A 230,686-nucleotide genomic window follows, 5' to 3' on the forward strand; every position below is an offset into this window, starting at 1 on the left:
AAAAGGCAGGGTGAAGATCCTACCCGGATGTTCGCAGGCGAAGGTGGACCGGAACGTACAAACAAACGCTTTCACTATGTTTCACATGACCAGCCAGCGAAACGTCTCTCTACAGCATTTGATTCGGTTACACTTTATGGTGAGGATCCCGCTCCAAGGCCCGATATCTATGGTAAGATCGGTAATAGTGGTGTGAGCATCGCAACAGTTGATGATGCTAAAAAACTTTATAGCGGTTTCGATCTCTGCGATCCTAAAACCAGCGTTAGCATGACTATCAATGGTCCTGCCCCCATTTTACTCGCCTTCTTCATGAATGCGGCCATCGACCAGGCTTGTGAAAAATATCTTGATAAGCAATTGAAGGAATGTCGTCCGGGTATTGGGCAGTGGGGACTTGAATCTGCTGGTGATAATAGTATATCGGGGAGTAAAACAAGGTCGGATAATCAGGAACAGCTTAGAGATGGGGGTGTGGCCGGGTCAGCCTCCAAAGCGGATCCTGTGATGGTGAAAGAAGTGCTGCTAAACAAATTTGCAAAACTTCCCCGACCCAAATATTATAATCCCTCCTCACCCGAACGACTACCCGAAGGAAATAACGGGCTTGGACTTGCACTGCTGGGCTTCAGCGGTGATGAAGTTTTACCTCCCGATATTTATGAGCGCATAAAAGCGGAAGCGCTTAGCCAGGTACGTGGAACCGTGCAGGCCGATATCCTCAAAGAAGACCAGGCCCAGAACACCTGTATCTTCTCTACCGAATTTGCCCTTAAACTCATGGGCGATGTTCAGCAATATTTTATTGACCAGAAGGTACGTAATTTTTACAGTGTCAGCATCAGCGGATATCATATTGCAGAAGCTGGCGCCAATCCTATTACACAACTTGCCTTCACCCTCGCCAATGGATTTACCTATGTGGAATATTACCTGAGCCGCGGTATGCATATCGATGATTTTGCCCCCAACCTCAGCTTCTTTTTCAGCAATGGAATGGATCCGGAATACAGTGTCATCGGACGTGTTGCAAGGCGCATCTGGGCCAAGGCTATGAAGCTGAAATACAAGGGCAATGATCGCAGCCAGAAACTCAAATACCATATCCAGACCTCAGGGCGTTCGCTGCATGCACAGGAGATCGATTTTAATGATATCCGGACCACGCTCCAGGCCCTTTATGCTATTTATGATAACTGCAATTCGCTCCATACAAACGCATACGACGAAGCCATTACCACACCAACAGAAGAAAGCGTTCGTCGCGCCATGGCCATCCAGCTGATCATCAACCGCGAACTCGGTAGCGCCAAAACCGAAAACTTTATCCAGGGTTCCTTCCTCATCGAAGAAATGACCAACCTGGTGGAAGAAGCAGTGCTGGCAGAATTCGATCGCATCAATGAACGCGGTGGTGTTTTAGGCGCTATGGAAAGGATGTACCAGCGTAACAAGATCCAGGAAGAAAGCCTTCACTACGAAATGCAAAAACATACCGGCGAACTTCCCCTGATTGGTGTCAATTCCTTCCTCAATAAAAAGGGGTCACCCACCAGCATACCGGGCGAGGTCATCCGAAGCACCCGTGAGGAAAAAGAACAGCAGATTGAAAACCTCCATGCCTTCTGGAAACGCAATGAGGGCCGCTCCGCCGCTGCACTTGCAAAACTTCGCGAAGTGGCCATCAATAACGGCAACATCTTCGCAGAGCTGATGGAAACCGTTAAATATTGCTCCCTCGGCCAGATCACCCACGCCCTCTACGAAGTAGGCGGACAGTATCGCAGGAATATGTAAATTAGGTGTCTGACACATGTTCGGGAGACGTTAGAACATATGTTCGAACATCACCCGAACATGTGTCAGACACTTAACTAACATGCATGAAACACATTTCCCTTTTATTCCTTCTTTTTGCCATTGCCTCTACCGGATTTGCACAATCGAAAAAACGCAGCGCCGCCAAAACATCGTCCCTGCTGTCCACACCTGATTCCTCGCTCGCCCACGCTTTCAGAACTGTCAAGTTCCGGAATATCGGCCCTCTCCGTGGTGGCCGCTCTGTAACGGCAACGGGTATCCCCGGCGATGATAAAACCTACTACATGGGAACAACCGGTGGTGGCGTCTGGAAAACAACCGACGCCGGCATCAGCTGGAACAATATCTCCGACGGCTTTTTCAATACCGGATCCGTTGGCGCCGTGGCCGTAGCGGAATCGGATCCCAACGTTGTATTTGTCGGCATGGGCGAACACGCGCCACGGGGCGTAATGACCTCTTATGGCGATGGCGTTTATAAAAGCACAGACGCCGGCAAAACATGGAAACATGTTGGATTGAAAAACAGCCGCCAGATCTCCGCCATCCGCATCCATCCCAAAAATCCGGACCATATTTATGTTGCCGTTCAGGGTGCCCTCAATGGCCCTTCCCCTGAACGCGGTATCTACCAATCCACCGACGGTGGCAGCACCTGGAAGAATATTCTTTTTGTAAATGACAGCACGGGATGTTCAGACCTCAGCATGGACCACAACAACCCGCGGATATTATACGCCGCCATGTGGGAACATCACCGCCTGCCCTGGGAAGTTAAAAGCGGGGGACCGGGAAGCGGTCTTTACAAGAGCACCGACGGCGGCCTGAACTGGCAAAAACTGGAACAGGGCCTCCCCGCAGAAAAGGGAAAGATGGCCATAGAAGTATCACGCTCCAATCCCGATAAAGTATATGCATTGGTTGAAAGCGATACCTATAAAGAGCAGGGGGGGTTGTTTGTTAGTAATGATGCAGGTGCTTCGTTTAACCGTATCAGTAAGGACCACCGGCTTACCACCCGTGCATGGTATTATATTGAACTGGCAGTAGATCCCCAAAATGAAAATGTTGTGCACGTGCTAGGCGCTGAGTGGGTCAAAAGCATCGATGGTGGCGCTACATGGAATAACCTGAGCACTGCACACGGCGATTACCACCAACTCTGGATAAATCCTTCCGTCCCTTCCAATATGGTGATGGCCGATGATGGTGGCGCTTCCATAAGTTTCAATGGAGGTAAAACCTGGAGTTCACTCAACAACCAGCCCACCGCGCAGTTATATCGCATCAATGCCGATAATCTTTTTCCCTACCAGGTATATGCCGGGCAACAGGATAACACTTCTTTATTAATTGAGAGCAGGAATACCTGGGGCGGTGAAATAACCGAACGCAACTGGTTCTATAGCGCCGGTGGTGAAAGCGCATTCCTGGCATTTGACCCCGACAGTCCACGTTACGTAATGGGCGGCAGCTACCAGGGTACCATTGAACTGGTTGATCAGCAGGCGAAAGAAGGGAAGGGCGTGATGGTAGTTCCCCTTCAATACCAAAGCCTCGAGGCAAAGAACATGCGCTACCGTTTCAACTGGAATGCTCCCGTAATATATAGCAAACGCGAACGCGCATTTTACCATGCCGGCAACCGCGTATTCAAAACTACTGATATGGGTAGGAGCTGGACAGTTTTCTCTCCCGATCTCACCCGGCACGATTCAAGCAAACTCGGTAAGGGCGGAAGACCCTACACCAACGAAGGTGCAGGTGGCGAAAACTATGCAACCATTTCCTACCTCACCGAATCTCCCCATGAAAAAGGGGTATTCTATTCCGGATCCGACGACGGACTTGTACATATAACTCGCGATAACGGTAACACGTGGACGAATATTACTCCCGCAGGTATGCCCGAAGCGCTTGTCAACAGCATTGAGGTGTCGCCCCATGAAAAATCAACAGTTTACATCGCATGCACCCGCTATAAAATGAATGACCTCACCCCGATGTTATATCGCAGCAATGATTATGGGAAAACCTGGATGCGCATCAACAATGGAATTCCCATAGGCGCTTATACACGAGTGGTTAGGGAAGATGATAAAGTGGCCGGATTACTTTATGCAGGAACAGAAACCGGACTATATATTTCGTGGGATAACGGTAATGGCTGGGCGAAATTGCAGTTGGGACTTCCTATTACGCCGATAACCGATCTGAAACTGCATAAGGACAACCTGATCGCTTCCACCATGGGCCGTTCATTCTGGATTCTCGACGATCTCTACATGGTTCGTAATCGCACTGCGTTATTGGATTCTAACCGCGCGGCTCTTTACGGTCCGGCGCAAGTGTATCGTTTAAGCGGCGGCAGCAGTCTCAATAACCCCTCGGCTAACGATGATGCGAAACCGCTCACCGCTGTTGGAGGCGGGGTGAATGCTCCAACTGGAGCCGTATTTTATTACCAGTTACCCGCAGGAGCAGATAGTGCCCGTATAAGCTTGGAAATTCAGGATGAAAAAGGCCTTACTGTTCGCCGTTATGTTGATACCGCCGATAAGAAATTTATCAGCTTTGCCGGTGGCCCATCTCCCGACCCCTTGCTACCGCGGAAGACTGCATTAAATCGTTTCGTATGGGATCTTCGCTATCCGTCCTACCCCGGAGTGCCAACTGCATATATTGAGGGCAGCTGGAAAGGTCATAGGGCTCCTCCCGGAAAATACCTCGCCATCCTGAAAGTACAACCTAAAGGCTCAACTAACAGCCAGGAATACACGCACAATTTCGAACTGCTGGCTGACCCCCGCTTTGAAGCTTCTCCTGCCGATTACCAGGAACAACATGAGTGGCTAACAAAAGTGGAAGATGGTCTTCGTGATCTTCACAGCTCCGTTCTGAATATTCGTGTGGCGAAAGAACAGGTGAGCTCGCTCCTGAAATGGATCGATGGCGCTCCTAAGTATGCGGAAGTTACCGCAACCGCATTGGCCCTGCAGGAAAAAATGGACAAGTGGGAAGAGGAACTGGTGCAGAACAGAACCCAGAGCTATGACGGTATCATCAACTTTGTCAATAAACTAAGTGCAGACTATTTTTTCCTCAAGGGCGAGATGGACAACAATATGCCCCATGTCACCAACGGCCAGAAAGAACAGTACGCAACCCTTGACGCCACCTGGCAACCCCTTCGCAAAAAATACGAGGAGATCAGCACTATCGATATTCCCGCCCTCAATGCCCTCTGCCGCAAGGCCGGTATCGATCGGGTGATGATGCCTCACAAATAACAACACCCATCTGACGCCTGTCATGACAGGCGTCAGATGGATCATACCATGGAAAACAACAAACAAGGAATTGATATAGTAAACGAAGTACTGGAAGCCTGCATCATGGCTTACCCTGTTTCTTCATTCATTATCAGCCTCTATAAACAATATATAAGTAGGGGTAGCCTGAGCCGTAAACAGCTACAGGGATTATATGGAAAGGCTTCAAAAATTGAAGATCTCCCCCCCGGAAAGCTCGCTGCCCTCGAAGCATTGATCCATAGAATGCCCACCCGTATTAAGTCGGAAAAACCCGCCCCCAAGCCGATGTTTGAAAAGGATGAGACAACTGGCACCCTCATCCAGGCCATCCTGGCAAAATTTCCGCAACACAAGCAAGTGCTGTTTATAAAAAATAAATTCGATAACAACGAGAAACTCAGCCCCGCCGAACTCGCAGACCTGAAACGTTTCGCAAAACTGATCCTGAAATAGCCGTCTGACATATGTCCTGACATACGTCAGACGGCTATCATTCCACAACCTCAAAACCCTAACCCAGGCTTGCCAATCGGTAACAGAAATCCATCCTTAACAACGAATCCGCTCTCCACCAAATCCCGACTCAAATCAAAACTGCCGTCCAGATCAAGGTAGCGGGTATTTGAACAACTCATGGCTGCGTGCAAAGCAGCAGTAATACTTACTATGCTTTCGTCATTGCATCCCCAAAAAAGATCGATACCTGCCTGTTTTGCCAGCATGCCGATTTCTCTTGCAGCCCTTATACCACCGCATTTCATCAGCTTAATATTGAATATCCCGAATGGCTTCGGTTCACTGCATAATTCAATAGCATCTTCCACACCACATAACGATTCATCTGCAACCAGAATCTTTCGTACAGATTCAGGTAATAACCGCAATTGCATTTCCTTTCCCACCAGTAAAGGTTGCTCGATCACGTCTATCTGAGTGCCGGCAGTGGAATCCAAAAAAATCTTTAACTCCCCTAAACTATAACCCTGATTAGCATCAACCCGCAACACAATATGTTTTCCTATAGCCTCGCGGATCTTTATAACCCGGTCGATATCTTCCTCCACATCAAGTCCCGTTTTTACTTTCAGTACACGAAACCCCATCTTGAAATATTCCATAGCCTCGGCAAGCGTTTCCTGCATACCCTTAATGCCAATGGTTACCGAAGTTTCGAGAGGAGCAATTTGCTGTCCATAATAATCCAAAACCGTTATGCCCATTAATTTTCCAAAGGCATCATGAACCGCAATATCTATGGCAGCAATAGTTCCCGGAAGGTTGGGAAAGTTTTTATATGCCTCATCTATGATTTTGTTGAAATCCCGTATGTCGCGGCCAACTAATTCATCGATAAATCCTGATTGCAGATGAAGCAGTGTATCAGATGATGTTTCTCCCACCACTTCCTCAAAAGGATTTGCCGCTCCCAATCCGCGGATCCCATTTTGGAGTTCCAACTCCAGGAAAACTATCTCCGTATCAGACGTGGTCATATAAGCTATTGTATATGGCCTCCTGAGGGGTAGCTTTTCCATCCAGCAACGTGCGGCACGAATCTTCATGTTAGCTCGATTGTAAAATTGATCTGAACACATCAATGATTTCGTCTACCCCTTGCTGTAAGGGTAATAAAACCGGTAGATCAAGTCTCGAAGAAAATTCTTGTTGGTAGTAATAGGCTTCTTCGTCGGAACAATCCTCCGTATTAAGCGCCACCGCAATAACCTTCGAACCATACAAACCTATCAATTCAATCTCTGATTCTAATGACGGGATTTCACCCCACTCAGGAAGGTGTTCATAATGCTTTCGCTTTGGCGCATATACAAGCACAGTATATCTGGCATTTCCCGAAACAAGAAACTCTGATCCCGCCGGACCACTCGGATTCCGCAATGCCGATTGCCCCTCCAGTAATATAATTTCCGCACCTGTTTGTTCACTACAACTTACAATACTGTACTCCACTTCTCCGGAGATAAAATCATTTAGCGTGGAATCAAAAATGAATCCAAACCGCCCACCCTGAAGCCATCCCGTTTGCCCGGTATAGATCATCTCTGCATGAATGCCTCTGGCCGTACAGGCTTCCCTTATCATCCTGCAGGTTGTTCGTTTCCCCATTGCACAATCCATGCCCAGCACCGCCACTATTTTCGCTTTTACATCAAAGATTTTCCCCGTCCAGAAATGAAGATCAGCGCGGAGCTTAGGTCTCCTTATGTCAATAAGATCTACCCAATTATCGGCAGCCAGACTCACAAGCCTGTGCCTGTCACCCAAAAAATCATGCAGACCATTAACGATATGCATCCCACGCCGTATGGCCGTTTCAATAAGAGGAATAAAACTTTCGGGTAATATGCCGCCAATGGTTGCGATGCCGATTATGCAATAACGAATATCTGCAACCGAATTTACCGCTTCTTCTATTGTTCCGTACACGGGTATATTACGATGCCTTCCATCAAGAAGTTCACCTGCATCATTACCCGCATATACATCATCAATCACCCCAACGATACAGAATCGCTCAGTACCACGAATCAATCCGTGTGCGGTTTTTGCATCGGAATGAAGTAAAATGCCATTGGTAAGAATGATAGCCCCCGGTTTTTCCATCTGCATTATTTTTTTTGAAGGTACCCGGAAATTCACCTGAAACATTACCAAATCGGTTTGAGCTTTCCCGCGGCAACTATCATCTTCCGCCTTATTCGTAGGTCCGTTTTTATTGCCACTTCTCCCTTTCCGTCAAACATCAAAACATTTTGAATCCTCCAGGTTTACCCTTCCGCTTCATCTGCCATTTGTTTCATCTGCGCATATGCCATTCCGTTAGCCATAAACGCAATTACAGCTGTCGCCTTCAGGCATATTATTCTCATATTCATATCGCTGAAACTTGCACCATCCCGCAAAAAACATGTTCGAACATCCCCTTAACATGTGTCAGACACCTGCCCGTACCGCCAATCATCTAACCATACATCCCTGGTAAGCACCCGGCGTTATGCCCTCTGATTTCTTGAACAACCGCACAAAATAATTCACATCGGAAAACCCGCAGAGTTGCGACACCGCTGTGATGGAATTCCTCTCGTCGGCAAGCAATTGCTTGGCAAGCCTTATCCTTTCGCGGTTGATATATTCAAGCGGCGTTACACCAAATTGTTGCCGGAACCATCTAAAAAAAACATTGCGGCTCAGGTATGCCTTTCTGCACAATACATCCATCGGAATATGATCCGTAAGATGTTCATTGATATATCGTAACACATAATGTAACCGCGTATGATTACCCTTGTCTTCACTTTCGATCTTAACCTGCTGCAGATGCTGGCTCTGAACAAGCCTTATCAAAAGCTCCTTGAGACTGAGATCAGCATAGATATTTTTCGCCTTGTCGCCACTGCTGCAAACCCTGATCAGCTTGTTGATTATATCCGTTACCTCCGTATCATTTTCGAAATGATACTTATTGAACCGCAACTGCCAATCCTGCGGTTGCTCCTCCTCGTTATAGTATCTGTTGAGATACTGTAGCGTATCCTCTACATAAGCTGCATCAACCGCCAGCGCAATACATTGTGAGGGATTTTCTACTGTAGCTTCCGGGAAATCAATAACCATTGTTTCATTGGCGGGAACAATAACTGTTTCGCCGGGCATGTAATCAAAGGCAGGAGCATCAAAAAGATGCATGATCTTCTTACCACGAACCATACTGGTTATCACAAAATCACTGAAAGTTAGCGGTACCCGCCAGGCTTGCTGGTAACTTTCAAATACATTCATCTCGCAATTCTGCAGATTGAAAACACGGCGGTTCTCCACCATGGTCTGCAGGTATTTCGGATGTGTCAGATCTATCTTATTTAAATAGTTGCGTTGTGGCATGGCAAAGTTTCGACCCCGCCTTTCCCCTCAGGCAAAGGGCTAAGTCAATTTACCGAAATTTCGCGGCTATCTCCTGATGCAGTTCCAAGAGAAGGTACGATCGTGCTATTAATAAATACGATTGTGAAACCAATTGATCTCAAAAGAATAAAACTTGAAGTCATTATCTAACGAATAAAATGCTTCCATATGAGCACTGCAACCGCTTTGGCGCCCACTAACGTAGCGCCCCGTCCATCCTTTAAAGACCGGTACGACCATTATATCGGTGGCCGCTGGGTAGCCCCCTCAAGTGGCGAATATTTCGATAACGTTTCTCCCATCGATGGCAAAGTTTTCACCCAGGCCGCCAGAGGTAATGCTGCCGATATTGAACTCGCCGTAACGGCCGCCTGGCAGGCCTTCCCGGGCTGGAGCAAAACCGCTGCCGCCAAACGCAGCAATATATTATTGCGCATCGCCCAGATCATCGAGGATAACCTCGAATTCCTCGCCCGCGTCGAAACAATCGATAACGGAAAAGCAATCCGCGAAACCCGCGCCGCCGATCTCCCGCTGGTGGTCGACCATTTCCGCTATTTCGCCGGCGTCATCCGCAGCGAAGAAGGAACCGTCAGCGAACACGATGAAACCACCGTGAGCCTTAATCTCCACGAGCCAATTGGTGTGGTGGGACAAATTATCCCCTGGAACTTCCCGCTCCTCATGGCCACCTGGAAGATCGCACCCGCACTGGCCGCCGGCTGCTGCGTGATCGTGAAACCCGCCGAGCAAACACCTACCAGCATCATGGTGCTCATGGAACTGATCGGAGCCGAACTCCCCGCCGGCGTGTTGAATATTGTTACAGGTTTTGGTGTAGAAGCCGGAAAACCGCTGGCTACCCATCCCAAGGTGAGTAAAGTTGCCTTCACTGGCGAAACCACAACTGGCCGGCTCATCATGCAATATGCCGCCGAAAACCTCGTGCCCGTTACCATGGAACTGGGTGGAAAAAGCCCTAATATTTTCTTTAAATCCGTTGCCGATGCCGACGATGATTTCTTCGACAAAGCCGTGGAAGGTGCCGTCATGTTCGCCCTCAACCAGGGAGAAATTTGTACCTGTCCCTCCCGCATCCTCGTTCAGGAAGAGATCTATGATAAATTCATGGAGCGTGTCCTCCGCCGCGTTCAGGCCATCAAAATGGGAAACCCGCTCGCCGATGATACCATGATGGGCGCCCAGGCCTCCGAAGACCAGTTCAATAAAGTGCTAAGCTATATCGATATCGGTAAGCAGGAGGGGGCCCAACTGCTTTGCGGCGGTGAGGCATTCCATATCAACAGCGGACTCGAACACGGTTACTATATCCAGCCAACCGTTTTCCGCGGACATAATAAGATGCGCATTTTCCAGGAAGAGATTTTCGGGCCCGTTGTTTCTGTAACCACTTTTAAAACGGTTGAAGAAGCCATCGAGATCGCAAACGATACGCTGTATGGACTCGGTGCCGGCGTCTGGACCCGCGATGCCCATGAACTCTACCAGGTTCCCCGCGCCATACAGGCCGGAAGGGTATGGGTCAACTGCTATCATGCCTATCCAGCGCACGCACCATTCGGCGGATACAAAAAATCAGGCTTCGGTCGCGAAACCCATAAGATGATGCTCAACCATTATCGCCATACCAAGAATATGCTGATTTCTTATAGCAAGCAAAAGCTGGGTTTTTTCTGATAGGTTGCAAGGTTTGAAAAAGAGGGTGGTGGGAAATAGCAGATTCTGTGCGCAGGTTCCTCTTTGTTGCAGGCAGCACAAGCATCGGGCCCTCAACGGGCTCGATGCTCTATGTATCCCTTAGATCACTGAATAATTTTTCAGGTGGGATGTCCTGATTTTCAGTTTCTAAATAACAAAAAACACAATTAGATGTCTGTTGAAAGAGTGCTGGTAACCGAAAAAGCGGTTGAATTAATAGAACGACTTCGCGCCGTCCACGGCCCCCTGATGTTCCACCAGAGCGGCGGCTGTTGCGATGGCTCGCAACCCATGTGTTTTCCCGACGGCGAATTCCGCCTCGGTGGCTCCGATGTTCGCCTCGGTGAAGTTGCGGGATGCGGATTTTATATGAGCGCCGACCAGTTCGAATACTGGAAACATACCCAACTGATCCTCGATGTAACTCCCGGCCGCGGCAGCAGCTTCAGCCTCGAGATCCCCCTCGGACTCCGTTTCCTGACCCGCTCCCGGATCTTCACGCCCGAAGAGCTCTCCAACCTACTACCCGTCTGACATGTGTCTTGACAGATGTTCGAACAGATCATTGCCCAACAGAACACCCAACAAAATTTTTAGTTATCTGAGATTAGATTTTTCTGAGTCAGAAGTTCAACGCCCTGTCCTAGTTTTTCCACTTCGGATTTTCATTGCCGTATCCATTATGCCAATCGCCTAACCCACGAGATTCACGCCAAGTCTTTTCTTCTTTATCGAGGCCGGCTTTTTTCGAACTTCCCACAATACTTAAAATCCTTTCCTGGCGCTCACGATTCATTTCCTGCAGTTGTTGCTGACGCTGCACCTGGCTCAGTGATTCATCTTCCTTCACCCGGTTTGCCTTGCTATGATATTCACGATTGATGGCCTGCACCATCAACCCGTCGATCTCTTCAAGTCCCGCACGCTTGAACATTTCCTTCTCCTCTTTCTCGAGTTCTTCCTTATTATGATACAATTTTTCTTCAATGCTTACACGTGCATATTCATCACCTTTTTTTGCAGATCGGAATTCTTTCTTCGCCTCTTTTTCCGCACGCGCTTTTTCCCTTTTGATCTCTTTCTTGCTTTGAGCCTCAACAGCAATCGTTAATCCAAGGAGGCCAATAGACAAAACCAGTTTTTTCATTTTCGGGTATTTTGAATGAATGGTATTCAAATAATTTGCCAGACCCATCTGAACGAAAAAAAGCCCGCAATATTGCGGGCTCCCTCCTGTCTGACATCCGTCCTGACAGGCGTCAGACAGGTTAAAACTATCAGCCTGTATTCACAGGCATTGGCCTATACACGCGTCTGACATATGTCCTGACAGGCGTCAGACGGGTAAACGGGTAAAAAAATTATCCTTTCTTCTTCTTACTTTTCTTATATCCTTCGATATCATCAAGCCACTCTTCGTCAGTATCTTCTTTCTGTGTTAAACGATAAGCCTTGCGCTCTTTCTCCAATTTCTTGGATTTAGATCCACCTACAGTTTCCTTGATACGATCCAGGCGCTCTTCATTGAGGTCGGCCAACTCATCTTTTCTTTTCTCTTCATCCAGTGCAGAGTTTTCACGGATCGCTTTTGCCTTTGCATGAAACTCCTGGTTGATTGCCTTAACCTGCTGTCCCTGGTTATCATCCAAACCAACTTTACGATTCAACTCATCACGACCTTTTTCAATGCGCTCGCGACGCTCGTTTTCAATACGCTCTCTTTCACGACGCTCTGCTTCCTGGCGCTCTTTTTCTATTCGCTCTTTTTCGATTCTCTCTTTCTCTATGCGCTCTCTTTCAATACGCGCGGCTTCTTCTCTTTCCCTTGCTACACGAGCCTCTTCAGCTGCCTGCTCAGCAGCAATTCTTTCCTGCTCCAACTTTTCTTTTTCAAGTCTTTCCTGCTCTGCTTTTTCTTTGGCAAGCTTCGCTTTAGTAGTTGCCGTTGTCTTCTTTGCTTTAGCAGATTGAGTAGGCTTTTTCTTCGCCGTCTGTGCTTCTGCAGTGAACATAAGAATGGCTGCAGCCATCATCAATAATAATTTTTTCATGTTGCTGTTTTAAGTCTCTTATAATTTCCAATATCTATGCCAATAATTAATTGTCTTTTTTGTACTTCTTGTTGTCGTCTTTTTTCTCCATCATATCATCTTCATCTTCCCAACCTTTCGCCTTGCGATAATCTTTTATTTCCTTCTCCAGTTCTTTCCATTTCTCTCCGCCGAGAATGGCTTCCAGCTTTGCATTCCTGTCTTTCAACAAAGTTTTGTACTGCTCTTTGCGGGCATCCTTATCGAGTGATTCATCTTTCTTCAGCGACTTAGCTTTTGCATAAAACTCGTCGTTGATCGCCTTTACCTGCTGCTTCTTGGAATCATCCAGACCAATTTTAACATAGATGGCATCCATGTCTTTTTCATGCTGCATTTTAGCAGCGTCCTTTTGAGCCATTTTGGAACTATCGTGGTGTGCACTGTGCATGGTAGTATCCTGGCTGCGGGCAAATAGGATGCCCATAGCGGCAAACGCCGTCAGTAATATCTTTTTCATATTCGTGGTTTTATTATTTATAGCATGCAAGAATGGTGCCCGACGGCACAGATTTTTTATCTTAACAGCATGATAATTATTGAAAACGATCATTTATATGTAGCGATCCATCCAAAAGGAGCCGAGCTACAGGAGTTGCGTAACAAGCATACCGGCATCAATCATATGTGGAGTGGTGATCCAAATTATTGGGGGAAGTTTTCGCCTATCCTTTTTCCAATTGTCGGAACATTGAAGGACAATACTTACATGTATAACGGTAATGAATACACGTTACCGCGACATGGCTTTGCACGCGACCGTACATTCATTGCCGAACAGTTATCACCCGTTGCCGCAACATTCACTTTGAAGGATGATGCCGAAACACGAATCAACTACCCCTTCCCGTTTAAACTTGAAGTGCATTACCAACTGGATGACGACCAGCTTACCTGTCGCTATACCGTTAGTAATACCGGCGAATCAGATCTCCTGTTTTCACTTGGCGCGCATCCTGCATTTGCGGTGCCAATGGAGATGGAGGGAATAAATTCCGGCTATGAAGACCATTTCCTTGTTTTCGACAGATCAAGCCAGTTGCTGCGTTACAAATTGAACGACGGACTCATCAGCGAGAACACAACAGTAGTGGAACTGGAGCAGGGTCGACTTCCCCTGAGCAGTTCTCTTTTCAGTGAAGATGCGCTTGTGATGAAAGGCCTTCCCGATACAGAGATCAGGATCGAATCAAACATGCATACGCATGGACTTAGTTTTCGTTGGGAGGGATTTCCTTTCTTCGGAATCTGGGCCGCACCCGGAGCGCCTTTTGTTTGCCTGGAGCCCTGGTGTGGCATTGCCGATAGCGTTAACCATAATAAGGAACTTGCAGAGAAAGAAGGCGTAGAACGACTTCCACCCGGCGATATGTGGACCCGCCACTGGCTCCTCAAACCCTTTTAAATCTTACCTTTAAATCTTACTTCTTACCTGTTAAATCTTACATGCAATCCCTCTTCCAAATCTCCCTCCTCGTTGATGACTATGACAAAGCCATAGATTATTACACACGAGTACTGGGATTCGAACTAAAAGAAGATACAGAACTATCTCCCGTTAAACGCTGGGTAAGAGTTGCACCGCCGGGATCTTCCTGTGGGCTACTGCTCGCGAAAGCAGCCAATGAAGCACAGTTATCCCGCGTCGGAAACCAAACCGGTGGACGTGTTTTCCTCTTCCTGCATACCGATGATTTTGATCGCGATTACCAATTGTATACAGAACGCGGTGTTCGCTTTATACGCGAACCTGCAGAAGAAGAATATGGTAAAGTTGTGGTGTTCGAAGATCTGTATGGAAATTTCTGGGACCTGATCGGACCTAAAGAATGATCCGGCTCTAATTAGGTTTTCAGTCTCCCGGCCGAGGTTTTCTTATTGAAACCGTCCAACCCGAACCACTACCCACTTTATAAGTGCGGGCAAAATTTCCCATATTGATTCCGAATGATAAATTGAGCAGACTGTTTACATAGGCAACCGGCTTTCCCTCCGGAACATCAGAAAAAGTATTTCCATAAGGGACCATCCCCTTATAGACCAGACGCTTACCATCGCTTATTTCCACTTCTAATCGATCGTTATCGTTTATTCCCCAGTTCTTCAAAAGGCTCACCGGTATATTTGTCCAGATATTTCCATACTGTGGATCCAGCACGGGGATATTGCCCCTTATTTTATCTCCATCCACCAAGGCCTTTTGGTAGGGAAGTGTTTTAGGTGTTGGGGGGATATCATTACCTACCTGTTGAAATTGGATAACGCCCGCAGCCAGTCGGGCGGCGGTATAGGCAAACACGTCGCGACCGTGAAATGTATAGGAGTCGCCGGAACCTGGAAGCCGGTTGATGCTTTCATCGATCTGGCGGAGGGAATCTATGCCAACCCCGTCGGCCACGAGGGTTAGCGTTCCATTATCCGGGGTTACGATATAATGCCCGGCCTTGGTCTTTGCTACAACAGGTAGCCTTTCAGATCCAACACCAGGATCCACAACCACTATGAACACCGTGCCGGCAGGCCAATAAGGGATGGTCTGCTGTAGCCTATATGCTCCTTCCCATATATTAAAGGGAGGGATCTCATGGGTAAGATCGAACTGTTTCAATTGAGGGGATACCCCAAAGGCAACACCCTTCATGGCAGCAACGGCTCCATCTTTTAAACCAAAATCGGTGAGATAAACCATCGCGCCATTTTGTGCCCGCACTACCGATGAATGCAGGAAAATAGCTATGACCCATAGCAACAACGGGAAATGTTTTTTTTGTACCATATGGTGATTTCTCTGGTAGTAGTGCCAGGTAAAGTTAATATGGAGAACAGAAAATTGCTTTTGCCTATCTTTACGGGAATAGAAATGATTAATATTTGTGAATTTTAGTGAATTACCCTTAGATCCGGGGTTGATGGAAGGGATCGATGCAATGGGATATGTTACCCTAACCCCCGTGCAGGAACAAGTGATGCCCTCAATACTCGAAGGGCGCGATATTATTGCCTCAGCACAAACAGGAACCGGTAAAACTGCCGCCTTCGTTCTGCCTATACTAAGCAAACTCATCCAGCATCGCCACGAGGGACATACCAGCGCGGTGGTGATAGTGCCTACCCGTGAACTAGCCGTCCAGATCGCCCAGGTAGTGGAGGGACTCGCTTATTTCACCCCCATCAGCAGCATCGCTATTTATGGAGGGGGGGATGGTAACGCCTTTGTACAGGAAAAACAGGCGCTCCGCAACGGGGTTGACCTGGTGATCTGTACCCCTGGTAAACTGATCGCACACCTCAATATGGGATATGTGGATTTCAGCCAGATCCAATACCTGGTGCTGGATGAAGCTGACCGCATGCTCGATATGGGCTTTCATGATGATATCATGAAGATCATGAAACACCTTCCCGCCAACCGCCAGAGCCTGCTCTTTTCGGCAACTATGCCCGATAAGATCAGGCAATTGTCGAAGCGGATCCTCAAAGACCCGGCAGAAGTAAATATTGCGATATCAAGACCGCCGGAGAAGATCGTTCAGCGCGCCTATGTAGTGTACGAACCACAGAAAAACCCGCTGATCATGCAGATCATCCGGGAAACACCACACCGCAGCCTGATCATATTCTGCAGCCGAAAGCATACCGTCAAGGAACTAACGCAAACCCTCAAACGCGCTAAATTCAATGTTGCCGAAATTCATTCAGACCTTGAACAAAGCGAACGTGAAGAGCTGCTCCAGGGCTTCAAGAGCGGTCGCATACCCGTAATGGTTGCTACCGACGTTCTCAGCAGGGGAATTGATATCGATACCATCGATGTTGTTGTGAATTATGATGTGCCACATGACGGTGAAGACTATGTACATCGTATCGGACGTACTGCCCGCGCTGAAAAAGATGGTAAGGCCTTCACCTTTATCACCGATAAAGAGATCGGCCGCTTCGCACGTATTGAGCAATTGCTCGGTAAGGAAGTGGAAAAGCTGCCCTTGCCCGAAAGCTTAGGCACCGGACCGGAATACGTTGTTCGAAGGGGTGGTGGTAAACGCGATGGTGGACGTCGTGACAGTGGAGACCGTCGTAACTCCGGAGACCGTCGTGACCCGGGCGCACCAGGAAAACAACATAAGCACCATAGCGGTAACAGGCAACACCCGCACCTCGATAAACCTGTCTCCGTAAACGGCGAGCAATCTTCTGAACCCTCAGCTCCCAGGCAGGAGGAGAGGTCAGCTCAGCCGCGTAGCCGTCAGAATGGGAGTCAGCAACGGCAATCAAATAACCGGTCCACACGCAAGCCTTCAGAAGCAGGGATCAATGACCAGCATTCTCCTACTCCAGCCCACACTGAGGGCGAAGCGCCCAAACAGAGGACCAAATTGCAACTTGTAAAAAAATCTTCGGAACAACAGGAAGGGGAGAGTGCCGGAGGGGAATAAGGCTGGAGTTCCGTCAAAAATACTTGTTCATTTTCCGGTTGCCAGGCCCTTCCCTAATCAGCAGATTTGCATGATAATTCTATAAGATATGCAACTCACCGACGATATCATGTACCAGGCGATCCTGGATAAGAATGCTGAATTTACAGGCCTGTTCTATACCGCTGTAAAGACAACGGGAATTTTCTGCCGGCCTACCTGCACCGCCCGTAAACCAAAAAGGGAGAACGTGGTATTTTATACCAGTAGCAGCGAAGCCATTCGCGATGGATTTCGTGCCTGTAAAGTTTGCCGGCCCATGGAACTTCCTGATGAAACACCACCACTGATCCGCGATCTTCTCGACAAACTCTCAGAAGATCCGTCTGCAAAATTCCGGGATCATGACCTCCGGCAGCGGGGACTGGAACCCCACGCCCTTCGACGTTGGTTCCTTAAACATCATGGTATAACTTTTCATGCGTACCAGCGTATGCATCGCATCAATTCGGCTTTCAAAAAGATCAGCAGTGGCGCGCCCGTAACAGGCATTGCCTTTGATGCAGGTTACGATTCATTGAGTGGATTCGGGGATTCTTTCAAATCAGTATTTGGGTATGCTCCCTCCGAGAGTCGGCAAAAGCAGGTGATCGATATCAAAAGAATTGAAACACCCCTTGGAACTATGCTGGCCTGCGCCGTAAAAGATGGGATTTGCCTGCTCGAATTCAGTGACCGTAAAATGCTGGAAACGGAATTGAAAGATCTTTCCCGCATTTTCAACGCAACTATAATACAGGGACAAAACCCTCATTTCCCCCTTCTGGAAAAGGAACTTCAGGCATATTTTTCCGGTAAGCTCACTGAATTCACCGTGCCACTTCATACCCCGGGAACAAGCTTCCAACAGGCTGTATGGAATGAACTACGCGCCATCCCTTTTGCCGCCACCCGCAGTTACAAAGAAATGGCCGGCGCTGTAGGAAAGCCTGATGCCGTGCGCGCCCTGGCCAATGCCAACGGAATGAACCGTGTTGCCATCATCGTACCCTGCCATCGGGTGATAGGCTCAGATGGATCCCTCACCGGTTATGCCGGCGGCATCTGGCGCAAGCAGTGGTTGCTCAACCATGAATCCTCCGTCCTCGCCAACTCTCATACCGCCTCAACCATTTGAACTCCCCTCTATTCCCTAGTGATTATTCCCTCATCCTCATTCATCCCCAACCATTTGAACCCCCCTCTATTCCCTATTGCCTATTGCCTCTTCCATCCCTCCATCCCTCCATCTCTCCACCTAAATCCTCACCCCAATGGTGATATAAAAATTCCTCCCGTCACTGGGCCATATTCCTGGACCTGGATAAAATGCAGGTCGCTTGGTGAAATATTGCCGGTTGAAAATATTATTGATCCCTCCACGTACGGAATAGATGGAATTGGAACGAAATGATAGATTCAAATCCCAGACAGAATAAGCAGGCGTATATCCCTTCGAGCCATTGGAGGGAGGCGTATCCGTATTCAATGCATCAGAAAATGTTGCAGCTGTATAATTATACAGCAGTGAACTGCTGAATGATTTGTACAACATCTCCAGCCCATTGCGGCTTATCCACCTGGGGACAGATTCCACCCGGTTCCCTTTCACAGATACATTGGTACTGCCCGATGCAACATTTCCCTTTGTATATATTGCTTCCATCCATGCGCTTGAACTGAACAGCCCTGCATACAAATTTTGGGTAATGGGAAATTTATATTGTAAGAATAGTTCCAACCCGTTGGTCCGACTATCCCCAATATTCGTTTTGTACGTATATGGCTGACCGTTATCATCATTCAATACGATCGAACCCATTCGGTTCTTATACCTTATGCTGAATGCGCTGATATCATATTGCAGGCGTCCCAACACCTTGCCCCTTATACCCAATTCTGCAGTATGTCCCCTCGCATCTTTAAGCTCACTGTTTACCCGTTCATACACAGATACAGGAATTATATCTTTGAAGATAGTTGGCCGGTAAGCCTGCGACCATCCGCCATAGAGGTTGTTATTCTTATCAATTTGAAATTGTGAACTGACGCCTGCTAACAGGAAACGGTGGGGAATATCATTTGGCAGTGCACCCGGATCATAATATTTAATGATCCCTCTCATCCTGCTCCTTCCCTGTTCAAAACGAAGACCAGGTGATATTGTCCAGCGCGTATTAATCTGGAATGCATTTTCCGCATATACGGCAATGTTAGATGTGCGGAAATGAAGGTCCCGCCCAAATCCGGCTGCGTCCACAGAAAGGTCATAATCTGTTCCCGTTGTTCCCTTGCCAAGTTGCCGCCGGTGCAGGTCGTTATTCATATAGGTGATTCCTGTGGCCAATTTCCCCCTGATACCACTGATTGTATAATGATGAAGTAACCTTATATCAAGTGTATTGCTATGAAAATTATCAATGTCAACCTGTCGGTTTTTATACTGCATGGTTTGCATGTCAATACTGTCAGCAACATTAGCGAATGCATCAAACAACACGCTGTTCCTTGCCCCATAAACACCTGATGCTATTATATTGATACTAGTATTGGCTGATGGGTTCCATAAGAGAGTAAGGGAAGGAACATATATGTCCGGACTGAAATAATTCCTGCTCCTCGTGCTCATCCTGGGGTCTGCAGCAAACATGCTATCATTCAATTGCCCGGGTAACTGGTGTAAATATTTGGATCGGCCAATGGCGGCTGTCAGACCTAGCTTTTTACTGAACTGGTAATGTAAATGTGCAAACTGCGCTTCGGCATCCGATCTGCTGTTTTCCCGGTATCCGTTTGAATGACGTTTGTGGTAATAGGCATAATATGAGAACCTGCCACTGGTTCCGCTGATAGCATTATATGTACTCAATAAGCCGAAAGAACCTGCTGTGTTTACACTCTCAAGTGTGAAAGCTTTTGTGCTGTCGGGCTTCCGCGTAACATAATTTATCATTCCACCAAACTGTGCACCATATTGCAACGAACCGGTTCCACGGATCAGTTCAATTTTTTCATAGCTCTCCATCGGTGCACTGTAATGACTTGCCGGGTATCCATACATATCTGAGTTGAGCAGAATGCCATTCTGCCTTATATTATATTCCCAGCTTCGATGTGGATCGAGGCCCCTGGTGGAAATATTCAACTGGTTGCCACTGCCGTCCATATCATATACAAAAACGCCAGGCACTTTGGCAAACAATTGCCTCCCCGTCTTAATGGCGATGTTCGCATTTGTTTCACCAATATTTACTTGTTCGGTTTTCTTCCCGATATAGAGGAAACCATTTGCTGCATCAGGCATTCGACCGATATCCTTGTGTTGCCAGCTCCGGATAATGATCTCCTTCAGCTCTTTTACCGAGGTGCTATCAGTTTCTTTTTGAGCGTTTGTAATCAACGAACAAAAGATGCAAAACAACAAACATATTATTTTCCCCATCAGCTATTTTGTTGATCGTCTTCAAAATCACTTAATTTGACCTTGATCAGTATTCAAGGTTCAACCATAAAATTATGGATAATAAACTCTTTATTGCGCTGTTTTCAGTTGTAGTTCTCGTGCTAATTGCCTGCAGTCCCAATCCATATGCAAAAACAAATAAGGCGCATAAACACCAGGTTAAGGAACTCGCAAAAAGGTTAAGAACATTTCCTCCTGCTAATAGTCTTGATAACTCACTATTGCAATCAACAAACAGCTGGGTTGGTACTACTAACTTCGGATTACGCAAACCGAATTTTGTCATCATACACCATACTGCACAGGACAGCTGCGGACAAACATTACGGACCTTTACACTTCCGCGTACCCAGGTGAGTGCTCATTATGTAATTTGTAAGGATGGAACCATTCACCATATGCTGAACGACTATCTGCGTGCTCACCATGCTGGAATTGGAAGCTGGGGTTACGACCGCGACCTAAATTCTTCCAGCATCGGGATTGAACTCGATAATAATGGATTCGAAAATTTTCCGGAAGCCCAGCTTATCAGTCTCTATCGCGTTCTCGACACGCTGAAAAAAAGACATAATATTCCGACTGAAAATATAATCGGACATGGTGATATTGCGCCTACCCGCAAGAATGATCCAAACTGGAGATTTCCCTGGAAAGCTTTATCAGAGAAAGGTTTCGGGAGATGGCATGGAGATACCACCGGAATAATAATACCTGAAAACTTTGACCATATCATGGCACTCCGGCTAGTTGGATTTGATACCAAAGACAGCACCGCCTCCATCCTTGCCTTCAAGCGTCACTGGATGCAGGACACCACCTTAGGAATGACCCCCAGTGCCAAACGCATCCTCTACACCCTCATCCAATAAATCTTACCTCTTACCTCTCACCTCTTACCTCAATTCTTACCTCTTACCTCTTCCCTCTTACCTGTTAGGCTGTTTTTCCTCGACAGCTCCACCAAATGAATTTTCTCCGCCACAATCCGCGTAGGTTTTCCCTCCACCTTACTCCATTTCACCAGGCGCATGTATCCATCTGAGATCTCGATGCCCGTGATATTTCCATCTGCATAACAACAACATCCCGAATTGAAATAGCTGGCCTTCATTTTCCGGAATGAGTGGCTTAGATGATCATATTCCCTGCTTCTTCTTGGGATCTCATTAAGGATCTTTTTGATAAGTGCCTCGTCTTTTTTTTCCTGTGCGTCTTCTAGTTCCAGGTAAAGTCTTTCCAGATGCGTGAGTGAATTAAATACCGGCTGGTGTGTATGACCCGTGATCAGAATAACATTTTCCTGGGAAGCACTCCATTCATACATATAGAGGTTGTGCAGGTTTTTAAGCGTGGTATTTCCGGAGGGCATATTGATCCTGATCTCCAGGAAACTTTGAATGGGCCCCCATATATAACTAACGAACCATTTACTGAATGCATTACCATCACTCTGTGCATCACCCTGGTGACCATGGGTGCAGAAAATATCGATATAGCCATAAGGGAGTTCTGCTCTCAATACCGCGCCTGCAGATGCTTTCAGGGCTTTCCCATAAATCGATTTCAATACCATGGGAGCAAGCGGATCATTGTCCCAGTAAAGATCATGGTTGCCGAAAATTTTGACAAAAGCATTCCGGTCGGCGAATTTTTTTTCCAGCGCAAAATTATCCTTGTTATAATTGATCACATTGGGTAACAGGTTTTCCCAAAGCTCTTCACTATCACCCAGGTTGATATAGTAATAACCATTGTTGTCGTAATGTGTAAGAGCCGCGAGATAATTGTCTTCACAAATGGCAAAGTCATCCGCGCCATCGCGGGTTCCTTTATGTAGATCACTGAAAATAATGACAGGTTGTTCATCGGGACGAAAAGGGACCAGGGTGCCTTTCTTCCCAGGTTCGGTTATGATTGACCGGTAGAGCTCACTAAGCGCCTCATTCACCTTGTCCTGCCTGGGAGCAGATGAAAACCTGTCGGCCAGCCATATCACAAGCCTCCGGAACAGGAACTGCAGCACAAATCTCAGTCCCTCTAATATGAACAAAAATATTCTTCGCATGGTCGATACGGTTAGAACGAACTATATATCGCTGGAAAGTTACCGACTATTGGCGGAAAGGTGTCTGACACATGTTAAGGGAACGTTCGAACATATGTTCGAACATGTTGCGAACATGTGTCAGACGCCCTTCCGCCAGGCCCATTACCCCACCTCAAACAACTCATCCCAGCGGGTAGTGTACCTCGGACTCCGCATCTCCTGCCGCATTTTCCAGGGTCTATCAATTCCCGAAGCCGCAAATTTCACCATATCATTACGCTGACTGAAATTGATATTGTCCAGCGCCTGCATCAGCATTTTCCCCTTATTGCCAATATCCCCCGAGAACAGGTTCCCCTGTATCGCTTCATCAGGCACCAATCCCCCCAACAACACACCGGCCTTAAGATAGCGCTCCCCCTTTTTAAAGAGTGCCTCCGCCAGCGGAAGCGTACACGCGATCAGGTCATTGGTAGAACTGCTCGCCGGGGCCAGCACAGCACTGCTGCTAAACTTCCGGGGATTATAACTGAATTTCTCCCCTGAGGCCGCCACCACATAAACTTCCACCCAGGCCGCCGCATGTTGCTGCCTCCGCAGTTTTTCGGCTGCCCTCGCCGTATAGGTTGCTACGGCCTCTCGGATGGCCGCAAGATCTTCCACCGGCCTTCCAAACATGCGCGAAGTGCCGATCATTTTTTTATTCTCCAAAGGATCTTTCATTTGTATACATGGTTCTCCATTAAGTTCTCGGATCAGTCTTTGTCCCACCACCCCACCAAGGTTTTTTCTCGCCCATTCCAGCGGCATCAAACTCAGCTTCCAGGCATTGCTGATTCCCCACTGCCGAAGCTTTTCCGCATACTGGTAACCCACTCCCCATATATCACCCACTTCAGTACTTTCCAGTGCGCCACGGATCTCGTCCGGATCTTCCAGCACCATCACGCATCCCGATCCCTGTTTATCTTTCTTCGCCAGACGGTTGGCAACCTTACAAAGAACCTTCGTTTGCGCCACACCGATAGATACCCTGATCCCCGTCCATTGCTCCACCATCTCCTTTAATTGAAACGCTTGCTGGCGAAAGCTTTCACCGTTTCCCTCACCGAGTTGAAGAAAGGCTTCGTCCACCGAATATACCTCCACATTTTCCGCTCCAACCTGCATCCTTAAAGTATCCATAACGCGCATGCTGAGGTCACCATATAAATTATAGTTGGAGGAAAACACAGCCACCGATCCTGCTTTCATCGCATCCCGCTGCTGAAAAAAAGGAGCGCCCATAGGGATGCCCAGCGTTTTGGCCTCATCACTCCGCGCAATCACACATCCATCATTGTTGCTCAGCACCACAACAGGCGAATTCTCCAGCGAAGGCCTGAACAGTCGCTCGCAGGAACAATAGAAGGAATTGCAATCAAGTATAGCCAGCATAGGGTAATTTTTTAAAGGGAATGCACCACATATGTGACCACTCCCCAGATGCTGAAACTTTCCGATCCGGCATCAATATCTATGGCTGCCAGCCTATCCGTTTCAGGAACCAGCCGCATCTTGTTGAAGGTTTTTTCAAAACGGCGGATCAGCATCTCTCCATTTAATACGGCAATCACCACCTTTCCATTCTGTGGTTTCACCGACCTGTCCACAATCACCAGGTCGCCATCATGAATGCCCGCGCCGATCATCGCATCCCCGCGTACCCGCAGGAAAAATGTAGCCGGCTTGTTACGCACCAACTGCTCATTCAGGTCAATACCCTTTTCTGAATAATCATCGGCCCCGGCGCCGAAACCCGTCGCATTGGCATTGCGGACCTGGTGCTGGTCAAAGGTTTTGGTGCCCTGGTAGGAGGCCGTAAAAATGTTGTCGAAATCCATAGAAAATAAATTTTTCAATACTAAAATGTTTAGTAAATTTATGCTAAATAAGTTGGTTGAACAGATTTTATTTTAAGAAAATGACAGAAATATTAACCTCCCGCCGGGTTTATGAAGACAGGTCCATGGCCGATTACAGGCTTCAGGTGATAGCTCCTGAGGCTGTTCGGGAAAAAATAGTCGAAGAGACCAATTATGCCCGAAATGTATTTGGGGAGGAGGCTTTCGCTGGAGGGGAAGATTGCCTGGTACTGGCTTCTTTTAAGGCAAGGGAAGAGATGGAAGATACCCTTCTCCGATGGCTCCACCGGATCATCGGTCAGCAGGAGGGCTTTGGCATACTCCTTAATAATTATGGTAGTCTGCCTGGCGCCCCCTTGTACCTGAGGATCCAGGATCCAACACCTTTTCACCAGTTGGTCGAATCCCTCAGGGTGATCGACGCACTGATGAAAGGCAATCAATGCTCCTCCCTTCAATTATACAGGACGCCCCGTCTCATGCTGATGCGATCCATGAAAGAAGAGCGGGAACTGGAAATGTTGCTCGATTTCTCCGCCAGAACATTCCGCGCTGAGATGGAGGTGGAAGAACTGCAACTTGTAAGGCAGGATAGTGATGGCAGTATAAGACTGGTCAGCCGGCTTGCATTAATGCCAAGGGGATTAAAGAGAAAAGAAACAAATAACGATAACGATTAAATGATTCAACATGCAAACTGCAACAAGAACATATGAGCATGGCGTTAATGGTGCCGCACCGTACAATGGATTATTCAGCATGCCCGGTTACCAGGTTTATGAATACCAGTTGGTGCTGGCTATTCCTGATACTATTAAGGACAGGATCCGCAAATTGCGCCAACAGTTTTCTGAACAATACAATCTTCCTGTCCCGCGTAACAGTGCAGTGATGATCCCACTGGTAAAATTTCGTCAGCGGCAGTTACTGGAAGAGAAAATGAGATCTTCCCTTCACCAACTGGTAATGGGATGGCGTCCCTTTACGGTGAACATGAAAGATTATAAAAGTATGCCTACCCACAGCATCTATATTCCCGTTACCAGTAAGTCGGCCTTGCAACAATGTGGTCGAGAATTGAAATCAATGCAACACCTGCTCCGGCCCGATACCAGTCACAATCCTTTTTTCCCACTGGAACAACAGTTGATCATTGCTGCCAAATTGCCTCCGGGTATTTATGAGAAAGCATGGCAGCAATATGCATATCGCCATTTCAATGCTCAATTCATGGTAGATGCCTGTCTGTTGCTGAAAAGAAAATCAGGTGAACAGCACTGGCAAATTTTGCAGCGAATGGAATTAAAAGACATGCCGGTAGGGGTGAAGCAGGGGATGTTGTTTGCGTAGAAAAAAGGCAATAGGCAAAAGTGAATAGGCAGTTGGCAACTTTCACCAGCGTGTGAGGAATAAAATATTATATATGAAGGGAAGAGGTGCGCAAATAAATACTGCCAACCGTTTTGATAAGCATTCGGCAAGCAGGGAACATATCGAATCAGTTGATGACTGGAGTGAAGCTGATCCTGTTACAAAATATATTGAACAGGAAGGGAAGGCGCTGGTCAATAAGGTTGATTCGCCAGATGTAAATATGTTCTACAGCATGAATCCCTACCAGGGTTGTGAACATGGTTGCATTTACTGTTATGCCCGTAATTCGCATGAGTATTGGGGTTATAGTGCAGGAGTGGATTTTGAACGCAATATCATTGTCAAGAAAAATGCTCCGGAGTTATTGAGGAAATTCCTGATGCGAGCATCCTGGGAATGCAAGCCCATCTCCATCAGTGGTAATACTGACTGCTACCAGCCGGCTGAAAAAAAATACCGTATCACCAGGCGCCTCCTGGAAGTGTGTAATGAGTTCAACCAGCCCATCGGTATAATAACAAAGAACGCCGGTGTATTGCGCGATAAAGACATCCTATCTTCCATGGGTAAACGAAACCTCGCATCTGTCATCGTTTCGATTACCAGTATGGATGAATCCCTCCGGCGGGCAATGGAGCCAAGAACCACAACTGCCCAACAGCGCCTTCGTGTTATAAGAGAACTCAGTGATGCGGGTGTTCGCACAGGTGTTATGCTTGGACCAATGATACCTGGTTTGAATGATCATGAACTCCCCGCAATACTGGAAGCCGCCGCTGAAGCTGGTGCAAAGTTTTCCGGATATACTTTCGTGCGACTCAACGGTGCCGTGAAACTGATCTTCCATAACTGGCTCTATACAACATTTCCTGATCGTGCCGATAAGGTCTGGCATAGTATAGAAGACGGTCATGGTGGAAAGGTGAACGACAGCCGCTTCGGTACCCGCATGCGGGGCGAAGGAAAAGCAGCGGAAATGGTGCGCCAGCAATTTAAAACCTTCAGTAAACTCTACGGACTCAACCAGGATCGCTGGGAATTGGATACGGACTCCTTTCGTAAACCCGGGCAGCAACTGAGCATCTTTTGATATTTTCCCGTAATTTCTACGGGTAAAGCATCAAACGCATGCCCCAATTTTCAGTAGACCCCGATATCGCTAAGGCTAAAACTATTTCTAAGGATTTTTATATTAACCAACGGCATTTTGATGATGCAAGGGAACTGATCTTTGCGCCCACCTGGCAATTTATCGGCACCACCGACCTGGTAAAAGAGCCCGGTGATTGTTACCCTTTTACCTTATTGGATGGCTATCTCAATGAACCACTCTTATTGACCCGCGATAAGAATGGTCAGTTGCATTGCCTCTCTAATGTTTGTACCCACCGCGGAAACCTGATGGTATATGAGCCCTGCCGCAATAACCAGCTGCGCTGCAAATACCATGGTCGGCTTTTTGACCTCGACGGACAATTCCGCTCCATGCCCGAATTCAGGGAAGTCGAGAATTTTCCTACGGAAGAGGATAACCTCAAAAAACTTCCTCTTTTCCAATGGGGTAAACTGCTTTTCACGTCGCTGCAAGGTGCGCGCAAGGCAGGTACCGAATCCATCGATGAAAATAATCCTACACCTACTGCCATACCTGAAGCCATACCTGCAGAAACGATGTTCAGCGAAATGATCAACCGGGTGGGATGGCTGCCTATGGATAAGATACAGTATCGTCCCGATCTTTCCAGCGATTACCTGGTCAAAGCAAATTGGGCACTCTATTGTGAAAACTATCTCGAAGGTTTTCATATTCCTTTCGTGCATGCCACACTCAATGCCGTGCTCGACTTCGGAGAATATACCACCGAAGTCTATAAATATTCAAACCTCCAACTGGGCATCGGCAAGAAAGGTGATAGCTGTTTTGACCTGCCCGCTAATTCACCCGATTTCGGAAAACAGGTGTCTGCATATTATTTCTGGGTCTTTCCCAACATGATGTTCAATTTTTATCCATGGGGATTATCATTCAACCTGGTGCAACCCCTAAGCGCTGATACTTGCAAAGTTTTATTTCTGAGTTACGTGTATGATGAAAGCAAATTGGGAACCGGCGCAGGCAGCGGACTCGATACGGTTGAACACGAAGACGAAGAAGTAGTGCAGATGGTACAGAAAGGTATCCGTTCCCGCTTTTATGAACATGGCCGCTACAGCGTAAAACACGAAAAAGGAACACATCATTTTCATTCGCTCATCGCATCATTCATGAGATGAGCAAACTCCTCCGCACCATAAATTCCAGAACGGCAATTGCCCTCGTGGTGGGAACCGTAATTGGTTCAGGCGTTTTCATGAAGCCATCCCTCATGCTTGGACAACTGGGTTCTCCCTGGTTGCTTTTATCCGTTTGGGTGGTGGCTGGATTGGTTACTATTTTCGGTGCGCTCAGTAATGCCGAAGTGGCTTCCTTATATCCTGAAACTGGTGGCCCCTTTATCTTCTTCCAGAAAATGTATGGCAAAACATTTGCCTTTCTCTATGGCTGGGCAGCCTTCGCGGTCATCAATACTGCTGGCAATGCTTCCATCGCCTATATCTGTGCTGAATACACAAATTATTTCATTGCTCTCCCACGCTTCGATGCCATAACGGAGAAGGCTATCCGCTTCTATATTCCCTTTATCGGCTACGTGTTCCCACTCGCCAATGCAGGCGTTAAGGCACTCACCATACTGCTGATCCTGATTTTAACCGCTATAAATTATCGCACTGTTCACGGGGGTGGCGCCTTGCAACGGTTCTTAACTGCTCTAAAGGCTTTGGCGATTCTGCTTTTGATAGGCGGCATCTTCACCAGCGGCAAGGGATCTTTTACCCACCTGGCTCAATTGGTAGATCGGAATTTTGAAATGAGTTATATCGGTGCCTATATGGCTGCCTTATCGGGAGCATTCTGGGCCTATGATGGCTGGAATAATATCAATACCGTGGCGGGTGAAATAAAGGATCCCCAACGCAATATTCCGAAGAGCCTGCTGCTTGGCTTGGGTGCCTGCATGGTCATTTACCTGCTGCTCAACCTCGCCTATATTTATGTATTACCCGCGGAGCAAATGAAGCAGTCTTCTTTCGTTGCCTCCGATACGGCCGAAATGGTATGGGGCGCAATAGGCGGAAGCCTCATAACGCTGATGGTTATCTTCTCCACCTTCGGGTCCCTGAATGCGAACATCTTTGCTACGGCCCGACTCACCTTTTCTCTCGGCGAAGAAAGTAAATGGTTCTCCCACGCAGCGAAGGTTCAGCCCGATTACAAAACTCCCGGCAATGCCCTCTGGCTGAACGCCATCTGGGCCTCAGCCATGGTGATCTCCGGCTCCTTCGATATGCTCACCGATATGCTCATCTTTGTATCCTGGTTTTTCTATGGCATGGGCGGACTCGGACTCTTCATCCTGCGCTGGAAAAAGCCCGATCTCCCCCGCGTTTACAAAGTGCCCGGCTATCCCATCATCCCCGCGATTTTTGTTCTCTTCACCGCCCTATACCTTGTCACCACACTCTACACCGATATTGCCAACTACCGCGCAGGGAACGTCCCCATCATCAACTCCCTGCTCGGCGTCCTCATCACCCTGGTCGGCCTCCCCGTTTACTGGCTCAGCAGGAGATAACCCACAACCCATCTGACGCCTGTCAGGACAGGCGTCAGATGGGTTGTTAAAACTTAAAGCCCAACCGCACAAATCCCCTGCGTCCATTAGCGCCCATCTGCACAGCATCCCAGGGACCGCCGGTTTCATTGTTGAATGCCCACCATTTTGCTCCCGGAGCAAAACTCATATCGGGATGGGTGTTGAAAATATTGTCCACGCCCCAGTAGAGCCCGAAATTCTTGCTGAGCTGGTAACTCATATAAATGTCGGCAACAGCTTTCCCGCTATACACATACTGATCGCGCACCGGGCGGCCATCATCGTCGGCCGGAACATATGCATAGAGATCACCACGATTGAAAGGGGGATTGAAATCTTCTGCCGTCCCATCCCCATATCCCAGCAAAGTCTGCTTACCGAAATAAGTGATGCGACTACCAATACCGAACTTCGCCCAGTTATGTTCCAACACCAGCCCGAACTTACTGTTAGGCGCAGAAGCTAAAATGAACGCCTGCTCACGATCGGTAAGAAAAGTTGCACGCAGTTCAGGTGTTCCGCTGAGTTTGCCGGGAACATTCACCTGGTCAATGGTCATATCCTGAATATTTCCCGTCAGCAAGGCCTTTATACTCCTCGATCCAAAACTCTTATTATATTCCAGCACCACATCAATGCCTTTGTTGGTAGTATTCACCGCGTTCGCAAAGAACTGCGCCAGCGCAACATCCAGGCGGATCATCTCTGCCCGAAGGGCCGGGTCAATGCCTTCATCATCAGCACTGAATTGTCCGCTGAGCACCACCCTGTCTTTTACCTGAACCCAATAGCCATCAATAGTGAGCGATAATGCAGATCCCAGTTTCGCGGTAAATCCAAGTGAGGCATTCAGCGAATTCTCTTCCTTCAACTCCGGAATACCCGCAGCACGCGTCACCTCCGAATAGTTGGGAGCGATCTTCACTTCCTTGATCTCGGTTCCCTGCACCGTGGTGAAGGTGGAAGAGAAGTTCATCTGTTGCAATGATGGCGCGCGGAATCCCGTGCTGAAAGAACCCCTGATATTCACGGCCGGACTCACCTTATACCTCGATGCCAGTTTGAAATTTATGGTCTCGCCAAAATCGCTGTAGTTCTCAAAACGGGCGGCCAAGCCTACCAGCCATTTGGTGCTGATATCGAATTCTGCATCCGCAAAAACACCTACTACCGATCTTGTCGCATTCACCTCATCCGCAGGCTGGTAGCCCGGAAAACCCTGCGCACCGCCCGCCTTTTCACCCGTAGGATCGTAGTTGCGATAGGATGCTTCCTCCCCGGCAAATATCTTATAGCGCTCGCGACGATATTCCGCTCCAAAAGAGAGGTTCATGCCCGCCGCCACATCGTTAAAGGCACGCGTGAAATCAAGATTGGCAGTATTCTGACGGAAATTAAATCCGCCATCATCAAACTTCGTTTGTCCCGCACCGAGAGAAGCATTAAAAGTGCGGTCGCCATAGAAATGAAAATCATTCATACCGAAACTATTACTCAAATCCCAGTTCCAGGAACCCGCCATCCCACGTAATCCCGCAGCAACACTGGCATCCTTGATCTTCGTTTGTATATGAGGGTTAAAATAGGTTTCACCATCGGATGTTTCCTTCATGATGCCATCCACAAAAATCATATCCCCATTTTCGTCGGTAGGAAAACGATCGGGCCGGGCCGACCAGTTCCTGGTAAACGCATAGGCATCGGAAGCCTTGGCATTATAGCCACCCAAACTGTAGAAAGTTGCATTGCCCAGGGCCTTGGGTACTTCCGCATTGTAAAAAATTCCGCCCCCCAGCATCGAGCCATCCCCATGCGCGCGGCGATAAATATTGGTGGGAAGCCAGTCCTTGGCGAACTCTTCGGTAACCAGTGTTTGACGGAATGTTTTCCCGGTGGCCAGAAAGTTGCCGGTAAAATTGATAAAGCCATTATCCTTCAGCGCAACACCATAATTAAGATTGGCATTAAAAGCATTACCGTCGATCTTTCCCTTATAAACATATTGTCCGAGATCGGGTTTCTGCGCGGGATTGAATTCATCATCATAGTAGGCCGACCAGCCTGCATTACCCGTCAGCTCGCCGGTAGATTTTTTCAGCACCAGGTTGATTACACCGGCAATGGCATCGGAACCATACTGAGCAGAGGCGCCGTCCCGCAATATCTCCACGCGTTCAATAGCATTGATGGGAAAAGCACTGAGATCGGTCCCTGAGTTACCCCTGCCGCGGGCGCCAAATACTGCAACAAAAGCAGTCTGGTGGCGGCGCTTACCGTTCACCAGAACCAGTGTCTGGTCCGGACCGAGACCCCGCAATGTTGCCAGGTCAATATGGTCGGCACCATCGCTACCGCTCTGTTTGTTATAGTTGAAGGAGGGCGCCGAATAATTAATGATGGAAGTCAGGTCCATTCTCGCCGTAGGCAACGATACTTGTCCAACATTCACCACATCCACCGGCACCGGTGTTTCGATCTTCACTCTGCCAGCGCGCCGGGTGCCTACCAGCACTACGCCGCTGAGGTCGGTAATGGTTGGTTCCAGCGAAATACTCAGGGATGTTTCATTACCCACGGTCACCGTCAGCGGAGCGTAGCCGATCATCGTGATATCCAGCACATCTTTGGGGGATGCCGTTACGCTGAACTGGCCGGCCTCGTTGGTGGAAGTCCCTGCCCTGGTGGCCCGCACTTTCACCGACACGCCGGGCAACGGGGCACCCGATTTGCTATCGGTAATTGTACCGCTAATGACGGTTTGGGAAAAAACGGGGAAGCTGAGCAGGCATAATAATGCCATGAAGCTGTTATACAGCAGTAGTCTGGTTGGTTTCATGCAGTTGGGTGGTTTTAGTGAATTTACAGAAAATCAGGTAAAAGCCATTAAGGGGCCGCCTTTCCCTTATATTTGACGCCACTTATATGGAAAGAATAATTGAACATGTAGCAGCGCTCTGGCGAAATTATACCGGTACCGAGGCCGCGGAGATCACCAAGTTACCGCAGAGCGGTAGTGATCGCCTGTATTTCAGGATCCACGCACGCGCGGCTAATGCCAGCGCCACAGGCAACGGAATCACCGCGACCCCACCCGCAATAGTAACCGACCCCGGTCCCGCCTATAACGGCATCTCCTCCTGCAAGCATTCCTGCATTGCAACCTATAATAACAACCTGCGCGAAAACCAGACCTTTCTTTCCTTTACCGAATCGCTTCGTTCTGCCGGATGTCCCGTGGCCAATGTGGTAGCGGTTAACGATGCGGGTGATACTTACCTGCAGGAAGATTTTGGCGATACCTCCCTCCTCAACCTGCTGGAACAGCAGGGATATAGCGCCGAGGTATATGCGCTTTTCCAGGAGAGCCTTTCTAAACTGGCGCACCTGCAGGTTCGGGGAGGTGCGCAGATCAATTATGAAATGTGTCTTACCGCGCATGAATTCGGCAAGCAGGCCATACTAAGTGATCTCTTATACTTTAAATATTATTTTCTCGATACGCTGAAGTTTCCGTACGACAAGCAGGCTTTGCTCAACGATTTCGAAGCGCTGAGTACCTACCTCACGCATACGGAGAACAAGCATTTCATGTTCCGCGATTTCCAGAGCCGGAATATCATGGTTACCAATGATGGCCAGGTCCATTTCATCGATTACCAGGGAGGCATGCGGGGAGCATTGCAATATGATGTGGCTTCCCTGCTCTGGCAGGCGAGGGCCGAGCTTCCGGAAGATTGGAAGAACAGTCTGCTGGAATATTATATAGGGGAGGTGTCGCAGCATTTGCCGCATCCGCTGGATCCGGCACTTTTCACGGCGCAGTACAATGGGTATGTATTGATCAGGTTACTGCAGGTGTTGGGAGCTTATGGCTTCCGCGGATTTTTTCAGCGCAAGGCGCAGTTCCTTTCGAGTATTCCGCTGGCGCTGAAGAACCTGGCGGCTTTTACCGATAGCCGGCGTATGGGCATTGCCGTTCCCGAGTTCGACAAATGTCTGCAGTATTGCACCAGTGATGAGGTGATGGCAAAGTTTGAGCCGCTCCGCGCCGATGAGTCCACGCCGCTGGTGGTGCGGATCCATTCATTCTCTTATAAAAAAGGTATTCCTCCTGATCCAACTGAAAACGGGGGGGGATTTGTGTTCGATTGTCGGGGAATTCTTAATCCGGGAAGGATCGCCGAGTACAAAACTCAAACCGGCCGCGACAAAGCTGTTCGTGATTACCTGGAGCAGCGGACCGTGATGCCTGATTACCTCAATTCGGTTTTCGATCTCGTGGATATTACGGTCACCGATTATATTAAAAGGGGATTTGAGAGTCTGCAGGTGAATTTCGGTTGTACCGGCGGACAGCACCGTTCTGTTTATGCTGCCGAGGCGCTAGCGCGTCATCTGAAAAATAAGTTCGGTGTCCGAATCGAGTTGCGGCACCTGATGCAGGAAGAAAAAAATTGGATCAACACTGGTTAGGGTCCCCAAATCTTACCTCTTACCTCTAACCTCTTACCTTAAATCTTACCTCTTAAATCTTAAATCTTAAATCTTAAATGAAAGGGATGCTTTTTTCCGCCGGCCTCGGCACGCGTTTCAAACCCTGGACCGACAAGCATCCCAAGGCATTGGCGATGGTGAATGGAAAGAGTTTACTGCAGCGCAATATTGAATATTTCCAGCGATTTGGGATTACCGAGGTGGTGGTGAATGTGCATCATTTTGCTGACCAGGTGATAGAGGCGTTGGATCGTTCGGGGGGATGGGGGTCTAAGATCATTATCAGCGATGAGCGTGAAGAACTGCTGGAAACTGGCGGCGGACTTCTAAAGGCGCGACCGTTTTTGGAAAGCCCTGCCGCAAATTCCGAACTCTTTGTAACCATCAACGCCGATATCCTCACCGACCTTGATCTCAATAAACTGATCGCCTTTCATAAGGAGCAGGAAGCGCTCGTAAGTTTTGGCGTAACCGACCGGCTCACTTCCCGCAACTTTTTATTTGATGCGGAAAATCGTTTACGCGGCTGGGTTAATACAGCAACTGGTCAGTACCGCTGGCCTTCCGGTGCCGCACCCGCAAACATTTCCGCTCTTGTTCAAAAAGCTTATAGTTGCGTAGTCGTATTTGATCCGCGCATATTCGGACTCATGCGACATACAGGAAAATTCTCCATTGTTGATACGTACCTCGATCTCGCAAACGATCACCGTATCATGGGTTATGATCATAGTGGCGACCGTCTCGTGGATGTGGGCAAACCGGAAAGCGTTGCACTCGCAGAAGCTATGTTCCCCTGATATTTTCAATAGCTAGCAACCCCTGAATCCCGGAACCGCGGAACTCCGCAACCCACGAATTATCCATTAATTCAAATACCCTAACTTTAATCCGGGCCCAAACGATATGACGAAACTGCTCGCCAATAATAAAAAGTGGATGCTGCTTGCATTGCTCGCCATCCTCATCGCCAGTGCCGGCTTCATAAGCTTCGGCAGCAACAATGAAGTTGATTATAGCGCCGATGTAAAACCTATACTGAATAAGAAATGCATCTCCTGTCACGGCGGCGTGCAGGCAAAATCCGGATTCAGCCTTCTCTTCCGCGAAGACGCACTCGCGAAAACAGAATCGGGAAAACCCGCCATCGTTCCGGGTGATCCATCCGCCAGCGAGATGATCCGTCGCATCACCCACGACGACCCCGAAGAAAGAATGCCCTACCAGCACGAACCCCTTTCAAAAGAAGAGATCCGCATCCTCAAAAACTGGATCAAACAGGGCGCTAAATGGGGCGATCACTGGGCTTACCTGCCCGTGCAAAAACAAATTGTTCCGGAAGCGGCGGATTTGGAGATCGACGCATTCATTCGCGCCAAACTTGAAGAACAAGACCTCAAACCTTCCGCCCCGGCAGATAAACCAACCATCCTCCGGCGCGTGAGCCTCGACCTCATCGGCATATATCCCGAAGATCATATCAGCAAAAAATTCCTGCAAAGTGACGGCAGCCAGCAAGCCTACCAGGCACTCGTTGACAGCCTTCTCGCATCGCCCCGCTTCGGCGAAAGATGGGCATCCGTATGGCTTGACCTCGCCCGTTACGCCGACACAAAAGGTTATGAATCCGACGGCCATCGCGATATATGGCCATACCGCGACTGGGTGATCCGCGCCTTTAATAACGACATGCCTTACGACCAATTCCTTACCGAGCAAATGGCGGGCGACCTTCTTCCATCACCCACAAAAGATCAATATATCGCCACCGCCTTCCACCGCAACTCCATGACCAACGATGAAGGCGGAACCGATAACGAAGAATTCCGCATCGCCGCAGTAATGGATCGCGTCAACACAACCTGGGAAGCAACCATGGGAACCACCTTCAGCTGCGTGCAATGCCATAGCCATCCCTACGATCCCTTCCGCCATGATGAGTACTATAAATTTGTTGCCTATTTCAATAATACCCGCGATGAAGACGTGCCGGGAGAATATCCATGGCTAAGGCAACTGGAGACCAAACAGGAGGAGCAGCTGGAGAATATTTTAGCGTGGATAAGGGAAGGTGAAAAGGTCGCTGATGCAGCAGCAGTGGAAAGAATGCTCCGCTTCTACCAACCCGCCATCAACTCCACAACAGCAGAATGTATAAAGAACGCCGTCATTGGCGGTAACAACTATGCGCTTCTCGTACGCAATAACGCCATCGCAAAATTCAAAAGCGTTGACCTCAGCGACGCGGAAACCATGACCTGGCAGTTTTACTCCAATAAAAAAGGCGGCGTCCTCACCGTTAGGATCGATTCAGCCAACGGCCCCATTGTAGTAAGGGAAAAAGTGCCGGCTAATGAGAAATGGCAGTTTGCTGAGTTTGCGGTCGCGTTGGAGGCAGGAGAGATGGAGGGATGGAGAGATGGAAGGAAAACCGGTGCAGGCAAGAAACTCAGCGTGCACGATATCTTTGTCTCCTACGACAACCCGAGCCTACCCAAAACATTCAACGACGGAGCCGACTTCGCCATAGTCTTCAACTGGATTGCCTTCACCCCGGCATTCCCCGGAAAAGGCAGGGAAGGATATGAGTCCAACAAGAAACTCTACCGCGATCTGCTCACCGCCTATGTTCCCGGTACCCCAATACTGCTCGAGAACCCCGCTAACCTGCATCGCACCACCAACCTCTTCGAACGCGGAAACCGCATGACCCCCGGCAAGGAGGTTCAACCCGCAGTACCTAATTCCCTCCAGATCAAAGGACTCGAAAACCTGCCACCCAACCGCCTCGGCATGGCAAAATGGATGACCGACAAACGCCATCCCTTGGTATCTCGAACCATCGTGAACCGGCTCTGGGAGCAACTCTTCGGCAGCGGCATCGTGGAGACTCTTGAAGACATGGGAACCCAGGGTATAGCACCCACCCACCGCGAACTGCTCGACCACCTCTCCTGGAAACTCATGCACCAATACAACTGGAGCCTCAAAAGCTTGCTCAGAGAAATGGTTATGAGCGCCACCTACCGCCAGCAATCCCGCTTTGGGAAAGATGAGGGCGACCCCTTTAATAAATTCTATTCGCGCGGACCACGCACCCGACTAAGCGCAGAACAGATCCGCGACCAGCACCTCTTCGTGAGCGGCCTCATCGACACAACCATGTTCGGCAAAGGCGTAATGCCCTGGCAGCCCGACGGTATCTGGCTGAGTCCATATAACGGTGCCCGCTGGGAGAAAAGCAGCGGTGGCGACCAATACCGTCGCGCCATCTACACCTACTGGAAAAGAACATCGCCTTACCCGAGCCTGATAAGCTTCGACGCAGCACAGCGGGTGGTCTGCAATGCAAGGCGCATCCCCACAAACACCCCTCTGCAGGCCCTGGTGACGCTGAACGACAGCGCCTATGTAGATATGAGCCGCCATTTCGCCCGCCGAATGCAACAGTCCGGCGGCGGGACCCAGCAACAGATCGGCACCGGCTACCAATGGCTCACCTTCAAGCCCCTGCCAGCAGAGAAAGCAAAACTTATGATGGACCTATATGATAAATCACTCCGCACATTCCGCGCCGACCCGCAGGCCACCTGCGAAATGGTAGGGATCGACGACGAGTTCAATAACCCTGGCGCCGCCGCTCTGGTGGTGGTAGCCGGCGCCATGATGAACCTCGACGAAGTGATTATGAAAAACTGATCCAAAGGGGAGGGCCCCGCGCCCTGCGTCTGACATGCGTCAGACGGCTCCGAAGAGCGAAGATGGAAACCAACCCCGTCTGACGTGTGTCAGACGCATAAAAACGAAAAATTAATAATGACCCATAAACACGACCACGCCCAGCGCCTCCTCAAAGAGGCCGAAGCAGCCGAACTGCGAAACCATACCCGGCGGCATTTCCTCAAGGAAAGCGCCATGGGACTGGGATCCCTCGCCATCGGCTCCCTCCTCGGCGCCTGGGGATGCGGAAACGCCGCAAGTAAAACCAATCCCCTCTCGCAGGTAGCCTTCGACCCGGCACACCCGCTGCTGCCGAAGAGCCCTCCATTCCTGGGGAAAGCCCGCAGCGTCATCTATCTCCATATGGCCGGGGCTCCCTCGCAACTGGAGCTGTTCGACTTTAAACCCGAACTCGCAAAAATGGATGGACAGGATTGTCCCCCCAGCCTGCTGGCCGGCAAACAATTCGCTTTCATCCGCGGCGTCCCCAAAATGCTGGGTCCGCAGGCCAAATTTGCACAGCATGGCGAAAGCAGGGCATGGATCAGCGAACACCTGCCGCATTTTTCCACCGTAGCCGATGAGGTCAGCTTCCTCAAAGCCGTTACCACCGACCAGTTCAACCATGCCCCCGCGCAGTTGCTGATGCATACCGGCAGTCCGCGCCTCGGCCGCCCTTCCATGGGTAGCTGGGTCACCTACGGACTCGGAACGGAGAACCAGAACCTCCCCGGATTTGTAGTGCTCACCTCCGGCGGCAGCTTCCCCGATGCAGGAAAAAGCGTTTGGGGCAGTGGCTTCCTCCCCAGTGTTTACCAGGGCGTGCAGTGCCGCAGCGAAGGGGATCCCGTTCTCTTTATCAACGACCCCGCCGGCATGAACCGCGACCTCCGGAAAGCATCCATCGATGCTATCAACGCCGCCAACCTGCAGGAATACAACGAATACAATGACCCGGAGATCCTGAGCCGCATATCCCAGTACGAAATGGCTTATAGGATGCAGATCAGCGCCCCGGAAGTAATGAATATCAATAACGAACCCGACTATATCCACGAGATGTATGGCACGCAGCCGGGCAAGAGCTGCTTCGCCAATAATGCCCTGCTGGCACGGAAACTGGTGGAGAAAGGTGTTCGATATGTGCAACTGTTCGACTGGGGCTGGGATGCCCATGGCGATAATGCCGGCAATGCCCTCAACCTCGGTATCATCAACAAATACCGAAGTGTTGACAAGGCCATGACAGCCCTGCTGCTCGATCTCAAGCAACGCGGACTCCTCGAAGAAACCCTCGTGGTTTGGGGCGGCGAATTTGGTCGCACCCCCATGATGGAAAACCGGAACGGAGCCCAGAACCCTTTCAAAGGACGCGATCACCACACTGAGGCATTCACCATCTGGATGGCCGGTGGCGGAATCAAAAAAGGCTATACCCACGGCGAAACCGACGAGATCGGCTACAGTGCCGTCAGCGGAAAAGTGGAAGCCTACGATATCCAGGCCACCATCCTCCACCAGCTCGGCTTCAACCACGAAGAATTCACCTACCCCTTCCAGGGCCGCCCCTTCCGCTTAACGGACGTGGGTGGTAAGGTGATCTCCCAAGTGGTGTCTTGACACGTTTTTTGTGGACGAAGTCCACGAAAAACATGTCAGACACCTTGCCTCCATGTAAGATGTAAGAATTAAGATTTAAGAATTATAAGAAACCATATGAACCGACGCAACTTCCTAAAAAACACCACCCTCGCCACTGCCGGCGTCTGGACCGTTAAAGACAGTTTTCTAACCCCCAACCGCGCCGCCGCCAAATCCAAACTCATCATCCTCGCCACCAACTGGGGATTCACCGGAACCATGGACGCCTTCTGCGCCGCCGCAAAAAAAGAAGGCTATGATGGCATCGAAGTATGGTGGCCGGGCGAGGCAAAGCAGCAGCAGGAGATCGCCGAAGCCGTTCAGAAACATGGCCTCTCAGCCGGATTTTTATGCGGGGGATGGCAGACTAACGTGGAAGAACACCTGAAAACATTCACCGACAGCGTAGCAAGCTCAACCGAACATAAAGACATCAAACCGCTCTATGTCAATTGCCACGCCGGCCGCGATCATTTTAACTACAACAGCAATCGCCGCTTCATCGATTATGCACTGGAGCGCTCCGCAAAAACAGGTATTCCCATCTACCAGGAAACCCACCGCGGACGGATTCTTTTCGCCGCCAATATCGCCCGCGCCTATATGGAAAAACACCCTCAGATGGAACTGACCCTCGATATTTCACACTGGTGTAATGTGCATGAAAGCATGTTGGGCGACCAGGAAGAAACCATCTCCATGGCGCTGGATAAAAGTTCGCATGTGCATGCACGTGTGGGCCATCCCGAAGGTCCGCAGGTGAATGATCCCCGCGCCAAAGAATGGGTGCATGTGGTGGAACAACATTTCAAATGGTGGGACAAGATCGTGGAGCGCAGGAAAAAGGCCGGGCAAAACATTACCTTCCTCACCGAATTCGGTCCGCCAACCTATATGCCCGTGATGCCCCATACCCAGCAGCCCGTGGCCGACCAATGGGCCATCAACGTACACATGATGAACGAGATCCGTAAACGCTATCTATAATATGCTGGAATTCATTGGCCGTTTTCATCCGCTGCTGGTGCACCTGCCCATCGGGATCTTATTGCTTGCCTGTTTCTTTGATCTGCTGGCCATGCGTCCGGATTATGCACAGCTACGTTCTGTTGTTCCACTGATGTTATTGATCGGTTTTATCAGCGCCCTGCTTTCCAGTATCAGCGGTTTCCTGCTCTCGGGTGCAACAGATTATGATGAGGACCTCGTGCTCTACCATCAATGGCTTGGGATAGGCACCACCGTTATGGCTGGTATCCTCTTCAGCCTCCATAAAAAAGGAAGCAGCTCCTCCCGCTGGGGGACTATTTTATTGGTTTTGCTGATCACCATCACGGGGCATTTTGGCGGAACACTGACCCATGGTGAGGGCTATCTCACAGAGGGGTTGGGTGGAGCGGTTGAGACCGGTCCTGTGCTCGATTCAGTACCCAATATACAGCAGATGGCAGTCTATAACGGACTGGTACAGCCGATATTCGAAGCCCGCTGTGTAGGTTGTCATGGCGATTCAAAACAGAAAGGCGGGCTCCGCCTCGATGGGGAGGAATGGATCCTCGAAGGAGGAGAAGATGGCCCCATATTGCCCGACCCGAAAGACGGAGAAAACAGTGAGGGCGAAATGATAAAAAGATTGCTGCTTCCCCTGGAGGCGAAAAAGCATATGCCTCCCAAGGCAAAAAGTCAGCTTACGCAGGAAGAGATCTCGCTCCTGCATTGGTGGGTAAGGAGCGGTGCTCCCTTCAATAAAAAAGTAGGGGAGATGGAGCAGGATGGCAAGATGAAAACAGTTTTAAAAGCTTTAGCATCTGGAAAGTCTGCCGGTGGCCCCGAAGCCAGTGTTTCAGACCTGTTGCCATCTGAACCCGTGGCTCCGGCGCCAGCTACAGCGGTAGAACGTCTTCGCGATGCGGGCGTAATGGTACTGCCCCTTGCACAGAACAGCAATTACCTCTCGGTGAGTTTTCTTTCCGCACAGCGGACCGATGATTCTATCTTTCAAACCCTGGAAGAACTGAAGCCGCAATTGGTCTGGCTGAAACTCGATGATATGAAGCTAAGTCCTCAAACCATTAAAAGCCTCTCCACACTGGTGAATCTCCGCAAACTTTCGCTCAGCGGCAGTAGTATAACTGATGCGGACCTTAACGCGTTGCAGCAGCTAAAGCAGCTTCGCTCGCTCAATCTTTCAGCGACGGCCATTACGGTGGCGGGACTTCAATCCATAAAGGCTTTGACACATCTCCGCGAACTCTACCTTTACAAAACAACTATCAAAACCACCGATTGGCCTGCGCTGCAGCAGACTTTTCCAAAAGTAAATATAGATACAGGCAATTACCGCCTGCCCATGCTGCCGGGCGATACAAGTGAGGTGAAACTGAACTAGAAGACTAATCTTTATGGGGCTAAGAACTTATGTAGCATTTGATTATTCGCAAGGATTTTGTTCATTTCATCTATGCCTCTTCTGTTTAAATGATTTGAGTTGTAAAAGAATTGAATATTATTAATTATAGATTCCTGGTTTGTATCGATAAAAGGAATTCCACTTTCCTTGCACATCTGTCCCGTCTGGTTGAAAGCGGAAGAATCATAAATTACTTTATATACCGGGGTTTGAATACATAATAGTTTAATCCCTTTTGACTTACAAAACAGGTTTATCCCCGAAAGCTCAGCTTTTAAAGCAGGTATGTGAGCTGGTTTAAAATAGAATTTCATGTTTTCTTTGGACGGAGGCCAGTATAATGTGTCCCATTGCTCATTATGAAATGCAAATCCATACTTTTCATATGGGGTAGATCCTGGTTTCAATTTCAGGATATCCCATAATAAATTGTATCTGAAGACGGACAATAATGGTATATATTTCTCAGGCTGGGTGAATTGAAAATAGTCAACTATCTGTTTGTTTTCTTCTTTTGGCAAAAATGCATATCTGGCAAAAACATCCTTGTATAAAAAATTGGTGTTATTGTGTACTGATCCTTTATAAATAAATGGGTCGATATTTAATATAATAAACCTGGGAGGCTGGTTGTTTTGCAAGTAATGATTCAATCTTGTGGTTGCCATGGATAATTCAGAATGACCATCTACACCAATATTTGCACTTTTCAGATTAAATGTTGAATCAAAAAAAATCGGATCAAAATGAGCCCATGTTCTTGAACTTCCGAGAAATAATAAATCGGCATTTATATTTTTTGTAAGGTCTAAATTGTCGTGTCCTGTAAGCGTTTTTCCTTCAATTCGATAAGAAATAAGGCATTGAAGAATAACTACAATTAATATTATTCCAAGAACAAAAACGCTTACGTATTTCAGAAATAAACGCATTACTCAAAATTGAAAATATATGAACTGTTTTTCACTTGCAGAACTTGCATAAAAGATTGTTATAAAGAAGATGATATAATAAAATGCCCAACGGGCAACTTTTCTGTCAGGATGTTTAAATGCCTGGAGTGCATGTTGGTGTTCTCTTCCTACCCACTCAACAAGGAAAAAAAATATAGTTAGAATAAATAGCGGACCTGTTGAACCAATTTCTGGAAAATAAGGTAGCTGAAAGAGTGATGTAGATATAATTTCTGAAATAATACTAAATGCATGGCTTATGTTTTCAGCCCGGAAGAAAATCCAGGCAAAAACTGTAAGTGAAAAAGTCATTGCCATTTGAAAAAATTCCCGGGGCGATGGGAGGATTTTTCCCTGGGCAACTATATTCAAATTTGTCCTGTTTGTTTTCTTTAATATTGATGGGATAATGAACAATGCATTTAAAAATCCCCAACCAATAAAAGTCCAATTGGCCCCATGCCAAAAACCACTGACAATAAATATTATAAAAGTATTTCTTACACGCATCCAGTTTCCGCCCTTGCTTCCTCCTAAGGGTATATATAGATAATCCCTAAACCATGTAGATAAGCTGATATGCCAACGTCTCCAAAACTCTGCAATGTCACGGGAGAAGTATGGAAAAGCAAAATTTCGTAACAGGTCAAATCCAAAGAGACGTGCGGTTCCCAGGGCAATGTCGGAATAACCTGAAAAGTCACCGTAAATCTGGATGGTGAAAAATAAGGCCCCTAATAATAGCGTGCTTCCAGACAGGGATTCCGAATTGTTGAATATTTCATCCGCATAAATCGCGCAGTTATCGGCTATTACAATTTTCTTAAAAAGGCCCCATAAAATTTGTTTCAAGCCATCAACTGCAAGAGGATAGTTAAATACTCGTTCTTTTTTTATTTGAGGAAGCAAGTGTGTGGCTCTTTCAATGGGTCCAGCCACTAATAATGGGAAGAAACTTACAAAGAGAGAATAATCAATAAAATTTTTCTCTGGTTCTATTCTACCCTTATATATGTCTATTATATAAGATAACCCATGAAATGTGTAGAATGATATTCCAATCGGTAGGATGACGTTTAGAGTACTAGTGTTGAGTTTAATACCTGCCAGTACAAGTGCATCCGAAAGTGATTCAACGAAGAAGTTATAATATTTAAACAAGCCCAGGAATCCGAGGTTAATAATAATACTGAGCCATAACCAGAATTTTTTCTTTGATATTTCCTTTGATTGGTAAATTTTTATACCGGTATAGTAGTCCAGGAAAATGGAAAAGGTGAGTAAAAACAGAAATCTAAAATCCCATGCCCCATAGAAATATAAACTGGCGATTAACAGTATGGCATTTTGAATTTTAAGTCTTTCGCCGGTAACTCCCCAATAGAGAAGAAAAACGATCGGTAAAAATATAGCGAAATGTAAAGAATTGAATAACATTCAATGCGTGACTTTATGGACTTATAAAGCGCGCTAAGGTAAACCTGATTATTACGAATCTACACCCGTACATATATTTTTTTATTGTTCATCCACCATGCAATTACCCATAAAAACACCACAAATGTTACCGCGTAAATAAGTGAACCGGTTTCCGGTTTTTCGCTGATGGGCTTGCAGACATATTCATAAAACCAGCCCAGCGGACTGGTAAATTTCGGTTCCCCTTCTGTATTGGTACCATTGGGTATGCGGATCAATGCAAGCGATTTTGGTATCAGTCCACTCAGTACATATATAAAGAGTGGGTTTTTACCGAATACATCAAAAAACCTGCTCCATCCACCTCTCCAACCCCGGTATTCAATAAGCTGAATAAGGGTCGCCAACACAATAGTGGCCAATCCACAGGTATAAAGCGTATAAGAGCTTGTCCATATTTTCTTATTGATCGGAAATGATAAACCCCAGGCCATTCCCGCCAGCCACAGCACCACCCCCGCAACGAAAAGGTTTGCAACCAATCCGCCGGTGTCCCCCCTCGTGGTGTCTGACGTTCCGTCAGACACCTTGGCTCCAAAGCCCAATCCCTTCGTCCTAATATAATCCCCCACCAAAAACCCAAAGATCACCTGCGCAATACTCGGAATAGTGCTCGCAAGCCCTTCCGGGTCAAAAGCTACTCCCTCTCCTTTATACAGATGATTTTCACCAAGCAAAGCGCGGTCTAGATGGGTGCCCCAAAACCCTTCGAGGCTATAAGGGTCGGCCGGGTCCCCCGCCATAGCCGTTATAACCCAGTAACCCAGCAGTAGCAGGGCCGCCATATAGAATGCACCCCTGGTTTTGAAGAAGAATATGATCAGGGCGGCGAATGTATAAGCAAGTGCGATCCGTTGTAAAACCCCAAAAATCCTCAGATCGTGGAATGATTTACCCACTAATTGCCCCTCCTCCCACCGCACAAAGGGAAACCAGTTAAGAAAAAGCCCTATCAGGAATATCAGGACACCTCTTTTGACAATTTTGGCAACCGCCGCGGCCTGTCCCATTTTTTCAAGTTTGGGCAGAACAAACGCTATTGCATTACCCACTGCAAAAAGAAAAAAGGGGAAAACCAGGTCCGTAGGGGTACATCCATGCCATGGAGCATGTTTCAGGGGACCAAAAATGGCGCTCCAGGTACCAGGATTATTAACTAAGATCATAAAAGCCACGGTAGCCCCGCGGAAGACATCAAGGGAGTAGAATCGTTGGTTCACAATCGGTTAGTTAGGTGTAAATGATGACAGTATCGGGAAATTAGTCAATTATACTGATTCTGTAACGTGCCTTGTCAGTTACAATTGGACTTGCCCATTTGATTTTGAAACCCGATTTACTAATTGATTCAATTACACCCGTACCCACAAAATTTGAGTTGCTGGCATTGAGGAAAACAACCATTTTACCAACAATAGCTTTGGGATGGGGTCGCTGAATCTCTACCGAATTACCCTGTTTATTTACGGTAACATCTTGTATTATAATAGATTCTTTATTTTTTATTGCATTTTGAACCCTTGTAGAAAGGAAGGCAGGTTTTACGCCTAATGTTGTGGAAACCTCAACATCCTGAACAGAATAATCCCGCTCTGAACCTAAAAGAATAATTGGATAATTTTTTCCGTAATACCTGAGTGAGCCATTTTTCAATGCTACCCCACCGCCCGACAAATGATTATCAGGCAAAAAACCAATGTCTTCAGGATAACGGAAATCAATGACAAACTCCGAAAGGCAATCCCCTACAGCAGATTGCCAATGCCCAATACGTAACACGCTTTCAGCATATATATTCTTCATGAATAGGGGAAACCAGCCATGTGAAACCCTGTAAACGATCTGTACTACTTCACCCGCAATATTTACCCCATCAATAGTCCAATGTCCCGGCCTGGCAGCTCCATATTTATTGAAGGCAAATACGGTATGTGTTGTACCCCATGCACCGAGATTAATGACCCGATTTAATTTTTCCTGGTCCTGGCAACCTGCTATTCCAATTTTGCAACTTCCGATACGGATGTTTTGAAAAGTTATCAGCTCTGCATTTTGTGTAGAACCATTTGGAGAAGTAATTGCACCGATTGTGAATTTATCAAAACTGCAATCCTCAATCCTTATGCCTGTTGAACCGCCCCTTGATCCAGAACCTCTGTAAAATTTCTTTAGGCTTGGGTAGCCTCCATCAGGTGGTAGTGTGGATGAAAATGGATCAATGGCAATGGCACAATAGGGCGAATAACGGCTGTCGCGACAAGTTCGGTCTCCATATTCCTCCAGGGTGGATCGATAAAGATCAGATAAGGAGATTTTTGGTACCTGGTAAGCCCCCTGAAAAAATATACCTGAAATGATACACCCTTTCCCTTTTTGAATAGATAAGGCAGGAGCATCCTTAAAACTCGCCTGAATTACACTCATATCTCCCATATCCCACATGGTTGACTCGCCAATAATTTTAATAAAAACAGCTTTGTAATCTTTCCCATCCCAATTTGAAACCACCAGTGGCTTCTCTATTTTGTACCTCCCTTTTGGTATAATTACTGATTTCCCTGACTTAATTGCAGAATCAATAGCCTTCTGAATAATATAACTGTCATCTGCGCTTCCATTACCGCGAGCACCCAAGTCTCTCACATTTATCTGTGCATTAGTGAGAATAGGCAGAAAGAGTACAGCAATAATCAACTGTTTTATCATAAATATTGGTTTTGTAGAAGACCTTAAAAACCGAAAATTAGTCTTTAGAAATAAAATACTAAATAAGAACATTCTATTAATTCACCCGTCTTTTTCGATGAATGTTCAACTAAGAGGCTATTTTATGATATTTGCATTTTCTGATAGCTGGCACGTTCTTTTTATAAAAACCTGACCGAAACATAGCATTCCTCTAAGTATGGTGATCTGGAGCATAACTGTCAATTACCCTATATTTGTCTGCAAATGTTTTGGCATTGGTGTTACTTTAAATCCGATTTTTTGTGGTGTTGGCATTGACTGTCTTAGTTTTTCATATAAGTTTAAAATTAATATAAATCGAAGGCATCGGAGGGAAATTCCCTACCCTGCCTTCTTCGCTTTTAAAGGGTCAGCAGAAAATATGATAGTGGCTGGATAACACGCTGTAATAGAATTGAAGATAATTTCATATGATCTGTTTAATATTCAAATACTTGAATATCAATTAAACAGAACCATTTCGGCACGATTGTTTCAGAGGGTTGCCGCAAATAACTCGACAGGAGGGCCTGGGACTGAGGAGGCGAAGCTATTTAAAATGCTTATTTTATTAATGAATTGAGAGCATGACGAGTGATAATATGCATTGGTACGCTGTATATACTAAACCCAGATGGGAAAAGAAAGTTTTTGAGTTAATGCGCCATAAAGGGTTCGAGTCCTATTGTCCGCTTAACAAAGTCAAGAAGAAATGGAGTGATCGTTTTAAAACAGTGGAGGAGCCCTTATTTAAAAGCTATGTGTTTGTAAGAGTATTAGAAGCCGATCTCCCGAAAGTGAGGTTTGTGGATGGTATTGTGAATTTTGTTTATTGGCTGGGAAAGCCAGCCAGAATTCCGGATTCAGATATTATTAATTTGAAAATGTTCCTGAACGAATACAGTGATATCAAGGTTGAAACACGCGATAGCTTTGAACCAGGTGATCTGATCAGGATAAAATCGGGCCTTTTAATGCATCAGAAAGGCAGGGTTGTAGAGGACAGGAATAAAAGTATAATATTGGAAATAAAAAGTCTGGGATTCTATCTGGTGGCTACGGTCAATAAAGACCAGGTGGAAATATTACCAAAAAATGAATCTTTACATGATTAATATTCTTCATAAAATTACTTTCCGTTTCATAGCGATAGTAATGCTGGTATCATTGTTTTCATGCAGGGCATCAAAGCAGGCAAAAAAGGATATGTTGTACCTGAACAATGGAACGCTCGATACCCTGCCTAATAAACAAGTAAAGTTTCCTGAAGCTGTTATTCAAAAGGGAGACCAATTATCTATTACAGTGTATAGTGATAATCCTGAAGCAACCTTAATTTTTAATCAGCAAACGGCAAGGGTAACCACAGGTACTTCAACCGCAGGCGCAAATGCCGGGGGGTACCAGGTCGATCAACAAGGGATGATCAGGATTCAAACAATTGGTGCAATTCAGGCTGCAGGTATGACTCGCAACGAACTCGCTATTCATATATCAGATAAGCTGAAACCTTACCTGATGAATCCATTTACCGATGTCAGATTTTTGAATCCAAGAATCACTGTAATAGGTGAAGTACAAAAACCAGGCGTTATCATCATGCCAACGGAAAAGATTAGCATTCTTGAAGTCATTGGTTTGGCAGGGGATGTAACCATGTATGGACGGAAAGAGAATGTACTGGTGATCAGGGAATCAAATGGTGTCCGGGAATTTGGGAGGCTTGATCTGAGAAATACGAACATCTTTCAGTCGCCATATTATTTCCTACAACAGAATGATATTGTGATGGTTGAGTCGAATACAAAAAAGCAAACTGCAACTGACCAGGAAAACATGCGGAAATTAACATTGGTCACAACCTTTGCAACTTTGGTATCCACTATTGCCATATTAGTAACCCTGTTCCGATAATAATTGATAAATGATTGACGACTCAAGCCACGGTAAGAAGAATTTTACCTTAACCCCAAAGGAGCTATTACTTCGTTATTTATATTACCTCCCCTGGGTAATATTATCGCTAGGTTTAGCCCTTACACTTGCCTGGGTAAAACTGCGTTATACTACCCCGATTTATAGTGTCTCAGGTAAATTATTGGTGAATGAAAGGAATCCCTATGGGCAATCAGGAGATAAGTTTGCTAATATCCTGGAATTACCAGATAACAGTAACAATCTCAATAATGAGATCCAGGTCATAAAGTCAAGTACCATGGCAATGCGGGTGGTCAGGAAACTTGAGTTGCAAAAACAATATGCAATTAAAGGAAACATCAGAACATCCCAGAGTCATTCCACAGATCTTCCTTTTCAATGGTTAATTGAAACTGCAGGAGATTCTGCAAAATCTAAGAGCTATTTGATAACGATCGTATCTGATAACAAATTTACAATTGGAGAAAAAACGGATGAGTATAGTTTTGGCCAGCAGGTTAAAACGGGCGATATGGTGTTTCGATTACTTCCTTTTTCTTCCATACCTACTACTGAAATAGGAAAACAATTTCTACTCTCATGGTATAATGAAAATGATGTAGCATGGGGATTTACTTATGCTATTAATCTGGGCATTCTTGAAGGCACCAGTGTTTTGAATGTAAATTATAATACAGAGAACATTAAAAATGGATTGGATATTGTTAACCAATACATGAAAGAGTACCAGCAATCGAGTTTTGAAGATAAAAAGCAGATTGCTTTTAATACTCTGGAATTTATTGATGACCAGTTAGATACCCTGCAAAGGGAATTAGGAGGGGTTGAACGTAATCTTCAAAAATTCAGAGAAGATAACAGGATAGTCAACGCAGAATTACAATCAGAAAAGGCATATAGCGAATACAATGATTCACAATCCCGGATGAATGAACTCCAGGTTAAAATGAAAATCATTAGCTATTTGAAAAATTATATTACCGATCCAATCAATACACATAAGCTTGTTCCATCAAATTTGGGTATAGAAGAGCCATCACTGATTCAACAAATTAACAATTTTAATGAATTACAATTGCAGCGTGAGGTTGCATTAAAATCAACCACAACGCAAAACCCCCTGGTTGTTAGTCTGGAAACCGGTATTGAGAAAATAAGGCAGGATATTACTCAGAACCTGGAGAATGTAAGGAATGCAATTGGACTTAGTTATAATTCATTGGCTTCAGTAAGCGAGAAAGCTGATCAAAGTTTCAGATCATTGCCAAGCAAGGAAAAACAATTACTGGAGGTTACCAGACGTCAGGCGATTTTACAGGAACTCTATTCCTTTCTCCTTCAAAAGAAACTGGAAACAGCTATTTCATCTGCTTCTACAATTTCAGATATTAAGATTTTGGAACCTGCTTCCACCAATGGCATTGTATCACCCAACAAAAAATCTATTTACCTCCTTGCGATTTTGCTAGGCTTGGGAATTCCTGCGGCTATTGTATTCCTTATTGAATTACTGAATGACAAAGTATCTGGAAGGGCTGATATAACTAAGGTAACAGATATTCCGATTTTAGGGGAGGTTGGTCATGTGGAAGATGATGTACAATCTCTTATTGTAAAGGATAATAACCGGAGTTATATAGCTGAACAATTCAGGATTATACGATCAAATCTTCAGTATATACTTCCCAAAAATGAGAAGCCTGTGATCCTGGTTACCTCTTCATTCAGCGGAGAGGGTAAATCATTCATCAGCACTAATTTAGGTGCAGTGCTTGCACTTAGTGGTAAGAAAACGGTCATATTGGAAATGGATATCCGTAAGCCAAAAATACTTAAGGGATTAGGCATGTTGGAAAGAAGGGGCATTTCCAATTATATAGTATCTGATATGCGATTGGAGGATATTCTTCATCCCGTTCCCGATGTTGAGGGTTTATATGTTGTTCCTTGTGGTCCTGTTCCTCCCAACCCCGCTGAAATGCTCCTTGATGAACGAGTAGAAGAACTATTTGTTGAATTGAGGAAGAAATTTGATGCAATAGTAATCGACTCAGCACCTGTGGGCCTGGTTAGTGATGCAATGTCTTTAGGCGTTCATGCCAATGCTTCTATTTACATAGTCAGGCATAATTATACATTGAAGAAGCAGGTTGAAATGATAGATGCCATTTATAAGGAGAAAAAACTTCCGTTGGTTAGTGTTGTTATTAACGATGTTACCATCAAATCTGGTTACGGTAGTTATTATGGCTATGGATATGGCTACGGATATGGTACTCGCAATAATATGAATGATTATTTTCATGAAAAAGCGGGTAGTATGCCAAATAGGTTCTTCAAATTATTCTCCCTGGGTAGAAAAAAATAATAGCAGCGAAAGCATGGAAACAAAAGATATTCATTGGTCCACAGTAATTAAACCTCATACTAGTTTATTAGATATTGACCTCAAAGAATTATGGAAATACCGCGACCTGTTGTTTTTATTGGTTAAAAGGGATTTTGTTGCATTCTACAAGCAAACTATACTTGGACCCATTTGGTTCTTTATACAACCCCTTCTGACCACACTGATGTATTTCCTGATCTTCGGCAGGATAGCTAACCTTAGTACAGATGGTGTTCCTCCTATTCTTTTTTACTTAGCTGGTGTTACTTGTTGGTCTTATATCTCAGAATGTTTGCTCAAAACATCCGATACCTTTATCGCTAATGCGAGCATATTTGGTAAAGTATACTTTCCCAGGCTTATTATTCCATTATCGATAGTAATCTCCAATTTCGTGAGATTTGGAATTCAGTTCTCGCTGTTTCTGATGGTCTGGTTATATTATTTTGTAAATGGCCAGGTTCAGGTAACATTTGCAATTTTCTTATTGCCATACCTTGTGTTGATAATGGCATTGCTGGGGTTGGGATTTGGGATTATCTTTTCTTCATTAACCACTAAATATCGCGATCTCCGATTCTTATTGGCATTTGGCGTACAACTACTCATGTTTGCAACACCGGTGGTATATCCATTATCTATGGCATCTGAAAAAATGAGATGGTTTCTCGTGGTAAATCCATTTACATCCTTAATTGAAACATTTAGATATGGATTCACAGGATCTGGCTCTTTTAGCTGGATGCATCTTGGCTACTCTTCATTAGTGGCTGTTATCTTATTAGTTTTTGGCGTGGTTATTTTTAACAAGGTTGAGAAGAGTTTTATGGATACAGTTTGATGGAATGGTTGCCACCGCTTTGAAAAGGAAAAAATAAATGAAATATGTAGTTACAATTGCCACAGGCAATGCGTATTATATTAAAATCGCTGAAAATCTTGCTATTAGTTTTATTTATTGGAATAAGAATAAGGACATAAATTTTGTCATATTAACAGACAACCCACATCTCGTTGATAAAAAAATAGAGTCAAGGATCCAGGTTATTGATATTTCTAAGCACAATTCAAATGGGTTTCTTTCAAAATTTGAACTTATCAACCATTTGAAAGATGGGGAAGTTCTTTTCCTGGATGCGGATTGTATAATTTATGGTGATTTGACCAACCTTTTCAATAAGCTGAAGGGTAAAGGATTTGCTGCTTTTGGCAAACAACACATAACCGGAGAAGGAATAGGCTATTGCAGAAGTATTCCTAGATTATTAGAGAATGTGGGAATTTCTTACTTTCCAATCATTACCGGATCATTATATTATTATGATGATTTTGAACTTGCTTCACGTATTATTAATCATGCGCGCGAGTACGCCAATTCTTATGATCAACTTGGTTTGATAAGGTTGAGAAAAACATTTAATGAAGAACCTTTGATTGGAATTGGTATGGCCAGGGAAAATATTATTCCACTGGAAAATGATGCATTTAGTAAGGGCGATCTAATGTTTTTTGAAAATGTTAGATCTAATGTATTAAGTGGCAAGGCACGGCTATGGAATAATCTGCAACCTCCTGTGCCATATGTAACTGATTTACTGATTTCCACACCACTGATTGTACATTTTGATGGAATCAATACCCAATTCTATAAATACCGCTCCGAGGTTTTCAAACTCAGACTATGGTTTATTAAAGGGATCCATGCTGGAATTTCTGGTAGCATGGTTAATATGTTTTATAAAGCACCCCATCAAATAGTAGAATATCTAAAAAATTCATTGAGGCCCTTTTGGCATAAAGTGTTTGGAGTTAATAGAATCAAGGAGTCATTACGATAAAAGTTTTTTAGTAACAATAGAGAAAAGGATTTTAAAGAATCTGTATTAAAAATTGAGATGTCAGAATTAGCAATATCTGTAGAAAACTTATCCAAACTTTATCGTTTGGGTGAAATTGGAACGGGAACAATCAGTCACGATCTGAATCGGTGGTGGGCTAAAGTAAGGGGTAAGGAAGATCCTTTTCAAAAATTAGGAGAAGAAAACAAAAGAGATACCAAGGGTGGCGGTTTGGTTTGGGCATTAAAGGATGTAAGTTTTGATGTACCCAAAGGTGAAGTATTAGGAATCATCGGAAAAAATGGCGCAGGTAAATCAACATTGTTGAAACTTCTTTCCAGAGTTACAGCACCTACCACTGGAATTATTAAAGCACAAGGTCGTATGGCTAGTTTGCTGGAGGTTGGGACCGGCTTTCATCCGGAATTAACTGGAAGAGATAATATTTTCTTGAATGGTGCAATTCTTGGTATGACTCGGGGAGAAATATCAAGGAAATTTGATGAGATTGTTTCATTTAGTGGAGTTGAAAGATATATAGATACACCGGTTAAAAGGTATTCTTCAGGCATGTATGTACGATTGGCATTTGCTGTAGCAGCACATCTCGACACAGAAATACTAATTATTGACGAGGTCCTTGCTGTCGGTGATGCTGATTTTCAGAAGAAATGTTTAGGAAAGATGAAAGATGTGAGTACCAATGAAGGTAGAACAGTACTTTTTGTAAGCCATCAAATGGGTATAATATCCCAATTGTGTAATACTGGATTATTGATGGAAAATGGCACTGTAAAAGCATATGGATCGATTAATAGCATTATCGATAAGTATATGACTTCAAATAGTGCACATGGGATCAATGAATATATTTACAGTAATAATGCGAAGAATAAGAAAATCTATTTTTCGAAAATATTAACCCGAAACACTAATGGTGATTCTTCTGACAATTTTCGTTTTGATGAATCTATTTCTCTGGAAGTTGATATTGAAATGGAACATTATGATTCAAACTCCCTAATATCCATTACTCTTCAAGATAAACTTGGATATTATATTTCAACTGACGTTATTGAGTTATCTAAGTTTGTACTTAATGAAGATACTTCTCGAGTATCTTTTAAAGTCGAGTATCCTGAATCATTAATCGCGCCAAATAGTTATTATTTCCGGTTGGCTATTTTCAAAATTGATAGAACTGTATATGATTTAATTGAGAACATATGCCCAATTAGAATAAATGATACAGGTACACCAATGTCAAAATTTGAAGGGATCGATTATGGCCAAGTAATATTGAATTTAAAATATTCCACCTGATGTTTAATAGGTTCTTTAATAGATTAAGGAAGCCAAAACCCACAAAGATTGACCTACTGAAAAAGAGTGGCAATCTAGTTGTAGGCCATAATTCTGATATCTCTAATCTGGATATAATTATTTATGGCCCATCGGATGGTACTTTGAATGTTGTAATTGGAGATGATTGTCTAATTAATGGAAAATTCATTTTATATAATAATCGGTCCAAAATATCAATTGGGGATCGCACTTATATAGGCGGCACAAGTTTGTACTGTTATGAGAATATCAATATTGGTGATGATGTGATGTTTTCTTGGGATTGTACAGTAATTGATACTAATGCTCATTCATTACTATCAAAAGAAAGGGAATTGGATGTTTTACAATGGAAGATGGGATGGAAGCATAAAGATTGGAGAAATGTTAAAACGAAGCCTGTTTTAATAGGCAATAAATCCTGGATAGGATTTAATTCAATAATAATGAAGGGTGTAACACTCGGTGAGGGGTGTGTAGTTGGTGCAGGTAGTGTTGTGACTGAAAGCTTTAGTGACTATTCGATAATAGGTGGTAATCCAGCAAAATTTATTAAAAAGACTTCTTAATGAGCAACGTTATAATTGATAATTTTAGAAAATTAAAGTGGGCATTTAAAAATTACGGAGAGATTGGCTATACAAAGAAACTTATCCATTCTAAAGAAGTTGGAGTTCCCGATGTATTCCTAGGACCAATTACATACCAAACAGACTGTCTCGTTACTAGCAATAATTGCGACTTTATCAATGAGCCCAGATTTGCTAAGGCATATGCGGCTGCTGCCGCAACTAAACCTTGGGCAGGGTTTACTTTGCAATGGCGGGTATACATTGTTTGTTGGTTCGCCGATTTTGTAAAGCATTTAGAGGGTGATTTTGTTGAATGCGGCGTTAATACTGGAGCTTATGCAAGAGCAATTATCGATTATATTGATTTTCCCAGCCTGGACAAGAAGTTTTATTTGTTCGATACTTTTGGAGGCTTAGTTCAGAATCAATTAACCTCCAAAGAAAAGGAGCTTGGCTTTTATAAGCATTACAACCATTATGAAGATGTGTATGAGCAGGTGAAAAATACATTTGCGCCTTTCAATGTGGAAGTAGTAAAAGGTATAGTACCAGATACCTTAGTACATTGTAAAAGTGAAAAAATTGCTTATCTCTCCATTGACATGAATGTTACTGCTCCCGAGATTGCCGCGATTAATTATTTCTGGGACAAAATTGTTCCCGGAGGTATTGTTATGCTCGATGATTATGGTTTTGCACCACACATTGAGCAAAAGAAAGCATTCGATACATGGGCAAAGGAGAAGTCTGTTAATATTTTATCCTTGCCTACGGGTCAGGGTGTAATAATCAAACAGAAATAAATGAAAATACTCATCCTAGGTTCTGAAGGATTCATAGGATCAAATGCGGTTCGTTATTTTAGGGAACTTGGCTATGATGTTTATGGGGGTGATATAATCCTAAAACAGGAAGGAAAGTATTTTCTGATTAATCCTGAATTACCAGAGTTTTCTTCAATTTTTATAAAAGAGAAGTTCGATGTCTGTATTAATGCAACAGGAGCTGCTAATGTACAGTTGTCATTTGAGTATCCATCCTTGGATTTTTCATTGAATACTGCCAACGTATTCGCAATTTTAGAAGCGATAAGAAAGCATAATGCCAGCTGCAGATTTATTAACCTAAGTAGTGCCGCAGTATACGGCAATCCTGCAAGTTTGCCTGTTACTGAAACTTCAGCACTAAATCCCCTTTCGCCCTATGGGTTTCATAAGTTGTACAGTGAATTTATTTGTAGAGAGTTCCACCAAATGTTTTCAATTGAGACAATAAGTCTGCGAATTTTTTCTGCTTATGGTGAAGGTTTGAAAAAGCAATTATTCTGGGATCTGCAAAAGAAGATTTTAAATTCCCAGGATGGTGTAGTGAGTATGTTTGGTACTGGTATGGAAACAAGAGATTTTATTTATATCAATGATTTGCTAAAGGCAATTCATCTTATTATCCTCAAATCGAAATTTTATGGACAGGCTGTCAATATAGCTTCCGGTATTGAAACAACTATTAAAAATGCAGTTGAGACTTTTGTAAAAGTTTCATCATGTGACTTCGAGGTTCAATTTTTGGGTGCAGCAAAAGTTGGTGATCCAGTGAATTGGAAAGCGGATATTTCAATTCTTTCTGAGATTGGCTTTTTCCCCGATTTTTCTTTAGAGCAAGGTTTAATTAATTATTATAAATGGGTGACAGAAAAAAAATTGCCCTGACATATTACTATTCTGAGAATTGGATAGCAGGTGCCTACTATGTTGCAAATATCATTTCAGCAATAAATTCATTAGATGATGTAGAAAAACCGGAAATATATTTGGTTCATAGTAGGATGGAAGGTCTTGAGCTTATAAAGAATATCAATTATCCGTATATAAATTTTATCCCTGACAGTCCCGATCTTTATAGTTTTTGGGAGCGTATTTCTAATCGGTTTGCCAGTTTCTTTGGGAAGGGTGAGTATTATCTCCGTAAAAAATTAAAGGGGGTAAACTGTATTTTCGAAGGAAATAATAGATTTTCTTTTATTCCTCGCCATTTTTTTTGGGTTCATGATTTTCAGCAATGTCGCATGCCCCATTTTTTTACAGAAGAGGAGGCTCAAAATCGTAGTTCTCTCCCGGCTAAAGTTGCAAAGCTTTCTGATGCAGTACTGATCTTAAGTAGTTATGACGCAAAGAATGATTTTCAAACTTACTTTCCAGACTATAAATGCAGCATTAGCGTCTTAAGATTTGCTTCTACACTTCCTGATTTTTCTGGCCGTGATATAAAGGTCTTAAAGGAAAAATACGGAATAGTGAATCCATATTTTATTTGTTCTAATCAATTCTGGCAACATAAAAATCATTGGTTGGTTCTGAAAGCATTAAAACGCTTAAAAGACAGTGGTTCTCATTCTTTCCAGATTGTATTTACAGGAAAGAATTATGATTTTCGTAATCCCGATTATTTTGATCAACTGAAAAGCTTTGTAGAAGAAAATAGTCTTACTGATATTGTAAAATTCCTGGGATTTATTGATCGTGATGAACAATTATGTTTAGGGGCTAATAGTATAAGCTATATACAGCCTTCGCTTTTTGAAGGTTGGAGTACCACAGTGGAAGATGTTAAAGCATTGAATCAATTTATTCTTCTATCAGATATACCAGTTCATAGGGAACAGATGAATGATAATGTTTTGTTCTTTGATCCATACAATGAGGCTGACCTTGCAGAAAAGATGCAAATAGTTCTCAACGGCAAGACAAATAAAATTGTAACTGATTATAATAAAAATATCCGCGGATTTGGAAAGGATATATTAGAAGCGTTTAAGGTTAATTGATATGTCGAGTAATTCTGCTATTCGCCCAATTGCAATCCATCTGCCTCAATTTCATCCTTTTGTTGAAAATGACGAATGGTGGGGAAAGGGTTTTACTGAGTGGACAAATGTAACCAGGGCACAACCCCAGTTTCCTGGTCATTACCAACCACACTTACCCTCAGATCTGGGTTTCTATGATCTTCGTTTGAAAGACTCACTGATTGCACAGGCTGAATTGGCTAAGGCTTATGGTATTTATGGATTCTGTTATTACCATTATTGGTTTAATGGCAAACGACTGATGCATCAGCCCCTTGATCTTTTGACGCAAGGATCAGGTATAGGAATGCCGTTTATGTATTGTTGGGCTAATGAAAACTGGAGCCGCCGTTGGAATGGTGACGATACAGAAATTCTTATCAAACAGGAGTATTCTATTACGGACGACATTGCGCACATCAATTATCTTTTGGATAATGTTTTTTCGCATCCTGATTATATCAGCGTTTTTAATAAGCCCTTCTTTGCGATTTATCGTCCTTCCTTATTTCCAGACATTAAGGCAACTATTGAAACCTGGCGCACCGAAGCACTTAAAAAGGGAGTGGAGCTTTATATTGGGTACATGCAAGGTTTCCAGTTGAAAGAGGATCCCAATTCTATGGGATTTGATGTTGCTATCGATTTTCAGCCCAATTTTTATGTCAATCTCCCTCAGAAATCCACCCGCAAAATGAATAAGTATTTTTCGGGTTTGTTTTCAAAGGGATTTCCCGATAATGAACACCGGATTCTTAGTTACAAGGATTATGTGGTATTAATGAAGGAATCATCTTTTCCAGCTTATAATTTTTTCCCTTCGATTACTCCGATGTGGGATAATACAGCGAGACGGAAAAAAGGCGCCTTTATTTTTGAAGATTCTGACCCCGAATTGTATTATAATTGGTTAGTGGATATTTTAAATAAATTTACTCCACCATCATCTGAGGAGAATTTCATTTTCATAAATGCATGGAATGAATGGGCAGAAGGAAATCATCTTGAGCCTTGTCAGAAGTGGGGTAGATCCTATTTGGAAGCAACATGCAAAGCTCTAAAACATATTAAATGATTTCCAGGCCATTGATTTCCATAATCTTGCCTGTAAAAAATGGCGACCCCTGGTTAGATGATACGTTAACTGCAATCTATAACCAGAGTATTGCCGATAAATGTGAAGTGATTGTAATTGATTCTGGTTCAACAGATCGAACTTTTGACATACTAAGCAAATTTCCTGTTCAGCTGGTACAAATTCCTCCCCAGGAATTTAATCATGGTGCCACACGCAATTTTGGAGTAAGTCTGGCAAAGGGCGAGTTTATTGTTATGACTGTTCAGGACGCCAGGCCAAAAGGTAGGTATTGGCTGGAGGAATTGCTTGAAGGCTTTGTAAATGAGGATGTAGTGGCAGTTTGCGGTCAGCAGATCGTGCCTCATGATATAGATAAAAACCCGGTTCAGTGGTATAACCCCATTTCCACTCCGCTTATAAGGGAAATATGGTTCAAAAATTCCGAAGATTTTTTAAACTTATCTCCTGAGGATCAATTGAAACTTTGCAGATGGGATGATGTTAACGCAATTTACAGGCGGGATGTGCTAATTAAGCTTCCTTTCAGAGAAGTGAATTTCGCAGAAGATGCCCTATGGGCAAAGGATGCACTTTTATCTGGCTTTAAAATCGTATATAATCCAACCGCTCAGGTGGAGCATTATCATTACGAAACCCCGGACTATTTATTCGCTAGAAATTTTACTATAAAATACCACTTCTATAAATATTTTGGTGTTATCCCCGATCTTCCTGACACCTATAACAGGATGATGGAAATCCTGAAACTATTTAAGAGCTTAGCCACTAATAATAGGATTGCATTTAAGGAGAAATTTAATTGGCTCTCTTATAATTTAAAGATTCAAAAGGCACTTTTTAAATCAAATCAAACTTTTTTATCTGCACTGAATGAAGGGGTAGATAAATTGTCTGAAGTGCATGATATAATTTGTGGTAAAGTGCCGCAAGCAGTAAAACCTATAATGGAGCAGAAATGAAAGAGCCTGTAGTTAGTGTGCTTATGACCGCATTCAACAGGGAAAAATATATTGGAACGGCGATTGAAAGCGTGCTGAACTCCACATTTAATGATTTTGAACTGATAATAACTGATGATCAATCTACCGATAACACCCTTGACATTTGTAATGATTATGCCCATAAGGATAAAAGATTGATCGTTGTCAGGAATGAAACAAATCTCGGAGATTATCCAAACAGAAATAAAGCGGCATCACTCGCGTCAGGGAAATATCTTAAATATGTTGATGCCGATGATTTGATTTATCCCTGGGGCCTTGAATTATTGGTTAAAATGATGGAAGAACACCCCACTGCCGGATGGGGACTTTGTTCGCTTGAACAAAATAATGATGCGATTTTCCCCATATTATTGACACCTGCTGAAGCCTATCGGTATCACTATTTTGGAACAGGCTTGTTTAATAAAGCACCTTTATCATCCATAATACGGAAAGATGTATTTGAATCCAATGGAGGATTCTCTGGTAGAAGAATGGTCGGGGATTTTGAAATGTGGCATAAGTTAGCTCAAAAGAACAATGTTCTTTTAATGCCTCATGGTATGGTCTGGTATCGGAAGCATTCGGAGCAGGAAATGAAAAGTTATAATAACTTCTTTATGGATTACCTTGATGTTAGGGTAATATTCCTCACCTCTGATGATTGTCCCCTTCAGATAGCTGAACGTAAAAAATTATTAACTGATATTCGGAAAATTATTATCAAAAGGTTTTTATCCAGGCCATTTGCAATCAGAAAAATTGAGCTAAACAAAGCAAGGAATTTAATGAGTTCGCTAAATAGAAGTTTAAATGAAATCTCAAATTAAGTTGTTGAAAATTCGATGAAATTTATTTTACTTTTTTTTATTGGCATATTTAATAAACTAATCAGAAACGTTTATTGGTTAGTCAATGCTTCTCGGATACAATTCGGACATAATTGCAAAATTGAATTTCCATTGATTGTTGAAGGGAAAGGAGAAATCATAGTAAAGGATCAGGCACTTTTAGGCTCAGGTGCAAGATTAAAATGCGAAAAGGGTGGAAATATTTCTCTTTTGGAAAGATCAGTTGTGGGTGGTAATGTCGAAATATCAGTAGTTTCAGGTAATGCTTTTACGCTGGGTAAGGATAGTATAATTTATGAAAACACTATCTGTCATGTTCATAGTAACTGGCTGATCGATTATAATGTGGCAATTGCATCAAATTGTCAGATTTTTTCAAGAGAACCGGGCTGTCATGGCGGCTTAAAGGTAGGAGCCAATACCAGGGTAGGTGATTTTTGCATTATTGATCTTAGTGCTAATGTTGAAATCGGCAAAAATGTTGCAATTGGTCCAAGGACCACCATTTATACCCATGATCATGATTATTCTCAATCTGAACTTGTAGCTCCCTGGAAAGGTGATCCTGTTACAAAATCAGTTATAATAGAAGATGGATGCTGGATTGGCTCTAATGTTACCATTTTGCCAGGTGTCACTATAGGAAAGAATTCAATCGTTGCAACCGGTGCTGTTGTTACCAAGCCTGTACCGGCAGCTACACTTTGGGCGGGTGTTCCCGCTAAGCAGTTAAAGGAGTTTGATCAACCTGCAAATAATGGCGCCTAAAGTCTCAATTTTAATCCCGGTTTACAATTCGGAAAAATATTTAAGGCAAACCATTGAGTCGGCATTAAATCAAACCTGGAAGAATATTGAATTAATTATTGTTGATGATGGATCAACTGATAGTAGCCTTGGCATTGCAAGGCAGTTTGAATCTGACAAGGTCAAAGTACTAAGTACAATAAATCAAGGTGCATGTAATGCTCGCAACCTTGCATTTAGCCAAAGTTCAGGAGATTATATTCAATACCTGGATGGAGACGACCTCCTCTCCGCTAAAAAATTAGAAGAGCAAATTTCACTTTTGGGATCATCTGGTAGAGCTATTTCCTCTTGTAAATGGGTTCGCTTTTACAATGATCACGATTATCCCAATCCATCTTTTCAACATACTTATAAGTCATATGATAAACCTGCAGATTTATTGCTTGACTTATGGAGTCACCAGGAAATGATGCAAACATCCGTATGGTTAGCCCCTCGTGAAATAATTCTTGAAGTGGGTCCCTGGAATACATCATTACGCATAAACCAGGATGGTGAATTTTTTGGAAGGGTGATGTTAAGATCTTCTGGTGTTTTGTTTGCAGAAAATTCTCTGGTTTATTACCGATCAGGTGTAAATAATAGCATAACACATAAACCAAGAAATAGGGAAATAGTCAGTTCGCTTCTTAGATCATACACCTCGCTGGAATCGGAGATTTTTAAAATTGAGAAGTCTGAGCGCGTATATAAGGCACTATCATATATCTATAGCTCGTTTATTTACCATTATAATAATCTATATCCTGATTTGGCAAATACTGCACGAAATAAATTACAGGAATGGCGCTTGAAACCAATGATTTCTGTTGGTGGCTCCTCCTTTGTTCGCGTGAGTTCTGTGATTGGATTTTATAATACTCTAAGACTTAGAAAATTATTGTCTGGAAATTAATAATGTACTGTTGGATAGAAAACGGATTATTATAATTAGCCCCTCTGGAAATTTTTATGGAAGTGAACAGGTTCTGTTCGATTATCTGAATGTGACTAGCCTAAGTGGATTGGTATTTGTTCCATACAATTCACCTTTCTATATTAAACTGGTAGAAAGAGAATTTGACAACTTCCAAATAAAGGGATTTAATAGTAACGCAATTCCTGCATTATATTTATCGATTGCAAAAATTCTGTTTACAGGAAAATATGATGGTGTTTATTTAAACGAGGCTGGCCATATCAGGTATTTCGGCCTGTTGAAATTGTTTTTCCCTTCAAAATCTTTTGTAATTCATGTTCGTCTTACCGAAGATGCAGCAGAAAATCGTTGGTCTTCCACTTTCAGGAACAAATTGAAAGCTATTACCATATCGCAGTTTATAGAAAGAATGCTTCCCGTTCCATCTTTAATGATTTACGATCCCTATAATTTTGGAAAAAGGGAAAATTCTGCCAGGCACTATTTTAACGAAGGGAAATTTAATGTTGGTATTATTGGCCGCGTCACATCCACAAAAGGATCTTTTAGGCTTCCAGGAATTATTGAAGAGCTGCAAAGACAAGACAAACTAGACCAGTTTCAATTTCACTTCTTTGGTGATATCTGTGACGATTTTAGTAAATCAGGATTGGTAAACTTACTTTCGTCTACCGGAGCGGTAAGTTTTCACGGATATGTTTCGGATTCCTTTTCGATTTATAATAACCTCCAAACAGTGTTGCATTTGTCAGAGAATGAACCTCTTGGAAGAATATTTTTGGAAGCGTTGAATGAAGAAATCCCTTTTATTGGATTGAATGGAGGTGGAATTGGAGAAATGGCCAGTATGTTGGGAATGAGTGATTCGGTAGTTGACATGGCAGGTAATGATATTAATGTACAAATTGCTAATAGACTCCTATTTGTAAAAACTAATTTTGATAAAATTCAGTCTCAAATAAGTGAATTTAAAGAACTGGGCCGATCTGTGTTTGATCCCATGTCCTATGCAAGAAAACTTGATAGCTGCTTTTAATGAACATATTATTTATAGGTCATTTTGAAGTTGGTTCTACCTCCAGAATGCGTGGATTGGCGATAAAGGAAATATTGAATCCTTCTACTTTTAAGGCAATAAACATAAATATCCCAATTCTTGAAACAAACAGGCTTTTCAGATCAATAGGCTGGAGATTTTATCTTGGACCCCTTATTTGGAATATTAATAAATATATCAGGTCACAGATATCTTCAGCAGACAACTATGATCTCGTATGGGTGGATAAGGGTGTTTTCATTGAGCCTTCAATTTTACAAAGCTTAAAGAAGTCTGGTGCAGTACTGGTTCATTCAACGCCAGATACAGCATTCATGGCCAATCGATCACCTCTTTTCTATAATGCGTTGCCAACCTACGATTTCTGCTTAACTACAAAATCATTTGAGTTAGAGGCATATAAAAAAGCAGGTGGCAGTAATGTTTTATTCTACCCCCAGGGATATGATAAAAACACACATTTTCCGCGACACGATTTTTCTGATAAAGAGGGAGTCGCATTTGTTGGATTGTATGAACCCTGGAGAGCACAGGTTATAGATCGTTTGTTACAAGAAGGAATTACTGTTAAACTGGCAGGAGTTGGATGGCATAAGTTTGCAGAAAGAATGAAAAAGTATCAGAATTTGAGATATTCTGGAACCGGATTATTTGGTTCTTCATATGGGGAGTTTATATCGTCTTCCTGTGCAGCTCTCGGATTGCTTTCAAGGAAATTTCCAGAGCTCCATACAACCAGAACCATAGAGATTCCAGCCTGCGGTACTGCTTTGATTACTGAAGACAACGCGGAAATCAGAAATATTTTTACTGACGAGGATGTAATTTATTTTTCAGACCCCGATAAATTGGCGGGAATGCTGCCTGACCTGTTAAATGACAAACAGCAATTGTTGAAGCGGACTAACAATGGCTACCAAAAAATTATTAGTGGAAACTTCGAGTATCGCCAAATATTAAATGACGCTTTAGTTAAAATGAGGATGAAGTGAGTAAGAAGAAAGCAGTCATTGTACATATTAATCCATCATATAAGTTTCCTCCTGTGATTAATTTATATGAATATGTCAGGTCACATTTTAGGGAAAGTATTGAACTATTTATTTTTACAACAGGCGAAAATACACATACAGGTAACAATGGCGGTGAGAATATTGCTTCATATGCTTTTCGTTCCGACGCCACTGGTTTCTTAAAACTTTTGAATTATATCTGGTTAAATGCTACCATTTTGATTCAATTGTTTAGAATCCGTCCACATGTATTAATGTATTATGAAACCATTTCAGTTGTCCCGGTTTATCTCTACTGTTTAATTTTTCGGCCGAAACTATTCATTCATTACCATGAGTTGATGACTGACAAAGAGTATGCTGCAACTGGATTTCAATCATATCTTCGAAAATTTGAAAGGAGGTTATATCAAAGAGCAGAATGGATCTCCCATACTAACCAACTGAGGCTTGATTATTTCATTAAAGAGAATGCATTACCCCCTTCTTTGAAATTTAGAATTTTGGAGAATTTTCCGTCCTCGCATTGGGCTAATATCTCTCCTAAACCTCAACCAGAAGCGATGCCTACCCGGTTTCTATATATTGGTGCTCTTGATTTGAAGAGCATGTATATAAAAGAATTTTTTTCCTGGATGATGACAAAACCTGATCTGTCTTTGACAATTTATTCCCAACAAAATAGCATTGATATTAAAGAGTATTGTGTTTCAATGGGAATTAAAAACGTTAGTTTCAAAGGATTTATACCGTATAATGACATTCCAGCTATCACATCCGACTTTCAAATTGGCTTGATATGGTATAAACCAGAGAACCTGAATTTTACTTATAATGCACCTAACAAACTTTTTGAGTATTATTCCTGTGGCCTGGAAGTGTGGTTTCCTAAAGAACTAGAGGGTGCTTATGCTTATATGAAAAATGAGACAGATCCGAGGATAATACCTGTAGATTTTTCCGATAAAACCGAAATGGATAAAAATTATATATCCTTTTTGTCTCCCCGGCCCTTTTCTCATCTCCCCAGGTATAATTACGAATCAGTATATGAAAAACTTATCGGTCAATGGCTAAATTGATCATCTGAAAATGAAAAGGCATTTAGCTTCTATATTATTATTGATATATTTTCTTTTATCCTTTACAGAGATAGACAAAAGGATATTGAGCTTTATGCTCTTAAGTACTTTACTACTTATGATCCTTGATAAGCTCGGTAAAGGAATAGTATTGAGGGAAATCATAGCGCTTTTCACTGTATTTACCTGCCTTATTATGCCAATTGTGGGCTATGAGTTCTATACTATTGAAAATTTCCTCGCTCGTCTCTGGATAAAATATATGCCAGTAAGTGAATTGTTGTATTTCAATTATGCATTTCCTGCTGTCAGTGGATTTTGTTGGGCGTTATGTATTCCATTAAAATCAAAAAATGCAGATGAAGGATATTTTCTTGGGAATATTTTCAAACAAATAAAAGGTTATGAAGGAAAGGGAAGGCTTGGCGTAATTCTTATGATTGTGGGTTTTTTAATATCCTTAATTGTTCCTTTTTTGCCTGGGCCTTTACAGTTTGTTGCTAACCTGTTTTACTTTGCTTCCTTTGCAGGTTTTTTATACCTGTATTTTGATAAACAATTTCCCTTAAGAAGATGGATTATAATCCTCTTTAGCCTTGTAATTCTGTATGGAGGTATTATTAGTGGAATGTTTACAATTGTAGCGTATATGGGTTTGACTTTGATTTCAATTGTTCTTTATGGAGCCAGCTACTCACTCCTCAGAAAAACAATTGTATTTCTGCTTGTCCTGTTTTTATTTGTAGTGCTACAAAATACAAAAAGAGTATACCGGGAAAGGACATGGAATATAGGTGCCTCGGGTGAGGTGGCACTTTTCGCTGATCTTTTTTTACAAAACCTTCAGAAAAGGGAAGCCTTATTTGACGTGAAGGGCTTTTTCCCTGTATACACAAGAGCTAACCAGGGTTACAATGTTGCTTTGGTTATGCGAAGATTTCCTGCTATAAAACCTTTTGATGAAGGTCAAAGGCTTAAAACTGTTATTCTCTCATCACTTGTTCCTCGCCTCCTTTGGCCTGATAAACCAAAAGCAGGTGGCCAGTTTAATATGGATTATTATGCAGGATTCAGGATAAGGGGATGGTCCACAAATGTGGGACCAATGGGTGAAGCTTACGGCAGCTTCGGTGTAACAGGCGGAATTTTTTATATGGTAGTGTTAGGGTTTTTTATAAGGTGGTTTTATAGCAGGGTATTTGTATTGGCAAAAAAATATCCGTTGTTAATACTTTGGATACCTGTTCTGTTTTATCAGGTAACTTATTCAGCGGAAAACGACACGTTGCAAATTTTAAACTCATTATTCAAAGCATCTTTTTTCCTATACTTCTTATTCAAAATATTTCCACGATTACTCACTCCTTCAGTTTTGAAGAAGACGGAGCCTGTGAAGGAAGATAGAAATCTTAAACAGGCATTCCATTTTTAAATAATCAGAATATTGAAAACGGCAATTATAACTGGTATCACCGGGCAGGATGGGGCATATTTGTCCAGGCTCTTACTTGAAAAGGGGTATAATGTGATTGGTATCATTCGATCACAGTATGGATCCAATCTTAGCCGCTTAAAATACCTCGGCCTCATTGGAAAAATAACCCTTGTGGAAGGCGATTTAGGTGATCTGTCACAGGTATTGACAATATTAAATAGCTATAAACCAGCTGAAATTTATAACCTGGCAGCTCAGTCTTCGGTTTCTCTTTCATTTCAACAACCTATCGGTACCATTGAGTTTAATGTAAGATCAGTACTGAATATTCTGGAGGCAATCCGACTCTCCAATCCTGCCATCCGGTTTTACCAGGCTTCAAGCAGTGAGATGTTCGGACTGGTGAATGATCTGCCAATAACGGAAAGCTCCCTTATCCACCCCTTGAGTCCATACGCTATATCAAAAGTTACCGGGCATTATATATGTATCAATTACCGGGAATCATATAATATGTATGCCTGCAGCGGTATCCTTTTCAACCATGAATCATATTTAAGGGGTGAAAATTTCTTTATAAAGAAATTGATCCACGGCGCACTGGATATCCTCAATGGTAAAGAAGAATTCCTTGAGTTTGGTAACCTCGATATCAAACGTGATTTTGGATGGTCCGAAAAATATGTGGAAGCAATGTGGTTAATGTTACAACAGGATAAACCAGAAGATTTTGTGATTTGCTCCGGTACGTCACTGACCTTGCGGGAAATTGTTCACTATGTGTTTGACAAATTGAAATTAGATCGCAATTTGATTAGGATAAATCCAAAGTATTTTCGCCCCACTGAAATCCTTGATATTTATGGATCCAATGAAAAGGCAAAGAATGTATTGTCCTGGAATTATCAGATGAGCTTTTTTGAAGTGCTGGATCTGATAATAGAAGAGGAACAAATGAATTATGGAAAATAACAAGAAGAAAATTAGCGTGGCTTTCTTTCAAAGAAAGCCAAGATCAGTTGGAAATTATAGCGTGGAATATATTTTTCAGGACGTAAGAAGAAGGCTTTCTGATAAAATTAATGCAACAATCGTAGAATCAAAGTATGAAAGTTCCGGTTTGTTTAAACGGTTGTTTAATTGTATCCAGGCCTGGAATGCACAGTCTCAGGTGAATCATATCACTGGGGATGTTAATTACCTTGGATTGTTTTTAAACAAGCATAAGACCATTCAAACAATTTTAGATTGTGTTCACCTGAATAGCAATACCGGCATTCGGTATAAAATCCTGAAAACATTCTGGCTAACAATCCCTGAAAAGAGATCCCGCTTTATAACGGCTATATCAGAATCTACAAAGACTGAAATTTTAAAACACCATGCTTGTAATCCGGATAAGATTAAAGTTATCCCGGTTGCTATATCTCCTTTGTTTCAACCTGTAGCCAAAGAGTTTAATAAAATTAAGCCGGTTATTCTACAGGTTGGTACAGCACCTAATAAGAATATCCCCCTTTTGATCGATGCTATTCAGGGTCTTGGTTGTCATCTCCATATTATTGGCAAGGACAACCAGGAGTATAGAGATATGCTCGAAAAAACGGGCACCACCTATACTTACGAATGGGGCCTGTCTGATGAGGATATCAGAAAAAGGTACGCAGAGGCCGATATAATCAGTCTTGTTTCCACATATGAAGGTTTTGGAATGCCAATTCTTGAGGGCCAGGCTACTGGAAGGCCGGTCATCAGTAGTAATATTCTTTCAATGCCGGAAGTGGCTGGTAACGCCGCCATTCTTGTGGATCCATACAATGTAAGTAGTATCCGCAGTGCGATTGAAACGTTGATCCAGGACGATGAATTCAGGAACGATCTTGTGCGCAAAGGTATTGAGAACATCAAACGATTTGATCCGGATCGTATAGCAGAACAATATTTTCAATTATATAAAGAAATTGCATCGTAAATGTGCGGCATTGCAGGTTATATAAACCTTAAAGACGTTTCAGCAGATTTGGATCTCGTCAAAAAAATGACAGATGCAATGGCTCATAGAGGGCCGGATGCAGATGGACTGTACAAGGATGGTTGTGTTGGGCTGGGACATAGGCGTCTTTCCATCATCGATCTTTCTGATTCAGCAAACCAACCATTTGTTGACAGTGCGGGAAGATGGCACCTTATCTTCAATGGTGAGCTATTCAATTTTAATTCCGTTAAAAATGAAATTGATGGCGTTAACTGGAGAACTAGCGGTGACACAGAAGTACTGGCAGAAGCGCTCTTGAAGTGGGGGATTGATGGGGTCTCTAAGTTTAAAGGCATGTTTGCCTTTGCCGCCTGGGACCAGCACGAGAAGGCTCTTTACCTGGTTCGCGATCGCCTGGGAGTTAAGCCTCTTTATTATTATAATGATGGTGAATCCTTTTTCTTTTCTTCTGAGATCCGATCAATTCTTGCAACGGGCAAATGCCCTCCTGAAATGGATCTACAGGCTGTATTCCATTTTCTGAAATATCAATCAACAGGTGGTGAACATTCAATTATTAAAAATATTCAACAACTGGCTCCTGGCCACTTCATTAAAATAAAAAATGGCCAGGTTGAAAAAAGTCAGTATTGGGATATCACAAAAAATAATACTCCTATTGAGGTAACAGATCATGTTGCCGTTCATAAAACCATCAGGAGCTTGCTTTCCAATGCTGTGGAACAACGTTTGATTAGTGATGTTCCTATCGGTGCTTTTTTGTCGGGGGGTATTGACTCAAGTGCGGTGGTTGGACTTATGCGGGAAGTGGGAAAATCAAGGCCTGTAACGTTTAATGTTTCCTTTAGTGAATCTGACTTTGATGAATCTTCCTATGCAAACATTGTTGCTAAGAAATTTGATACAGATCATCACACCATATTTTTAAAGCCTGAATCACTGATCCATTCATTGCCTTCAGCATTGGATGCAATGGATACACCAAGTGGTGATGGAGTCAACACCTATATTGTATCAAAGGCAGTAAAGGAGGCAGGATTAACTGTGGCATTATCTGGTGTAGGCGGCGATGAACTTTTTGCAGGCTATCCCTTCTTTCCCAGGTATAAAAAACTAAATAGTGTATCTGGTTTATGGAATGCGTCCCTACCGATACGAAATCTATCGGCTTCATTCCTGAAAAATGAAAAATGGCATTCATTATTTCAAATGACCGATACAGGAATAGATTCTGTTTACCCGGTACTGAGAGAAATACTTTCAGACAGGGAGATCAATAAGTTACTTATTACAAATGGTAGATCGGTTACAGATGAAACCCGGGAGTTGCTTTCAAAATTAAAAACCAAATTGGCCAGGTTTCCCTTATTAAGCCAGGTCAGTATTGCAGAGTATCTTGGATATACTTGCAATACCTTATTGAAAGATACAGACCAGATGAGCATGGCCGTTTCATTGGAAGTGCGTGAACCTTTCTTTGATCATGAACTTATTGAATATGTATTGCGGCTTCCCGACTCAATAAAGAATCCCCTCTACCCTAAAAAATTATTAGTCGAATCTTTGAATGGACTTTTGCCCGAAGAAATAGTTCATAGGAAAAAGCAGGGATTTACATTTCCATGGAAACACTGGTTAAGAAAGGATCTCCGGGATTTCTGTGATGTTTACATCAGGAACGCATGCGATAGAAAATTTATCAATGCGGATTACTTATCTAAAAAGTGGAAAGCCTTCCAGGCGGGTGATGCTTCGGTAAACTGGATGGAAATATGGTTATTGGTCATACTTGAATATTGGATGGGAAAAAATGGCGTCGATGCATAAGCCCCGCCTGTTGGTTTGTACAGATTGGTATGATCCTGCTTTTAAAGCCGGCGGGCCTATCCGGTCATGTGTTAACCTGGTAGCACATTTGCACAACATCTATGATATTTATGTTTTCACTGGTGATCGTGACCTCGATGAACCCCAACCATTACCGGGTATTATTAAAGATCAATGGATTGAACATGCTACAGGAGCAAAAGTCTGGTATGCTTCCAGTGAGAAGCAGGGATTAGCAGATATTAGGGGAATGCTTGAATTTGTTCGCCCGCAATATTTGTACTTGAATAGTGCATTCTCAAAAATATTTACCATCGATATTTTCAGGGTTGCCAGAAAAATAGGCTTGTCAGGAAAGCTAATATTGTCGCCACGTGGTATGTTAAAACCCAGCGCATTGGCAATCAAGCCGCTGAAGAAAAAAGTATTTTTGTTGATAGCCCGGCTCCTGGGTGTTTCCAGATCACTTCATTTTCACGCTACCAACCAGATAGAAGCAGAAGAAATAACTTCAATTTTTGGAAAATCTGATGTTACGATAGCCCCAAATTTTCCTGCACCCATAAACAGCACTCCTAAACCATTGGAGAAGAACACAGGGTTTGTGAGGCTGCTATTAGTTGGTAGGATTCACCCTATAAAGAATATCGATTTTCTGATAAGGCAATTACCAGCCATTCAAGGTGAGGTGTTGCTAAACATAATTGGTGTGGCTGAATCCTCCGATTATGAGGAACAATGTTTGCAACTTATCAGTGTTCTTCCACCTGATAAGAAAGTAAATATGATGGGGGAGATGCCGCATTCCTTACTTGAACAACATATTTCCAGTCATCACTTGTTCGTTTTACCTACAAAAGGGGAAAATTATGGACATGCTATTGCTGAATCACTTGGCAATGGCAGACCTGTTTTGATAAGTGATCAAACCCCATGGCGGAATTTGGCCGAAAGAAAGGCAGGGTGGGATTGTAGTATAAGCCATCCCGATTGCTTCAGGAAAGCACTTCAGGATGCTGTAGATTGGAACCAGGCTGATTTTGACATGTATTGCCAGGGGGCATTGGATTATATAAAAGATCAACAGGACACAACGAAACTTATTAATAAATACAAACAATTGTTTAACTGATATGTATATACTGGGACTTAACGCTTATCATGCCGATTCATCTGCGGCGATATTCAAAGATGGCAAGATGATCGTTGCAACCGAAGAAGAAAGATTTACACGAGTAAAACATTGGGCTGGCTTCCCTACTCTCGCCGTTCAATTTTGCCTTAAGGAAGCAGGGATTACCCTGAAAGACGTTGACCATATAGCTATTGGCCGTGATCCAAAAGCTAAATTGGGCCGTAAGGTGGCTTATTTGCTTAAAAATCCGGGTGGTGGCTGGAATGCTGTGTTGGACCGTCTGAAAAATGCCCGTAAAGTTGCTTCCCTGGAAGAAGAATTTCATAAGATCGATCCCTCTGTTTCAAAAGCGCTTATTAAAAAGAAAATTCACCAGGTGGAGCATCACCGTAGTCATCTTGCATCCGCTTTTTTTGCTTCTCCATTTGAGGAAGCAGCATTATTATCCATTGACGGTTCAGGTGATTTTACTACGACAATGATCGGTATTGGAAAAGGGAATACCATTGAAGTACTTGACTCTGTTGATTTTCCTCATTCGGTTGGATTGTTTTATACTGCGTTTACTCAATTGCTCGGGTTCCCTTTTTATGGTGATGAATATAAAGTGATGGGCCTCGCCCCTTACGGTAACCCTCTATATGTTGATCAATTGAAAGATGTACTGGTTTTTAAGGATAATGGTTTGTTCGAACTTAACCTGGCGTATTTCAGATCAGCAAAAAGTGGAATTGTTTCCTATGGAGATGATCATATTCCGGTAGTAGCTCCATTGTACAGTGATTATATGGTTGAGAAATTTGGAGCGGTAAGGAAGAAGGATGAACCATTAAATCAATACCATAAAGACCTTGCAGTTTCTGTTCAACGCATTACCGAAGAATTGATCTTTCATATTCTTAATCATTTGCAAAAGAGAACAGGATTGAAAAATGTTTGCATTGCAGGTGGTGTTGCACAGAATTCTGTGGCCAATGGTAAAATCACCAGCAATACAGGCTTTAAAGAGGTATATATTCCTTCGGCAGGCCATGATGCGGGCATTTCTATGGGAGCCGCCCTTTATGTTAATAATGCAGTATTAAAACAACCACGGCAGGAGGCTATCTGGTCTGCTTATACAGGCTCCAGTTTTTCAAATGAAGAGATAGAATCCTATCTTATATCGCGTGATATTCCATATACCCGCTATTCCGATGAGCAATTATTTGATGTTGTTTCTGAACGTCTTGTAAATGCCGGCGTAATTGGCTGGTTCAGTGGAAGGGCCGAATTTGGACCTCGTGCACTGGGCGCTCGCTCAATTCTTGCTGATCCACGCAGAGCTGATGCCAAAGATCTGCTGAATGCTAAGATCAAAAGACGCGAAAGCTTCCGGCCATTTGCTCCATCAATCTTGCAGGAATATGTAGGAGAATACTTTGAATTGAATGAACCGGTTCCATTTATGGAAAAAGTTTTTCCAATTAAGAAAGAGAAACATTCAATTATCCCTGCAGTTACACATGTGGATGGAACCGGGCGTTTACAATCAGTACTTAAATCAGTCTCACCGAAATATTACGGATTAATTGAAGCATTTCGTCAAAAAACTGGCGTGCCTATTCTGCTGAATACCTCATTCAATGAGAACGAACCAATAGTAAATTCACCCGAACACGCTTTGGATTGCTATCTGCGAACCAGTATGGATATGCTTGTACTGGAAAACTGTGTTGTTGAAAGAAAATAATATGACCATATCAATCATAACTGCAAGCTTCAACAGTTCAGGAACCATTCGTGATACCCTCACCAGTGTAGGAAGGCAAACACATCCGGATATTGAACATCTGATTATTGATGGTATGTCCACCGACAATACATTAGACATCGTATCAAAATTTCCGCATGTTAAATTAGTAATATCTGAGCCTGATAAGGGTATCTATGATGCAATGAACAAAGGCATACAATTGGCTTCCGGTGAGGTGGTAGGAATTTTAAATTCTGATGATATCTATGCACACAATCGCGTGCTAGAACAGGTATCCAAATTATTTGAAGACAGTGAAACCCAGGCGGTTTATGCTGATCTTCAATATGTAAAGCCAGATAATCTAAATAAGGTTATCCGGCATTGGAAAGCCGGGGAGTACAGTTCCCAGAATTTTTATTATGGCTGGATGCCCCCACATCCTACATTTTTCGTTAGAAGAGAATTATACCAGGAGGCCGGATTGTTTGATCTCTCCTTCAAAACAGCGGCAGATTATGAGTTGATGTTGAGATTTCTGGTCAGATATGATATACCGGCTACCTATTTGCCAGAAGTGATCGTTAAGATGCGTAATGGCGGAGCCAGCAACGCTAGTTTTAGTAACAGGTGGAAAGCCAACAGGGAAGATAGGCGTGCATGGGATGTAAACGGCCTTACCCCTTATTTTTTTACCATACCTTTGAAACCCTTTAGAAAGTTATCTCAGTTTTTTCTTAAATATTAAATATGTCCAAAGTTGCTTTAGTTACAGGTATTACGGGCCAGGATGGCGCCTACCTGACCGAGTTGTTACTTGAAAAAGGTTATTTCGTTCATGGGATCAAGCGTAGAGCATCCCTCTTTAATACAGACAGGATCGATCACCTTTACCAGGATCCACATGATAAAGATGTTCGGCTGAAATTACATTATGGTGATCTGACCGACAGCACCAACCTCATTCGCATCATCCAGGAAACTCAACCGGATGAGATCTACAACCTGGCGGCAATGAGCCATGTGCATGTGAGCTTCGAAGAACCTGAATACACTGCCAATGCCGATGGTATTGGTACGCTTAGAATCCTGGAAGCAGTACGTTTATTAGGGTTAACAGAAAAGACAAAAGTTTACCAGGCTTCAACCTCTGAATTATATGGTCTGGTGCAGGCTGTACCACAATCTGAAACCACTCCATTCTATCCGCGCTCGCCTTATGCTGTTGCTAAAATGTATGCTTACTGGATAACCGTAAACTATAGGGAAGCCTACGGCATGTTCGCAGTAAATGGAATACTCTTCAACCACGAATCACCTCTCCGTGGTGAAACATTTGTGACCCGTAAGATCACGCGTGGTGTGGCCAAAATGGCACTCGGACTACAGGATAAAATTTACCTTGGAAATTTGGACGCACAGCGCGACTGGGGTCATGCCAAAGATTATGTTGAAGCCATGTGGCTTATCCTCCAGCAGGAAAAACCAGAAGATTATGTAATTGCTACAGGGGTTACAACACCCGTAAGAGAATTCGTGAGGATGGCATTTGCAGAAGTGGGTATTGAACTTGCCTTCCGTGGTAAGGATGCCAACGAGGTGGCTTTAGTAGTTTCTTGCAGTAATCCTGAATATCAATTGGAAATTGGGAAAGAAGTAGTTGCTGTTGATCCCCGCTATTATCGTCCAACTGAAGTGGAGTTATTGATTGGTGATCCAACCAAGGCCAATACGCAATTGGGCTGGAAACCTAAATACGATCTCCCTGCCCTTGTAAAAGAAATGGTAGCTGCTGATGTGGAAAGTTTCAAAAAGGAAAAACTCCTGAAAGAAAGCGGCTATTATGTGAAAAACCAATTTGAATAATAGCCGTGAATAAAAGGATAATTACAAGAGGCGTTTTATATTTTGCTCAGGGTAAGCGCTTCATTGATGAAGCAATTTTTTCTGCCCGTACATTCAGACGGCATCATAAAAATGTTCCTATTGTATTAATTACTCCGGATAATATCAGGAAGCCTTCGCAGTTTGATGATATCATCATCATTCCTGACCTGGGAAATCCTTTTAAAACAAAAGTTAGTTCCTTAACTCGTTCGCCTTTTGATCATACATTATTTCTGGATTCAGATACTATAATCAAAGAGTCGGTTTATGAACTCTTTGATTTCTTACTGAACTATGATCTCGTGATTGCTAACAGGGTATTATGTGAATGGAACGAAGCCTATACCAGGTTCATAGATTATGTTGATCCTGATTGTTATAATACTGGTGTATTTGCTTTCTCAAAATCTCCAATCATGACAGCATTTATCAATGAGTGGATTAAGAGGGTATTGGAGGAGGATTCATCTCGTATGCGCTCGGGTTATTTTTGCGACCAGCATCATTTTAATGAATTATTATTTAAGGATCAGTTTGGAAAAAAAATCGGACTCAAACTGGTGGAAGTGCCGAATAAAAAGTATAATGCACGACCTCACCTGCTTCCGCAATTGAAAATTGACAAAGAGTTTGATGAAATCAAAATTCTTCATCATCATTTCGAAACCAACCCAATAAAAAGACTTAGAGGCTTTGCGGGCAGAATTAAGGCAAGAGTATTAGGAAAAAATAGCTATTAACATATTATATGTTTGACGTTTCTTCAAAAATTTATATAGCGGGTCATAGAGGTATGGTGGGCTCTGCAATTCACCGGAGATTGAAAGAAGCTGGATTTTCCAACTTCATCTTGCGTACTTCTGCAGAATTAGACCTCCGTAACCAGCAAGCAGTAGCAGATTTTTTTGAACAGGAAAAACCCGAGTATGTATTTCTGGCCGCAGCTAAAGTGGGAGGAATCATGGCTAATAACATATATCGAGGTGAGTTCCTTTATGACAACCTGATGATCCAGAATAATGTTATCCATTCTGCCTACACTTCAGGAGTAAAAAAACTCATGTTCCTGGGTTCCTCCTGTATCTATCCGAAACTGGCTCCGCAACCCCTTAAAGAAGAATACCTTCTTACTGGTGAGTTGGAACCTACCAATGAGCCTTATGCTATTGCAAAAATTGCGGGGATCAAACTTTGTGACGCATACCGCTCTCAATATGGTTGTGATTTCATTTCCGTTATGCCTACCAATTTATACGGCCCTAACGATAATTACGATCTAAAGAATTCTCATGTACTGCCTGCACTTATCAGGAAATTTCATGAGGCAAAAATCAATAATCAACCCACAGTAACAATGTGGGGAACTGGTACACCTAAACGCGAATTCCTCCACGCTGATGATCTTGCTGATGCATGCTATTTTCTTATGGAAAATTATAACGAGCCGGGACTTTTGAATATTGGAGTTGGTGAGGATATTTCCATTAAGGAACTGGCTTTATTGGTTCAGAAAGTTGTTGGCTATCAAGGAACAATTGAACATGATCTTTCCAAACCAGATGGTACTCCAAGAAAGTTGATGAATGTCGAAAAATTACACACGCTTGGTTGGAAGCATAGAATAGGGTTAGAAGAAGGCATTAAAGCTGTGTATGCTGATTTTAAAAAACAACACGCCTGACCGGCACCATGTTCTCCCTGTTTAAAAAAAAGCTTCCCCTCATCCCTGACCTCTCTGTCATTGGTATCGACATGCATTCTCATCTGCTCCCCGGCATTGATGACGGATCTCCTGATACGGAAACATCCTTGCATCTGATCAATGGACTGACAGAGCTCGGCTTCAGCAGTTTTATTACCACTCCCCACATCTTATGGGATCTTTACCGGAATGATGATAATACTATTGGCGATGCGCATTCAAGATTAAATGTTGCCGCCTCTTTGGTGAATGTTTCATTTACCCTGCATGCTGCCGCCGAATATATGATCGATGATCATTTCACTAATCTTCTTAAAGAGAAAGCACCACTCAGGACGCTTAATAATAATTACGTTCTGGTAGAGTTTTCTTTTGTCGCCCTTCCATTCGATTGGAAAACAGTTTTCTTTGATCTTCTTATCCAGGGCTACCAACCTGTTCTTGCTCATCCCGAACGTTATAACTACCTGGCTGCCCAACCCGAAATTTTTCAGCAAATATCTGACATGGGCGTTCTGTTGCAGGTTAACCTAAATTCCCTCACTGGCTACTACGGCAAGCCAGCACTTCAACTGGCGCAGTATCTCACAAAACATAAACTGGTCTCCTTCCTCGGAACTGATCTCCACCACCAACGCCATCTCGATGCCCTTAGGCAATCATCCCACCTGGTGGAAAGTATCAAACCAATTCTCGATAGTGGTAAACTCCTTAATTCAAGCTTGATATAATATCCTCTTCTTATTCTCTTTTCTTATCTGAAATAAATTTGTAATATTATGGATTAACCCTTCCTAAACCATCAAGCTCTGATTATGAGAAAGATTCTCATCTATGGCGGCGCAACAATAGTATTGATATTGCTGGCCGCTTTCCTGTTTATACAAGTGAAAGGCATCCCATCTTACCCGGTTGAAAAACCTGCCATTTCACTCAATACTGATTCCGCCTCCCTTCTCAGAGGGAAAAAACTTGCATCCATGTTATGTGCAAGCTGCCACCTCAACCCCGAAACCCGGCAATTAACCGGCAGACCGATGGTTGATGCGCCTAAAGAATTTGGTGAAATTCATGCGCCTAACATTACCCAGCACAAAACTTATGGCATAGGCGACTGGACAGAAGGGGAGATCCTCTTCCTGCTTAGAACCGGTATCAAAAGAGATGGTAAATATGCACCGCCTTATATGGCTAAACTGCCCCTGATGGCTGACCAGGATATCAATGCCATAATCGCCTTTCTTAAATCTAACGATCGCATGGTTGCACCGGCTGATATTCCTGACCAGCCAGCAAAGCCTTCATTCCTTACAAAAGCTCTCACCAATACTATCTTCAAGCCATTCCCGATGCCAACCGCGCCAATCCCAATGCCGGATACATCCAACGCCATTGAACTGGGAGGCTATCTCGCAAAAACCTGGAATGTTTTTCCTGCCATTCAGCCGATTTTAAAACAAACGATTTCCTTGTTCCGGAACTCAGTGAAGGCTATTTTGGTGGGGGTAATAAACCGCTTAACGAAGAGGGAAAAGTAATGCCAACACCAAACCTTACTCCTGATAAGGCAACCGGTATCGGTAACTGGTCGGAAGAAAAATTTGTAAAAGCACTTAAATCGGGAATCAAAGATGGCGAAGCCGCATTGCGATATCCCATGAAACCTTACCCAGAACTAACGGATAAGGAAGCAGCAGCTATCTACAAATACCTGATGTCAATTCCATCCATCTCTAATAAAGTAGAAAGAAACCTCACACCACAATGATGTTAATCAGTTAACGGTTAACTTTCCAACTGAATACTGGTTATATGGTCGAAAACTTATCCTATGTTAAAAGTCTAAATACAATCCGTGCTTTTGCTGTAGCATTTGTTATGTTCCAGCATTGGCTCCCTCTTTCTCATCATCTTCGAAAACTCCAACTAGGATCATTGGGTGTAGATATTTTTTTTACACTGAGTGGCTTTCTCATTACAGGAATTCTACTTTCAAAATTGACTGGTAACAATGATATTTTTAGTCGGGTTTCATTGTTGAATTATAGAAATTTTATTGCACGGAGGATATTAAGGATAGTGCCCGCCTATGCACTTGCCTTATTCCTGACCTGGTTATTGATGAAATATTTACCATCCTTTGAACAATCTGCCTGGAAATGGTTGATCAGCTTTACCACCAACTGGCATGTTATTCAACTGGACTACTGGCCCAGTACAATTGCGCATTTTTGGTCACTTGCAGTAGAAGAGCAATACTACCTTATTTGGCCCATGTTATTGTTTTTCTTCAAAGGAAGAAGCTTTCCCTTACTTGCTTTAATATTGACCGCATTGGCTGTATTTGTAAGATATCAGGCTAGACATCATAACATATTTGATGCATCAACTTTTGCATGCCTGGATTCATTTGCTATGGGAGGATTATTTGCCTGGTATCGCCATCAGAATTCAAGAAATGAATTAACTCCAATAAACTATCTACCCTGGTTGGCATTGGTATTATTTCTATTGGTGTCATTTGGCAATTATCTGTCTATTGACTTTTTTATAAATCAACGCAGATTGCTTGGTTCTTTCGTTGGCATATTATTGATCGTCTTCCTTGTATCCCGAAATGATTATAATAGAAGCAGTAGTTTTTTCTGGGAGAATCCTTTTCTGCTGGAAACAGGTAAAATAAGCTATGGCATATATTTATTTCACCTGCTTGTTCCCGATATACCGGGCTTACATTGGGCGGCAGGTGCGCTGATAAAAGCCGTCATTGTTTTTGGCTTTTCATGGCTTTCCTGGAATTATTTCGAAAAGCCAATCCTTGCCTATAAAAAATATTTTCCCTGATCATAGCTACTGTATTTTTTGTCTGCGTTTACCTATCACCGAATATTTATTATTTTAGGGTATGCATCAATCCATCCTCAAACCTATAATCAATATCAACCCTGATACCTGTAACACCTATCATGATGCGCAGGGGCGCGTAGTGTACATCTCCAGTAACCTGGAAGATCTGTTGGGTTTGCAGTTGACAGGTTGGAGCGGCCAACAAATATTGGATCGTATTTACCCGATCGATAAACGGCACCTTATAACCTGGTGGATCCGAAACCTGCGGGGCGACATCTCGGCCGAGCCCAGCATAATTTTCCGATTCCGTGGCGATGATGGAACCTACATTTGGCTGGAAACTAATATCGAGGTGCTGGACCCAAATTTTAATGGTCAGCCCCAGGCTTTTCTTACCACCATCATGGTACTCGATCAGTATATTAGTTATTACCTTCAAACGGTATTTCATGCTCAATTGGCAAAAACAGAGATGCAGACAAGGTTAGATGCCATTTATGAACATGCAAATCACTTGGCCGGTGAAATCCCCCACCAGGGCCTCATTAAACTGCAGCACCAGTTGGATGACCTTAAAGCGTTATACAATGATCAATTGCGGGTAAGCAGTACCGTTGAAGATGCCGATCCTGATTTGGAAGAAATTAATGTGGTACTGGAATTCGGAAAAATAGTTTCCGCCCTCGATATCCTCTATCCCGATTCAATAGATCCGGCTATCAGTTATAAGGGAGTTGCCGGTTACGCGATGGGTGACCCCGTGAAACTGGAAATAGTCTTAGATAAATTGTACAGTACAATAATTGAAGCTTCCAATGGTATTGCTAAACCTGAATTCACACTCTGTTTCTTCCGGCAACAGGTAGCGCTTGCTATTATGGTACCCGGCATCATGAAACCTCCAGCATTTTTAGACGAGCTCCTTGTTGCTAATGGTATGATAAAGCAATATATCCGTGCAATGGAAGGCGATGTTTTTACTTTTGTAATGCCTCATATAGGTTACCAGGTAATCATCGTTTTGGAATTGGTGCCGCCAACCATCTATATTTTATAAACCGCACGCTATTTCCTGTACTTCTCAACATCAAAATCCACGGAGTATAATTGCTCTGTAAACCGTTTTCCATTGCGCGTTTGCCGACTGAAGTACAATCTCTTTTCCTTTTGATGCACGAAGGGACAAAATTCTGCTACCGCTGAATTGATCGGCATACCCAGGTTTAAAGGCTTGCCCCAGCTTCCATCTTTGCGAAAACTGATATAGAGATCTATCTCCCCATATCCACTTGAATCGGTAGAGAAATAGATCAGATAATCTTCCTCCGGCGATATGTAAGGATTGGATTCCCGCCCGCTCGTATTTATCGGCACACCCAGGTTCTGCGGTAGCTGGTATTCGCCATCCTTCCATGCTGATACATAAATATCAGAACTCCCCACACCATCCTCATTCGATTTCATAAAATAGATATTTCCATTCCCAGCCATCGAAGCATAAGATTCGGAACTATCTGTATTGATGGTATTTCCCAAATGATAAGGGTCCGTCCAGCCATTGCCGTTTCTCTTCACCGCCCAGATATCAAATCCCTTCCGCTCAGGCCTGCCCGCCACTGGCCGGTTGCTTTGAAACAGAACTGTTTTACCATCCGGACTAAACATGGGATCTATATCCTTCCACTCTGCATTGCGGGTAGAAAAACTTGCCACAACAGGCTTGGTCCACCTGCCCCGAAATTTCTCCGATTGCATGATCTGCAAAGTATCGCGCCCGCCGCCGGAATAAACCCAGAGTGCGATCCTGGAATCTGGCGAAATCGTCAGGCCAAATTCACCACCCGTTGAAATGATTCCCGGCTCAAATTGTTCAGGAGTATTTTGTGCCTGCGCATGCATAGCGCAGCCGAACAGAATTGCTATCAATAGTATTCGCATATATATAAGGTTTAACTAATGAAGATTATAATTTTTATTTGATCTGCCTGTTAAATAAATGAGAACTTCATTGCCCCCCCCTCCTTAATAGAATAGTTTTAAATTGTGCTCCTATGAACGAGAATTTTCTTAAGGAACTATTGGAAGAATTTCACCGGCCACTCACAAACCCGGTGCTGATATTTTCACTGATCCTGCTCATCATTTTGCTCTCGCCTATACTGCTCCGTAAGATCAATATCCCGGGTATAATCGGACTTATTATTTCCGGCGTGGTGATTGGTCCACATGGCTTTAATATCCTCGCAAAGAACTCCGCCGTTGACCTTTTCTCCACCATCGGCCTGCTTTATATCATGTTCATCGCCGGACTTGAACTCGACCTTAATGAATTCCAGAAACACAAGAATAAAAGTTTTGTATTTGGTGCCTTAACCTTTTTTATCCCACTCACACTTGGCTACCCCGTTTGTTATTATGTGCTTGGTTATGGTCCCGAAGCCAGCTTCCTCACCGCCAGCATGTTTGCTACCCATACCCTGGTGGCCTATCCCATAGTAACGCGTTTTGGTATCGCCAAGCATAGCGCCGTAGCCATCACGGTAGGAGGCACCATCCTCACCGATACCGCTGTGCTGATAATCCTGGCCATCATCATGGGCTCCAGCAAAGGCAACCTGAACCAGGAATTCTGGATTCGCCTGGGAACCTCCCTCGCTATTTTTTCCGCCATCATGTTTCTGCTGGTTCCCCGTATCGCCAAATGGTTTTTCCGTAAACTGGAAAGCGAAAAAACCTCCCACTATATCTTTGTACTCTCGGTGGTTTTCTTCGCAGCCTTTCTCGCAGAAGTGGCGGGTGTGGAAGCAATTATCGGGGCTTTCGTGGCCGGACTCGCACTCAACAAACTGATCCCCCATTCCTCCGCATTGATGAACCGTATAGAATTCATCGGGAATGCTATTTTTATTCCCTTCTTCCTGATCAGCGTCGGAATGCTGGTTGATGTAAGTGTGATATTCAGCGGTTATACAGCACTGGTAGTAGCTGGCGTGCTTACCATTACTGCCCTGCTGGGAAAATGGCTGGCAGCTTTCGCCACACAAAAGATCTTCCGTTATAAGCGGCAGGAACGGCAATTGATATTTGGACTGAGCTCAGCCCATGCAGCAGCTACACTGGCAATCATCCTCGTTGGTTTCCGTGAAGGCATACTGGATGAAAATATCCTGAATGGTACCATCATCCTGATACTCATCACCTGCCTCGTGGCCTCTTTTGCTACGGAAAATGCTACCCGGCAGATTGTCATGGATTCGGAAACCAACCTGGTTAATGCACAGGAATCCCCCCTTAATGAAGAACATATCCTGCTGCCGGTGGAAGATTTTAAGAGAGTGGAACAAATGCTGGAACTGGCAATATTGCTGAAGGATAAAAAATCGCCTAATCCCATCACCCTCTTATCGGTAGTGCCGAATAATGAAGAGGCAGAACAGAACCTGCAGGTGGCGAGGAAAAAACTCGAAAAAACATACCAGATAGCTTCTGCTACCGAAACCAATATAAATATCATTGCCTCTATCGATCATAATATCAATAGTGGTATTATCCGGACATCCAAGGAGATCATGGCAAGCCTGATATTGCTTGATTGGCCGGTGAAGAAAAACCTGGTAGATATATTTTTTGGGGAAAGAACAGACCAGCTCTTATCGCATATCGATAAGAACGTTTTTATTACCCGCACTAATAACCTGCTTGCAGCACATAAGCGTATACTGCTATTCCTTCCACCAATGGTTGAATTAGAGAAGGGATTCTCTTCCTGTCTCGACCTGCTGCTGAGGCTCTCTAAAGAACTGACCGTGCCCGTTATATGCTATTGCAATACTAAAACCCAGGCCTCTGTAAACAACTATATAATTTCGGTGAAATCAGGACTAATATCGTTCACGAATTTTGACGAATGGGATGATTTCCTGGTGCTTTCACGCAGTATCCGGCAAGAAGATATCATGGTCATCTTTACCGGCAGGAGAGGGTCTGTATCCTTCCAGCCGGCCATTGATAATATCTACCAGAAGCTGGAAAAATATTTCGAACAGAATTCCCGCCTGCTGGTCTATCCAAGTCAGTACGATTCGGGTAATAAGTTCGAGGAATACGATGACATCAATGCCGAACCGCTAAGCAAGGGCATTGAAACCATCCAGAAGATCGGTAAAGAGATCGGCAGTATTTTCAAGGGAAAGGACTAAAAATCCTATGGCTGAAAAATACAGTTCGGACCTGAAAAATAGTTGGCAATAGAGATCTTTTTGCGGAATTCCTGCTTTTCAGTTTCCTTGCCTTTGTTTTTTACAGCACCCGCAACATACATTCTCCTGCTATTGGGAGTTAGCAGACTGCGGTAAGGCATTTGCTGATTATTAGTTTTCATCATTTTTCTTTTGTGTGTGTGTGTTAGGCTGCAGGCATAAAAATAGCCTGCAAGGCTGCAGGCAATCGTAGAACACAAAATTACGCTATTTCACCCTCTTTGCTCCAAATAAGCTGTTAATGTTGGAACGCTAATTCGGCTAAACCCCTGCCTGATCACGCTACTCCAGCTTGAAAAATACCGTGTTTTTCTCCCTTTTATTAATTAACAATATCAAAATCGGCAATAAAACTTGCATAATCGGGTATTTCCTGATCCGGAATTTGCTTTTTTCAATCTCCGTATTTAAGTTTACCTGATCATTACCGTTAGTGATTTATCCAATTGGATTTTCCAGTTTTCCACTCCGTCCCCTCCCTCTTAGTCCTGCCCCATGAACAATTTATCACCCTTAAATTGTTTATCGTGTTATTCAAACTTTATCGCAAATCCAGGGAACCAATAACATTCGATCAAATTAATCCCAGACATTTAAAAGATTTGTTTATCAGGGGTTGTAATTACTTTTTAGGTGACGCTTTCCATGGTAAAATAGCAGTTCAGAATATACATTCAAAAGTATCGGGAATCTGCTATCGGAAATTTGCCTACTACCGTCCGGCAGATGTTAGCGTGGAGGAAATCCCCGATTGTATTCGTATAGAATATCTTTTTCGTGGTGCTGCGCAAATTAAGAAACCTGATGCTGAGCCCCAACAGTTAAAAGTTGGAAATTATATCTTAACTAATCAACGTGAGTATGTTTTCCAGGCATGCGAAAAGGAGGGTGCAGAAATTTTGGTTTTCTATCTGCAACTGCTTCATGAAATGATACCTGACGCCGAGTCGCTTGCCACCAACAATATTTATTATAGCACGTCGTCAATGTCTGCGTTGGTTCACGAATTATTCATTCATAATTACCTGGGTAACCACATGTACGTATTCTATAATACTACTTTGCAAAATCTATTGATGGCACATATAGATGCACTACTGAAGGATACAAAAGTAAGTCGTTATTATCACGAGATAATGAAACTTGAACATATAATTCGTTTTAATCTTGAGAAGCGTTATACCATCGAAGAATTAGCCAAAATGGTGGGAGTTAACACCACTACCATACAGAAGGAGTTCAGTGATTTTGAGGATATGACAATTAAGGATTTCCTGTCAAAGCATCGCATTGAACTCACAAAAAAATATTTGTCACATACAACTAAGAAGCTTGATGATATAGCCCCGCTCTGTGGTTATTGTAGTGCATCTCACCTTGTCAATGATTTTAAAAAAATAGTTGCGGCCAAGCCTAATGTCTGGCGCAAACAAAACTTTGGAACTTATGGCACAAATAATCTTTGAAACAATTTCCAGGTACCTGGCCCCTGCGGCCCGGGCAAGATACCTGATGACTTGCTTTTTTCGTAATACACTTTCTATTGCTGAAATGGAAGAGCTCGATGATTGGATCCTTGCCAATGATCGCAATATGGAAATGTTTGAAAGTTGGATCGATAAGAGTATCGCTGACCCCAGCCTCGCATTCCTGGAAGAGAAAACAAATAAATGGTTTGCCCGCGGCACTTTCGAATACAACCTTGCCGCCTTTTTCATCTTCTGCCTCTCTGCATGGCTTATTCACCTCGCGGTACAATGGGAACAACAGAACAATCCTATCATTATGGCAGGCGAAGGCAATGCAGCAAAGGATTTCAGGATGTTCACCAAAACAGCACCGGCCGATAGTAACCTTTCTGTAATACTCCCGGATAGCTCAACAATTCAACTCTCACCAAATGCTTCTGTCAACTATCCGATGAAATTCCGTAGTACCAGAATTGTTACCCTCAAAGGCGATGCATTGTTTGATGTAAGCGGTTCTCATAAAGCGCGTTTATACATCAACGTTAAAGAGTATAATGTACGCATTCCTTCAGGAACTGCACGCATCAACGCGGCCATGGCAGGCGATTCTATACGACTCGATGCATTAAATGCCGATATCAGCTTTGAAGCAGGTAAAGATTCCTGGCAACTTAGTCCAGGCCAGTCTGCTCTCTTCGCCAATGGTAAATGGACACCATTGAATTTCTAACCAAACTCCCCGAAATATCAAAATTGATAATGCTAATTGCAGAATCGGACCTAAAAAATCCGATCTGCAAAAGGCAAGGGGGCAAGCTCTGTCCATTTTTTCACTATCCTGAAATGTTGTTCACCATCCGTTTTATGTTGTTCACATACATATTTATGTCGTTCACCACATAAATTTTGAAACAACTTCTTCCATTCTTATAGTTGATTAATTCTTTAACCCCATCAATAACCAACCATGCAACTTCATGAACTGTACATCAGAAACAACAACCGCCGTTACAGGGTGGCCCTGGAAGACATACTCCTGGTAGAGTCGTCCAACAATTACTGTCGCATTCATACAACAGCCAAAAAATCCCATCTGGTCAGAAGACCATTGGAAGATCTGGCCGACAAATTACCAGCCGAGGCTTTCATCAGGATCCACAAGAGCTATATCATTGGCAGAAGCCATATTCAATTCTTTGAAGGCTATAATGTACAGGTCAATGATAAGCGCCTTCCCATCGGCAGGGCTTATTACAATGAGTTGATGAAAAGTATGGTGGTGTTCTAAAGAAGCCGGCCGCTCCGGCCCTCTCCTGCGGGGTGACGCACAGCGAACCGGGAAGTGCGTCCCCGGTTCGTTCCCTCCGCAGGAATTAAAGGCCTGGGTTGCTGAATCATCAAACTGAAATTGATCTGCTTTAGTTCTTAAAATCCCGATCCTGAATCATTGCAAAATCGCTTTAAAAATCAGAGCAGCGATGGAGCAAGGATAGAGCAAGGATGGAGCAAGGATAGAGCAAGGGTTAATTTCTTAAAAAAACGGTATCAAAATTTATCCAAACCTTTTTTAAAAACTAAGTAAAATGGCACGTAATAAAACCAATATGTTTATGAATGGCTTCGGCGGCGCAATCGGCAAACAAATGCTCGTGCGTACAAGAGGTGGTAGAACCTATCTCGGAAAGATGCCGGCAAGTAATCCACTGTTAAAAGCCAGCGAGCAACAGGCAGTCACCCGTTTGAAATTCAGGGATTGTGTACTCTTTGCAAAAGGAGTTAAAGATAATCCCGAACTCAAAGCGCGCTATGCTGCAGCAGCCAAGCCTTACCAGACTTTTGCCAACGTTGCTTTTGCCGATGCATTTAAAGCGCCGGTGATCGAAAATATCAGAGCAGAGGCTTATAGTGGTTCAGTGGGGGAGAGGATTATGGTTAAAGTGACGGATAATTTTTCTGTTGCAAATGTTACCATCTCTATTTATGATCCGCAGGGTAACCTGCTGAAACAGGGACTGGCCATTCAGGAACAGAATCTGATCGACTGGACTTATACCACCTCACAGTTGAACCCTGCAACGGTTGGTTCATTGATTCGGGTAAGCGCCTCCGATATTCCCGGTAACCAGGTCACACTTGATCAACAGCTTTAACCATGGAACTGCATTTACAACGCAGGTACTATGAGTCGGGCACCAACGGAATACTTAGCCATAACGGCAAAGCCCTTTGTTATACGATCGAACTCCCCTGGCGGAATAATATCCGCATGGAGTCATGTATTCCTGAAGGGAAATTCAAACTGGTTTTCCGCTATAGTAAACGACACAAACTGCACCTGATGTTGCAATCCGTTCCGGGTAGAACGCTGATCCTGATCCATAAGGCCAACGATGCGGCCAAAGAGTTGAAGGGCTGTATAGCCCCGGTAAGTACACTCGAAGCACCCGGCAAAGGAACCGCATCGGCTAAGGCCTTTAAAAAGTTGATGGGCCTCGTTTTTAAACTCAGTACCCTTGAAAAACCGATCTGGCTGCTGGTCGACAAGCTGCCGGATTATTATTCACTTTAAAATTCAATCTGTATGAAACAATCCGAAATCGATAAACTCAGCCTGGTAGAACGCGCTACCGCACCAACTCCGGGCTTATTTCTAAAACTGCGCAACATCGCATTGGCCCTGGCGGCAGTTAGCGGTGCCCTGCTCGCCTCACCCGTAGCCTTACCCGCTATCATTACTACGATAGCCGGTTATCTCGGAGTGGCAGCAACAGTAGCTTCTGCCGTGAGCCAGATTGCGGTGAAGGGATAACCATCCATTCCTTTCAAACCCCGGCCGCGCCGGCCGGGGTTCTTTAAAAATTTAATCACCAATAAAAACTATTTAAAATGGCAATTTGTAACAATCCAATTATGAGCGGCATGAGGGGCCGTGTTGGTAACCTGGTCTTTAAAAGACGTGGAAATAAAACCATTGTTTGCGCTGCACCAAAAACCAAAAGTAAAAACCGCAAGCCCACCATTCAGGAATCTATTCGGCAGGATGCATTTTACAAGGCAGCAAAGTACGCAGGCTGGGCAATGCAGAATCCAGACCTTAAAGAATTATACGCGACTAAAGCGAGAAAAGGAAGGACTGCTGGTAATGTAGCTTTCCGCGACGCTTATTTGCCGCCTGAAATAAATGAAATAAATGCTTCTGGCTATTTGGGGAAGGCAGGTGATATGATCAGAATTGAAGCGATTGATGATTTTAAAGTGATCAGCGTTAAAGTTTCGATTCACCTGGCTAATGGTCAATTGTTAGAAGAGGGAAATGCAGTTGAAGATATCAGTTTCTGTTATTGGATCTACTTTATCAGCATTCCAAACAATTCACTCCGTGGTACAACTATTCAGGTAAGTGCAGAAGACCTTGCAGGAAATATAACTATCAGATCCGAACAGATTTTGTAACCAGTTCTTAAACCAATTTTAAATTCTCACGCTATGACAAAAAATGATATCCTCCTCCAGATGTATATGGATGGAAAACTTCCCAATGCTGTTCTCCGCCAACATCGAAACAAATTACTCGTAACACGTAAACCCAATTTCACCAATTACCAGGCAACAGATAAACAATTGAACAATCGGGAAAAATTCCGCTTAGCTGCAAACTTTGCTAAAACGGTTGAATCCGATCCATCACTTAAACAGGCATACCAGTTATTCACAAAGGAAGACCAGACAATTTACACAGTGGCCATCAAAGACTATATGCAGGCGCCGCGTATTCACGGCTGGGATATCTCCGGCTACCATCGACGTAAAGGTGACAGCATCTTCATCAGGGCCAGCGACAATGTTTGCGTTACCCGGGTCATGTGCCGCGTTATCAATGTCTTCGGTTTCCTCTTAGAAGAAAATGATGCCCACTACCATCCCGATATCGATAGATGGGAATACAAGCTGCACAAAAACCACAACCTTTCGGCAGCCGCGAGCTTTCATTTCAAAGCCTGGGATCTCGCAGGAAACTCCACCATCCAGAAAGTCCGTATTCACAGTTCCATTGCCCGCATTAAGAACAGTACTTAGGCAGCTTCGCAATGTCAAAAAGAAGCGCATCTGCGATGCAGGGATGCGCTTTATTTTACACCTGTTTATAGCTGTTTATCTAATCTAACTGCCCTAATTCTGATACAAAAAAAGTAGAAAAATGCCCTAATTCTGTGACAAATATTTTAAAATATTGATGAGATACAGGAAGTTCCGGATGCACTTCAGTAAGAGAAAAGTCTACTTCCATAGCAGAGGTCGATTACATATTCCTTTATAAGGAGAAACTCATTCCGGTTGAAGTAAAATCAGGAGCTACCGGAACTATGCGTTCCTTAGCTTTATTTATGGACCAGGCTCCGCACAATATTGCCGTTCGATTATATGCCGGTGAAATATTGCATTCAACCATCACAACCCCCTCCGGCAAAATTGTCCAATTGTTGAATCTCCCTTATTATCTGGTATCACAGATTGAAAATTACCTTCAATGGTTTGAAGAACAAATCGAAAACAATAAAAGACCCACTTTCGATTTGTAAAAAATTCCCGCACCTCCAAAACCACTTCCATCTCTCCATCTCTCCATCTCTCCATTCCGCCTCCTCATTTTTCTCCATGCAGGGATGTGTTTTATTTCGCCCAGGCGAAATTGCCGCAATGAATAGGAAATATTGCCTTTTTAGTGTAAATTAGAAGTATAAATTAAATCCATGGTAAAAGCAAGTGAGTTGGAATATGGGGTAATGAAGCATGTACCTGCACAATTGAACGATAGTGAGATTTTGTATTTACTGCACAAAAAGGATATTAACTGGAAATATTTAAATGCCCTCAGAGAACTTACACATCTCAATGATGATATCATTGCCGGATGGCTGAACCTCAGCGTTCGTACCTTCAGAGATTATCGTAAACCCGATGCTGTGTATAAAGAAAATATCAAAGAACATGTACTGCTATTATTAACTGTAATCAAACATGGCATTAGTGTTTTTGGATCGAAAGATGAATTTGATAAGTGGCTTTATACAAAAAATTTCTTCCTCGACAATGAGACTCCCGGATCATTCCTGAATACAATCACGGGAATAAAATTTATAGATGATCGACTTACGGCAATTGAATTTGGTGATAATGTGTAAGCAATGGAAGTTTTCAGAATCGCTAAGGAAATTTATTCCAGTTCATTAATAGCCTCCGGAAATGCTAACAGGTGGAATTTTAAAGGGCAATCAGTTATTTATACTTCCTCTTCACGATCGCTTTCTACCCTTGAATTAATTGTTCATAAAGGGGCTGTCAGGCCTGATGATTCATTCAGGGTAATGGTAATACATATCCCGGATGATGATCAATTTATCAGGCTTATTCCGGCCAATATTCTTCCGGATAACTGGAGGTCTCTGGGTGCATATTCTCAATTACAAAAAATTGGATCCGATTGGATTAAACGCCAGGATACGCTTATTTTAAAAGTGCCTTCAGCCGTTGTGCCGCATGAATATAACTATCTAATAAATTTTGAACATCCAAAATTCAGATCAAAAGTTAAGCTGGTAACAACAGAAGATTATTTCTGGGATTCGAGGCTCTTTTGAAATGGCTTCCATCCCTCCATCCCTCCATTTTTCGAAAAGTTGTTAACCCGCAATTTTTTTTCGCACAAACCTGCTTTCTTTTTTCCTTAATTCTTTATCGGTCCTAAGGGTCTGAACTTTCTCTTTCTCAATTAATTTATACCAATGGGTTGCTGGTATATTATTATTTGAATGAATTTCAAGGCGTACTATAATATATTCGGGAGGTGTGCGATGCATATTGATGAACTGGCTTAACAATGATTCATCAATACTTATTTCACTAGCAAAATCTTTTCTTTTAAGTTTAAGGATTTTCACATATTGTTTAAGAAAATATCCAAAATTGAAATCAGGATTGAAAGATTTATCGTCTCTGATATAATCCTCAAGCTGATATTTCAGATGTAAAATTTGCAGCGCCTGCCTGTCAGAGGAACTCATTTCCTGTTGACTTTTTTCTCTTGCTGTTGCAAGTAGTGCTGCTGATTCCTTCTTTTGGGCAACAGTAAGTGATACAGGAAAAACAATAGCTTCCGCAAGTTCCTGTTCACTGTGTTGAATTGAGTTTATTTTTTTGTTTTTCATATATACTCTCTCAATATTTTTAATAGGGAATTTCCTTCGAGGTACAATTGCCGGCCTGCAGACTGCATGTAGTATTTTTTCATATAGTGCTTTGTTAATATAGTCTTGGGAATTAAAGAAATGCATGCATGATCCTGATATTTGGAAACCGCCTGTCGGCAGGCAAATGCAATTAAACATCCAGCTATCCCATCATAACGTTTTTCTTTTCCTATATTTTCCAGAGAACATGCTAGAAGTTTAATTTCTATTCTTTTTTCTTCAGGCAAATCTATCAAACCCATTAGCCCTAGTATATCTTCTTCACCATCAATTTGAAGCGTATAAATAATGGTTGTTTTTTTAAATGTCTTCCACGTAAAAGAGAATCGCTTTTTAGTTATAATTTTAAAGTCATCTTCTGTAACCTCCTTGATAATAATGGCTTTTTGCATCCCACTACGCACATCGGTTATTTCCATTCTTAAAGATACCAAAATCTTTACAAAATATGTAAAGTAAAATTTTATTTACTGAGTAGTTCCCCACTTTCGATTTGTAAAAAATTTCCGCAGCTCCAAAACGACTTCCATCCCACCATCTCTCCATCCCTCCATTCCATCCCTCCACCTCTCCATCCCTCCATCTCATCTCTCCATTTTTCGCCGCTGAACAAAACAATTGCTCTAATTTCCGTGCTGAACATGAGAATCACTTTCCCCTTGCAACAAATAATGGAAATGAAAGCGAGCCTTCCTTTACTTAGGTCAACGATCTCAAAAATTGAATCAGCGATCGCCAAATTATTTTGGAATACGCTGTCATGTTTGCTGCTCCTTCAAATTTTCAGCGCAAATTCCTCAGCGCAATCAACCCCATCCACCTCAAAAACTCCACCATCAAGCTTACAGCCCGCCAACCGTACCCGTGCTTTACTCATGGAAGGCAATATTCGCCAGGTATTTTATGAACCTTCCGTAGCACTCTATCGCGAAACCGATACGCCCTCCGCCAATGAAAAACCCTATTCTTATCTCTGGCCTCTCTGCGCGCTGATCCAGTGCATGCAACTGGCCGACGCAAAGGATGCCGAAAAGCCAGTAGCCGTCAATCCAGATGCCACTACCAGGGTGGACCAGGTCCTCAAGTCGATCCAGCAATATTACGACACCCGACCACCTGCTCCCGGCTATGCTTCCTATGTGATCAGCATGGGTGGAGGCGATCGTTTTTACGACGACAACCAGTGGATCGGCATCGCTCTCATGGATGCCTATGCGAAAAACAAGAACCCTCAGTATCTCAACATGTCAAAAGAGATATATCGTTATATGATGACGGGCTGGGATAGCACCAGCGGCGGCGGTATCTATTGGAAAGAAGGCAATCGCTCCACCAAGAACACCTGTTCCAATGGTCCGGGTATTGTGCTGGCCCTGCAGCTTTATGAAGCCACCGGAAAATCTTCCTATCTCGATACCGCAAAACTCTTATACAGATGGGTGAACCGTTGGCTTCGCAGTCCGAAGGGCGTTTATTGGGATAATATCAAACTGCCTGATGGAAATAAGATCGATACTGCTACCTACTCTTATAACACGGGCATCATGATTCAGGCCAATGCAAAACTCTTCCGCATAACAAGCGATAACGCTTATATAACCGAAGCCCGTCAACTTGCCCGTGCAAGCTTCGAACATTTCTTTAGTTACGATATTTTTCATTCCACTTATTGGTTTAATGCTGTGCTTCTCCGCGGCTACGAAGAACTCTACGCCATCGACAACGATCCTCAATACATGAACGCCATGCAGCGCTACGCCGACCGCGTTTGGCGCCGCGAGCGCAATGTCCGCAACCTCATCGGCCAGCAGGAAGTGCGCAGTCTGCTCGACCAGGCCGGGATGTGGGAGATCTACCTGCGCCTCTCGCGCTATCAGAAGGAGTGATTTCTCTTGTTTTTAATTAACCTATAGCTTAATTTTAATTTATAGGAAATAGGAGGGCTTGAGTATGAAATTTAAAGAAAAATTTGAGGTCTCAAAAGAGTTTGAAGACGTCTTTTCTTTTGATAATAATCATGAAAAATTGGAGCATGAAGCCAAAATGATCATGTTCCGGTTTCTAAGTGAACTGCAGAAATTTTATGGTGACAAACCTATTAAGAAGAAAGAACTGGCGGAGGCCCTTCAAACATCGCCTAGCTTTATCACTCAATTATTTCGTGGCGATAAATTGATCAACCTCCTCACAATTGCTAAAATTCAGGAAGCATTTAATATTCAATTCCAAATCACTGCAATTCCTGCTACTAGTAAAAAAGTTAATAAGACTCCAGTAGTAAAATCAAAGATCCCCAGAAAGCTTCCTTTAAAAAAGAAAATCAAATCCCTCAAAAGCATCACTACTTGATTTAGTCTATGCCTGCCGATTTTTACAAAACGGGTTTAGTGTAAAATCCATCAGAAAATTAAACCAACTGGTATAGTGATTCATATATGGAACATTATGTGGTTTTATTGATTCATATATAGGTCTATAAAAAACCTGCTTTTTTCGAGCATACTACCCCAGCTAGTTGCAATTTGTAAGACCTGCTCCCCATCACACATTCTGGTTGCCCCACCCGCTAGTTGCAATTTGTAAGATCTGCTCCCCATCACACATTGTAGTAGCCCCACCTAAAGAAAACCTTCACAGTTTCTGGCACGCCACTTGTCTATGCAGGCCCATGAAAAACCTTTGGAAGCCCTGGATGGGCTGGTGCGTAGTGATCGCCGCAGTATTCTTTCTTTTCCTCACCCCCGCAGTACCCAAATTCCTGAGCAGGAACCATCTCCTGTTCAACGATGTATTCATGCATACCACTCTATTCAGCGCTTGCTACCTCCTGGCAACCGCCATCTGGAAAAACCCCCTTAGCCAGTTCCTCCTGGTTACCCTGCTCTCAATATTAACCGAATACCTCCAGCAGTTTACCGGCCGATCCTTCGAATGGAGCGATATGGGCGCAAACTTTATCGGCGTGTTCGCAGGTTTCGCTTTTTATCAGTTGTTGCTAACCTTCCCATTCTTCCGATCCGTTGCCTCAAAATTTCAGACAAACTCCTAATGAAACAACTTTCTTAGCCCATCTGGATCAAAAACACAGCCCCAAAACACCCGCAATCCCCCATTTTTTAATCCAAATCCAAACCTTTTCTACAGATTTCTGTTTAATTTCATACTAACGATATTTAAACACAAAATCTGCAACCATGAACGCCTTCACTATTAAGGATCTTGAAAACCTCTCCGGCATCAAGGCCCATACCATCCGCATATGGGAGCAGCGATACAACTTCCTCAAACCCCAGCGGACCGAAACCAATATCCGTTACTACAGCACCGATGAACTGAAATCAATCCTCAACATCGCCCTGCTCAACAAGTACGGCTACAAGATCAGCCATATCGATAAAATGCACCCCGGCGAAATCCGCGACCGTATCCTCACCATCGGAAACGCCCAGGCCCAACAGGAACGCATCGTCAACGAACTGATCCAGCATATGGTGGATATGAATATCGAAGACTTCGAAGCAGTCCTCGATACCTATATCACCGCCCGCGGAGTAGATAAAACCATAACCCAGGTCATCTTCCCCTTCCTCGAAAAGATAGGTATCCTGTGGATGACCAACCATATCAATCCAGCCCAGGAACACCTCGTAACCAATATCATCCGCCAAAAACTGATCGTGGGAATCGAAGGCGCCTTCTCCCACGTACGTATCAACAAAACCGTCCTCCTTTTCATGCCAGAAGGCGAACACCATGAGATCGGCCTCCTCTTTACCTACTACCTGCTCAAAAGCAAAGGTGTAAACGTTCTCTATATGGGCGCCAACCTGCCCCTGAAAGACGTGGAGTTTGTAGCTAACCTCAAGCAACCAGATTTCCTATACACCCATCTTACTTCCGTAGCTGCTAACTTCAATTTTGAGCGTTTCCTGACCAACTACCATAACCGCTGCGGATCACATAAACTGGTGGTATCCGGATTGCTTACACAACAGTACAAAAAGAAAGTACCGGAATCAGTCACCTTTAAACTGTCACTACCTGCGGTAATGGAGTTTATAGCCGCACTTGCATAAATTTTAACATTTATTAGCAAGATAATCGTTGGTTAAACTTAGAATTTTGTTTAAATTTGGACTCTTAACACTTAAACACATTAGCCATGTCAAAAGCTGACTTCAATGAGATGCTGGTGAACAACGCGGAGTTTCTTCGTCCTTTTGCCATTACCCTTACCCGCGATAACGAAGCCGCACAAGACCTGTTCCAGGAAACCATGTACCGCGCCATCGCCAATAAGGAAAAATATAACGTTGGCACCAATATCAAGGCATGGCTCTATACCATCATGCGGAACATATTTATCAATAACTACCGCAGGAAGGCTAAACAGAATACAATATTCGATAATACACCCAACGACTTTCTCCTCGACTACAACCAGGTGGTTGCAGCCAACGCCGCCGAAAGCAATCTTAAAATAAAGGAGATCCACGAAGCCGTTCACAAGCTTCCTGAAATTTTCCGTAACCCATTCCTGCTTTATTTCGATGGTTTCAAATACCACGAAATTGCAGATATGCTCGGCGAACCCCTCGGAACCATCAAATCCAGGATCCACTTCGCCCGCAAACTCTTAAAGGCGCAGATCTCTCGTTATTAATCCACCCCTCCATCCCTCCATAATAATTTGATAACCTCTTAGTAATACCCAGGTATTCCACTACCGATAACTTTGGCCTGATATGTTAGCATTATGCAGGCTATTTCTATAATAATTTGTTCCATAAATCCCGCCGGCCTGTCTGCACTGAGAGATAATATCCATCAAACAGTAGGACTCCCCTATGAACTGATCGCTATTGACAACCGCGGGCAGAACAAAGGTATCTCCCAGGTGTACAATGAGGCGGCAGCAATGAGTCGCTATCCTTTTCTATGCTTCATACACGAGGATGTAAAGTTCGATACCAAAGGTTGGGGTCAACTAGTCATAAACCATCTTAGCAATCATCAGATTGGTATAGTTGGCATCGCAGGCGGCGATGCCAAAAGCCTGGTGCCTGGTTCCTGGTCTATTCCTCTCGTCAGCAACGAGATTAACGTATACCAGCATTTTAAACACAATCCCCAGCCTGCTATGCATTTCCGAACAACAGGCTCCTTACAATTTGAGAAAAAAAGAAGAGTGGTTGCCCTCGATGGAGTCTTCCTCTGCACGAGAAAAGAGGTTTGGAATGAATTTAAATTTGATCAGCAAACTTTCCCCGGTTTTCACGGCTATGATATTGACTACTCTTTACAGGTTGGTCAGAAATATGCGCTCTATGTGATCTTCGATATTACCCTTCATCATTTCTCAGAGGGTAACCCCGACCGTGAGTGGGTAAAAACCGCGATTATCATCAGCAGAAAATGGAAGAAGATCCTACCAATTACAATTGCGGGAGGCAACCCGCGTCAGTTCCGTCTGCATCACTGGCATTCCCTCCAGGTTTTCCTGCAAAAACTTATCCAACTGAATTATAGCTGGCTTACCATCACAAGGCATTTCCTGGCATGGTCATTCACCCGCTATTTTACTGTTCGCAATTTCCTGTCGATGGCAAAATACCTGCTGCTGGCTTCCTTCAACCGAAACAAAAACTATGTCTGATATCACTCATCCCCGGAAATGGAGAGAAACCATTTCTGCCCGGAATAATATATTTCATCTCGACCTCAAAGAGATCTGGAACTACCGCGACCTTCTTTTTATCCTCGTAAGACGTGATATACTCGCTGTGTATAAGCAAACTATCTTTGGTCCGCTTTGGTTCTTTATTCAACCCCTCCTCACCGCACTGGTCTATATGATCGTTTTTTCGCGACTGGGTAAATTCTCAACCGGTAATATCCCACCCACACTTTTTTACCTTAGCGGATTACTCATCTGGTCTTATTTCTCTGAATGTATTATCCGCACTTCCACTTTTTTCAAAGACAATACAGCCATTCTTTCCAAAGTATATTTTCCCCGGATCATCATTCCGGTTTCACTGATCATAACAAATCTTGTCCGCTTTTTTATACAGGGGTTCCTCTTCCTGGCAATTTATTTTTACTACTTCTTCCAGGGTGTGTCACTTGTGCCCAATGCTTATATTCTATTGTTTCCCCTACTGCTCCTGATGGTTATGGCTATTGGTTTCGGGGGTGGATTGATCATCTCTTCACTCACTACCAAATACAAGGATTTATTACACCTGGTTAGTTTCGCCATCCAGTTATTGATGTTTCTTTCTCCGGTGATTTTCCCTCTCCATCAATTGGGCGACAGCATATATGCTAACCTTATTAAACTGAATCCTCTTACAGGAATCATTGAAGCTTTCAGGTATGGATGCTGGGGCTCTGGTTATTTCAGTTGGGCCTTATTGGGGTATGATGCGGCTTGCATTATGGTGATTTTATTCATCGGTATAGTGGTCTTTAATTCAGTGGAGAAAAATTTTGTTGATAGCATCTAAAGAGAAATTATGAGTAGGGAAATGATCATGGTTGAAAATTTGTCCAAACTGTATAAACTGGGTGAGATCAATACGGGTTCGCTTAGCCATGATCTCCAAAGGGTATTGGTACGCCTCTCCGGAAAAGAAGATCCCTACAGGAAACTGGCAGAAGTGAATGATCGCAAAGCCATGCCCGCCAACGGCTATGTATGGTCTTTAAAGGATGTCGGTTTTAGTGTTAATGAAGGGGAAGTATTCGGAATTATTGGAAAGAATGGAGCAGGTAAATCAACCTTGCTAAAACTGATGTCAAAAATTACGAAACCTACTACTGGTACCATTAATGTGGATGGAAGGGTGGCTTCTTTACTGGAAGTAGGCACCGGCTTTCATCCTGATCTTAGCGGCAGGGAGAATATATTTCTCAATGGAGCCATCCTGGGAATGCGGAAACAGGAAATTAAGCTGCGCTTTGATGAGATAGTTGAATTCTCCGGGATTGAAAAATACCTCGACACCCCTGTTAAACGGTATAGCTCAGGAATGTTTGTACGCCTTGCATTTGCCGTGGCTGCACACCTGGAACCTGAGATTCTGATCATTGATGAAGTACTTGCCGTGGGTGATGCAGAGTTCCAGAAAAAATGCATCGCTAAAATGGGTGATATCGCCCGGCAGGACGGCCGTACAATTTTGTTTGTCAGCCATAATGTTTCAGCAGTAAAACAATTATGTAATAAGGCAATGCTGCTCGAAAACGGAATGGTGAAAGCTTTGGGTGATGTTAATGAAGTGCTGGAAACCTACCAGGGTAATAACCAGGATACTGAGTCGGGAATCAGGTCTTCTATTCCTGAGAATTTGCCAGGGCATTTCACCCGCTGGTGGTTATCCGGACAATCCGCTAAGGGTGAGCATACATGTTATACCCGCGAACATTTCAGGCTGAATATCAGCTTCCAGTGCTTTGAAAAAATAAGGAATGCTGAAATGCAATTTATGTTACGATATGATGATGACCAGGTTTTGCTGCATTCTAGTAGTTCAGACTTTGCCGGACAAATTTTTGACCTTGAACCCGGCACCCATACGCTCTCTTTTGAGTTGGCGCTTCCCATCAGAAGGGGACATTATGAACTTGAAACCGGTCTGTGGGCAAATAACCGGTGGATTGACAGGTGGATATCTTCTACCAAACTGGTTGTACTTGATACCTATGAAGGTCATTCAAGAGATCACTCAAATGGCATACTGAATATCAGGACAGCCTTCGTCAAAAAAGCCTTCCAACCTAACGCGATTTTATATGAATACTAAAAAGCCTGCCGTTCTCTTCATCGTTTTTAACCGGCTCGATACTGCAGCCCGGGTATTTGAGTGCATCAGGAAATTTGCGCCCGACAGGCTCTATATAGCAGCCGATGGCCCCCGACCCGAAGTAAAAGGTGAAAGAGATGATTGCAACGCAGTTCGTAAACTTGCTGACAGTATAGACTGGCCCTGCAGGCTTGAAAAAAGATTTCTTGACCAAAACCTCGGTTGCAAATTGGCTGTTAGCTCCGCCATCTCCTGGTTCTTTGAAAATGAACCCGAAGGTATCATCCTTGAAGATGACTGTTTACCCCACGATAGCTTTTTCCCTTTTTGTGCACAGCTCCTCGAGAAATTTCGGGACGACCATCGGGTTATGCATATTGGCGGATCTAATTTGCAGATGGGAATCAACAGGGGAAATGCTTCTTATTATTTCTCGTCCATGGCCAATGTTTGGGGTTGGGCTGGCTGGAGAAGGGTCTGGAATAATTACGATATCCGGATGGAAAAATTAGCTGAGGTGGAAAAGGAAGATATGATGCTGTCTGTTTTTCCGGATGAACACACTGCTAATTGGGTTATGAATGCTGCCCGCGCTACCCGTGATGGTGTGCTGCAAACCTGGGATTATCAATATGGTTTTTCCATAATTATAAATAATGGCCTCTGCATTATTCCCAACCATAACCTGGTAACCAATATTGGCTTTGGTAACAATAGTACCAATACCGGCAATGCGAAAGACGTGCATGCAAATATCCCTCTTCAGGCCATATATAATATTACACACCCTGAAATATTCATTCCAAACCGCAAGGCAGATCTCTACCAGCTTTCACACTCAATTCCCAAATCTTCTTCCCCGGTTATTCAGCTACCACTCCATAAAAAACTGGTGAAAAAGATCTTTAATGTTTAATTAAAATTCATGAAAATCATCTTTACCATTTGCTCAAATAACTATCTCGCACAGGCATCCGTTCTGGCTGAATCTGTACGGAATTTTAACCCCGAATATCATTTTTTTATCTGCCTGGTTGATCAGAGAATGCCTGGACTTGATTATGAGGCCATTCATGCAGAAATCATTGATATTGAAACTGTGGAACCCGGCATTAAATTATTGGCAGAAAAATTCTCTATAGTTGAATTGAATACCTGCGTTAAGCCTTCCTGTTTCCGGTTTTTCTTTGATATGATTAACGCTAACCGGGTAATCTATATGGATCCGGATACATTCCTGCTGAGCCCCATGTCTGCGCTGGATGATGCATTTGCAGAGAATGATATCATCCTGACACCGCATATTCTTTCACCTCTTCCAATGGATGGCTTCACACCCGATGAACCTCTTTTCCTGAATTATGGTTTGTATAATCTGGGTTTCCTGGCGGTTCAAAGATCGGAGGGGGTTAGTGCTTTCCTGAGATGGTGGAATGAAAGGACTTATGAAAAAGGCTACAATAATCCTGCAAAGGGACTATTCACAGACCAGCTTTGGATAAACCTTGTTCCGGTTTATTTTGAGAGGGTTCATATATTACGTCACAAGGGCTATAATATGGCTCCATGGAACCTGCATGAACGTTTCCTTGTACAAAATGACTACAAGTTTTTTATAGATGAGGATCCACAACTTCCCCTTGTGTTTTACCATTTCAGTGGATTTTCGCCTTACGTTCCTGACCTCCATAATGATTATAATCGTTTCCTGCCCGACGAAAGACCCGACCTCCTTAATTTATATGCTACTTACCGGGAATCTTTGATAGAAGCGGGTTTTGAGCTGTTTCGTAAATTGCCCTGTTACTTCGTTGAATACAAGCGTAAGCTTCAATTAAAAAAACAGGAGAAAGAAAAATTGGAAGCTGCCTTAGTAGCCCCAAAAATTCCCGGCTATGTAAAACTGATCCGGCGGGTTAAATCCAAATCCCCTCAGGGTCTGAAGAAATTGGTGCATGACCTCATCAAAGCCTGATACATGATTGAAGCGAAACAAGATTGGCCACGCATCACCATTGTTACACCAAGTTATAACCAGGCTTCCTACCTTGAACAAACAATACGTTCAGTGCTTGATCAGCAATATCCCAACCTGGAATATATCATCATTGATGGGGGTAGCGCTGATGGATCGATCGACATAATAAAATCATATTCGGATAAACTTACTTACTGGGTTTCGGAAACTGATAAGGGCCAGTCAGATGCCCTCAATAAAGGTTTTCGTAAGGCAAGCGGCGAAATCCTCGCCTGGATCAATTCAGATGATTATTATGAAAAACATGTTTTCTATGATGTTGCCATCAATTATCTCAATAAAGGATTTGATTTTTTTTGTGGCGCATCACGGATGATTAATGAATCAGGTGAACTCATCCAGGAATTATTTACGGAGAATATCAATTTTCACTCGCTGCTGAAATATTGGAAACCTCATTTTTGTCCACCTCAACCCTCTATGTTTTTTCGCCGCGAAGTGTATGAAGAATTGGGGGGGCTGGATGAATCTCTTAACTATTCCATGGATTTCGATCTCTGGCTTAGGGCTAGTAAAAAATTCAAATTCCGTGTTACTCCCGGTGTTTTGTCAAACTACCGTGTTCATACGAATTCCAAAACTGGTTCAGGAGAGGGACTAAGAAAATTCATTCCCGAATGGCGAATGCTTATAAGACGGCAGCTTGCAGAGGAGCCTTTAAAAACGCGACTGAAATACTCCCTGGAAGAACAAAAGCACCTCATCAGCAGAAGGGTTAACCAACTTTCATTACCATTATTCAGGCATTCATGAATTTAGTTAGTATCATAATCCCCGCATATAATTATGGACGTTACCTGACTGATGCTATTCAGGCAATACAAAGCCAGACTTATGCAAATTGGGAATGCCTTGTAATTGACGACGGTTCAACAGATGATACAGCAACTATAGTTGCACGGCTGGAGAATGCGGATAGACGGGTGCGTTATATATTTCAAGATAACAGCGGCCAGGCTGCAGCCCGTAACCTGGGTCTTAAGAATGCAAACGGAACATTTATCCAGTTTCTGGATGCGGATGATCTGCTGGAACCATATAAACTGGAAACCCAGGTACGCCTGTTTATAGACAATCCCCAACTGGATATTGTATATGGATCGGTCCGCTATTTTACGAATGAATCACCCCATATTAATTTCTATAATCGTTGGGATAAAGCTTCAATGGAATGGATGCCTATGCTTTCGGGTGAGGGTAGTGAAATAGTGGAGGCATTTGCCCGCTATAATATCCTCGAATTAGGGTCTGCTTTATTCCGGAAGCAGGCACTGCCAGCACAGTTCAGCTTTGATTCACTGCTTGTAGGGGTTGAAGACTATGATTTCTGTTTTCGGTTGGCCATCGCCGGTTGCCATTTTTACTACCATGATGCTCCTGGTACCAAATGCCTGATGCGCCACCACTCCGAAAGCTATAGTAAAAGCAGGCTGATCATGTACAGGAAGGAATTGTTGTTACGTAGAAAAATCAGTACAATCTTGTCTGAATCTCCCTATAAAGACCTGAACCTGGTGAATCTTCATGCTTACAACGAGCGTCTGAAAAAATTACAGGATCTATCTATTGACATGCTCCGTAAGGGCGATAAAATGCAATTAGATCCGGCCACACTCAAATGGCATTTCAGTGTGGCCGACTGGGGGCAGAGATGCTATTATTTCCCCCGGATAATCAAGGCTGCTATTTATAATATGCGCAATAAACGGCATTAATTGCTCTCCTCTGTTTGCCGGGCTCTTTTCTTTTCTGGTGGCGGATCAACCCACTTTTTTAATTCCATATCATAACGTTTCACACAAATTGCCGGGTTGCCCATGATCATGCAATAATCCGGAAATGACCTGGTAACAACTGATTGGGCCCCGATAATGCAATACTTCCCGATGGTGACCCCAGGTAAGATGCATACATTGATGCCAATACCGGTATAGGCCCCGATCTTCACATATCCCCTCGAAGTTAACCGCCTTTTCCTTACCGGTACTCCCATTTCCGGAGTAATACTATGGGTATGATCTGAGATATAAAGAAAATCAGCTGTTTCTACATTGTCTTCAATGATCACTTTGTTTATACTGGTTATGGATGAATATGCCCCAATAAAAACATCATTCCCAATGCTGATTTGCGGATTGAATTTTTGATTACTATAGGGGTAATTATCATATGCGCTAAGCCATATGTTTGGTCCAATATGGGTGTTGTTTCCCACTTTGATATATTCTTTCCCTTCCAATCTTCTTGGCTTGCCAATATTGGTTCCTATTCCTGTTTCAATACCAAAATTTAATGGCTCATGCTCCGCAGGCGCAGGTGGCATCAGTTTGTTTTTTACTTTGCGTAATATACTTTTGATCATTGCCTTCTGTTTAATGTTATTTAATAGGTTTGCTAATATTATGACCGCATGATTTTTTGATAAATAAAACTGCCTGTGAACCAGGCACTGCTTACAAACAGGCCCAATAAAAAAAATACCAGGGCATATTTCATTTTACTGGAATGAGTGGTTTTTAGCGGCAATATTGGCATGTCGAGGTATTGAAAAAGCGGAGTATTTCTCATCAGGTTTGTGCGTGCCGATTCCAGGCTGTTGAATAGTTCTGTATATACATTTTTAAGGATCTGTATATCTGTTTCTTTTTTTTGCCCCGGTACAATAGCCGCTTGTCTTCCCGGATTGATATTGGCATCCGCCATTACTGCCCTGCTTGCCAGGGTTCCGCTGAAAACATTTCGCATAGAATCAACTCTTTTCTGGATATAGGCAAGGGTAAGCTTTGATCGTTGTGTACGCGTTTCAATATAATACCTGGTAACTTCATTCATTAACGCCTCCAAAAAATGCTTACTGAATAATTCATTGCTTGTTTTGAGCGAAACAGAAACTATAGTGGTTCCTGATCCTTTGGTGCCAATAGTGATGAACTTTTTGGTGATTATATCATGCATGCGTTGCAGGATCATATTTTCAGGAATACTGTCCTGTTTATTCTTCAATGAATCCTGCCCTTTACGGAAATGAACCGGCGCTTTGCCTTTCAACCATTCTTCGCGGTAATCAAGCGAATCAAGAAAAAAATCCGCATAAGTTGTTGGCTTTCCCTTTAGTACCAGTTCGCTTCGAAGGGTCTTCTCCACAAGCATCCGTGATTGTAAAAGCTCCATTATATTCTTTACATTACTGAATACCCCCCCGGCTTCCATAGTGCCTGTATTCATCCCTAATTCCTCACCAAGGGTCTGCATCGTACTCCTGCCTTGCGGCGCAGCTCCTTCATCAAGGGCAAAGGTGATCTCTGCATGGTATTGAACTTTTTTGAATGAATAATACACCCATATCGCAAGTGAAAATAATACCCCAGTGAGGAGTATATACAATATTTTCTTTCTTATGACGCCGGCAATTTCCTGCAATTGTATGATAAACTTCCTGGGAGAGAAGTCTTCCTGGTTATTTGCGACGGGGGTTGATTTCTGCTCGCTCACTTCACAACGTTTAATAGGATGGCAAGCATGGTTACCAGTGCTGTTCCTATGGTGACTGCTTCAATGGGCCGAAGCCTTTCCCTTTCACGCCTGGTGGGAACAAATATGTCGGCACCTGCACTCACCCGGGGATATTTCCTGATGAAGAAAAAAGATTTGGTACTGCTCGCTGATCCATTCGCATATACTGAATAGGCTTTTTTCCGGGCCGATCTCTCCGTAAATCCTCCTGCACCTGATATATAATCACGGAACCGGAACTTATCATTATACCTCACCAATGTTGGATATAATACCTCTCCGTTTACCCTCACCGTCTGCAATAATTTCGGGATCCTTAATGTATCGCCATCATTCAGTAACAGGTCATATTCAGAACCCGGCTCCTTCATTATTTTTTCGAGATCAATGCCCACATTCTCCGATCGCTTGAATATAATGCTGGCTATCTGGTTCTGAAGTATCGCTTCCGGCGTTCCTGATGCAATATTTTGTTTCATCAGGTTGGTGATCCCCTGTTCACTATTGTCTATCTCGGTTTTACTCAGATTCTTTGTCCTTACCAATACAGCGCCTTTCTGGTAAGCCTCAGGAGTTAGTCCCCCAGCTCTTTTCACCAGGTCTGATATCCTGTCGTTCTTGGTTTTGAGGGTATACTTTCCTGTATAAACAACTTCTCCTTCCACTACCGCATTCTTCTGAATAAAATAACCGGGCGCAGGCCTCACCGAAATTTCATCAAAGGGTTTTAATAGAAAATTTGCCGAACTGCTGTCGCCATTGCTTCGCATATTCAGTGTAATGAGCTCCTCATATATCTCCGCTGTTACGGTTTCCAGGCCATTCGGTTCTGCATTTCGCACCCTTCTCGATATCTCCACTTTTTCGGTAGCTGCTCCCTCTCTTAATCCACCCGCGAGTAATACAAGGTCCTGTAAACTCATGCCTTCTTCAAAAGTATAATCGCCCGGTTTGGATACTTCTCCCCCGATCTTAACATACTGCCCTTCTTTCAGGTCAAGGGTAGAATAAACATGAACCCTGTCTTCTTTCATTAAGGGTATATCAGCAATCTCATTACTTCTTATCTTACCCAGGTCAACAGCAATTATTTGTGGACGCAGATCTTCCATTAACCGGTGTATGATTACCCTGCTGCTGAATGCATCATCTCTTAATCCCTCCGCTTCATTTACCAGCATATTTATTGTCATGCCTTCTTTCAATTCGTATGCTCCCGGCCGGTATACAGCCCCGTTGATACTGATCCTGTTTGCATAACGATTCAATATCTTTCCTATCAGGTAGCTGTCTCCCCGCCGTGGTATGGTTTGCGCCACTTTGTCCCCCTCTATGGTGCCTATCTTTTTTTCTTTGGTTGTATTGCTGTAAACCTGGATCCTTGCCGTATATGCGCTGTCCGTAAATCCTCCTGCATAGTCAAGTATATGCGCCAGACTTTCTCCTTCTTTTACATCATAGAGTCCTGGTTTTTTGATCTCCCCCCTCAACTCCACCCTTACTTTATAGGTGTTGATCTTGATAACATCCTGGTCCATCAGGCGGATATCGTTTTTCTTCTGGCCATTTGCCAGGTACTCATAAATATCCACAACCGCAATACGTGTATTATTCCGGATTAGTTCTACATCACGATAGGATCCATTTGTACCGGGACCAGAACAGGCATATAAAGCATTATAAACTGTTGCCAGCGATGGGAGGGTATAAGTGCCGGGCCGCGTGGCTTCGCCGATTATGGTAACTTTTATACTCCTGATATTGCCCAGGCTGATATCCACCGTTGTAAGTCCACTGCGGATATTTGTATAAATGGTAGATGATAACTTCTTAGTGATTACCCTTCTTGCCTGCTCCATCGTTAGTCCGTTTACCTGGATGGCGCCAACTCCAGGAATCCTTACCGAGCCCTCCGGACTTACTTTCAACTTATAACTGGCTTCTGAATAACCTGAAATGTCTATCAGTAATTCATCTTCTGGACCCAACTGATAATTAACCGGCGTTGCAATTCGCATGTTGGGTTCAAATGTTGCATTCGGATTGGCAAACACCTCTGCCCCGAAATTCCGCGACTGACCATCGGCAGGTGAAATGAAAAAGAATTGTAAGGGTACAAAAACTAGTAGAAAATGTTTAAAATCCATATCGGTCGGTTGTTCTTAAATCAAGGCCAAAATTGAGTGTAATTCCTATGTACACAGGTTATCATTGTATTAACAAACAGATTAATGAGAGCATAATCAGCCATCATTGCTTTCATTTGCATCTCAATGAAACCCTTCGATACTGATGAAGAGGAATTTTCTAATAGATCATAGGGTCTTATTTCTTTTTGGCTATTTCTTTTATTTCCTGACACCAATAATTGTAGGTCACTTTAAACTCTTTCAGGGCTTCCCTGGAATGGAACTTTATTTCGGATTTTTTGACCTGCTCCCTGCTGAAAAATTATCTTCTTATGCGCTGATTACATTGCTCTGGTTACCTGCATTCTTGCTGGGCAATCTTGTTTTTAGTTTAATTGCTCCAGCCTCCCGGCCAATCGAAATGTTTCCCTCCAACGCGCTCACCAGGTCAGTGGCCTGGATAGCAGTTCCCCTGCTTTTATTAGTGTTTATGTTTGCCTGGTTAGGAAGAAATTCTCTTTTTGGGGGCTACGGTTCTTATGATGTGGGTGTGAGGGGAAAATTCTCGACCCTGTTGGTAGTATTTAATTTCTTTATGGTGTACCAACTCGTTTGCAAACAGAAACTTTCCCTGCTTTTTATCACCGGATTATTCCTCACCTGTATGCTTCTCCTATCAATGGGGGGGAGAATGTATGTGGTGCAAACACTGATAGTTTTCCTTGTATTTAAAACCTCTTTTTCATTGAAGCGGTTCACCACCTCAAACATTTTTACAGTACTTATTATCGGGTTTGTAGTTGCTGCTTTCTTCGGACTCTGGCGTATCAATACTTCTTTCCGTTGGGATGGTGCTCTCTACTCCTTCCTTGCCGAACCCGTTTTTACCTGGTTCAGCAGCGCCAGCTTTCTTAACAGGAATGAGATCCCATTGATTAATTTTCCCTGGAATTTCCTGACTTCATTCCTGAACCTAATTCCCAACTCGGTTATAAGCCTGAACCAGTTTGTTGTTTCAACAAAACAGATGGGTTATGATTATGTGAGCCCCCTGGGTGCTGATAGCGTGTGGAGTACAATAATTATCAATTTTGGAAGTATTGGATCCTTTTTCTTTTTGTTCATCACCGGCTTCGTTCTGCAATTCTTAAAATGGCTCGCCGCAACAAACAGGTTTGCTGCCGTTTATTATATTTCTGTTTGCTCCATACTGCCTTTCCAATTCTTCCGCGACGGTTTTTATATCATCAATAAGCAGCTATTTTTTAACTTTCTGCTATTTCCTTTAATGATTCTGTTTGTCTTGAAATTATTGTTGTATTGGCAATCTTTGATACATGTGGAAAAGGAGGGGGAAATTTCGCTTTGATATCCATACTATGCTGGTAAGACTTTTTCTGGTTTCTTCTTTTCATTCTTATGGCAAAAATTAACAGCATGTTTAGTGAGCCTGCCATAACCAGTATGATATAGATGGGTAATTCCAATCCAACTCCCTTAAGGCTGGTAGCAATAGTGAAAATAAAGCCCGTAGTTATAACCAGGATAATGCTGGTATGTATATGTCCCAATCCAAGCTCATCAACCAGCAGGTGGTGCAGATGATTTCTGTCGGCCTTGAATGGCGATTTTTTCTGACTTAACCTGAGCAAAAATATCCTGATCGTATCATAGGCGGGAACTATTAGCAAGGCCATTACTATGACCGGTGCATTGGTGATCACACTGTTATTCATAGCTACAGTTGCATCACGGTGGAGTTCGAGGAATCGGATAGAGAAAATTGCTACTGCAAGTCCCAGGAATAAAGAGCCCGTGTCGCCCATAAATATCCTTGCCGGTGTTTTATTATACCAGAGAAAACCACAGATGGAGCCTGCAACGGAAATGGCGAGTAAGCCATATCCGGCATCTCCTGACAGGTGAAAGAAAAAAGCATAAACACCGCAGATGAGCAGGCTAATGCTTCCGGCAAGCCAATTGATTCCATCGATCAGGTTGATGGAGTTGATAACGGAAATTATAAATAACGCTGTTAGCATTATGCTCGCAGTGTACCCTATCTCATTTACTCCGAATATGCCGTAAAGACTATTGATCCTGATATCTGCAACAATTGAAAGCATCAGTGAAATGACGAGCTGAACTATAAGCTTATGAATTGGTTTTACTCCTTCAAGATCATCTGTTATTCCAAGGATAAGTATGCACATGGATGCAGTAGCCAGGTAGCTTATATCTTTTATGCCGTTCACCATGGGCAGCAGGCTGCTTACGATCATACATGCCCCTATAATTGCCGCTCCTCCCAAATTAGGGGTCTTTGATTTATGTAGCTTACGGGCTTCTGTTGGTTCGTCGAATAAATGTTTTTTATGGGAGATCCGGATGATACTCTTTATTCCTCTTGCTGATAATATGGCACTTAGAATAAAGATTAAAATATTTGTTAGTAACATATCATTCGGTTTACGATGTTAAAAGTAAATCCAAAATCACTGGTATTGGGTTATCTCCCGGTGATTTGATTATTAATTAATCATTGCGGCTTAATAGTATCATAACAATGTCCGGAATCATTAATCACTAATTTTAAAGAATGATCTGGACCTTATTATTCTTCATTAATTCTATCGTTCTGCAGTCAGATCCCTCGTTTGCAAAAAATATACCAGTAAAAGGATACAAGCTGGTATGGTGTGACGAGTTTAACGGAAATATACTGGACGCTGGTAATTGGCGCCACCGTTCTGTGGGAAGGAGAGGGGATGCAATGAATAGTCCAGATGCCGTTTCGGTTAATGGTAATGGTCAGCTCATCATTTCTGCCAGTCAGAAAGCAGATACCGTTTATGCAGGTATGATTTCTACTGAAGGTATTTTTGAAACCCGTTATGGTTATTTTGAATGCAGGGCCAGGCTTACCAAAACAAATGGTATATGGCCGGCTTTTTGGTTACAATCTTCGCTTAATTCCACAAATGGTATTCCGGAAATTAATGGAGTAGAGATAGATATTTTTGAATATTTCAGACAGGCTAATCCAACCCATGTTTCACACTCGCTGCATTGGGGTGGTTATGCGGAAACACACCAGGTGTATGGACCATTTTATTCACCACTTGCCGAAACAAAAGATGGTTTCCACCTATTTGGACTTGAATGGACTGATTCCTCTTATTCAACTTTTGTTGATGGTAAGCTCACTTTTACCGGGAAGGACCTGATCTCTAAAGTGAAACAGTTCATGATCCTGAGCGTGGAAGTTAATGAACAGGTGGCGGGGCCTCTCGATAAAGCCTTGCTGCCCGATAGTTTTGTTGTTGATTATATCAGGATATATAAAAAAGATCAATGAGTTTTATACCTTGATCTCATGATTGTAATGAAAGGTCCTTTTTAAAACGGCCGGCCCGCTGCGTACCAGTTTCCCCATATAACTGATAAAATTGGGGAAACCTCCATGCAGAAAAAATGGAAGGATGCTGAATGCAGTTTTCCGCCATTCCTTTTTCCTGAAGCTGTTAATGATCCTGATCTTATAATAACGCGCCTTGTATTTTTTGAGCAGTACCTTATCAGGAACCGATTGATATAACAATTGAGCTATTCTCCTGCGGCAGGCCGCTTCTATTATATCATAATGCCACCTGTTTGCTTCCGCTTCCTTTCCCATTGTGGAGATACCCCCTTTGTGGATCCGGTACTGATAAAGCGGCTTGTCTACAAATTTGATATTTCCGGTTTCTTCCAGTTTATAATACATGTCCATGTCAACAGCTTTTTGTATTTCCCTGCTGATACCTTCTGTATTCTTGTAACAGGATGATTTAAAGCTTGCAAAATGATGTACCCTGCCATCGCTGAGTAACAGGTAGGAACTATTTTCCGGGATGGCTCTGGTGTATTCAGATACCCTCCTTTTGCGCATATCACTGTCGCATACATAATGACTGGAATGTATTAGGCTGCATCCCGGGTTTTCATGGTGTAAGCGGCTCATTATTTCAATGGCTTCCGGTTCCAGCGCATCGTCCGGATCAAGGAACCCAAGTATTTCTCCATTAGCCAGAGATGCACATCTCCATTTTGTATAACCACATCCCATGTTGCACTCGTTCCGGTACACATGCAGTTTATCCAGGTGACTGTAACTTTCTATGACCTCTTCAAAATGATCCGTTGAACCATCATCAACAAGTATTATTTCCCAATCATTGCTGCTTTGATTGATCACCGACTGCAGACAGTTTTCCAGGAACTTTGCATTATTATAATGGGCTATGAGTATGGAGAATAACATAGCGATTAATCGGTATAGTGTAAGCCAACAATTTGTGGAAAATGGTTTTCAGAAAGATATTGCTTCATATTCTGCCTTAACACCTGCAACCCCTTCTTGTTTTCCAGGATTGTCCTCATCAGCCTGAGATCGGGTTCCATCTTCCCTGATAAATAAAATCCTGTTTTATTATGATCCACAATTTCAGGCAAGGCATTCACTTTATTCGTCAGTAAGATCATGCCCTTCTTCATGCTATATAAAGCACTCCCGCTAACAGGCCAGAAGAATCGATAGTTTTTGAATAATTGTATTGCAAACCCCGCCTTTCGGTAAACTTCATTCAATTCAGTTTCTGAAACATATCCCAGGTAATGTACATTCCTGGAGTATTTGGCCTGTAATTCCTGGTAATATTGAATCTCTTTTCCCATGGCAGTTCCCGCAACATAGAATCCTATTTCCGGATAAGTCTTCAATAGTTCCTGGTGCAGTTTCAGGCCATATTCAATACCCTTGTTCTTACCAATAAACCCAAGATAGATCAGGTTGTTATTTATTTCTTCTCCAAAATCTATTTCGCAGGGATCTATTACATGCGGCAGGAAATACACATTGTCCAATCCATATCGGTTTCTCATTGCGTTCATTCCTTTCCTGGTAAGCACATAAATTTTCCGGATCTTTTTCAATGTCTGTATAAGCTTCGGCGAATTATAGCCCATAATATCTATCAGCTTGGAAAATTTGTTCAGCAAATTGTTTCCAAACCTGTGATAAGGGTACCTTACGAGCGGGGCATCATGAAGGGTAATACTGACGTTCCTGTAATTTGCGTTCAGCATCAGGAAAAGTAATTCTATTTCATTCTGCTGGAATATTCCCAGTTCCAGGTGTACCCTGTCTCTTGATGAGATGGTGGATAATATTGAGATGCTTGATTCCGCGCTGTCTATATGCTCATAGCCCCTTTCCTTTAATACAAGGGTATAAAAATCCTTCGCATATTTGCTTATGCCCGATTTGCTTTCGAATTCACTTACGTAATACTTTTTCATGAATTACTGCGTAGTGATTTCAATCTTTCAATATTGTTGTTCAACACCGCATATTTTTTCCGGATGCGGAATAGTTCCGTTATATAGGCTTTGTTCCAATGGAAATAAATGGATCTGCCATTTTTTTTGGGTGGTTTTGCAAGGTATTTAACTGTCCTGTACAGGCTTAATGTCAGGTGGAAATTCCAATTGCTCAACCTGCGGTGAAAGGGTCTTTTACTCAGGTGGCTATAATAAAGATTCCTAACCGGGCCGTCCGTGCCAAAAGCGTGAAAAAGATTTTTCAGGTATTCTCTGGTGAGTCTTCCTGAGGGCATATAATGATAAAAATGAATGGAGGGTAAATAAATCAATCTGTATCCCATCAACACGAATGCATTGGTCAATTCAGTGTCTTCTGAAGAACTTAATTTTTTTCCCGTTCTTCCTCTGAAATATGTTTCATGGCCGGAATCCATAAGCTTTTGATAAATAGTTTTACGCATCCCCATACCAGCTCCATACAATTGGAAAATGCCTGTACCTTCTGGTTCATGATCCTGGTGCCCTATAGCAAAGGCTTCCTGGTAATCATCAAACCAGGCTGGTTTTTTTGATTCAAATACTGGTATCCCTTCTCCTCCGCAAGCGGCAATATGCTGGTCTGATTCCAGGGCCTGGAATATTACACTGATATAAACCGGGCAAAACCAGGTATCGTCATCACAGAATAAGAGGTAATCGTAGTTTGATTCCCTTATTCCTTTTGTTCGGGCATACATCAACCCTGGCTTTTTTTCCTGAACTATTTCTATTTTTTGGGGATTACCAGTCATTTCCCATAACCGGCGGGCTTCGGTTGCCGTGTTATCTGTTGAGGCATTATCAACAATGATAAGTTCCCAGGCTATATGTGGCTCCACTTCCTGTTTGGCGAGTGCATCCAAGGTTTTGGCTAACCGATGGGCACTATTATGACAACAGAGAATGACAGAAACTCCTTTTCCCGCAACAGCTTCCATTAGTTTGCGGTGATTATATCGTGTTCAACTACAGGCATCCTGAAAATATTCGCTGTATTGAGTGATTTATTGATCCTGCTGCGCATCCGGTCATTATACCAGCCCCATTTATTGAAATATTTTAACGTGCTCTGCACATGATAGGTGGCAAGTTTCAGGTTTTTATAGGATGACTTTGCATATCCATGTATGATGGTCTCCTGGGGATAGTATACTGTATTGTATTGTTCATTGATTCGCCTGCACAGGTCAGTGTCTTCCAGGTACATAAAATATTGTTCATCAAACAAACCTACTTTGCTGAAGGCTTCCGTGCGGATGAACATAAAGCATCCGGAAAGATTGGGTACCTGCATGGAGTTGTTATAATCGAGATGCCTAAGCTCATAGCTTGCCAGTTTTTCCCTGAATAACTGCTTCATTGGAGTGGGCATGAAACGGCGTAGGATAAGGTCTGCAGGCGATGGCAGTTGTTTGCACAGATATTGTATTTCTCCATTCTTGTAAAGCACCTTGGGCATTAACAGGCCGGTTTGCGTGTATTGTTCCATATAAGCAAACAACCCGGGTAATATTGCCGGATCAAATTCCACATCAGGGTTTAAGACGAGATGGTATTTTGACTTGCCGGTTATTCTTTTAATGGCAACATTATGCCCTGCTCCATAACCCAGGTTGCGACCGGTGAAAATATATTCCACCTTAGATGAATTAAATTCAAATCGGAGATCATCTTCCCGGGAATTGTCAACAATAAAAAGTTTTACATGCAGGTTGCTGTTTATGACACTGTCAACTGCTTTTTTTACCTCTGATGGATCATTGTGGAATAAGACGATTGAACAGGTTAAGTCGTACATGGCCTATAAGTTTTGGTGTGGTTGATCAAGCAGATTTTTTAACAATAGAGCCGATTTTTCCCAGGAAAACTTTTTTGCCTGGATTAGTCCCCGCACAATTAGCTCATTTCGCCGGGCTTCATTATTCAAAAGGGTATAAATATGCTGGTTCAATAGTTCAACCTGTGTTGGTTCAAAATAAAGCGCAGCATCTCCACAAACCTCCGGCATCGATGTTGTGTTTGACGATACTACCGGGCAGCCACAGGCCATAGCTTCGAGCAAGGGAATACCAAAGCCTTCATAGAGGCTGGGGAACAGAAGCATTTTCGCTTCCCTGTATAGTGCTGGCATCAGCTCAAGAGGTATATAGCCTGCAAACTTTATATCATTATCCAGTTGGAGATCATGACTTAGTTTTTTTATGGAAGAGAGATAAGGCTCTTTTCCGCCGGCAATTAATAATGGATGGGCCTTCCTGTCTCCTGGTCCCATCTTTTTGTAGGCATACAAGATAGTTTCGAAATTTTTATGCGGATAGGTGGGTCCAACAGCGAGCAGGTAGTTTGCCACATCATATTGTTGCTCAATTACATGGCTTTTTTCTGTAACCGGAAAATATTTACTGCTGTCATAGCCATTGTGAATGATATGTATTTTTTTCTGAGGACAACCCAGCAATTCTACAATGTCTTTCCTGGATGTTTCAGACACTGTGATCACCAGCCTGGCTTTTCTCAGCAGCATGGGCAATAACCACCTGAAATAAAATCGTTGATGGTTACTGATGTTATTATACCGCAGTGAAATAAGGTCGTGGATAGTTATTAGCTGGTTGGGTGATATAAAACTTCCATGCGTGGTTGGACTAAACAGAATGTTACATTTCCTTGCCTGGAATGGATAGATAAAACTATTCCAGATGAACCGGCTCACTGCGGCAGTTTTCCCAAACCTTGATGACTGCAGGTATTTCGGTAGCCTTATAATATTCATTTCACCAGTCAGTTCTTTTGTGGTAGGTGTAAAAACAGTAAATGTTTTTTTTCCTTCCGCCAGGTAGAGGCCTGAGAGCTGGTTGATCAGGTTAATGGTAAATATACCTGTGCCAGTAGGCTTATCATCCAGCATGGATGCGTTCATGCCTACCTGGTACAGGTTATGTTGCATAGTGGGTTATTAGAAATTTTATTTTTTGATCCGAGGGAGGAAAGGTCTATAGTGCCGTTTAACTAATTGTTAACTGACTGTTACCATAATATGTTTCTTTTTTTTCAGCCGCATTTGTAGCTTCTAAAAGGGTTTATTTGTATGGAAATCTGTTTGGCTCATGTATAAAATGTTGATAACTGTTTTTGTGTTGGCATGTTGGCCTTCCATTATTTTTTGTCAATCATTGAATACAAATTCAGATGCCCGTTGGGCTGCAGGTGTATTCGCTTATACCGGTAACTTGCGCTATAAAAATGCGGATATCAGTAACCTGGTTTTTACACATGCTCCTGCTGGAGCTACAGTAGCACTGGGCTGGCAGCAGAACAGGCTAACCACTTACCTCGATATAGAATTCCTGGCCGCTACCTTTAAAGAAAACAGAACTGCAGAAATAAAAATTGAAAATAGATCGCTGGTATTTTCTCCTTCTTTATTATACAGATTTTCAGCACCGGAGGCTCAGTTCATTATAGAAGCTGGCGGAGGGTTACAGTTATTTCATAACAGAACGGATTTCACCGGATTGATAAATAAAGGATCCACTGGGGAAACTTCTTATAGAATGAACGGAACCTTGAAGTTTTCTATCCCTTCTCTTTTTCAGGGCGGCAACTGGAGTTTGAATAACCTTGTAAAAGTCGGCCTTTGGCCCGGCGAATCAGGCATCAGAAATATTACAGAATCACTTCAGCTTTCCAGAAGAATTTCCAGGAATCAGGGTATTGGCGCCTTTTATCGGTTTGAGTTTCAGCGATATGGTAATACTGGTGAAGTACGACAGATGCTGCAGGCAGGGGGAATTGGTTATTTTATAAATATCAGGTAAATGAAAATGGCCTTACATACTTATTGGAATAGCTTATCCATTATCATGCTGGCATTTCTGCTATCCGCAAATATTTCCTGTACAAAGCAGTTTGACCTTGAGCAGCCACCTGTTGATTCAGGCTATGTATTTGAGGAAGCATGGAAAAGGATCGATACCAGGTATTCCCTTTTCGGCACAAAAAATATTGACTGGCAATTAATTCATGATGCGTATAAAAGCCGCATCCGGTCAGGATTAACGGAAAATGAATTGTTTGAACTGATCGCTGAAATGCTGATGGAATTGAAAGATGGTCATGTTGCTTTAAGTAAAAGCTCTCGCACTTCAGCATACGACCAGTTCTATACTTCCTTTTCAACCAATTTCAATTGGCAGAATATTCTTCTTAAATACCTTGGTAATCAAATCGATAATATCGGTCCATTCATTTTTAAAGCGGGTGATGGTGTCAGTTATATCCGGTATGCTTCCTTCAATGATGATTTTACGGAGGAGCAACTTGATAATTTAATGGATAAAATATCCTCACAAAGGGGAATCATCCTTGATCTCAGGCATAATATGGGCGGCAATCTGAATAATGCCGCCAGGTTATTCAGCAGGTTTGCTGATACAACTACGCTGGTTAAGTATACCCAGGAAAAATCTGGTTCCGGGCATAATGATCTCGGGAAACCAATACCTTATCATGTTGAAAAGAAAGGATTTCCATATACCGGGAAGATCATCATTCTCACTAATAGGAGATGTTTCAGCGCCTGCAATGAATTTATTCTGTACATGTCAGAACTTCCACGTGTAAAATTGTTGGGCGACAGAACAGGAGGTGGTTCCGGGCTTCCCGAAGAATTTATCTTAGCCAATGGATGGATACTGCGCTACCCTTCTTCCCACTCTCTTTCTGTAAGGAAAGAATATGTGGAAGATGGAATTGAGCCAGATATTGTAGCAGAGATATCATCAGTGGATGAGTATAATGGAAGGGATCCCATTCTTGAACGCGCAATCGCTGAAATGCAATGATCCAATGTTAATTCAAAAGTTACAATTCATAATATGATGGTAATGGTTCCTTAACATGCTTTGTTTTTTCTCGTTATAGCTTTGGCGCGGACCAGAACATTAATTATGCTTACCGATGTTTTAAGGGTATCAGTCATAATGCTCATTAACTCTGCTGTTTTTGCTCAAACATTTACAGATACTGCCAGCTATTCTATTAATGATACCGTTGCAGGGAAGCAAATTCAAAATGGCAATGACCTTGACCTGACAAGGGTCTTAAGAAAACTTAATGGAGTGATAGTAACAAATGTTCCACTCCGGAATGATTTGTATGAGCTGAACATTGCGGGTATAGGCGGGCATAATAACCAGGTGATTATTAATGGTATTCCGCAGCGTTCATTCTCTGGCCACTTATCTGCCTGGCCATTATCAAAATTTCCTGCAGAACTCATAAAAAAAGCATCTGTTCGTTATGGTGGAGATGTTGGCGCTCCATCAGATTTTTCAGGGGGCTCGGTTTCAGTGGAGATGAATGATATTCCCGATAAAAATTTTCTCTATCTCAGGCTGAATGCAGGATTAGCATTCAACGATACAAAAAATGAATTCCTTGCCGAAAACCATACAGGTGCTGCTTATTTCGGTTACCTGGGTAAAAAGGCTGAACTCCCCGCATCATTTCCAGACAGCTACACCCGTCCCAGGTATGCTTCTCTTAACGTGCAGGAGCAGGTTGACCTTGCTCAAAAACTTCCCCATAATACCCGGGCAACTAAATACAATTCATTCCAGCCTGATGATGATCTGGTTTTTGGTTTTGGAAAACATTACAAAACAAAAAAAGGAACAAGGGCAGGCTTCACTGCTTTGATTATGCATAATCGGCATAGCAGAATGAATGAGATAACCACACAGCTTATTCCAGCCATTGCCATTAATACCTTTCCTTTTTCAGATGACAGGATCCTGATAAGGGCGCAATCGCGTGATTCTGTTTTTTATCAAAACGCACAATCAGGTATTCACCTGAATGGTGCCATTGAATTCAGGAAGAACCGGATCAGTTGGAAGAACTATCTGGGTACTGCCCTTAGTAATTCTTATTTCAGGAGATATAGTGTTTCCAAACCCTCAGAAGACAGCCTGGCAAGAGATGGTATGTTATTCCTGAAGGAGGAACGACAGGAAATTTATTCTGTTCTTTCGGGCAATCATGCAATGGGTACTAACGGAAAATTCATGATGGATTGGTTCGCCGGGTATAATTATTCGCGATTCAGGAACCCCGATGAAAGGAATTTATTGATGAGGCGCGATACATCTGGTGCTGAACAGTTTGAACTGGCAACATTCCGGACAGATCCAATAAGAGCGGATGATATATATTTCACCAACAGCAGCAGGCAATGGCGTGAACGTGAGGAGCATGCAATTACAGGTGGACTTGATCTTTCCCTTCCATTTTTATTTTTTTCCCGGAAGAGCTCCATCCGGGGCGGGCTTTTTCTTTCTTCCGTTACCACTACTTCCACTGCTGATCTCTTCCAGGTGCAGGGAAGGGGATTTTACCCGGTTGAGGATCTGCTCGCACCTTCAAGATATTACCCCGGCGGATTATCTCTTACGGAATATTATACCAATGCAATTCAAAGTGCAGGGGCAGGAGCTTTCCTGCTGAATGCAAAAAACCGCGGAAACTATACCGGCTCTGCAAACACGGGTGCAAGTTTTTTGTCAATAAAATCGCAGGTGTTAAGACAGGTTTCCCTGGAAGCAGGAATAAGGGCAGAATCATTCAGCCAACTCGTTTCTAATTTTCAATACCAGTATTATGAGGGTTTTAAAGAACCCGGCATACTGGCGCTGGATGAGAATGGTACCGTTTCAGATTTTGACCTGCTGCCTTCTGTAAAAATTTCCTGGCTGCCACTGACTGACCTGCAATTCCAGGCTAATTATTTTAGAACAACGCAAAGAGTTGAGCCCGACCAGCTATCTCTTTACCGCTATTTTGATGCCGCCGGTTTTATGGTTCAAACCGGAAACCAATTTCTGGTTTCATCGGTAACAGATCATTTAGAAGCCAATCTTCATTGGCAACCAATTAGCATGCTCTCCATCTCTGTGACAGGATTATTAAAGAATATGTACCAACCGGTAGAGAATGTTGTGACGCATTTGGCAGGCCGCGAACAAGCAATATTGAGTAGCAGCCCACAGAATATGCCGGATGCCATTATTAAGGGGCTTAGGACAAATTTCAAACTGAATATTGGGGCTTCCTTACTGATTTTTGGCAATGCTAACTTCCTGGATGCAAAGGTGCAAGCAGGCCCACTCAAGACTGGATCATCCCCCAAAATTCATGAACATGACCTTGCCGGGGTACCCGCGATGAGTATGAATGGTGGCATTGTTTTTCAGAAAAAAGGCTTACCGGAACTAACGGTAATGTTCAGTCACACCGGCGATCAGCTATCTGCAGTTGGTTCTGGTATCAGCTATGAACTGGCGAATGGTAACCGGGTTACGGAGATTCCTGATTATAGGATCAGTTCCATGGAACAGCTGGATATAGCGTTGTCATATAAAATCTGGAAACAAAAAATCCAGCTTGCTGCAGGCATCAATAATATTCTGGAACCTGATTATACAAGCTACCAGGACTTAAATGGCAATGGCAGGTTTGATAACGCTTTAATATTAAAGGAGGGTGATCATGGCCCGGGCTATTATCAATCAGGTACCGACAATACAGTTCGCCAGTTCAGAACACAAATGAGTGGCTATTTTTCTATTTCATTTTTATTTAAGTGACTATGACGATAATCAGAGGTAAATCAGTAGTAACAGGTATCATCCTGGTATTACTTGTGGGGTCATCACTTGTATCCTGCGATAAATCCGATTCAAAACCAGCATCAACCGCGAAGCCTGAAAAGATATTGCTCGATACATATTCAGCAGAAGATAGCCGCAGAAAGCAGGTTATTCAGTTGGATAGTGATACCGTTTATATACTGTCATCTTCTTTCAGGAGGCTTGATGGTGAACAACTACTGATTGAGCAGGGAACACTTATAAAAGTGGATCCCGTTGGAAATATTGGGTTTACTATTGAACCGGGCGGTGTATTGATTGCAAATGGTACCCGTGAGAATCCTGTTGTTTTCACAAGCAGGGATATCGTGGGTAGCCAGAGTAAGAATTGGGGTGGAGTAACCATTACGGGAAAATCTGTTGATAATGCACAGGGGAGGAATGGTGATCTGACTGACTTTTCGGGTTCGCTTAGTTTTGTAAGGATTGAATTTGCCTCGCTGCGGTTAAATGCAGTGGGAAGCCGCACATTGCTGGAGAATATACAGGTAAGTTATGCGAATCCTGATTTTGCCAGCGGATTGGGTGGAAACAGCTTCTCCATAACTGGTGGCAGCTTTGATGCACGAAACCTCTTCTCTTATGCCTGTGGCGGCCCGGCTGATTTTTTCATTACCAATGGATACCGGGGCAAAATGCAAAACCTGCTGGCATACAGGCACCCCTTTTTCGGAAAGGCTGAAACCGGCAACCATCCTTATCTCGGTGGCCTGGTGGTACAAAATAATCCATTCGATGCGGTGGCAGAACCTATAACAGAACCACATATCTCCAACCTTACCGTAATTGGTCCGGATGGCCAGGCGGGGTCCTCGCCTGATTACGCTGATACAACAAAGGAATCCGCTGCTCTTATTGCCATTAACAGCGGAAGCTATAAGATCAGGAATTCTGTATTAATGGGATTCCCGCATTCAGCCTGGTACCTGGGTGATTTTAATTCGGCATACGCAGTACATTATGAAATAGCAGTGATTGGAAATTCTGTTTTCCATAGCTCCAATGAGGCCAGGATGTTTTTTATTAAAGACTTTGTTTATCCACCCTATTCTTTGAACGACTTCCGGAATTATGCATTGAGCCCAAAATTTAATAACCGGATATTATTCACCAGGGATGCATTTCAGTTTACAGACCTCTACAAGTATGAAGAAGGCCTCCTGCCTTTACCTGCCTTGTCATCGCCCGTATTTACCGGGGCATCTTTCCAGGACAGCTATTTCCAGGTTCCTTTCTTTGAAGTGGTAGATCATGTAGGCGCAATTGGAAAGAATAATTGGCTGGCCAATTGGACAAACCTGATTCCTTTAAAAACCAGGTATAACCTGCCAGAATAAAAATTGTGCATCATGCTACGACTGATTTCTCTTTTATTTTTTACCCAACTTACCTCATTGGCAGCTTTTTCACAGGTTTCGACGGGTAAGATTACCGGTAAGATCCTGGATATCTCTAATAATGAAGCCATCTCAGGGGCAAGCATCAGTGTAAAAAATGCCCGCTACGGAAGTAGTTCGGTTATGGATGGCAGTTACCAGATATCGTTGCCGGCAGGAACCTATACCCTCCAGTTCTCTCACCTTGGCCATAGATCAAAAGAAATCACCGATATTATTGTAAAAGCGGGCCAGTCTACTGTGTTGGATATTCTCCTGGAAACCGCTACCAAAGAGTTGGAAGGGGTGGTGGTTACCTCAAGTGTAAAAAAAGAAGCCCAGGCTTCTGTATATTCAGCACAAAAACGTAGTGCAGCAGCTTCCGATGGTATATCAGCCGAAGTAATAAAAAAAACTCCTGATAATAACGCCGGACAAATACTGAAGAGGGTTACAGGGGTCAATGTTCAGGGAAACAGGTTCGTAGTAGTAAGGGGATTGGCCGACCAGTATAATCAAACGATGCTCAATGGCGTGCCAATGACCAGTACGGAAACCAACAGGAATGCATTTGCCTTTGACCTCATCCCGGCAGCCATCATCGATAATATTGTAGTAAATAAAACCGCAACTCCCGATATGCCGGGGAATTTTGCGGGTGGCATTGTTCAGATCAATACGAAGGATTTCCCCGCCAGTGATTTTTTCACCGTGTCATTGCAACTGGGTTTTTCTGATGAAACCATAGGGAAAGATTTTTATACTGATGAAAGGGCATCCATGGAATTCCTTGGTTTTGGCGTAAAAAAAAGAGCCCTGCCTGCTGAATTTCCTACGGCCCTGTACAGAATACCTTTTGTTGAACTGAATACGCAGGAACAATTCAGGTATTTAAAAATGCTGAACAATAACCTTGCTCCCGTTAATTATGGTGCCTCAATGCCTAATGAAAGTTTCCAGGTTGGATTTGGTAAGACCATTAAATTCAGGGATAACAGTGAACTGGGTATTGTTGCAGCATTCAATCAAAGGAAAACGGAACTGATAGAACATGAAACAAGCCTGAAAGATCCTGACCTTCTTTGGAATTTTGAGCGAAATGACACAACAAAATTGCATTTCAGCCTCATGGATTATTACTCGGAAAATATTCGCTATAAATACCACGTTGACCTTGGCGGTGCCCTCAATATTGCCTATCGGTTTGGTAATAATAAGATCAGTCTGAAGAACCTGGTTAGCCAGGTTTATGACAATACCTTCATGGATATGCCATTCCTTAGGATCGAAGGGTTTGACTTTAAAGGGTATAACCAGGTGGGTATAAGGCATATTATTGAGCAGCGCCGTTTGTATAACAGCGTACTCGGTGGTGAGCACCGCACCGGGCTGAAGAACCAGACCAGGATTGACTGGAATGTAAACCTCACTGGAAACAATACCCGAACTCCGGATACCAGGAATTTTTTATTTAATACCGATTCAACTGGAAAAATTTTACAGGTTGACGGTAACTTCGACCTAGCTAATTCTCTCAAGCGGCTAAGCAGGATTTGGTCTGATGCCAATGATTTTATCTATGGAGGTGCATTTAATATTGTTACGCCGTTAAACACAGGTAAGGCAACACACCTTATCAAAGGGGGGCTACTCTTCCAAACCAGGGATCGAAATGTAGAAGGTATTTTTCTTCCTGTTTCTAATCTGAAGGGAACAGTTGACAGCATCCTTTCCCCTTCTAATTATCATCCGAATGGTGGGCGTATTGAACTGGTGAATGCCTCCATGGCTTCTGGTGCTGGTAATTATACTGCAGGTAGCAGCGTTGTGGCCGGTTACGGTAGCATCGAATCAAAACTGGGTTCAAAGCTCCGTGTGATCTGGGGGGCAAGGTTTGAAAATTACCAGCAGTTTGTAAATGTATATACGCCTGTGTTCTTCGATAATTTCACTGATCCTGAATTACAGAATACAAGCCTTGCCGCTCGCACTACCTTCAATTTTCTGCCTTCCATCAATATCATCTGGAGTCCCGTTCCGAAAATTAATGTAAGGGCTTCTTACTCTAAAACGGTTATTCGTCCCGAGCTCAAAGATCTCGCTGATTTTCCAAGATATGATTTCCTGACACTGGTTTTTTCAAGAGGTAATTCAGGCCTTAAAAGCACTTCCATTGATAACTTCGACCTGAAATTTGAATGGTTTCCCAGCGCTGGTGAAATACTGTCTCTATCTGCTTTCCATAAGAACATGGAAAACCCGATTGAGTATGGAAGACCTTTTAATGAAAATATTCGTATACCGGTAAATACTGGAACGGCAGAAGTTAGCGGGCTGGAGGCTGAGATCAGGAAGACCCTGGATTTCCTGCCTTTTGCCAAATGGCTGGAGAATGTAAACGCTTTTGCCAACGCAACATTGTTAAAATCTAAAGTCCCTTCCGGCGCGTTAAATAATTTCTATATCAATTCAACACCCGAGCACCCGCTTACGGGCCAACCGGATTATATACTGAACGCCGGACTCAGCATCCGCTTATTGAAAAATACAATGGAACTCACTGGTTCCTATAACCGAACCGGTGATCATATTACAGAGCTCGGCTCCAACCTCGAAATGATTAATATTTTCGACAGCAAAGTTACAGTTACTCCCGCTTATCACCTTAAAGCCCGGAACCAGCTTGACTTCGTGCTCACGAAATCCTTTCTCGACAATAAACTTAATATGAAGTTTAACCTGATCAATCTGTTAAAAGATCCGGTGATTATCTACCAGGACCTGAATGGCAATGGTAAAATGGATGAGTTGATCCGCCCTGTGCAGGTTAAAGGCCAGCCACAATTGACATATTCTTCTGGTATTGATAATGCTTCCTCCTATATCATTTCTCAAAGGAGTTATTCTTTAACCGTTTCATATACATTCTGATGAATAGGGCAACAATAAACCTGCTATTACTTTTATTTACTTCAGTAATGATGATTGGATGTAAAAAGGAAAGAGCGCTGGTTCAGAAAGCAAAACCGGAAATTCTGATCAATTCCCAGGATCCGCGGCTTGCAGATAATTCAATACATCTATCCGCCGATACTGTTTATGTACTGGCTGCCCATATCAACCGCGCAAGAAACCAGTCACTCATAGTAGACGCCGGTACACTCGTGAAAATAAGAGACCAGTATACTATCAATATCGAAGCAGGTGGCAAGTTTGAGTCTGTTGGTACGGAAGCTGAACCGGTAATTTTTACCAGCTCTGCATACCAGGGAGGGGCAGGTGGGGGAGTATCTTACCAGCCACATAGTTGGGGTGGTATATCTGTTAGCGGTAATGGAGTGAATGGTGAAAGCTCCGGAATAATTCAATATACAAGAATTGAATTTGCAGGTTCCGGATCAATGAATGGTTCACTGGTTTTAAATGATATTTCCGCATCAACAAAGCTCAGTCATATCCAGGTAAGCTACTCCATCAACAGCCCTTCTTTCCGTTTTAACGGGGGCAATGTAAATGCTTCCAATTTGTTATCTTATGCGTCTGGTAATTCAGATTTTTATATCGAGAATGGATACAACGGGATGTTGCAATTTCTCCTGGGGTATCGGCATCCATTTTTTCCAAAGGATATAGCTGATTTTGCCGGACTGAAAATATCTGGGCAGGGTACATTTCCCTTAATTTCAAACCTGACTATACTGGGCCCCGGAAACCAGCAGGGCACATCTTATCGGTATGGTGATACGCTTTCCTATAGCACCTATTATCCTGACGGTCAGGGTAACAGGGTAGGAGCACTGCATACTACAGGTGGTGCGGCGTTTTCTATAAGGAATGCTGTCTTTAGCGGATTTCAGAAAACAGGATGGTTGCTGGATGAAAGAGAGGCTGCACTTAAAGTATCGTCAGGAGAATCGGGCTGCATGTATTGCATTTTCCATACTGAAGATGCTGCCAGGGTTTTTATTTTATCCCCTTCTTTGTTTCCCCCGCTTGATTCAGATGATATGTATGTGCATGTTATGAAGGATGAATTTCATAACAGGATTTTTCCATCCATGAATGAATTTTTATTTACAGATTTCACCAACTATGATTTTTCCCCAAAGCCTTTTCCTGCAACTGGTTCTCCACTTTTGAGCGGAGCAGATTTTACTGGTTTATTCGCAAATGTATTTTTCGAAAAGGTTGCTTTCATTGGTTCTAACGGGGATGCAGGATGGCTAAATGGATGGACAAATTTTACACCACTGCAAACAAATTATAATAACTGATCCGTTATTATTTTCCCTTAACAATGAGTTCTCTTTAACATAACCTTATGTTTCAATCCTGTTAATACTGGAAGTATAAGTTTGCTTACTTATTCGAAAACATCTTCACTGAGTTCAAATCAAAAAACTAAAAACTAGAAAATGAAAAAGCTTTTCATTGCAGCTTCTGCATTGAGCGCCCTTTTTGCCGCATCTTGTTCAAAGCAACAGGATGTTGAGTTAAAAAAAGAGCTGATCCCGGGTACAGCTTCAACTCCCGATACCCTGGTAGGGGATATCACAGTTAATACAACTGTTACCAAAACAACCTACCTGAAAGGGATCGTGTATGTTAAGCCTGGTGCTACACTTACAGTTAATCCAGGAGTAACTATTATTGGTTCTGCAGGTGCAGCAACTCCTGACCTTCTGAACCTCGCCAATAACAAAGGCGTTCTCGTTGTAGAGAAGGGTGGTAAATTGGTTGCAAATGGTACGCCATCTTCTCCCATTGTATGGACTTCCAGCAAAGCAGCAGGTCAGCGTAATTTCGGTGATTGGGGTGGTATTGTAATCTTCGGACAGGCTCCTATTATTACAAGAACCGGAGCAGCCACAAACATTTACGAAGCTTTTGATGCTATTAATGATCCAAAGAATTATTACGGTGGTACAAATCCATCTGATAACAGTGGTTCTATGACCTATAACAGGATCGAATTTGCTGGTGGTACTGTACTGGCAGCAAATAAGGAAGTGAATGGCCTTACACTTTGTGGTGTAGGTTCAGGTACGGTTATTAACCATGTTCAGGTTGCTCATTCTGGTGATGATGCATTTGAATTCTTTGGCGGAACTGTCAATGCTTCCCATCTGCTTGCTTTTGGATCAAAGGATGATGATTTCGATTTTGATGAAGCTTATTCAGGAAGATTACAGTTTATCATTGCATACCGTACTGATCTGGCTGATAACTCTGGTTCTGAAATGATTGAACTGGATAATAATGCCACTACAACTGTTTTCAATAACACACGTACAAACCCATTGATTGTTAATGCTACCCTCATCGGACCAGCTTCTACAACTGTTCGCTCTGGTGTTACCGGTTCATTTGATGGTGGTGTTTATGTTAGAAAGCAGGGTAGGATAGCTTTGGCGAACTCATTGATCATCGCACAGGCGTTGCCTGTAGCACTCGGTACCACAGCTACAACCAACGCTTCTTTTGTTAACCCATCAGATCCAGTTCCTTCTTTCGTTCGTAATAATATATTCCAGACAAGTTCAGCTAACCCTGTAGTAATCGATAGTGATGAAAGCAACCCAATCATAGGTACTGCTGACAATGCACTCATTGCTGTATTGGCAAATTCTACTAACCAAAATGGTGCGCTGCCTAATTTTGCAGCATTCAAACTTGATGGTGGTCTTAAGCCAACTGCTGGTTCACCTGCACTTTCCGGTGGACTGAATGTTTCTTCTTTCGGTTTTGTTGGAACAACTGTTCGCGGTGCAGTACTTCCTACTGATCCCTGGACAACAACTGGTTCATGGATTTCAATTGCCGCTAACTAATTTTTTAATCATGCTGTATTTCGGATAAGTTTTAATAAAGTGAAACGGCATTCTTTTGAATGCCGTTTCACTTTATTGCTTTTTGATGTCTTATTTGGTTAATGATTAATCGAAAGTTTACGACTTCTTCTTATTTGTGGTAATTTCAGGGCGATCTTTTTAGCCAGGTTGAGGTTAATGTAATAATCCTCTTTTCTGCCTGTAATTATTGCCTGGAATGAAGCAACCATATGCCGGGCTATTCGCCGGGTACAAAATCTTATCCATCCATCCCGATTCACATCACAGGCATAAACAAGGAATTGCGTGAATATTCTATCAGTTTTCTGTTGCTTTGATAGTTCAGCCTTAACATCCTGAACCCTGTCGTGCCATATTACTGCGTCAGTGCAAATCCCTATCTTGTAATTATTATAGATTACACGTTGTGCATAGTTCCAATCCTCTCCATAATGAAAAAATATGGGGTCAAACTCACCAGTCTTACGTATGCAGTCAGCAGTTAACATCCAGGCGGCAGCATTTACAAAGCTGGTTTCATAGATCCCTTCTGAATATTCTCTGGAGTACCTGTCAATATAACTCTTGAAATTTGTATCCGTTGCTGTTCCATTGCCGTTAAAATGATAAGGACTCATTATTCCAAATTCGCTGTGAAGCTCAAGGCTTTTACAAAGAAGTTTAATGGTGTCGGGTGCAATCCAGGCATCCTGGTTTAAAAGGAAAACCAGCTCCGCTTTCTCTTCCATTGCCATGCTCATTCCTATATTGTTCGCCTGCCCGAAGCCAAGATTCTTTTCAGATTTTATGAGGCGAACGGCAGGATAATTTTCTTCGATATACTGGCAGGTTTGATCAAATGAATGATTGTCAATTACTATAATATCTACCGGTATCAAACTGTTCTCTAAACTGGAAAGGCATTTGTCAATCCATTGCATCCCGTTGTAGGTGACAACTATTACAAAAACCCTTTTCATAAACCCAAAGTTGTAATCTATGTCGGATGGTTGAACATAACTTCCATTAAGGTTTTATGACATTTCGTAGAGCTAGTTTATAAAATGATAATATTAGCATTCCTGAATTTTAATGAGTTTGCAAAGGATTGATAAATTAATGGCATCTAATTTTTGTAATCCAATTGTTTTTCCACTGCAGTTTCAGAACCTCCGGCAAATGCCGATACCGGCTGAATTGATGCAATATATTAGTGACCCTAAAATAACAAGGCCCCTTACTGCACTGGACTTTCAATTTCAGAATTATCTAGATAAATTTAAGTTCAGTCAGAACCCGTCTGCCCAGGTGCAATATTTATTTCTGGATAGCATTTTACTGTCCACTGAATTAATGGCAGAAAGGTTGGTGCACCTGTTATTTGATATGTGGTGGACTGACCCCGCCTTCACATTGCAGAAAAGCATTTTTGTTGAAGCAATGCGGCAAAGAAAAGGGTTTGATGCAGGGCTCTATGATCCTGATAGAAAGTTTCTTTCCTTCAAATATGATGGCAAAGCTGGATTTTCCCCTTCCCTTCAAAAATTCCATGAAATATTTTTAGACCGCCTCACTAACCATTCCGTTTATTCAGATAAAAAAAGCCTGAATGATTTAATTGAAATTCTCAATTATCTTTTTTTTGCTCCTCATATAACTAGATACTCTTCCTCGCAATCTGAATTCATATGCCTCGTTTTACACTTTAATGCCGATAAATATATATTTGAACGGTTTACCCACTGGCTAACTGTAAAAAATAGGCGAACCGCCCGCACCGTTTTCCAATCTGTTAATCAACAATTTTTATAACAGCAGCTTTTTTTGAACTATTTTGAAAGCATAAACGTTTAACTATATTGTAGCGATATTTAAACAGATTATGGGCAAAAAGGTTATTATTATAGGTTCTGGTTTTGCTGGCATGTCGGCCGCAGCATTTATGGCGAGAGCAGGATGGGATGTAACCGTCATCGAAAAGAATGACCAGCCGGGTGGCCGGGCTCGCCAATGGAAACAGGATGGCTTCACCTTTGACATGGGACCTTCCTGGTACTGGATGCCCGATGTTTTTGAAAGATTCTTCCAGCAGTTCGGAAAAAAAGTGTCAGACTATTATGCACTCGAGCGTCTGGATCCTTCTTATCGTGTGTATTGGAGCGATGAAGAGGAGAGATGGAGAGATGGAGGGATGGATATTCCCGCGGGGTTGCCTGCGTTGAAAGAGTTATTCGAAAGTATTGAAGCTGGAGCAGGTGCGAAGCTTGAGCAGTTCATGGAAGAAGCGGCTTTCAAATACCGCGTAGGTATGCAGAAGCTGGTACATAAACCCGGTCAATCGCTCACCGAATTCATAGACCTCGATATAGTTAAAGGAGTTTTCAAACTCGACGTCTTCACTAACATGAAGGCGCATGTACAGAAATTCTTTAAAGATCCAAAACTCAAGCAGTTGATGGAGTTCCCCGTGCTATTCCTAGGCGCCATGCCCGAAGATACTCCCGCCCTCTACAGCCTGATGAATTATGCCGATGTGGTGGGCGGCACCTGGTACCCCAAAGGCGGTATGTACAGCATCGTGGATGCCATGTACAAACTCGCCAAAGAACAGGGCGCCAAATTCCTTTTCAATGAAACTGTCACCTCCATAGAATTGCATGCATCTACTGCCCGCTCAGTTTCCACTGACCGTGGCCGTTATGATGCCGATGTCGTTATAGGAGGGGCCGACTACCACCATATCGAAAGCGTACTGCTCCCTGAAACACATCGCTCCTATTCAGAGCAGTACTGGGATAGCAGGGTAATGGCACCAAGTTGTTTGCTTTACTACGTTGGACTGAATAAAAAACTCGAAGGGATCCACCACCATAGTTTGTTCTTCGATACTTCTCTTCACCAGCATGCCCGGGAGATCTATGCCGATCCGCAATGGCCTTCTGCCCCTTTGTTCTATGTGAGCGCAACATCTGTTTCTGATTCTACCGTTGCGCCTGAAGGTTGCGAAAACCTCTTTTTGCTGGTGCCTGTTGCGGCGGGACTGAACGGAGACACCGAAGAAGTGCGTGAAAAATATTTTGATCTTATCATTGGCCGACTTGAAAAGCATCTTGGGCAATCTGTTCGCGATGCTATAATTCTGAAAAGAAGTTTTGCACAATCTGATTTTGTGCGTGATTATAATTCGTTTAAGGGAAATGCCTATGGACTAGCTAATACACTTAAACAAACTGCCATCCTCAAGCCAGGATGTCGGAGTAAAAAGGTAAATAACCTCTTTTTCACCGGCCAATTGACGGTTCCCGGTCCGGGTGTTCCACCCAGCCTCATCAGCGGTGAACTGGTAGCCAAAGAAGTGATTAAGAATTTTTAGTTATCTTAAAACCTGCCTAACCACGCTTATGATGCAATTGTTCCATACTGTTTCTGAGGTTTGTAGTCGCGTTACCACAGAACGTTACAGTACCTCTTTCTCTTCAGCCATCAAGCTGTTGCACCACGATCTGCGCCAGCCTATCTTCAATATTTATGGACTCGTGCGCTTTGCTGATGAGATCGTTGATACATTCCACGATCACGACAAAAGCCTGCTGCTGGCAGAATTCAAGCAACAAACCTATGATGCCATAGAAAGAAAGATCAGCCTTAATCCCATCCTCCATAGCTTCCAGCTTACCGTGAATGCCTACAATATTGACCATTCTCTTATTGATGCATTCTTCCGTAGCATGGAAATGGATCTGGATAAAAAAGCCTACGATCACCAGGGCTATATCGACTATATATATGGTTCCGCAGAAGTGGTTGGACTCATGTGCCTCTATGTTTTCTGTGAGGGCGACCGCCAGCTTTACGACAAACTAAAAGGATCGGCACGATCCTTGGGCGCTGCTTTCCAGAAAGTGAATTTCCTGCGCGACCTGAATGCTGATTTCAAGCAGCTCGACAGGGTTTACTTTCCAGGTTGTGATTTTACTAATTTCACCGACTGTGATAAAACAAAAATTGAAGCCGATATCCAGGCCGATTTTGATGAAGCCTATAATGGCATCATGCAATTGCCGGTAAAAGCGCGATTTGGTGTGTATGTGGCCTATAAATATTATCTCTCCTTATTCCGCCGCATTAAACGCATCAAGCCCGCACGCATCATGCAGGAAAGGGTTCGGGTCCCGGATTATAGAAAGGCAGCGATCGTGCTGAGGGCAGGGGTGAAGCAGCAACTGGGGATGATGTGATGGAGGGATGGAGAGATGGAGGGATAGAGGAGAGATGGAGAGGTGGAGGGATGGAAGAGAAATTTTAGTAGAAAAAAACAAAATTATTTTGGAGAATTTGGTGAAAAATATGGATGTGGTTCTGGTTGATGCATTGGATCATGAGTTGGGTACAATGGAAAAAATGGCTGCTCATGAGCAGGGTGTCCTGCACCGAGCATTCAGTGTATTCATCTTCAATGCCAGTGGACAAATGCTTTTGCAACAACGCGCCCTCGATAAATACCATAGCGCAGGCCTCTGGACCAATGCCTGCTGCAGCCATCCTTATCCGGGTGAAGCTGTAGAAGAGGCCGCCCTCCGCAGGTTACAGGAAGAAATGGGCTTTACCACACCCCTGCAGAAAGCTTTCGATTTCATTTACCGCGCCGGCTTTAATAATGGCCTTACCGAACATGAGTTCGACCATGTTTTTGTTGGTGAATTCAGCGGACTGGTAAATCCGGATCCCGTTGAAGTAAATGAGTATTGTTACCTTTCGATAGAAGAAATTGAATCATCTTTGCAAAACCATCCCACCCGCTATACCGCCTGGTTCCACCTGGCATTTCCAAGGGTGAAGGAATGGAGAAAAAAATCAGCAGTATGTATTGGCTAGTTTATATAGGAATTGTGGTTGGAACGTTTTTAGTGATGGAAGGCATAACCTGGTTAACTCATCGTTACGTAATGCACGGGTTTCTCTGGTACCTGCATGAAGATCACCATAAAAAGGGGCCGGGTTTTTTTGAGAAGAACGACTGGTTCTTCGTGATATTCGCCGTTCCAAGCTTTCTGATGATACTATATGGTACCCTTCAACCCCTTTACTGGTTGCAGGCCGTTGGCTTCGGCATCATGTCTTACGGACTCGCCTATTTTCTCGTACACGATATCATCATCCACCAGCGCTTCAAATTTATGAGTCGCTCTAACAATATCTATGTTCGTGCCATCCGCTGGGCGCACAAGATGCACCATAAGCATATCGGTAAAGAACATGGTGAATCTTTCGGCATGCTCATGGTGCACCAGAAATATTGGGAGAAGGTCAAAAAAGACCGTGAAAACACCCTTTCCAGGGGTAAATAATCTCCCTATCTTGTCTAGGCCAAAACAAGATTATGCCCCCACAATATTTTTTCGAACTTCTTGATCCCGACTCCACACACGATTATGATTACGTGTTCTGCGGAGCCGGATTATCCTCTCTGAGCCTTCTCATGCGAATGCTCCAGAGCGAGGAGTTTAAGGATTGCAGGTACCTGCTGGTCGACAAAGACCAGAAGAAGGTAAACGACCGCACATGGTGCTTCTGGGAAAAAGGAGAGGGTTTCTTCGATTCAATTGTACACAAAAGATGGGATAAGGTCTGGTTTCATGGCGAGGGGTTTTCTAAGCAATTCAACATCGCACCCTACCAGTATAAGATGATCAGGGGCATCGACCTTTACCAGCATTGTCTCAACATCCTGGTAAAAAAAGAGAATGTTCGTATCATCTTTGAACCCATCAGCAGCATCACCAATCTCAAAGGCAAAGGGGTAGTTGAATTGCATAACGGGGTGCGCTTCGGGGCCCGTAAATGGCTTTTTAATTCCATCCCATTTGACAAGCCAAAAGCGGAGCCCGGCACCCATTACCTGAAACAACATTTCAAAGGCTGGTTCATAGAAACGGCAGCACCTTTTTTTGATCCCTCTTCTAATACGCTGATGGACTTCCGCGTAAACCAGGAGCACGGAACCACTTTCGTTTATACCATGCCGTTGGATGAAACCCATGCCCTTATTGAATACACCCTTTTCACTGAAAACCTTCTGCAACAAGAGCAATACGATGAAGGCTTAAGGAACTATATTAGTGACTACCTGCAACTCAATGATTATTCCATTAAAGAGGAAGAATTCGGGGTGATTCCCATGACGGGTTTTACATTTCCCGAGCGGGATGGTAATATTGTTTATATAGGAACTGCCGGTGGACAAACCAAGCCTTCCAGTGGATACACCTTCCAGTTTGTTCAGCAACATAGTGCCGCCATTCTGCGTTCACTATTGAAGAAGGGGCATCCCTTCCCCCCTAAGCAACATGGCGGAAGGTTCCGTTTCTATGACAACGTGTTGCTGGATGTGCTGGTGAATGAAGACCTGCCGGGAGATAAGATCTTTACCCGGCTTTTTGAACGAAATAGTGCCCAGCGCATATTCAGGTTCCTCGACAATCATTCTTATCTGCCAGAAGAGCTGCTGCTCATTAGCAGTCTGCCTACCATGCCCTTTTTAAGAGCCGCCCGGCGGGTAATATAGATTTGCCTTAAATTACGGCTGTGTAGCTAAATGCACAACCCATTCAGCATGAGTATAAATATCAATGAACTTCTCACCGTCACCTTCACGCTGTTTGCCATCATTGATATTCTCGGCTCTATACCCCTCCTGATCTCACTCAAAACCAGGATGGGTGCCATCCATGAGTTAAGGGCAACACTTATTTCAGGTGGATTGATGCTATTATTCCTGCTCACCGGCGAAAAATTCCTGCAGATCCTGGGCCTTGACGTCAGCTCTTTTGCTGTGGGCGGTTCCATTGTGATCTTTATCCTTGGACTTGAAATGGTACTTGGCATAGAATTTTTTAAATCAGATGGGGATATAAAGTCGGGCACTGTAGTGCCCATTGCATTTCCCCTGATCGCGGGTTCGGGAACACTAACCACCATCATTTCACTGCAAGCCAACTACAATACGCTTACAGTGGCGATGGCCATCATATTAAATCTTGTTGTAGTGTATATAGTACTCAGGTCATTGGATTACATAGAAAAACTCATCGGTCCTGCCGGATTACTGGCCATCCGTAAGTTTTTTGGTGTAGTTTTGCTCGCCATTGCGGTAAAAATATTTGCCACCAATGCAGCAGGATTAATAAAATGATCCAACCGGCCTCGTAGTACAATGGATAGTATAAGAGTTTCCGAAGCTCCAGATCCAGGTTCGATTCCTGGCGAGGCCACCCATAATCCATCATATTCCTCCGAATGCATAATTCGGCTGTAAATCCTTCCTTTTACAGTGAAAATCCTTTAATTTAAATGTAGAGCCCGATATCAGATGAGTTTAAATTTGAATTATTGTGGATGAAAATGAATGATCGGATCCCTGAATCTCCTCCTGTGATAACGCCAGTGCCTACTGGTACAATCAGGCCATTGTGGTCGGTCATGATACCGGCATATAATTGCATGGAATTCCTGAAACAGGCCATTGCAAGCGTTCTTGAACAAGCTCCAGCTGAAGATATAATGCAGATTGAAGTGGTGGATGATGCCAGCACAGATGGTAATATTAAGGAGCTGGTTGAAACTATAGGAAAGGGAAGGGTTTCTTATTTCCGTCAACCGGAAAATGTTGGAAGCTTAAGGAATTTTGAAACCTGCCTTAACAGGTCTCGGGGACATTTAATCCATTTACTGCATGGCGATGATTTGGTGTCGCCAGGATTTTACCAGGAAATGGGATCTGTAATGGAGAAATTCCCTGAAGCGGGCTCCGCCTTTTGTAGCTATTCCTTTATTAATAAAGATTCGCAGGTCACTTCACTGGCTAGTCCAATAATGGATAAAGCAGGTATTATTGAGGATTGGTTAGAAAAAGTCGCAGTAATTAACTATCCACAACCACCTTCTGTTGTTGTTCGTCGTTCAGTCTATGAACACCTTGGCGGTTTTTTTGCAGCTCATTATGGTGAAGATTGGGAAATGTGGTGCCGTATAGCAGCAAATTACCCTGTAGCATATACACCTAAATGTCTTGCCAAATACAGGATTCATTTTAATAATATTAGTACCAAGGCATTGTTATCGGGGCAAAGTGTAGCAGACATCAATAAATTGATCGGAATCATCCAGCAATACCTTCCCTTAAATAAAAGAAAGAAAATCCGGAATAAATCAAAGCATAATTTTTCTACTCACTTTGCATCAATTGCCCTTAGGAACTTTTATGGTGACAAAGACAAATACTTAAAACTTGCATACAAATCATTCCTGATGGACAGGAATCGAACCACTTTTTACTTTTTAACTAAAATTGTACTTAGCTATTTTGTTCAGGTGAATACTACCCATAATAAGAGTTAATAAAATTTACGAAATCTAAAGCTTTATAGAATTTGCCTGAAAGGATTCCTTTAGAACCACCTATTATTTTGCCTTTAAATGAAGGCATTAACAGGCCTCTATGGTCAGTAATGATACCCGTTTACAACTGTAGTGAATTTATTCCGGACGCTATTCTAAGTGTTTTGAACCAGGATCCGGGAGAAGAATTTTTGCAGATTGAGGTAGTGGATGATGCAAGCACTGATATGGATATCGAGGCCATGGTATTGCAACTCGGAAATGGAAGGGTGACTTATTTCAGGCAAAATCAGAATGTTGGTAGTCTGAGAAATTTCGAGACCTGTATTAACAGGGCAAAGGGACATTACATTCATTTACTTCATGGTGATGATAGGATAAAACCCGGTTTTTATAAAGAGATAGAAAACCTGTTTGAAATGTTCCCCCAGGCAGGAGCAGCATTTTCAAACTGGGATTTTATTAATGCTGATGGTACGCTGATCAAGCAGGAAACCAGAAGAGCTGATTCCCCCTGTATCATTGAAAATTGCCTTCAACGTCTCTCCCATGGGCAACTGATGCAATACGTATGTATGGTGGTAAAGCGAACTGTTTATGAAGACCTCGGTGCCTTTTATGGGGTAATTTATGGTGAGGATTGGGAGATGTGGGCACGCATTGCAAGTAAGTATCCTATTGCATATACCCCATTGTCTCTTGCTGAGTACAGAACCCATTATAACTCAATTTCGGGCCACAGTTTTCTAAGTGGTAGAAACATTTCAGATCTTAAAAAAGTATTCATATCCATTGGCAATTTGCTTCCTGTGGAGGAAAGAAAAAAGGCAAATTTAACCGTAAGAAAAAATTATGCTTTTTGGGCTATTGAGGCAGCACGATTCATGTGGTTAAGGACAAAAAAGAAATCAGTTGTTTATATACAGGTATATGAATTGCTAAAACTCTATCCGGATATCAGGCTTCTAATGCGGTCATTTAATATGATTTTCTGGATATGGAAGATCGATCTGTTGCAAAAGGCGAGAAAACTTAAAAAGACAATTAGCCATTGAGCAAATTTCTTCCATATAGAATTGTACACCTCGATCTTGCTGAGCTGGAAAAATACCTGGACATTATTCACCAATTGCAGAGCCCTGCATACTTCGTGATATGGTGGCGGGAAATTCCACTTGGCCATTTTTACTTCGAGAGAATGGAAGAAAAAAATGAATTAAGAGGTTTGATCTATAAGAACATTCAACCAACTCTTGATTCATATTCTCAGGATCAAATGGCAATAGTAAATATCCAGAAGGCAATTCTCAGTTCAGATGTTAACAGCCTTGAATATAACATGAGGACTATACTTGGAAATTTATTGCCGCGTGATATACCTGATTATGCAGATATCAGTATAATCATTTGTACACGTAACAGGAGTAATATTCTCATTAAATGCCTTGATAGTTTAGCTAAACAACATTGTAAACCTCGTGAGATAATTATTGTAGATAATGCCCCTTCAGATGATAGTACTGAAAGGCTTGTAAATCTGACAGGAGACATCAGGTATATTCGGGAGGAAAGGCCAGGCCTCGATATTGCAAGGAATACAGGGGCTATAAATGCAGGTAATAATATCATTGCTTACCTTGATGATGATGTTGTTATTGACCCATTTTGGACTTACCGAATCATGGAGGCATTTCTTGACAATACCGTTGATGCTATAACAGGTCTCGTTCTTCCCGCCTCCTTAGAGGCTGAAAGCCAGGTTATCTTTGAAAAATTCTGGAGTTTTAACAAGGGCTACTTACAAAAAAAATATACCTCTGGTTTTCTTAAGCCTAAGGATAAGGATTGCCCTAAAGTATGGAATATCGGTGCTGGGGCAAATATGGCATTTAGAAAGGATATACTGGAAAAAGTAAATTATTTTGATGAGCGCCTGGATGCCGGAGCTGCTGGCTGTAGCGGTGATTCAGAAATTTGGTTTCGAATTTTGCGCATCAGAGGAAACATTCTGTATTCGCCGCTTGCTATTGTATATCATGAACATCGACGTGATATGAAAGGTCTCGAAAGGCAGCTGTTTAATTACATGAAAGGTAATGTAACTGCGGCCCTGATACAACACCAGAGTGAACCCGCACTTAATTATGCAAGGCATGTATTCAGAGGCATGACAAGAAATTATTTATTGTTGTTGTTAGGCAAATTCAGAAATCCCGGACTAAGGCATAAAACAATTATAAAAGAAGCGCTGGGAGCCTTATCTGGTGTAATATATTTTTCACTGAACAGGAAACGAAAACCTCTTACCTGATCTTCAAATCAATTGTATGTTTACAAAAACAGCGGAATATTATGATGCCTTATACCATTTCATTGATTATGAAAATATCTGTAAGCATCTCCATGAACTGATACAACATCAATCTCCTGGTACCTCATCACTTCTTGATGTAGGATGTGGCACAGGAAGGCATCTTTCACATCTCCAAAACTTGTACCAGGCAGAGGGAGTTGATATAAATTGGGAACTCCTGGAGATAGCCAAAAAGAATTGTCCTGCCGTAACATTTCATACAGGTGATATGCGTTCCTTTGAGCTGAATAAAAGCTTTGACGTGGTAGCTTGTTTATTTAGTTCAATAGGGTATGTGAAAACCGAAACAGGCCTCAATGATTCACTTCAATCCATGACCCGCCACCTTAACAATAACGGGCTCCTGCTTCTTGAACCCTGGATTTGGCCCGAAGATTATTGGCTGGGTAAAATCACTGCTAATTTTGTTGATCGGCACGAATTGAAAATATCCTGGATGTATATAAGTGAGCGATATGATGATATTTCTGTTTTTGATATAAAGTATATGGTCGGTACGCCAACTTCTATAGAACAGTTCTCTGAAAGGCACGAAATGGGTCTTTGGACAGACGCACAGTACAGAACTGCCATGGAGAAAGCCGGTCTGCACGATATTCAGTATATTAAAAATGAAACATTCCGCCGCGGACTCTATTATGGTAGAAAGCATTAATGATATTCTCCCGAATCCTCCGATGATCACCGTATGGATAACAACATTCAATCATGGTGAATTCATTGCACAGGCTATTGAGAGTGTTCTTATGCAACACACTACCTATAAGTATGAGATAGTAATAGGGGAGGATTTTTCCGAAGACAATACAAGGCAAATTGTAATGACGTATCAGGAAAAATACCCTGATATTATAAAGGCATACCTGCCCGAGGCTAACCTCGGAATGATGCAGATGTTTTTTGATTCTTACGAGCTTTGCCGGGGTAAATATATTGCCTGGCTTGATGGCGATGATTACTGGACAGATAAAGACAAGTTGCAGAAACAGGTAGATTTCCTGGAGGCAAATCCTGATTATATGCTCACCTTTCATGCAATTAATTATCATGAAACTGATACTGATAAAATTTACCCGAGTCAGCATCCTCATCAAAAAGAACCCCTTCATACATATGTATTAGAGGACTTTTTTCAGTACAATCTCGCACCCTCCGTATCTGTGATTCATCGTAATGTACTTGCACATCCATTACCAGCCTGGTTTAAAGATCTTCCTTTCCCGGATCTTGCAATGCATATCCTGTTGTTATTAAAGGGAAAGGCAAAATATTTCAGGGATGTAATGGCGGTTTACCGTATTCACAACAATGGGGCATGGTCTGGTATTCCTGAATATGATAAAACTGCACAATTGGCTTTGTTCTATCGAAATATTATAGCCCGTTTGAAATTGGAGAAAAATGAGAGCATCAGGAGCCAAACAATTCCCTTATTCAAGACAACTCTTCTAAAAAGCATCGAATATGACAGGTGGAAAAACGCAGCTTTTTATTTTTGGTATATTTTGTACCCCTTCTCAAAATTTCCAAAGAATGACCGCGATCTTTTTATAAAGTCTCTAAGATATTTTGCAGGTTTAATACCCCGAAAGATTCTTGGCCAGATCAAAAAAACGGATAATGGAAAAAAAGCCTGACTACCAGAGCATTGTTAAACATTATGAGAATTGTCTTGCCAAGTATGGCGACTCTCATAAAGGCGTGGACTGGCCCGATAAAGCAGGTGCCGACCTGAGATACAAAGTAATGAGTAGTGTGTTGAAGAGTAGTGAAGAGAAAGCTATAAGTATCCTGGATTTTGGATGCGGAACTGCACAGTTTTACCAGTTCCTGGTTGATTCAGGTCTAGTGAATTTTAAATATACCGGGCTTGACATTTCTCCTAAATTCATTGATGTTGCCAGATCCAAATTCCCTACCCTTGATTTTATTTGTAGGGATTTTTTGAGGGATTCAAACGAATTTGAATCTTACGACTATATTATTATGAATGGTGTCTTTACGGAAAAACTAGACTTGAGTTTTGATGAGATGTGGGTATATCTAAAAGAGTTATTACCATTGGTTTTTAGGCACACTAAAAAAGCAATCGCTTTCAATGTAATGTCCAAAAATGTGGATTGGGAACGCAATGATTTATTTCACCTTCCTATGGATATCCTGGCGCAATTCTTAACCACAGAACTCAGCAGGCATTTTATTTTCAGGCATGATTATGGCCTTTATGAATATACTGCCTATGTATTTGTAGAACCCAATAATTAAGCACTACTATTCCTGTTCAGATAGCACCAATGGGAAATCGGGCCTGATATAACCCATCCATTTATTAAATCCTGTTGATACATCCCTTTTATCCTCAACTTCAAATTGAATGCAATTATCCAGGAAGAATAACTCCTGCGTAACATCTTTTCCAAAATAAAGGGAAAAGTAAAATGTTCCATTGTTTAGAAAATTTCCCGGAATCTGGCAAGCGCCCTTAATTAAGGTGCTGTTCAATTGAACTGGCTTACTGTAAATATCAAAAATGCATTCGCCTGAAAGGGTAAATAAAAGCAGGTCCACATTTATTGAATCAGCACCGGAAAGATTTTCAAAACTGAATTCAACAGTGAAAGGTGTGGTTACATCAATCAGGTCATAATCTGATGCTACTGCTGGTTTTAATTCAACCGACAATACACGTATATACTCATTACCAGGTGCATCCTCTCTCGACCATTCCTGTTTAAGTTTCATCTGTTTCTTATCAGCCAGGTAACTATTTATCAGGTTTCTGGGATCTCCAACTTTTTTTACAGTCCCATGATCCATCCAGATGGCCCTTGTACAGAGAGAAGCAACGGCCTGCATGTTATGGCTTACAAAGAGGACTGTTCTGCCTTGTCCACTTGACAGGTCTTTCATCCTGCCAAGGCATTTTTGTTGGAATTCTGCATCACCCACTGCAAGAACTTCGTCAATGATAAGAATATCCGATTCCAGGTATGCACCAACAGCAAAAGCAAGCCTCACATACATTCCTGAACTATACCTTTTTACCGGAGTGTCAATAAATTTATCAACTCCTGAAAAATCAACAATGTCATCAAATCTTTTCCTGATCTCATGCTTTCTCATACCCAGAATTGCTCCATTCAGGTATATATTTTCCCTGCCGGTCAATTCTCCATGAAACCCGGTTCCTACTTCTAACAATGAGGAGACTCTTCCTTTTAATTTTAAAACACCGGAACTGGGGGCCGTTACCCGTGAAAGTATTTTCAGCAAGGTTGATTTACCGGCACCATTGCTGCCGATTAATCCAAGTATTTCCCCTTGCTCTACAGTAAAATTTATATTCTTCAATGCCCATAATTCAGAGGTTTCGGATTCTTCTTTTTTCAACCTCTTATAAAAATTGTCAATCAGTCGGCCAATGTCCTTGGATAAGTAGTTTGAACCAATTTCGCCCAACGTATATTTTTTACTTACATTTTCAACCCTAATTACTGTGTCCGACATATTTGATACTTATCCTCGTTTATATTCTTTTCAAACTTCGATAGGCAGGAAAATAATTTGATTTTTCCCCTGCCATCCCACACTCAATGCACAATTTATTGTAAATATCAGCATTAAATATTTCACGCAAAGGCTGAAGTGGTTTTCGGATGCCCCCGAACCGCATCTTAAAATCTTCCAGGTTGTCACCCGGTACCACGCCTCCTCCAAGGTTAAGTAATCTTTTTCCCTTTGCTTTATAGTATAATACCGCCTGCCAGATCAGGTGGGCGCCAAAAGCCTTCCCCTCAGGTACTGAAACATTGAAGAGGTAATCTGCATTCCAGCTGCCTTCCGCAAATACTGATACAGCCAGTATGGAAGAACCACTCATAATTCCGAAAATGCTTGTATTGTCTGATTCTATAATTCTTTGAAGCGTCTCCGCAGAGAAAATATATACAGGAGCCGCTTGTTTGGAAAGCATTGATTCATAATAGTTCGATAAGAAGAATTCTGCCAATACTTTCTTGTCGCTTATTATCTCCTCTTTTATCTGCACGAAATTTTTTAACTGTCTCTTCCTGTTCTGGGATAAATTATTGAATACCTCAATTTCTTCTTTATCCAGTTCTATTGCATATACATAATGTGGGTTATCAGCATGCTCTTGTATCGGAAGTTGAGGAAACTTCTGGAAGGGATCCTGGTTTATATATGCGCAGATATATCCCTTTTCTGTCATTAATATTTTCCAGTAATTATAAAATTCCGGTGAGGCACTTCCTGCAGTAAATCCGGAAAAGCCATAGGGGGTCACAATATCAATATAGCCCTTAAATTCTCTTTCGGCCAGTGGACAAATAACATGTTCATTTCCTGACTCATAATGGTATAGAAAGGTTTTATATCCTGTAGAGAGATGCATTGCATTATTGCTCTCCCATGTATGGGAAAAGGAGTGGGGCACCTCGCGCAAACGATCTTCCCATTCCTTCTTATCACACAATGGTATTAATTCCTGTATCATTCGTAATGCAATGTATAATTTTTGAGAAGGGTAGCAGCCGATGCCGGGGAATTATTCATCAGGATATCAATGATAGACAGCCCCGCAACAAATGATTCAGCAGGCTGCGGATAATTGATAAAATGAGGCTCAAGGAATGCTAATACTATACCATTATGACGAAAATTTTCCTGCTTGTACAATTCTCTTCCACCCCATAAATTTACATAGGTAGTTGCTCCTGCTGTTCGGCATATATCAATGATTCTTTCCTGGCCCTGTAAAGCTGATTGAGGATAGCTTTGGCTGCTGTTTGTGAAAACCGTTTGCAGGTTTAGATAATTGCTTATTGCTATAGTGCTTTTCTGCGCAAAACTGTTTATGTCAACATGCTGCTGATTGATCAATGATTCTATCATTGAATATATACTATCATAATAGGGAGACTTATGATAGGCGTTATAAAGGGTTCTTAATAATTTCTCCTTCCACTTATGATCATAGGATATCAATGTTTCCGAAATAAGTTTGTTCTGCGATGCATCACGCAGAGGGATGGTAAACATATGTTCCCTGCCATTCAACAATATCCTGTTCCTGTTTATCCACCCTTTTTTTATATAGCTTACATCATCCAGAAATATAAACTTCTCCACAGCCGATATCAACTGGAAATAACCCAGGTAAGGAAAGGCATAGGGTTGCATGATGGCTATACGCATATCAGCAATTGTTATTTATGATCCTGCATATCCTGGAAATATTCTCTCTATCTAATTCCGGATACAGCGGCAAACATAAGACCCTGTTAGCAATATCTTCAGCAACAGGTGCCTGTTGTTCAGTCACATAGGGTAGTTTTGTCAGGGATGGATAGAAATACCTTCTTGGAAATATATTTTCTGCACCAAGCGCTTCCTGTACTTTAAGCAAGCTTTGCTCATCCTTAAAAATTACCGGGTAGTATGAGTAGTTATAAAGAGTATTCTCTCTGATTACTGGTTTTCTCAACTGTTCCCAGTTTATGATTGAATCATATATCGCAAAAATCAGTTTCCTTTTTTCTATGAGCATAGGAATTCTGTCCATCATACAAAGACCTATAGCTGCATGTATTTCAGAATTCTTGCCATTGATTCCTAATTCGTCGAATTGTGTTGGTGCGCTATGCCCGAAATTCATCATCAATGAAATTTTCTCAGCTAGTGCATCATCATTGGTAATGATCGCACCACCTTCAATAGTGTGAAACAACTTGGTGGCATGAAAACTTATTGTTGAAATGTCTCCATATTGCAAAAGGGATTTACCCTCGTACTCCACTCCATATGAATGCGCTGCATCATAAATAACCTTTAAATTGTGCTCTTTTGCAACTTTTTCTATCGCATGAGTATCGCATGGATTTCCGTAAACATGGGTTGCAAGAATTGCACTGGTTCTCGCACTGATTTTTGACCTCAACTTTGCCGGATCAATGCATAAACTGTTGGCTTCAATATCTGCATATACAGGTATACAATTTTCCCACACAATTGCAGAGGTGGTTGCTACATAAGAAAATGGGGTGGTAATAATTTCATCTTTCAATCCTGCCGCTTTAATGGCTATCTGCAAAGCAATAGTTCCATTGCCAACATAAAAGAGATGTTTAACGCCAAAATATTGCTTCAGCTTCTCTTCTAATTCCTGAACTACCGGCCCATAATTGGTCACCCAATTCCTGCTCCAGATTTCTTCTAACCGCGCTACATATTCTTCCAGCGGTGGAAGATGGGTTCTTGTAACATTGATTAATTCCTGCATTATGCCGGAAAATTACATAAAAGCATTAAGGTTTTATGGGTGTTTTAAAGTAGTGGGGGCGCTGGTCTACTATTGTTTCTTAATCTTGAACCAAGCTTTATACTGGGCAACTCAATGTATTTATAAAGTATCCATGCAATGATATAAATTATTATAAAGGATAGAAGCAGAAGGATAATTCCGGATACGTAATAATTCACCTCGCTTTCTAAAGCTCCCATTTTTTTGCTTAATGTAAATAATTCATGAATTATTGGTTGATGAATAAGGTATAGGCTATAACTACATATGCCCATAGAGACCAATGCCCTGTATGCCAGCCCGGTAGTTTTTTGAATTGGTTTTAAGAGATACCATTCCATAAAGGCTGTCCAGAACAGGACAGCAGTAAACAACATTAAATTCGGATGGAATTCAAAATATCTGCTTCCCATGTATATGATCATAGCACCAATAGAAACAAGGCCGGCGGAGGAGCTGAAAAGTTGTTTTTTAGACAGATGATATTCCGCCATCAACGCACCGGCGCACCAATTATACCATAACGCACCCGTAGAAAAATAATAACTGGCATGATAATATCCATCGGTTAACCTGTTTTCAAAAACCTTAAGTACAATTGCCAATAGAATACTTATAATGAATGCAAAACCTACTCCTTTTAATTTGCGGATAATCAGGAATATCGGGTATAGAAGGTAAAGTTGCATCTCCAGTGCAAGGCTCCAGAGTGAGGGATTGATGCCATAAATATTCTTTTCTGAAAAATTATGTACCAGAAAAACATGTTGCAATAGGTCTATAAATCCCTCAGATGTTTGAACATAAGCTCGCAAACCCGCAATCATTAATACTGTAGCTGCAAGGGTTATAATGTAGGGCGGATATATCCGCCAGAATCTTTTACTAAAATAGGTGCCCGCCTGAAAATTACTTCCATGGTTTAAAAAGTTTCTATGGATTACGTATCCACTGATAAGCAGGAACAATTGCACGCCAGACCATCCAAATGCGGTAGGAGAAAACTTTAGCAAAATATCAGAGGCACTACCACTCATTGTGCCATCTTCAGAATACAACAAATTATCACTCCTGGGAAACAATACCAATTGGGCATGAAATAGAAATACCATCAATATGGCAATGCCGCGTAAAAAATCAATTTTAGCAAGATGCCTCTCTGCCACCAGGGAGAAGGTTTAGGGGTTAATAGGGGAATATACCTATATTTTTAACCCGCCGGCATTTGCCGGCGGGTTAAAATCTAAACTACCCAATTACCTTGAGTGCCTCTTTTTACAGCTGCACCCTCACCCCCCCCATCATATTGAACCGCCTCGTGTTATACCCATAGAGATCGGCATATTTCCGGTCGGTGATATTCCTGAAATCGGTAAATACATCCAACTGCTTATTTAACTGGTATCGCGCATAGGCGTCGAGGTTGTAATAGGCATCCAGCTCCTTGATCTCCGTGCTCCAGGTGGCTGAATTATACCAGGTGTCCTGCCGCTTATCTACCCAGCGTAAACTCAGCCCCACATGCAGCTTTTTACTGAACTGGTAAGAGGTTCCCATATTAATACTGTGCTTGGGACGGCGGTATAAATTGAAATAACTGGTATCCTTGCCGGCAAGCCTGGTCTCTATTTTGCCATCCAGCCAACTGTGGTTTGCCGTTAGCTGCCAGCGCTCATTTGGCTGCACCCTCAGCTCCGTTTCTACTCCCTTATCATCCTGCTTATCGGCATTCCTGTACTGCCCATAAGGCGGATCAGGCAGTCCTGCAAATACGATCACGTCTTTTATCTTTCGCCTGAATGCCGTAACCCGCGCGGAAATGATCTTGTTATTGCTGGTATAATGTAGTCCCCCCTCATATTGATTGCTTCTCTCGGGCTCCAGCGCCGTATTGCCATACTCTGAGGCTAAATGATAGAGCGATGGAGCCCTGAATGCCGTTGCCACCGAAGCATATAGCTTCAACTGCGGCACCAGGTAAACATAGGGGTTGAAGGCATAGGTAAAGGCATCCCCGAAATCCTGGTGCTGCGTAAACCTTCCGCCCAACTCCGCACCAAATTTCTCAAAACCCTTTAGCGTAAAGGCGGCATAAGCACTCATCATACTCGCCTCCAGACTGTCCTTGCCCAGGTTCCCGAAACTGGTATTTATATCGGCTGTATTGCGACGGTAGTCGATGCCCGCCAACAGTCCCAGATGTTTCTGCAAACTGGTATTTATATAGGCCTCCGCAAATAGTGCCCCACCTTTATAGTCACCACTCGACGGGTCCCAGTCATTTGCGCCCGCCGGAATATTTACCGGGTCATCATAAACCCTCCGAACGGTATTGTAATTGGCATTGAATACCAGGTTGCCATTCTTTAACTGGTGACTGCTCTGTATGCCAGCTACCTGCTGCCGCTGCTGGGCGCCACTGTTACGGTCGTCTTCCAACGCATTGTCGTCAAGGTCGGCATCATACTCGCTGAACTGGTAATAGCTCTTAACTGTCCAGGCCTCGCTAAACTTATAGCCCGCAGCCAAATTCACCATATCCTGCTTCACCCCGTCTTTATCGAAATTGCCGGCACCACCCTCATCCTTAGCCGAAGAAAATCCCTCCGACTGCAATCGGTTATACTGTACCGAATAATTGAATTTATCAATCACACCTGATAAGCCAAGGTTGCCTTTATAAGTCCCATACGTGCCCGCTGCTAAAAGTCCATTCAGTCCGATCGCTTTATTGCTTTGGTTTTTCCGGGTAATGATATTGATCACGCCCGCCACTGCGTCAGACCCATAAAGGGTACTCTGCGCGCCTTTGAGGATCTCTACCCGCTCCACCTGGTCAATGGAAATATGATTCAGGTCAAACTGGATCGTTATCCCCGACCCATCAGTTACCGGCATCCCATCCACTAAGATCAGTGTATTGGCCGCTCCCGCACCTCTTAAATAAACGGTCTGGTTGGTGCCGGGCGAATTCTGTGCCCCATTGATGATGAGTCCCGCCTGTTCATTGAGTACCTGTGAAAGTGTTCTGCCCGCATTGTTTTCCAGAGTTCGCCTGTTGATGACCGTTAGCACCTTGCCCGTACTGCTTTGTTTCTGGGGTTGCTTGTTGGCAGTTACAATTACTTCATCGAGTGTTCTGCTGCTGTCGGCCTGCTTTTCGCTGGTTGATTGTGACATCAGTTTTGTACTGACATGGCTGCTGATGATAGTAGCAGCCACCATGATCCATTGTTTTTTCATGTCTGAAAAAAGATTAGGGTGACTGCTTCCGGAAAGTGGTGGGAATTATAAATCGCCTGCGCGTTTACCATTCCTGCTTTTCTCCCGAAAGCAAAATGTTGATTGATGGACGCGGCAGGTCTTCTGGCTCGTGTCTGTCAGTTACCTTCCCACCCGCTCCTGCGGATAGTGGTCTCTAAACTAACAGTGAAATTTTCGGGACTTTCAATCTCTCCATCTCTCTATCTCCATCTCTCCATCCCTCCATCTCTCCACATTACAGCTACGGGGATAGCGCCGGAATTAACCGGACTTCCCTTTTAATCCGCCGAAGCGGAACCGTTTCCGGCGCGAAGATATAAGAATGTACCTATTATTGTGCGATGATTTGTTTGCGCAAAGAATATCCGATGAACAACATGTCTTTTTGCGTTTCCTCGTCTATATTATGTTTTGCAAGAACTTCCATAATATCATCCATCACTGCCATGTATTCTGTTTCACTGATATTCATCCCTCTGTGCGTGGCCGGCATATCCCTGCCGGTATAAGCCTCTGATCCGCCACTTCCTGCACATAGAAATTCAACCAGCAATGATTTGGTATGTGCTAATTTCTCACCCTGTTCCAGGTAGGGAAGGAATCTTGCTTTAACGATAGGATTTATCATATGTGCGGCTACGATATCCTCAACGATTGCTTCAATGTTTTCTCTTTTTCCAAGCCTTTCGTAAAGTGAAAGGGTTGGCATGGCAACAGTGGTCATAATATATGTTTTAAGGTTTTTTGCAGAACGTAAAGCGGGTGCGGATCCGAAGCATTAATTTACAAAAAAATAGCTGGCCACGCAATAGCACTCCTTATTTCAATTGTATCCGCAATCCAGCATAATAATTACGCCCCGGCGCCACGTTATAATATCGCCCCCCAAAGGCATTGATATCATTTCCCAAACTATAGGTTGTATTGAATAAATTATCCGCACCTGCAAACCAGTTCAGTCCGCGGTACAGCCTGCTGCCGCCCCTTATTCCCAGCAAATGATATTGCTTCGCCTTTTCACTGTTGGCATCATTGAGCCAGATGGGATCCACATACTGGTATGCCAGATGTAAATTCATTCCCCCCTTACCGTCAACATCAAATCCCGCCGCCAATGTTTGCTTCGCCACTCCCGGAAGCCTGTTTCCGCTAAAATCATTCTCCACCTGTTTATAGTCCACATAACGGAAGGGATGCAGCGTATAACTCATCCAGGTGGATAAACTGATCGATTGTGCTGGCATTAGCACCACTGGCCCGTAGGAGAAGAATCCCTCAAATCCTTTCTGCCGTGTAGAGCCCGCATTTTCAAAATAGTCCGCCCCGCTCGCATCTCTTCTTTGCACTATGGCATCCCTCAACCGGTAATAAAAAAAATCAAGGTCAAAATAGAGCTTCTGCTTCAGGATCCTTCCTCGCAATCCCACTTCATAATTCCAGCCGCTTTCCGCCTGCAAGCTGGTATTGATCACACTCGTGGAGGGCAATAACTCCGATGTAGTTGGTGGCGAAAATCCCTTCGCGATCATACTGTAAAAAGTGAGTACCCCAAGTTTCTTTGTTAGCGCAACCCTCGGCATCCACTCTTTCCGGTAATTGCTGTTGAATTCAAATGCAGGCTCTTCACTCACCCGCCTGATCTCCACGGTATTGGCATTATAACTGAGTCCCGCACTCAACTGCCAGTCCCGCGGCAGGTCCAGTATCCCCTGCCCGAACAACAGCGCCGTACGGGGTTTCAGCCGATCATCGGTCTGCAGTTCGCCCTGTTCTCCATTTATATTACGGTAAACCTTAACCGAATAATTTCCCTGCTGCCACTCGCCGCCAATATTGAATTGTAACTTTGCTCCATTCTCTGCTCCGTCTGTTGTTTCAGGGAATAACGGAATGGTATAACCGAATACGATCCTGCCACCAAAATGTGGTTCCTTTCTTCGCTCATAATTTCGTACCGCCGGATTGGTTACACTGGTTGTTGCTCCATACAGGGAGATATCAATACTCGATCCCGAAAATGGCTTTAACTCCTGGTGCAATCCCCCGAACAATGTGCGCTGATCAATGGCTGCTCGGGCCGACACAGATGAAGGCAGGGTTCCTGCTGCGGGCCTCGACTGCCTCGGGTCTTTCTCAAATTCATTCCGGTTCAACGCTCCCGGTGTCTGGTACCAGAGATCGCCATAGAGCAGCACCATATCAAGCGCCGCCACAGCCGTTTGCTGCCAACGTCCCGTATAAGCCGCCACGGTTCTTTTCATATTCGTATGATCGCGGTAACCATCTGAACGCTGGTGGTGACCATAAACTGAATGTTTAAATGCCCTGTTGGAGGAGAGTGTTGCCCTGGCCTCCACCTGGTGCAGTCCATAGGAGCCCGTCATATACTGGAGGGATAGATTGCTGCTGTCGGCAATTTCTGTATTGGCTAATAACAATCCGCCGGTACCTGCGCCATAGAGACTGCTACCCGGACCTTTTAATATTTCTATATTGCTGAAATTGCCCACCGCAAACTGGTTCAGGTAAGTATTTCCTCCCGGGTCGGTAAAAGGGATCTGGTTATAATACATCCTTATATTCCTCACCCCAAATGGCGATCGCAGTGAACTACCGCGGATGGCTAACCGATAACTTCCCGGCGATCTTTCCTCCATACGCACACCCGGCAAACGGTTAATGGCCGGTAGGGCAGAAGCGGGTGAAAATCTTTGCCAGTCGCGTTCACGAACCAGCACAACCGAGGCCGCTGCATCCTTAATGACCGTGCGCCGCGCAAAGGCCGTAACTGTTACAGAGTCGAGCTTCTCCTGGGCCATGGATGCAGTGGTTGCCAGGCAGCAGGTGGCCAGCAAAAGGACTGCAGTATTTTTGATCGCCTTCATCCCCGCAAGTAACGCCACATTTTAATATCTTCCACCAATGAGTGCAAGAAACAAACTGAAACTTTTTGACCTTACCATGATCACGGTCGGATTGGTGATCGGCATGGGCATCTTCCGCACCGCCACCGATTCGGCACAGGCAGCGCTTACACCAACCATTTATTTTGCCGCCTGGATTGCCGGTGGTATCATCGCCCTCTGTGGCGCCCTTACCTATGCCGAGATCGGATCGCGCTTCCCCGTTACCGGTGGCTACTACAAGATCTTCGCCGAATGCTACCATCCCTCCGTTGCATTCGCCATCAACTGCATCATTCTTATTTCCAATGCCGCCTCCTTATCGGGTGTGGCATTGATCGGCTCAGAATATATCGCCCAACTGGTTTTTGACCAGCCCGCATCTGATTTCACCAAGGCCTTCATCGCCATGGGCGCCATTCTGGTTTTTTATTTTGTGAACCTTGCCGGCCTCCGCCTCAGTTCCGGAACCCAGAACATCCTCATGATCATCAAGATCGGGATGGTGCTGGTACTCATCGGTGCCCTCTTCTTTCCCGGCGCCGATTCTCTGGTGGCGAGTACCGCGGCTGCCAGTCCCACTGACCATTCCACCATGGACATTATCAAGTCTTTCGGCATCGCCCTTATCGCCGTTTCGTTTACCTATGGGGGTTACCAGCAGACCATCAACTTTGGCGATGAAGTACATGAACCGCGCAAGACCATCCCCCGCGGCATCTTTATCGGTATCCTCATGATCATCGGTCTTTACCTGCTGGTGCAGATGGCATATGTACATGCAATAGGTTTCGAACAGCTCAAGACCACCCGGGGCATCGCTGCCGTAGTGGCCGAGCGGATGTTCGGACCTACCGGAAAAACCATTTTCACCCTGCTGCTTTTTATGGCCGTACTCGCCTACGTGAATGTGCTGCTGCTCAGCAATCCCCGCGTGATGTATGCCATGAGCAAAGACGGGATCCTTCCAAAATCCTTCGCCAGAAAAGACGAAAAGCGTGATGTGCTAACGGTTAGCCTCAGCGTTTTTGCCGCCATCTGCATCATCGTCCTTTTCTTTGCCAACACTTTCGATAAGATCCTTGGCTTCACCATATTTCTCGACTCCATCGGGATGGCCACTTCTGCCGCCACCATCTTCATATTGCGCAAGCGGACCAGCCACCTCAACGGCACCGGTATCTATACCATGAAATTATTCCCCCTCATGCCGCTGATCTTTATCAGCGCCTATGCCTTCGTGGGGGTCAGCATATTTCTGAATACCCCAAGCCTGGCCATAACCGGCCTGGTGGTGTTCGCAGTTTTTCTGGCTATCTATTTCCTCATAGTCAAAGGAAGCAAAAAGCCTCAAAGGGAATAGCTTAGCCTCCATCCCTCCATCCCTCCATCTCTCCATTCCATCTCTCCATCACTCAATCTCTCCATATGGATCTCTCCAACATTCTTTATGCCTACGCCGAAGACCGCTCCCAATACTTCAACGCCATCGCGCCGCCCATTATGCAAACCAGCAACTTCGCTTTCCGCAAAGTGGAGGATATGAGCCGCGCTTTTGAAGATGAAATGAGCGGATACCTCTATAGCAGGGGAATAAACCCCACCGTCGATATTCTCCGGAAAAAACTGGCCGCCCTCGATGGCGCTGAAGATGCCCTTGTATTCAACTCCGGCGCCGCCGCCATCTTCGCCTCGGTGCTGGCCAATGTTAAATCGGGGTACCATATCCTCTCGGTTGATAACCCCTATACCTGGGCGAAAAAAATGTTCGATATCATCCTTCCCCGTTTCGGTGTGAAGACAACCTATATTGATGGACGGTCAGTGGAAAATTTTCGCGATGCCATCCGACCCAATACCGCGCTCATTTACCTGGAGAGTCCCAATAGCTGGGATTATGCCATGCAGGACCTCGAAGGCCTGGCAGCTTTAGTGAAATCGATCAATGCCACCCGCGCATCCGAGTCCCCATCAGATAAGCCATCTCCCCAGATCATCACCATCTGCGATAACAGTTATTGTACTCCCCTTTACCTGCAGCCGGCGCGGCTGGGGATCGATATTTCACTTCAATCGGCTACCAAATATATTGGCGGACATTCAGATGTGGTAGCCGGCGTTATCAGCGGCTCCCATGCCATGATGAAAAAGATCTTCGATTCCGAATACCTGAATATCGGTAGTGGTATACAGCCTTTCAACGCATGGCTGCTGATCCGCGGACTGCGAACCCTGCCCATGCGCCTCCAGCAGATCAGCGCCACTACCCGAACCGTCATCGAATTCCTCAAAGGGCATCCCAAGGTGGAAGAACTGCTCTTTCCGCTCGATCCTTCCTTTCCGCAGTTTGAGCTGGCGCGAAAGCAGCTCTCTGGTGCCTGCGGACTGCTCACCATTGTGTACCGCACCGAAGAGCGCGCCGAGATCGTCCGCTTCTGTGAATCTCTCAAGCATATCATGCTGGCCGTTAGCTGGGGTGGTCATGAGAGCCTGGTGATTCCACGTTGCGCCGGTATAAAACCCGAACATTTTGATGCTACCATCCGCGAACACCGCATGGTCAGACTCTATATAGGTCTCGAAACCGCCGACTATCTTATTGAGGACCTGCGGCAGGCTTTCACGTAACTGGGTGTTTTCACGATAATTACATGACCGGTCAGTTAAACATGATCAAAAGCTTTATTTTTAGCCCCTTAACCATTATTCATGAGCTTGTTGAGAAAGCGTTGTTCATTGCTTTTTACTATTGGATTTTTATTGGTCACATCCCTACCCACGGCCTTTGCACAGCAGCAGCCCGAAGTGTGGGACCTCCGCCGTTGCGTGGATTATGCCGTCGCCAATAATATCTCTGTTCGCCAGTCGGATGTCCAGAAGCGCCTCGCCGTGCTGCAGTATGAGCAGAACAAATATTCCAAATACCCCAACGCAAATTTTTCCACCAATACCGGTTTGCAGTTTGGTCGATCCATTGACCCTACCACCAACCAGTTCACCAACCAGCGCCTCCTCTTCCAGGGCTTCCAGTTCAGTACCGATGTTACCATCTACAACTGGGGCCGAATAAGTAATAATATTACCGCCGCCCGCCTCGAAGCCGAAGCCGCCGGCTCTGATGTGGACAAGGTGCGCAATGATATCGCCCTGAATGTGGCAACCGCCTACCTGCAGGCCCTGCTCTCCAAAGTGCAGATCGACATCTCCGCCGTTCAGGTGGAACAGAGCAAGGGGCAGCTAACGGATACACGCAAACGCGTTGATGCGGGAACACTTCCTGAACTGAATGCGGTTGATCTCGAAGCCCAGCTCGCCCGCGATTCGGCTACCCTTATCGGTGCTGAAGCTACCTACGAGCAGAACCTCCTCAACCTCAAAGCCCTGCTCAACCTCGATGCGGCGCTTCCTTTCACTATTGCTGTTCCGCCGGTGGACCAGATCCCTGTTGAGCCCATGGCCGAACTGATGCCTGAGGTTGTTTATGCGCTGGCGCTGCAGAACCAGCCTGCGCAAAAGGCTAATGAAACTAGGAAACAATCACTCGAATACGCGGTGAAAGCTTCAAAGGCCGCATTGTATCCCACTATCTTCGGATCGGGCGGACTCGCATCCAACTTCGCCTCAACAAACCGTAAAATCACGGGATTTAATTTCCTCGGGTATAGTGATCCCAATCCATCCGCAGGGGCGGTTACCGTTGACGGACAACTCATTTTTCTCCAATCGCCGAATGTGCAGATAACCCAGGCCAACAAAGGCTTCGGTGAACTCTGGAATGGCTGGGGTACACAGATGAATAATAACTTCCGCCAGAATGTGGTGGTGGGCATGAGCATCCCGATCTTCAACGGCTACCAGGCACGCACGGCCTATGAGCGTTCCAAGCTCAGTGTAAAAAACCAGGAGCTGATCATTGAACAGGGCAACCAGACCCTCAAGCAGGATATCTACAGCGCCTATACCAATGCGGTATCTTCCATGCAGCGCTTCAATGCCAGCCAGAGCAGTCTCAATGCCACGCAGAAGGCCTATGATTTTGCCCGCAGGCGCTATGATCTCGGATTACTAAGTACACTTGAACTGATCACCTCACAGAATAATCTCAACCGCACGAAGATCGATATGGCCAATGCGCAGTTCGATTATGTTTTCCGGATGAAGGTGCTGGAGTTCTACAGAGGGCAGGGGATAAAATTATAAGGGGTACTCCCCAAAATCAAAGGGGCTCCCCAAAATCAAAGGGGCTCCTCCAAATCAAAGGGGCTCCCCAAAATCAAGGGAACCCCAATAACGCGGGAAATCCCCCAGGAAAAAATTGGAATATTAAATTGAATTATTTTACATCGTATGAATAAGAAACTTATCTGGGTTATAGTTGGCGTGGTAGTGTTGGTTGGTGCTTTATTTGGTATGAAGAAAGCCGGCATTATCGGCAAGAAAGAAGGCATAAAAGTGACAACCGAAAAAGTGGAGAAGCGAACCATTATTGAAACCGTTAATGCCAGCGGTAAGGTATATCCCGAGATCGAAGTGAAGGTTAGTTCCGATATCTCCGGTGAAATTATTGAGCTTACTGTGGAAGAGGGCGATAGTGTTCGCCGCGGACAGATGCTGGCGAGGATCTTCGCTGATATCTATGTTACGCAGCGCGACCAGGTAGCTGCCGCCGTCCGCCAGCAACAGGCCCAGGTGGATAATAGCCAGGCGCAGCTGGAGGCCTTGAAAAGTGTACTGAACCAGAGTGAGGCGCAGTATAAAAGGCAGCAGCAATTATTGAATGAAAAAGTGATCTCCCGGGCTGAATTTGAGCAGGCGGAGAATGCATATAATACCGCCAAAGCCAATTACAATGCGGGTTTACAGGGTATCCGCGGCAACCAGGCTTCCGTGCAGAGTGCAATGGCCAATCTCCAGCGCGCTAATAAAGACCTTGGACGAACAACTATTCTTGCTCCCATGGACGGTGTGGTTTCATTGCTTGCGGTGAAGAAAGGAGAGCGCGTGGTGGGAACAGCGCAGATGGCGGGGACGGAGATGATGCGAATCGCCGATATGGGCAAGATCGAGGTTAGGGTAGATGTGGGGGAAAATGATATTCCGAAGGTTCACCTGGGCGATTCTGCGCTGGTGGAAGTGGATGCATACAATACCAGAAAGTTCAAGGGCATCGTTACACAGATCGCGAGCAGTAGCACGGGTGCGGGTACAGCAACTGCTGCCGTGAGTGATGTTACCAACTACAAGGTCTTCATCCGATTGCTTCCTGAAAGTTATTCCGATCTTATCGATCCTTCCCGCCCCAAGGCTTTTCCTTTCCGCCCGGGAATGAGCGCCAGCGCTGATATCCAGACCAAGCGTCATATTGATGTTATCGCTGCGCCCATTAATTCAGTTACAACGCGCGAGAAGGATTCCGATAAGGCAGTAACTGCTGCGAAAAGTTCAACCGAGAAAGTAGAAGAAGAAAATAATAACGCGACCGATGAGCGCAAATCCTTAAGTGCCGAGCTCGATGAGGTAGTGTTTGTGTTGCAGGCTGATAAAACAACTATTAAGAAGGTAAAAGTTCGTACCGATATACAGGACATCAATTATATTGAGATCCTCTCCGGACTAAAGCCGGGCGATGAGGTTGTGACCGGGCCATATTCACTGATCTCCCGCACGCTTAAAGATGATGATAAGGTTCAGGTGGTGAAGAAAGAGGATCTCTTCGAAAAGAAAAAGAAAGATTAAAGAGCATCAGAAGATAGGATCCTCAGAAGATAAAGTCAGCAAGAGATCAGATTTTCAGAATATCAGATTCTCAGAAGATAAAGTCAGCAAGAGATCAGATTCTCAGAATATCAGATCTTCAGAAGATAAAGTCTACAAGAGATCAGATTTTCAGAATAACAGATCTTCAGAAGATAAAGTCAGCAAGAGATCAGATTCTCAGAATATCAGATCTTCAGAAGATAAAGTCTACAAGAGATCAGATCCATAGAAAGATCAGGTCAAAAAACTATCAGATCAAGAAACAATAAGATCCACAAACCAGTAAAGGGAAGTTTAATGCGATTGGGAATAATTGGAAGCGGGAGCTGGGCTACGGCGCTGGCCAAAATTGTTACAGACAATAAGCACACATTGAACTGGTGGGTTCGTAACGATGCTATACTTGAGCATCTCTATGAACGCAAGCATAATCCACAGTATTTGTCTTCCGCCACTTTTGACACTTCACTCATAAAGCTCAGCACGGATATTGCTGCGGTTGTGCGTGACAGTGACTGTGTGGTGATCGCGGTTCCTTCGGCATATATTGAAGAAACGCTTGGCGCTCTCTCCGCTGATGCATTTACCGGTAAGTGGGTGGTGTCTGCGGTTAAAGGCATGCTTCCCGAGCAGAATATTTTGCTCAATGAGTGGTTCAACCAACGCTTCGCTTTACCGCTCTCCGATTATTATACGCTGATGGGTCCCTGCCATGCGGAAGAAGTTGCGCGTGAGCGGTTGAGTTATCTCACCTTTAGCGGGTTGCAGGAAGATCGTGCAGAAGAGATCGCTGCGAAGTTCCGGTGTTATTATATCAATACGGTCGTGAATAGTGATGTTATCGGCGTTCAGTATGCTGCTGTTCTGAAAAATATTTATGCACTGGGAGCAGGTATTGCACATGGACTCGAGTATGGTGATAATTTCCTCAGTGTACTCATCGCCAACTGCGCTGATGAGATGGCGGGTTTCCTCCGCCGCATGGGGGTGGGGAAGGTGGAGGTCGGTATCCACGGTCTCGAGAACCCCGTTACCCACCAGAAGGACGCCAACTATGCCGCCTCCGTTTACCTGGGTGATCTGCTGGTAACATGTTACTCCCTTCATAGCCGCAACCGCACCTTCGGAAATATGATCGGAAAAGGTTATTCCGTGATGAGTGCACAGCTCGAAATGAATATGGTGGCGGAAGGCTATAATGCTGCCCGCTGCATTCATGTGGTAAACCAGGTTGTGGCGGCGGACATGCCCATCGCCGAAACCATCTACCGCATTCTCTGGCAGCACCTCCCCCCGCGCCAGGGCTTCAGGCAGATCGAAAAGGTAATGATCTGAGAATATCGTATACCCCACCCTAAATCTCAGTTCCGATTTACAAATCGCAAGTCTGCAAAACGGCTCCACTTTTTTCGTGTGCCCTTAGATATTTACAAATCGCAAGTATGCGGCACTACTATACTGCAATCTACTCGCGCCATTGTTTTTACAAATCGCAAGTACGAGGAACTGCTCCCTATGTTGTTGACTTGCCCTTAGAATTTACAAATCGCAAGTATGCGGATCTGCTACCACTCTTTGCGACTGTCTCAAATTGCTTACAAATCGCAAATACGAGGAACTGCTCCCTATGTTTTTGACTTGCCCTTAGAATTTACAAATCGCAAGTATGCGGATCGGCTACCACTCTTTGCGACTGTCTCAAATTGCTTACAAATCGCAAATACGAGGAACTGCTCCCTATGTTTTTGACTTGCCCTTAGAATTTACAAATCGCAAGTATGCGGATCGGCTACCACTCTTTGCGACTGTCTCAAATTGCTTACAAATCAAAAGTAGGCGGCACTACTCTACAGTTTTCGATTAGCGCAAATATTTTACAAATCGCAAGTAGGGCAGAATGTTTAGTGAGTAATGAATGCTATGGTGAAAGAAAGTGAATGCCTGGAAGATTAATGAACGCTATTGCGTTGTTTGCGTTGTACCAGCCAATCACGTAATAATATCACTGCGAGGAAAACCAGGCCAAGCGAACCATATATGGTATAACTGAGGGGCATATTCACTATTAAGATACAAATTTCAATTTATTCGTTGCCTGCGGCACTGTTAAAAAGATGATCTAAGGCCTACTGGCGGTTTGTAAGTTTTGACTTCACTAAGAAAATGGACTTTTGTGGTGGGCTGCAGTCGGTTTGTAAGTTTTTACTGCTCATGCGATATAGACTGTTTCGGGAGATACTTGCGATTTGTAAGTTTTTACAACAAGAAGAGAATCACCTGTTCCTTGGAGATACTTTCAGTTTGTAAGTTTTGTCTGCATAAGAAAAATGGACTTTTGTGGTGGGCTGCATTCGGTTTATAAGATTTTACTGCTCATGCGATATAGACTGTTTCGGGAGATACTTGCGATTTGTAAGTTTTTACAACAAGAAGAGAATCACCTGTTCCTTGGAGATACTTTCAGTTTGTAAGTTTTGTCTGCATAAGAAAAATGGACTTTTGTGGTGGGCTGCATTCGGTTTGTAAGATTTTACTGCTCATGCGAAATAGACTGTTTCGGGAGATACTTGCGATTTGTAAATATTGAATGCACCAGGAAAATTGATAGTTTTTTGGAAACTACTTGCGATTTGTAAATTTTCACGGCACGTGAGAAATGTACTGGTCCTGCGGGCTATTGGCGATTTGTAAACCAACTTAAATGAACAACTCCGCAGCAATTCCATCCGCAAATAATTTGCCCTTATTCGTCAGGCGTACACTCTTTTCGTTTATCATTAAACGTTCCTCTTCCACGTTGAATTTACCCGCTCCCGCAATTAAAGTCTCCACCCGCTCCCCTCCAAATTCCTCCCGGATAAATTCGAGATCAACCCCTTCTATCGTGCGAAGCGCAGTCATCACATATTCATTGAACCGATTTTCGCGCGTGAGTATTTCCTCTTCATAGATGGGGTGGGTCTGCAGTCTTATTTCATCAGTAGTGTGCAGCTTTGCATCTTTAGTAGTATGCAATCCTCTTTCATGCAATCCTCTTTCATGGGCGGGTAACTCCTTTGCCTCATTTTGCAGGGAGGAATGCTCCGAAAATGATCGCATATACAATGCATTATTCGCAATATTCCAGCGCCGGCGCGGGGCACCGGAACCCTTGCTATATGAATGCGCTCCAGGCCCAATACCCAGGTATTCCACCCCCCGCCAGTATGAACTGTTGTGACGGCTCCTCCATCCGGGCCGCGCAAAGTTGGAGATCTCATAATGCTCGTAACCCGCAGCCTCCATCAAATCCATTAACAATAAAAACTGCCTGCTCTGCTGCTCCGGATCAGTATCAGGCATTTTATTAACGCTCACCATATGATGCAGCGCCGTTTTTGGCTCCACTGTTAGCGCATAACAGGAGAGATGCGGCACTCCCAATTCCAAAGCCTTATGCACATTTGCTTCCCAGGCGCTATCCGTTAAGCCCGGCGTTCCATAGATCAGGTCAATAGTCAGATTCCGGAACCCCGCAGCTTTGGCCAGCAGAATACATCGTTCAGCCTCTGCTGCCGTATGAGCACGGTTCATCCACAACAGATCTTCCTCCCGGAAGGATTGTACTCCTATACTCAACCGGTTTACCCCAGCCGCCTTCCACCCCTCCAGCATCTCTTCATTTATATCATCAGGATTGGCCTCCAGCGTGATCTCGGCATCGGAAGCCACGATAAAATTCTGGCGAATCGCCTCTATCAGAAGATTTAGCTCCCCGATTTGCGAACCCGCAACATCGCTCCAATCCTCATTCCCGGATGAACCACTTAAAGCTTTTGCAATATTTTCAGTGCCGCCGGAAAGAGCCGCAATATTCGCTGCACTAACCGTCAGCAGCGACGGCGTTCCACCCCCAAAATAGATCGTATCAACCCGCTGACCCGCTAACCGCTCACTTTCCTGCCCGATTTCCCTCAATAAAGCCTGCACCATCCCGTTCTTGTTTTGCAATAGCGTAGAAAAATGGAAATTGCAGTAATGACATGCTTTTCTGCAGAAAGGGATATGAAGGTAAATTCCGGCCAAAATGTTCCATCAGTTTGTTCAGCCGCAAAGGTAGGGCCATACCGCCATTTCGCCTTGTTAATGCTCCTGTTACTGGCATCACCCGCCCTCATGGCCCAATACCTCCTCCAGATAAAGCCCGCAGATACCGACAGCAACGCCATCGCTGCCCTCCAACTCAATGGTAGCTTCAAAAACCGGGAAGACTGTATCCGCTTCATCCGGAAACTACCCGAAACACTGGCCGCAAAAGGATTTGCCACGGCATCAGTTGACAGCATACTTACCGACTCGTCGCAAACTACTATCCACCTCTTCCTCGGCGAAAAATATCAGTGGAACAGCATTCATGTCACCGGTATCACTGAACCCGAACTGCAGGCAGCAGGCATCCGCCTTCCCAAAAAATCACAACCGTTCAAAGCCCCGCTGGTTGAGCAGATTCAACAACAATTACTCGATCACCTCTCCGATAACGGCTTCCCCTTCGCCACAGTGCAACTGGATAGTATAGTTTTGATGAATGGGGCAGAAGGCGGTCCGGTTAGCGAAAATTTGATCCGAAAGGGTAGTGGAAACAGCAACCACCAGATCAGCGGAGTGCTTGTCGTAAACAAAGGCCTGGCCTATAAAGTGGATAGTTTGGTAGTTAAAGGCAGCGCCACTATCTCCGAAAACTTCCTGCAACGCTACCTCGATCTCCCGCGCGGTAGCAACTACAATCGCAACCGTTTTGAAAACATCAGTCTACGGCTCCGCGAGCTTCCTTTCCTCCAGGAATCGCAGCCCTGGCAACTACGCTTCGGCGGAAACGGCGCCATCCTCGATCTCTTTCTCGAACCGAAGAAATCAAGCCAGGTGAATGTACTGGTGGGACTTCTCCCCGGCACCAATGCCGATGGCAGCAATAAATTCCAGGTAACGGGAGAGGCCAACCTCAACCTGCGTAATGCACTTGGCAATGGCGAAACCATCGGACTCAACTGGCAACAATTGCAGGTAAAATCACCGCGACTCAACCTGCTTTTCGAACAGCCCTACCTATTCGGAAGCGCATTCGGCATCAGCACACGTTTTGACCTCTTTAAAAAAGACAGCTCCTTTCTTAACCTCAATATGCAACTGGGACTCCAATACGCTGTTACCAGCCGGCAAACCGGAAAAATATTTCTCCAACTGCTTCGTACCAACCTGATCGATATCGATACCCAACGCATCCGCCAAACCCGCCGGCTACCCGCAGATGCTGACCGCAGCATCCTGAACCTAGGCGTCGATTACGAAACCTCCACCACCAATTACCGGCGCAATCCCACAAGCGGATGGGAACTGTTCAGCAGCATATCCGCCGGTACCCGAACCATTCGCCGCAGCAACGCCGTACTCGATCTTAAAGACCCGGCGTTCAACTTCGCCTCCCTATACGATACCATAAAACTCAAGAGCTACCAGTTTAAGCTACAGGGCCGCGTTGCACGATTCCTTCGCCTCGGAAGGCAATCTACCCTGCAACTATTGGCAAGCGCAGGCCTCCTGGAAAGTCCAACCCTCTTCCGCAACGAACTCTTCCAGATAGGCGGTTATAAACTCATGAGGGGATTTGATGAGGAAAGTATTTTCGCTTCACGTTATCTCGTAAATAGCATCGAGTACCGATACCTGGTTGGAATGAACTCTTATTTTTTTGGATTTGCAGATCTTGGATTCACCGGAACCAAAGCCAATTCGGCTGTGTCAACCGGCACACCCGGCTCACCAACCACGCCTGGCTCCGTACAATTTTCCGCAAGGGAACGATTCATCGGCACGGGCATCGGTATGGCCTTTGAAACCACCGCCGGCTTCTTCAACCTTTCTCTGGCAGTGGGTAAGCGCGGGAGCGAGAATTTTGCCTTCCGCCAATCGAAGATCCATCTCGGTTACCTGTCTTATTTTTAAGAATGAAAATTGCTTTACTTAATTCCGTTAAAAAAAATAACTACCAACCTGCGTATTCAAAAAACAAAAGAATTACGGATAGTCCACAACTCTTTAAAAACGCAATGGAAATAATGAAACGAATGAAGGAGGAAGACGGTCCTGGTAATGCAGTTAAACTAATTGAAACCATTTAATAAGATCATTTCATAAAATATTTTTCAAGCGCAGGTATTGAAGCAGCATGATCGTCTTGGCATCCCTGATCTCTCCGTTTTCTGTCATGGCCATCGCCTTTTCAAATGGCATCTCCAGCACCTCGATATTCTCCTGCTCATCAGCAGCGCCACCACCTTCATTCACCTTCATTTCCGCCTCGTATTCCGCAATAAAAAAATAGAGGATCTCAGTGACGGAACCGGGCGACATATATGCCTCATATATTTTCTTCAGATCATGAATGCGGTAACCCGTTTCTTCCTCCGTTTCGCGGCGGATACAATCCTCCGGATTATCTGCATCCAGTAACCCGGCACAGGCCTCGATCAGCATCCCATCCGGATTACTATTTACATAAGTAGGCATCCTGAACTGGCGTGTAAGGATCACCGTTTGCTTCTCTTTATTATACAGCATAATTACCGCACCATTGCCCCGGTCGTACGCTTCCCGCTGCTGCTCCTTCCAGGTGCCATCATGTTGTAAATAATCGAAACTGTATTTTTTTAACTTGTACCAGTTGGCTGATAATAACTCTTCCCGGATATTCCGGATCTTTTCATGGCTGGCATGGCTTGTTTGCATAGCGAAGGGATAAGTTTTTTATGGTTCTTAAAGATCGGTTGATAAATTATAATTTGCGGCCGGTTGTGGCTACCTATTTTTGCAACCATCAACAATGCGCCTACTTCTACTTTTCATATTTGTATTCATCATTTCAATTCCTGCACTGCTGGCCCAGGATTCCGTCACCAGGCAGCAATCACCCGCCGCGGCTGCAACGCCGCCAGCACCGAAATTGCCACAAAACAGGCAAAGCCGAACCGCTTCATCTGCGGTCCGCGACTCGCTGGCGGCCAGTAAACTATTGAAGCAGGATTCTCTTAGAAACGTTGCGCGCCGTATCGATTCATTTCGCACTGATTCCCTTCAACTGGATTCAATCAGCAAAATTCCTATTGAGCCGGTCAACTTCAAAGAATCAACTGTGTACAAAGTGTTGGAGGAAAATCCCTACTTCAATTTTTTGGGGGAGGGTGTATATCGTACCATCCAACTGCGTAAACATACCGGCAAAGAGCATTTCTTTTACCTGCTGGCTGCTCTTTTTTTATTACTGGCGGTGGTAAGGGCTGGATTTGGACGATATTTCAATAATCTCTTCACAGTCTTTTTCCGGGCTTCCCTAAAACAAAAGCAGATCCGCGAGCAGCTTCTGCAAACGCCCCTGGCTTCCCTCTTGCTGAACCTATTGTTTATTCTGGCAGGGGGATTATATGCCAGCTTTATCATCGGTAAACAACCGGGCGCGGCGGAGCTGAATTTCTGGGTTCTTTTTGGATATTGTGTGGCGGGATTAGCTATCATCTACCTGGGTAAATTCTTCATCCTCAAACTATTGGGATTAACCCTGGGTATGGAGCAAACTACCGATACCTATATCTTCATCGTTTTCCTCTGCAATAAAGTACTGGGTATCCTCCTGCTGCCGCTACTGCTCTTACTGGCCTTCGCGTCGCCCAGCGGTGCCATCATCGCCCTCACCATTTCTTACGTGCTGGTGGGAGGAATATTCCTGTATCGTTACTTAAGTTCTTATGGTTATATAAACCGGGAAGTAAAAGCAAGCAGATTCCACTTTTTTCTTTACCTTTGTGCCTTCGAACTAGCACCCTTACTGTTGATTTATAAGGGATTATTGAAAATTGTGTAGCGGTTAATTAACTTTAAGAAAATTTAGCTTGATAAAAATGCTAAAGAACGAGGCTAAGAAAGGAGCAACGGCTCCCCAAATAAAAAAAATCCTGATTACCCAGCCAAGGCCTGAAAGCGACAAGTCCCCCTACTTTGAGCTCGGCAGGAAGTATGGTGTTACTCTCGACTTTCACCCCTTTATCAGGCTTGAAGGCATTCCCGCCAAAGACTTCCGTAAGCAGAAAATCGATATTTCACAGTATTCAGCCGTGATCTTCACCAGCCGCAACGCGATCGATCATTTTTTCCGTACCTGTGAAGAAATGAAACTAAGTGTTAGCCAGGATACGAAATATTTCTGTATCACTGAGGCTGTAGCGCTTTATCTCCAGAAGTTCATCCTTTACCGCAAGCGAAAAGTGTTCTATGGCGCCGATGGCACCAATAAGAGCATGTTCGATGTGATCAATAAGCATAAGGAGAATGAAAAATTTCTCTATCCCTGTTCAGAGAACCAGCAGGATGGGGATATCGTCAGCTGGCTGAAAAGCCATAAATGCGAGTTCGCAACTCCCTGGATGTACCGCACGATGTTCAATGACGTTACCTCCCTCCTGGAAGGAAAACATTACGATATCATCTGCTTTTTTACCCCCTCAGGCATAAAAAGCCTTTTCGAGGCCATTCCCCAATTCAAACAGAACGGGATGCGCATCGGAGCCTTCGGTAGCAATACTACCCGCGCCGCCGAAGAACATGGACTTGTGCTCGACATCATGGCGCCCCAGCCCAAGGCCCCCAGCATGGTAGCCGCCCTGGAGCAATTCCTTAGCACAGTGAATAAGAAGAAGTAGGCAGTAGGGAATAGGCAAAAGTCAATAGCCAATAGACAAAAGTCATTAGCCAATAGGCAAAAGTCATTAGCCAATAGGCAGTAGGCAATTGCCAAAAGTCAATTGCCAAAAGGCAGTAGGCAAAAGGCAGTAGGCAATGTCAATTCGAAAAAGGTTCTTGCCAAAATGGATGCTTTCCATCCCTCCAACTCTCCATCCCTCCATTCCCGCTACTTTCAATTTGTAATTTAATCCCAGCAGCAAAAAAGCATCCCAGCTTCCGGCCACTTTCAATTTGTAAATTATTTCAATCAACAATAAATTACATCCCGCCTTCCTACCACTTTCAATTTGTAATTTAATCCCAGCAGCAAAAAAAGCATCCCGCCTTCCTACCACTTTCAATTTGTAAATTATTTCAATCAACAATAAATTACATCCCGCCTTCCTACCACTTTCGATTTGTAAATATTGCTCTCAATATAGTACCCTCTCCATCTCCCCACCACAACATTTTTTCTCCCATATTTCCCTTTTCCCATATCTTTACTGTCCACTATTATTTTTTGCAAATAACTTCTATTTCTAAGCCTATCGTTTACGTCTACCCAACAGAAGTTCCAGTCACTAAACAACATTGATGCCTAACCGCCTTGCCAAGGAAAGCAGTCCCTATCTGCTTCAGCATGCCCATAATCCCGTGGATTGGTATCCATGGGGCGATGAAGCGCTGGAAGCCGCAATGGCACAGGATAAGCCCATACTTGTAAGTATCGGCTATGCAGCCTGTCACTGGTGCCATGTAATGGAGCGAGAGAGCTTTGAAGACGATAAGGTTGCAGCCATTATGAATGAGCATTTCATCAATATCAAGATCGACCGCGAAGAACGTCCCGACCTCGATCATATTTATATGGATTCAGTAACCGCAATGACGGGAAGTGGCGGCTGGCCGTTAAATGTATTCCTGACCCCGCAGGGAAAGCCTTTTTATGGCGGAACATATTTTCCCCCACAACCTGCGCATGGCCGAAACAGCTGGACGGAGATCCTGGAGGGTGTATCGCGAGCCTGGACCGAACGGCGGCCGCAGATCATAGAGCAGGCAGAAAACCTCACCAATCATATGGAAGAGGGTAATAAAATTGGCGCCGTGGCCTCCGATAGCACCAGCGCCCTCCATCCCTCCATCCCTCCATCTCTCCACCCCCACCAACTCGATATAATAACCGCGGAGCTCCTGAAGTCCGCCGACCGCCAGCACGGCGGCTTCGGCCGCGCTCCTAAATTCCCGCAAACCGGAATCATCGCCTTCCTGCTGAGATATGGTATGGACGCAATCAAACCAACAGCCGAGCAGCCTAATGAACCTTCCAGACAGGAAGCCCTCCAGCAAGCCTTCCTCAGTATCGATAAAATGATCCAGGGCGGCATTTATGACCAGCTCGGCGGCGGATTGGCACGTTACAGTACCGACAACCAATGGCTGGTTCCTCATTTTGAGAAAATGCTCTATGATCAGGCCCTCCTCATATCGGTATTAGCAGACGCCTGCCAGCTGGCCGGCCTCCACAGCGAGCGTGGCAGGGAATATGCAAGAGTGATCGATCATACCATAGAATTCCTCCGCCGCGAACTTATGAGTGCCGAAGGCGGATTTTACGCCGCCCTCGATGCCGACTCCGAAGGCGAAGAGGGTAAATTCTATGTTTGGGAACAGGGCGAAATAGAAGAAGTGCTGGGCAACGACGCCCCAATAGCTGTGGAATGGTTTGGTATTTCCGGGGAAGGCAACTGGGAGGGTATAAATATCCTCACCCGGGAAAAAACGATTTCTGAGCTCGCAAAATCATTTGGCCTAAGTCTTGAGGAAACTTTAACAAAAGTTGACAATATCATCTCCCGGCTCATGGAAAGAAGATCTACCCGTATAAGGCCGGCGCTCGACGATAAACAGATCCTTGCATGGAATGCATTGATGAACATGGCCATTAGCAAAGCGGCAGGGGCTACGGGTAGCAGCGAATACAGGCAATTGGCTATAGAGAACATGGAATGGATGCTGCGGGTTTTTGCTGCTGAAAATGATCATTTCTATCATACCTATAAGGATGGGCAGGCAAAGTACCCTGCCTTCCTCGATGATCTCGCATACTTGGTACAAGCTTTGATTTATTTGCAGGAGCTGACGGGTGATACCTTATATATAGAGCGGGCAGCAGAGCTTACGACCATGATAAAGAGGGAGTTCGGAACCAACGATAATCATTTGTTTTATTATACGGGTGCAAGCCAGCACGATGTGGTGGTTCGCAAACGCGAAATATATGATGGCGCACAACCTTCCGGTAATGCGGTGATGGCATTCAATCTCCAGTGGCTGGGATTGGTGTTCGACCGTGCCGAATGGAAGCTGGCGGCGGAAAATATGCTCAATGCCATGGCAGGGGTGGTCACCAGGTACCCGGCTTCTTTCGGTTATTGGGCTGTTGAACTGATGCGGTCTATAAGGGGTTGTGAAGAAATAGTTGTTGCCGGACCCCGGGCGGATGTATTGCGAAACGAAATATTAGCTAATTTTATTCCTTTCCGCGTATTACAATCCACCACCCGCGAGAACGAAGCTTACCCGCTTCTGCGCCACAAGTTCAGCGCCCCCGACACTGCCATACATGTATGCCATAACTATAGCTGCGCCCAACCGGTAGCTACGGTAAGGGAAATGTTGGCGTTGATGGGGAGAGATGGAGGAATGGAGTGATGGGGGAGAGATGGAGGGATGGAGTGATGGTAGAGAGGCAATAGGGAATAGATGGAGATATATTATATATGAAAAGAGATATGAGGGTAGGAGATGCGATAGAATCGTTAAAATTTAGCATTAAAATCAGGCGGAAATACAATAATCCGTAATTAATGACCGTTAATTCACACACGGACAACCGTCGAGAGACTAAATCCGTATAAACTATAAACTAGAGAAGCTGATGTTGACCAAACATTATATTTGCCCACTACCCTCTAATATTATGAAAATGAAAAACCTGTCCACGTTATGTGCAGTCGCTGCTATGTCCATGCTGGCAAGCTGCTCCATGTTTGGCAAGTCCGACAAAAAGGGAGCAGGTGTTCCCCAGGACGGCCAACTTCACGGTATCGCACCGGGTAACAAGTACAGTATGCCAAAGCCCCCGGGCATGGTGTATGTACCACCTGGAACCTTCCACATGGGACCAAGTGATGAAGATGTCAATTTTGCCTATACCGCAAGGAATAAGCAGATATCTATCAATGGTTTCTGGATGGATGCCACTGAAATTACCAACAACGAATACCGCCAGTTCGTATACTGGGTACGTGACTCTACAGCCGCAAAGCTGATGGGTTATGTGAAGAATGTGGATGGTATCGACTATGTGGATTGGGGCAAGGCCAAGACCATCAAATGGGGCGATAAGGCCACTGTTGAGAAGATCGACCAGCTGATCATTTCTCCCGAAAACAGGATTTTCGGAAAGAAAGAACTGGATGCTTCCAAACTGGTATTCCATTCTGAAACATTCGATACCAAAGAAGCTTCTAAAAGAGAAAACCAGGGTAAATCCCGTTCACAGTTCATCGTGAAGAAAGATGTTCGCATCTATCCCGACACGCTGGTGTGGATCCGTGATTTCTCCTATTCTTATAATGAGCCGATGACCAAACGCTATTTCTCTCACCCTGCTTTTGGAAACTATCCGGTAGTAGGTGTGAACTGGAACCAGGCTACTGCATTCTGCGAGTGGAGAACCCACTACCTGAATTCATTCCTGGAAAGCAAGAAGCGCGCCCAGGAGTCTGATTTCCGCCTGCCTACAGAAGCAGAGTGGGAATATGCAGCCCGCGGTGGTCGCTCTCAATCAATGTTCCCCTGGGGTAACTACTACCTGAGAAATAAGAAAGGATGCCTGCTGGCCAACTTCAAACCCGGCCGTGGTAACTATCCTGAAGATGGTGGATTCTACACCGTTCGTGCCGACGCATACTGGCCTAATGATTTCGGCCTGTACAATATGTCCGGTAACGTAGCTGAGTGGACCTCATCCCTTTATTATGAAGGTGGTTACAACTTCCAGCACGATATGAACCCCGATATCCGTTACAATGCAAAGGATTCTGATCCTCCCCGCATGAAACGTAAGGTTCTCCGTGGTGGTAGCTGGAAAGACGTTGGTTACTTCCTGCAAACCGGTACCCGCTCTTACGAATACCAGGATACGGCTAAGTCGTACATTGGTTTCCGTACAGCAATTGATCTTCCTCCAATGCAGGGAAAAGGCAAAAAATAAGCTTATAGAAAATCTTTAAAAAGTAAAAATTTACGGTGTCAGATTGATTCTTAAAAATCAACAGGAATCCTTTTGTCCCTAAATCTTACTTCTTAAATCTAAAATCTTACATATTTTAAAATCCAATTTTTAATTCTTAACTCCTACTTCTTAAATCTTAAATCTTAAAACTATGGCTGGTACATCTAAATCTACTGAAAGACTCGTTAACATAATAGTGTGCGTAGGTGCCGCTGTTGTAATCTTTGGTGCCTGGGCAAAAATCCTGCACAAGCCTTTTGCCGACATCATGCTTACCCTTGGACTGTTAACCGAAGCTGCCATCTTCCTGGTATATGCATTTCTCCCGCCTCCAGGTGCTGAAATGGCTGCTCTCGCTGAAGCGCTCCCTAAAATGTCTGGAAATACCGGTAACCCCGCTCTCCAGAACCTGGATAAGATGATGCAGGAAGCTGACATCACTCCAACAAACCTGAAGCGCCTGAGCGATGGCTTCAACAAACTCGGTACTACGGTTAACCAAATGAAGGATGTTTCTGATGTTGTTGCTGCTACTAATGACTATGCAGTGAAAACTAAAGAAGCTGCCGGTGCACTGGGACAAATGAAAGATGCTTACGTAAAGAGTGCTGCTACCATGCAGAGCTTCAACGATGCTTCTGAATCAACTAAAATGTTCCATGGCCAGGTACAGACCCTTACCAAGAACCTCGGTTCTCTCAACACCATCTATGAGCTGGAGTTGCAGGATACTAACAATCACCTGAAGGCCATGAATAAATTCTATGGTAACCTCGCACAGGCTTCTGAAGCAATGCAGGGTAGCGTGGAAGATGCTAAGAAAACACAAGACCAGATTGCAATGCTGGCCAAGAACCTGGGTAACCTCAACCAGATCTATGGTAATATGCTGAACGCAATGCAGGGTAGAGCTTAACCGCTACCCGCTGGAAACTATGAAAAACTTTGTAACAAACTAAATCCCAGATCCATGGCCTTACCTAAAGAGCCCAGGCAAAAGATGATCAACATGATGTATTTGGTGCTTACCGCACTACTTGCATTGAACGTTTCATCTGAGATCCTGAACGCTTTCAAAACAGTTAATAATTCCATCAACACCGCCAGTGGCGTGGTTGATACTAAGAATGATGCTACTTATAAGTCTTTCGAAGCCAAGCTGAAAGATCCAAAGACCGCTGAAAAAGCCGGAATCTGGTATCCAAAGGCCCAGGAGGCACAGAAATTGTCTGACGACATGAGTAAGTACCTCGAAGCACTGAAAGTAGATTTGAAAAAAGAATCAAAAGGAGAGAATATCGGTACTGCTGAAGAAACTTACAGTATCGATAACCTCGACGCCTCTACCCGTTTGCTGGTAGAAGGTCCTAAAGGAGAAGAATTGCTGAAGAAGCTCACTGATTACAGAAACAGCATGTTAAACGTTGTTCCTGAAATGAAGGCAACTTTTGACAAGACCCTTCCTATCGACCTGAGTGTTCCGAAGTCTGAAACTGGTACACTTGCCAATAAAGACTGGAAGAGCGCCTATTTCCGCATGACGCCAACCATCGCTGCCCTTACCATTCTGAGCAAGTTCCAGAACGATGTGAAGAATACAGAAGCGCAAGTGGTTGACTATTGTCACAAAGAAATCGGTGAAGTAGAAGTAGTGTTCGATGAGTTCCAGGCTTTCGCCGGTACAAACTCAACTTACCTGATGCCAGGCCAGGAACTGGAGATCACAGCGGGTGTAGGTGCTTTCTCAAAAGCAGCCAAGCCATCTGTATCCATCAACGGTTCACCTATTGCCCTTGGTGCTGAAGGTACTGCGTTGTACAAAACTACCGTTAGCGGAGCAGGAGAGAAAAGTGTGAATGTGGTGGTGAACTTCGTTAAGCCCGATGGTACTCCGGCTACACTCAACAAAACAATCAAGTATACTGTTGGTATTCCTTCCGGTGCATCTGTGTTCCTCGAGAAGATGAACGTACTGTACCAGGGTGTTGAAAACCCGGTAACTGTATCAGCCGGTTCTGCTGGTAAAGAGAAGATGAGCGTTTCCTTCACCGGTGGTTCTATAACTCCGGCTGGTGGTGACCGTTATATCCTTAAGCCGAACAAAGTTGGTCCCGCTGAAATCAAGGTAACCGTGAACGGTAAAACAAGTTCTTTCGCAATGCGTTGTAAGAATCTTCCTGATCCTACTGCTTATGTAGGCCAGTCAAGAGGTGGTTCTATGTCAGCATCCAGCTTCAAAGCAATGGGTGGTCTGATGGCAAAGCTGACCGATTCTGAATTTGACGCCAAGTTCGAAGTGGTAGGATATACCCTCGGTGCCAATGGTGGTGCGTTCCAAACTTACCAGCAGAGTGCCAACCAGGGTCCGCGTTGGTCAGGTGGTGCACAGCAGATCATCTCACGTGCAGCTCCCGGTACAACCGTATATTTTGACCAGATCCGCGTAAAAGGTCCTGATGGCCGTGTACGTGAACTGCCAGGTATCTTTTTTAACTTGAAATAAGACATTGACTAAAACAGGCATAAAATGAAAAACCGTATCATTCATATTTGTTTACTGGTAGCAGCCATGGGAATTTTTGCCCCTGACGCCAGTGCGCAGCGGAAGAGAACTTCAACCAAGCGTACCACTACCAAGAAAGCAAGTACTAATAAAAGTAACACCGGAAATGCCGCTGCACTTACAGCCGCTCCTGCACAGGACACTGTGCCAGCTGCGCCGCCAGTGGAGCAGGAACTCGACCTGGGTACCAATCGTAAATCACTGCGTAACGACAATGCTATTGAGCGTAACCTGGTGAAGGAACGTATCCCGCTTACCTATGAGCATATCCGTGAGGATGATGCGGTGTATCGTCAACGCCTGTGGAGGGAAATAGATATACATGAAAAAATGAATCTTCCTTTCTTGTACAAGGCTGATGATGACAATGGTAACCAGCGTTTCATCAACATTATCCTGGGTGCATTGAAAAGTGGAGAGCTCACAGCTTTCAATCCGATCGATGACCGTTTTACCACGCCTATCACCATGCGCGAAATCACTGAGCAACTGGTTGGTAAGCCAAAGGTGGAATCTATCCCCGACTGGGATAAGGATCCCGATGGTTCCCTGGGTATCATGAAAGATACTACCATCATCAACATGTTCAACGCAGAAGAAGTGGAGAAATACTGGGTGAAGGAAGACGTGGTATTTGATAAAGAATCTTCAAGACTGCATGTTCGTATCCTCGGCATCGCACCACTGAAGACCATCAAGAACTCCGACGGATCCTTCCGTGATGTTACCCCGCTGTTCTGGGTTTACTATCCTGACATGCGTCCGCTGCTCGCTCGTTACGAAGCCTATAATGGTAAGAACTACGGTGCGCGTATGAGTTGGGAAGAACTGTTCGAAAGCCGCATGTTCGCCAGCCGCATTATCAAATCAACAATGGATAACCCATCTGATCAAATGATCGCAGGTTATATCAAAGATCCGATCCTGCGCCTGCTCGAAGGTGATAACATGAAAGAAAAGATCTTCAATTACGAACAAGATCTCTGGTCATATTAAGTTTAGTTTTTAGTAAGTTCAAAGGCCCCACTTCGGTTGGGCCTTTTTGTTATTTAAAAAATACCCACTTTAGGGTATTGCAAAGGTGAAAAATAGGTTTACCTTTGTAATGGTTTTTCATAGGATATTGGATTTTAAAAACGGGGCTGGATTTCTATCCTGGCCCCTTGTTTTTTTTAGTACTAACTGCTTTACAAAAACATCACTGATTTTTATGCCACCATCCGCATAATCATATTTCACTTCAACGCTGCCTCCCTCAAGTATCCTGAATTGAAGTGTTGCATATTCTCCCGGCGGCAATGATGGATATTCAAACCGGTTGTTCCCCGCAAACACAAAGAACCCGTCCGCAAATACATCATTCTTCATCCATAATTAAAGATCACCTTCAAATTATCTGTGTCGGCATTCCTGACGTCAAGGATCCTGCTGGCATCACAATGCCAGAGTTCCACTTTTGCATTTTTGTAAGGGCTGATACAATCTTTATGCAGTACGGTTCCTGTAAGATCCAGTTGCCTCCCGGCCTCACCAGCTATCAAAAGGTTTGTTCGTACCGGACTATCCGGCCTGTAAAATGGTCCAAGTATATCACTGGTGGGTAGGAGCCAATCGCAATCAGGGGGCAGAATAAACCGGGTAATAGTTAGATAAGGAACTTATGGCATATTAATGAGTAGTCTCATCTCCGTCACCGTTATGGAAATAATCCCATACAAGTTTTGCTTTGGCAGTACCCACCGTATCTGCCAGCGCTTCCAGCGTTAGTTCGCGAATATTCGTTACACTCCGGAAGGTTTTGAGTAGCTGGTCGGCTGTGGCCTTCCCAATACCCCTGATCTCCTGTAATTCATTCCGGAACGTGCCCTTGCTTCTCTGCTGACGGTGAAAGCTGATTCCAAATCGATGCACCTCATCCCGGATGCTCCTGATCAGTTTGAGCGGCTCACTGTTATAAGGCAGTTTAACCGACTCGGCATCTCCCGGGAAAAATATCTCCTCCTCATTTTTCGCCAATCCCACCACCGTCATTTCGCCCACCAGCTGTAATTCCCGGATGGCTTCCATCGCAGCTCCCAGCTGTCCCTTGCCGCCATCAATGATAACCAGTTGAGGAAATGGTTCCGATTCGTCACGTAGTCGCCTGTAGCGCCTGAAAACGACCTCCTTCATGGTAGCGAAATCATTGATTCCCTTCACCGTCTTCACATTATAGTGCCGGTAATCTTTTTTGGATGGTATGCCATCCCGAAAGCAGACCATCGCCGATACCGGATAACTGCCCTGGAAGTTGGAGTTATCAAAACATTCGATATGCAATGGCAATTCCTGCAAACCCAATGCTTCCTGTAACTGGTAGAGCACCTTTTTCTTTTCCATATCACTGCGGCCCTCCAGGTTAAGGGTCTTCTTGCGCCTTATTTCCTCCTGGAAATAATTCACGTTCTTAAGGGAGAGATCCAGTAGTTTTTTCTTATCCCCACCTCTTGGAATTGTTATTCGCAATGTTGTATCCGATGATGTTACACCAATCAGTTCGGGCAGTTCAAATGGCACGATGATCTCATCAGCCATACTGTTGAAGGTACTGCGCATCTGCCCAATGGCGAAGGCCAGCACTTCTTCCTCGCTTTCATCAAGATGGGTTTCCAGTTGTATCGTATGTGTCTGAACAATGGTGCCGTTCTGTACCATGAGGTAATTCACATAGGCGATATCTCCATCTTTTAGCAGCGAGAAAACATCAATATTGCCGAGATGTTTGCTCACGATCACACTGCGGCTCTGGTATTGCTCAAGATGGTCTAGTTTCTTGCGCATCATCTCCGCCTTTTCAAACTGAAGGTCCATGGCATACTGCTGCATCTCTTTGCGGAACTGTTGCATCACGGGCGATAGGTTTCCCTTCATGAGATTCTTTACCTGCTGCAAACTTTCCTGGTATTCTGTGAGCGACTGAAATCCTTCACAGGGGCCCTTACAATTACCTAAATGATACTCAAGGCAAACCTTAAATTTTCCCTTGCGGATATTGCTCTCCGTTAGGTTCAGTTTGCAGGTGCGCAAGGGAATATTATGACGGATAAAGTCGAGCAGCTCCCTCACCTTACCTACGGAAGTGAACGGACCCAGGTATTCCGATCCGTCATTGATCTTTCTTCTCGTCAGGAATACGCGGGGGAAGGGTTCTTTCTTGATCACCAGAAAGGGGTATGTCTTGTCGTCCTTAAGGTCAATATTGAAACGGGGACGAAACTGTTTGATCAATGCATTTTCCAGCAGGAATGCATCCTGCTCCGAATCCACGATCGTAAATTCTATATGGTCAATCCGCTGCACCAGCTCGTGCGTTTTATAGCTGGTGAATGTTTTTGTGAAATAGGAACTTACCCGCTTGCGGAGATTCTTAGCCTTACCAACATACAGCAGATTGCTGCCGGCATCAAAATATTTGTATATACCGGGAGCCTGTGGAATCGTATGGGCGATATGTTGAAAGTTGGCGCTTGTCATCGGCACTTCTCCTGGCTATTCCGTTCCATCCCAAACAACCTTGGTCTGGCTGAGTACAGGTTCTGCTCCGGGTAGTTGATGGGTACGGATAAACTGGTAATAACGTTCGGCCTTCCAGAAAAGTTTTTCATTTATAAGGGTGTCTCCCCGCTGGTAAACCTTGTCCATAAAAACCGAGATCACTTTTTCTGTTCTTTCCGGATCAGGTTTCAGCACCACATCAACCCGCTTCAGAGGCAGACTGCTGTCTTTGGTGAGATAGGTGAAATTGATGCTGGGTATCGACTGATCCGCGAAACTGCTCTCTTCATATTTATCGCGCAGTGCAGGGTCAGTAATATCCTGGTCGAGATATGCCTCTGCCATTGCTTTGCATTCTGCCGTAGTCATGGGCAGGGTGTCGGTCTTTCCGTATGCTGATTCATAGCGCACAACAGGAAGCTGCAATGAATCAATTTTTTTCAGCTCCGAACTGATATATGCGTTAACAGGGAAATAGGATTTTTCTTCTGCCGCTGCATCTTTCTTTTCGGTATTGTTACATGCACCTAAGAGGGTTGCCATTACTGCGGCTGCAGGAATAAAGATTTTTTGCATGCGGCAAAATTAGCGCAAAGTTTTGCTTACCCCGATTTTCATACCGTATTCCATCAGGTTTTCGCGGATGGGGTATTCCTTTTTATAAGTGGAGAAGAGATTATACCGGAATTGCGGACCCACCTGCCAGCGGATATCACCGCTCTGGTAAGAAACAAATGCCTCGAGACTGCTTGCCATATTCCAGCGACGTACCAATGATGGCTCCCTAACATAATTGGAGAGGTTGCTGCTCAGCAGGTATTGATTGGTGTTGAGGAGATAACTTGGTTGTAATCCGGCTGCAATGTTCACCTGCAGTTTCTGGTCGCCCATCAGCTTTAATTCCGCGGCGATCGGAATGGTCACCTGCAGGTATTGGTTCTGCATGCTACGCGGATTATCGCCTGCCAGGTTTCGCACATTAGACGTTGCAACAAGCGTATCCCTGCGATATCCATATTCTGATTGCAATGCCACGGTTGTTTTCTCAAGAAGATGAGAAAATGCTTCGATCTTATAGCGCGTCAGGTTAAGTTGTAAACCTGAGCGTATGGAGAATGCTTTGCTTGCCTGGTAGCGGAACGCACCACCCAGCTCAAAGCCAATGGCCGGTTGGTGGTTAACAAACTGGTTCACATTCAGGTGCCTAACCATCAGGGGAGAGTTGCCATAAGTGGTCCTTGATTTCCCTTCAAACAGGTTGCGGTATCCAATGCTGGGGGCAAAATGCATCAGGAATGAGAAATTCCTGCGCGCTGGCATCCTAAATCTTATCAGCCTGTTGTCTACCACGGGTATAGAAGTTGATGATGCCTGCAAACTGGTACTTGGCGTACCTGGTAATGGAATAAAAGTGGTTGTTGGCGGATTGCCTTCATCCTTTCCGAGCCGCGCATTAACATTGGGTGCCAGTGTTACTTCAGATACATTCCCGGCATCGGGTTTAATTATTTCATTTGCACTCACCACTCCGCTCACTACATTTCTGGAACCAGCATTTGCAATTGATGCTGGTTGCTGGGCATATAAGGCCGTATTAGAGCCAGGCAGGATACCAGTGGCGGGCAAGGTGCCATTATGAACGATCAGCTGGCTGTATTGTGTGGAGTTGATCTCTTGTAATAACAGGTTGGCGGCAGCCAGTGTGGGTGCTAAGGCCAGAGGACCAACCCTTATTCCCGATGGGTCAAATGCGATCAGCGTGCTGCCTTCTTTATTAGCCTTTATCTTTAACGGGGTCAGTCTTATTGGAGCCTCAATGGCCATAGGGGGGATCAGCGACTTGGCCCTGAGTTTTGCAATAATATCATGAACGGTTACGCCGGAGCTTTCCCCATAAAGTGAATGTTCGCTGATTGGAGAGCTGGAAATGATTTTGGCAGGGCGACGGGAACGATCAACCGCATCTGTAGTACTTAACCACACAATGCCCGACAGAACTAATAAGAGTAGGGCGCCGAGAGCAACACGTCTCCTTCCGGGATGCATACGGCGATAAATATTCGTCCATACTCCATCAGAAGGGTACATCCTATGCTGATCGGCGTTCTCCTTTAGAAACTGTTCAAATTCGTTCTCAAAAAATTGTTGCTCCATCTTCGTCCGGTTAGGGATGCGTTTTCATTAATATGCCCTGTTTCCTTACATAGAGTCTTTTTAGCGTCCAAACGCTGCTAACAAAGACACTTTATCCTGAGGTTTTTGAAGGATTTTTTTTCTCACAAGAATCTCTTCCAGCATTTGCCGGGCACGGGTATATTGCGATCGGCTGGTACTTTCTTCAATATCAAGAACAGTAGCGATCTCTTTATGCGAATATCCTTCCAGTGCATAGAGGTTCAGAACGGTGCGGTAACCAATTGGTAACATACGGATACATTCTATTACCTGTTTAGCCTGTACAATTGAGTGCACAGATTCTTCCCTCACCTGTACGCCATTGGCATGGATAATATCAACGCTCTCGTTAAATTTCTTATTTCTTTTCAGGTGATTGATGCAGGTGTGAACCATGATGCGCCGCACCCAGCCTTCAAAGACTCCATGGCCGCGGAAACTATGGATCTGTGAGAATACTTTAATGAAACCTTCCTGCATCATGTCCTCCGCATCTTCGCGGTTGTGTGCAAATCGGTAACATACCGATAACATTCGGGAACTGTATTTCTGGTACAGTTCCTTCTGCGCCATCGGATCATTGTTCAGACATCCATTGAGAAGGATTTCTTCCGTCATAGTGGGGGTTATGCTATCGTAAGTTAGGGAAAAAAGGAATACGTTGTCCTATCCCTCTTTTCCCCAAATCTTACCTCTTACTTCTTACCTCTTACCTGTTTCCATACCTCACCCCGACGACCACCTGGCTGCCCGCCGCCACCAACCCCGACGAATAAGGCCTGTATCGCTGGTTAGTAATATTCTCCCAGGCGGCCTGTATACTGAAGGCGCTGTTGAGCCGGTAACTGGCATTGAGATTAACAGTGTACCAGTCTGGTGAGAATGGCCTGCCCTCCCTGTCAACCGCGTAGATTCCAGCTTTGGTCTTTTCTGTTGGTGCCAGCTTACTATTGGTGATCCGGCTATTATAAATGGTATTAAGTTCTAACTGGATCTTTCCTTTTAAATAGGCTAAAGCTAGGTTGCCATAAAATGGCGGGGCATGTCGCAACGGTACTTGCCTCCCTTCTCCGTCACCCGTAGTTTCATCCGTTTCTTTCCCGGTTATATAGTTGGCATTCAGTCGCGCACTGAAGCCCTCATATATAGGTATCAACGTACTTAGCTGCAATCCCCAGACCGTTGCTCGGGCAACATTCTGCAATGCTTCCACCCGACTCTTTGTACCATCAAATAAAATGCTGTCCTGCCCGTTGAAAGAATATGGTCTTCGCACGATAGCATCCTCCAAAAGGGTATGGAAACCCGTCAGCTCTACTCTTAATCCGGCAGATCTGTAGGCAACTCCCGTTTCAAAATTCCAGGCATACTCGGGTTTAAGGGTTGGATTGGGAACAGTGATATTTCCCGGTGCATTTTCAAAGAGTTTACCGATATCATCAATATTCGGCATGCGGTATCCGCTCGCGATATTGGCATTGAATTGCCAGTGATTGCCAGCCCGGTAAACAATCCCAGTGTTGATAGTGAATGCCCCTTTTCGTAACCGTGTATTATCATAAGGGAAGGGAATATAACTGTCATCAAAATCAGCATCCAGCCCCGTATAACTATAGCGTATACCCGAACTTGCCGTAAATGCATTGTTTATATTTATTTTGTAGCTCCCATACAGTCCGGAAGAAAACCATTTACTACCATCCGGATACCTGCTTACCGCCCGCTCTTTATTGCCGGTACTGATATCAATTATTTCCCCGGCAGAACCAATATTGTTATGTACATATTCGGCTCCCCAGAATAGCTGGCCCCGGCCCAGTTTTTTTTCGGCATCCCAGTTTATACTGGATGCTTTGACCTGCTCGGTCTGTATATTCCTGTTCACCCTGTTACGCTGCCGGTCGATCCTGCTCTCTGTATAATTTTGATAAGCTATTGTAAGTCGCGCATTATCATAAAGCGCTGTTTTTTTGGCATGTAAAAAGTTAAGGTTATGCATGCGCCATAGCATTGGTCCATAGTTCCACTCCGCAAAGCGAAGCTTACCTCCCCGGTATTGGATCAGCCTGTCATACCTGGGTGCGCTTCCCGTACCCGAATAGGTGAAACCATACTGCATCATGAGCTTATCCGATAAACGGATTTTTATTTTCTGCAGCATGTTCACCTGCTCGTAGCCGGTATATTTCTGTACCCGCGGGTCGGCATTTTTTATGATACTATCACTCATGCCTATACGCTGAATATATTCAGGGCGCAGGTAGTTGTCCTGTCCTCCGTGTTTGCCCATTTTCAGATCATCAAATGAACTATAGGTGATGGAACTTACCCATGAAACTCTCCTGCCCCCTATATTCAGGTCGGCATGGATGGTTTTTTCGCGATTAGCGCTGCTATAACGTGCCAGTGCACCCGCCTGTACTAATGTTATGCTATCACTGCTGAAGCGGGGTTCGAGGCTGTGGAAATCCATCACACCGCCAATTGCGTCGGAGCCGTAGATCAGGCTGCCCGGACCAAACACCACTTCACTTTCTTCAATGGCAAGAGGATCAATGCTTATCACATTCTGTAAATTACCGCTGCGGTAAATAGCATTGTTCATCCGTACTCCATCTACAACAAGCAGTACCCTGTTGGTTGCGAAACCCCTGATCATGGGACTGCCCCCGCCCAGCTGGCTTTTCTGTATGAAAACTGTTCCCGTTTGCCCAAGCATATCTGCCGATGTCTGGGGTTGACGGAACATAATCTGTGCACGTGAGATCTTCGTGATCTTATTGGGCACTTCATTCAACTGTTGCTCCCATTTATTGAATGAAAAGATGACCTCGTTAAGTTCTGCAACTTTAATACTGTCCTTTTCCGGCTCCTGTGAAAATACTGCCTGATTAAAAATCATTAGCAGCCCAATAATAAATATATGCGCATAGCATGGCTTAATGCTGGCGTTTGCCGCATTGGTGAATATTATCATGAAATAGTTTGAATGTTATAACCTTATTTTATTTTTTCGGTTATACATACTTCGGAGGGGGACTGGCTACTGCCATAAAACAATGTTCTATTGCTTCCGTGAGTGTTGGCAGTTTTGATTTTCTGTATATAATTTCAAATTCAATATCCCTTTCATCTAGTGGTAGGAATGCCGCTATCTGAAACATTTTCACAATGCCGGAAAGTGATCTTCCGGATTCTTTTTGTTCTTTATCAAGTAACCTGATCGCTTTCATCTGCAATTTCGATTCCTTAGGATCGAACAACCCGTTTACCAACAGTATGTCACCATCAGCCCGGATTGAAAGCACATCAAATAGCTGGTCATCAATAATGATCTCTTTGTCCTTTTTATACCATACCAGCGCGCCTTTTTTTATTTTAATGGTTACGATCTCCGCACCCTGGAGTTTTTTTTCCATCTCCTTCCTGATAAGAAATTGTTGTACCTGGAAATAAAAGGAATATAAAAATGGGGCCAGTATAACCAACCCTGTGGGCAGTATTAATGCATGTAATAGATAATGGCGCACTGGCATTGGTGCTATTTCTTTAAGATCAGACTATCTATAGGATACTTTGCCTTCATATCATTCATTACCTTATCGGTCCAGCTAATTATTAGTTTTTGCTGTTCCTCATCAAGTTTGGTATTTGTGTGAATAATGGTGTAGGAGGGAAGGGGCATTTCACCCTCTTCAACCATTTCAGCTACTTCTTCAATTTTATGGTATTTGCGACGAAGGTTATAATTGCCGTAATCATCAAAGTTTAATTCCTTCTTTCCTTCATCCACATGATCATCCAGCCACCAGCCAATGGGTTGAATATTTGAATACCATGGATAAGTGGTCTTATTACTATGGCAGTCGTAACAGCTTGTTTTCAGCAATTGGTCAACATCTGATGGCACCTCAACAAAATTGTTGATATTGGCCGCCAGTCCGGTTGGTCCGTTATTGTCTTTTTTAGGCCTGAATGCCTGCAAAACCAACAGAACCACCAGCAGGAAAAGAAAAATCTTTTTGATCATATTATATGGGTATTAAGAGTGATTAGTTTTCAACCAATACATTTCCGGTCATCTCCACCGGAATCGGTAATCCCATAAATTTAAGGATAGTTGGTGCTATATCCCCTAGTTTACCAGGGTTCACCGTGCCGCGCCAGTTTTTGTCAATGATAAAAAGTGGAACCACATTGAGGGTATGCGCGGTATTTGGACTTCCATCTTCATTGATCATATAATCGGCATTGCCATGGTCAGCTGTCAGGAAAACGGTATAGCCATGATCAAGGGCTTTAGTCACCACCTGCTGAACACATTGGTCAACCGTTTCAACCGCCCGGATGGCTGCTGAAAAAATACCGGTATGTCCAACCATATCTGCATTGGCATAATTCAGGCAAACAAAATCAGCATTCTCTGCTTCTAATTCTGGCAGGAGCGCATTGGTGAGCTCGAATGCACTCATTTCGGGTTGCAGATCGTAGGTGGCTACTTTGGGGGATGGCATCAGGATCCGACTCTCGCCATCAAATGGATTTTCGCGGCCGCCGCTGAAGAAAAATGTTACGTGCGGATATTTCTCGGTCTCCGCAATGCGGATCTGCTTTTTCCCATTCCTGGCCAGAACTTCGCCTAAGGTGTTGTTCAGGTTATCCGTTTCAAATATGACATGCACATTGCGGAAGGTCTTGTCGTATTCTGTCATGGTGGTATAATGGAGGTCCAGGTGCCTCATGCCATGCTCCGGCATATCCATTTGCGTGAGTACTTCGGTGATCTCCCTGCAGCGGTCGGTTCTGAAATTGAAACAGATGGCCGTATCACCATTCTTAATGGTTGCCAATGGTATTCCTGCTTCATTGGTAATGACTGTGGGCAATATAAATTCATCTGTGAGGCTGCGGTCATAAGAATCCTGTACAGCCGCAAGTGCGTTGGTGGCTATTTCTCCCTGCCCCTTCACCATGGCATCATAAGCCAGTTTAACGCGCTCCCAGCGCCTGTCGCGGTCCATAGCATAATAACGCCCGCTCACCGTGGCAATGGTTCCGGTGTTCTGGTCGAGGTGACCCTGCAAACTGGTCAGATAATTCAGGCCACTCTTTGGATCAGTATCCCGGCCGTCAGTAAAGGCATGAATAAATACTTTTTGGAGCCCCTCCTGTTTGCAAACGCTTATTATCGACTTCAGGTGATTGGTATGGGAATGAACTCCTCCATCGCTCACCAGTCCCAGCAGGTGCAGGGCCGTATCAGTGGCTTTGGCATGGCGGATCGCCTGCAGCAGAACAGGATGCTGCTGTAACTCGCCATCACGGATGGCAACATTGATTCGTTGCAATTCCTGGTATACAATTCGGCCGGCTCCTAAATTAAGATGACCCACTTCACTGTTTCCCATCTGCCCGTCGGGAAGACCTACTGCTTCACCACAGGTTACCAGCGTTGTATGGGGATATTGGTGGTAGAGGCTGCTCACAAAAGGTACATTGGCATGCTGGATGGCATCACTGGAAGCAACTTTTCCGAGGCCCCATCCGTCCATAATGATCAGGATCGCTTTTTTCATCGTTTGAAGGGTTCAGCTTGATTTTATCCTGTAAATCTAGTTTATTTTGGGGTTTTGATGACCGGTAGAAGGTTTAATGACAGTTGGCACACTTTTGGGGGATGGAGAGGTGGCCAACCCAATCCGTAGTCCTGGTGAAAACTTATAAACCAATCAAATTCTACGAATGAAAAACATTTTTACACTTATCCTTATCGCATTAGGTTCACTCCTGGTTTCTTTTACCAATAAAGGAGCGGAAATGGATTCGGTGGTGGTGGCTCTGAAATCAGGGAATGCCAACATGCTTTCAAGATTTTTTGACAGTCGGGTTGATATATCACTGCCCGATCGCAGCGATAACTACAGCAGGAGCCAGGCAGAGATGATCATTAAGGATTTTTTCAGCAGTAATGGCGGCGTTAAGTCTTTTGAGCCCAAACACCGGGGTGAGAACAGCGGTTCCAACTTTGTCATCGGAATGTTGAACACCAATAATGGTCGGTACCGTACAACCATATTTATGAAGCAGAAGGGCGAAAAGCAGTTTCTGCAGGAGGTTAGGTTCCAGCAGGAGTAATTGGGAACTCCTATATAGAAAGAGAAGAGAAACCATAGTTTTATAGTAAGAAGGCTCGCCAGCGATGGTGGGCTTTTTTTATGCTTAGATTTGTTTTATGATAGCATTTGAAGCACTCCTTAACAAACTCATCACCGATGCTTTGGCAGAAGATATAGGTGATGGCGACCATTCTACCCTCAGCGCTATTCCGGCCGGCGAAAAAGGCAGTGCTGTGCTGAAGATAAAAGAGGACGGTGTGTTGGCAGGCATGGAGGTGGCGGAACGTATTTTCCGTCATATGCAACCTGATATCAGTTTCCGTGCTTTCAAAAAGGATGGGGAAATCATGAAGTATGGAGAAGTTGCCTTTGAAGTGGATGCGGATGTGCATACCATTCTTATGTGCGAAAGGCTTGTATTGAACTGTATGCAGCGCATGAGCGGAATAGCCACCCTCACCAGGAAATATACCGACCAGTTAAAAGGCCTTCATACCAGGGTTCTTGATACCCGGAAGACCACTCCCAATTTCCGCCTGCTCGAAAAATGGGCCGTAGCCATTGGCGGCGGTGTAAACCATCGTTTCGCCCTGTATGATATGATCATGCTCAAGGATAATCATATCGATTACTGCGGCGGCATCACAAAAGCTATCGACAAAGCCTTTAATTATGTACAAACCCAGAAACCTGGTCTGCACATAGAAGTAGAAACAAGGTCGCTGGACGATGTTAAGGAAGTGGTTTCCGTTGGACAAGGAAAGGTCTTCCGTATTATGCTTGATAATTTTAGTCCCGCCATGATCCGTGAAGCACTTCCCCTCATTCCCCCCGGTTTTGAAACCGAAGCAAGCGGTGGGATCAACCTCGATAACCTCCTTCAGTACGCCGCAACAGGGGTCGATTATGTGAGTGTAGGCGCCCTCATTCACCAGGCCCGGAGCCTGGACCTCAGTCTGAAAGCGGTTATGCGCTAAATCCTGTTAAGATTTCATTTCAGTTTTTTCGTCTCGTCTATAATGCCGAACTTTGTTTGTACTTTTTTGTATTAATAACAAGATGAGTGGAAAAATAATGGAAAACGAACTGAATACTATTCCGCCTCATGTTTTCACAGAATATAAATATGGGTTTGTAACCCCCATGGAAACAGATGAGGCACCGATGGGACTGGATGAGAGCACAGTCCGCTTTATTTCGGCCAAGAAAAATGAACCTGAATGGATGTTAAACTGGCGATTGAAAGCTTTCCGCCACTGGCTAACCATAAAGGACAAGGAACCTCAATGGGCTAATATCAAATATGATAGCATTGACTATCAGGATATTATCTACTATTCCTCCCCCAAACAAAAGATAGCGCCGGGTAGTCTGGATGAAATTGACCCCGAACTTCGCAGAACCTTTGAAAAGCTGGGGATCTCTCTCGACGAACAGAAAAGACTAACGGGAGTAGCGGTTGATGTGGTAATGGACAGTGTATCGATTGCCACCACCTTCAAGGACCAGCTAAAGGAGCAGGGTATCATCTTCTGTTCCATTAGTGAAGCCATTCGCGAGCATCCCGAACTGGTACAGGAATACCTGGGTTCGGTGGTTCCAATTACGGATAACTTTTTTGCCACCCTCAACTCGGCGGTTTTCAGTGACGGTTCCTTTTGTTATATCCCCAAAGGCGTTCGCTGCCCGATGGAGCTTTCCACCTATTTCCGGATCAATGCCGAGAATACCGGTCAGTTTGAAAGGACCCTCATCATTGCCGACGAGGGCAGCTATGTGAGTTACCTTGAAGGTTGCACCGCGCCGATGCGCGACGAAAACCAGTTGCATGCCGCGGTGGTGGAACTGATCACCATGAAAGATGCCGAAATAAAATATTCCACCGTACAGAACTGGTACCCTGGCGATAAGGAAGGCAAAGGTGGTATCTATAATTTCGTTACCAAGCGTGGCATCTGTAAAGGTGATAACTCAAAGATCTCCTGGACCCAGGTAGAAACAGGTTCTTCCATTACCTGGAAATATCCCAGCGTGATTTTGAAAGGCGATAATACCACCGGCGAATTTTACTCCGTTGCGGTTACCAATAACCACCAACAGGCAGATACCGGCACGAAAATGATGCACCTGGGTAAAAATACCAAAAGCAGGATCGTATCTAAAGGTATCTCTGCCGGCTTTAGCAATAACAGTTACCGCGGACTTGTACACGTTAGCAGGAATGCTTACAATGCCCGGAATTTTTCACAGTGTGATTCACTCCTGCTGGGTGATAAATGCGGAGCACATACCTTCCCTTATATAGAAGTGAAAAACAATTCTGCCATTGTAGAACACGAGGCTACCACTTCCAAGATCGGTGAAGACCAGCTTTTCTACTGCAACCAGCGGGGTATTGATACAGAAACTGCGGTGGCACTCATCATTAACGGATTTGCAAAAGAAGTGATGAACCAGCTTCCGATGGAATTTGCCGTTGAAGCACAGAAACTGCTGGCTATAAGTCTTGAAGGCAGCGTAGGGTAATGATGCCCGTGAGAACAAATTAATAATAGAAAAAAACTGATAATGTTAAGCATAAAAAATCTGACAGCGAATATTGAAGACCGTGAGATACTGAAGGGAATTAACCTCGAAATAAAAGCAGGGGAGGTTCATGCGATCATGGGACCCAATGGTTCCGGTAAAAGTACGCTGGCCTCTGTTCTGGCGGGCCGTGATCATTATGATGTTACAGGCGGGTCGGTGGAATTCAATGGTAAGGACCTGCTTGATCTCAAACCCGAAGAAAGGGCAGGGGAAGGGCTGTTTCTCGCGTTCCAGTATCCTGTTGAGATACCCGGATTAAGCACCATCAACTTCATGAAAACTTCTTTGAACGAAGTACGTAAGTACCGCGGACAGGATCCTTTGGATGCTGTGCAATTCCTGAAATTGATGAAGGAGAAAATGGCTTTGGTGAACATTGATAAAACATTGTTGAGTCGTTCGCTGAATGAAGGTTTTTCAGGGGGGGAAAAGAAAAGGAATGAAGTGTTCCAGATGGCTATGCTCGAACCAAAGCTGGCGATCCTGGATGAAACCGATTCAGGTCTCGATATTGATGCCATCCGGATCGTGGCAAATGGTGTGAACAGCCTTCGCAGGGAAGATAACGCTGTATTGGTGGTAACGCATTACCAGCGTTTGCTGGATTATATCGTTCCTGATTTTGTACATGTATTGTGGAATGGAAAGATAGTTCGTTCCGGTACAAAGGAACTTGCATTGGAACTGGAGGAAAGGGGCTATGATTTCATCAAGAATGAAACAGCCACAGTTTAAAATTTTCTTTCAACTACTCTTTACCGGCATCACAAAAACATCAGAAACTTAATGGAAAATATCGATAACATATACGAACAGCTTGATAAGGAACTATCGATGAACGGGGCTGATAATCTCCGGGAAATCCGTCGTGGTGCCCTGGAGAAATTCAGGCGAACTGGTATTCCCACCACCCGTCATGAAGAATGGAAATATACCCGCGTGAGCAGCCTGTTCAACAAGCAACTCAATCTCCCTGTTTCGGGAGCTGATCTTCCCTTCACACGCGAAGACCTCGATGCCCTCAGGCTGCCAGGGCAGGCGGAGGCCAACGAACTTGTGTTTATTAACGGACTCTATTCAGCCGCATTCTCGGTTATACGATCCAGTGGTATTGAAATAGTACCGCTGGCAATTGCTGCAGAAAATGAATATGCCCCTATTGTAAAAGCTCATCTCGGCCATAGCAGCAAATACCATGAAGATGGTTTACATGCCCTGAATACTGCATGGCTTCGTGATGGCGCTTTTGTTTCCGTTAAAAAGTCTGCCGTACCTGAGCATCCTCTCTATATTATTAATATCGCGGATGCCCGCAAGCAGCACCAGTTCCTGCAGCCCCGTTGCCTTATTCACCTTGCCGCGAGGGCTGTTTTGCAGGTGATTGATAACAATATCACTATTGGTAATGTTGATTGCCTCACGAGCCAGGTTGTGGAAGCAGTGGTTGAAGAAGCCGCATTCCTGGAATATTATAAGTTACAGCATGATGCGCCTAACAGTAGCATCGTGAGTACCACGCATATACGTCATGTAGGAAAAAGTAATAGTCATGTGGTTACCATCAGTCTTGACGGCAAACTGGTTCGGAACAATCTGAACATCGTTCTCGATGCGGAACATTGCGAAAGCCATATGTACGGCCTCTATATGCCTAAAGGTGACGATCATATTGATAACCACACCCTGGTGGATAATGTAAAACCACATTGTTTCAGTAATGAACTTTATAAGGGTGTAATGTCTGACCGATCCACCGGCGTTTTCAATGGGAAGATCTTCGTAAGACAGCAGGCGCAGAAAACAAATGCCTACCAGTCTAATAAGAACATCCTCCTCTCACCCGAGGCAAGTGTCAATACAAAACCACAGCTGGAGATTTTTGCGGATGACGTGAAATGTTCACATGGTTGTACCATTGGACAACTCGATGAAGATGGGATCTTTTACCTGCGTTCGAGAGGTATTTCGGAAGATATGGCGAGGTCATTGTTATTGCATGGCTTTGCCACCGATATCCTGGAACAGATCAAGCCACTGGCATTGCGGAATTATATGGAAGAACTGATCAATCATCGGTTAGAACTTAAAGAGTATGAATACTGATTCAACCGTTTTGAAGCATAGCACATTGCAGCGGAAATCAATAGATGTTGCTGCCGTGCGTAAACAGTTCCCGGTTCTTACAAGGGAAGTGAAAGGTCATCCGCTTGTGTATTTTGACAATGCTGCCACTACACAGAAACCGGCGGAGGTGATCCATGGACTTATCAATTACTATTCGCATACCAACGCCAATATACATCGCGGCATTCACACACTGGCAGAAGAGGCCACTGCGGCTTATGAGGCTACCCGCCACCTGGTGATGCATTTCCTGAATGCATCTTCCATAGAAGAGATCGTTTTTACACGTGGTGTAACCGAAAGTGTAAACCTCGTTGCTTATTCATGGGGACGCCAGCAGATCAAGGAAGGTGATGAGATCATCATCAGCACTATGGAACATCATTCGAATATTGTTCCATGGCAAATCTTATGTGAGGAAAAAGGCGCTGTGTTGAAAGTGATCCCAATCAATGATGCGGGAGAACTTCTGCTGGAGGAATATGAAAAGTTATTATCATCCAACACCAGGTTAGTATCTATAGTACATGTTTCCAATGCACTTGGTACTGTCAACCCGGTTAAGCAGATCATTGAGAAGGCGCATAAGCATGGCGCTCTCGTATTGGTGGATGGGGCACAATCGGCTGCGCATATCCCTATTGATGTACAGGACCTGGATGCTGACTTCTTTACTTTCTCTGGTCATAAGATATATGGTCCAACAGGCATAGGCGTATTATATGGAAAGAAGGCTATTCTGGAAAGTATGCCTCCATTCCAGGGAGGAGGTGAGATGATAAGGGAAGTGCGTTTTGAAAAAACCACATACAATGATCTTCCCTATAAATTTGAAGCGGGCACACCAAATATTGCCGATACAGTTGCACTTAGGGATGCCATTCATTTTATAGAACATTATGGCAAAGAGAATATTGCTGCATGGGAGGATGAACTGCTGCTGTATGCAACCGAAAAACTTCAGGCAATACCTGGATTGAAAATAATCGGCGAGGCCAGAGAAAAAATAAGCCTGGTATCGTTTGTGATTGATGGAATTCATCCGCAGGATATTGGTATAATGCTCGATAATCGTGGCATCGCAGTGCGCACAGGCCATCATTGTACTCAGCCGCTGATGAACAGGTTTGGGATTCCCGGAACTATCCGTGCATCCTTTGCCATCTATAATACCAAAGAAGAAATTGATAGCATGATCGTAGCCCTTGAAAATGCCATCAGGAAGCTTTCCTGAGGAAAACAATAGCAGATGACGGAAAAGACAATAGAAATAATTGAAGAAGAAATAATAGAAGAGTTCAGTCTCTTCGATAGCTGGGATGATAAATATGAATATATCATTGACCTGGGAAAAAAACTTCCTGTTCTGCCATCGGTTCATAAAATTGATGAGAACCGTGTAAGGGGTTGCCAGAGTACGGTATGGCTGGTTGCGGAAAGAAAAGCTGACAGGGTCTATTACCAGGCCGATAGTGATTCAGTGATTGTAAAGGGTTTGATCAGCATGTTGATCAGGGTATTGAGCGGGCAGCGTGCGGATGATATCATTGAAGCAAAACTTGGCTTTATTCAGGCAATCGGGATGACCACCCATCTTGCCCAAACCCGTTCTAATGGACTTGTTGCCATGGTGAAGCAGATGAAGAGTTATGCCATGGCCTTTAAATTAATGGACAAATCAAGCGGATAGTATGAACACAGAGGAACAATTAAAAGAAAAAGTTATTGAGGTACTCCAAACCATCTACGATCCGGAGATCCCGGTGAGTATTTACGAATTGGGATTAATCTATGAAGTGTCAATTCTACCTATTAACAATGTTCAGGTGGTAATGACACTGACAGCGCCTAGTTGTCCTGCCGCACAAAGTATTCCTATTGAGGTTGACCAGCGTGTCCGTGAAATTGAAGGGGTGAATGATGTTCATGTTTCTGTAACCTGGAACCCGCCATGGGATAAAAGCATGATGTCTGAAGCTGCAAGGCTTGAGCTTGGTTTTATGTAAAACAAAAAATAATGAAGATCACCGCACAGGAAGAATATGGATTGCGCATCCTGATCAGGATAGCCGCTTGCTCCGAGCCGGAGGGTCTCACTATTTCCCAGCTCAGCCAGGCGGAGGGCCTAAGCATGAACTATGTAGCCAAGCTCACAAGGTTGCTCAGGCAGGAAGGTTTTATTAAAAGCACTCCCGGAAAGATCGGTGGATATTTTTTATCGCGACCGCGGAAAGATATATCAGTGAACGTTGTTCTTAAAGCCCTTGGTGGCAGTTTGTTTGATGATGGTTACTGTGGACTTCATGCCGGACTTTTAACCGTTTGCACAAACTCTGCTGAATGCAGTTCAAGGTCGTTGTGGCGGGTGCTACAAAACCAGATCGACAGGTTCCTCGATAAGATAAGTCTGGAAGACCTCATCGGTAATGAAAAGAATGCAGAGAAAATGTTCCGTCAGCTTTTGGCAGAAACCGCAGCGCAAAAGCAGGCCGGAACGGATGATACACCTTCATATCAGCACCAGCATCCTCATGATGCTACTTCAAATCAGCATGGAGCCTCTTCTCAGAACCAGCCTGAAAATACCGCGCCAATTAAAGTTGACGCATTTGCAAAATAAGATCTCCCGGTTTTCATTTGATTTCTGATTCATACTTTTGGACCATCATACCATTTCAAATGTCTAAGAAACGATCATCTGATAAGAACGGTTTCGTTTTTTCCACTGACCCCGGTTTCCGGTTTGAACCTGAAGAAACCGAACAATCTGAAACACTCCCCTCCGATAAACAATTGTTGCGCATTAAACTTGATACCAAACAAAGAGGGGGGAAGGCTGTTACGCTCATCACAGGCTTTATCGGCTCCTCTCATGATCTGGAGATGCTGGGAAAACAACTCAAAAACTTTTGCGGTACCGGCGGGTCAGTTAAAGATGGAGAAGCTCTTGTGCAGGGCGACCAGCGTGATAAAGTTTTGCAATGGCTTCTTAAAAACGGATATAGTCGCTCTAAGAAATTCTGAGCTGACCCCGCGTTGTTCCACTCCCATAGAATCAGGATCAACCCTCACCATAATTTATCCACTCAAGAAAAAATCATCTTTACTAAAAACACATCACCTCCTAATGAATCATCTATATCTGCATAAACTATTTCTCCTCGATGCTACTGCAGCCAGTTGGGGGCTCTATCAGCTTGTTTTCGTTTGTGCAGCCCTGTTAGCCATGTACAGTGCATATATTTGGTTTGAAGGGCGGCGTGATAAAGAACCGGAGGTAATCAGACGGGGTAAACTTCTTTTCCTGCTGTCAGTTGTAACTATGGTGGCTACAGCATTTGTTTCCTTTGCCATAACCCGGAAATTGCCTTTCTAAGTATAAATTAACGGCATTGCTATATACATTATGGCAAACTGATAAAACAATTCAATTATGTTTGGGTTAGTCAATCGCATTCGCACGGCCTTTTATCATATATAATACCCCGGCAAGGGCAGGTATTATTAATAGCCCGATTTTCCACCTGTTCTTTTCTGCCTTGCTTAACCTGGTTGAAGCAGAAATTTCCATCCAGCACAATACGCAAAAGCTGATGGAAAGAATCATGCCGATGAGTCCCATTAAGAGAAGGTAATTGTTTCCTGAACCGCGCAAATCAAGTAGGAACAATGCGAGGCATAACATACTATACCCGGTAATAAACAAAAAGGGGAGGTGGCGTGCTTTATACATAGAATGGTTTCCTGGAAGAGTAATATACATAAAAAAAACAGCCGCAAATAAGCGACTGTTTTTATAATTGGGCTCCATTGCGTTTATTCAGAGCCCGGATTATTTTCCTTCCCCTTTAGCTTATTGCCCCTGGGCCAGACTATAAGCATTCTTATCGCCCCATTTATTTAATAATTCAGTTGAACAGATCTTGAAATCGGCCATCAGTGCACGATACAGTTCGAGGATGTCGGTTTGTGTTACTGCAGCCCCACCAACACTTTCAAAACGGGCGCTGTACTGGTTCACCATATTTGTAAATACCGATCCTTTCGGCCATACCTGTGTGCCGCGATTGCTGATGGTTACAAGTTTAAAAATATCACCAACATGCAGCAGGCATTTTTCCGCGATCACCATTGGTTGTTCACTGCTTTCAATGAACATATCTACCCCCACGATCAGCTCATCTTCGGGTTCTTTTGACATGATCATCGGGTTTTCTTCCAGCTTGAAAACTGTTTGAGTGGCAGGCTGGTTGGGCAACATCGGTCTTGCACCATGTGTTGGTGTTTTGCCAAGGTTGGAAATGATCGCATTGGCAAATACAGTGGTATTTACTGAAGGAATACTCCTATCTCCAAAATCACCTGTATGTACACCACTTTCCAGAGTAAATAGCAGTGCGTTTTCAATTGTGGCAGCATTTTCCATCATTCCCAGGTGCCTCAGCATGGCGATACCGCTTAAGAGGAGGGCCGTTGGATTTGCAATGTTCTTTCCGGCTATATCAGGTGCGGTTCCATGTACTGCTTCAAAAATACAGATGTGGTCGCCGATGTTTGCGGAAGGAGCAAATCCAAGTCCGCCAACCAGTCCCGCGCAGAGATCACTTACAATATCTCCCTGCAGGTTAGTGAGAACCACCACGTCAAATTCCTGAGGACGGCTAACTAATTTCATACAGAGATCATCAACAATAACATCGTCTGCTTTAAGATGGGGGTATTCTTTTGCCACTTCATAAAAAACCTCCAGGAAGAGGCCGTCGGTAATCTTCATGATATTGGCCTTATGACCGCAGGTGATACGTTTTGATCCGTTCTTGCTGGCCATTTCGAATGCGTATTTGATCACCTGAAGGGAACCTGGTCGGGTGATAAAACGACGGCTGAGCGCAACATCATGCGTAAGCATATGCTCAATACCGCCATAAGTGTCCTCAATATTTTCACGTACAATGGTAAGATCGATGGGGATTCCTGCCTTACTGAAAACCGTGTCAACACCATGAAGGGTCTGGAAAACACGCTTGTTCGCATAGGTGTTCCATGTTTTACGCGCAGTAACGTTCACACTTTTAACGCCTTTGCCTTTGGGCGTTTCCATGGGACCTTTGAATAATATTCCCAGGTCTTCAATGGTCTGCTGGGCATCCGGGGTCATTCCATTGGAATAGCCCTTGTCGAAAACCCATTTACCCATATCAACGTATTCATATTCGATCGGAACTTTATTGGCCGTAAAAATATCCAATACAGCCTGCATGATCTCGGGACCGATACCATCGCCTTTGGCTACAGCTATTTTCATATAATACTATTTACAAATTGAAATTATCAGGTGGCGCAAAGGTAAGCCGGGGTCACGAACGAACGTTCATAAAATGAACAAAAACTGCGTGCTGCTGTTGTTTTTGTATACCTTTAAACAAATTTTGGGAATGAACAGTACTACCACACAGGGGGTTGAGGTGAGTGTGGAAACCTATTACCAGCCCGATTATTCAAATCCATTAGCGGGCGAGTTCATGTTTGCCTACCGGATTACCATAGATAATCACAATAATTTTTCGGTGAAACTTCACCGCAGGCATTGGCATATCTTCGACTCAAATGGTGACCATCGTGAAGTGGAAGGCGAGGGTGTAGTTGGCGTTCAACCCATGCTCACGCCCGGTGACCGTTACCAATACGTTAGCGGCTGTAATCTCCGCTCCGAAATGGGTCGCATGTCTGGTTCCTACCAAATGGAAAACATGGATACCAGGAAATTCTTTGATGTAGATATTCCCGCGTTCGAAATGGTCGTCCCGTTCAAAAACAACTAATACAGGTAAGATGTAAGAGGTAAGAGGTAAGAATTAGGCTGGAGCAGTTCCAAACTATTTTCATTTACATAACACACCTGCCACCACAACAAATCTTACCTCTTCAATCTTACCTCTTATCTGAACTCTTACCTCTTACATCTTACCTGTGTTGAGTTTTGCCCTCGCAGTTTATAGAGCAGCAGAAAAAATAGAAACCAATTCATTCGATTCAATCTTCAGACGAACAACTTCATCATTCTCCATATTTAGTTGTTCCAATAGTTCCAGCCAGTAACAGGTTTCATCTGCTTCTTCAACAACTGTTCCCAGTTTTGCAACGAATTCTTTATATCTTCTTGCTTTACATGCTGCTCTGTAATTAGCAGCCACGCCGGTAGCCGATCTGCCAATTTGATTACTGATAATATAATTACTTTTCAAAACAGGTAACTGATCGACAAGTTTTAATATTTGCAATGCAAACCCCGCACTTCTGCTCTTCAATTCATTTGTATCCATTCCTCAATCTAAAATCAAATCCTTTCACCTCACCCCGTTCTTTCACCCAAATCTCACCTCTTACCTCTTACCTCAAATCTCACCTCTTCCCTCTTCCCTCAAATCTTACCTCTTACCTCTCACCTCTTACCTTCCAGGATCCCATTCAGCCATTTCAACATAGCAAAGCACATCGCGGCAGCGGCCATCAGCAGTGCGAAATTCAACCAGAAATAGTTCGCCTTATGCTCGTATTGATCCCACATCGTGGCGAGTACTCCCGAGAGTTTGTTTCCAATAGATGTTGACAGAAACCAACCTCCCATCATCAGGGATGTTATACGCGGCGGACTCAATTTGCTTACTATCGACAATCCCATCGGACTCAGAAATAGTTCACCCACCGTTATAACACCATATCCTGCTACCAGCCACCATAGGCTCGCTTTCTCTGCACCATTATTGCTTGCATAAACTGCTGCCACCATTACCAGCGCGGAAAGTCCGGAGATAAATAATCCCCATGCGATCTTAGTTGCTGTGCTTGGTTCACGGTTTCGTTGACGCATCCACGTAAATAAGGCAACTATCAATGGGGTCAGCAGTATCACCCAACCGGGATTAATGCTCTGGCTCAGGTTGGTTGCCCACACTTTTACGCTGGAACCTTCGTCGGGCTTCTGGACTTCGGCCAGGTTGCGGAAATAGGGATGGTAGTTAAACTCTTTCAATATCACGCCGTTCTCCTTTTGTAAGCGGAACTGCTGATCGTAGAGGGCAACACTGTCTTTTTTATAGGGAATGGTCTGAGCGAGACTTAGCTTGTCAAATACCTTAGCCGTGGTACCTTCCAGTGAACGGTTGGTATAACGATCGGCCCACGTAGTTAATGCCGATCCATTTTGTTTGAATACTGCCCAAAACAAGATCACAACAGCAAAGATCGCCAGCAGCGCGGCTATAGGTCGCTTCTCACTGGCTTCGGCCTTAAAATAGAGTGAACCATAAAAATAAAGGACCGGGATACAGGCGAAGATGAATGCATCAGTTGAGTCAGATCCGAATAATGAGCCCGGAAGCAACCATCCAAGTATACCCGCAGTTACAGAAGGCAAAAGTATTAGTAATACGATCCGGCTGATGGACATATCATCCTTGCCCACGCCTTTTTTTATATCAAATGCTTTATAATGTTTAGTGCCAATGATAAATACCACTACTCCAACCAGCATTCCAATACCCGCGGCTATAAAGGCATATCCCCAACCAAGCATTATATAAAGTGCGGCACCGAAAAAGTTACATATAAAGGCACCGAGGTTGATACCCATGTAAAAGATATTATAACCTTCATCTTTCTGCGCTTTAAACTGTGGGGTTGAGTAAACGTTACCGAGCAGCGTACTGATATTGGGTTTGAAGAATCCGTTTCCTACTATAACAAGTGTCATACTGGTATAAAGCATTGCAGTGTTATGGATTGCCATGAGGCAATATCCTGCGGCCATCATCAATCCACCGCCAATGATTGATTTGCGGTAACCAAAATAACGGTCGGCCAGTAGTCCTCCCAAAAACGGCGTAAGGAAAACGAGGGCAATGAAAGTGCCATATAGATCTGCAGATTCTGCTTCCGTCATTCCATACCCGGTCTTTACATCTTTAAGGTAAAGCGTAAAAACTCCGATCATGAGGTAATAACCAAAACGTTCCCACATTTCGGAGAAGAAGAGGTATGGTAGTGCGCGCGGATGACTCACAGGTAACATTTAAGAGGGAAGAGGTAAGAATTCAATTAAGAGGTAAGATTTAAGAGGTAAGATTTAAGAGGTAAGATTTAAGAGGTAAGATTTTTGCTGCAGCACTTCCAAACGTTTTCCATTCACTCAACACACCTGCCACCACAACAAATCTTACCTCTTACCTCTTCCCTCTTACATCTCCTTGGGGTGCATCATCTTCTGCAACTTCTTGGTGAGCAGGAAGAGTATCAATGATGCGAAGCCCGCCATGCCCACAAAGAGCATGAAGAAGTCATAATTATCATTCATTTCATAACCGAGGAAACTGGTTGTTTTGCCATCGGGATACAAGGCGCTCAGCACACCTGCAAATTTATTGGCGGCAGCATTGGCAAGAAACCAAACGGCCATCAGCAGGGAGGCAAATTTCAAGGGAGCCAGCTTATTCACGAGGCTAAGCCCGATAGGTGACAAACAGAGTTCACCCCATGTATGTAGTGCATACATTCCAAGCAACCACATCATACTCACCTTGATGCCAGGTTCAACATTTTTTACGCCAAATGCGATCCACAAATATCCAAGAGCTAGTAGCAATAATCCCCATGCCATTTTTGTTGGTGACGATGGTTCGTTTTTACCAAGTTTTATCCAGAGCCATGCAAATACCGGCGCAAAAGCCACAACATATATAGAGTTTAGTGACGCAAATGCGCTGGCAGGAACTTCATCTATCAGAATGGAAGACTGCCCTTTCATGGCCAGCAAAATGTTTCCAACCAGTACAGTGATAAATAATATTGCCAGCAGCACCTGAACAGTAATGCGGAGATTTTTATGAAATGCATCCGCGAGTCCTTTCGAAACTTTCTGGAATAGCGTAAATGTATAATAAAGAAGCGCAGCCGATAAAACGTATATCAGCCCCATGGGAATATTCCAATTCAATACCCGGTCAGTCTGTTCATCTGCAAAGAAAGTGAGAGATGCTCCCGCCTGTTCAAAAGCACTCCAGAAAAAGATCACGAAAAAAGCCACGATGAATATCACCATGATCCGGTCCTTTTCAAATTTATTAATGGTTTTATCAGAGAAAATGAAAAACGCGATGAATATCACAGATGCCAGCAACAGATAGGTGAGGAAGCTGAATACTTTAGCATCTATATACAAAAGTCCGATCATAAGGGCCGATAAAATAGCCAGTCCCAGTCCAACAAATATTGGGTTGGAAAATGCTTTCGGCGCATCTGCAGGAACCTGTCCGAGGGGTTGCCCGTCTGGCGCTACAACATATTTATTTTGGAATGCAAGCTGTACCACCACACTGAGCAACATGGCAATTCCTCCTGCCAGGAAAGCCCATTTGAAATCTGCAGGGTCGCCGGTATCGCCCAGGAATGCACAAACAATTGGTCCCAGTGCACCTCCCACATTTATCCCCATATAAAAAATTGTATAGGCGGCATCTGTCCGGCGATCACCTTTGGGGTAAAGTTGTCCTACCAGCGATGAGATATTTGGCTTAAAGAAACCGTTACCGGCAATCATGAATCCGAGTCCGGAGAAAAAGAATATGGAGGATAGTGATTCGTTTGTGCTATATAGTGAGCCGCAGAAAAAAAGTATGAATTCGCCAATAGCCATCAGCAATCCGCCTGCTATGATCGATCTTTTATTTCCCCAGTAACGGTCTGCAATATATCCACCGATCAATGGGGTGAGGTAAACGAGCCCGGTATAAGAGCCATAAAGATTGGAGGCAAACACTTTGTCAAACAGTAGCGCTTTGGTCATGAATAGCACCAGCACGGCCCGCATGCCGTAATAGTTGAAACGTTCCCACATTTCCGTTGCGAAGAGAATATATAACCCTTTGGGATGGCCTGATTGGGATGCAAGCTGTGATTGGCTCATAAGTGGATCGTTAATTTATGATTAGCTTTTGTTTGGATGGGCCAAAATAAGGATAAAATCCGTATGAGTGCTACCGGATGAGCTTTTGAACGCATTTCTCTATTTTCGCAGCCGGATTGGTTGATCCGGCTCATTTATATAAGAAAGAATTATCATGAATATATTATTACTCGGATCTGGTGGCCGCGAGCATGCAATGGCCTGGAAAATGGCCAAGAGCCCGCTTTGCGACCGTTTATTCATTGCCCCGGGTAATGCCGGTACAGCCCAGTGCGGCACCAATGTTGACCTGAAATTGACGGAGTTCCGGCAGATCCGCCAATTCTGTATGGATGAATCCGTTGACATGATCCTTGTTGGGCCGGAAGAACCATTAGTAAAGGGAATTGTGGATTATTTCCGCATGCATCCGGTGGCCCTTAAGAGCGGCGCACTAATGTCAATTATCGGTCCCTCCCTCTATGGTGCACAATTAGAAGGATCAAAAGCCTTTGCCAAAGCATTCATGGATCGCCATAAAATACCCACCGCTGCTTACCGTGAATTTGATGCAGCCAGCTTTGAAGAAGGTCTTCTTTATATTAAACAGCATACACTTCCCATCGTATTGAAAGCGGATGGCTTGGCCGCGGGTAAAGGTGTTCTCATATTAAATGATCACGATGAAGCTGCTAAGGAATTTGAAGAGATGATCAAAGAGGAAAAGTTTGGGGATGCGTCTAAAAAAGTGGTGATCGAAGAATTTTTAAGCGGAATAGAAATGAGCGTCTTCGTACTCACCGATGGCAAGAACTATGTATTGCTGCCCGATGCAAAGGATTATAAGCGTATCGGAGAAGCTGATACCGGACTAAATACAGGAGGCATGGGCGCTGTTAGTCCGGTTCCTTTTGCCAATGATATTTTCATGAAAAAAGTGATTGAAAGAGTGGTAAGGCCCACGGTGGCTGGCTTACAGGAAGAACGTATTGATTATAAAGGTTTCATTTTCGTGGGACTGATAAAGGTAAATGAAGAACCCTTTGTTATTGAATACAATTGCCGGATGGGTGATCCCGAAACGGAAGTAGTTATGCCCCGCCTGCAGAATGACCTCGTGGAACTTCTTTTGGCTACTGCCAATGGCGAATTGGATAAGGTTACTGTAGTACAGGATCCGCGGGTAGCCTGCACCGTTATGGCTGTAAGTGGAGGATATCCGGGTGATTATGAAAAGGGTAAACTTATTAAGGGGCTTGATGCGCAGCTTCCTCCCGCCAGTCTCCTCTTCCATGCAGGAACTGTAGAAAAAGAAGGAGAGGTGTTTACTGCCGGCGGTCGTGTACTCTGCGTTACTTCTTATGGTGAATCTGTTGGAGAAGCAGTTGCTTTGTCAAAACAGGCACTGAACACAATATCTTTCGATGGTATGTATTTCCGGAAAGATATTGGGTATGAGTTTTCTGAAAGCAATAAGTCCTGATCATGAAAAACGTTCATTATTCTGATTACCTGCAGCTTGATAAGATTCTTAATGCACAACAACCTGAAAGTGATTTATTGCAGCAACCCGCGCATGATGAAATGTTATTCATCATTATCCACCAGGCTTATGAATTATGGTTCAAACAGGTGATGTATGAGGTGGAATCAGTGAATACCATAATGAAGCAGCCTGAACTCAATGATAATTCACCAGAATTACAAATCGTGGTCCATAGGCTCCAGCGTTCTGTTACCATTTTAAAAGTATTGGTACACCAGATCGATATTATGGAAACAATGACACCCATGGATTTTCTTGATTTCCGTGATATGCTCCGGCCGGCATCGGGTTTCCAAAGCTGGCAATTCAAGGCGCTGGAAGCCAGGCTGGGACTGCAATTCATGCAGCGCCACGGACAGGAGTATTATACTTCGCAATTACGTCCGGAGCAGGTTGCTTTGATCAAACAGGTAGAATCTGAACAACCCCTCATAAGTCTGCTTAATCAATGGCTCGAACGAATGCCATTTCTTGACCAGTCACCTGATTGGTTTGCTGATTATTCAGCTGTCTACCGGTCGAGCCTGACTGAAAAAGAATTAGCAAATCTGCAGGGCTTTGAATCAGTATTTGGAGAATACACTGATACCACCTCCAGCATTCCAAATGAGGATGCAGCTACTGGAAATTCCTCTGGTTCTATTCGACAGCTCTCACCAAGAGCATGCAGGGCAGCTCTTTTTATTATGCTCTACCGCGGTTACCCCATGCTTCAGCAGCCCTTTCAACTGCTTAATGTTTTACTCGAGATCGATGAGCAGCTCAGCACCTGGCGATATCGGCATATGAATATGGTACACCGTATGATCGGAACCCGGGTGGGCACTGGTGGGAGTACAGGAAAGGATTATCTTAAAGGGGCGGTTGACAAACATTATATCTTCAGGGAGATCGCCCAGCTGACAAGCTTTTTGGTAGAGCGCAGGCGCCTGCCTTCCCTTGATAAGGAAACGGAAAAACGTTTGGGCTTTCTGTCTCATTCCTGATACTTCTGCCTTTTTCAGTTACAAACTAAATGATTGCTTATGAAATTTTCGGTTACGATTCTTCTGTTTACAGCAGTTATGGCAGTTACAACATTACCTGCGCAAACAGGGGTTGTTGTGCAGCAAACTGAGGGGCAGGTGGCAAGGGAAAAAACGGCTGATCCTTGTGCAGATAGCTCAAAGATGCAATGGTTTGCTGATGCCAAACTTGGCATATTCATCCACTGGGGAATCTATGCAGTGAATGGTATTGATGAGAGCTGGAGCTTTCACAATCGCAAGATCAGCCACAGCGATTATATGAAGCAGTTAGGCGGCTTCACAGCCTCCCGTTATGATCCGGAACAGTGGGCAGAACTGATCCGCGAAAGTGGTGCCCGCTATGCTGTCATCACTACCAAACACCATGATGGTGTTGCCTTATGGCCCAGCAAACAAAATCATTATAATGTTGTGAAAGATACGCGCGCCCGCCGCGATCTGCTCACCCCATTTTTTGCAGCATTGGATAAACGCAATATCAAACGCGGGGCTTATTTTTCTTTGATCGATTGGTCGCATCCTGATTACCCTGGCTTTCTTCGCGACAGCTCCCGTTATAAAGTGCAGGAAGACTCTTTAAGATGGAATAGATTCCTTGCTTTTAATCTCGCACAGATCAATGAAGTATCTAGCCAGTTCCGTCCCGATCTGTGGTGGTTCGATGGCGATTGGGAACATAGTGCAGCAGAATGGAATGCCTCGGGTATACGCTCAGCAATTCTGAGTAAGAAACCATCTGCCATCATTAATGCGAGACTGGCAGGCTATGGTGATTATGACACGCCTGAACAGAATACACCTATCACCCGGCCCAAAGGAAAATGGTGGGAGCTTTGTATGACCATTAATAATAATTGGGGCTACCAGCATACTGACACCAACTGGAAAACGCCTTCTGAGATCATTCATATTTTTGCTGATGCCATCGGCAGCGGTGGCAATCTCTTACTCGATATCGGACCTAAAGAAGATGGGACAATTCCCCCGCAACAAGTTACAGTTCTTAAAGAACTGGGCAGGTGGAATAAAAAACATGAAGAGGCAATATTTGGTTCGCTGGGAGGAATGCCGCAGGGTCATTTTTATGGGCCTTCCACCATCTCTAAAGATTCCACGGTTCTTTATCTTTTCTTAACGGGCAAGCCATCGGGATCGGTGATGGTCAAGGGTTTGAAGAATACGATCAAAAAAATAAGGGTAGTGGGATCAGGCCAAACACTGGAGCACAAAATCGTCGGAAAGATCTCCTGGAGCCAGGTTCCCGGCCTGGTATTCATTGATATACCCGCAACGGTGAAAGACGAATATATGTCTGTCCTTGCCCTCGAACTTGATAAGCCGCTGAGTCTTTATACGGGGCATGGCGGATTATAAAAGTATACCGGATAGGGTTAGGTGAAATTGTTTCGGAAATACTTTACCGAAGTTAACTGTCATGTGAGGATGATTCATTCCTTACAGGTACCAGCAGCAACCAAATTATAGATGAGATGGCCAGTATCGCCGCTGCCAGGAATGTGAAAGAGGCGCCCCGGAGCATCCAGATAAAACCTGCCATGCTGCTGGATAATAAGGTGCAGATACTTTGTAATGACCCATATAAGCCAAGTGCGGTGGCTGTTTTATTGCGATCAACGAGGTTGCTGATCAATGCTTTCGAAATGCCTTCGGTGGCCGCGGCATAAAGACCGTACAGGAGAAATAATATAAAGATCAGCATCACATAATCGCTTTTCTCTCCATTCCAACTCATATATGCAAAACCTGAATACACAACTACAAATAAAGTCATTCCCCCCAGAATAGTTTTTTTCAATCCCCATCGGTCTGCCAGCATTCCCATTGGAAAGGCAGCGGCTGCATAGATGATATTGTAGAAGATATAAGCACTGATAGTTATAGTATCGGATCCGGTGATGGCTTTTGCCTGCAATAAAAGAAATGCATCGGAACTATTGGCTAACGCAAACAGGAGTAATCCAATAACAAGTCTGCGATATTGTTGACTTCCCTCTCGCCAGAAAGAAAAAAAGGAAAAGAAGGGGATGGCTTTTTTTGGATGCAGAGTTTTTTCTTTTTCATGTTTAATGATCTTTTTCTCATGTAACATGAATAGTAAAGCAACAGAAATAACACCTGGGATAAATGCCCAAAAGAACAAGGGGCGGTAAGCGCCGGGATAAAAATGCAGGAAGGCAAGGGCAGCGGAAGGGCCCAGAATTGCACCAACGGTATCCCATCCCCGGTGAAACCCAAAAACTCTCGCCCGTGTGTGAGGGGTACTTTCCCCGGCCAATATTGCATCCCTGGCAGCACTGCGCATACCTTTGCCAAGCCGGTCGATAGTTCTTGCAAAAAATATCCAGACGGGATATATGAAAAAAGCCATGAGTGGTTTTGAGATGGCACTGAGTGCATATCCCATGCGTACAAAGGGAAGTCTCCGCCCTCGTTGATCCGATAAGTTTCCGAAATAACCTTTTGTTAGTCCCACCACAAATTCTGCTATCCCTTCAAGAACACCTATCAGTGCTATTGAAAACCCGATTTCTTTGAGATATACCGGCACAATGGGGTAAAGCATTTCACTCGCAAAATCTGCGAACAGGCTTACCATCGCCAAAATCCAGACTGTTCGATTGATGTTTACACTCCCGGTTGACATATGGCGAAAGTAATTGATGTGCGCAAAAAGCCTTTACGAACTTATTTCGGCACTTCTTTTGCGATAGTTGGCTAATTGTGAAAAAATTGGTGATAATCAATGAATACTACTTTGATAAATCGGATTATTTCCTCCAATTTTGCTCACATTATATCCTGACTAAAAATCTGACCGCATAAAATGGGATTATTCAATTTTCTGACCCAGGAAATCGCCATGGATCTGGGTACTGCTAATACCCTTATCATACATAACGACGAGATTGTGGTCAACGAGCCTTCCATAGTGGCACTTGACCGGAACAACCCGAAAAATGTTCTTGCCGTAGGTAAGCGCGCCCTGATGATGCACGAGAAGACGCATGAAAGCATCCGGACGGTAAGGCCACTCAAAGATGGTGTTATCGCTGATTTCAATGCTGCCGAGCTCATGATCCGTGAGATGATCAAGATGATCTACCCCAAAAAACCTCTTTTTCCTCCTTCATGGCGCATGATGATATGCATTCCTTCTTCCATCACGGAAGTTGAAAAGCGTGCTGTACGCGATAGCGCAGAACAGGCAGGCGCCAAGGAAGTTTACCTTATCCATGAGCCAATGGCGGCTGCACTGGGTATAGGTATTGATGTGGAGGAACCCGTGGGTAACATGATCATTGATATTGGTGGTGGTACAACGGGTATCACGGTAATTGCGCTTGCAGGTATCGTTTGTGACCAAAGCATCCGTATTGCCGGTGATGAATTTACAGCCGATATCATGGAAGCCCTTCGCCGTTACCATAGTCTCCTGATCGGTGAAAGGACTGCAGAACAGATCAAGATCCAGATCGGAGCCGCGATGAAGGACCTCGAAAATCCACCCGACGATATTCCTGTTAATGGTCGCGACCTGGTTACAGGAATTCCAAAACAGATCATGGTAAGCTACCAGGAGATCGCCGAAGCACTCGATAAAAGCATTTTCAAAATTGAGGAGGCCATCCTCAAGGCACTGGAAACCACACCACCGGAACTGGCAGCGGATATATATCGCCGTGGGCTCTATATCACAGGCGGTGGAGCTTTGCTGAGAGGGCTCGACAAACGCCTTAGCCAGAAAATAAAACTTCCGGTGCATGTGGCCGACGATCCACTGAAAAGCGTTGTTCGCGGAACGGGGATCGCACTTAAAAATTATGACCGGTATCCGTTTGTGATGCGCTGATAAAGGAGCGGGTTAGAAGCATAAATTTGATAAGAGGAGGCTGCTATGCGTAATATCTTTCTGTTCATCCGGCGCTATTTCAATTTCATTTTTTTCCTGGCGCTGCAGGTGCTTGCATTGTCCTTTCTCTTCCGTTATAACAAATTTCATGAGGCGGCGGCCATGGGCGTAGCCAGTGAAATAACGGGAAGCATCAATGACCGCTATAATACGGTTGAATACTACTTCAAACTTAAAAAAGCCAACGAAGTTCTCGTGAAGGAAAACGTTTCCCTTCGTGAGATGCTTCGGTCTAATTACCAGCCCGCCGATACCAGCAGCAGGATCGTGGTGGATTCCATTCGTGTTGACAGTCTTAAGCCATACCAGAAATACACTTATCTTGATGCCCGTGTAGTTGGGAGTTTTGTTACTACGCAAACCAATTTCTTTACCCTGCATCGGGGCTCCAACCAGGGTGTAGCAGTTGATATGGCCGTGATCGGATCAAGGGGTATCGTTGGCAGGGTGGTGAATGTTAGCAATAATTTCGCCACAGTAATGAGCATGATCAGCAGGCAATTTAAAGTGGATGGTAAACTCAAAGGATCTGAAGAACGTGGATCCGTTAGCTGGGATGGTGTGAACCCACGCTTTGTACAGATGCGGAACATCCCCAAGAACATCAAGGTCAATAAAGGGGATTCCGTTCTAACAAGTGATCTGTCCTCGATATTTCCACCCAATATCCTGATCGGAACTGTTGATACCGCCATCAGTGATCCAAGTACTAATTTTCTCAACCTCCGGTTACGCACGGCTACAAATTTTTCTACGATACAATATGTATATGTAGTTCAGAATAAACAAATGGAAGAACAAACAGCGCTCGAAAAAGCAACAAGAAAAACAAATGAGTGACCTGGTAAAAAATACTATCCGCTTTATTGTTTTTATCCTCGTGCAGGTATTCGTCCTGCACAAGATTCCACCGCTGCATCAGTTTGTGGTTCCATACCTCTATTTTTTATACATTCTCTGGCTGCCTTTCAATATGGGCCGTACCTGGCTTATGGTGGTAGCCTTTCTGTTCGGGCTATCGCTCGATTATTTCCTGGTAACTCCCGGGCTTCATGCTGCGGCCTGTGTATTCATTGCTTATATCAGACCATTCCTCGTAAACCTGCTGATTCGCCAGGAAGGTGCTGAACAAAGCTATGGCGCGCCTTCTCCTGCCAGTATGGGATGGGCACCCTATTCGGTTTTTGTTCTGGTGCTTACCGTTCTTCACCATGGCTACCTGGTTTTCCTTGAATGGATGCAGTTCGGCAACTTCTGGTACTTCCTCGGTAAAGTATTTGCAACAACGGCCGTAAGCCTCCTTCTTATACTTATTACTGAACTTTTGTTCTACCGCAAAGAAAGGTACAGAACCAACGCCGTGTAGGTAAGAAGTAAGATTTAAGAGGTAAGAATTACGTGGAGGATGTACTGCGGTTTTGTGGGGGATTAAATCGTTAGTTTTCTTTATTGTTGCATACTTACCTTTACTTGGGTGCACATGATTAATTTTGTCAAATCTTAAATCTTAATTCTTAAATCTTACCTCAACTCTTACCTCTTACCTCTTAATTCTTACCTCCCTCATGTCTGTTTTCAACCAATCACGTTCAACTGTTATCCGCCTTATTATTGCGGGGGTATTTGTCGTGATGCTTGCCCAGCTGACCAACCTCCAGCTTTTTTCTAATAAGTACCAGGCTCTTGCGTTCAATAATGCTGTTTATCCAAAGGTAAAATACCCCGACCGTGGAATCATTTATGACAGAAAAGGAAAAGCTATCCTCAATAATACTATCATGTATGATCTGGAAGTAACACCAACACAGATCAAAGGTGTGGATACAACCTATCTCTGCCAGCTGCTGGATATCGATACGGCTGAATTCCGTAAAAGAGTTATCACCGCCATCATAAAAAATGGACGCTATCGTCCAAGTATATTCGAAGATCTCCTCCCTCCCCAGGTTCATGCCAGGCTGGAAGAGAATATCTACAAATTTCCCGGCTTCGCATTGGTGGAAAGGCCGGTACGTACCTATCCCTTCAATGCTGCAGCACATATAATGGGCTATATCGGTGAAGCAGATTCAGGAAATATCAAGCGTTCAGATGGTTTCTACAGGTTGGGCGACTATGTAGGTAAAACTGGATTGGAATCTTTTTATGAGCATGTACTGATGGGAAGGCGAGGTGTTGAATACATGATCAAAGACAACAAGAACAGGCTGGTGGGCAAATATGAAGAGGGCGCCTTTGATACTGCCGCTATTGCCGGCAGAAACCTGCGCACTTATATTGATATTGAAGTACAGCAACTGGCCGAAAAACTGATGCAGGGAAAAGTTGGAGCTGCAGTGGCTATCGAGCCCAAAACTGGTGGCATCATCGCCATGGTATCAGGCCCCAACTTTGATCCGAACATGTTAACCGGTCCGGAGAAGCAACAGAATTTTAATAAACTTTTTCTCGATGTCAGCAGCCCCTTGCTGAACCGTGCCATCAAGGGTCAATACCCACCCGGCTCTACCTTCAAGCCGCTGGGGGCACTGGTCGCTTTAGATGAAGGTATTATCACACCTTCGTTTGGCATAGGATGCAGTGGCGCCTACTATGGATGTGCGAGACCGGTAAAATGTACCCACAATAATCCGGGGCATGCCGCCAATCTTCGCCTCGCTATTGCGAATTCATGCAACTCCTATTTTACCCATATCTACCGATTATCAGTAGACGCTAACAGACATGGAGGCGTAAAGAAAGGATACCAGAAATGGAAAGGTTATATGAACAATTTCGACCTGGGGGTTAGGGTAGGGGTTGACCTCCCCAGCGAGGATAAGGGTAATATCCCCGACAGCTCGGTATACAATAAAGTTTACAGGAACTCCTGGAGCTCCTGTACAAATCTAACGCTGGGTATAGGGCAGGATATGATGCTGGCAACACCGCTTCAGCTGGCCAATTCGATGTGTATCATAGCCAATAAAGGCTATTATTTTACTCCGCATTTCGTGGAGAAGATAGATGAAGAATCACCTGAAGATACAATCATGAATGCCTTCCGGAAAAAGCACTCACCACTTACCAGTATTTCCGACGATGCATATGAAGCAGTTATTTCGGGCATGCAGGATGTGGTTGAAATAGGCACGGCCCGTATGGCAAAGTTGCCTGGTATCAACGTGTGCGCAAAAACAGGAACTGCAGAAAACTACCGCGTTATTGATGGCAAGCGTACCAAACTTAAAGACAACTCTGTTTTTGTATGTTTCGCCCCCCGTGAAAATCCGAAGATCGCTATTGCAGTTATAGTTGAGAACGCTGGATATGGAGGTACATGGGCCGGACCAATTGCTGCGCTGATGATGGAGAAATACCTTAACGATACCTTAAGGCCGGAGCGCGTAAAAGAAGTAGAAAGAATAGCATCTACTGACCTGATGCCTTCATGGATTATCCGTGAGCAGTATAAAGCAGATTCAACCAGGGCCTGGAACTGGTTCAAGCGTACCAATGATACAAGTGTTATCCGTAAATTCATGCGCAAACATTCGGCCACACCCGACAGTCTCAAGCGCTATAAAGATGAGAAGCTGCCATCACCTGCTCCAAGGCCCGAAACAAGAACTACAAGAACAGGTTTAGAGGCCATCCTTCCTCAGCAACAAAAAATTAAATCTACATCCGTATAACTGTTATGAATCAACGAAAACCAGATATATCGAAAGGTGTCGACTGGCTGGTTGTATGGCTTTACATACTGCTTGTGAGCATCGGTGTACTCAGTATTTTCGCTACTACCTATACAGAAGGGGAATCGGTGATCCAGACCTTCCTGTCACTCAAAACCGATTATAGCCGCCAACTATTGTATGTTGGCATTGGTGCTGTACTGGCCGTTTTCATTTTACTTACAGACAGCAAATTCTTTACGGCCACGGCCAATCTCTGGTATGCGTTTGGAATCCTGCTCTTACTATTGGTGTTTCCCTTTCATACGGAAGTGAAAGGAACGAGATCCATTATGCGCTTCGGAGGATTTCAGCTACAGCCTGCCGAACTCTGCAAAGTATTTGTAAACCTCGCACTGGCAAAATACCTGAGTCGAGTGGATACTGATTTCTCCAAAACGCGTTCGCAACTGATCGCTACAGCAATAGCCGTCACTCCCGCATTCATAACTATTCTCCAACAGGAAACCGGACTTGCATTGGTGTATTTCTCATTCTTCCTCGTGATGTTCAGGGAGGGGTTGCCAGCGGCTGTCCTCATCATCGGATTCTCATTGGCTGCACTGGTGGTGGCTACCTTACTCGTTGATCCCAATATCCTGGCAATCATTCTTACGGCCGCTGCAGCCATCGCCATATATATCATGCGAAGGCAGATCAAAAGGCAGAGACAATTGCTGGTGATAATAATGGGAATATGGTTTGTTGCGGTTGGTGTACAACGTTTCGCAGTGCCCTACATTTTTGATAATATAATGCAACCTTACCAGGTAAAAAGAATTTACGACACCATTGGTAAAGATTATGTTCCCAAAGATGCCAGTGAGGCCATGGAAATTGCCCAGGCACCTGATGCAAAGAAAAAGGATGATGGAGGTGATTATAATGTGCGGCAGAGTAAGATTGCCATTGGCTCCGGCGGATTTGCCGGTAAGGGCCTGCTGAAAGGAACGCAGACCCGCTATGACTTTGTTCCGGAGCAGCGAACGGATTTTATTTTCTGTACAATAGGCGAAGGTTTCGGTTTTCTGGGAAGCCTGGTCCTGCTATCAATTTACTTTTTGCTGCTGATGCGTATCATTACCATTGCAGAACGACAGCGAAGTGTATTCAGCAGATGTTACGCATATGGTGTGGCTTCCATTTTCTTTTTTCATATCGCCATTAATATCTGCATGACCATTGGCCTCGCACCCGTCATTGGTATTCCACTTCCATTTATCAGTTATGGTGGAACATCACTGCTTACGTTCACAATATTATTATTCATTCTCGTTAGGCTCGATGCCGACCGCCAAATGGTCCTTCGTTAAATCTTAAATCTTAAATCTTACCTCTTACATGACTATTCTCTCTCTTTCCGAAGGCAGTTTCACCATTGATGGCACAAAGCAGTTTGTTCCTTTTGATGAGCGTTCGCATGAGCTGCAGGACAGGCCCAAGGGAAGCCTCCTGGTGGAGATACAGCCATTCGTGGTAGTGACGGGAGAAGACGTGTTGCTGTTGGATACAGGCCTGGGTTTCGAGAAAGATGGAGTGCCACAATTACACCTGAATCTGATGGATGCTGGGATCAATCCCGGCGAGGTTACCAAAGTATTGATGAGCCATCTGCATAAAGATCATGCGGGTGGCGTGAGCCGTTTTGACTCCAATGGAAAACATGTGATTTCATTTCCGAATGCCACCTATTATGTTCAGCAAAAAGAACTGGACTATGCCTTTGAGAAAGACTCCGCTTCTTATATTACAGAAGAACTGGAATGTCTGAAGTTATCTCCTAACGTCGTTTTACTTGATGGAGACGGTGTGATTGGAGGATATATCCAATACCAGTTGGTAGGAGGGCATTGTCCTTACCACCAGGTTTTCAGGATTGTTGATGGCGGCGAAACTGTTTTTTTCGGGGGCGATAATGCACCACAATTGCAGCAGATGAAAAGCAGGTTTGCAGCCAAATATGATTATGATGGAAAAAAGGCGATGGAACTCAGGCAGCAATGGTGGCAGGAAGGCCATCCTGCAGGATGGAAATTTCTATTCTATCATGATATCAAAACACCGATAGGCTGATTATTATTCATTATCATTTCCATTACGTCGCGGACGGTTGTCCTGCCGCTGCTGGCGTCTTTCCATCAACTCTTTCTGTACATAGCCGTAAAAATCCTTTTCCGCTTTAAAGAATTGGTTGGCACGGTCGGGCGATAAGGCTTTACTGAATTGCGGCTGGTATTTTTTCCGCACAGCAAGTATCTTCTCTTCCCGCTCTAATTCATTTCCATTGCGAAATGAATTCCTCGCTTGTTTTGTTTCAGCGATATAGTTATTGTAAACCGGCCAGAATTGCTGTGCTTCTTCCGCAGTGAGATTAAGCTTCTTGGTAAGGTAGGCGATCTTCAACGCTTCCAGCCTTTCACCCTCCCTGGGTTGTTGCGCCAATACAGCAGTGGAGAGAGTGAGAGCCAGCACAAATAATATATAAATATGTTTCATGATCTTTTGTTTTTGGTTTATAGGGTCTTTCCGGGTTGCTCAGCTAAATATTGTTGCAGTGCTTCGTCACTTACATCATTAAGTAAGTAGTGAAATACCGGTTCGCTAAGATCCGCATTGGAGGCTGTGGCCGTTCCCAGATAAACCGATTGAAGAGAATCGGCATAATCAAAAATCACATCATCACTGAGTTGATCGATCTCTGCCTGCAATTGTGCGGAAATTGTTCCGGAACCTGCAATTTCTGTGCTGCTGTCATTGTTCTGATTGTACCACCAGGCACTTATCAGGATCAAACCTGTGATTGCGGCGGCGGCAGCATACCTGAACCATGACCGCCCCATTCCCACTACTTTCGCCTCCTGCTTAACTATATCTTTCCCTGTAACCTTCACTCCCGTAGCTTTTTCAAGCATTAGCTGGGGAAACTGTTCAAAATAGCCATCCGGCACCTTGTAAGGTTGAAGGTGACGGGCTGCTTCCAGAGTGGGGGAGAGGGTCTCTAATATCTCATTTGCCTGCTCCAGAGCTGAAACACCCGCATTGACCTCCCCCGCAACCTGATCAAAATAACCTTCTGGTACCCGGAAAGGTGATTTTTTGGATAAACCTGCCAGTAAAGGTGATAGTTGCTGCAACTCGGCAGCGGGATCGGGCTCTCCTGCTTCAAAACCGATTCCTTCATGGTTTTTTGCAAGAAATAGCATTCTCTCCGCAAAATTTTCGAAGTACCCGGGTGGAACCCTATAGGGAAGCTGGCGTGGAATGCCTGCCACCAGATCACTGATGGCCTTTATCTCTTCATATATGGTATTATCGGGTATCATCGCCTTTTAGACCTATTTTGGTAGTGGAGGTTTAATGATTCAACAGGTAATCTTCAATTTTTTTTACTGCGTGGTGATAAGATGCTTTTAAAGCTCCTTCTGATGTTTCAAGCACCCGGCTCATCTCTTCATATGGCATCTCATCATAATACCGGAGATTGAAAACGATCCGCTGCTTTTCCGGCAATTTCTGGATGGCCAGTTGCAATTTCCACTCGATCTGCTTTGGATCAAAATCTTTATCAGCCTTGATCTGGTTACCCAAACCTTCCTCAGAATCATCAAAAGATACCGTTGCCTTTCTTTTCTGCTGGTCTAAAAAAGTCAGGCATTCATTGGTTGCCACGCGGTACAGCCAGGTATAAAGCTTGGCATCTTCCCTGAAATTTTCCAGTCCGTTCCAAACTCTTATGAACACATTCTGCAACACATCGTTGGCATCTTCATGACCTACTACCATACGCCTCACATGCCAGTAAAGTCGTTCCTGGTATTTTTTTATGATACTGGTATAAGCCTTTTCCCGGGAAGCTGGTTCCCGGAACATAATCAGCAACTCATTGTCTTCGATGGCCATCGACATGCTCCTTGTTTTGTTGCTAAAGATAAGACTGAACCCAGAATGGAAAGTTTAAAAACAAGAAACAACCGGATTGCCGGTTGTTTCTTTTATAAAATATATTTTGCCTTTTTTATTTTCTTGCCATCACTTTCTCTGCTGCTGCAACAATATTCTCGGTGCTCAATCCATATTTCTCGAGCAATTGCATCGGTGTACCACTTTCACCAAAGGTATCATTGGTTCCGATATATTCGATGGGGACAGGATTATGGCGCGCTGCAACCTGTGCAACACAATCACCCATTCCACCCAGCACATTATGCTCTTCCACCGTAACGGCACAACCTGTTTTTTTCAGTGATCTGATGATGGCTTCTTCATCAAGTGGTTTGATCGTATGTATATTGATCACTTCTACACTTATACCTTTTTCTTCCAGAATTCGGCCGGCTTCAATAGCATTCCATACCATATGCCCGCAGGCAAAAATACTTATATCAGATCCTTCACTGAACACTTGCGCCTTTCCGATTTCAAATGGCATTCCCTCTGTAAAGATGGGCCATACCGGCCTTCCGAAACGCAGGTAAACCGGACCTTCATATTCAGCTATAGCCAGGGTAGCTGCCTTGGTTTGCGCATAATCACAGGGCACAATTACCGTCATACCGGGTAACATTTTCATCATGCCTATATCTTCCAGGATCTGGTGCGTGGCGCCATCTTCACCAAGCGTAAGTCCCGCATGGGAAGCGCATATCTTCACATTCTTTCCACTATAAGCAACCGACTGCCTGATCTGGTCATATACACGACCGGTAGAGAAATTCGCAAAAGTTGTGGTGAAAGGTATCTTACCGCCAATGGTAAGTCCCGCCGCAATACCAATCATATTGGCTTCAGCAATACCACACTGAATAAAGCGATCTGGATTTTCTTTTATAAACGTCTGTAGCTTTAGTGAACCCGCCAGGTCGGCAGTGAGCGCCACTACATTAGGATTATTTCTTCCCAGTTCTGTCATCCCATCCCCAAATCCGCTTCTTGTATCTTTTTTACCGGTTACCTGTATATCTTTTAACATGTAGTTTTGGTTTTTGCCCTGCAAAGGTAAGGTTAATTCAAATTGGCATTCTGTAAGAGGTAAAGTGTTTCATCTGCCTTTAATCGCTGTTCCCATTTCCAGGCTGTTTCCATCATGTCTTCCAGTGAATATTTGATCTCCCATCCCAACTCTTTTACGGCGTACTCATTGTTTGCATAGATGGCAATAACATCTCCGGGCCTGCGAGGTCCAATGGCATAGTTCAACGCTGCACCGCTAACTTTTTCAAATGCCCGGATGGCTTCCAGAACGGTAACTCCATTGCCTGTTCCAAGATTGAAAACATCACAGTGCTTCTGGCTCTTGCCATCCATAAGGTATTGTAACGAAAGTGTATGTGCATGGGCGATATCGGAGACATGGATAAAATCACGCAGGCAGCTTCCATCACGGGTATCATAATCATTTCCGAATACGGTCATCTGCGGGAGTTTGCCAATAGCGGTTTGCGTAATGGCGGGCACCAGGTTTGCAGGTTTCCCGATCGGCAGTTCCCCGATCTGGATACTGGGATGTGCTCCTACGGGATTGAAATACCTTAGTAAGATGCATTGTGTGGGGTTCACCTTTGCAAACTCATTGATGATCTGCTCACCCATTTGTTTGGTATAGCCATAAGGCGATTCAGCAGGCTTCGGTGGAGTGGTTTCCGTAACAGGAATAACATCCGGATTTCCATACACTGTACAGGATGAAGAAAATACAAAATAAGGAACCTTAAATTCCTGCACGCATTTGAGCAGGTTAAGCAGGCTTACAAGATTATTCTCAAAATACATTACCGGTTCTGCAACCGATTCTCCCACCGCTTTGTAGGCAGCAAAATGAATGATACCAGCTATATCTGTGTTTTCCTGGAATATCGCAAACGTATCATCGAAATTACACAGGTCAACTTTGTAGTTTTTTATTTTCTGGCCGGTGATTTTTTCCACCCCTTCCAGTATCCGCGGAGAAGATCGGGAATTGTTATCAACAGATATCACTTCGAAACCGCTACCGATCAGGTCAACCAGGGTATGGGACCCGATATAGCCACATCCGCCGGTAACAAGAATTTTACTCATAGTTTGTGTTTAGGTGTCTGACACATGTTCGATGAACGTTCGAACATATGTTCGAACATGTTTTATTTTTTTTCATGAATAAGTCCCAGCAGATATTCTCCATAACCGCTTTTAATAAGCGGCTGTGCAATCTTTTTCAGCGCCTCATCATCAATAAATCCTTTTCTCCATGCGATCTCCTCCACACAGGCTATCTTAATTCCCTGACGCTGTTCTATGACCTGCACAAACTGGGAAGCCTGCATAAGTGAGTCAAATGTTCCGGTATCAAGCCACGCCGTTCCACGGTCCATAATGGAAACTTTCAACTTACCCCTCTTAAGGTATTCGCGGTTTACATCCGTGATCTCATATTCACCTCTTGGACTGGGCTTGAGATTTTTTGCGATCCCGATCACCTCGTTATCGTAAAAATAAAGTCCGGGTACTGCAAAGTTACTCTTAGGCGCCGTAGGTTTTTCCTCAATCGAGATTACGTTATTGTCTTTATCGAATTCCACCACCCCATATCGTTCGGGGTCACTCACATGGTAGGCATATACGATTCCCCCATCCGGATCTGTATTATTTGCCAGTTGCTTCCCCAATCCCATTCCATAGAATATATTGTCACCCAACACAAGCGCTACCTTGTCATTACCGATAAAATCGGCCCCAATTACAAATGCCTGGGCCAGACCGTTCGGAACAGCCTGTTCGGCATAAGAAATATTCAATCCCAACTGGTTACCATCGCCAAACAATTTTTTGAAAAGTGGCAGGTCGTGCGGTGTTGATATAATAAGGATATCATGGATACCTGCCAGCATAAGTGTGGAAAGTGGGTAATAGATCATGGGCTTATCGTACACCGGCATGATTTGTTTACTGATCGCATAAGTTATTGGATGCAGGCGGGTGCCGGAGCCGCCGGCCAGGATGATTCCTTTCATAGTCGTTTTAAATGAGGGGGCAAGATAATAAAAAACCCGTCGGGTAAGGACGGGCTCTTGTTAGTTTATAATGAATATCAATAATTTCTGATCGGTTAAAAGATAGCTCTCAATACATAATAAACTACGGCTGCAATGAAAGCGCTCACCGGAATGGTCAGGATCCATGCCCATAAGAGGTTGATAGTAACACCCCAACGCACGGCACTTAATCGCTTGGTGGCACCCACCCCGATGATAGCGCCGGTAATTGTATGAGTTGTACTAACTGGTATACCCGCAGCTTCTGCAAGATAAAGGGTGGCGGCACCTGCTGTTTCCGCACTCACACCTTCAAGCGGGGTAACCTTGGTGATACGTGTTCCCATGGTCTTAACGATCTTCCATCCGCCGCTAAGTGTTCCCAATGCTATAGCGGTAAAACTTGCTACCGGTACCCACCAATAGTCCTCTACAAAATGGGTGAAACGATGTGAGGGGTCAAGTGTTGTATAGCTCGGATTTCCATTCTGCATTTCAAAAAAGATAACAGCCGCGCCAATGATTCCCATTACTTTCTGTGCATCGTTGCCACCATGCCCCAAACTGAAAAGGGCAGAAGAAACAAGCTGGAGTCGGCGAAACCATTTTTCCGCCTTATAAGGCATAACATTCCGGCATACGTTAAGTATGATCACTGTAATAATGTATGCGATGATCATTCCGATTACAGGAGCAAGGAAAATGAAAAGGAATGTAGGTATAACCTTAACATAATTGATAACATGTTCGCCGTTTTGCGTGAGCCCCCCGGCATGTGCCATTGCTGCACCAATAAATCCTCCCAATAATGTATGGGAAGAAGAAGAAGGGATTCCAAACCACCATGTGAGCAGGTTCCAGGTGATAGCGGCAATTAACCCAGCAAAGATCACATCCAGTGTAATGAAATTCTCATGAACAGATTTCGCGATGGTATTACCAATCTTGAATTCACCTATCAGGTATTTTGATATAAAGAATGCTGCAAAGTTGAAAACTGCTGCCCAAAGTACCGCCTGGAAGGGTGTAAGTACTTTAGTGGAAACAATAGTGGCTATGGAATTGGCTGCATCGTGGAAACCGTTGATGTAATCGAAGATCAGGGCCAATACGATGATTACTACTAAAAATGTCATGGTGGTATTTTTATGCAGGAACCATTAAGCGTACTTGATAATTATACTTTCGATCACATTGGCAGCATCTTCGCATTTATCGGTAACTATCTCCATTACCTGGTAGATCTCGCGTTTTTTGATAACCTCTTTTGCGTCAGGCTCTGTTTCAAAAAGCCTGTCGATGCTCAGATCGAATATATCATCTGCCTGGTTCTCAATACTATTCACTTTCACAAGAGCGTCTGTGATGAGACGCATGTTCTTCATATTCCTCAACTCTATCACCGCATTGCGGATCTGGTCAGCGCTTTGCTCAATCAGATCAGCCATCTTCTGTATTCCCGGATCATTTGGGTTTACCTTGTAAAAGTTGATCTTTTTAGCAGATGCATATATATAGTCAGCAATATCATCCAGTGATGTTGCCAGATAATGGATGTCTTCACGGTCAAAAGGAGTAATGAAGTTGCGGCCTAACTCGGTGAAGATCTTGTGGGTAAGATCATCATTCACATGTTCAAAATCTTCCATCCGGGCAATGAGAGCGGCGCGCTTATCAAAATCCGACTCACTCACCACCTCTTTCATAAGTTTCCCCATCTTGGCCACCGTATTGGCCACTTCTTCGAAAAGAGAATAAAAAACCTTGTCCTTGGGAGTGAACAATTTAAGAAATGCTGCTATGGCCATAACTGAATTTTGCGCAAAATTAACCTGTTTGGTGGCGGAACTCGTTGTAAATTGATTTGGTAATAATTCCTTAACAATGACATTTCAAGCCTGTCTGTCTCTCATTTTACCTTCGCCGGCTATATTAAATTTATGTTAAGTGGAGCTTCTGGCATGAAAAAACTACTGATTTCGATATTGACCCTGATTATTGTCTTACTGTCAAATACTGCGAAGTCCCAGCTCCTGATGGATATGGTTGATACAACTAAGGAAATGGGGAAAGACATGCTGGGACTTTATCAGAAATTTAATTATCTCCGGATCAGCGGTTATATGCAACCCCAGTTTCAGTTTATAAGCGAGAAAGGGGCCAACACCTATGCAGGTCCTGCTTTTAATAAAAATGTTGATAACCGTTTTACCCTTCGCAGAGGCCGTATACGCTTTGACTATGCAAGGTTTAACCAAAGCGATGAAGTTTCATTTCAATTCGCATTTCAATTTGATGGCACGGAAAGAGGTGTCAATATCCGCGACTTCTGGGGTCGCTTGTTTGAGAATAAATGGCATGTGATGGCGTTGACGGGCGGGATGTTCGCCCGTCCTTTTGGATATGAAGTAAACCTCTCTTCCTCCGATCGCGAAGCACCGGAAAGGGGGAGGATGAGCCAGATACTTATGAAAACGGAACGGGATCTGGGTGCAATGTTGACCTTTGAACCAAGAGTCAGAACTCACCCGTTGAGATGGTTAAAGATCGATGCAGGTATTTTCAATGGACAAGGTCTCGCTGGCTCTGCTGAATATGATTCTTATAAGGACTTTATAGCTCGGGCCGGTTTTAAGCCAGTAAATATTCTCCCCGGCCTGCGCATATCTGCTGCTATATCTTTCCTGAATGGGGGAATACTTCAAAACACCAGATATATATATAGTATGTCGAGAAAAGATTCTCAACCTGTTTTTATTGTTGATTCCAGTTTAGGAAATATGGGCGGTAAAGCTCCCCGCAAATACGCAGGTGCGGATATTCAGCTGGTTTTGAATCACTCTTCTCCTTATAGAACAATTCTTAGAGCAGAATACTGGAAAGGGAAACAGTCAGCCACGTCCATTTCAAGCGAAACACCTGGTGCATTAATTAATGACCCGATCTATACCCGTCGGTTTGATGGGGCGTTTTTCTACTTATTACAAAATATCGGCAATCACCAGGTTGGCTTAAAATATGATTGGTATGACCCTAATACGGATGTACAGGGTATGGATATTAAAGAGGGTGCAGGCAACTTTCATTCAGCTGATATTCAATTTAAAACGCTTGGTTTGGGATATCTGAATTATATCAATGAAAATCTCAAGCTGGTTTTATGGTATGATTTGGTGAATAATGAAAAGACATCTCTTGAAGGATTTTCTAAAAATTTGAAGGACAATGTATTCACCTGCCGGCTTCAGTTTCGATTCTAGCCTGTTAATATTCCGGTAACATTCACGATACAATTCGTTAACCTTCCCGTAACAGGTCGTTAACATTGCGAAGCTACTTTTGCGGTCAAATAAACCCTCATAGTTGTGAGCAAAAAGTTTCTCTTCCTGTTGATAGCGATGGTTCTTACAACCATTCATTCTTTCGCGCAATCAACTGCTAAACTCAGTGGTAAAGTTATAAATACTCAAAATGAGGCCGTACCGGGTGCCACCGTTATCGTACTTGGTACAGAGCGAAAGGCCGCAGCAGATGTTGAAGGCCGCTTTTCCTTTTTACTTGAAGTAGGAAAGAAATATACCATCCAGATCTCCAGTGCCGGATATAATACAAAATCACTCGAAGAAGTTGAAGTAAAAGCTGGAATTGACAATACGTTCACTGTTGTACTGGAATCCAAATCAGAACTGGGTGAAGTTATTGTAAGGAGTTCTGTACGTAAGGAAACCACAAGTGCCCTCATCAACCTCCAAAGAAATAACACAGCCGTTTCAAGTGGTATAGCTGCGGACCTGATCAAAAGAACGCCCGACCGTACAACAGGTGAAGTATTGAAACGTGTAAGCGGCGCTTCTATTCAGGATAATAAATTTGTAATTGTACGTGGTTTGAGTGATCGCTACAACGCAGCATTCATCAACAACTCTCAGTTGCCTTCTTCTGAACCTGATCGTAAGGCATTTTCCTTTGATGTGATCCCTGCCAACATGATTGATAATATTATTATCAATAAAACAGCAACACCAGAACTTACAGGTGAATTTGCAGGTGGACTTATCCAGGTCCAAACAAAAGACGTTCCTTCAAAAGATTTTCTTTCACTCGGGGTTTCTTTTGGTTTTAATACGAATTCAGTCTTTAAAGATTTCACCAGCAATGAACGTGGATCTACCGATTGGCTTGGATTTGATGATGGTACCCGTAAATTTCCGACAGCATTCCCATCTACACCACAAGCATACAGGGTTCTTTCCACAGCTGATAAAATTACTGCCTCTCAATTGCTAAATAATGATGTCTACGGCCAGGTTACGCGAAAAGCTGCGCCAACTATGACCTATAATCTTGCTTACGGTTCAACAAAAGTTTTAAAGAACGATGCAAAGCTTGGTTTTATAGCATCAGTAATGTATAGAAACGCACAATTGAAATATGATGTTGACCGCTCTTTCTCACAAGCTGATGGACAACCGATCTTTAATTTCTATGACCAGCAAAATCGCTATCAAAGCAATTTGGGAGCTTTAATCAATATCACCTATTCTCAGAAGAAGAATAAGATATCCTTCAAGAATATCTTTAACCAGTTCTACGACGATAATTATTTTACCCGCGAAGGTTTTAATAATAACCGGAACCAGGATATCCGATTCTATTCTTCATTCATGAACCAGCGAAGTTTTTACAGCGGACAGTTGGAAGGTGACCACCAGCTTAATCTGGGTAAGATGAAGTTTCGCTGGAATGGGGGTTATTCTTTAGTTACAAGAAACCAACCTGATCTTCGTACGCAGCAGTATGCTAAAGCATCTGGCGGCGAATACCAGATCGATACGGATGATACCCGTCGTTTCTGGTCTGATCTCAAAGACCATACACTGAGTGGATCAGCAGCGCTAACAATTCCATTTAATCTCTTTGATGAAAAGCAGAATTTTAAAATTGGCGGATCCACTATTGTACGGTTCCGTGATTTTAAAAGCCGTATCCTGCGATATACGGAAGCCTCACAGGCTAATTTCAATGATGACCTCATTTATGAAACCTATGACAGGATTTTTGCGAAAGATAATATAGGTCTTAATGGTTTTATTGTTGATGACTTTACCAATAACCAGGATAAGTATTTCGGTATCTCAGCTATCAATTCAGGTTTTGCAATGTTCGATAACAAACTCAGCGAAAATATTCGCCTTGTTTGGGGTGCAAGGATGGAGTTCTTCGAACAGTATCTTACTACCAAAGATGTTACAGCCAAACGCCTAAACCTGAATACTGAAACATGGGATTTCCTTCCCTCCGTTAACCTTACTTATTCACTGAATACAAAGAATAATATACGCTTCTCTGCTTTCCAGACAGTTGCGCGTCCGGAATTCAGGGAAATCGCACCCTTCGCCTTCTACGACTATGAGGCCAATTATGGTGTGTCTGGTAATCCGAATCTTAAACGCACAAAGATACTTAACCTCGACCTTCGTTACGAAATATATCCCGCTGCCGGTGAAGCATTCACAGTGGGAGCTTTCTATAAAAGGTTCACTAATCCAATCGAATTCAGACTTGACCCGGGATCCAATTCCGACCGACGTTTGTATTTCTATCAAAACGCAGGAGAAGCCGATACTTATGGCGCTGAACTTGAAATTCGTAAGAACCTTGATTTCCTGAATGCTGAGAGTGATTTCTGGAGCAACGTAACTGCCTTCGGAAACTTCACATACCTCTTTTCAGATGTTAGCTTCCCCGATGATGTTTCTGGTCAGCCGGTTAATTCCAATCGCCCCATCCAGGGACAGTCTCCTTACCTCATAAATGCAGGTATTCAGTATTCATCAGATAAAGCAGTTAATGCCACGATTCTCTATAACAGGATAGGACCAAGACTTGCCCTTGTTGGTAATAGTGAGTTTCCTGATATCTATGAGCGACCCAGGCATCTTCTCGATTTTCAATTGTCAAAAAGAGTGATGAACAAAAAAGGGGAAGTAAAACTTACCTTCTCCGATATCCTTAATAATGATATTTATCTCTATGAAAATATTGGTGGCGGTAGTAAGGAATTTGGTGGCCAAGACAGAACATTCAGTCGATACAAGCCTGGTAGTACCATCTCAATCGGATTTACTTATGACTTCGATCTTAAGAAATAAACAAACAAACAAACTCTGAAAATTTTAAACTTAATAGAAATGAAATTGGTAAAACAATTTGCGGTAGTAGCGCTCAGTGCATTAACCATTACTTCTTGCATCAAGGTAGATGTTGGCGATGATATCAATACTGGTGGTGGTGGAGTAGTTCCTGGTGATAATATTCTTAATGGAACTATTGACCAGAGCCGTACGCTCACAAAAGGCACCTGGACTTTAAAAGGATATGTTTATGTGAATAATGGAGCAACACTAACCATTGAACCAGGTACTGTAATTAAAAGTGATGTTGCTGATAAAGGTGCACTAATTGTTGAGCGTGGTTCAAAATTGATTGCAGATGGTAAAGCAGATGCTCCAATCGTTTTTACCTCAGGTAAGGCAGCTGGTGAGCGGGCTCCGGGCGACTGGGGTGGTATCATAATTCTTGGTAATGCACCAACAAACCGACCAACTTCACCTGCTCCCATCATTGAAGGTGGTGTTAACCGCCCTTACGGTGGAACGGTGGCAAATGACAATAGTGGTATCCTTAGGTACGTTAGGATCGAGTTTTCAGGTATTGCCGCTGAACCCGGATCTGAGATCAATGGCCTTACACTGGGTGGTGTTGGTTCTGGTACAATTATCGAAAATGTGCAGGTTTCCTTTGGCGGTGACGATGCATACGAATTTTTTGGAGGTACTGTAAACTGTAAGAACCTGGTTGCCCTTGGTACTATGGATGATGATTTTGACTTTGATTTCGGTTATAGTGGCAAAATTCAAAATGCTGTATCACTGCGGGATAAGCCAGCTGATACAGATCAGGCTAATGGTATTGAGTGTGATAACAATGGTGCAGGCGATGCTGCAGAGCCTTTCACCCGCCCGGTTCTCTCAAACTTTACACTGATTGGACCATATGACACAACCGGCTCAAATTCTAACCACGGATTCAGCAACCGTTGGAGAAAAGCAACCCGTTTCGTTTTTCGTAATTCTATCCTACTTGGCCACCGTAAAGCTGGTTTCTCAATGGAAACAGCCGCTACTGCCCAAGCCTACAAGGATGGCCAGTCAGAATTCAAAAACAATATCGTCGCAGTATTCACAAAGCCTTATAATGTAGCCGGTGGTGCAGAAACTGTTTTTGCAACTGCTGACCTTGTAAAGGCAAAAGCTGAATCAGAGGGTTCTCGCACCCTTGCTTCACGTGATGATGTGCAGCTTACTGATCCATTCAACCTCACCGCTCCAAACTTTCTTCCTAAAGCCGGATCACCTGCTTTAACCGGAGCTGATTTCTCCGGACTGGATGCAGCATTCTTTTCACCAACTACACATGTAGGTGCTTTCGGAACAACAAACTGGTTGCAGGGCTGGACAAGCTTCAATCCAAAAACAAACTCATATTAATAAAACTGTCTCAAAAGAAAAAATGCCTGGCTCCTGCCGGGCATTTTTCATAATAGGGTAACCCTCACTTCATTTGCTGATAATATACCCGCAATACTTTTGTGCCTGTTCGTTTAGTTGTTGTGTTAGCAAATATTTTCTCATGCAGTCAGTCGGGATATGTCTATATCCCGGCTTTTTTTTCCAATCCGTATATTCGTTAGACAGCATGAAAATAAAATTCACCAAACAGGAATGGTCAACTGCTCTCTATGCGGCACTGGTAGCCTTCTGTTTATATACCTGCCTGTTCTCATTTCGAAAAGCATTTAACGTAGCGGCTTACAGCGGTCACTCTCTCTTTGGCCTTGATTACAAGATTGTGCTCGTCATCACCCAGGTAATGGGTTATATGGCAAGTAAGTTTTACGGTATCCGTTTTATCGCTGAAATGAAAAGGATCGGACGCGGACAATTGATCCTGATACTCACCGGTATTTCCTGGTTCTCCTGGTTGGCGTTTGCATTGCTTCCGGCTCCTTATAATTTCTGGTGCCTCTTTTTCAATGGTTTTCCGCTAGGTATGCTCTGGGGCATCGTATTCTCTTATGTTGAAGGCCGTCGCATGACCGACCTTATTAGTGCGGCCCTTGCTGTGAGTTTCATATTCGGATCCGGATTGTCCAAATCTGTTGCTGCATTTACCATGAGCACCTGGCAGGTCAGTGAATATTGGATGCCCTTTATAACAGGCGCTATTTTCGCTGGTCCGTTATTGTTATTTGTTTACCTGGTAGAAAAACTCCCGCCACCCACAGAGAAAGACGTCGCCCATCGTACTATGCGACTTCCAATGAAAAAAGAAGATAGGAGAAAATTACTGCGTGAGTATGGAACCGGTCTTTTTTTTCTTATAATGGTTTATATTCTTGTGACCATCCTGCGCGAAGTTCGTGACAGTTTCATGGCCGATATGTGGCGCGAATCAGGTGATGTTTTCAATAGCTCAGTGTTTGCGCAAACGGAAACTATCATCTCACTGGTGATGCTCCTGATAATCGCTTCAATGGTTATGGTTCGTAATAACAAGAGGGCCTTCAACATCACACATCTTATTATGGCCGTAGGCTTCCTGCTTAGCCTGTTGATGACGCTGGCTTATAAACAGCAGATCATTAACACATGGTGGTGGATGCTCAGTGTTGGGATGGGCCTCTACCTTGTTTATATTCCTTTCAACAGTATCCTCTTTGAAAGATTCATCGCGAGTTTTCGGATAAGCGGAAACGTTGGATTCCTGATTTATCTTGCCGATGCCTTCGGATATCTCGGCAGTGTGGCTGTTCTACTCAGTAAAACTGTGCTTCAGATCGAACTTAGCTGGCTGCAGTTTTATACCAACCTGGTGATGATCACGGGAGTGAGCGGACTGCTGGCCACACTTATTTCGATCCGATTCTTCAACAAAAAGCCGGTGCAGAAGCAGGCCGATTTATCTTAACTTCCTACAAACAATATTTTAATGAAAAGACTCCTGGTTACGCTCGTATTATTAGCAACATTATTTTCAGCAGGTGCCCAAACCCAAAAGCCCGTACTGCACGGCAAAAACTGGATGGCAATTACCGGAAAACCGCTGGCTGCCACAGCAGGTGCAATGATATTCCAACAGGGTGGTAATGCAGTGGATGCCGCCTGCGCCATGCTGGCCGCTACCTGTACAATGTGGGATGTACTGAGCTGGGGTGGTGAAACCCAGGCGCTGATCTTTAACCCGAAAACAGGAAAGGTCATTGCCATCAATGCATTGGGTGTGGCTCCAACAGGTGCTACCTCCGCTTTCTTCCATGAAAAAGGAATGGAATTTCCCCCGCAGTACGGACCACTTGCCGCAACTACTCCCGGCACCGTGGGAGGGCTTTGCCTTATGCTCGCCAACTATGGCACAATGACCTTGGAGCAGGTGTTGAAACCTGCAATGGAACTTGCTGCTGGTTATCCCATCGAAGCCCAGACCGCCAATCAAATGGAAAGAGGGAAGGAAATGATCCGCCAATGGCCATATAGCAAAGCCGTTTTCCTTCCTCATACCGGAGAAAAAAGAGAGGCACCCGCGGCAGGTGAAATATTTGTGCAAAAAGACCTTCTCGAAACGCTTCGTAAAATGGTGGAAGCAGAACGTTCGGCCCTTAAGCGTAAAATGAATCGCAAAGATGCCATCATGGCTGCCAACGACCGCTTCTATAAGGGCGATATCGCTACAGAATTTGTGCGGGGAGCCCAGGAGCAGGGTGGCCTTATTACACTCCAGGATCTCGCCAACTGGAAAGCTATAGAAGAGGAACCCATGAAAGTGTCTTATAAAGGAATTGATGTTTACAAATTACAACAATGGACCCAGGGCCCCATGCTGCTTCAGGCCCTCAATATCCTGGAGAATTTCGACCTGAAATCTATGGGTTATAATAGTGCCCGATATATTCATACCATTTACCAGGCTATGAACCTGGCCTTCGCCGACCGCGATTTCTACTATGGCGACCCCTATTTCCCCCCGGCTGAACCTATGAAAGGCTTACTTAGTAAAGATTATGCTCGAATGAGGGCTGCCCAAGTCAGTAATGACAGAAATATGGCCCAGGCATCGCCCGGAGATCCCTATCCCTTTCAGGGAGGCACCAACCCATATCGGGAAATGCTTAAGAAAAGAGGTTTTTCACTGGATACGACCAGCACAAACAGGCCAGCGGGTTTTATGCCCGCGCATGATAATCGTACCGGCGCAACAAATGCTGCTGAAAGTCTGCCCCTTGACAGCGCCTATATGGAACGCCTCTGGGCCGGTACCACATCAGTGGAAGCGGCCGATAAAGATGGTTGGGTTGTATCCATCACACCCAGTGGTGGCTGGCTTCCCGCAACAATTGCAGGTAAAACAGGAGTGGGGATGAGCCAGCGCCTCCAGAGCTTTGTTCTCGATTCAACCCTCAATCCGTTCAATGTTATTGAACCCGGTAAAAGACCCCGCGTTACACTTACACCATCCATGGCCCTGAAAGATGGCAAACCCTTTCTCTCCTTTGCCGTTCAGGGGGGTGATACACAAGACCAGAACCTCCTTCAGTTTTTCCTGAACATGGTGGAGTTCGGAATGAACGTTCAGGAAGCTGCTGAAGCTGCTAACATTAACAGTAATCAGCTTTGGCTATCTCTGGGCGGTGAAAAAACTGCCGACCGAAAGCCCCGTGCAGGCAGCATCCTCCTTCACGACAATACCCCTGTTTGGGTTCAGCAGGAATTAAGAAGAATGGGTTATTCCATATCACTCGACGACAGAACAAGTGGTCCTATCAATGCTATTTACTTCGATTGGAAACATAATAGTTTCTGGGGGGGAAGTAGTAATCATGGGGAAGACTATGGAATTGGTTGGTGAGTATTAGTATTGCGATTTCCTTCCTCTTCCCGGATGGATGATAACGTGAAACCGATTGTGGTTCCCACATCCGTTTTGCTACGTACATGCATGGATTCTCCATGTGCTTCAATTATATGTTTACAGATCGCCAGGCCAAGCCCGGTGCCGCCCTTATCGCGGCTCCGGGCTTTATCTGTACGGTAAAACCTTTCAAAGATCCTTGGCAGATGCTCTTCTTCAATGCCGATACCATCATCACTGATCTCTATTAAAACCTTAAACTCATCCGTTGTATATACACTGGCAATTACAGACCCCCCAGCCTTACTGTATTTGGCGCTGTTTTCTATCAGGTTAATCAAAACCTGACGGATCTTTTCCTTATCGGCAAATACATAGGTTGGACCCTCACATCCTTTTTTAATACTGACGGATACCTGTTTTGTTACCAGATTGAGTGATAAGGATTCTATAACCTCCCTTATGAGGGTCTGGATGATGAAATATTGCTTGTATAGTATCTGTTCTCCACTCTCCAGCCGACTGATTTCATCAAGGTCATTCATCAGGTTCACCAATCTATCTACATTTCGGGAGGTGTTCTGAAGGAATTTTTTCCTCACATCGGGATTGTCCATAGCCCCACTCAGAAGGGTATCAACATATCCCTGGATGGCAAAGATCGGAGTCTTGAATTCATGTGCCAGGTTCTGTAAAAACTCTTTTCGGAATGCTTCATTTTTACGAAGTAACTCAATCTCTCCCTCTCTCTGTTCGGCCCATTGTTCCACATCCTCCTTTACCTCATCAATACTTTTTTGCGGGAGGATATATTTATTATAAAACTCTTCCCGTTTGGATGCCTTGGTCTGGTAAATGAATTTGTAGATCAGCTTTATCCGGCGATATATAAATTGTTGCAGGAAATAAAAGATCAGCAGGTACGAAACGAGGAACAAAACCAGAAAAGAACCCATGGCTATTGTCCAGTTTTTTACCAGCACAAGATTGGCTAGTGCCACCAGCAGCGAAATAGCAAAAGCCAGCACGGCTGACACCTGGCGGGGAGAAAGACTCTTGAAATTGAACATGATACGAATTTAAGCCGAAAGCATCGCTTGCGCCCAGCTAGAGATCAAACTTATAACCCACGCCTTTTACCGTGGTAATGCAGTCGAGGCCCAGCTTCTGCCTGATCTTACGGATATGAACATCAATTGTTCGGTCACCTACAATAACATCATTTCCCCAAACCTGGTTAAGGATCTCGTTTCGCAGAAATACCCTGCCCGGCCGGGACGCCAAAAGGTAAAGGAGTTCAAATTCTTTTTTAGCAAGACTAACTTCATTGTTATCCACTTCAACAATGAATTTCACCGGATCAATCACCACATTGCCCACAGTCAGAATTCCGTTGGAACCAGCTTCTTCTTTTTTTCCCACCCTGCGAAACAATGCATTTACCCTGCTGAGCAGGAGCTTTGGACTAATGGGCTTGTTCACATAGTCATCGGCTCCGGTGTCGAAACCGCGTACCTGTGAACTTTCGTCGTTCAATGCGGTAAGGAAAATTATTAGCGTATCCTTGAAAGCTGGTTGTGTTCTAAGTATGGAGCATACTTCGGTACCCGTTTTCCGGGGCATCATTATGTCAAGAATGATCAGGTCGGGATTCACCTGTTTTGCCCTTTGTAATGCCTCATCTCCATCCTTGGCAGTATAAACTGTATAACCCTCGGCCTGAAGATTGTATTGTATGATCTCCAGGATATCGGGTTCATCGTCGGCGATCAGGATTTTTTTCCCCTTGGTGTCCATTAACAATTTATTTACGCAAAGTTAACCCTCGGGGCTGAGGGGGCGATGTTATGCTGATTATGAAATTGTTAAGGGCAATTTTAAGGTTAACACAACGTTATCCCTTTATCCAATGGTGTAATTTTGAACATAAGGCCTAAGGCTATGAATAAACTGCTACCCTTTTTACTGATTATTGCTGCATCAGTAGCGAAAGCACAAACCATTGCTCCCCTCTATTCAATCGACAGGAGCAGGGTGCTTTTCCATGACAATATTGATAAGGAGCAGAAAAAGCTCTTTATACAACCCGGCAGTCATGTAAGGGGCTATATCCCTCTTTCAAAAGACGAAGCTTTCAATGCGCAGGTCCGTTTCGCAATGCTTGATAAGGTAGATGAATTGCAGCAATCCATTGAATTGGATACCCTCCTCAAAGACAATGAAAAGATCAAATACCTTAAAGGACTCGAAATAATGACCCGCCAGATCGGTTTGGGTACCCGATCGAGGTCTTTTTCTGCAGCACTGGCTCCTGAAACGGTTAATGCTTATGCTGCCGCACTTGAACTTGACCGGGAGAATAAAGGTATTGACCCCGTGGTAAGAGATGCACATTACTGGGCCGGTAAAATACTCGTTGATTGCTTTAGCTATCCTGAGAACAAGGGTATCCCCGCAAGCAAGTCGATCCTTCAGGTAAAATATCTCCAGCTCTATCCTGAAAGGACAATGCCCTTCCTGAAAACAAATTTTTCCTATCCGACCCGTGATAGCCTGATTGCTGCTGAAGCCCGGCGTGACCCCCGGAAGGTATATGATTATGCGGCCGCCAATGATGCGCTGGCCAGGTATATCCGTATCCATCCCGATCCGGTGGTGAAGGTGATTGCAGAAATGGCTTCAAGCAGGAGTGGTCAGCTTTACTTCCCTTTTATTGATGATATCTACCGGGGCAAAATGACCTTCGATGAAATAGACAAGGTGAAAAACAATGATCTTGAATATTATAAGCTCATGGTCAAAACCCGCATGCACCATACTTCCCGGATGCTGTCAAAAGATACCCCCATGGAGCGCAAAGCCCTGGTGGAAAGAATGGATAACAAGGCTCGCCAGTATTTTATCAGCAAGATCAATGGGCTGCACAGCGCCTCTGATGCAGTGAGGTTTAAGATCCTGGAACCACTGGCGCCACATGAGCTTTATTACCTCTGTGTATTGGGTGAAGATGAAATTTATACATCCAGCTACCGCGGTGTGTTCAAGAGGATCATCCAGCG

206 protein-coding genes, 1 tRNA gene and 1 riboswitch (2 of these 208 running past the window's edge) are annotated in these 230,686 nt (G+C 44.0%); of the genes, 140 read left to right on the forward strand and 67 right to left on the reverse strand.

Going from position 1 to position 230,686, the window contains the following annotated elements; all coding sequences use genetic code 11:
* The 3 genes from HY58_RS01265 to HY58_RS01275 all read left to right on the forward strand — a co-directional run.
* A protein-coding gene (locus HY58_RS01265; protein WP_039126563.1) for a methylmalonyl-CoA mutase family protein crosses the window boundary here: on the forward strand, positions 1-1,797 show its 3' portion. 1,689 nt of this gene lie to the left of the window's left edge; only the last 1,797 of its 3,486 coding nucleotides appear in the window; the start codon falls outside the window, past its left edge; the stop codon is at positions 1,795-1,797.
* Between the two features lie 86 nt (positions 1,798-1,883).
* Positions 1,884-5,111, forward strand: a complete 3,228-nt coding sequence (locus tag HY58_RS01270; protein WP_039126567.1) for a glycosyl hydrolase — start codon at positions 1,884-1,886, stop codon at positions 5,109-5,111.
* A 36-nt stretch (positions 5,112-5,147) separates the two neighbouring features.
* Positions 5,148-5,588, forward strand: coding sequence for a hypothetical protein (locus HY58_RS01275; RefSeq protein ID WP_253271477.1), 441 nt, complete (start codon positions 5,148-5,150; stop codon positions 5,586-5,588).
* A gap of 50 nt (positions 5,589-5,638) precedes the next feature.
* On the opposite strand, the gene HY58_RS01280 is transcribed toward HY58_RS01275, so the two are convergent.
* The 3 genes from HY58_RS01280 to HY58_RS01290 all read right to left on the reverse strand — a co-directional run bounded on the left by HY58_RS01280 (position 5,639) and on the right by HY58_RS01290 (position 9,035).
* Positions 5,639-6,697 carry a mandelate racemase/muconate lactonizing enzyme family protein gene (locus tag HY58_RS01280; protein WP_039126570.1) on the reverse strand — a complete coding sequence of 353 codons (1,059 nt, stop codon included), beginning with the start codon at positions 6,695-6,697 and terminating at the stop codon, positions 5,639-5,641.
* Position 6,698: 1 nt separating this feature from the next.
* Positions 6,699-7,757, reverse strand: coding sequence for a DUF1611 domain-containing protein (locus HY58_RS01285; protein ID WP_039127771.1), 1,059 nt, complete (start codon positions 7,755-7,757; stop codon positions 6,699-6,701).
* 354 nt (positions 7,758-8,111) lie between these two features.
* Entirely contained in the window at positions 8,112-9,035 is a 924-nt protein-coding gene (locus tag HY58_RS01290; protein ID WP_039126573.1) for an AraC family transcriptional regulator, read from the reverse strand.
* 189 nt (positions 9,036-9,224) lie between these two features.
* Between HY58_RS01290 and HY58_RS01295 the strand changes: the two genes are divergently transcribed.
* Both HY58_RS01295 and HY58_RS01300 read left to right on the forward strand, forming a co-directional pair.
* A complete protein-coding gene (locus HY58_RS01295) occupies positions 9,225-10,754 on the forward strand; it encodes an aldehyde dehydrogenase family protein (protein WP_052323737.1) in 1,530 nt (509 codons plus the stop codon).
* A 192-nt stretch (positions 10,755-10,946) separates the two neighbouring features.
* Positions 10,947-11,309 (forward strand): DUF779 domain-containing protein, encoded by a 363-nt coding sequence (locus HY58_RS01300; protein ID WP_039126575.1) that lies wholly within the window; start codon positions 10,947-10,949, stop codon positions 11,307-11,309.
* Positions 11,310-11,418: 109 nt separating this feature from the next.
* Here the strand turns inward: HY58_RS01300 and HY58_RS01305 are convergent, their stop codons facing one another.
* From HY58_RS01305 to HY58_RS01315, 3 genes are all read right to left on the reverse strand, one after another.
* A complete protein-coding gene (locus tag HY58_RS01305) occupies positions 11,419-11,922 on the reverse strand; it encodes a hypothetical protein (RefSeq protein ID WP_156123526.1) in 504 nt (167 codons plus the stop codon).
* 214 nt (positions 11,923-12,136) lie between these two features.
* On the reverse strand, positions 12,137-12,826 hold the full coding sequence (locus HY58_RS18630) for a hypothetical protein (protein ID WP_052323738.1): 690 nt from the start codon (positions 12,824-12,826) through the stop codon (positions 12,137-12,139).
* A 46-nt stretch (positions 12,827-12,872) separates the two neighbouring features.
* On the reverse strand, positions 12,873-13,325 hold the full coding sequence (locus tag HY58_RS01315) for a hypothetical protein (RefSeq protein ID WP_156123527.1): 453 nt from the start codon (positions 13,323-13,325) through the stop codon (positions 12,873-12,875).
* Positions 13,326-13,394: 69 nt separating this feature from the next.
* Here HY58_RS01315 and HY58_RS01320 point away from each other — a divergent pair, with 69 nt between their 5' ends.
* On the forward strand, positions 13,395-14,270 hold the full coding sequence (locus HY58_RS01320; RefSeq protein WP_039126582.1) for an aldose 1-epimerase family protein: 876 nt from the start codon (positions 13,395-13,397) through the stop codon (positions 14,268-14,270).
* 41 nt (positions 14,271-14,311) lie between these two features.
* Positions 14,312-14,698 (forward strand): VOC family protein, encoded by a 387-nt coding sequence (locus HY58_RS01325; RefSeq protein ID WP_039126585.1) that lies wholly within the window; start codon positions 14,312-14,314, stop codon positions 14,696-14,698.
* A gap of 19 nt (positions 14,699-14,717) precedes the next feature.
* Here HY58_RS01325 and HY58_RS01330 read toward each other — a convergent pair whose 3' ends face one another.
* Positions 14,718-15,641: an S-adenosyl-l-methionine hydroxide adenosyltransferase family protein gene (locus HY58_RS01330; protein WP_052323739.1), complete on the reverse strand. Its 924-nt coding sequence runs from the start codon at positions 15,639-15,641 to the stop codon at positions 14,718-14,720.
* Between the two features lie 97 nt (positions 15,642-15,738).
* Here HY58_RS01330 and HY58_RS01335 point away from each other — a divergent pair, with 97 nt between their 5' ends.
* Positions 15,739-17,298 (forward strand): DEAD/DEAH box helicase, encoded by a 1,560-nt coding sequence (locus HY58_RS01335; RefSeq protein ID WP_082022019.1) that lies wholly within the window; start codon positions 15,739-15,741, stop codon positions 17,296-17,298.
* Between the two features lie 88 nt (positions 17,299-17,386).
* The gene (locus HY58_RS19945) at positions 17,387-18,454 is read left to right on the forward strand and encodes a bifunctional transcriptional activator/DNA repair enzyme AdaA (RefSeq protein ID WP_039126587.1); all 1,068 of its coding nucleotides are present in this window, start codon (positions 17,387-17,389) and stop codon (positions 18,452-18,454) included.
* Positions 18,455-18,574: 120 nt separating this feature from the next.
* Here HY58_RS19945 and HY58_RS01345 read toward each other — a convergent pair whose 3' ends face one another.
* Positions 18,575-20,716 carry a TonB-dependent receptor domain-containing protein gene (locus tag HY58_RS01345; protein WP_216593754.1) on the reverse strand — a complete coding sequence of 714 codons (2,142 nt, stop codon included), beginning with the start codon at positions 20,714-20,716 and terminating at the stop codon, positions 18,575-18,577.
* A 116-nt stretch (positions 20,717-20,832) separates the two neighbouring features.
* Here HY58_RS01345 and HY58_RS01350 point away from each other — a divergent pair, with 116 nt between their 5' ends.
* Positions 20,833-21,651, forward strand: a complete 819-nt coding sequence (locus tag HY58_RS01350) for an N-acetylmuramoyl-L-alanine amidase (protein WP_039126595.1) — start codon at positions 20,833-20,835, stop codon at positions 21,649-21,651.
* A gap of 29 nt (positions 21,652-21,680) precedes the next feature.
* Here HY58_RS01350 and HY58_RS01355 read toward each other — a convergent pair whose 3' ends face one another.
* The 3 genes from HY58_RS01355 to HY58_RS01365 all read right to left on the reverse strand — a co-directional run bounded on the left by HY58_RS01355 (position 21,681) and on the right by HY58_RS01365 (position 24,712).
* The gene (locus tag HY58_RS01355) at positions 21,681-22,847 is read right to left on the reverse strand and encodes a metallophosphoesterase (RefSeq protein WP_253271478.1); all 1,167 of its coding nucleotides are present in this window, start codon (positions 22,845-22,847) and stop codon (positions 21,681-21,683) included.
* A 144-nt stretch (positions 22,848-22,991) separates the two neighbouring features.
* Positions 22,992-24,266: a Y-family DNA polymerase gene (locus tag HY58_RS01360; RefSeq protein ID WP_039126599.1), complete on the reverse strand. Its 1,275-nt coding sequence runs from the start codon at positions 24,264-24,266 to the stop codon at positions 22,992-22,994.
* An 11-nt stretch (positions 24,267-24,277) separates the two neighbouring features.
* Positions 24,278-24,712, reverse strand: a complete 435-nt coding sequence (locus HY58_RS01365) for a LexA family transcriptional regulator (RefSeq protein WP_039126603.1) — start codon at positions 24,710-24,712, stop codon at positions 24,278-24,280.
* Between the two features lie 80 nt (positions 24,713-24,792).
* On the opposite strand from HY58_RS01365, the gene HY58_RS01370 reads away from it, so the two are divergent.
* The 5 genes from HY58_RS01370 (at position 24,793) to HY58_RS01390 (ending at position 29,781) form a co-directional block, all read left to right on the forward strand.
* Positions 24,793-25,413 (forward strand): hypothetical protein, encoded by a 621-nt coding sequence (locus tag HY58_RS01370; protein ID WP_039126606.1) that lies wholly within the window; start codon positions 24,793-24,795, stop codon positions 25,411-25,413.
* 10 nt (positions 25,414-25,423) lie between these two features.
* Positions 25,424-26,083 carry a hypothetical protein gene (locus tag HY58_RS01375; RefSeq protein WP_052323740.1) on the forward strand — a complete coding sequence of 220 codons (660 nt, stop codon included), beginning with the start codon at positions 25,424-25,426 and terminating at the stop codon, positions 26,081-26,083.
* Positions 26,084-26,156: 73 nt separating this feature from the next.
* Positions 26,157-27,197 (forward strand): PA0069 family radical SAM protein, encoded by a 1,041-nt coding sequence (locus HY58_RS01380; protein WP_039126610.1) that lies wholly within the window; start codon positions 26,157-26,159, stop codon positions 27,195-27,197.
* 38 nt (positions 27,198-27,235) lie between these two features.
* Complete coding sequence (locus tag HY58_RS01385; protein WP_039126613.1) at positions 27,236-28,381, forward strand: aromatic ring-hydroxylating dioxygenase subunit alpha; 1,146 nt, start codon at positions 27,236-27,238, stop codon at positions 28,379-28,381.
* Positions 28,378-29,781, forward strand: coding sequence for an APC family permease (locus tag HY58_RS01390; protein ID WP_039126616.1), 1,404 nt, complete (start codon positions 28,378-28,380; stop codon positions 29,779-29,781). Before HY58_RS01385 ends, HY58_RS01390 begins: the two co-directional genes overlap by 4 nt.
* Positions 29,782-29,827: 46 nt before the next feature.
* On the opposite strand, the gene HY58_RS01395 is transcribed toward HY58_RS01390, so the two are convergent.
* Positions 29,828-32,638 carry a TonB-dependent receptor gene (locus tag HY58_RS01395; RefSeq protein ID WP_039126619.1) on the reverse strand — a complete coding sequence of 937 codons (2,811 nt, stop codon included), beginning with the start codon at positions 32,636-32,638 and terminating at the stop codon, positions 29,828-29,830.
* Positions 32,639-32,724: 86 nt separating this feature from the next.
* Here HY58_RS01395 and HY58_RS01400 point away from each other — a divergent pair, with 86 nt between their 5' ends.
* The 6 genes from HY58_RS01400 to HY58_RS01425 all read left to right on the forward strand — a co-directional run bounded on the left by HY58_RS01400 (position 32,725) and on the right by HY58_RS01425 (position 42,046).
* Positions 32,725-34,275: a phosphotransferase gene (locus HY58_RS01400; RefSeq protein WP_039126622.1), complete on the forward strand. Its 1,551-nt coding sequence runs from the start codon at positions 32,725-32,727 to the stop codon at positions 34,273-34,275.
* An 86-nt stretch (positions 34,276-34,361) separates the two neighbouring features.
* Positions 34,362-35,096 carry a sugar phosphate nucleotidyltransferase gene (locus HY58_RS01405; RefSeq protein WP_253271479.1) on the forward strand — a complete coding sequence of 245 codons (735 nt, stop codon included), beginning with the start codon at positions 34,362-34,364 and terminating at the stop codon, positions 35,094-35,096.
* Between the two features lie 106 nt (positions 35,097-35,202).
* On the forward strand, positions 35,203-37,995 hold the full coding sequence (locus HY58_RS01410) for a DUF1553 domain-containing protein (RefSeq protein ID WP_039126629.1): 2,793 nt from the start codon (positions 35,203-35,205) through the stop codon (positions 37,993-37,995).
* 117 nt (positions 37,996-38,112) lie between these two features.
* A complete protein-coding gene (locus tag HY58_RS01415; protein WP_039126632.1) occupies positions 38,113-39,636 on the forward strand; it encodes a DUF1501 domain-containing protein in 1,524 nt (507 codons plus the stop codon).
* A 96-nt stretch (positions 39,637-39,732) separates the two neighbouring features.
* On the forward strand, positions 39,733-40,644 hold the full coding sequence (locus HY58_RS01420) for a sugar phosphate isomerase/epimerase (protein ID WP_039126635.1): 912 nt from the start codon (positions 39,733-39,735) through the stop codon (positions 40,642-40,644).
* Between the two features lies 1 nt (position 40,645).
* A complete protein-coding gene (locus HY58_RS01425) occupies positions 40,646-42,046 on the forward strand; it encodes a c-type cytochrome domain-containing protein (protein ID WP_039126640.1) in 1,401 nt (466 codons plus the stop codon).
* 11 nt (positions 42,047-42,057) lie between these two features.
* Here the strand turns inward: HY58_RS01425 and HY58_RS01430 are convergent, their stop codons facing one another.
* The 4 genes from HY58_RS01430 to HY58_RS01445 are packed head-to-tail and all read right to left on the reverse strand — an operon-like array spanning position 42,058 to position 47,205.
* Positions 42,058-42,999, reverse strand: a complete 942-nt coding sequence (locus HY58_RS01430; RefSeq protein ID WP_039126643.1) for a hypothetical protein — start codon at positions 42,997-42,999, stop codon at positions 42,058-42,060.
* Between the two features lie 3 nt (positions 43,000-43,002).
* Positions 43,003-44,457: an MBOAT family protein gene (locus HY58_RS01435; RefSeq protein WP_039126646.1), complete on the reverse strand. Its 1,455-nt coding sequence runs from the start codon at positions 44,455-44,457 to the stop codon at positions 43,003-43,005.
* 59 nt (positions 44,458-44,516) lie between these two features.
* Entirely contained in the window at positions 44,517-45,719 is a 1,203-nt protein-coding gene (locus tag HY58_RS01440) for an acyltransferase family protein (protein ID WP_039126649.1), read from the reverse strand.
* Positions 45,720-45,759: 40 nt separating this feature from the next.
* The gene (locus HY58_RS01445; RefSeq protein ID WP_039126652.1) at positions 45,760-47,205 is read right to left on the reverse strand and encodes a glycosyl hydrolase family 28-related protein; all 1,446 of its coding nucleotides are present in this window, start codon (positions 47,203-47,205) and stop codon (positions 45,760-45,762) included.
* A 608-nt stretch (positions 47,206-47,813) separates the two neighbouring features.
* Here HY58_RS01445 and HY58_RS01450 point away from each other — a divergent pair.
* The 33 genes from HY58_RS01450 to HY58_RS01605 all read left to right on the forward strand — a co-directional run bounded on the left by HY58_RS01450 (position 47,814) and on the right by HY58_RS01605 (position 81,590).
* Positions 47,814-48,341, forward strand: a complete 528-nt coding sequence (locus tag HY58_RS01450; protein WP_039126655.1) for a UpxY family transcription antiterminator — start codon at positions 47,814-47,816, stop codon at positions 48,339-48,341.
* Complete coding sequence (locus HY58_RS01455; protein WP_052323742.1) at positions 48,334-49,140, forward strand: polysaccharide biosynthesis/export family protein; 807 nt, start codon at positions 48,334-48,336, stop codon at positions 49,138-49,140. The genes HY58_RS01450 and HY58_RS01455 overlap by 8 nt, the downstream gene beginning before the upstream one ends.
* Before the next feature lie 10 nt (positions 49,141-49,150).
* Positions 49,151-51,532: a polysaccharide biosynthesis tyrosine autokinase gene (locus tag HY58_RS01460; RefSeq protein WP_039126658.1), complete on the forward strand. Its 2,382-nt coding sequence runs from the start codon at positions 49,151-49,153 to the stop codon at positions 51,530-51,532.
* A 13-nt stretch (positions 51,533-51,545) separates the two neighbouring features.
* On the forward strand, positions 51,546-52,394 hold the full coding sequence (locus HY58_RS01465; protein WP_039127793.1) for an ABC transporter permease: 849 nt from the start codon (positions 51,546-51,548) through the stop codon (positions 52,392-52,394).
* A gap of 37 nt (positions 52,395-52,431) precedes the next feature.
* On the forward strand, positions 52,432-53,391 hold the full coding sequence (locus tag HY58_RS01470; protein WP_039126661.1) for a hypothetical protein: 960 nt from the start codon (positions 52,432-52,434) through the stop codon (positions 53,389-53,391).
* Positions 53,392-53,448: 57 nt separating this feature from the next.
* Positions 53,449-54,714 (forward strand): ABC transporter ATP-binding protein, encoded by a 1,266-nt coding sequence (locus tag HY58_RS01475; RefSeq protein ID WP_039126663.1) that lies wholly within the window; start codon positions 53,449-53,451, stop codon positions 54,712-54,714.
* Entirely contained in the window at positions 54,714-55,304 is a 591-nt protein-coding gene (locus tag HY58_RS19950) for a DapH/DapD/GlmU-related protein (protein WP_052323743.1), read from the forward strand. The genes HY58_RS01475 and HY58_RS19950 overlap by 1 nt, the downstream gene beginning before the upstream one ends.
* Positions 55,304-56,110, forward strand: coding sequence for a TylF/MycF/NovP-related O-methyltransferase (locus HY58_RS01485; RefSeq protein ID WP_052323744.1), 807 nt, complete (start codon positions 55,304-55,306; stop codon positions 56,108-56,110). The genes HY58_RS19950 and HY58_RS01485 overlap by 1 nt, the downstream gene beginning before the upstream one ends.
* A complete protein-coding gene (locus tag HY58_RS01490; RefSeq protein ID WP_039126667.1) occupies positions 56,111-57,016 on the forward strand; it encodes an NAD(P)-dependent oxidoreductase in 906 nt (301 codons plus the stop codon).
* Positions 56,989-58,131 (forward strand): glycosyltransferase family 1 protein, encoded by a 1,143-nt coding sequence (locus tag HY58_RS18635; protein WP_052323745.1) that lies wholly within the window; start codon positions 56,989-56,991, stop codon positions 58,129-58,131. The genes HY58_RS01490 and HY58_RS18635 overlap by 28 nt, the downstream gene beginning before the upstream one ends.
* A 1-nt stretch (position 58,132) precedes the next feature.
* Complete coding sequence (locus HY58_RS01500) at positions 58,133-59,227, forward strand: glycoside hydrolase family 99-like domain-containing protein (protein WP_039126670.1); 1,095 nt, start codon at positions 58,133-58,135, stop codon at positions 59,225-59,227.
* Positions 59,224-60,210 (forward strand): glycosyltransferase family 2 protein, encoded by a 987-nt coding sequence (locus HY58_RS01505; protein WP_039126673.1) that lies wholly within the window; start codon positions 59,224-59,226, stop codon positions 60,208-60,210. The genes HY58_RS01500 and HY58_RS01505 overlap by 4 nt, the downstream gene beginning before the upstream one ends.
* Entirely contained in the window at positions 60,207-61,064 is an 858-nt protein-coding gene (locus HY58_RS18640; protein ID WP_052323746.1) for a glycosyltransferase family 2 protein, read from the forward strand. The genes HY58_RS01505 and HY58_RS18640 overlap by 4 nt, the downstream gene beginning before the upstream one ends.
* Before the next feature lie 231 nt (positions 61,065-61,295).
* On the forward strand, positions 61,296-61,853 hold the full coding sequence (locus HY58_RS18645) for a DapH/DapD/GlmU-related protein (protein WP_172644583.1): 558 nt from the start codon (positions 61,296-61,298) through the stop codon (positions 61,851-61,853).
* Positions 61,825-62,790 carry a glycosyltransferase family 2 protein gene (locus HY58_RS01520; protein ID WP_156123528.1) on the forward strand — a complete coding sequence of 322 codons (966 nt, stop codon included), beginning with the start codon at positions 61,825-61,827 and terminating at the stop codon, positions 62,788-62,790. Before HY58_RS18645 ends, HY58_RS01520 begins: the two co-directional genes overlap by 29 nt.
* A gap of 301 nt (positions 62,791-63,091) precedes the next feature.
* On the forward strand, positions 63,092-63,850 hold the full coding sequence (locus tag HY58_RS01525) for a glycosyltransferase (RefSeq protein ID WP_156123529.1): 759 nt from the start codon (positions 63,092-63,094) through the stop codon (positions 63,848-63,850).
* Positions 63,850-64,863, forward strand: a complete 1,014-nt coding sequence (locus HY58_RS01530; protein ID WP_039126682.1) for a glycosyltransferase — start codon at positions 63,850-63,852, stop codon at positions 64,861-64,863. Before HY58_RS01525 ends, HY58_RS01530 begins: the two co-directional genes overlap by 1 nt.
* Positions 64,860-65,966, forward strand: a complete 1,107-nt coding sequence (locus HY58_RS01535) for a hypothetical protein (RefSeq protein WP_039126685.1) — start codon at positions 64,860-64,862, stop codon at positions 65,964-65,966. The genes HY58_RS01530 and HY58_RS01535 overlap by 4 nt, the downstream gene beginning before the upstream one ends.
* Before the next feature lie 10 nt (positions 65,967-65,976).
* Positions 65,977-67,398, forward strand: coding sequence for a hypothetical protein (locus tag HY58_RS01540; protein WP_156123530.1), 1,422 nt, complete (start codon positions 65,977-65,979; stop codon positions 67,396-67,398).
* A 12-nt stretch (positions 67,399-67,410) separates the two neighbouring features.
* Positions 67,411-68,373 carry a GDP-mannose 4,6-dehydratase gene (locus HY58_RS01545; RefSeq protein ID WP_039126691.1) on the forward strand — a complete coding sequence of 321 codons (963 nt, stop codon included), beginning with the start codon at positions 67,411-67,413 and terminating at the stop codon, positions 68,371-68,373.
* Positions 68,363-69,373 carry a glycosyltransferase family 1 protein gene (locus HY58_RS01550; protein ID WP_039126695.1) on the forward strand — a complete coding sequence of 337 codons (1,011 nt, stop codon included), beginning with the start codon at positions 68,363-68,365 and terminating at the stop codon, positions 69,371-69,373. Before HY58_RS01545 ends, HY58_RS01550 begins: the two co-directional genes overlap by 11 nt.
* A complete protein-coding gene (gene asnB / locus HY58_RS01555; RefSeq protein WP_039126698.1) occupies positions 69,374-71,224 on the forward strand; it encodes an asparagine synthase (glutamine-hydrolyzing) in 1,851 nt (616 codons plus the stop codon).
* Positions 71,217-72,356, forward strand: a complete 1,140-nt coding sequence (locus HY58_RS01560; RefSeq protein WP_039126701.1) for a glycosyltransferase — start codon at positions 71,217-71,219, stop codon at positions 72,354-72,356. The genes asnB and HY58_RS01560 overlap by 8 nt, the downstream gene beginning before the upstream one ends.
* A gap of 1 nt (position 72,357) precedes the next feature.
* Positions 72,358-74,091 carry a carbamoyltransferase C-terminal domain-containing protein gene (locus HY58_RS01565; RefSeq protein ID WP_039126704.1) on the forward strand — a complete coding sequence of 578 codons (1,734 nt, stop codon included), beginning with the start codon at positions 72,358-72,360 and terminating at the stop codon, positions 74,089-74,091.
* 1 nt (position 74,092) lies between these two features.
* On the forward strand, positions 74,093-74,842 hold the full coding sequence (locus tag HY58_RS01570) for a glycosyltransferase family 2 protein (RefSeq protein ID WP_039126707.1): 750 nt from the start codon (positions 74,093-74,095) through the stop codon (positions 74,840-74,842).
* Positions 74,843-74,844: 2 nt separating this feature from the next.
* A complete protein-coding gene (gene gmd / locus HY58_RS01575) occupies positions 74,845-75,960 on the forward strand; it encodes a GDP-mannose 4,6-dehydratase (protein ID WP_039126710.1) in 1,116 nt (371 codons plus the stop codon).
* 5 nt (positions 75,961-75,965) lie between these two features.
* Positions 75,966-76,721, forward strand: coding sequence for a hypothetical protein (locus HY58_RS01580; RefSeq protein ID WP_039126713.1), 756 nt, complete (start codon positions 75,966-75,968; stop codon positions 76,719-76,721).
* A gap of 8 nt (positions 76,722-76,729) precedes the next feature.
* Positions 76,730-77,662 carry a GDP-L-fucose synthase gene (locus tag HY58_RS01585; RefSeq protein WP_039126715.1) on the forward strand — a complete coding sequence of 311 codons (933 nt, stop codon included), beginning with the start codon at positions 76,730-76,732 and terminating at the stop codon, positions 77,660-77,662.
* Positions 77,663-77,670: 8 nt separating this feature from the next.
* Positions 77,671-78,414 (forward strand): tyrosine-protein phosphatase, encoded by a 744-nt coding sequence (locus HY58_RS01590; RefSeq protein ID WP_039126717.1) that lies wholly within the window; start codon positions 77,671-77,673, stop codon positions 78,412-78,414.
* Between the two features lie 84 nt (positions 78,415-78,498).
* Positions 78,499-79,221: a cytochrome c gene (locus tag HY58_RS01595; RefSeq protein ID WP_216593755.1), complete on the forward strand. Its 723-nt coding sequence runs from the start codon at positions 78,499-78,501 to the stop codon at positions 79,219-79,221.
* Complete coding sequence (locus tag HY58_RS19730; protein WP_216593764.1) at positions 79,104-79,451, forward strand: cytochrome c; 348 nt, start codon at positions 79,104-79,106, stop codon at positions 79,449-79,451. The genes HY58_RS01595 and HY58_RS19730 overlap by 118 nt, the downstream gene beginning before the upstream one ends.
* 44 nt (positions 79,452-79,495) lie before the next feature.
* Positions 79,496-80,527, forward strand: coding sequence for an acyltransferase (locus tag HY58_RS18650; RefSeq protein WP_052323748.1), 1,032 nt, complete (start codon positions 79,496-79,498; stop codon positions 80,525-80,527).
* Between the two features lie 61 nt (positions 80,528-80,588).
* A complete protein-coding gene (locus HY58_RS01605) occupies positions 80,589-81,590 on the forward strand; it encodes a PAS domain-containing protein (protein ID WP_039126719.1) in 1,002 nt (333 codons plus the stop codon).
* A gap of 8 nt (positions 81,591-81,598) precedes the next feature.
* Here the strand turns inward: HY58_RS01605 and HY58_RS01610 are convergent, their stop codons facing one another.
* A complete protein-coding gene (locus HY58_RS01610; protein ID WP_082022023.1) occupies positions 81,599-82,471 on the reverse strand; it encodes a PD40 domain-containing protein in 873 nt (290 codons plus the stop codon).
* A gap of 113 nt (positions 82,472-82,584) precedes the next feature.
* Between HY58_RS01610 and HY58_RS01615 the strand changes: the two genes are divergently transcribed.
* The gene (locus HY58_RS01615) at positions 82,585-84,732 is read left to right on the forward strand and encodes a cation:proton antiporter (RefSeq protein WP_039126722.1); all 2,148 of its coding nucleotides are present in this window, start codon (positions 82,585-82,587) and stop codon (positions 84,730-84,732) included.
* 5 nt (positions 84,733-84,737) lie between these two features.
* Here the strand turns inward: HY58_RS01615 and HY58_RS01620 are convergent, their stop codons facing one another.
* Positions 84,738-84,914 carry a hypothetical protein gene (locus HY58_RS01620; RefSeq protein WP_156123531.1) on the reverse strand — a complete coding sequence of 59 codons (177 nt, stop codon included), beginning with the start codon at positions 84,912-84,914 and terminating at the stop codon, positions 84,738-84,740.
* A 405-nt stretch (positions 84,915-85,319) separates the two neighbouring features.
* On the opposite strand from HY58_RS01620, the gene HY58_RS01625 reads away from it, so the two are divergent.
* The 10 genes from HY58_RS01625 to HY58_RS01675 all read left to right on the forward strand — a co-directional run bounded on the left by HY58_RS01625 (position 85,320) and on the right by HY58_RS01675 (position 91,900).
* Positions 85,320-86,258, forward strand: coding sequence for an AraC family transcriptional regulator (locus HY58_RS01625; RefSeq protein ID WP_039126730.1), 939 nt, complete (start codon positions 85,320-85,322; stop codon positions 86,256-86,258).
* Positions 86,239-86,991, forward strand: coding sequence for a FecR domain-containing protein (locus HY58_RS01630; protein ID WP_039126732.1), 753 nt, complete (start codon positions 86,239-86,241; stop codon positions 86,989-86,991). Before HY58_RS01625 ends, HY58_RS01630 begins: the two co-directional genes overlap by 20 nt.
* Positions 86,992-87,228: 237 nt before the next feature.
* The gene (locus tag HY58_RS01635) at positions 87,229-87,549 is read left to right on the forward strand and encodes a LytTR family DNA-binding domain-containing protein (RefSeq protein WP_052323750.1); all 321 of its coding nucleotides are present in this window, start codon (positions 87,229-87,231) and stop codon (positions 87,547-87,549) included.
* 295 nt (positions 87,550-87,844) lie between these two features.
* On the forward strand, positions 87,845-88,411 hold the full coding sequence (locus HY58_RS18655) for a hypothetical protein (protein ID WP_052323751.1): 567 nt from the start codon (positions 87,845-87,847) through the stop codon (positions 88,409-88,411).
* A 2-nt stretch (positions 88,412-88,413) separates the two neighbouring features.
* Positions 88,414-88,830 carry a DUF5675 family protein gene (locus HY58_RS01645; protein ID WP_039126735.1) on the forward strand — a complete coding sequence of 139 codons (417 nt, stop codon included), beginning with the start codon at positions 88,414-88,416 and terminating at the stop codon, positions 88,828-88,830.
* Between the two features lie 12 nt (positions 88,831-88,842).
* Positions 88,843-89,070, forward strand: coding sequence for a hypothetical protein (locus HY58_RS01650; RefSeq protein ID WP_039126738.1), 228 nt, complete (start codon positions 88,843-88,845; stop codon positions 89,068-89,070).
* A 77-nt stretch (positions 89,071-89,147) separates the two neighbouring features.
* On the forward strand, positions 89,148-89,714 hold the full coding sequence (locus tag HY58_RS01655; protein WP_039126741.1) for a hypothetical protein: 567 nt from the start codon (positions 89,148-89,150) through the stop codon (positions 89,712-89,714).
* Between the two features lie 33 nt (positions 89,715-89,747).
* Positions 89,748-90,338, forward strand: coding sequence for a hypothetical protein (locus HY58_RS18660; protein WP_052323753.1), 591 nt, complete (start codon positions 89,748-89,750; stop codon positions 90,336-90,338).
* A gap of 674 nt (positions 90,339-91,012) precedes the next feature.
* Entirely contained in the window at positions 91,013-91,444 is a 432-nt protein-coding gene (locus HY58_RS01670) for an antitoxin Xre/MbcA/ParS toxin-binding domain-containing protein (protein ID WP_039126748.1), read from the forward strand.
* A 3-nt stretch (positions 91,445-91,447) separates the two neighbouring features.
* Positions 91,448-91,900, forward strand: a complete 453-nt coding sequence (locus tag HY58_RS01675; RefSeq protein ID WP_039126750.1) for an RES family NAD+ phosphorylase — start codon at positions 91,448-91,450, stop codon at positions 91,898-91,900.
* A gap of 42 nt (positions 91,901-91,942) precedes the next feature.
* On the opposite strand, the gene HY58_RS01680 is transcribed toward HY58_RS01675, so the two are convergent.
* Genes HY58_RS01680 through HY58_RS01690 form a run of 3 tightly spaced genes read right to left on the reverse strand, consistent with a single transcriptional unit; the run spans position 91,943 to position 93,152 of the window.
* On the reverse strand, positions 91,943-92,467 hold the full coding sequence (locus HY58_RS01680) for a hypothetical protein (protein ID WP_039126753.1): 525 nt from the start codon (positions 92,465-92,467) through the stop codon (positions 91,943-91,945).
* The gene (locus tag HY58_RS01685) at positions 92,464-92,928 is read right to left on the reverse strand and encodes a hypothetical protein (RefSeq protein ID WP_039126757.1); all 465 of its coding nucleotides are present in this window, start codon (positions 92,926-92,928) and stop codon (positions 92,464-92,466) included. Before HY58_RS01685 ends, HY58_RS01680 begins: the two co-directional genes overlap by 4 nt.
* Positions 92,929-92,972: 44 nt before the next feature.
* Entirely contained in the window at positions 92,973-93,152 is a 180-nt protein-coding gene (locus tag HY58_RS01690; RefSeq protein ID WP_039126760.1) for a hypothetical protein, read from the reverse strand.
* Here HY58_RS01690 and HY58_RS01695 point away from each other — a divergent pair.
* The 12 genes from HY58_RS01695 to HY58_RS18670 all read left to right on the forward strand — a co-directional run bounded on the left by HY58_RS01695 (position 93,151) and on the right by HY58_RS18670 (position 104,070).
* Positions 93,151-94,395 carry a glycoside hydrolase family 76 protein gene (locus tag HY58_RS01695; RefSeq protein WP_039126763.1) on the forward strand — a complete coding sequence of 415 codons (1,245 nt, stop codon included), beginning with the start codon at positions 93,151-93,153 and terminating at the stop codon, positions 94,393-94,395. The two genes, HY58_RS01690 and HY58_RS01695, sit on opposite strands and share 2 nt — an antisense overlap.
* A 64-nt stretch (positions 94,396-94,459) precedes the next feature.
* Entirely contained in the window at positions 94,460-94,858 is a 399-nt protein-coding gene (locus tag HY58_RS01700; RefSeq protein ID WP_039126765.1) for a helix-turn-helix transcriptional regulator, read from the forward strand.
* 319 nt (positions 94,859-95,177) lie between these two features.
* Positions 95,178-95,558: a VanZ family protein gene (locus HY58_RS01705; RefSeq protein ID WP_039126767.1), complete on the forward strand. Its 381-nt coding sequence runs from the start codon at positions 95,178-95,180 to the stop codon at positions 95,556-95,558.
* Positions 95,559-95,703: 145 nt separating this feature from the next.
* Complete coding sequence (locus tag HY58_RS01710; protein WP_039126770.1) at positions 95,704-96,585, forward strand: MerR family transcriptional regulator; 882 nt, start codon at positions 95,704-95,706, stop codon at positions 96,583-96,585.
* A gap of 86 nt (positions 96,586-96,671) precedes the next feature.
* Positions 96,672-97,172: an RNA polymerase sigma factor gene (locus HY58_RS01715; protein ID WP_039126773.1), complete on the forward strand. Its 501-nt coding sequence runs from the start codon at positions 96,672-96,674 to the stop codon at positions 97,170-97,172.
* 93 nt (positions 97,173-97,265) lie between these two features.
* Positions 97,266-98,165 (forward strand): glycosyltransferase, encoded by a 900-nt coding sequence (locus HY58_RS01720; protein WP_052323754.1) that lies wholly within the window; start codon positions 97,266-97,268, stop codon positions 98,163-98,165.
* On the forward strand, positions 98,158-99,018 hold the full coding sequence (locus HY58_RS01725; RefSeq protein ID WP_052323755.1) for an ABC transporter permease: 861 nt from the start codon (positions 98,158-98,160) through the stop codon (positions 99,016-99,018). The genes HY58_RS01720 and HY58_RS01725 overlap by 8 nt, the downstream gene beginning before the upstream one ends.
* 9 nt (positions 99,019-99,027) lie before the next feature.
* A complete protein-coding gene (locus HY58_RS18665; RefSeq protein ID WP_052323756.1) occupies positions 99,028-100,317 on the forward strand; it encodes a polysaccharide ABC transporter ATP-binding protein in 1,290 nt (429 codons plus the stop codon).
* Positions 100,307-101,233: a hypothetical protein gene (locus HY58_RS01735; RefSeq protein ID WP_039126775.1), complete on the forward strand. Its 927-nt coding sequence runs from the start codon at positions 100,307-100,309 to the stop codon at positions 101,231-101,233. The genes HY58_RS18665 and HY58_RS01735 overlap by 11 nt, the downstream gene beginning before the upstream one ends.
* A gap of 9 nt (positions 101,234-101,242) precedes the next feature.
* Positions 101,243-102,292, forward strand: coding sequence for a hypothetical protein (locus HY58_RS01740; protein ID WP_052323757.1), 1,050 nt, complete (start codon positions 101,243-101,245; stop codon positions 102,290-102,292).
* Between the two features lie 3 nt (positions 102,293-102,295).
* Entirely contained in the window at positions 102,296-103,108 is an 813-nt protein-coding gene (locus tag HY58_RS01745; RefSeq protein ID WP_052323758.1) for a glycosyltransferase family 2 protein, read from the forward strand.
* Complete coding sequence (locus HY58_RS18670; protein WP_052323759.1) at positions 103,105-104,070, forward strand: glycosyltransferase family 2 protein; 966 nt, start codon at positions 103,105-103,107, stop codon at positions 104,068-104,070. The genes HY58_RS01745 and HY58_RS18670 overlap by 4 nt, the downstream gene beginning before the upstream one ends.
* Here HY58_RS18670 and HY58_RS01755 read toward each other — a convergent pair.
* Genes HY58_RS01755 through HY58_RS01765 form a run of 3 tightly spaced genes read right to left on the reverse strand, consistent with a single transcriptional unit; the run spans position 104,067 to position 108,015 of the window.
* The gene (locus tag HY58_RS01755) at positions 104,067-104,717 is read right to left on the reverse strand and encodes an acyltransferase (protein ID WP_052323760.1); all 651 of its coding nucleotides are present in this window, start codon (positions 104,715-104,717) and stop codon (positions 104,067-104,069) included. The two genes, HY58_RS18670 and HY58_RS01755, sit on opposite strands and share 4 nt — an antisense overlap.
* 38 nt (positions 104,718-104,755) lie before the next feature.
* Complete coding sequence (locus HY58_RS01760) at positions 104,756-105,847, reverse strand: Wzz/FepE/Etk N-terminal domain-containing protein (RefSeq protein ID WP_039126779.1); 1,092 nt, start codon at positions 105,845-105,847, stop codon at positions 104,756-104,758.
* Positions 105,844-108,015 carry an SLBB domain-containing protein gene (locus HY58_RS01765; protein WP_052323761.1) on the reverse strand — a complete coding sequence of 724 codons (2,172 nt, stop codon included), beginning with the start codon at positions 108,013-108,015 and terminating at the stop codon, positions 105,844-105,846. The genes HY58_RS01760 and HY58_RS01765 overlap by 4 nt, the downstream gene beginning before the upstream one ends.
* A gap of 145 nt (positions 108,016-108,160) precedes the next feature.
* On the opposite strand from HY58_RS01765, the gene HY58_RS01770 reads away from it, so the two are divergent.
* Positions 108,161-109,366: an O-antigen polymerase gene (locus tag HY58_RS01770; protein WP_156123532.1), complete on the forward strand. Its 1,206-nt coding sequence runs from the start codon at positions 108,161-108,163 to the stop codon at positions 109,364-109,366.
* Here HY58_RS01770 and HY58_RS01775 read toward each other — a convergent pair.
* Positions 109,263-110,456 (reverse strand): glycosyltransferase family 4 protein, encoded by a 1,194-nt coding sequence (locus HY58_RS01775; protein WP_039126786.1) that lies wholly within the window; start codon positions 110,454-110,456, stop codon positions 109,263-109,265. The genes HY58_RS01770 and HY58_RS01775 overlap by 104 nt on opposite strands.
* A gap of 140 nt (positions 110,457-110,596) precedes the next feature.
* Here HY58_RS01775 and HY58_RS01780 point away from each other — a divergent pair, with 140 nt between their 5' ends.
* On the forward strand, positions 110,597-111,355 hold the full coding sequence (locus HY58_RS01780; RefSeq protein ID WP_039126789.1) for a family 16 glycosylhydrolase: 759 nt from the start codon (positions 110,597-110,599) through the stop codon (positions 111,353-111,355).
* A 3-nt stretch (positions 111,356-111,358) separates the two neighbouring features.
* Here the strand turns inward: HY58_RS01780 and HY58_RS01785 are convergent, their stop codons facing one another.
* Genes HY58_RS01785 through HY58_RS01805 form a run of 5 tightly spaced genes read right to left on the reverse strand, consistent with a single transcriptional unit; the run spans position 111,359 to position 116,347 of the window.
* Complete coding sequence (locus HY58_RS01785) at positions 111,359-112,300, reverse strand: glycosyltransferase family A protein (RefSeq protein ID WP_039126792.1); 942 nt, start codon at positions 112,298-112,300, stop codon at positions 111,359-111,361.
* A gap of 5 nt (positions 112,301-112,305) precedes the next feature.
* The gene (locus tag HY58_RS01790) at positions 112,306-113,337 is read right to left on the reverse strand and encodes a glycosyltransferase (protein WP_039126796.1); all 1,032 of its coding nucleotides are present in this window, start codon (positions 113,335-113,337) and stop codon (positions 112,306-112,308) included.
* Entirely contained in the window at positions 113,334-114,338 is a 1,005-nt protein-coding gene (locus tag HY58_RS01795; protein ID WP_039126799.1) for a glycosyltransferase, read from the reverse strand. Before HY58_RS01795 ends, HY58_RS01790 begins: the two co-directional genes overlap by 4 nt.
* Complete coding sequence (locus HY58_RS01800) at positions 114,338-115,198, reverse strand: glycosyltransferase family 2 protein (protein WP_052323762.1); 861 nt, start codon at positions 115,196-115,198, stop codon at positions 114,338-114,340. The genes HY58_RS01795 and HY58_RS01800 overlap by 1 nt, the downstream gene beginning before the upstream one ends.
* Positions 115,199-115,201: 3 nt before the next feature.
* Entirely contained in the window at positions 115,202-116,347 is a 1,146-nt protein-coding gene (locus HY58_RS01805) for a glycosyltransferase family 1 protein (protein ID WP_039126802.1), read from the reverse strand.
* A 226-nt stretch (positions 116,348-116,573) separates the two neighbouring features.
* Between HY58_RS01805 and HY58_RS01810 the strand changes: the two genes are divergently transcribed.
* The 7 genes from HY58_RS01810 to HY58_RS01840 all read left to right on the forward strand — a co-directional run bounded on the left by HY58_RS01810 (position 116,574) and on the right by HY58_RS01840 (position 128,316).
* Positions 116,574-117,218, forward strand: coding sequence for a hypothetical protein (locus HY58_RS01810; protein WP_156123533.1), 645 nt, complete (start codon positions 116,574-116,576; stop codon positions 117,216-117,218).
* On the forward strand, positions 117,219-118,244 hold the full coding sequence (locus HY58_RS01815) for a S41 family peptidase (RefSeq protein WP_039126809.1): 1,026 nt from the start codon (positions 117,219-117,221) through the stop codon (positions 118,242-118,244).
* A 105-nt stretch (positions 118,245-118,349) separates the two neighbouring features.
* On the forward strand, positions 118,350-121,046 hold the full coding sequence (locus tag HY58_RS01820; protein WP_039126811.1) for a TonB-dependent receptor: 2,697 nt from the start codon (positions 118,350-118,352) through the stop codon (positions 121,044-121,046).
* Between the two features lie 2 nt (positions 121,047-121,048).
* Positions 121,049-122,446, forward strand: a complete 1,398-nt coding sequence (locus HY58_RS01825) for a hypothetical protein (RefSeq protein ID WP_039126813.1) — start codon at positions 121,049-121,051, stop codon at positions 122,444-122,446.
* A gap of 12 nt (positions 122,447-122,458) precedes the next feature.
* The gene (locus tag HY58_RS01830) at positions 122,459-125,416 is read left to right on the forward strand and encodes a TonB-dependent receptor (RefSeq protein WP_039126815.1); all 2,958 of its coding nucleotides are present in this window, start codon (positions 122,459-122,461) and stop codon (positions 125,414-125,416) included.
* On the forward strand, positions 125,416-126,759 hold the full coding sequence (locus tag HY58_RS01835) for a hypothetical protein (RefSeq protein WP_039126818.1): 1,344 nt from the start codon (positions 125,416-125,418) through the stop codon (positions 126,757-126,759). The genes HY58_RS01830 and HY58_RS01835 overlap by 1 nt, the downstream gene beginning before the upstream one ends.
* A gap of 141 nt (positions 126,760-126,900) precedes the next feature.
* Positions 126,901-128,316 carry a hypothetical protein gene (locus tag HY58_RS01840; RefSeq protein WP_052323763.1) on the forward strand — a complete coding sequence of 472 codons (1,416 nt, stop codon included), beginning with the start codon at positions 126,901-126,903 and terminating at the stop codon, positions 128,314-128,316.
* Between the two features lie 98 nt (positions 128,317-128,414).
* Here the strand turns inward: HY58_RS01840 and HY58_RS01845 are convergent, their stop codons facing one another.
* Positions 128,415-129,296, reverse strand: a complete 882-nt coding sequence (locus tag HY58_RS01845; protein ID WP_039126822.1) for a glycosyltransferase family 2 protein — start codon at positions 129,294-129,296, stop codon at positions 128,415-128,417.
* A 460-nt stretch (positions 129,297-129,756) separates the two neighbouring features.
* Between HY58_RS01845 and HY58_RS19590 the strand changes: the two genes are divergently transcribed.
* The 14 genes from HY58_RS19590 (at position 129,757) to HY58_RS01915 (ending at position 141,352) form a co-directional block, all read left to right on the forward strand.
* Positions 129,757-130,128, forward strand: coding sequence for a hypothetical protein (locus HY58_RS19590; protein WP_172644585.1), 372 nt, complete (start codon positions 129,757-129,759; stop codon positions 130,126-130,128).
* Between the two features lie 70 nt (positions 130,129-130,198).
* Positions 130,199-131,689: an NAD(P)/FAD-dependent oxidoreductase gene (locus tag HY58_RS01855; protein ID WP_039126828.1), complete on the forward strand. Its 1,491-nt coding sequence runs from the start codon at positions 130,199-130,201 to the stop codon at positions 131,687-131,689.
* 28 nt (positions 131,690-131,717) lie between these two features.
* Positions 131,718-132,554: a phytoene/squalene synthase family protein gene (locus HY58_RS01860; protein ID WP_039126831.1), complete on the forward strand. Its 837-nt coding sequence runs from the start codon at positions 131,718-131,720 to the stop codon at positions 132,552-132,554.
* 88 nt (positions 132,555-132,642) lie between these two features.
* Positions 132,643-133,191, forward strand: a complete 549-nt coding sequence (gene idi, locus HY58_RS01865) for an isopentenyl-diphosphate Delta-isomerase (RefSeq protein ID WP_253271480.1) — start codon at positions 132,643-132,645, stop codon at positions 133,189-133,191.
* Positions 133,179-133,664, forward strand: a complete 486-nt coding sequence (locus tag HY58_RS01870) for a sterol desaturase family protein (RefSeq protein WP_039127862.1) — start codon at positions 133,179-133,181, stop codon at positions 133,662-133,664. The genes idi and HY58_RS01870 overlap by 13 nt, the downstream gene beginning before the upstream one ends.
* Positions 133,665-133,696: 32 nt before the next feature.
* A complete protein-coding gene (locus HY58_RS01875; protein WP_052323765.1) occupies positions 133,697-134,881 on the forward strand; it encodes a lycopene cyclase family protein in 1,185 nt (394 codons plus the stop codon).
* A gap of 48 nt (positions 134,882-134,929) precedes the next feature.
* Positions 134,930-135,508: a MarC family protein gene (locus tag HY58_RS01880; protein WP_039127868.1), complete on the forward strand. Its 579-nt coding sequence runs from the start codon at positions 134,930-134,932 to the stop codon at positions 135,506-135,508.
* 7 nt (positions 135,509-135,515) lie between these two features.
* Positions 135,516-135,587, forward strand: a tRNA-Arg gene (locus tag HY58_RS01885).
* 130 nt (positions 135,588-135,717) lie between these two features.
* Positions 135,718-136,713: a glycosyltransferase gene (locus HY58_RS01890; protein WP_039127870.1), complete on the forward strand. Its 996-nt coding sequence runs from the start codon at positions 135,718-135,720 to the stop codon at positions 136,711-136,713.
* 110 nt (positions 136,714-136,823) lie between these two features.
* Positions 136,824-137,768: a glycosyltransferase gene (locus HY58_RS01895; RefSeq protein WP_052323767.1), complete on the forward strand. Its 945-nt coding sequence runs from the start codon at positions 136,824-136,826 to the stop codon at positions 137,766-137,768.
* On the forward strand, positions 137,765-139,024 hold the full coding sequence (locus HY58_RS01900; RefSeq protein WP_039126839.1) for a glycosyltransferase family 2 protein: 1,260 nt from the start codon (positions 137,765-137,767) through the stop codon (positions 139,022-139,024). Before HY58_RS01895 ends, HY58_RS01900 begins: the two co-directional genes overlap by 4 nt.
* 16 nt (positions 139,025-139,040) lie before the next feature.
* Entirely contained in the window at positions 139,041-139,742 is a 702-nt protein-coding gene (locus tag HY58_RS01905; protein WP_039126843.1) for a class I SAM-dependent methyltransferase, read from the forward strand.
* Positions 139,699-140,724, forward strand: coding sequence for a glycosyltransferase (locus tag HY58_RS18675; RefSeq protein WP_082022027.1), 1,026 nt, complete (start codon positions 139,699-139,701; stop codon positions 140,722-140,724). The genes HY58_RS01905 and HY58_RS18675 overlap by 44 nt, the downstream gene beginning before the upstream one ends.
* A complete protein-coding gene (locus tag HY58_RS01915) occupies positions 140,708-141,352 on the forward strand; it encodes a class I SAM-dependent methyltransferase (protein WP_039126846.1) in 645 nt (214 codons plus the stop codon). Before HY58_RS18675 ends, HY58_RS01915 begins: the two co-directional genes overlap by 17 nt.
* Positions 141,353-141,358: 6 nt before the next feature.
* Here the strand turns inward: HY58_RS01915 and HY58_RS01920 are convergent, their stop codons facing one another.
* The 8 genes from HY58_RS01920 to HY58_RS01955 all read right to left on the reverse strand — a co-directional run bounded on the left by HY58_RS01920 (position 141,359) and on the right by HY58_RS01955 (position 151,558).
* A complete protein-coding gene (locus tag HY58_RS01920) occupies positions 141,359-142,594 on the reverse strand; it encodes an ABC transporter ATP-binding protein (protein WP_039126849.1) in 1,236 nt (411 codons plus the stop codon).
* Between the two features lie 19 nt (positions 142,595-142,613).
* The gene (locus HY58_RS01925; protein WP_039126853.1) at positions 142,614-143,603 is read right to left on the reverse strand and encodes a hypothetical protein; all 990 of its coding nucleotides are present in this window, start codon (positions 143,601-143,603) and stop codon (positions 142,614-142,616) included.
* Positions 143,600-144,304 carry a WbqC family protein gene (locus tag HY58_RS01930; RefSeq protein ID WP_039126856.1) on the reverse strand — a complete coding sequence of 235 codons (705 nt, stop codon included), beginning with the start codon at positions 144,302-144,304 and terminating at the stop codon, positions 143,600-143,602. The genes HY58_RS01925 and HY58_RS01930 overlap by 4 nt, the downstream gene beginning before the upstream one ends.
* A 1-nt stretch (position 144,305) precedes the next feature.
* The gene (locus tag HY58_RS01935) at positions 144,306-145,388 is read right to left on the reverse strand and encodes a DegT/DnrJ/EryC1/StrS aminotransferase family protein (protein ID WP_039126858.1); all 1,083 of its coding nucleotides are present in this window, start codon (positions 145,386-145,388) and stop codon (positions 144,306-144,308) included.
* Between the two features lie 44 nt (positions 145,389-145,432).
* A complete protein-coding gene (locus HY58_RS01940; protein WP_072037559.1) occupies positions 145,433-146,575 on the reverse strand; it encodes an acyltransferase in 1,143 nt (380 codons plus the stop codon).
* Between the two features lie 109 nt (positions 146,576-146,684).
* The gene (locus HY58_RS01945) at positions 146,685-148,652 is read right to left on the reverse strand and encodes a TonB-dependent siderophore receptor (protein ID WP_039126863.1); all 1,968 of its coding nucleotides are present in this window, start codon (positions 148,650-148,652) and stop codon (positions 146,685-146,687) included.
* A gap of 95 nt (positions 148,653-148,747) precedes the next feature.
* Positions 148,748-148,990, reverse strand: a riboswitch (cobalamin riboswitch).
* A 14-nt stretch (positions 148,991-149,004) separates the two neighbouring features.
* On the reverse strand, positions 149,005-149,397 hold the full coding sequence (locus tag HY58_RS01950; protein WP_216593756.1) for a group 1 truncated hemoglobin: 393 nt from the start codon (positions 149,395-149,397) through the stop codon (positions 149,005-149,007).
* Between the two features lie 94 nt (positions 149,398-149,491).
* A complete protein-coding gene (locus HY58_RS01955) occupies positions 149,492-151,558 on the reverse strand; it encodes a TonB-dependent receptor plug domain-containing protein (RefSeq protein ID WP_039126865.1) in 2,067 nt (688 codons plus the stop codon).
* 37 nt (positions 151,559-151,595) lie between these two features.
* Between HY58_RS01955 and HY58_RS01960 the strand changes: the two genes are divergently transcribed.
* From HY58_RS01960 to HY58_RS01980, 5 genes are all read left to right on the forward strand, one after another.
* Positions 151,596-152,939 carry an APC family permease gene (locus HY58_RS01960; protein WP_039126868.1) on the forward strand — a complete coding sequence of 448 codons (1,344 nt, stop codon included), beginning with the start codon at positions 151,596-151,598 and terminating at the stop codon, positions 152,937-152,939.
* Positions 152,940-153,004: 65 nt separating this feature from the next.
* Positions 153,005-154,204, forward strand: a complete 1,200-nt coding sequence (locus HY58_RS01965; protein WP_039126871.1) for a PLP-dependent aspartate aminotransferase family protein — start codon at positions 153,005-153,007, stop codon at positions 154,202-154,204.
* An 81-nt stretch (positions 154,205-154,285) separates the two neighbouring features.
* Positions 154,286-155,776 (forward strand): TolC family protein, encoded by a 1,491-nt coding sequence (locus tag HY58_RS01970; protein WP_052323769.1) that lies wholly within the window; start codon positions 154,286-154,288, stop codon positions 155,774-155,776.
* A 147-nt stretch (positions 155,777-155,923) separates the two neighbouring features.
* The gene (locus tag HY58_RS01975) at positions 155,924-157,312 is read left to right on the forward strand and encodes an efflux RND transporter periplasmic adaptor subunit (RefSeq protein ID WP_039126874.1); all 1,389 of its coding nucleotides are present in this window, start codon (positions 155,924-155,926) and stop codon (positions 157,310-157,312) included.
* A gap of 318 nt (positions 157,313-157,630) precedes the next feature.
* A complete protein-coding gene (locus HY58_RS01980) occupies positions 157,631-158,668 on the forward strand; it encodes an NAD(P)H-dependent glycerol-3-phosphate dehydrogenase (protein WP_039126877.1) in 1,038 nt (345 codons plus the stop codon).
* Positions 158,669-160,030: 1,362 nt separating this feature from the next.
* Here HY58_RS01980 and HY58_RS01985 read toward each other — a convergent pair.
* Positions 160,031-161,398 carry a coproporphyrinogen-III oxidase family protein gene (locus HY58_RS01985; RefSeq protein WP_039126880.1) on the reverse strand — a complete coding sequence of 456 codons (1,368 nt, stop codon included), beginning with the start codon at positions 161,396-161,398 and terminating at the stop codon, positions 160,031-160,033.
* On the opposite strand from HY58_RS01985, the gene HY58_RS01990 reads away from it, so the two are divergent.
* Complete coding sequence (locus HY58_RS01990) at positions 161,351-163,315, forward strand: BamA/TamA family outer membrane protein (protein WP_253271481.1); 1,965 nt, start codon at positions 161,351-161,353, stop codon at positions 163,313-163,315. The genes HY58_RS01985 and HY58_RS01990 overlap by 48 nt on opposite strands.
* 186 nt (positions 163,316-163,501) lie before the next feature.
* On the opposite strand, the gene nudK is transcribed toward HY58_RS01990, so the two are convergent.
* Entirely contained in the window at positions 163,502-164,098 is a 597-nt protein-coding gene (gene nudK, locus HY58_RS01995; RefSeq protein ID WP_039126887.1) for a GDP-mannose pyrophosphatase NudK, read from the reverse strand.
* A gap of 94 nt (positions 164,099-164,192) precedes the next feature.
* Here nudK and HY58_RS02000 point away from each other — a divergent pair, with 94 nt between their 5' ends.
* The 7 genes from HY58_RS02000 (at position 164,193) to gldN (ending at position 173,949) form a co-directional block, all read left to right on the forward strand.
* Positions 164,193-165,227: a DUF4271 domain-containing protein gene (locus tag HY58_RS02000; protein WP_039126891.1), complete on the forward strand. Its 1,035-nt coding sequence runs from the start codon at positions 164,193-164,195 to the stop codon at positions 165,225-165,227.
* A 37-nt stretch (positions 165,228-165,264) separates the two neighbouring features.
* A complete protein-coding gene (locus HY58_RS02005) occupies positions 165,265-166,062 on the forward strand; it encodes a uroporphyrinogen-III synthase (RefSeq protein WP_052323772.1) in 798 nt (265 codons plus the stop codon).
* A 619-nt stretch (positions 166,063-166,681) separates the two neighbouring features.
* Complete coding sequence (locus HY58_RS02020; protein ID WP_039126905.1) at positions 166,682-168,802, forward strand: thioredoxin domain-containing protein; 2,121 nt, start codon at positions 166,682-166,684, stop codon at positions 168,800-168,802.
* Positions 168,803-169,076: 274 nt separating this feature from the next.
* On the forward strand, positions 169,077-170,369 hold the full coding sequence (locus HY58_RS02025; protein WP_039127884.1) for an SUMF1/EgtB/PvdO family nonheme iron enzyme: 1,293 nt from the start codon (positions 169,077-169,079) through the stop codon (positions 170,367-170,369).
* Between the two features lie 172 nt (positions 170,370-170,541).
* Positions 170,542-171,306: a gliding motility protein GldL gene (gene gldL, locus HY58_RS02030; RefSeq protein WP_039126907.1), complete on the forward strand. Its 765-nt coding sequence runs from the start codon at positions 170,542-170,544 to the stop codon at positions 171,304-171,306.
* A gap of 54 nt (positions 171,307-171,360) precedes the next feature.
* Entirely contained in the window at positions 171,361-172,893 is a 1,533-nt protein-coding gene (gene gldM / locus HY58_RS02035; RefSeq protein WP_039126909.1) for a gliding motility protein GldM, read from the forward strand.
* 24 nt (positions 172,894-172,917) lie between these two features.
* Complete coding sequence (gene gldN, locus HY58_RS02040) at positions 172,918-173,949, forward strand: gliding motility protein GldN (RefSeq protein WP_039126911.1); 1,032 nt, start codon at positions 172,918-172,920, stop codon at positions 173,947-173,949.
* A gap of 117 nt (positions 173,950-174,066) precedes the next feature.
* On the opposite strand, the gene HY58_RS02045 is transcribed toward gldN, so the two are convergent.
* From HY58_RS02045 to gpmI, 10 genes are all read right to left on the reverse strand, one after another.
* Complete coding sequence (locus tag HY58_RS02045) at positions 174,067-174,321, reverse strand: hypothetical protein (protein WP_039126912.1); 255 nt, start codon at positions 174,319-174,321, stop codon at positions 174,067-174,069.
* Positions 174,318-174,494, reverse strand: coding sequence for a hypothetical protein (locus HY58_RS19395; RefSeq protein WP_156123536.1), 177 nt, complete (start codon positions 174,492-174,494; stop codon positions 174,318-174,320). The genes HY58_RS02045 and HY58_RS19395 overlap by 4 nt, the downstream gene beginning before the upstream one ends.
* Before the next feature lie 127 nt (positions 174,495-174,621).
* Positions 174,622-176,466 carry an excinuclease ABC subunit UvrC gene (uvrC, locus tag HY58_RS02050; RefSeq protein ID WP_039126913.1) on the reverse strand — a complete coding sequence of 615 codons (1,845 nt, stop codon included), beginning with the start codon at positions 176,464-176,466 and terminating at the stop codon, positions 174,622-174,624.
* Positions 176,467-176,481: 15 nt separating this feature from the next.
* Complete coding sequence (locus HY58_RS02055; protein ID WP_039126914.1) at positions 176,482-177,063, reverse strand: hypothetical protein; 582 nt, start codon at positions 177,061-177,063, stop codon at positions 176,482-176,484.
* Positions 177,064-177,072: 9 nt separating this feature from the next.
* A complete protein-coding gene (locus HY58_RS02060; RefSeq protein WP_039126916.1) occupies positions 177,073-178,641 on the reverse strand; it encodes an outer membrane beta-barrel protein in 1,569 nt (522 codons plus the stop codon).
* A gap of 60 nt (positions 178,642-178,701) precedes the next feature.
* Complete coding sequence (locus tag HY58_RS02065; RefSeq protein WP_039126918.1) at positions 178,702-179,280, reverse strand: RNA polymerase sigma factor; 579 nt, start codon at positions 179,278-179,280, stop codon at positions 178,702-178,704.
* Positions 179,281-179,371: 91 nt separating this feature from the next.
* Entirely contained in the window at positions 179,372-181,639 is a 2,268-nt protein-coding gene (locus tag HY58_RS02070) for a TonB-dependent siderophore receptor (protein ID WP_052323773.1), read from the reverse strand.
* A 40-nt stretch (positions 181,640-181,679) separates the two neighbouring features.
* Entirely contained in the window at positions 181,680-182,081 is a 402-nt protein-coding gene (locus tag HY58_RS02075; RefSeq protein ID WP_156123537.1) for a hypothetical protein, read from the reverse strand.
* 122 nt (positions 182,082-182,203) lie between these two features.
* Positions 182,204-182,692: a heme-binding domain-containing protein gene (locus tag HY58_RS02080; RefSeq protein WP_039126920.1), complete on the reverse strand. Its 489-nt coding sequence runs from the start codon at positions 182,690-182,692 to the stop codon at positions 182,204-182,206.
* A 22-nt stretch (positions 182,693-182,714) separates the two neighbouring features.
* Positions 182,715-184,238 (reverse strand): 2,3-bisphosphoglycerate-independent phosphoglycerate mutase, encoded by a 1,524-nt coding sequence (gene gpmI / locus HY58_RS02085; RefSeq protein WP_039126924.1) that lies wholly within the window; start codon positions 184,236-184,238, stop codon positions 182,715-182,717.
* 166 nt (positions 184,239-184,404) lie between these two features.
* On the opposite strand from gpmI, the gene HY58_RS02090 reads away from it, so the two are divergent.
* The 11 genes from HY58_RS02090 to HY58_RS02140 all read left to right on the forward strand — a co-directional run bounded on the left by HY58_RS02090 (position 184,405) and on the right by HY58_RS02140 (position 192,867).
* Positions 184,405-184,797 carry a DUF4783 domain-containing protein gene (locus HY58_RS02090; protein ID WP_039126927.1) on the forward strand — a complete coding sequence of 131 codons (393 nt, stop codon included), beginning with the start codon at positions 184,405-184,407 and terminating at the stop codon, positions 184,795-184,797.
* 97 nt (positions 184,798-184,894) lie between these two features.
* Positions 184,895-185,755, forward strand: coding sequence for a carboxylating nicotinate-nucleotide diphosphorylase (nadC, locus tag HY58_RS02095; RefSeq protein WP_039126930.1), 861 nt, complete (start codon positions 184,895-184,897; stop codon positions 185,753-185,755).
* An 82-nt stretch (positions 185,756-185,837) separates the two neighbouring features.
* Entirely contained in the window at positions 185,838-187,304 is a 1,467-nt protein-coding gene (sufB, locus tag HY58_RS02100) for a Fe-S cluster assembly protein SufB (RefSeq protein WP_253271482.1), read from the forward strand.
* A 42-nt stretch (positions 187,305-187,346) separates the two neighbouring features.
* Positions 187,347-188,102 (forward strand): Fe-S cluster assembly ATPase SufC, encoded by a 756-nt coding sequence (gene sufC, locus HY58_RS02105; RefSeq protein ID WP_039126932.1) that lies wholly within the window; start codon positions 187,347-187,349, stop codon positions 188,100-188,102.
* Between the two features lie 51 nt (positions 188,103-188,153).
* Positions 188,154-189,470 (forward strand): Fe-S cluster assembly protein SufD, encoded by a 1,317-nt coding sequence (sufD, locus tag HY58_RS02110; RefSeq protein ID WP_039126934.1) that lies wholly within the window; start codon positions 188,154-188,156, stop codon positions 189,468-189,470.
* Positions 189,460-190,725 carry a cysteine desulfurase gene (locus tag HY58_RS02115; RefSeq protein ID WP_052323774.1) on the forward strand — a complete coding sequence of 422 codons (1,266 nt, stop codon included), beginning with the start codon at positions 189,460-189,462 and terminating at the stop codon, positions 190,723-190,725. Before sufD ends, HY58_RS02115 begins: the two co-directional genes overlap by 11 nt.
* A 15-nt stretch (positions 190,726-190,740) precedes the next feature.
* Complete coding sequence (locus HY58_RS02120) at positions 190,741-191,181, forward strand: SufE family protein (protein WP_039126937.1); 441 nt, start codon at positions 190,741-190,743, stop codon at positions 191,179-191,181.
* 1 nt (position 191,182) lies between these two features.
* On the forward strand, positions 191,183-191,497 hold the full coding sequence (locus tag HY58_RS02125) for a DUF59 domain-containing protein (RefSeq protein ID WP_039126940.1): 315 nt from the start codon (positions 191,183-191,185) through the stop codon (positions 191,495-191,497).
* An 11-nt stretch (positions 191,498-191,508) separates the two neighbouring features.
* On the forward strand, positions 191,509-192,111 hold the full coding sequence (locus HY58_RS02130; RefSeq protein ID WP_072037560.1) for an Rrf2 family transcriptional regulator: 603 nt from the start codon (positions 191,509-191,511) through the stop codon (positions 192,109-192,111).
* Positions 192,112-192,170: 59 nt separating this feature from the next.
* On the forward strand, positions 192,171-192,515 hold the full coding sequence (locus tag HY58_RS02135; RefSeq protein ID WP_039126943.1) for a translation initiation factor: 345 nt from the start codon (positions 192,171-192,173) through the stop codon (positions 192,513-192,515).
* Between the two features lie 103 nt (positions 192,516-192,618).
* Positions 192,619-192,867 carry a hypothetical protein gene (locus tag HY58_RS02140; protein WP_039126946.1) on the forward strand — a complete coding sequence of 83 codons (249 nt, stop codon included), beginning with the start codon at positions 192,619-192,621 and terminating at the stop codon, positions 192,865-192,867.
* Between the two features lie 66 nt (positions 192,868-192,933).
* On the opposite strand, the gene HY58_RS02145 is transcribed toward HY58_RS02140, so the two are convergent.
* Positions 192,934-193,224: a hypothetical protein gene (locus HY58_RS02145; protein WP_156123538.1), complete on the reverse strand. Its 291-nt coding sequence runs from the start codon at positions 193,222-193,224 to the stop codon at positions 192,934-192,936.
* Positions 193,225-193,344: 120 nt separating this feature from the next.
* The gene (locus HY58_RS02150; RefSeq protein ID WP_039126952.1) at positions 193,345-194,796 is read right to left on the reverse strand and encodes an NADP-dependent isocitrate dehydrogenase; all 1,452 of its coding nucleotides are present in this window, start codon (positions 194,794-194,796) and stop codon (positions 193,345-193,347) included.
* 130 nt (positions 194,797-194,926) lie between these two features.
* On the opposite strand from HY58_RS02150, the gene apaG reads away from it, so the two are divergent.
* Positions 194,927-195,313 (forward strand): Co2+/Mg2+ efflux protein ApaG, encoded by a 387-nt coding sequence (gene apaG, locus HY58_RS02155; RefSeq protein WP_039126955.1) that lies wholly within the window; start codon positions 194,927-194,929, stop codon positions 195,311-195,313.
* Positions 195,314-195,484: 171 nt separating this feature from the next.
* On the opposite strand, the gene HY58_RS02160 is transcribed toward apaG, so the two are convergent.
* The 3 genes from HY58_RS02160 to HY58_RS02170 all read right to left on the reverse strand — a co-directional run bounded on the left by HY58_RS02160 (position 195,485) and on the right by HY58_RS02170 (position 199,452).
* A complete protein-coding gene (locus tag HY58_RS02160; protein ID WP_039126958.1) occupies positions 195,485-195,814 on the reverse strand; it encodes a four helix bundle protein in 330 nt (109 codons plus the stop codon).
* Between the two features lie 119 nt (positions 195,815-195,933).
* Entirely contained in the window at positions 195,934-197,553 is a 1,620-nt protein-coding gene (locus HY58_RS02165) for a peptide MFS transporter (RefSeq protein ID WP_371197849.1), read from the reverse strand.
* A 174-nt stretch (positions 197,554-197,727) separates the two neighbouring features.
* Positions 197,728-199,452, reverse strand: a complete 1,725-nt coding sequence (locus HY58_RS02170) for a peptide MFS transporter (RefSeq protein WP_039126962.1) — start codon at positions 199,450-199,452, stop codon at positions 197,728-197,730.
* Between the two features lie 154 nt (positions 199,453-199,606).
* On the opposite strand from HY58_RS02170, the gene purD reads away from it, so the two are divergent.
* Genes purD through HY58_RS02185 form a run of 3 tightly spaced genes read left to right on the forward strand, consistent with a single transcriptional unit; the run spans position 199,607 to position 203,379 of the window.
* Complete coding sequence (gene purD / locus HY58_RS02175; RefSeq protein WP_039126965.1) at positions 199,607-200,914, forward strand: phosphoribosylamine--glycine ligase; 1,308 nt, start codon at positions 199,607-199,609, stop codon at positions 200,912-200,914.
* A gap of 2 nt (positions 200,915-200,916) precedes the next feature.
* Positions 200,917-201,963: a tryptophan 2,3-dioxygenase gene (locus HY58_RS02180; RefSeq protein ID WP_039126967.1), complete on the forward strand. Its 1,047-nt coding sequence runs from the start codon at positions 200,917-200,919 to the stop codon at positions 201,961-201,963.
* 39 nt (positions 201,964-202,002) lie between these two features.
* The gene (locus HY58_RS02185; RefSeq protein WP_039126969.1) at positions 202,003-203,379 is read left to right on the forward strand and encodes an alpha-L-fucosidase; all 1,377 of its coding nucleotides are present in this window, start codon (positions 202,003-202,005) and stop codon (positions 203,377-203,379) included.
* Between the two features lie 52 nt (positions 203,380-203,431).
* Here HY58_RS02185 and HY58_RS02190 read toward each other — a convergent pair whose 3' ends face one another.
* Positions 203,432-204,670: an MFS transporter gene (locus tag HY58_RS02190; RefSeq protein WP_039126972.1), complete on the reverse strand. Its 1,239-nt coding sequence runs from the start codon at positions 204,668-204,670 to the stop codon at positions 203,432-203,434.
* A 180-nt stretch (positions 204,671-204,850) separates the two neighbouring features.
* On the opposite strand from HY58_RS02190, the gene HY58_RS02195 reads away from it, so the two are divergent.
* The 6 genes from HY58_RS02195 to HY58_RS02220 all read left to right on the forward strand — a co-directional run bounded on the left by HY58_RS02195 (position 204,851) and on the right by HY58_RS02220 (position 211,722).
* Positions 204,851-205,876 (forward strand): rod shape-determining protein, encoded by a 1,026-nt coding sequence (locus HY58_RS02195; protein ID WP_039126975.1) that lies wholly within the window; start codon positions 204,851-204,853, stop codon positions 205,874-205,876.
* 45 nt (positions 205,877-205,921) lie between these two features.
* Positions 205,922-206,776, forward strand: coding sequence for a rod shape-determining protein MreC (gene mreC / locus HY58_RS02200; RefSeq protein WP_039126978.1), 855 nt, complete (start codon positions 205,922-205,924; stop codon positions 206,774-206,776).
* Complete coding sequence (locus HY58_RS02205; RefSeq protein WP_039126981.1) at positions 206,769-207,302, forward strand: hypothetical protein; 534 nt, start codon at positions 206,769-206,771, stop codon at positions 207,300-207,302. The genes mreC and HY58_RS02205 overlap by 8 nt, the downstream gene beginning before the upstream one ends.
* A gap of 199 nt (positions 207,303-207,501) precedes the next feature.
* Positions 207,502-209,610, forward strand: coding sequence for a penicillin-binding protein 2 (gene mrdA, locus HY58_RS02210; protein WP_072037561.1), 2,109 nt, complete (start codon positions 207,502-207,504; stop codon positions 209,608-209,610).
* Positions 209,611-209,615: 5 nt separating this feature from the next.
* Positions 209,616-210,962, forward strand: coding sequence for a rod shape-determining protein RodA (rodA, locus tag HY58_RS02215; protein ID WP_039126984.1), 1,347 nt, complete (start codon positions 209,616-209,618; stop codon positions 210,960-210,962).
* Between the two features lie 28 nt (positions 210,963-210,990).
* Positions 210,991-211,722, forward strand: a complete 732-nt coding sequence (locus HY58_RS02220; protein WP_039126986.1) for an MBL fold metallo-hydrolase — start codon at positions 210,991-210,993, stop codon at positions 211,720-211,722.
* A 3-nt stretch (positions 211,723-211,725) separates the two neighbouring features.
* On the opposite strand, the gene HY58_RS02225 is transcribed toward HY58_RS02220, so the two are convergent.
* The 8 genes from HY58_RS02225 to HY58_RS02260 form a co-directional block, all read right to left on the reverse strand.
* Positions 211,726-212,145, reverse strand: coding sequence for a hypothetical protein (locus tag HY58_RS02225; protein ID WP_039126988.1), 420 nt, complete (start codon positions 212,143-212,145; stop codon positions 211,726-211,728).
* A 17-nt stretch (positions 212,146-212,162) separates the two neighbouring features.
* On the reverse strand, positions 212,163-212,972 hold the full coding sequence (locus tag HY58_RS02230) for a hypothetical protein (protein WP_039126990.1): 810 nt from the start codon (positions 212,970-212,972) through the stop codon (positions 212,163-212,165).
* A 31-nt stretch (positions 212,973-213,003) separates the two neighbouring features.
* The gene (locus HY58_RS02235; RefSeq protein ID WP_039126992.1) at positions 213,004-213,555 is read right to left on the reverse strand and encodes an RNA polymerase sigma factor; all 552 of its coding nucleotides are present in this window, start codon (positions 213,553-213,555) and stop codon (positions 213,004-213,006) included.
* 109 nt (positions 213,556-213,664) lie between these two features.
* A complete protein-coding gene (locus HY58_RS02240) occupies positions 213,665-214,618 on the reverse strand; it encodes a transketolase family protein (RefSeq protein WP_039126995.1) in 954 nt (317 codons plus the stop codon).
* Positions 214,619-214,650: 32 nt separating this feature from the next.
* A complete protein-coding gene (gene galE / locus HY58_RS02245) occupies positions 214,651-215,706 on the reverse strand; it encodes a UDP-glucose 4-epimerase GalE (RefSeq protein ID WP_039127000.1) in 1,056 nt (351 codons plus the stop codon).
* Between the two features lie 62 nt (positions 215,707-215,768).
* Positions 215,769-216,638: a glucose-1-phosphate thymidylyltransferase RfbA gene (rfbA, locus tag HY58_RS02250; RefSeq protein WP_039127003.1), complete on the reverse strand. Its 870-nt coding sequence runs from the start codon at positions 216,636-216,638 to the stop codon at positions 215,769-215,771.
* Positions 216,639-216,733: 95 nt separating this feature from the next.
* Entirely contained in the window at positions 216,734-217,795 is a 1,062-nt protein-coding gene (locus tag HY58_RS02255) for an inorganic phosphate transporter (protein WP_039127006.1), read from the reverse strand.
* A 24-nt stretch (positions 217,796-217,819) separates the two neighbouring features.
* On the reverse strand, positions 217,820-218,467 hold the full coding sequence (locus HY58_RS02260; protein ID WP_039127010.1) for a DUF47 domain-containing protein: 648 nt from the start codon (positions 218,465-218,467) through the stop codon (positions 217,820-217,822).
* Between the two features lie 153 nt (positions 218,468-218,620).
* Between HY58_RS02260 and HY58_RS02265 the strand changes: the two genes are divergently transcribed.
* From HY58_RS02265 to HY58_RS02285, 5 genes are all read left to right on the forward strand, one after another.
* Positions 218,621-219,919 carry a porin gene (locus HY58_RS02265; protein ID WP_253271483.1) on the forward strand — a complete coding sequence of 433 codons (1,299 nt, stop codon included), beginning with the start codon at positions 218,621-218,623 and terminating at the stop codon, positions 219,917-219,919.
* Between the two features lie 105 nt (positions 219,920-220,024).
* Positions 220,025-222,811 (forward strand): TonB-dependent receptor, encoded by a 2,787-nt coding sequence (locus HY58_RS02270; RefSeq protein ID WP_156123539.1) that lies wholly within the window; start codon positions 220,025-220,027, stop codon positions 222,809-222,811.
* 39 nt (positions 222,812-222,850) lie between these two features.
* A complete protein-coding gene (locus HY58_RS02275) occupies positions 222,851-224,209 on the forward strand; it encodes a hypothetical protein (RefSeq protein ID WP_052323776.1) in 1,359 nt (452 codons plus the stop codon).
* Between the two features lie 208 nt (positions 224,210-224,417).
* The gene (locus HY58_RS02280; protein WP_039127016.1) at positions 224,418-225,689 is read left to right on the forward strand and encodes a DUF5690 family protein; all 1,272 of its coding nucleotides are present in this window, start codon (positions 224,418-224,420) and stop codon (positions 225,687-225,689) included.
* 21 nt (positions 225,690-225,710) lie between these two features.
* The gene (locus tag HY58_RS02285) at positions 225,711-227,624 is read left to right on the forward strand and encodes a gamma-glutamyltransferase family protein (RefSeq protein ID WP_039127018.1); all 1,914 of its coding nucleotides are present in this window, start codon (positions 225,711-225,713) and stop codon (positions 227,622-227,624) included.
* Here the strand turns inward: HY58_RS02285 and HY58_RS02290 are convergent.
* A complete protein-coding gene (locus tag HY58_RS02290; protein ID WP_052323777.1) occupies positions 227,606-228,697 on the reverse strand; it encodes a cell wall metabolism sensor histidine kinase WalK in 1,092 nt (363 codons plus the stop codon). The two genes, HY58_RS02285 and HY58_RS02290, sit on opposite strands and share 19 nt — an antisense overlap.
* A gap of 37 nt (positions 228,698-228,734) precedes the next feature.
* Complete coding sequence (locus tag HY58_RS02295; RefSeq protein WP_039127021.1) at positions 228,735-229,424, reverse strand: response regulator; 690 nt, start codon at positions 229,422-229,424, stop codon at positions 228,735-228,737.
* Positions 229,425-229,568: 144 nt separating this feature from the next.
* Between HY58_RS02295 and HY58_RS02300 the strand changes: the two genes are divergently transcribed.
* Positions 229,569-230,686, forward strand: the 5' portion of a protein-coding gene (locus tag HY58_RS02300; RefSeq protein WP_052323778.1) for a hypothetical protein. Its footprint extends 1,081 nt past the window's final position; the window shows 1,118 of its 2,199 coding nt (coding positions 1-1,118); the start codon lies at positions 229,569-229,571; its stop codon lies off the right edge, out of view.

This window comes from Flavihumibacter sp. ZG627 (assembly GCF_000814325.1).
Lineage (GTDB): Bacteria > Bacteroidota > Bacteroidia > Chitinophagales > Chitinophagaceae > Flavihumibacter.

What these genes read in the sequence shown, in the direction of transcription:
- HY58_RS01325 (WP_039126585.1), top strand. Translation starts at nt 14,312, where the DNA reads ATGCAATCCCTCTTCCAAATCTCCCTCCTCGTTGATGACTATGACAAA.
- HY58_RS01895 (WP_052323767.1), top strand. Translation starts at nt 136,824, where the DNA reads ATGATACCCGTTTACAACTGTAGTGAATTTATTCCGGACGCTATTCTA.
- HY58_RS01705 (WP_039126767.1), top strand. Translation starts at nt 95,178, where the DNA reads ATGAAAAACCTTTGGAAGCCCTGGATGGGCTGGTGCGTAGTGATCGCC.
- HY58_RS01375 (WP_052323740.1), top strand. Translation starts at nt 25,424, where the DNA reads ATGCAAACTGCAACAAGAACATATGAGCATGGCGTTAATGGTGCCGCA.
- HY58_RS01590 (WP_039126717.1), top strand. Translation starts at nt 77,671, where the DNA reads ATGTTCTCCCTGTTTAAAAAAAAGCTTCCCCTCATCCCTGACCTCTCT.
- HY58_RS01300 (WP_039126575.1), top strand. Translation starts at nt 10,947, where the DNA reads ATGTCTGTTGAAAGAGTGCTGGTAACCGAAAAAGCGGTTGAATTAATA.
- HY58_RS18640 (WP_052323746.1), top strand. Translation starts at nt 60,207, where the DNA reads ATGAAAGAGCCTGTAGTTAGTGTGCTTATGACCGCATTCAACAGGGAA.
- HY58_RS18665 (WP_052323756.1), top strand. Translation starts at nt 99,028, where the DNA reads ATGAGTAGGGAAATGATCATGGTTGAAAATTTGTCCAAACTGTATAAA.
- HY58_RS01800 (WP_052323762.1), bottom strand. Translation starts at nt 115,198, where the DNA reads ATGTACGACTTAACCTGTTCAATCGTCTTATTCCACAATGATCCATCA.
- HY58_RS18660 (WP_052323753.1), top strand. Translation starts at nt 89,748, where the DNA reads ATGACAAAAAATGATATCCTCCTCCAGATGTATATGGATGGAAAACTT.
- HY58_RS01745 (WP_052323758.1), top strand. Translation starts at nt 102,296, where the DNA reads ATGATTGAAGCGAAACAAGATTGGCCACGCATCACCATTGTTACACCA.
- HY58_RS01295 (WP_052323737.1), top strand. Translation starts at nt 9,225, where the DNA reads ATGAGCACTGCAACCGCTTTGGCGCCCACTAACGTAGCGCCCCGTCCA.
- HY58_RS01720 (WP_052323754.1), top strand. Translation starts at nt 97,266, where the DNA reads ATGCAGGCTATTTCTATAATAATTTGTTCCATAAATCCCGCCGGCCTG.
- HY58_RS01695 (WP_039126763.1), top strand. Translation starts at nt 93,151, where the DNA reads ATGAGAATCACTTTCCCCTTGCAACAAATAATGGAAATGAAAGCGAGC.
- HY58_RS01770 (WP_156123532.1), top strand. Translation starts at nt 108,161, where the DNA reads ATGAAGAGGAATTTTCTAATAGATCATAGGGTCTTATTTCTTTTTGGC.
- HY58_RS01500 (WP_039126670.1), top strand. Translation starts at nt 58,133, where the DNA reads ATGTCGAGTAATTCTGCTATTCGCCCAATTGCAATCCATCTGCCTCAA.
- HY58_RS01980 (WP_039126877.1), top strand. Translation starts at nt 157,631, where the DNA reads ATGCGATTGGGAATAATTGGAAGCGGGAGCTGGGCTACGGCGCTGGCC.
- HY58_RS01605 (WP_039126719.1), top strand. Translation starts at nt 80,589, where the DNA reads ATGCATCAATCCATCCTCAAACCTATAATCAATATCAACCCTGATACC.
- HY58_RS01270 (WP_039126567.1), top strand. Translation starts at nt 1,884, where the DNA reads ATGAAACACATTTCCCTTTTATTCCTTCTTTTTGCCATTGCCTCTACC.
- rodA (WP_039126984.1), top strand. Translation starts at nt 209,616, where the DNA reads ATGAATCAACGAAAACCAGATATATCGAAAGGTGTCGACTGGCTGGTT.
- HY58_RS02285 (WP_039127018.1), top strand. Translation starts at nt 225,711, where the DNA reads ATGAAAAGACTCCTGGTTACGCTCGTATTATTAGCAACATTATTTTCA.
- HY58_RS18655 (WP_052323751.1), top strand. Translation starts at nt 87,845, where the DNA reads ATGGCACGTAATAAAACCAATATGTTTATGAATGGCTTCGGCGGCGCA.
- HY58_RS01570 (WP_039126707.1), top strand. Translation starts at nt 74,093, where the DNA reads ATGACCATATCAATCATAACTGCAAGCTTCAACAGTTCAGGAACCATT.
- HY58_RS01420 (WP_039126635.1), top strand. Translation starts at nt 39,733, where the DNA reads ATGAACCGACGCAACTTCCTAAAAAACACCACCCTCGCCACTGCCGGC.
- HY58_RS01385 (WP_039126613.1), top strand. Translation starts at nt 27,236, where the DNA reads ATGCCCCAATTTTCAGTAGACCCCGATATCGCTAAGGCTAAAACTATT.
- HY58_RS01675 (WP_039126750.1), top strand. Translation starts at nt 91,448, where the DNA reads ATGGAAGTTTTCAGAATCGCTAAGGAAATTTATTCCAGTTCATTAATA.
- HY58_RS01915 (WP_039126846.1), top strand. Translation starts at nt 140,708, where the DNA reads ATGGAAAAAAAGCCTGACTACCAGAGCATTGTTAAACATTATGAGAAT.
- HY58_RS01365 (WP_039126603.1), bottom strand. Translation starts at nt 24,712, where the DNA reads ATGGATTTCGACAACATTTTTACGGCCTCCTACCAGGGCACCAAAACC.
- HY58_RS01380 (WP_039126610.1), top strand. Translation starts at nt 26,157, where the DNA reads ATGAAGGGAAGAGGTGCGCAAATAAATACTGCCAACCGTTTTGATAAG.
- HY58_RS01815 (WP_039126809.1), top strand. Translation starts at nt 117,219, where the DNA reads ATGAAAATGGCCTTACATACTTATTGGAATAGCTTATCCATTATCATG.
- HY58_RS01875 (WP_052323765.1), top strand. Translation starts at nt 133,697, where the DNA reads ATGCCCCCACAATATTTTTTCGAACTTCTTGATCCCGACTCCACACAC.
- HY58_RS01565 (WP_039126704.1), top strand. Translation starts at nt 72,358, where the DNA reads ATGTATATACTGGGACTTAACGCTTATCATGCCGATTCATCTGCGGCG.
- HY58_RS02045 (WP_039126912.1), bottom strand. Translation starts at nt 174,321, where the DNA reads ATGAAGAATGATGTATTTGCGGACGGGTTCTTTGTGTTTGCGGGGAAC.
- HY58_RS01765 (WP_052323761.1), bottom strand. Translation starts at nt 108,015, where the DNA reads ATGGATTTTAAACATTTTCTACTAGTTTTTGTACCCTTACAATTCTTT.
- HY58_RS18635 (WP_052323745.1), top strand. Translation starts at nt 56,989, where the DNA reads ATGGGTGACAGAAAAAAAATTGCCCTGACATATTACTATTCTGAGAAT.
- sufC (WP_039126932.1), top strand. Translation starts at nt 187,347, where the DNA reads ATGTTAAGCATAAAAAATCTGACAGCGAATATTGAAGACCGTGAGATA.
- HY58_RS01825 (WP_039126813.1), top strand. Translation starts at nt 121,049, where the DNA reads ATGACGATAATCAGAGGTAAATCAGTAGTAACAGGTATCATCCTGGTA.
- HY58_RS02255 (WP_039127006.1), bottom strand. Translation starts at nt 217,795, where the DNA reads ATGACATTTTTAGTAGTAATCATCGTATTGGCCCTGATCTTCGATTAC.
- HY58_RS01615 (WP_039126722.1), top strand. Translation starts at nt 82,585, where the DNA reads ATGAACGAGAATTTTCTTAAGGAACTATTGGAAGAATTTCACCGGCCA.
- HY58_RS01700 (WP_039126765.1), top strand. Translation starts at nt 94,460, where the DNA reads ATGAAATTTAAAGAAAAATTTGAGGTCTCAAAAGAGTTTGAAGACGTC.
- HY58_RS01620 (WP_156123531.1), bottom strand. Translation starts at nt 84,914, where the DNA reads ATGAAAACTAATAATCAGCAAATGCCTTACCGCAGTCTGCTAACTCCC.
- HY58_RS01855 (WP_039126828.1), top strand. Translation starts at nt 130,199, where the DNA reads ATGGGCAAAAAGGTTATTATTATAGGTTCTGGTTTTGCTGGCATGTCG.
- HY58_RS01280 (WP_039126570.1), bottom strand. Translation starts at nt 6,697, where the DNA reads ATGAAGATTCGTGCCGCACGTTGCTGGATGGAAAAGCTACCCCTCAGG.
- HY58_RS01595 (WP_216593755.1), top strand. Translation starts at nt 78,499, where the DNA reads ATGAGAAAGATTCTCATCTATGGCGGCGCAACAATAGTATTGATATTG.
- HY58_RS01655 (WP_039126741.1), top strand. Translation starts at nt 89,148, where the DNA reads ATGGCAATTTGTAACAATCCAATTATGAGCGGCATGAGGGGCCGTGTT.
- HY58_RS01930 (WP_039126856.1), bottom strand. Translation starts at nt 144,304, where the DNA reads ATGCGTATAGCCATCATGCAACCCTATGCCTTTCCTTACCTGGGTTAT.
- HY58_RS01975 (WP_039126874.1), top strand. Translation starts at nt 155,924, where the DNA reads ATGAATAAGAAACTTATCTGGGTTATAGTTGGCGTGGTAGTGTTGGTT.
- sufB (WP_253271482.1), top strand. Translation starts at nt 185,838, where the DNA reads ATGAGTGGAAAAATAATGGAAAACGAACTGAATACTATTCCGCCTCAT.
- HY58_RS01360 (WP_039126599.1), bottom strand. Translation starts at nt 24,266, where the DNA reads ATGCTGGCTATACTTGATTGCAATTCCTTCTATTGTTCCTGCGAGCGA.
- HY58_RS01945 (WP_039126863.1), bottom strand. Translation starts at nt 148,652, where the DNA reads ATGAAAAAACAATGGATCATGGTGGCTGCTACTATCATCAGCAGCCAT.
- HY58_RS01275 (WP_253271477.1), top strand. Translation starts at nt 5,148, where the DNA reads ATGGATCATACCATGGAAAACAACAAACAAGGAATTGATATAGTAAAC.
- HY58_RS01970 (WP_052323769.1), top strand. Translation starts at nt 154,286, where the DNA reads ATGAGCTTGTTGAGAAAGCGTTGTTCATTGCTTTTTACTATTGGATTT.
- HY58_RS02195 (WP_039126975.1), top strand. Translation starts at nt 204,851, where the DNA reads ATGGGATTATTCAATTTTCTGACCCAGGAAATCGCCATGGATCTGGGT.
- HY58_RS01740 (WP_052323757.1), top strand. Translation starts at nt 101,243, where the DNA reads ATGAAAATCATCTTTACCATTTGCTCAAATAACTATCTCGCACAGGCA.
- HY58_RS01835 (WP_039126818.1), top strand. Translation starts at nt 125,416, where the DNA reads ATGAATAGGGCAACAATAAACCTGCTATTACTTTTATTTACTTCAGTA.
- HY58_RS02135 (WP_039126943.1), top strand. Translation starts at nt 192,171, where the DNA reads ATGTCTAAGAAACGATCATCTGATAAGAACGGTTTCGTTTTTTCCACT.
- HY58_RS01400 (WP_039126622.1), top strand. Translation starts at nt 32,725, where the DNA reads ATGGAAAGAATAATTGAACATGTAGCAGCGCTCTGGCGAAATTATACC.
- HY58_RS01905 (WP_039126843.1), top strand. Translation starts at nt 139,041, where the DNA reads ATGTTTACAAAAACAGCGGAATATTATGATGCCTTATACCATTTCATT.
- HY58_RS01990 (WP_253271481.1), top strand. Translation starts at nt 161,351, where the DNA reads ATGACATGCTTTTCTGCAGAAAGGGATATGAAGGTAAATTCCGGCCAA.
- HY58_RS01490 (WP_039126667.1), top strand. Translation starts at nt 56,111, where the DNA reads ATGAAAATACTCATCCTAGGTTCTGAAGGATTCATAGGATCAAATGCG.
- HY58_RS02230 (WP_039126990.1), bottom strand. Translation starts at nt 212,972, where the DNA reads ATGATACCCGATAATACCATATATGAAGAGATAAAGGCCATCAGTGAT.
- HY58_RS02275 (WP_052323776.1), top strand. Translation starts at nt 222,851, where the DNA reads ATGAAATTGGTAAAACAATTTGCGGTAGTAGCGCTCAGTGCATTAACC.
- HY58_RS01430 (WP_039126643.1), bottom strand. Translation starts at nt 42,999, where the DNA reads ATGCGTTTATTTCTGAAATACGTAAGCGTTTTTGTTCTTGGAATAATA.
- HY58_RS01285 (WP_039127771.1), bottom strand. Translation starts at nt 7,757, where the DNA reads ATGGAAAAACCGGGGGCTATCATTCTTACCAATGGCATTTTACTTCAT.
- HY58_RS01460 (WP_039126658.1), top strand. Translation starts at nt 49,151, where the DNA reads ATGATTGACGACTCAAGCCACGGTAAGAAGAATTTTACCTTAACCCCA.
- HY58_RS01965 (WP_039126871.1), top strand. Translation starts at nt 153,005, where the DNA reads ATGGATCTCTCCAACATTCTTTATGCCTACGCCGAAGACCGCTCCCAA.
- gldL (WP_039126907.1), top strand. Translation starts at nt 170,542, where the DNA reads ATGGCTGGTACATCTAAATCTACTGAAAGACTCGTTAACATAATAGTG.
- HY58_RS01805 (WP_039126802.1), bottom strand. Translation starts at nt 116,347, where the DNA reads ATGCAACATAACCTGTACCAGGTAGGCATGAACGCATCCATGCTGGAT.
- purD (WP_039126965.1), top strand. Translation starts at nt 199,607, where the DNA reads ATGAATATATTATTACTCGGATCTGGTGGCCGCGAGCATGCAATGGCC.
- HY58_RS01470 (WP_039126661.1), top strand. Translation starts at nt 52,432, where the DNA reads ATGAAATATGTAGTTACAATTGCCACAGGCAATGCGTATTATATTAAA.
- HY58_RS01960 (WP_039126868.1), top strand. Translation starts at nt 151,596, where the DNA reads ATGAGTGCAAGAAACAAACTGAAACTTTTTGACCTTACCATGATCACG.
- HY58_RS02240 (WP_039126995.1), bottom strand. Translation starts at nt 214,618, where the DNA reads ATGTTAAAAGATATACAGGTAACCGGTAAAAAAGATACAAGAAGCGGA.
- HY58_RS18675 (WP_082022027.1), top strand. Translation starts at nt 139,699, where the DNA reads ATGAAACATTCCGCCGCGGACTCTATTATGGTAGAAAGCATTAATGAT.
- HY58_RS01530 (WP_039126682.1), top strand. Translation starts at nt 63,850, where the DNA reads ATGAACATATTATTTATAGGTCATTTTGAAGTTGGTTCTACCTCCAGA.
- HY58_RS01415 (WP_039126632.1), top strand. Translation starts at nt 38,113, where the DNA reads ATGACCCATAAACACGACCACGCCCAGCGCCTCCTCAAAGAGGCCGAA.
- HY58_RS01540 (WP_156123530.1), top strand. Translation starts at nt 65,977, where the DNA reads ATGAAAAGGCATTTAGCTTCTATATTATTATTGATATATTTTCTTTTA.
- HY58_RS01410 (WP_039126629.1), top strand. Translation starts at nt 35,203, where the DNA reads ATGACGAAACTGCTCGCCAATAATAAAAAGTGGATGCTGCTTGCATTG.
- HY58_RS02170 (WP_039126962.1), bottom strand. Translation starts at nt 199,452, where the DNA reads ATGAGCCAATCACAGCTTGCATCCCAATCAGGCCATCCCAAAGGGTTA.
- HY58_RS02290 (WP_052323777.1), bottom strand. Translation starts at nt 228,697, where the DNA reads ATGTTCAATTTCAAGAGTCTTTCTCCCCGCCAGGTGTCAGCCGTGCTG.
- gpmI (WP_039126924.1), bottom strand. Translation starts at nt 184,238, where the DNA reads ATGAAAAAAGCGATCCTGATCATTATGGACGGATGGGGCCTCGGAAAA.
- uvrC (WP_039126913.1), bottom strand. Translation starts at nt 176,466, where the DNA reads ATGACAAGCGCCAACTTTCAACATATCGCCCATACGATTCCACAGGCT.
- HY58_RS02185 (WP_039126969.1), top strand. Translation starts at nt 202,003, where the DNA reads ATGAAATTTTCGGTTACGATTCTTCTGTTTACAGCAGTTATGGCAGTT.
- HY58_RS02260 (WP_039127010.1), bottom strand. Translation starts at nt 218,467, where the DNA reads ATGGCCATAGCAGCATTTCTTAAATTGTTCACTCCCAAGGACAAGGTT.
- HY58_RS02020 (WP_039126905.1), top strand. Translation starts at nt 166,682, where the DNA reads ATGCCTAACCGCCTTGCCAAGGAAAGCAGTCCCTATCTGCTTCAGCAT.
- HY58_RS02140 (WP_039126946.1), top strand. Translation starts at nt 192,619, where the DNA reads ATGAATCATCTATATCTGCATAAACTATTTCTCCTCGATGCTACTGCA.
- HY58_RS02125 (WP_039126940.1), top strand. Translation starts at nt 191,183, where the DNA reads ATGAACACAGAGGAACAATTAAAAGAAAAAGTTATTGAGGTACTCCAA.
- HY58_RS02190 (WP_039126972.1), bottom strand. Translation starts at nt 204,670, where the DNA reads ATGTCAACCGGGAGTGTAAACATCAATCGAACAGTCTGGATTTTGGCG.
- gmd (WP_039126710.1), top strand. Translation starts at nt 74,845, where the DNA reads ATGTCCAAAGTTGCTTTAGTTACAGGTATTACGGGCCAGGATGGCGCC.
- HY58_RS01860 (WP_039126831.1), top strand. Translation starts at nt 131,718, where the DNA reads ATGATGCAATTGTTCCATACTGTTTCTGAGGTTTGTAGTCGCGTTACC.
- HY58_RS01845 (WP_039126822.1), bottom strand. Translation starts at nt 129,296, where the DNA reads ATGAAAAGGGTTTTTGTAATAGTTGTCACCTACAACGGGATGCAATGG.
- HY58_RS01780 (WP_039126789.1), top strand. Translation starts at nt 110,597, where the DNA reads ATGATCTGGACCTTATTATTCTTCATTAATTCTATCGTTCTGCAGTCA.
- HY58_RS01290 (WP_039126573.1), bottom strand. Translation starts at nt 9,035, where the DNA reads ATGCCACAACGCAACTATTTAAATAAGATAGATCTGACACATCCGAAA.
- HY58_RS01820 (WP_039126811.1), top strand. Translation starts at nt 118,350, where the DNA reads ATGCTTACCGATGTTTTAAGGGTATCAGTCATAATGCTCATTAACTCT.
- HY58_RS01390 (WP_039126616.1), top strand. Translation starts at nt 28,378, where the DNA reads ATGAGCAAACTCCTCCGCACCATAAATTCCAGAACGGCAATTGCCCTC.
- HY58_RS01630 (WP_039126732.1), top strand. Translation starts at nt 86,239, where the DNA reads ATGGCACAAATAATCTTTGAAACAATTTCCAGGTACCTGGCCCCTGCG.
- HY58_RS01795 (WP_039126799.1), bottom strand. Translation starts at nt 114,338, where the DNA reads ATGGAAGCTGTTGCGGGAAAAGGAGTTTCTGTCATTCTCTGTTGTCAT.
- nadC (WP_039126930.1), top strand. Translation starts at nt 184,895, where the DNA reads ATGATAGCATTTGAAGCACTCCTTAACAAACTCATCACCGATGCTTTG.
- HY58_RS02180 (WP_039126967.1), top strand. Translation starts at nt 200,917, where the DNA reads ATGAAAAACGTTCATTATTCTGATTACCTGCAGCTTGATAAGATTCTT.
- HY58_RS02090 (WP_039126927.1), top strand. Translation starts at nt 184,405, where the DNA reads ATGAAAAACATTTTTACACTTATCCTTATCGCATTAGGTTCACTCCTG.
- sufD (WP_039126934.1), top strand. Translation starts at nt 188,154, where the DNA reads ATGGAAAATATCGATAACATATACGAACAGCTTGATAAGGAACTATCG.
- gldN (WP_039126911.1), top strand. Translation starts at nt 172,918, where the DNA reads ATGAAAAACCGTATCATTCATATTTGTTTACTGGTAGCAGCCATGGGA.
- HY58_RS01425 (WP_039126640.1), top strand. Translation starts at nt 40,646, where the DNA reads ATGCTGGAATTCATTGGCCGTTTTCATCCGCTGCTGGTGCACCTGCCC.
- HY58_RS01650 (WP_039126738.1), top strand. Translation starts at nt 88,843, where the DNA reads ATGAAACAATCCGAAATCGATAAACTCAGCCTGGTAGAACGCGCTACC.
- HY58_RS02160 (WP_039126958.1), bottom strand. Translation starts at nt 195,814, where the DNA reads ATGGATACAAATGAATTGAAGAGCAGAAGTGCGGGGTTTGCATTGCAA.
- HY58_RS01955 (WP_039126865.1), bottom strand. Translation starts at nt 151,558, where the DNA reads ATGAAGGCGATCAAAAATACTGCAGTCCTTTTGCTGGCCACCTGCTGC.
- HY58_RS18630 (WP_052323738.1), bottom strand. Translation starts at nt 12,826, where the DNA reads ATGAAAAAATTATTATTGATGATGGCTGCAGCCATTCTTATGTTCACT.
- HY58_RS02265 (WP_253271483.1), top strand. Translation starts at nt 218,621, where the DNA reads ATGAAAAAACTACTGATTTCGATATTGACCCTGATTATTGTCTTACTG.
- HY58_RS02295 (WP_039127021.1), bottom strand. Translation starts at nt 229,424, where the DNA reads ATGGACACCAAGGGGAAAAAAATCCTGATCGCCGACGATGAACCCGAT.
- HY58_RS19945 (WP_039126587.1), top strand. Translation starts at nt 17,387, where the DNA reads ATGCAACTCACCGACGATATCATGTACCAGGCGATCCTGGATAAGAAT.
- HY58_RS02130 (WP_072037560.1), top strand. Translation starts at nt 191,509, where the DNA reads ATGAAGATCACCGCACAGGAAGAATATGGATTGCGCATCCTGATCAGG.
- HY58_RS01830 (WP_039126815.1), top strand. Translation starts at nt 122,459, where the DNA reads ATGCTACGACTGATTTCTCTTTTATTTTTTACCCAACTTACCTCATTG.
- HY58_RS01925 (WP_039126853.1), bottom strand. Translation starts at nt 143,603, where the DNA reads ATGATACAGGAATTAATACCATTGTGTGATAAGAAGGAATGGGAAGAT.
- HY58_RS02080 (WP_039126920.1), bottom strand. Translation starts at nt 182,692, where the DNA reads ATGATCAAAAAGATTTTTCTTTTCCTGCTGGTGGTTCTGTTGGTTTTG.
- HY58_RS02120 (WP_039126937.1), top strand. Translation starts at nt 190,741, where the DNA reads ATGACGGAAAAGACAATAGAAATAATTGAAGAAGAAATAATAGAAGAG.
- HY58_RS01880 (WP_039127868.1), top strand. Translation starts at nt 134,930, where the DNA reads ATGAGTATAAATATCAATGAACTTCTCACCGTCACCTTCACGCTGTTT.
- HY58_RS01920 (WP_039126849.1), bottom strand. Translation starts at nt 142,594, where the DNA reads ATGTCGGACACAGTAATTAGGGTTGAAAATGTAAGTAAAAAATATACG.
- asnB (WP_039126698.1), top strand. Translation starts at nt 69,374, where the DNA reads ATGTGCGGCATTGCAGGTTATATAAACCTTAAAGACGTTTCAGCAGAT.
- HY58_RS02115 (WP_052323774.1), top strand. Translation starts at nt 189,460, where the DNA reads ATGAATACTGATTCAACCGTTTTGAAGCATAGCACATTGCAGCGGAAA.
- HY58_RS01610 (WP_082022023.1), bottom strand. Translation starts at nt 82,471, where the DNA reads ATGCGAATACTATTGATAGCAATTCTGTTCGGCTGCGCTATGCATGCG.
- HY58_RS02070 (WP_052323773.1), bottom strand. Translation starts at nt 181,639, where the DNA reads ATGATAATATTCACCAATGCGGCAAACGCCAGCATTAAGCCATGCTAT.
- HY58_RS02235 (WP_039126992.1), bottom strand. Translation starts at nt 213,555, where the DNA reads ATGTCGATGGCCATCGAAGACAATGAGTTGCTGATTATGTTCCGGGAA.
- HY58_RS01685 (WP_039126757.1), bottom strand. Translation starts at nt 92,928, where the DNA reads ATGGAAATAACCGATGTGCGTAGTGGGATGCAAAAAGCCATTATTATC.
- HY58_RS01790 (WP_039126796.1), bottom strand. Translation starts at nt 113,337, where the DNA reads ATGAAAAAGTATTACGTAAGTGAATTCGAAAGCAAATCGGGCATAAGC.
- HY58_RS01725 (WP_052323755.1), top strand. Translation starts at nt 98,158, where the DNA reads ATGTCTGATATCACTCATCCCCGGAAATGGAGAGAAACCATTTCTGCC.
- rfbA (WP_039127003.1), bottom strand. Translation starts at nt 216,638, where the DNA reads ATGAAAGGAATCATCCTGGCCGGCGGCTCCGGCACCCGCCTGCATCCA.
- galE (WP_039127000.1), bottom strand. Translation starts at nt 215,706, where the DNA reads ATGAGTAAAATTCTTGTTACCGGCGGATGTGGCTATATCGGGTCCCAT.
- HY58_RS02060 (WP_039126916.1), bottom strand. Translation starts at nt 178,641, where the DNA reads ATGGAGCAACAATTTTTTGAGAACGAATTTGAACAGTTTCTAAAGGAG.
- HY58_RS01550 (WP_039126695.1), top strand. Translation starts at nt 68,363, where the DNA reads ATGGAAAATAACAAGAAGAAAATTAGCGTGGCTTTCTTTCAAAGAAAG.
- apaG (WP_039126955.1), top strand. Translation starts at nt 194,927, where the DNA reads ATGAACAGTACTACCACACAGGGGGTTGAGGTGAGTGTGGAAACCTAT.
- HY58_RS19590 (WP_172644585.1), top strand. Translation starts at nt 129,757, where the DNA reads ATGCGGCAAAGAAAAGGGTTTGATGCAGGGCTCTATGATCCTGATAGA.
- HY58_RS01635 (WP_052323750.1), top strand. Translation starts at nt 87,229, where the DNA reads ATGCAACTTCATGAACTGTACATCAGAAACAACAACCGCCGTTACAGG.
- HY58_RS01320 (WP_039126582.1), top strand. Translation starts at nt 13,395, where the DNA reads ATGATAATTATTGAAAACGATCATTTATATGTAGCGATCCATCCAAAA.
- HY58_RS01445 (WP_039126652.1), bottom strand. Translation starts at nt 47,205, where the DNA reads ATGATAAAACAGTTGATTATTGCTGTACTCTTTCTGCCTATTCTCACT.
- mreC (WP_039126978.1), top strand. Translation starts at nt 205,922, where the DNA reads ATGCGTAATATCTTTCTGTTCATCCGGCGCTATTTCAATTTCATTTTT.
- HY58_RS01435 (WP_039126646.1), bottom strand. Translation starts at nt 44,457, where the DNA reads ATGTTATTCAATTCTTTACATTTCGCTATATTTTTACCGATCGTTTTT.
- HY58_RS01485 (WP_052323744.1), top strand. Translation starts at nt 55,304, where the DNA reads ATGAGCAACGTTATAATTGATAATTTTAGAAAATTAAAGTGGGCATTT.
- HY58_RS18670 (WP_052323759.1), top strand. Translation starts at nt 103,105, where the DNA reads ATGAATTTAGTTAGTATCATAATCCCCGCATATAATTATGGACGTTAC.
- HY58_RS01315 (WP_156123527.1), bottom strand. Translation starts at nt 13,325, where the DNA reads ATGAAAAAGATATTACTGACGGCGTTTGCCGCTATGGGCATCCTATTT.
- HY58_RS01840 (WP_052323763.1), top strand. Translation starts at nt 126,901, where the DNA reads ATGAAAAAGCTTTTCATTGCAGCTTCTGCATTGAGCGCCCTTTTTGCC.
- HY58_RS02205 (WP_039126981.1), top strand. Translation starts at nt 206,769, where the DNA reads ATGAGTGACCTGGTAAAAAATACTATCCGCTTTATTGTTTTTATCCTC.
- HY58_RS01690 (WP_039126760.1), bottom strand. Translation starts at nt 93,152, where the DNA reads ATGTTCAGCACGGAAATTAGAGCAATTGTTTTGTTCAGCGGCGAAAAA.
- HY58_RS02225 (WP_039126988.1), bottom strand. Translation starts at nt 212,145, where the DNA reads ATGAAACATATTTATATATTATTTGTGCTGGCTCTCACTCTCTCCACT.
- HY58_RS01305 (WP_156123526.1), bottom strand. Translation starts at nt 11,922, where the DNA reads ATGAAAAAACTGGTTTTGTCTATTGGCCTCCTTGGATTAACGATTGCT.
- HY58_RS01950 (WP_216593756.1), bottom strand. Translation starts at nt 149,397, where the DNA reads ATGACCACTGTTGCCATGCCAACCCTTTCACTTTACGAAAGGCTTGGA.
- HY58_RS01405 (WP_253271479.1), top strand. Translation starts at nt 34,362, where the DNA reads ATGCTTTTTTCCGCCGGCCTCGGCACGCGTTTCAAACCCTGGACCGAC.
- HY58_RS01755 (WP_052323760.1), bottom strand. Translation starts at nt 104,717, where the DNA reads ATGATCAAAAGTATATTACGCAAAGTAAAAAACAAACTGATGCCACCT.
- HY58_RS02055 (WP_039126914.1), bottom strand. Translation starts at nt 177,063, where the DNA reads ATGCAAAAAATCTTTATTCCTGCAGCCGCAGTAATGGCAACCCTCTTA.
- HY58_RS02220 (WP_039126986.1), top strand. Translation starts at nt 210,991, where the DNA reads ATGACTATTCTCTCTCTTTCCGAAGGCAGTTTCACCATTGATGGCACA.
- HY58_RS01890 (WP_039127870.1), top strand. Translation starts at nt 135,718, where the DNA reads ATGAATGATCGGATCCCTGAATCTCCTCCTGTGATAACGCCAGTGCCT.
- HY58_RS01710 (WP_039126770.1), top strand. Translation starts at nt 95,704, where the DNA reads ATGAACGCCTTCACTATTAAGGATCTTGAAAACCTCTCCGGCATCAAG.
- HY58_RS01935 (WP_039126858.1), bottom strand. Translation starts at nt 145,388, where the DNA reads ATGCAGGAATTAATCAATGTTACAAGAACCCATCTTCCACCGCTGGAA.
- nudK (WP_039126887.1), bottom strand. Translation starts at nt 164,098, where the DNA reads ATGCAAACAAGCCATGCCAGCCATGAAAAGATCCGGAATATCCGGGAA.
- HY58_RS01455 (WP_052323742.1), top strand. Translation starts at nt 48,334, where the DNA reads ATGATTAATATTCTTCATAAAATTACTTTCCGTTTCATAGCGATAGTA.
- HY58_RS02145 (WP_156123538.1), bottom strand. Translation starts at nt 193,224, where the DNA reads ATGTATAAAGCACGCCACCTCCCCTTTTTGTTTATTACCGGGTATAGT.
- HY58_RS02005 (WP_052323772.1), top strand. Translation starts at nt 165,265, where the DNA reads ATGCTAAAGAACGAGGCTAAGAAAGGAGCAACGGCTCCCCAAATAAAA.
- HY58_RS01670 (WP_039126748.1), top strand. Translation starts at nt 91,013, where the DNA reads ATGGTAAAAGCAAGTGAGTTGGAATATGGGGTAATGAAGCATGTACCT.
- HY58_RS01370 (WP_039126606.1), top strand. Translation starts at nt 24,793, where the DNA reads ATGACAGAAATATTAACCTCCCGCCGGGTTTATGAAGACAGGTCCATG.
- HY58_RS01585 (WP_039126715.1), top strand. Translation starts at nt 76,730, where the DNA reads ATGTTTGACGTTTCTTCAAAAATTTATATAGCGGGTCATAGAGGTATG.
- HY58_RS01715 (WP_039126773.1), top strand. Translation starts at nt 96,672, where the DNA reads ATGTCAAAAGCTGACTTCAATGAGATGCTGGTGAACAACGCGGAGTTT.
- mrdA (WP_072037561.1), top strand. Translation starts at nt 207,502, where the DNA reads ATGTCTGTTTTCAACCAATCACGTTCAACTGTTATCCGCCTTATTATT.
- gldM (WP_039126909.1), top strand. Translation starts at nt 171,361, where the DNA reads ATGGCCTTACCTAAAGAGCCCAGGCAAAAGATGATCAACATGATGTAT.
- HY58_RS02075 (WP_156123537.1), bottom strand. Translation starts at nt 182,081, where the DNA reads ATGGAAAAAAAACTCCAGGGTGCGGAGATCGTAACCATTAAAATAAAA.
- HY58_RS01775 (WP_039126786.1), bottom strand. Translation starts at nt 110,456, where the DNA reads ATGTTACTAACAAATATTTTAATCTTTATTCTAAGTGCCATATTATCA.
- HY58_RS18650 (WP_052323748.1), top strand. Translation starts at nt 79,496, where the DNA reads ATGGTCGAAAACTTATCCTATGTTAAAAGTCTAAATACAATCCGTGCT.
- HY58_RS01350 (WP_039126595.1), top strand. Translation starts at nt 20,833, where the DNA reads ATGGATAATAAACTCTTTATTGCGCTGTTTTCAGTTGTAGTTCTCGTG.
- HY58_RS02000 (WP_039126891.1), top strand. Translation starts at nt 164,193, where the DNA reads ATGCGCCTACTTCTACTTTTCATATTTGTATTCATCATTTCAATTCCT.
- HY58_RS01870 (WP_039127862.1), top strand. Translation starts at nt 133,179, where the DNA reads ATGTATTGGCTAGTTTATATAGGAATTGTGGTTGGAACGTTTTTAGTG.
- HY58_RS02150 (WP_039126952.1), bottom strand. Translation starts at nt 194,796, where the DNA reads ATGAAAATAGCTGTAGCCAAAGGCGATGGTATCGGTCCCGAGATCATG.
- HY58_RS01450 (WP_039126655.1), top strand. Translation starts at nt 47,814, where the DNA reads ATGACGAGTGATAATATGCATTGGTACGCTGTATATACTAAACCCAGA.
- HY58_RS19950 (WP_052323743.1), top strand. Translation starts at nt 54,714, where the DNA reads ATGTTTAATAGGTTCTTTAATAGATTAAGGAAGCCAAAACCCACAAAG.
- HY58_RS02025 (WP_039127884.1), top strand. Translation starts at nt 169,077, where the DNA reads ATGAAAAACCTGTCCACGTTATGTGCAGTCGCTGCTATGTCCATGCTG.
- HY58_RS01785 (WP_039126792.1), bottom strand. Translation starts at nt 112,300, where the DNA reads ATGTTATTCTCCATACTCATAGCCCATTATAATAATGCAAAGTTCCTG.
- HY58_RS02280 (WP_039127016.1), top strand. Translation starts at nt 224,418, where the DNA reads ATGAAAATAAAATTCACCAAACAGGAATGGTCAACTGCTCTCTATGCG.
- HY58_RS01735 (WP_039126775.1), top strand. Translation starts at nt 100,307, where the DNA reads ATGAATACTAAAAAGCCTGCCGTTCTCTTCATCGTTTTTAACCGGCTC.
- HY58_RS01505 (WP_039126673.1), top strand. Translation starts at nt 59,224, where the DNA reads ATGATTTCCAGGCCATTGATTTCCATAATCTTGCCTGTAAAAAATGGC.
- HY58_RS01560 (WP_039126701.1), top strand. Translation starts at nt 71,217, where the DNA reads ATGCATAAGCCCCGCCTGTTGGTTTGTACAGATTGGTATGATCCTGCT.
- HY58_RS01475 (WP_039126663.1), top strand. Translation starts at nt 53,449, where the DNA reads ATGTCAGAATTAGCAATATCTGTAGAAAACTTATCCAAACTTTATCGT.
- HY58_RS01395 (WP_039126619.1), bottom strand. Translation starts at nt 32,638, where the DNA reads ATGAAACCAACCAGACTACTGCTGTATAACAGCTTCATGGCATTATTA.
- HY58_RS01645 (WP_039126735.1), top strand. Translation starts at nt 88,414, where the DNA reads ATGGAACTGCATTTACAACGCAGGTACTATGAGTCGGGCACCAACGGA.
- HY58_RS01680 (WP_039126753.1), bottom strand. Translation starts at nt 92,467, where the DNA reads ATGAAAAACAAAAAAATAAACTCAATTCAACACAGTGAACAGGAACTT.
- HY58_RS01465 (WP_039127793.1), top strand. Translation starts at nt 51,546, where the DNA reads ATGGAAACAAAAGATATTCATTGGTCCACAGTAATTAAACCTCATACT.
- HY58_RS01330 (WP_052323739.1), bottom strand. Translation starts at nt 15,641, where the DNA reads ATGGTACAAAAAAAACATTTCCCGTTGTTGCTATGGGTCATAGCTATT.
- HY58_RS01355 (WP_253271478.1), bottom strand. Translation starts at nt 22,847, where the DNA reads ATGCGAAGAATATTTTTGTTCATATTAGAGGGACTGAGATTTGTGCTG.
- HY58_RS02065 (WP_039126918.1), bottom strand. Translation starts at nt 179,280, where the DNA reads ATGACGGAAGAAATCCTTCTCAATGGATGTCTGAACAATGATCCGATG.